The following is a 204,235-nucleotide window of genomic DNA, read 5'->3' as shown; positions in this document are numbered from 1 at the left end:
GCCGTTGGCGACGCCGGTCACGAGCTCGGCGGTGAGTGTGTCGCCGTCGGAATCCGTGTCGTTGGCGAGTACGCCGGGCGCTGCCACGCTCAGCGGCTTTCCGACCGTGGTGCCGTAGGCGTCGCTCACAGCGCTCGGCGGTAGGGAGTCGACAAACATCGCGTAGAGGTCGGAACTACTGTCGTCGCCGTCACCCTCGCGGTGGTCGTGCCAGGCGACGATACCGTCAGCCGTGGTCGTGCGGCCACCTCTGTCGTAGTAGTCGACGCCGTCCCTCAACAGACGCTCGCCGTTGACCGCGTCCCAGCAGTAGACCGCAGCGTAACCCGAGGTGGTGCGGTAGTCGTGCCAGCTCACCAGGCCGTCGTTGATAACCGGATGCTCCCGGCCGCTATCGTTGGCATCCACTGCGGAGATCTGCGCCACGGCGTCGGTGGCGAGGTCGTAGAGCATGATGGCGTCACCGGTCTCCGGCAGACCGTCCGATTCCCAATCCCAGGACCCGTACTTGTTGTACGTGAGCATGCCTGCGTCCGTCGACGGGCCGTCGTAATCCCAGTAGACATTGTCGCCGGTATCGATGTCGTGCGCGACAACCACGGTGTCGACCACGGCGTCAGCCTCGACCTTGTAGGCTTCGATGTCATACCCGCCATCTCGAGACGCCTTGCAGACCACCCAGCCGTCGCCGACCTCCGGGCCGTAGCGGTAGTCGCCGTCGTCCGGACTCACCTGCCACATCCCAGCTTCAGGGTCGGCGTCGGCGAGATCGACGGAGTAGATGCCGCCATCGAGATCAAAGCGGAAGACGACCGTGGTGCCGTCGATTGCCGGATTGCCGTAGCAGTCGCCGTCCACTTCGCCGTCAGCGATCTTGATTCGCTGTTCGGTGGTGAGGTTGTACGCCCAGATGGATGAGGCACCGGACAGCTCCTGGTGCCAGACGACCCAGTCGCCCGAGATGCTCGGGTTGGTCGCATCGTCTTCCTCGGTGGGATCACTGATCTGGCGCTCTTCGCCCGTCACGAAGTTGTACGCGTAGATGGTGCATGGACAGACCCGTCCGTCTTTCCAGACGATCCATGGATAGTCGATGTCCGGTAGAATCTGACCTTCATGGCCTACAGCGACCGGAAACGCCTCCCCGACCGTGTAGGTCGGCCCTGCCGCTGCGCTCATGGGAACCAACCCCAGTATCAGCACACCAGCAACCAGCAGAGCCAATGTACGCTTACGCATACACCCCCCTCTCCTGCGCGACCCCCCGTAGAACGCGCCTCAGTATGGACTTGAGAAAGACTGTATACCGCGGATGGCCGAATTCGCACGCCTGATGGGAATGTCCCGACAGGCGGCGTGCCGAGATGACGAACGGTTGAGCATGGCCGTCGAGTGGCGCTCCTAGAGCTGCTTCTGGAGTTCCTCCACGGCCCGCTGGAGCTGCGTGTCGGTGGCCTTGTCGGCCTGCAGCTCGGGCTCCATCTCGACCTCAACGTCGGGCGTGAGACCGATCTTGTCGATCACCCGATTCTTCGGCGTGACGTAGTGAGCGATGGTGAGCTTGATGGCACCGCCGAACGACAGTTCCTCGATCTGCTGGACGCTTCCCTTACCGAAGCTCCGCTCGCCTACGAGCTTCGCGCGACCGTGGTCCTGCAGCGCCCCGCCGACGATCTCGCTCGCCGAGGCCGAATTGCCGTTGATGAGCACCACGAGCGGCGCGTCGGTGGCGACGCTCCCGCTGGCCCGATGCTCTTCGATGGTGCCCTCGCGATCCTCAACCCGCACGATGACGCCGTCTTCGATGAACAGCGACGCGACGTCGACCGAGGAGGTGAGAAGCCCGCCCGGATTGTCACGCAGGTCGAGAACGTAGCCCTTGGCGCCCTGATCGGCCAGCGTGGCGATCGCATCGCGCAGGTCGTCGTCCGCGACCTCGGTGAAGCTGTAGAGGCGGATGTAGCCCACATTGTCCTCGAGCAGCTCGGTCTCGATGTTGGGCACCTCGATCTTGGCGCGCGTGATCGTGAAGTCTCTTAGCTCCTCGGCCCCGTTGCGGCGGATGCCGAGGGTCACGTGCGTGCCGGCCTCGCCGCGGATGCGCAGCACGGCCTCATCGGTGTCCCAGCGCTTGGACGTCTCTCCGTCGATCTCGACGATGACATCGTCGGCAAGCAGCCCGGCCGCCTCTGCGGGAGTGCCCTCGATCACCGACTGGATGACCAGGTCGTCGCCTTCGTTGGCGATCGTGACGCCGATGCCGTAGAACGTGCCGTCGGTCTGCTCGTTGAAGTACTCGTAGTGCTTCGCATCGAAGTACGCCGCGTGCGAGTCCTCGAGCGACTCGAGCATCCCGCCGATCGCGCCGGCGGTCATCGACGCCTCGCTCGAGGGTGCCAGCGCATCGCGCTCGATGATGCCCGCGACCTCGTTCACCGCGTCCTCGAGGTCGGCCGAATCGGTCGACGCCACCGGGCCACTGCCGATGGCCCGCTCGAACCAGACGCCCACGCCGAAGGCGCTGACGGCGATGATGAGCACGGCCACGAGAGCGGCCGCGATCTTGAGCAGTGTCTTCATGGGTCAGACCTTCAGGTAACGCCGCATCGCAAGACCGGAACCGATGAGGCCGATGACGATGCCGGAGATGACGAGGATCAGCGAGACCTGCGTCGCGGCCGCGCCAGAGAGCGTGAGGGGGAGGAACGAGAGCGACTCCTTGAGCTTCGGCAGAACGTACAGCCAGACGAAGCTCAGCGAACCGATGGCAAGCAGCGCGCCGATAAGGCTCTGGATGACACCCTCCATCAGGAACGGTGTCCGGATGAACCAGTTCGACGCGCCCACGAGACGCATGATGCCGATCTCCTTGCGGCGTGCGTAGATCGCGAGGCGGATGGCGTTGTTGATGAAGATGAGGCTGATCACGCCCAGGAGAGCCACGAACACGATGCTCACGTAGCGCAGCATGCGAGTGAACGTGAAGAGCTGGTTGACGATCTGCTGGCCGTACTTGAGCGACTTCTCCGGATCGTCCGGACGGTCGGCCACCGCGGTGAAGTTCGGGCTCGCCTTGATGGCATCGACGACGACCATGACGTTGCGGGGATCCTTGAGGTCCACGTCGAGCGACGCCGGCAGCGGATTGCCCTCGAGCTGCTCCACGATCTCAGGGCTGTCCTGAACCATCGTGGTCTTGAAATCCTCGAGCGCCTGCTCCTTCGACGTGTAGGTAACCGTCGAGACCTCGGCGTTGCCGATGATCTCCTGCTGCAGCGCGTCCACCGTGGCCGGATCCGCGCCGTCCTTCAAGTAGATGCGGACGGAGACCTTCTCCTCCACCGACTGGACCACCTGGGTGAGCAGGAATCCCGAACCGACGGACACGCCAACCAGCAGCAGCGAGAGGTAGATCGTGATGATGGCGCCAAGACTCATCACCCAGTTGCGCTTGAAACTGGTGAATGACTCCTTGGCGAAGTAGCCGAAGTTAATCGCCATAGCCGTAGACACCTCGGTCCTGGTCACGGACGACTTTGCCATTCTCGAGCGCGATGACGCGCTTGCGCATGGAGTCGACCATCTCGCGGTCGTGCGTGGCCACCAGCACGGTGGTGCCGGTCTTGTTGATGCGGTTGAGCAGGCTCATGATCCCGAGCGACGTTGCCGGGTCGAGGTTGCCGGTGGGCTCGTCGGCCAGCAGTAGCGGCGGGCGGTTCACGAACGCACGCGCGATCGAGACGCGCTGCTGCTCGCCACCGGAGAGCTCGTCGGGGTAACTCTCCAGCTTGTCCTCAAGACCCACGAGCCGCAACACCTCGGGCACCTGCGTGCGCACGACGTGCTTGCTGCGACCGATGACCTCGAGTGCGAACGCGATGTTCTCGTAGGTGGTCTTGTTCGGCAGGAGTTTGAAGTCCTGGAACACGCAGCCGATGTTGCGGCGCAGGTACGGAACCTTCCAGCCCTTCATCTTGGTGAGGTCCTGACCGGCCACGACGATCTGGCCGCGCGTGGGCAAGAGCTCACGCAGCAGGAGGCGGATGAAGGTGGACTTGCCGGAGCCGGACGGCCCGACGAGGAACACGAACTCTCCCTGTTCGATCTCGACGGTACAGTCGTCGAGCGCGGGGGGTTTGTTCGGAACGTAGATCTTGCTGACGTTCCGCATTGAGATCATAGGGGTGCTCCATATCCATGCGACGATTCCCGCGATAGTCTAGCAGAACGCGCCCGTTCGGACGCCCGCTGACCCCGTCCGTCACCAAATCCACACGTCTTCCGAATTCGCCGCGCACGCACGGGCCGCATCTGGAGAAGCACGCGACGTGCCGTTTCGGGGCGGCCTACTTCCGACGCGAGAGCAACTCCCTCGCAGCTGCTGCGATGTCGGCGCCCGTGAGGCCGAAGTGCGCCATCAGCTCGGCCGGCTCGCCGGAGGTCCCGAAGACGTCCCTCACGCCCACACGCACCAGCGGCACGGGCGCGAGCTCGCCGAGCGCCTCGGCGACAGCAGAACCCAGTCCGCCGATGATCGAATGCTCCTCGCAGGTCACGACCGCACCGGTCTTACGCGCCGAGGCAGCGATGGCTTCGGCTGGCAGCGGCTTGATCGTGGCGATGTCGAGCACCTCGGCATGGATGCCTTCGAGTTCGAGTTCCTCGGCAGCCGCGAGCGCCTGCTCGACCATCACGCCGCATGCGGCGAGCGTGACATGCACGCCCTCGCGGAGTACGCGCGCCGCACCTAGCTCGAAACGGTACTCCTCGTCGTAGATGACCGGTACGGCGGCCCTGCCCAGGCGGATGTAGAACGGGCCCGGCGTGGCCGCGGCGAGACGGATGGCGGCCTTGGCCGCCACGTAATCGGCCGGGACGAGCACACGCATGTCCGGGAGCACGCGCATGAGCGCGATGTCCTCGAGCATCTGGTGGCTGCCGCCGTCGGGACCGACGGTGATTCCCGCGTGCGTGGGCGCGAGCTTCACGTTGAGCCCGCCGTAACACACGGTGTTGCGCACTTGATCGTACGCGCGGCCGGTGGCGAAGACCGCGAAGCTGCCGGTGAACGGGATCTTGCCCTCGACCGCCAGCCCGGCGGCTGTGCCGATCATGTTCTGCTCGGCGATGCCCACATTGAAGAAGCGGTCCGGGTGGGCCTTGGCGAGCTTGGCGGTAGTGGTGGAGCCGGAAAGGTCCGCATCCACCGCGACCACATCCACGCCTTCGGCCACAAGCTCGACGAGGGTCTCGCCGAGCGCTTCGCGCGTTGCGCGCTTCTCGCTCACTTACGACCCCCCTTCGGACGGCGACTCGTCGGTCAGGAGCGACCCGACGGCGGCCTCGAGCGCCCCTGCCGCCTGTCCCCGCACCGCGCCGAGTTCCTCGAGCGCGGTGGCGGTCTGCTCGGCGTTGGGTGACTTGCCGTGCCAGCCGGCATCGCCCTCCATGAACGACACGCCCTTCCCCTTCACCGTGTACGCCACGATGGCGACCGGCACGCCTTCGGTCATCGGCGGCTCGGAGAGCGCCTCAAGCAGCGCCTCGACGTCGTGTCCGTCGCACTCGCGGACCTCCCAGCCGAAGGCGTGGAGCTTCTCGGCCACCTCGCCGAGGCACATCACGTCGGTGCATGCGCCGTCGATCTGCAGCCCGTTGTGGTCCACGACGGCCACCACGTGGTCGAGACCGTGGTGCGGCGCGAACATCGCGGCCTCCCACACCTCGCCTTCCTGCAGCTCGCCGTCGCCGAGGAGGCAAAACACGCGCGCCGGGTTGCCATCCATCCGGAGCGCGAGCGCCATGCCGTTTGCGATCGCCAGCCCCTGTCCGAGCGAGCCGGTGGAGACCTCGATGCCGGTGCACTTGCGTGCGTCAGGGTGCCCCTGCAGCATGCTGCCGAGCTTGCGGAGCGTCTTCAGGTGGTCGCGGCCGAAGTAGCCGGCGCCGGCGAGGGCGGCGTAGAGCACCGGCGCGGCGTGACCCTTGGAGAGCACGAAGCGGTCGCGCTCGGGCCAGTCGGGCGAGGCAGGGTTGTGACGCATGACGCCCCAGTACAGGGTGGCCACGATATCGGCCGCCGAGAGCGACCCGCCCGGGTGGCCGCTGCCGGCCTCGGCGATCATCTCGATGATGTCGTAGCGCATCTGCGCCGCGTGCGCCGCGATGGACGCCACCAGTGCCGCATGCGTCATAGCCCCGCCCCTATCTCTTTGAATCCTTCGCCGAGTGCCTCGTGCACGTTGGCGATCACCACGAACGCCTTTGGATCCACAGCATGAACGAGCGCCTTGAGCGCGTCGATCTCGCGCCGTGAGACCACGGTGAAGACCATCTCGCGCGGGTCGGAGGAGTAGAGTCCGCGCGCCATGATGCCGGTCGCGCCCCTGCCGAGCTGATGCATGACTGCGTCGGCCACTCGGCCGGGCTCGTCGCAAATGATGAAGGCCGCCTTCTCGACCGACAGGCCCTCCTGCACCACATCGATCACGGCGCCCATGATGAACACGGCGACCGCGCCGTAGAGCGCCAGGTCCGGGCCGAGGACGAGCGCCGCCACCAAGGTCACCACGGCATCGGCAAGCAGCATGAGCTGCCCGACGCCGAGGTTGACCTTCTCCACCAGCAGCTGCGCCACGATGTCGGTGCCGCCGGTGTTGCCACGCGCCTTGAAGACGAGTCCCATGCCCACGCCAGTGACTGCACCGCCATAGAGCACCGCGAGCAACTGGTCGTGCGCAGCCAGATGTGGCACGAACGGAGCGAGCAGGTCCACCGCAAGCGACAGCAGCACCATGCCGTACACGGTCCGGGCGCCATAGCGCCAGCCCTTGGCGCGGATGCCGATGACGAGCAGGATGCCGTTCATGACGAGCATTTGCAGTCCGATGGGCACCGTCACGCCGAACCTGTCCTGGAACAGGTAGTAGAAGACCGTGGCCAGGCCCGACACGCCACCGGCGGCCAGCTTGTTGGGGATGAGGAACGCGTTGAGGCCCCATGCAACGATGAGGATGCCGAGGGTCATGAGTGCGTAGTCGCGCACGCGCCGGCTCTTGAGCACGGCAGACGGGTTCACCATCGCGAGTCCGCGCTTCGCTTCTTTCGCCACGTCCCCGCCTCCCTCGCGCGTCGTTAGGACCCTGCCAGCGCGCCCTGCTCCTCGGAGACCCTCCAGCGATGATAGCCGATGACGAACTCGTCCAGGTCACCATCGAGTACGCCGTTCACGTCGCCCGTCTCGACGCCCGTACGCACGTCCTTCACCATCTGGTACGGGTACAGCACGTAGTTGCGGATTTGGCTGCCGAAAGAGATCTCCTGGCGTTCGCCCTTGAGCGCATCGAGCTCGGCGAGGCGCTTGGCCTCCTCGAGCTCGTAGAGGCGCGAGCGCAGGATCTTCATCGCCGTTTCTTTGTTCTTGAGCTGGCTCTTCTCGTTCTGGCAGGTGACCACGAGACCGCTCGGCATGTGCGTTATGCGAACCGCCGAGTCGGTGGTGTTCACGCTCTGGCCACCGGGGCCGCTTGAACGGTACACATCGACGCGGATGTCCTCGTCGCGGATCTCGAGGACCACACTGTCGGGAAGCACGGGCAGGATCTCCACGCGCGCGAAGGTGGTCTGGCGGCGCTTCTTCTCGTCGGTGGGGCTGATGCGCACCAGGCGATGCACGCCGTTTTCCGAGGTGAGCATGCCGTACGCATTGCGGCCGTGGATGGTGAACACGGCACGGTCGATGCCGAGTTCCACACCGGCCGGCGCGTCGTGCACGTCGACCTTCCACTTCCGGTTGCCGGCGTACTTGACGAGCATCTTCATGAGCATCTCGGCCCAGTCCTGGGCCTCGAGGCCGCCCTGGCCGGGCAGGATGGTGACAAGCGCGTCGCCATGGTCGAACTCGCCGGTGAACCAGGTCGCGAGCTCGAGGTTGTTGGTGGCACGCGTGAGGTCCTTCAGACCTGCGACCGTCTCGGCGCCGAGTTCCTCGTCGGCCTCGGCCACCGCAAGCTCGTTGGCGACTTCGATCTCGTCGAGCGCGTCGACGAGCGACTCGTAACCCTCGATCTCGTCCCGGAGGCCGGAGGCTTGCGCCATCACCTGCTGCGCCTGCGATTGATCGTCCCAGAAGGCGGGCGCCGTGGTGCGCTCCTCGAGCGCGGCGAGCTCGGTGCGCTTTTCATCGAGATGCAGGTACTCGGCGATGTGCGCTACGCGCTCGCGTAGCACCTGGATGTCCGCGTTGCGATCTTCGATCACAGGAGGTTCCGTCCGTGTCCGGGAGCGCCGGGAAGGCGCCCCGGGCAGACGGATTGTAGCACTACAGCCCGATCCAGAACGCCGGGCCCTCGAGAGTGTAGATGTGCGGCCATGTGGCCAGTACGTGCGCCTTCTCGGTCTCGGAGGAGGTGTAGAAGTGACTGCCGTTGACCACGTTGAAGAAGCGGTAGACCGGGAGGCTGTTGGCAACCGGCGCGGGGTTCACTTTGTAGGTCGCCCCATCAAGACGGAACACGTTCGGCCAGGTGGCCAGGGCGTTTGCCGCCTCGGCGGCGTCCGCGGTGTAGAAGTGGCTGCCGGCCACCATGTTGTACAGGCGGGTGAGCTGCGTGGAGTTGTTCGCCGGGTACGTGTAGTAGGTCGGACCCTCGTCGGTGAAGATGTGCGGCCAGGTGGCGTTCACCATGTCGCGCTCCGCCGCCGAGTCGGTGTAGAAGTGCGTGCCGTTCGTGCGGTTGAAGAAGCGGTAGACGGGCACCGGCGCCGGCGGCGTCTGATACACGTAGAAAGGCGCGTCGTACGACGACACGGGCTGCCAGATACCTCCTTGAATGTACGCAAAGTTGCCCGGATGGGTCGGAGTAGTGTTGTCGATTCCGCACCACAAGCGGTCAGTCGCGCTTCCCGAGTACTGAAGAGCGATCATGTACTTCTCTCCCGCGGCCAGCAGGACCGTGTTGTCAAAATCAAAGGTGATCAGGTGATAGCCTCCCGCCGTGGGGATTGTTGTCACATCCACCGGCGAGGACGTGGCAAGAGGCGGCCCGGACGGCACGCCCGTAGTCCCAAACGTCTCCGAATGCGCGTACAGGAGGGCATAGGCGTTCCCTGATGATGCATCGGTCCCCGAGAGCGGGAACGCCGCGGAATCAAGGGTTCCGGCGATTGCGGTGAACGACTGCCCCAACTGCGGATAGTTAAAATCGCTGACGGCCATAACGGCACTGAGATTGGTCTCGGAGTAGCTGTCCGCGAGCACCACCGCCCCGAACGCGGACGATGCCCCCAGGGCAAAGATCAGCAGCGCTCCGAGTAGGACGACGAACGTGAGCCGACGCTGGGCGCTCATAGGATCTCTCCCTCGACACCGTGCGAGCGGCTCTCTGCCGTCCGCTGCCTGATGCTCAGTCTACTCCCATGAGCACTCTCACACGCAAGCGGGGCGCCTCCGAAGAGACGCCCCGCAGTTGCTCCGAACCGGTCCTACTGCCCGATCCAGAAAGCCGGGCCCTCGTCGGTGTATATGTGGGGCCAGTTGGTGTTCACGATGTACGCCTCTTCGGCGCTGGCGGTGTAGAAGTGACTGCCGTTTGTCTTGTTGTAGAAGCGGAACACGGCATAGCTGTAGAGCACGGGCGCCGGGTTCACCGCGTAGGTCTGGCCGTCAAGGGCGAAGATGTGCGGCCAGGTGGCGATGATGTGCGCAGCCTCCTCGGCAGAGGCCGTGTAGAAGTGGCTCCCACTTGCGCGGTTGTAGAAGCGGTAGAGGGGCTGCGTGTTGTTGAGCGGGTTGGTGTAGTAGGCGATGCCCTCGTAGCGGAAGACCTTCGGGTAGTTGACGATCACCGAGTTCGCCTCGTCGAGCGACGGCGTGAAGAAGTGCGTGTTGTTGGTGAAGTTGTAGAAGCGGTAGACAGGGTAGACGGTGGGCAGCGGTACGCCGGGCGCTTCGTAGCAGCCGATGTCGGCCCACGCCACACGATCGCCGTCACCATCTTGCGGAATCGACGTGCCGAAGAAGTCGTATGCAGCTCGGTCGAACCAGCTGCCGGCGTCGATGCACGGCGAGGTGTCGAGCAGCGCAGGCAGATTCGCGCTGTTGAGGAGCGGGTCGGCGTACACCATGCCGAGGCCGACCGTGCTCCCGGCCCCCGTCAGCGTCGTGCGGGCATCGGAGGAGCACGAGTACGCAAGGTTGTCCGCATGCGCCATCTCAACAGGCGTGTCGGTATTCCAGTAGATGCAGTTCGTCACGGTCAGCGTGGACACGGCGTCCGCCAGGGTGGCGTACGAACTCCCGAAGTTGCCCACGACCGTGTCGTTCAGCTCGGTGAGTGTCGAACTCGGGTCGACCGTCCAGACGGAGCCGCCAAAGGTAGAGGAGTTCTGCACGAGGTAGTTGCTCTTGGCGGAAACGATGGAATGTTCGAGATACGCGAAGCCGCTGAATGCACTGGCGGCGTTGCCCGAGCACTCGTTCGCTTCGACGTCCAAGGTGACCCAATAGAGGTACATCCCAGCACCGTGCACGGCGACGTTGTTGTAGATCGTGTTGCCGCGCAGCAGGTGCGCAGTGGATGTGCCACCCTGCCAGTAGATGGCCCCGCCGCTGCCGGTTGGTGCGGTGTTGCCCTGCAGAAGGTTGTGCTCGACGACCACGTAACCGCCACTGCCGGTGTACAGGTTGAGCGCGCCTCCCTGCGTTGCGGTGTTGTTGAAGAAGTCGTTCTCCGCTAGGTACAGATTTCCGTACGCGGTGGCCCTGATGGCTCCGCCGGAGCTGGCCGAGTTGTTGGTGAACGTGTTCTGGAAGACCGTGACGTCCGCGTTCATGCCCACAATCACGTTCAGCGCTCCACCGAGCGTACCACCATCGTTGCTCAAGAAGGTGCAGCCCGTGATCGTCGGTGCGGTGAGGGCGTCGGTCGGTGTAGACAGGTTCACGCCCACAGCCGCGATGCCGGGAATGCCGCCGTCCTGAATCGTGAAGCCTTCGAGGCTATCGCCGTCGTCCCACGCCAGAATGGAGAGAAGCTGCTGGCTTCCGTTGCCCTGGATCGTGGTGACGGTGGCCCCACCGGTGCTCTTGAGCGATTGTCCGTTCAAGCTGATCGGAAAGACCTCGTTGATCGCCCCGTTGTAGGTGCCCGGCTCGACCATGATCGTGTCGAGCGCATCAGATACCGATGCGGCGTACGTAATCGTCGCGAACGGCAATACCTCTGTCCCCGGGTTCGTGTTTAGGCCGTTGATCGCGTCCACCCAGTACGTTTCCGCGGTCAGCGGCTGGGCGCTCGCGACCGGTACCCCCACTGGCACCATCACCGCCATCAGCGCGGCGACCACAAGCAGACGCGACAGCCGAACGAGCCCATCGTGAGTCCTCAACCCGCTGCGAGCCATGGATGCCCCCTCGACACCGTGCGGGCGACCCCCTGCCGTCCGCTGCCTGATGCTCAGTCTACTCCCATGAGCGCTCTCACACGCAAGCGGGGCGCCTCCGAAGAGACGCCCCGCAGTTGCTCCGAACCGGTCCTACTGCCCGAGCCAGAAGGCCGGGCCCTCGAAGCGGTAGATGGTGGGCCAGGTGGCGATCACCATGTCGGCTTCTTCGGCGCTTGCGGTGTAGAAGTGGGAGCCATTCGTGAGGTTGAAGAACCGGTAGACCGGCACGCTGTTGGGGACCGGCGCCGGGTTCACCGCGTAGGTCTGGCCGTCGAGCGTGAAGATGTGCGGCCAGGTGGCGATGATGTGAGCCGCCTCCTCGGCCGAGGCGGTGTAGAAGTGGCTCGCGCTCACACGGTTGTAGAAGCGGTAGAGGGGCTGCGTGTTGTTGGCGGGGTTCGTGTAGTAGCAGATGCCCTCGTACCGGAACACCTTCGGATAGTTCACGATGACCGAGTTCGCCTCGTCGAGCGACGAGGTGAAGAAGTGCGTGTTGTTGGTGAAGTTGTAGAAGCGGTAGACGGGCGCTAGGGCCACGGGAGTGGGGGTCGCCGCGTAGATCTCGTAGTCCGAACCGTCGTAACAGCGCCAGGCGATGCGGTCGCCCGAGACATCAGGCTCGCTGTTCGCCTTGCCGGTGCTTGAGACCATCGTGGGAGCGGCGTCGCCGGCCTTCCACGTGGCGATCTCGTAGACGGACCCGCCGCCGGTCGCCCATACAACACGGTCGCCCGAGACCCGGCATTCGCGGTCTTCCACGTCGTTGTTGGTGATCTGCACGACGCCACCAGCGGGTGTCCAGGTGAAGACCTCGACATCCGTGGCGTCTTCGCCGAGCCAGACGACGCGGTCGCCCGAGACCTGTGGACCCCAGGCATGCGCATCATCGTTCGTGAGTTGCGTGGGAGCGGGGTCTCCTACTTTCCGTGTGAAGACCTGATAGTTGCCATCCCCATCCGGGGCATGCCAGACGACACGGTCTCCGGAGATCTCAGGGGCCTCGACGCTGTCCGCCGGAATACCGGAGAAAGCGATAGGGCTCAGGTCACCCGCAGTCCACAGCCATATCACGTTGCCCGTGGCCTCCGGCGCCATCCAGACCACGCGGTTGCCGGAGACCCGGACAGAGTCCGCATCGATCGGCTCGCTCGAGATCTGCGTGGGATCCGCGTCGCCGACCTTCCAGGTGAAGGCGTGATAGTCGGCACCCCCGGCCCACTGAGCCCAAGCCACGCGGTCGCCAGAGATGCGCGGCTTCCTGTCTTCGACGCTGTTGTCGGTGAGCGCCTTCGGAGCCGCCTCGCCGACCTTCCAGGTGTAGATCTCGTAGTCCGAGCCGTCGTCTCCAAACCAGACCACCCGGTCGCCGGAGATCTCAGGGCTGAAGTCCTCCACGGAGTTGCTGGTGAGCTGTGTGGGGCTCGCGTCACCGAACTTCCAGGTGAAGATCTCATTATCCGTGCCGTCGTAGCCCATCCACACCACGCGATCGCCAGAGACCTTCGGGGCGTCATCCTCCCGCGCATTGTCGGTGAGCTTCGTGGTGACCCACGTAGTCGCTGCCGCTACCGAACTGACAGGCGCCAAGCAGGCGACCGCCATGCATATGACTACAACAAGAGCGAACCGACGACGGAACCCGATACTGTGCATGGAAGCCCTCCCCCGTGAACGATCATGGACACCCTGCTCAGTGTCTACCCCGTCGCGCGGCTCTCGCGCGGACTTCAGGCTAGTTCGCCCCGTGGCAGTGCTTGTACTTCTTGCCGCTGCCGCACGGGCAGGGCTCGTTGCGGCCCACGTTGGCGTAGGGGTCTTCCTTGTCCTTCACCACGGTCGCTCCGCCGGGCGTGGCCGGGCGCGCGGCGCCTGCGGCGGCGGCCTTGGCCATCGCCTCGCTCGCTCCCCCGCCCACCTGCGCCATGGCCGACTCGTTGCTCGCAGCCTGCTGACGCGCGCCGCCGAAGATGCTCTGCTCGGAGGGCGCCGAGTAGGTGACCTGGCTCACCTCGGCCGTCTCGGGCACGGGCTCGGGCGCCTTGGCGAGCTGGATGTGCATGATCGTGCGCAGGAAGTCGCGGCCAATCTCACCCACGAGGAACTTGAACATCTCGTAGGCCTCGCCCTTGTACTCGATGAGCGGGTCGCGCTGGCCGATGGCGCGCAGGCCGATGCCGTCGCGCAGGTAGTCCATCTCGAGCAGGTGGTTCATCCACCGCGCGTCGATCACGCGCAGCATCACGTGGCGCTCGAGCGCGCGCAGCTGCTCGCTGCCGAGGGTGGCCTCTTTCGCCTCGTAGGCGGCGAGGATCTTCGCCGAGAGGATATCGCCGAGCTCATACGGGCTGTCGGCCTTGCGGGCCTCGTCGTCCACGAGGGGCAGACCGATGACCTCGACGAGTGCCTCGGCAAGCCCGCTCCAGTCCCACTCCTCCGAGTAGGTCTTCTCCGGGCAGAACTCCGCGGCGATGGACGCCACGGTCTCCTCGATCATCTCCTCCACACGGCCGCGGATGTCCTTGCCGTCGAGGATCTCGTTGCGCTCGGCGTAGATCACCTGGCGCTGCTTGTTCATCACGTCGTCGTACTCGAGCACGTACTTGCGGGAGGCGAAGTTCTGCGCCTCCACCTGCCGCTGCGCGCTCTCGATCGCCTTGGAGACCATGCCCGCCTGTATGGGCATGTCGTCCGGGATGTCGCTTTTGGACATGAAGGTGCTGATGCGGTCCATCCTGCCGCCGCCGAAGAGACGCATCAGGTCGTCTTCGAGCGAGAGGTAGAACTGGGAGAGCCCGGGGTCGCCCTGGCGCCCGGAACGGCCGCGAAGCTGGTTGTCGATGCGGCGCGAGTCGTGCCGCTCGGTGCCGATGACCGCAAGCCCGCCCGCGTCCACGACCTCGATGTGCTCGGCCGCGCAGGTGACCTTGGCGTCTTCGAGTGCCGAGGCCTTCTGCTCCTCGGTGGCCTCCTCGGGCTGCACGCCACGCTCGCGGAGCAGCTCATCGGCGAGGAACTCGGGGTTGCCGCCGAGGATGATGTCGGTGCCGCGGCCGGCCATGTTGGTGGCGATGGTGACGGCGCCCTTGCGGCCCGCCTGCGCGATGATATGCGCTTCCATCTCGTGGAACTTGGCGTTCAAGACCGCGTGCGGGATGCCGCGACGCTTGAGCGCATTTGCTAGCCGCTCCGAGTTCTCGATCGAGATGGTGCCCACCAGGCACGGCTGCCCCTGGTCGTGGCGCTCGGAGATCTCGCCTGACACCGCGTCGAACTTGGCGTCCACGCTGCGGTAGATGAGGTCGTTGCGGTCGTCGCGGACCATCGGGCGGTTGGGCGGGATCACCACCACGGGGAGGTTGTAGATCTCGCGGAACTCCGCGTCTTCGGTCACGGCCGTACCGGTCATGCCGGCGAGCTTGTCGTAGAGGCGGAAGAAGTTCTGCAGCGTGATGGTGGCGAGCGTCTGGTTCTCCTCGCGCACGTGCACGTGCTCCTTGGCCTCCACGGCCTGGTGCAGGCCGTCTGACCAGCGGCGGCCGTACATGATGCGGCCGGTGAACTCATCCACGATGAGCACTTCGCCGTCTTTGACCACGTACTCCACGTCGCGCTTGAAGAGGTGCTGGGCCTTCAGCGCCTGCTGGAGGTGGTTCACCATCTGCCCACTCGGGTCGGCGTAGAGGTCCTCGATGCCGAGGAGCTGCTCCACGCGTGCCACACCGGTCTCGGTGGGAGCCACGGTGCGCTTGGCCTCGTCGAGCTCGAAGTCCTCCTCGATCTTGAGACGCGGCGCGATCTTGGCGAACGACTTGTAGGTGTCCGCCGAGCGCGTGCCGGCGCCGGAGATGATGAGCGGGGTCCGCGCCTCGTCGATCAGGATCGAGTCCACCTCGTCCACGATCGCGTAGTGGTGGCCGCGCTGCACACGCAGCTCGGGACGCGTGACCATGTTGTCGCGCAGGTAGTCGAAGCCGAACTCGCTGTTGGTGCCGTACGTGACGTCCGCCGCGTAGGCGGGCTTGCGGGCCTTGGGGTCCATGCCGCTTTGGATGATGCCCACCTCAAGGCCGAGGAAGCGGTACACGCGGCCCATCCACTCGCTGTCGCGCTTGGCGAGGTAGTCGTTCACGGTGACCACATGCACGCCGTTGCCGGCGAGCGCGTTCAGGTACACCGGCAGCGTGGCCACCAGCGTCTTGCCCTCGCCGGTGCGCATCTCCGCGATATTGCCGCGGTGCAGCACGATGCCGCCGATCATCTGCACGTCGAAGTGGCGCATGCCGAGGGAGCGCTTGGCGGCCTCACGCACGACCGCGAAGGCCTCGGGGAGAAGCTCGTCGAGCGTGGCGCCGCTTGAAACCCGATTGCGGAACTCGTCGGTCTTGCCGCGGAGTTCTTCATCAGTGAGCGGCACGATGGACGGCTCGAACGCGTTGATCTGGCCGACGATGACGTCGTACTCGCGGAACTGCTTGCCCTCACCGGCGGTGAGCAGCTTGGTGAACAGATTAGCCATGAGAAACGATGCTCCTCAGGGGGTGTAGTGAGCGTGGACAAAAGCCAAGAGATTGTAGCACGCAGGGTGCCAAGGGTTGGGCGTGTCGCTTAGGCAGGAGGCCGAGGGTCTGGTGACCCCCGGCCCCGCAGTCAGCCCCAAAGACCTGCGCGCTCGCTCGCACAGCTGTGCCCCTCAGGAGGTCTCCCGACTCCTCACCGCTCCGCTCGCTGGCTACGCACCTGGACCTTTCGGCGGTCTTCCGAACCGCTGCAGGCACAGCCTAGCGCGGCCTTCTTAGCTGGACGTTAACTGAATCTAAACGCCGGGTGCGATCTCGCGAGTCTCCGAGTCCATAGCCAGAACCGCCTCGTAGAGCCTCGTTGTTTCCGTGGAGGGATCGATTCCCAGGTCATCGACGAGCCTCCCTCGGCACGCCATGTAGGTCTCTATGGCCCGGCTGCGTTGTCCCGCGCCAATCTGACACCGCATAGTCCTCTGGTAGATGTCCTCGCGCCACGGGTCGACAACTCCCGCCTTCCTCAAGAACGCAAGCGCCTCCGAGGTGTTTCCTGTAGCCTCGGCGCCTTCTGCGGCCACCAACATCGCATCGCAGAATTCATGCTTCGCCTGCTCACGTACATCCGTGAACCACTCCTCGTAGACATCACCCGGCAGGAAATCACCCGTGTAGACGCCAACGAGACGTCGCGCCGCAACCAGGACGCCGGTGATGTCCTCGCGAGCGTTGGCCGCACGGAGAACCTCGATCGCCTCGCAAAACGCGTCGAGGTCGCTCCTGACGGCGCGGGTAACGCGACACACCCCGCTCGAGCAAAGTGCGTAGCGGCCCGTGATGTCGGCGGAGGATTCACTGCTCAGTGCGCGCTTCATCGCGCTCCATGTGACGTAGAAGTTGCGACGCGCGCGGTCTTCCTCCATTCCCGGCCACAGCCGCTCGAGGATGACATCTCTCGGGAGCTCCTGCCCCCGACCGGCCGCAAGCATCGCGAACAGCAGGCGCACCTTGCGCTTGCGCCAATGCGAGTCCTCGACGACATGCCCGTCCACGGTCACTTCAAATCCGCCGAAGAAGCGAACCGTACACGTCGGGGGAGATGCTGTCTGCGCGCGAGCCGGGTCCTCGGTGCCCCGCGATCGAGCGAGCAACACCTGCCTGTCCTCCGGGCCGATGCTGCCAGCGGCGCAAGCGCACGCGGTATCGATCACCTCCTCAGGAACGAGTCGCAGCATGCGAAGCGGCAGGTTCCCAGGGCTGAAGGCCCGAACAAGCACCCCGAGGAGACCCGGGAATGCACGCACATACATCGCCAACCGCCAGTTGGCGGAGCCGGTGGAGACGTATTCTGCAAAGTGCTGTAAGCCGGCCGTCGCGGACTCGTGTTTGCCCTCCAAGCGGTCAAGCTCCGCTAGGATCATGTGGATGCAGAGGAGGTGCGCATTCGCCTGCGTTCCTTGGAGTTCCTCGGCAGCCCGGGAGGAGACACGCCGTGCACCCCAACGGTCACCCAGCGCAAGCATCGACGCTGCAATCTCGATTTCGGCTGAAAGACGGAGGAGGCGTGCGGACTCACCCACCTCCTGCACTTGCGCCATCGCACTCTCGGCGTGGGCCAACGCCTGCTCACCGGAGTGGGCCGCGCGACAGAGCATCGACTGAAGTATGTGCTCCATCGACTCCCCAACAAGATCACCATGATCTCGCATCGCGCGCTGACAGTCAGCCCACAAGGATGCGGACTCCCGCGAGTCCGAAGGCCAACGAACCCCGGCGAGCGTTCCAAGCGCGTACGCGCCGAGCAGCGAGAGACCCGCGTCTCGAGCGTCCGCCAGTACGCCACGCAGAAGTGATTCAGCTTCGCACAGCGAACCCAACTCCATGTGGGCTACAGCACCGTTCGCACGCAGCTGCAGGACTTGAAGTGGACTGATGCCTGACCAACGACAGGCCTTTAGAAACAGGAGGTTGGCCTCGTCCCATCGCCCATGAAGCAGTCCTGCCACTCCGGCGATGCAGTTGACCGCCCAGACTGCCTCATGCGTGGTCTCCGGGAGTGCATTGAGGGACATGATCGCTTGATTCAGGGTCTCGCCTGACTCGACACAGTCTGCTGACTGCGCGTGGAGTAGCGACGCATAAGCCAGGAACAGACAGTCAGCCGAGGCGCTCAGGTTCGCGCGAAGTGGCCCACTCAGCTCGTTGAGAGCCGCCCCGGCCATCGGCAGATCAGCATAGTCGATTGCCAGGCGCACCTCGAAGAGCAACGCTCGGGCCTGTGTCTCGAAATCCGCATCAGCCTCCGCGATACGCTGTGCAAGCTTCGCATGCATCAGCGCCTCGTCTCTGCGCTCTTGCTCCCGCATCGTGGCCGACCTGAGGAGCAGTAGCCGCGCACTCGAGGACAGTGTCATCGGAGGGATCTTCCGGAGACATCGTTCCACCGTGGACGATCCACACTGATGCAGCAGACTCATGCCGTGGTTCTCGCACCACTCCGATGCCTCGTCACCGGTACAAGCTGCCCATAAGGTACCGGCAACTCGCGAGTAGTCCCTGGTATGGGTCATGCGCGCTAACGCAGACGCCCTAAGCGATGCACAGTCAAGCGAATCCAATCGACGAGCCGCCTCAAACAGAATCGCCTCGCGCAAGACCGCGTGAATCCTGAAGTCCACGGGGCTACCGTCAACATCCACAACCGCCTTCAGTAGTGGCGCCAGATCTTGCAGGGCAAACCAGTCACATCCTCCAAACCCTGCCTGCTCCACACAGCTGTTCAACTCCGAAGCCGGGCCCTCGTGAAGCAGCGCGGCACAGTACGCGTCTTGCAGAGTACTGACGTCACACTCCGCGACAAGCCTGCGTGTGTACCATACGAGGTCCTGCGGTGGATCGACCGCATCGTCGATGCGTCCGTGCCTAGCCATTAGCGATGTTAGGGCAGGATGGCCGGAGAAACGATCCATGAGCTGAAGCGCCCGAGACTCGGCAATCACGCCCTCGCCTGCGAGCATGATTAACTCAACAACCTCAGAAGAATCGAACCGCAATTCATCGTGGCCAATCAGCCACAGAAGAGACGGGCTGGACACGCGTGTGTCATCGGCGATAGCCCTGCATGTGATTAACACCCTGCTCGCCTGCGAGGTGCACCTACGAAGCAGGTCCGCAAGGCCCTGCAGTGAGCGTAGCTCCTCCACACGGTTCGCACCGTCGAGCACTATGTCAATTACGCGACCGGTGTGACATGAGAGCCCGTTCCGGATGCGCAGCATGACGTCGCCGTGGGCGACGTCTGGACTGAATTGCGGAAGAGCCTCAGCCGCCGTACTGGATGTCCCGGCGCCGGGAACCAGTGCCTCCGCGACGCGTCCTAGCCATTCGTCCGTGCGCATGTCCAGGTCGTACAGTGGCACCCACAGCGCAGAATCCGCGCGCGACTCTCCCGCAAGCTGTGCTGCTAGGACGCTCTTGCCATACCCGGGTGGCGCGCACACAACCGTGAGCGCCGGGCAGCCGAGCCGAGCGGCATTCAGAATGTGCTTGCGCTTGACGACCGGACCGAAATTCGGAATACCGCGCGAGACGGCCTCCACCCCTGCCATTGTTCCCCCCTAAGAACTGGCTCTGGAGACCCCGAGAGGCTATGCGCTATTTCACCGCATGATTAGCAGCAGCGCAACAGTCAACCCGAATAGGACGCGTCACGCTAGACAACTTGGACGCGACCACCCTTGCAGGCGGCGAACACCCAGCCTCCAAGTCCCAGCGCAAGCAGAAGATCACCGACGCTTAGCACGCCTCGCTGCCAGGGAGGTCCCGGCACGGCTATCACATCGGCGAGAAGCAGGAGCGCCGTGTCCTCCGTCATCTCTTCGTGCAGGCAGTCGTTCGCGAGGGCTTCGCGCGAGGCCACCCGGGTGGCACCAATCTCCGAGGCCGCCCGGATGTCCACAGGCATCGCCTGATTGAGGCCGATCACGAGGATGTTGGCTGCAATCCCGAGCGCGGCAAAGCCAAGCATCCAGCGGCGCGGGGCGTTCAACATCAGCACTGCAGCGAGACTCGCCATCATGAGCAGCCAGATGATGATGCTCAAGGCGCACTCAAGGCCCAGACGAGCAGACACTCCGGGCCAGAGCAGCTGTGCCGGGAGAAGCAGGAGCAGCGCCCACTCACCCTTCAGCGGCTCCTGCGCGAGGTTCTTGAGGGAGCCACCCGCGGCGAGGGACAGAGCCAGACCCACGATGATGATCTCGGCCATGATCACCGAACCGCACCGACCCTCGCGTGCGGGTTTCGGACAACGTCATTGAGAATCTCCAGCACGCGGCCGCTCAGGCCGCCGGACTCCTCGATCAGCTCGTCGAGCGCCTGCTGGGCACCGACATTCGCTCGAAGTCGATCGTAGTGAGAACATACTCGGACGATCTCGGCACCGACGGGTTGGCGTGCAGCGTCGTCCTCGCATGGACGCTCAATCAGCGGTGCCACATCTTCAAGAAACGGGATCGAAGTCACGATCTCGGCCCCTCGGTGTGCATGAACTCCGCTCATGTCATCGCCCACATCGCCCATCCGGCCGATGTCGTGAAGCAACGCAGCGTAACCGATGCGCTCCAACTCCCGGCTCGACAGCCCCATCCGGCGACCGACCGCGACCGCAAGGTCCGCAACACGCCGGGCGTGTCCGGAGTCATGCGGTCGATCCAACTCCGCCGCATGCGCGAGCGCACCGATCGTGTCGGCGTAGCCTCTGCGGATCCGCAGATACAGGTTGAAGCTGTTCTGCAGAATCAGCGTGAGCAGCAGAGCAATAGGGAAAGCCCACGAAGCCGACTCGGCATAGAGGCGCACCGCTACTGCCGCCATCGCTAGGTGCACGAGGTACATCGTCGCCAGGGGGCGCTGCAGCGTTGCGATGCCCTGGATCACCGGCAGACCGCCTGCGATGCGCTGCTGGACCGCCATCGTGAGGATGTCCAGCCCCGAGTACATCATCCCAGCCACCAGCAGCCACATGATCAGGGTATCGTCGTGAGCTGTCGCGCTCAGAGATCGATGGAGTACCAGCTGCCAGGGCGCCATCAGGGCTAGTACGGCAGTAGCGCGTGTCGCATCTAGAGCGCGCGAGACGGCCGCCGGTCTCGATGATTGCGAGAACCGCGCAATCGACTCAACGACTCCGGCCAGCGCGGATGCAGCCACCGCTACAGTGATGTCCGCTACCGCCAGGGCGACCAGTCCGACCACCAGCGTCACATAGACGTCGTCACCCTGCGGGAGCCGAATAGTGAGGAGTCGGGTGGCGAAGAACGCGGCGGCGAGACCCGCGGCGAGAGCGGGGTCAAACCCCATATCACGACCAGGCCAGATGGCCGCGATCGCAAGGAATCCAAGGCCGATCAGCGCGGTGAGATACCAGAGCTGGCGTGGGGTTCTTGAGGCATGCAGGGGGTTGGGATCACGCCTCATGCGGCATCCCCACTTCCTGACCGTCGGCGAGCATCGAAGTGAACTGCAGAGCCATGTTGCGGTCGAGTTGCGTGCCCGCAACCCGCTCAATCTCGACGATCGCCTGCTCTTGTGTCATCGCTGGGCGATAGGCCCGATTCGACGTCATCGCGTCATAGGAGTCCGCGACGGCCATCACTCGAGCAAGTAGCGGAATGTCCACGCCAGCCAACCCATCAGGGTACCCGGCCCCGTCGTAACGCTCGTGGTGATGCCGGATGACGGGCACGATGTCTGCGAGGAACTCGACATCACTGACAAGCTCACTGCCCAGCACAGGGTGCCGTCGAATGAGCCGGACCTCCTCGGCGCTGAGTTGCATCGGGGAGCTCAGCGTGTCCAGCTCGATGCCGATCTTCCCTACGTCGTGGAGCAGGGCCGCGCGCTCGAGCAGATCCAGCTGTGCTCGTGGCAGACCAAGGTGATCCCCGAGCCTACGCGTGTAGACCGCGACGCGTTCCGAGTGACCCCGCGTGTAGGGGTCTTTGGCCTCGATTGCCGTCACCAGAGAACGCACCGTTGAGGCGTACGCCTCGGACAATTCAACGTACACGCGGAACGTTCGCCGAGCGGCCAGGAAGGGTAGCACCAAGAGCAGAACGCCTAGCCACGAGGATAGACTCATCAGGTGCGCCATGACGTAGCCGAGCAGTGCGAGGACGACGAGACTAACCCAATAGGCGGCAGGTTCAAGAGCCCTGATAGTCATCTTCGCGCTCATGCCTGTCTTGAGGGCGACCCCCACGCCAACAAGCACGAGATTACACGCGAAGAAGACCGTGGTTGCCGCAAGAGGCGCCAGCAGGCCGCTGCCGACAGTCACGTCCGCCGGCGGGCCTAGTTGGAGCAGATGACCCCCGATACTCTCGTAGACGAGACCAGCAATCATGCACGCGAGAGCAATCTGCGCACCATTGCCAATGATCAGTAGCGCCGGCTTATGCTCGCGCACCTCCTGCAGTGAGAATGCGCACAGACACCCAACGAAGCCTGCACCAACTGGACCTGAGTAGACGAGTGCGGCGAAAAGGGCCGCATAGGCCATGGATATGGAAGTGGCGAACGGAAGCTCGGCCGCCACACTGCTCAATGCGAGAACAACGCCACCAAGGACAAGCAGCGGCCGCCAGTCAGTCACAGGATGCGTGGGTACAACAAGAGCCGCCACGCCGCCAGCCAGCAGCACGATCGCCCAAACATATAGTCTCATTCGTGTGGGAATCATGTTGATCCACCACACGACGTACTTGGGCCAACGCCGATGGGTAAAGCACTTACCACTTCCAAACAGCGCCGCCGCCCATGACGAGAGCAGCAAGCGAGGCGAGCAAAAAGGCGATACGCTTCATGTGAGAAGACCCCCTGTCTAGGTGGTGTCTTCTCCCATCCCGCTAGTGACGGAAGAACCCTGTCCGCTCCGCTCAGTAGGTTGCTGACAGTGTTCCAACGGATTGCCACGGCGTTGGCCCAAACTGGGATCATCTATGGGGTTGTCAAGAAGCCGAGCCGCCGGTTAATGGCATCGAGCGTGGCTCGGACGATGGAATCTTTGTCATTCTGGCGCACGAGCGCGGAGCCCGCAAACGCCTGCTCGCCCAGCGAGGTCACGAGCACCACGCACGCGCAGGCGATGCTCTCCCTACCCAGGCGGATGATCTCCACATCTTCGAGCGCGAAGGTGAACGCGCCCTGCAGGTACTGCGCGATGGCATCGAGCGTGGCTTCGGCCACCAGGCGCTCCCGCCCGGTACGGCTCGCCGGCCCGGTAGCGCGGCCCACGAACAGCTCGCCCTCGAGCTCGAGCGCCACCGAGATGTTCACGTAGACGCCCGCTACCTCAACGTTGATGTTCTTGATCTGCGCCCGTGCCTTGAGCTTGGCGGACTCTGTGGTGATAGGCACGGACTCCTGCCCCAGCTGGGCGATGGAGATCTTCTTGTGGTCGATGGCGATGCCAAAGGCAGCCATGAGAGTGGACTCGATATCGCGCACCAGCTGCTTGGGCGCCTTGGAGGGCAGCGCGAGAACGTGGATCTCGTCTATGAACCCGTCGGACGACGTGACCACGCGCACTGCACGAATCTCGGACACTTGGCCGAGCGCCTCTTCGATCTCGCCAATAAGGGCGCTCGAAACGACGTGCTCCATTCGTTCTCCTAGCATCAGCTGCCACCACGACTACGACTGGAGTGAATGTGCGCAACTGGTGAAGCTCACATCACAATATGTGCGTCCAATGGACGCTGTCAACCGACCCTTGGTTAAGGATGCATCAACTTTCCGCTGGTAACAGGCCGGAAATGGAGAAGGCGCGGGCTCTGGCCCGCGCCTCTCGCCTCGCCCCTCAAGGGGGCTGTCACGCTGATGTGATGAGCCCGTAGTCGCCGTCGTTGCGGCGGTACAGAACGTTGGTCCCTTCCGTGTCCTCGGATCGGAAGACGAAGAAGTCGTGGCCCAGGAGTTCCATCTGCAGAATCGCCTCATCGGTGCTCATCGGCTTGGTGGCAAGCGTCTTGGTCTTCACGATGGCCGGCTCGTCAAGCTCTTCCGGTGCGGGAGCGGGCGCAATCGCGGCCGCCGACACGCCCTTGGTGTGCCGGTCCACGGTCTTGTCCTTGTACCTGCGCACCTGGCTCTCGAGCTTCTCACTTACCAGGTCGATGGCGGCGAAGAGATCCGATGCCGCCTCCTTGGCCCGGATCACGTGCCCCTTGGTGTAGACCGTTACTTCGGCGACCTGACCCTTCTCTATAGACTTGTTGCGCTCGGTGTAGAGCTCTACTTCTGCGCTCATGAGCTGACTGTTCAGAATCTTCGTGACGCGCCCGATCTTCTCCTCGGCGTACTCCCGGATAGCAGGGGTAACGTCCATGCGGCGGCCCTTCACGATCATCTGCATACCGTGGCCTCCTTAGTAGAGTCCGGACACTATGAACATACCCGCGCCGCCGCCGATGAGGCACCCCTGGAGCGGGTATCTCCGCGGAATCTCCATGCCGCGCTAGAACGGCGCCAGGTACGTGAACGGCGCAAAGGGCAGATTGCGCGCGACCCAGAACACGAGCACCCCGATGCCGAACGCCCACACGAGCGCGGGTGGCCAGCGCAGGCGCGGCCACAGGCGCACGCCGAACGCCTCGAGTGCGTCGCGCACGATGCCCACGAGCACCGGTCCGACCGCCACGACCGCGAACGCGTTCTGCCGGAGCGCGGTGACCAGATCGCCCTGCACGAGCGCGAGCATCGCGCGACGGGTGCCGCACCCGGGGCAGTAGAGGCCGGTCAGCGTGCGCAACGCGCACTCGGGAACGAGCCTTCCCACCGCCGGTACGAGAATCGCCACCACCGCGCCCACGGCGATGCCGAGGAACAGCAGCGCCCGGGCGCGTTCCGCCGCGCCCGGTGTGGTGGGTGCCGGTTGGCTCATCGCGCTCCTGCTAGTAGGTGTAGTAGTAGGGCGTGGTGGTGGTGTTCGTTTCGGCGGTCGTATACCCGATGATGCCGGACACGATGATCCAGACGATGCCCACGGCCGCCGCGATGGACGCCCACATGTTGGCCTTCTTGGCGGCCTGCTGTGAACCGGCGTAGTCGCCCATCGCCCACTTCTTGTCCACCTGCGTGGCGTACACGATCGACACGATGCCGAGCGGCAAGCAGCACAGGATCGTCACGGCGATGGCGTTGCCGAGGCCGGACTTGGGCGGCTGCGTCGGCGGCTGAGTGTAGCCGTACTGCTGCGGGGGCGGGTACTGCTGTGGGGGTGCCGCGTACTGCTGCGGCGGGGCGTACGCCGGTTGCTGCGGCGGCGGGGCGTAGGCCGGTTGCTGCGGCGGCGGGGCGTACTGTGGCGCGGCCATAGGGACGGGCGCCGCAACAACGGGAGCCTGCGGCGCTGCGGGCGCGACCGGGACTGGTGTGACCGGCGGCGGCGACTCGGGTGCCGGCGGGACGGCTGCTACGGGCGGCGGACCTGCATCGGCCATGCCGGCCGCAGTCTGCTCGTCGACCTGCGCGCTCGCCGCGCTGCCAGACGCCTCGGCATCAAAGGTATCGGGTTCCTCCCCAGCACCGAGTGACTGACCGCAGTTCGCGCACGTTACAACGTTCTCGACGTTCTCCGCGCCACACCACTTGCACGCGCCCATGGGGGCCTCCCCTGCCTCACGGACCACCGCTGATGCAGGGAGTATTCCCGTTCGGCCACGCGACACCACACTTATGAGATGTGGCCGAGGAAGTCCTTCGTGCGCTCGTTCCGCGGATGGTCGAACACCTCGGAGGGAGTGCCCTCCTCCACGATCACGCCGCCGTCCATGAACACGGCGCGGCTCGCCACATCGCGGGCAAAGCCCATCTCGTGGGTGACCACGAGCATCGTCATGCCAGCCTTGGCGAGTTCCTTCATGACGTCGAGCACGCCGCGCACGAGCTCCGGGTCGAGTGCCGAAGTGACCTCGTCGAAGAGCATCACGTGCGGGTCCATCGCAAGCGCGCGGGCGATCGCCACGCGCTGCTGCTGGCCGCCGGAAAGCTGCGCCGGGAAGTAGTCCACGCGGTCGCCAAGGCCCACGCGCTCGAGTTGCTCGAGCGCGATGCGCTCGGCCTCGTGCTTTGAGCGGTTGAGAACCTTGCGCTGCGCCAGCATCACGTTGTCTTTGGCCGTGAGGTGCGGGAACAAGTTGAACTGCTGGAACACCATGCCGATGCGCTCGCGCACCTCGTTGATGTTCGTCTTGGGGTCGTTCACCTTGATGTCCTCGAGCCAGATCTCCCCGCCGGTGGGCTCCTCGAGCCGGTTCACGCAGCGAAGCATCGTCGACTTGCCCGAGCCGCTCGGCCCGAGAATGACCACAACCTCGCCCTTCTGCACGTCCATGTCCACGTCGCGGAGCACTTCAACCTCGCCGAAGCACTTCCTGAGGTTGCGGATCCGGACGATCGGGCCGCTGTACGCGGGGGTGGTGGTGTGTTCGCTCATCGTCATCGCCCCCTATCGGCCGGTCGCGTGTCGGTGGGCAGCATCGTCGATCCTGAGTTTCTCCGCTGCAGCAGCCTCGGCAGCGGCCTTCTTGGCCGCAGCTGCCGCGAGGTTGTCCTTCTCGCTCTTCTCGAAGGTGGCTGCGCCGCCACCCTCCGAGCGCGCGAGCCGGTTCTCGAGCTGCTGGACGAGACGGCCGAGCGGGATGGTGATCACGAGGTAGAAGCCCGCGGCGAGCAGGTACGGCGAGACGTTGAGCGTGCTCGACGCCACTTCACGCGCCCTCATGACCATCTCACCCATACCAACGGCCGCGAACAGCGACGTGTCTTTGAACAGCAGGATGAACTCGGACATCATCGTCGGCAGGATGCGCCGCACTGTCTGCGGGATGATCACAAAGGTCATGGCGGCGGCGGTGGTCATGCCGAGCGAACGCGCCGCTTCCATCTGCCCCTTGCTGATGGACTGGATGCCCGCGCGGAAGATCTCGGCCATGTATGCCGCCGAGTTGAAGCTCAAGACCACGAACGCCCGGATCCACATGGAGTTGTCCACGCCGAACAGGCCGCTCTCGTTGATCGCAGGCACCGCCTTGACGAGCGCCTGCCACGGCGGCAGAAGCGTGAGGCCGAAGAACACGAGCAGGATCTGCAGGAAGATCGGCGTGCCGCGGATGAAGTCCACGTAAAGCGTTGCCGGCATGCGGAACCATCGGCTCTTCGCCATCTTCATGAAGGCGAGCATGAGGCCGCCCGGAATCGCCAGCCCGAAGGAGACGAGCACCGCCACAAGCGAGATGGGGAAGGCCGCCAACACAATGGGGAATGCCTCGGCAATGATCTTCGGCGAGGCGTAGAGATGCGAGATCTTGCCCGCTTCCCACCAGTCGAGTCCGCCGAGGATGCCCGTGCGCCCCACGGTGAACGTCACATCGGAGCCTCCGACGGTGATGACGTCCCCGTCCGCGAGCGTGGGTGTCCCCTCGATCTCGTCGCCGTTGAGCAGCACCGGCGTGGGGCTGGTCTCCTCGGCGCTGAGGACCCACTCGCCCTTGCCCAGTCCGGCACCGGCCGGCGTGCGGACGATCGTAGCGGCGAGGTTGTCGTCGATCTCGGCAAGATCGGCGACCACGTTGGTCTGCGACTTGCCGATGGTGATCTCATCGCGCGTGGGCGAGATCACGTAGATGTCGCTTACGGTGCCCTTCTTGCCGCGCGGCGCATTCCGCTCGAAGAGCACCCGTTCCGGACCGGTCATCGTGAGTAGCATCGCGACCAGCACCACCGCGACGATCCCCGCGACCACGTACCCCACCGAATTGCGGAACTTCGACATCGCGGGCCCTCCTACGACGGGCTCGGACAAATGACAGGGCCGACGGCTCTAAGAGAACCGCCGGCCCCAAGTCTACCGCAGTGTTACCGCTCGGCCACTACTCGGCCTTCTTGACCGCCAGCGACTGGTTCGAGTTGATGTACGGATCGGAGAAGTCGACCGACTGCTTGCGCTCGTCAGTGATCGTCATCGCCGAGGCGACCAGATCGAACTCGGTACCGGCCTGAACGCCCGTGATGAGCGCGTCGAACTTGTAGCTCTTGAACTCGACCGTGAGGCCGAGCTTCTCGCCGATCGCATTCAGCAGGTCGACGTCGAAGCCCACCGTCTCGCCACCCTCGACGTTCTCGAACGGCGGGAACGCGGTGTCGGAGCCGACGACGATCTTGCCGGCGGTGATCAGCGCGGGAGCATCCGCGGGCTTGGCGGTCACGCCGCTCTCAGCCTCGGGATACGACATCGGGGCTGCGCCGAACCAGGTCTCGTAGACCTCGTCGTACGTGCCATCGGCGATGCACTCGGCAAGCGCCCAGTTGACGGCGTCGCGGAGCGCGGCGTCGTCTTTGTTGAATGCAAAGCCATAGGTCTCGTCGGTCTTGATCTCTTCAACGATCTCGAGGCCACGGGTCTCGTCCTTGACGATGTCCTGGCTGATCGGAAGGTCGTTGATAACGCCGTCAACGTCGCCAGCCTGCAGCGCCGAGAAGGCAAGCAGGATGTCGTCGTAAGGAACGACCTCGACACCGTTGGGCTCGAGGTTTTCCTTGGCCCAACCCTCGCCCGTGGTACCAGACTGGACGCCGACCTTGTCGCCTTCGCCGAGATCGTCAACGCTGGTGATCGCAGCGCGCTCGGTGGTTTCGGTGCCCTCGTCCGTGTCCTCGCCATCGTCCGTGCAGCCGCTCAGCGCAACCATGCTGAGCGCCAGCGCGAAGACCAGGAACAGCGCAACGAACTTCTTGGTCTTGCTCATGGAGCCTCCTTCATCTGCTTGCGACGAGCGCCTTCCGGCACCCCCCTTTGACTACCGTGAATGACTATACCGCAAAGGTGCGAGGCGAAGCGTCAGTTCGTGGATTCCTCGACCGGCACCTCGAGCGACGGAAGATGCCCCAACCACTTGGTGCGGATCGTGTCGAGAGTGCCGTCGGCGGCGAGCGCGTCCACGGCCTCCCGGATGACGGCCTCAAGTTCGGTGGCGTCTTTCTTGACCGCGATGCCGAGCGGCTGCGCCGCCCCGAACTGCCCGACGAACGATACGCGGGCGTAGTCGCGCGCGATGTAGGCGCCGACTGCCGAGTCGCCTACGACCAGATCGACCTCGCCTGCCTCAAGCGCGTCGAATGCTGCCTTGAGCGACGGGTACTGGGTCGCAAAGCCCTCGCCGTAGTCGCTCTCGAGCGTCCAGAACGCGGGGCTTCCCTGCTGCGCGGCAATGCGCTTGCCCGGGAGGTCCGCTGCAGTGAGTGTGGTGGGTACTGAGTCGGTCGCTACCACCGAGAAGATGCCGGGGCCGTCGATCAGGTACGAGCCGGCGGTGGATACGTCGGCCGTCACTGCGTCGGTGATCGAGATCCCGCCGAGCGCGATGTCGACCGTACCATCGTTGAGCGCCTCGGCCAGCTCGCTGGGCTTCACGTCCACGAGCTCCACCTTGAGGCCAAGCCGCTCGGCGATCGCGGCGGCAATGTCCACGTCTATGCCGGCGTTCTTGTCGTTGTCCACACCCGCGAACGGCGGATAACCGAGGTCGACACCCACCTTGAGGACGCCTTCGGTGGAGATCACAGGCGGAGCGACCTTGGGCTGGAGCGCAGGCTCCTCGGCCTCCTTCTTGCAGCCGGCCATCGCAAGAACGAGCGCGGCGGCGAGAACGATCGCGAGCAGGCGACGTGCGGTTGTCATGCGGCTCCCTTCGGCTGTGCCCCTCGATGCTTTCACCCGGCTGACCTGGTCTTTGGCCCCACACCCGCATACCGGAGCTTCCGCAAGACTGGGTCTCACTACCGGCCCTCTCGCCCGCAGCGACCTCTCGGCTGCCGCGGACGGTACGACTTACCCCTAAGGCGCGCCATGCTCACGACGAGGCTTGGCCTCGCGCTTACGTGGGTCCTTTCGGCCGCGCCTACCTTGGACTAGGACGCTTGCGCGCCCGCAACCACAGACCCGGGTGAAAGCAAGAAGAAGTGTAACAGGCCGTGACGACAGGCGCGCGCAGCTAGGTCGTCACGTGCAGCTTGAGCCCGAAGGAGCGGATCACCTTGTGCACCGTGGCGAACTCGGGGTTGCCCGAGCTGGACAGCGCCTTGTAGAGGCTCTCGCGACCGAGTCCGGTCTCGCGCGAGACACTCGTCATGCCTTTGGCGCGAGCGACGTCGCCGAGGGCAGCTGCCAGCAGGACCGGATCGTCCTCCTCGAGGACCAAGTCGAGATACCGGGCAATCGCCTCGTCGGAGTCGAGGTGGTCGACAACGTCCCAGGGGTAGGTCTTCAGCTTATGCTTCCGCACTCTCTTGCTCCTCACGGTCGCCACGCCAGTTCCTGTGCCCGCCTGATGTCGCGCTGCTGCGTCGACTTGTTACCGCCAGCCAGCAGCACAACCACCTGATCACCTCGCCAGGTGAAGTACAGTCGGTAGCCCGGCCCGCAGTCGATCCTCATCTCCCAGACGCCGCCGCCGACCGGCTTCACATCGCCCGGATTACCCACCGACAGACGGCGCAGTCTCATCACGATGCGGTCTCTGGCATCCGGGTCCTTGAGTTGCCTCAGCCAGTCGCGGAAGTCCCGGGTCTGTCGAACCTCAATCAAGCGACGCTCCTTCGGATTGTATCCTTTCGGATACGCTCACGCAAGCGACGTGCTCGCACGCGCGTGCAACCGCAAGCGCCCGTACCTCGGCCACGCCCGCACCGCGCAGCACACGAGCGGCGGCATCGAGTGTGGCGCCGGTCGTGAACACGTCGTCGACGAGCACGACCCGCTCGGGCAGCGACGCGCCGGCTGCGATCTCGCGCGGCCCGGCCAGCCTGAACGCGGTCGCACGGTTCGCGAAGCGTGCTTCCCTGCCGAGGGCCCGCTGGTCGGCACTGCCCGTGGCGCGCAGCAGGCACTGCACCTCGGCGCCTGTGAGCCGCCCGAGCGCACGCGTGATGTCCGCGGCGTGGTCGAAACCGCGTCGGCGCACCGCCGCAGGCGAAGCTGGCGCAGGCACGAGAACGGCTCCCGGCGCGAGCCAGCCGTCAGCAGCTGTCGCGAGCAGCTCCGCCAGGACGGCGGCATAGCGGCGCTCGCCGCTGTCCTTGAGCATCACGACGGCACGCGAGACCGGGGGCTCGAGGCGCGCGGCACAGCGCGCTACCGAGAACGCGAACGCACGACCGCGGCACTCGGCGCACGGACCAGACGCGCCGAGCATCGGCGCCCCGCAGCGCGCACACGCCGAGCCGGGATCGATGAGCGGAAGCGTCCCGCGACAGGCATCGCACAGGAGCGTGCCCGGACGGTCGCAGCCGGCGCACCTCGGCGGGAAGATGAGATCGAGGATGCCGCCCATGCTCGCCCTTTCTGGGGCGGCGGAGCGGCCGCACTCAGCCGATGAGCAGCTGCAGCAGCGGAATCGTCAGCACGGACCCCAACATCGTGACCAGGATCGCCGAGGCGATGAAATCCACATCGAGCTTGAATCTGAGCCCCATGATCATGATGAGCATCATCGTGGGCACGCCCGCCTCCAGCACGGCGATGCGCCGCGACGCCGGATCGGGCAGCAGCAGAAGTCCGAGCACAAGTGCCACGAGCGGCAGCACGATGAGCTTCATGAACGCCACTATCGACGCACGCCCGAGATGCCCGCGCAGGGCTCGCGGCTTGAGTGTGAGGCCCACCGAGATCATGATCACCGGCACGACGATCTTACCGAGGGCATCTAACCAGGATGTCACCAGATCCGGAATCGGAACCGAATGCAGCACAAGCGCGAGGGCCAGCGCGATGAACGGCGGGAAGGTCACGATCTCCTTCAGCGGGTTGACCTTCACGTCGTGCGCGCCGTAGTGACTCGCCACGATCGTGCCGAGGGAGATGACCGCCGCGGTATTGCCGAAGACGTCGGAGAAGATGGCGCGAACGAGTCCTGAGTCGCCAAGCAGCGCGGATGCCACCGGATACCCGACGTATGCGGTGTTCCCGAAGACGGCCACCATGATGAACGCGCCGGCTGTTGGTCCCTCCAGTTTGAGGAGCTTGACGAGCCCCCAGGCCACCGCGAGGCCGAATAGCACGACCAGCCATCCGATGGCCGGCAACAGCGCGAACGAGGGATCGAGAGGCGACCCCTTCACTGCGCTGAAGATGAGCGCAGGCAGCGCGACCCAGATGAGCACCGTGTTGAGCGGCCGAGCGTCGTCTGCAGTGAGCAGTCCGGTCACGCGCAGCACCACACCGACGGCCACGAGCGCGATCACGCCGCCGATGACTCCCAGGAGACTGCCGTAGTCCACCGCCGCGCCCCTACCCCAGCTCGTGGATGGCGCCGGTGCCGCAGCACGCCTCAGCGAGCGAGGCTGCGTAGGGCGCACGCGCGACACCGCGCTCGGTGATGATCGCCGTCACGTACTCGGCGGGCGTCACGTCAAAGGCGGGGTTGTAGACCTCGATCGACGGCGGTGCAATGCGCACCCACGCGTCGAACTGGTACGCGCCGCCCTTGCGCGAGAGCTCCATCAGATGGCCCTTGGTCATGCCGAGTGAGTACGGACCGGCCTCGGTGAGCGCATCGAGCGCCTTGGTCTCGATCGACGTGCGCGGCTCGATGACGCCGGAGACTGTCATGCCGGTGACCTCGCGTTCGTCGCGCTCCTCGATCACGATGCCGCGGCCGGTCTCGAGCGTGAGGTCCACGGTGGACGACGGCGCCGCCACGTAAAACGGGATGCCGTGCTCCTTGCACAGAACGGCGAGGCCGTACGTGCCGATCTTGTTGGCCACGTCGCCGTTGGCGGCGATGCGGTCGGCGCCCACGATCACGGCGTCCACCAGACCGGCGCGCATGATGCTCGCGGCCATGTTGTCGCAGATCAGCTTGAACGGCACGCCCGCCATGCGGAGCTCCCAGGCGGTGAGGCGCGCGCCCTGGAGCACCGGCCGCGTCTCGTCCACCCACACCTGCGCGATCTTGCCTTCGGCATGCGCAGTGAAGATCACGCCGAGGGCGGTGCCGAAGTACGCGGTGGCGAGCGAGCCGGCGTTGCAGTGCGTGAGAATGCGCGATCCGGGCTCGATGAGGGTCGCCCCGTGCGCACCGAGCAGGCGGTTGCGAGCCTCGTCCTCGGCACGGACCGCGAGCGCCTCCTCGAGCACGAGCGGACGCAGCGCGTCGAGGCCCACGTCGGCGTTGTCGCGGGCGAAGCGCTTCATGCGCTCGGCACCCCACATGAGGTTGACGGCTGTGGGGCGGGTGGCGGCGATCTCGTCGGCCACGCGGTCGAGTTCGCCGAGGTAGTACGCGAGGTCGTCGATCTCGGCGCCCTCGGTCTCCGACCACAGCGCTACGGCAAGCGCCGCGGCCACGCCGAGTGCGGGCGCTCCGCGCACCGCCATGCCCGAGATCGCGGTGCAGACGCCCTCGTAGGTGTTGCACACGAGCAGGTCGCCCACGAGCGGCAGGCGGCTCTGGTCGATCATGCGGACGGTGTTCTCTTCCCACCAGATCGTGGGCGGGATATTGCCGAGATCGGGCATCGGATCGACTCCAGTCGTGTGCTCGGAGGTGCCGCGTGCGAACCGGTCACTCAGTATAGCCGAGTGCGAGTGGGCCACCGCGCGGTGCGCGAGGTCGTGCTACTCGTAGTGGCTCCACATTCGGAGCACCTTCACGACCCGCTCGGCATCGAGCACCTGATATATGAGCCGATGCTGGATGGTGATCCTCCGCGAGCACGCGCCGGCGAGATCCCCCACGAGCTTCTCGAACGGCGGAGCGTACGGGTCCTCGGCGAGCACCGCGAGCAGCGCCTCGGCCCTGGGCCGCAAACCCGCCTCGGCAAGCCGCCGTGCATCCTTCTGCGCGGCCTTGGTGTAGACGAGGCGCCAGCTCACCAGTCGAGCTCGTCGGCAAGCTCATCGACCGGCGTGGCCATCCCCTCGAGGATCGACTCGCGCATGCCGGGAATCGAGACGAGGTGGAGCGTCTCCTGGACCGCGCGCCAGTCCTCTTCGGAAACCAGCACCGCGCTCCCCCGCTTGCCGGTGATCCACACCGGCTCGTGCGTCTCCTGCACGCGGTCGACGAGCCCGTAGAGCTGCTTGCGCGCCTCGGTGGCGGTGTAGTTGGTGGTCATGTGCACGCTCCCTTCACGTACGTGATACCGTACGCCTCTGACATCAGCCGGTCAACGCTCTGCCGGGACACGTCCCCCGCCTGCGCTACAATCGCGGGGACGTGACCGCCGCCTTCAGGAGACGCGCGTGACCGAGCCCGCCACCCCAGCCGAGATCGAGCGCACGCCCTGGGCTGACCGCCCGTCGGCGTTGGGTGTGGCGTGGGTCCTGCTCGGCACCCTCTTCGTGTGGGCGTTCGCGGCACACGAGTGGGCGGGATACGGCGCCAGCCTCACCGTGTTCGCCGCCGCTGCCGCGCTGCTTTGCCTTGCCGACGAGCGCGCGAGCGTGGTGCTCTTCATCGGCTGCTCGGCGCTCGACGCGTACGGCTACATCACGCACGTGCCGTTCTCGCTTTCAGTCTCACGCGTTGTGGTCGTGGCCGTGGTGGCCGGCGCGGCGCTCCGCTGGCTGCGCGCCAAACCACGCGCCCTGCCGAACTGGCGCGCTTTGAGCGCCTGGGACCTCGGCATCCTCGTCTTCCTCGCCGCCGCCGCGCTCTCGGTGCCGCTGTCCTACTCGCTCTCGCTCTCCGGCGTGGGCATCCTGCACCTGGCGTTCCTCGTGGGCGCGTACTTCGTCCTTTCGCGCGCGGCGCGCACCGAGACCGGACGCGGCGACATCACGCTCGCCACGATCGCCGCCGGCACGGTCTCGGCGGTCGCGGCACTCGGCCAGGCGTTCGTGAGCGGTTTTCCCCTCGAAGTGATGCGCGCCACGGAGACCTTCGCCGAGTCCGCCGAAGTGGTCCGCGCCTCCGGCTTCTTCGATAACCCCAACACGATGGCGCTCCTGCTCGTGCTCTCCGCGCTCTTCGCCGCCGAGCGCGCGTTTTCCACCTCGCGCCTCGCGCACCAGGCGCTCTACGCGGGCGCCGTGGCGCTCGCGCTCGCGGGCATCGGCGTCTCGTTCTCGCGCGCGGCGCTCGTGGGCATCGTGGTGGGCGCGGTCGTCCTCGGCGCGCTCCTCATCCGGCGTGCGCGCGAGCGCGTGGCGTTCCTCGTGGGCCTCGTGGCGCTCTTCGCGCTCGTGCTCGTGATCCCCGGCGTGGGCGAGCGCGCATACTCGATCGTGGACTTCACCACCGATGCCTCGGCGATGGACCGCGTCTACCTCTCCGAGGTCTCGATCGAGATGTTCGCCGACCACCCCGTGACCGGCGTGGGCATCCAGGCGTTCCGCGCGGCGTACCCCGGCTACGCCGACAGCCGCGTGACGATCGACCCGGTGACCGACGGGCACCAGATGCCGTTCTCGGTACCCGCCGAAGTGGGCGTGCTCGGCCTGCTTGCCGAAGTGGTGCTGGCCGGCGGCCTGCTCTACTTGCTCGTGCAGTCGCTCCGCGCGGGTCACGAGCCGCTCGCGCCCGCGGGACTCGCCGCGATGGCGGCCGTCAGCGTGATGGCGCTCTTCAACACGTTCATCTTCTTCGAAAGCCTGTGGATCGTAGCCGCGCTCGTGGGCGCCGACTTCCTGGCAGCGCACCGAAGGGCAACGGGCGGGGCGTAGGGCGGACGTGCGGGGTCCTGCGCGGAGTCACTCCGCAGCCGGGGAAGGCGCCGAGGAGGCATGCCCTCCGAGGCGCCGCGGGGCCCCGGCGAGGACTACGCAGCGCGGGACTCCCGCACGCTCGCATGTCGCCCTTTCGCGGGACTCCCGCACGCCCGCCCAACACGAAGGGGCGAGCCTCTCGGCCCGCCCCTTCGGCAGCAACTCGTGTTGTGGCTGAAACCTAGACCGTGCCCTCCTGCCAGGAGCTCAGGTACTTCTCCTGCTCCTCGGTAAGCACGTCGATCTCCACGCCCATGCTCGCGAGCTTAAGTGCGGCGATCTCCTCGTCGATCTCCACCGGCACCTCGTACACGCCGGCTTCCATGTCGGCGGCGTTCTCCACCATGAACTCGGCGCAGAGCGCCTGGTTGGCAAAGCTCATGTCCATGACCGAGGCCGGGTGGCCCTCGGCGCACGAAAGGTTCACGAGGCGGCCGTCGGCGAGCAGGAATACCTTGCGGCCGTCGGCGAGCACGAACTCCTCAACAAGCGGGCGCACCTCGCGGCTTGAGACCGCAACGTTGCGCAGGTGCGGGATGTTGATCTCAACGTTGAAGTGGCCGGAGTTGCAGATGATGGCGCCGTCTTTCATGGCGTCAAAGGCCGGCGAATCGATGACGCTGATGTCGCCGGTCACGGTGATCCAGATGTCGGCCTGCGCTGCGGCCTCAACGGCCGGCATCACGCGGTAGCCGTCCATGACCGCTTCGAGCGCCTTGAGCGGGTCGACTTCGCAGATGATCACGTTGCCGCCCAGACCCTCGGCACGGCTCGCGATGCCGCGGCCACACCAGCCGTAGCCGGAGACGACCACGGTGCGGCCGGCGATCAGGCGGTTGGTGGCGCGGATGATGCCGTCGATCGTGGACTGGCCGGTGCCGTACCTGTTGTCGAAGAGGTGCTTGGTGTTGGCCTCGTTCACCGCGATAATCGGGTACTTGAGCGCCTCGTCGTCGGCCATTGCGGCCAGACGGATCACGCCGGTGGTGGTCTCCTCGGTACCGCCGAGGATCCCCTCGAGCGCCTCGGGGAACTTGGCGTGGATGCGGCCCACCACGTCGGCGCCATCGTCCATCGTGATCTGCGGCTTGAAAGCGATCGCGGCGTCGATGTGCGCGTAGTAGCTCTCGGTATCCTCGCCCTTGATGGCGTAGGTGCGGATGCCGTACTCGCTCACGAGCGCGGCGGCAACGTCGTCTTGCGTGGAGAGCGGGTTGCTGGCGCACAGGACGCAATCCGCGCCGCCGGCCTTGAGCGTACGCATCAGGTTGGCGGTCTCGGTGGTCACGTGCAGGCAGGCGGCGATCCGAACGCCGGCAAGCGGCTTCTCTTCCTCGAAGCGATCGCGGATGCTCGCGAGCACCGGCATATCGGCGTCGGCCCACTCGATGCGCGCCTTACCGGCAGCGGCCAGCGCAGGGTCTTTCACGTGGTGATCCATGGTGTTCCTCTCATACGAAACGCCGGCCCGGGGTGCCGGCGACTGCTTACAGCGCTCGTAGTATAGCAAGCATCAGGCGCGTGAGGTCATCGGCCGCAAGGCGCCCGGCCTCGAGCACCTCGGCGTGCGAAAGCCCCACGCCCGCCGCCATGTTGGTGACGAGCGAGAAACCGAGAACACGCAGGCCCAGCGCACGCGCCGCGATCACTTCGGGCACGGTCGACATGCCCACCACGTCGGCGCCGGTGGTGCGCAGGTACGCCACCTCGGCGGGCGTCTCGTAGCTCGGGCCGAGGAGGCCGGCGTACACGCCGTCGTGGAGCATCACGTCTTCTGCCGAAGCAGCGAGGTACGCCTTGGCGCGCAGATCAGCGTCGTAGGCGTCGCGCATCGGCACGAACGGCACGCCGCCTTCCGGGCCCGTCCAGCCGATGAGCGGGTTGGTGCCCATCAGGTTGATGTGGTCCGAGATGAGCACGATGTTGCCCGTGTCGAGGTGCGCGGAGATGCCGCCCGACGCGTTGGTGACCACGAGGATCTCGCAGCCGAGCGCAGCGGCCAGGCGCGCCGGGTAGGCGGCCTCGAGCGCGCTCACGCCCTGGTACTGGTGCACGCGGCCCTGGAACATGATGACCTGCACGCCCTCGAGCGTGGCGCACACGAGCTGGCCCGCGTGGCCAGCTACGTTGCCCACCTTTGGGAAGCCCTCGAGGTCGGTATACGGGATGCGCGAGGCGTCTTCGGCCATATCGGCAAGCCCGGAGAGCCCCGAGCCAAGAACGAGCGCCACCCGTGGTGCGGGCGAGACCTCACGGACGCGGGCGACATCGGCCTCCGGGATGCTCAGCGTGTCGTGCAGCATCGGTGCTCCCTTCGTGCGCGGCCTACGTGAGAGAGAGTTCCCGTTCCGCGGGCTTCGCATGCGGACGCGGACCGCCACCGGGCACCGCGCCAAGTGGCGCCGAAGACGCCGGATCGGCTTCGGCGGCAACCATCCGCCACGCCGCCACGCCGAGGCCGATGGCGAACCACCAGAACTTGGACGCCTCGAGGCTGTAGGTGAACGCCTGGGCCGCGAGCGCGAGGGCTGCGGCGAACGCGCCAGCTGCAAGGGCATGCAGCGTCACGTCGCGCGCGCGACGTGCGGCCGGAAGCGCCGTGCGCAGAAAGAACGCGCCGAGCACCCACAGGAACGCGAGCAGGCCGAGAAAGCCCATCTCGGCGAGCACGGTCACGTACGCCGTGTGCGACTCGGTGATGCCCGCGTCGGCGCGCGGATCGCGGTACGCGGGATACACGAGCTGGTAGTTGTCGAGCCCCACGCCGAAGGGATGGTCCCGCCACATCGCGAGCGCGCCCTCCACCATGTAGACGCGGTTGGTGGCCGAGCCGGTCTCCCCCGCTGCCACCACGTTCTCCTCGACCCACTGCGCGTCGAAGACGAGCACGCCGACGATCACGATGGCCGCCAGCATCACGGCGACGAAGGCCGCACGCACGCGGCGCGGGGCACGCATGAGCGCCGCCACCGCCACAAGGCCGATCACCACGCCGCCCAGCCCGCCACGCGAGTAGGTGGCCGCGAGTCCCGCGAGCGCCACCACGGCGGCAAGCACGCCGGCCACGCGCCACGAACGCTTCATCGGCGCGAGTGCTAGAAGCGGTGCGGCGAGCAGGATCGCGCTCATGAGGAACGAGGCGAGGATGTTCGGATCGAGGAAGGTCACCCGTGCGCGGATGCCGTACCCGGGCGTGAAGAAGACGTCCGGCTGCACCGAGAACACGTCGGCCCACTCGAGCACCGCAAGCACGCCAAAGACGGCCGCAACGGCGAGCACGCCGCCCACCACAAGCGCACCCTGCTTCGGCGAGCGCACGAGCACGGCCACCACGAGCACGAGCACCACGCTCGAGGTGAGGCTCGCGAGCTGCACGACAGCGGGCGCGAGCTCGGTGGCGAAGACGAGCGACAGCGCCGCCGTGCCGAGGAACGCCACGAGCGGCAAGTTGAGCGGCGTCCTGGGCACGCCGGAACGCTCGCGCACGAGCTGCCACACCGTCACGAGCGTGAGTGCGAGTGCGAGCAGCTGGTAGACAGTGAAGCGCGCCGGGCCGACTTCGGCCACACGGCCGCTGATGTCGAGCGCCGCCGCAGCGACGAGCGCCACCAGCCCGAGAGCCGTCCAGCGCTGCACTGTCTCGCGTGCGGGTATGTCGCCGCCGGGTGTGACACCGGCCGAAGGTACGTTCACCGCTCACCTGTGGGATCGGGGCCGGAGCGTGCGCCGGCCGGGCCACCTGGTAGCATAGCATCGGCGCCGCGGCGCGCCGAAGCGCAGTGCGCCGCTACGACACCGAGCCACCACCGGGAGGGACGCGTGGACGAGGAACGACCCGCCGAGCACAGCGACAGCGGGCTGCTCAAGCAGGCCTTGCGGCTCGCCGGCTCGGACGCGGCGCGCTACCTGCCGGTACGCTTCGTGCCTGCGCTCACCTCGCTTGTCACCGTGCCGCTCTTCACGCGGGTGATCGACGCCGCCGACTACGGCGCGTTTTACGTGATCAACGCCATGTTGGTGCTCGGCGCGCGCGTGGCCGCCGAATCCATCGCCTCGGCCGCGCTGCGCTTCTACTGGCCGAGCAAGAAACACGGCGCGCTCGGGAGCTACATCGCCACGGTGGTGTGGTCGGTCATCGCGATGCTCGGACTGGTGGCAGCGCTCATCTACGGCGTGGGCACGCTCGCAACAGGCGCGATCGATCCGCTCGTGGCACGGCTCGTGCCGGTCTCGGCGGCGTACTTCTTCTGCAACTACTCGCTGTTCGTCTTCATGGAGGTCCTGCGCGCGGCCAACCGCGCCAAGGACTATGCGCGCATCTCGATCACGGCCACACTGCTCACCAACGCGCTCGCGGTCGTGTTCGTGGGCGTCCTCGGCTGGGGCGCTGCGGGCATCTTCGCCGGTGTGGCGGTGGGAAGCGCCATCGTGATCCCGTGGGCGCTCGTGAAGCTCCGCGCCGACGGCTCGCTCTCCCCTGCCGAAGTGAGCCGCAGCACGTTCGCCGAGCTCGTGGCCTTTGGCGCGCCGCTCGTCCCCGCGGGTGCGGCGCTGTGGGCGCTCGGCTTCCTCGACCGGTACGTGATCGAGTGGGCGCGGGGCACCGCCGAAGTGGGCGTGTACTCCACCGCCTACGGCCTCGGCGAGAAGATCATCCAGCTGCTCACGCTGCCGCTGATCATGACGATGCTCCCCGTGCTCATCCAGAACTTCGAGGAGCACGGCCAGGACACCGCGGCCAAGATGCAGTCGCAGTTCACGCGGTACTTCGCGCTGGTGACGGTGCCGCTACTGGCCGGGCTCGCGGTGATCGCGCGGGACTTCATGTGGGTCTTCACCGGCGAGCAGTACCGCAGCGGTTACCCGGTGCTCGGCGTCATCGCGGCGGCCACGCTCCTCGGCGGCCTGGTGCAACTCGGCTCGGCGGGACTCACCATCCACAAGCGCTCGAAGCTCATCATGGCCAACACGCTCGCGGCGGCCGCCCTCGACGTGGCGCTCACGATCGCTTTCGTGCCGCGCTACGGCTACATCGCCGCAGGCTGGTCCGCAGCGGCCGCGTACGTCCTGCTCGTGGGCCTCACGTGGCTCCAGAGCCGCCGGTTCATGCCGTGGCGCGTGCCGTGGGCCTCACTGCTGCCGGTCGCCGGTGCCACCGGCGTGATGGCGCTCGCGGTCTGGGGCGTCACGCTCGCGCTCCCCACCACGTTCTGGGCGCTTCTTGCCGAAGGAGCGGCAGGCGTGGTGGTCTACGCGCTCGCCCTGCTCGCACTCGGCGGGGTGCGCGCTGACGAGCGGGCGTTCGCGCGCGAGCTGGCCGCCTCGGCACGCGCACGGCTCGGCCGCCGTCCCTAGTTGCGGGTGACCACCATCGTGCCGAGCGGCACCATGTCGAAGAGCACCAGGATGTCGTAGTTGTGGAGCCGGATGCATCCGTGCGAGGCATAGGTTCCGATGCTGGAGTCCACGTTCGTCCCGTGGATGTTGTATGCCGTGTAGACGAACGTGTTGCCCGATTGCCGGAACATGCGCATCTTGCGTGGGCCGAATACGCCTGAGGAGTAGTACTTGGCGCCGATCCGCCAGATGCCGCTTGGCGTCGGCGTGCTGGCCTTGCCCACAGCCACGGGATAGCTCGCGATGAGCGCTCCATCCACGACGTAGTAGATCCGCAGGTCGCTCTTGTCCACCACGAGGTAGCGGTTCCACGGGTAGTTGAATTCGGCGAACACCGGCTGAACAGGCGTGGGCGCCTGGACGATGTCGCCACCCACGTCGAATGCATCGTAGGAGATGTAGGTGCCGCTCGCGGCATCGTTCTTGCGGCCGGTCCACCCGATGGTGACTGTGTGGAGGCCCCAGGGCAGCTCGCCGGTGGTGTAGACCTCCCGGTTCGTCTGCACCGCCGGGCTGTAGAGGTCCACGTAGCCCGGCGCGCCGCCGTCGACCGTGACCTCAGCGATGCCGTACTGCGGGCCAACCACGCCGATCCAGTCCATCCCGGTGCCCACGAACGAGACCGACATCGCACCCCACGACGGCCCCGCCCAGATGTAGCGGCCCGCCGAGAAGGCAGGCGAGAGCGCCTCGCTCATCTGACCGGCCCAGCCGAGCCGTGGGTCGGTTTCCTCGTAGCGCATGGTCGCCTGCCTGATGGCGCCGGTCACGAGCGCCGCATCCAGGCCGATGAAGGTGTCGGTTGCGGCCGGGTTCTTCCTGCCGGTGCACTTCACGCGCACCACGTGCACGCCTGCGGCGAGATCGCCGGTCGAGTACACCATTTGCCGTGTCGTCGTGGCCGCGCTGTAGAAGTCCACATCGACCGGCGCACCGCCATCGATGCTCACCGACCCGATGCCGAACTTGGGACCGGTCATCGCCACCAGGTCAAGGCGCGTCCCGGTGAAGGCGATCGCGTACTCGTTGCCCGTGACGTTCGAGAACATGTGGCTGCCGCCCGAGAGACCGGCGGTACTGTACGTGACCCAGCTCCCGCGCTTCGCGATGCGGTAGTCCGACTGCTCGGCGGCCGCGCCGGTGAGCGTCCCGCTCACCCACACGGCATCCACACTCACGTACGTGTCGGTCGCCGGAGCGCTCTTCGTGCCGGCGCAGGCGATCTTCACCGTGTGCAGCCCGGACGCGAGATCCCCGGTCGTGTACACGGTCTGCTGCACGAGCGTGTCAGCGCTGTAGAAGTCCACGTTCGTGGGCGCGCCGCCATCCACGCTCACCTGGGCGTTGCCGAACTTCGGGCCGGTCATCGCGACCAGATCGAGGCGCGTGCCCACGAACGTGAGCGTGACTGACGCGCCGGCTGTGTTGGTGAACCCGTGACTGCCGCCCGAGAGCGGCGCCGCCGAGTAGGTGAGCCACGAGCCCGCGAACGAGAACCGCGCATCGGTCTGCTCGTAGAGCACCGGGTCGCCGGGCGCCGCAGTAGCTGCCACCGGGATGCCCGAGAAGAGCGAGGCCACGATCACGAGTAGCCCGAGCAGGCCCGCCCATCGCATGGCGGTGTGGTACCGACCGTCTCGCGTTCGTGCAAGGTGCATGCTCAACCTCCGTCGCAGGCCTCGTTGTGATGACTCTACCACCCGTCATCGGCCGCTCACCAGAGCCACATGAGGCCGAGCAGGGCACTGCCAGACTCCGGATCGGTCTATCGCTCGCCGAGGAGCTCCTCGTAGAGGCCGGTCAGCCTCGGCACGAGGGCGTCCCAATTGAGGCGCTGTTCGATGAGCGCCCGGCCCTCACGCGCAGCAACGCGCGCCCGGTCGGGGTCGCGCAAGAACGCGAGCGCGGCCTCTGCAGCGGCCCTGGCATCACCCGGCGGCACCAGTGCGCCGCCCACCCCGCCGGTGAGCGCGCGGACCGGTGCGAGGTCGGTTGAGACGTACGGGATGCCCGAGGCCATGTAGTCGAAGACCTTGGTCGGGACGTTCTTCTGGAACTTGGGGATGTCGCGCAGGAGCGAGAGTCCCACGCTCGCGCCCTGCATCACGCCTGCTATCTCACCGTACGGCACGGGCGCCCGGAGCACGACCGACCCGGCGTCCAACTCCCCAAGGCGGGAGGCTACCTCCTCGGTGGGCGTTCCCACGATCACCAGCCGCGCCTCGGGAATCTCCTGGCGAACGAGCCGAATGCACTCGAGCATCTCGTCGAAGCCGCGCACCTCGGAGATCGAGCCCACATAGAGCAGCGTTGGCACCTCGGGAGGCGTCCCCGAGCCGGGCGGGAAGATATCGAGCGGCGGGAAGTTGTCGAGGCGCACCACACGCCTGGCGCCCAGCTCGGCGTAGCGGCGCTCGAGCGCCTCGTCGGCCACCACCACCGCATCGAAGCCGGGCACGTAGCGGCGCTCCGTGCGGTCCACCCACCAGGCGGCGAGCCCCCGGAGCGGTGCCGGGATGTACGTCTTGGTGAGCATCGCGTCGGGATGGTGCTCGTGCGAATCGTAGATCACCGGCACGCCCGCGCGGCGCGCGAAGCGAGCCATCGCCCCGACGAGCTCGATGTTGTGGAAGTGGTAGAGATCGGCACGCTGCGCTTCGGCAAGCGCCACCACGTTGCGCACCTCGGCCCATCGGCGGAGCCTGCCGCCGCGCCGGGGCATCGTGAGGATATCCACGCCCTCGAGCGTGCGCGACTCGCTGTCGTCGCGGCACACGAGCAGGGTACGCCAGCGCTTGGCGAGCGAGCGGCACTCGTGGTACAGGATACGGCCATCGGTGGGGATGTTCACCGAGGTCACGTGGCAGACCATCGGCCGCTCGGACACGCTCGCGCTCATGACCTGCCTTCCGCGCTCGGGAGGTCGGATTCTCCGTGGTAGGATAGCATCCGCCCCATCGGCCCGCTTCTTTCGCGAAGGACCGCCCGTTGAGGATCCTCTACATCTACCAGTTCTTCGCCACACCTGAATCCTCACTCGGGCTCACGCGCAGCTACGAGTTTGCGCGGGCGCTCACGGACGCGGGCCACGAGGTCACCGTGCTCACCAGTGCCTCGAACCTTCCCGACGAGTACCGCTCGCACTTCGTCTCGCGCGGTGAGATCGACGGCATCAAGGTCCGCGCGGTGCGCGTGGGCTACTCCAACTACATGGGACACCTACGCCGCATCCTGTCCTTCGCGGCGTTCATGCTGAGCTCGGTATGGGTGGCTTTGTGGGTGCCCCGGCCCGACGTGGTCTTCGCCTCCTCGACACCCATCACGGTCGCGTTGCCGGGCCTGGCGGTCTCGAAGGTCAAGGCCGTCCCCTTCGTCTTCGAGGTGCAGGACCTGTGGCCTGAAGCCGCCATCCAGATGGGCGCGATCAGACGCCACGGCCTCATCGCAACCGTGGCCAAGCGCCTTGAGCGCGCGGCATACAGGCGGGCGGTCGCGGTGGTGCCGGTCTCGCCCGGCATGGCCGAGGGCGTGGTCGCCGAGGGCACGCCGCCCTGCAAGATCGAGATGATCCCGAACTTCTCCGACCTCGAGCGCTTCCACCCCGGCCGCAAGGACTCGGCGGTCTCGAAGCGCTACGGACTCGCCGGGAAGTTCGTGGTGGGCTACACAGGCGCGATCGGCCCGAGCAACGCCGTGCACGAGCAGGTGCCCGAGGCGGCCCGCACCCTCAAGGAGCGCGGCCGCAGCGACATCGTGTTCGCGATCGCCGGAGACGGCAAGAGCCTGCCCGAGCTGCAGCGGCTCACCGAGGGCCTGGAGAACGTGCTCCTGCTCGGCCGTATCCCCAAGACCGAGGTGCCCGCGCTCACGCGCACCGCCGACGTGCTCATGACGCTGTTCGGCGACAAGCCGATCCTCGCCACCAACTCACCCAACAAGTTCTTCGACGCGCTGGCTTCGGGACGCCCCGTGATCGTGAACCAGCCGGGCTGGACGCGTGAGCTTGTGGAGGACCACGGTGCCGGCCTCTACGTACCTGTGGGTGACGGCGTGGCGCTCGCCGACGCGATCGAGTCGCTCGCCGACGACAAGAAGCGCACCAAGGCGATGGGCCTTGCAGCGCGCGCGCTTGCCGAGGAGGCGTTCGGCCGGGACCTGCAGGCCGCGCGGATCGTGGAGCTACTGGAAAGGGTCGCGTACAGCGCCGAGTAGCCGCCCGTGATCTACCAGGTGGTGTAGTCCTTGCCCACGACCACGAGCACGTCGGTCGAAAACGAGTACATGCCGCGGCTCTCCACCACACGCCCCTTCGGCAGTACGGTCGCAACCTGCACCGCAGCGGCGCGATCGGTCGAGTAGATGACAAGCGTCTCTTCGTAGACGAACTGGTTGGCGTTGCCAACCTCGCCTACCGCGTAGCCAGCTTGCGTGAGCATGTCCGACGCGGCCGTTGCGCACCCCTCGATGCCCGCGCCGTTACGCACGGTCACCGTGACGGCCGAAGGGTCGATGCCCGTCTCGACGGTGGCGGTGGCGTCGAACGGAAGACCGGCCATCATGGCGTCCACGAGGAACTCCTTCTTGTCCTCGTCCGGCCACACGTAGGGGGACTTCCACTCGCCCATCACTGTAGCGGTCTGCACGTTGGCGCCGCCCATGTCGCGGAGCGCCATCGCCACCTCGATGATCTGGCTCATGGACATGTCGGTCGACATGAACTGCGCCACGTCTTCAACCATGCCCGGGATCTTGATGACGTTGTCGAACTGCGTGGCCTGATCGGCAAGCGCCTTGAAGAACTGCTGCTGGTGCCGCATACGCGTGAAGTCGGCATCGGGGAAGTCGCGGCTGCGTACGAACGTGAGCGCGTGGTCGCCGTCGAGGAGCTGGTAGCCCTCGGCGATGTACGAGGCGGTGTACGAACCGTGGCTCGAGGCCTTCTCGTCGTCGATCTCGGCATCCACGTCGATCCACACGCCGCCGAGTGAATCGACCACCTGGATGAATCCGTCGAACTCGATGTCCATGTAGTGATTGACCGGGATGCCGAGGAACTCCTCGACGGTATCGACCATGAGCGCGGGGCCGCCGTGGAAGGTGGCCGCGTTGATCTTGTCGGTGCCGTAGCCGGGGATCTCCACGCGCGTGTCACGGGGTATAGAGAGCATCCAAACCTTGTCGTTCTCCGGATCGATACGCGCCACGATGATCGTGTCGGCACGTGCCGCGCTCTCCCCCGGACGGTTGTCCTGTCCCAGCAGCAGCACGGTGAACGGTTCGTCGGGCACGCGCGGGGTGATCGCCTTCTCGAGATCGCCGTTGTCCTGCGAGTTCTCGTTCATAGTCTGCTGTGCCGAGTGCAGGATCGAGTAGCCCCAGGCAACGCCCCCGGCCAGCACCAGCACGATCACGAGGAACGTGGCGAGCGCCGCGCGCTTCGCGGCCTTCTTGCGCCGGGCGTGCCGGATGCGGGCAACCGATGTGCTTTCCATCACCTCGGTGGGTCGGACGCGCTGGTTCGGGCGTGGCGTCTCGAGCTTGCCCGAACGGGTGCGAGCACCCGAACGACGTGATGGTTTGCTGGCAGAATGCTGTCCCACGAATCTAAGTCACCCGTATCTCTGGCCTTGTGAACACGTACGGCGAACGCCGATTGTATCGTACGTGCACCAGTGCTCAAACATCTGTTACCGAACGCTCACAGACGAACGACGTTCTCCCCGGGACGGTTCCACAGGGCGTTTCTCGTGTCGAGGATAAGACGACTCTCGTCGGCGATGAGTTCGAAGTCGAAGACGCGGTGCGCCGTGACGACGAGGGTGACGTCGGCACGCCCCAGCTCTTCGGCGGTGAGATCGACACGTGGGATTGCCGCACCGTTCGCGCTGAACGCGTCCACGTACGGGTCGCAGTAGACGACCTCGGCCTGTTTCTCGAGCAGCACTTCGGCGATGCGCTTGGCGGGCGACATGCGCACGTCGTCGATATCCGCCTTGTACGCCACGCCGAGCAGGAGCACGCGCGACCCGGCGAGCGACTTGCGCTGCAGGTTGAGCGCGTCCATCAGCCGCGTGACCACGTAGTACGGCATGTTGTCGTTGATGCGCCACGCGAGATCGATGAACTCCGTGCGGAAGTCGTACTCACGCGCCTTCCACGACAAGTAGAGCGGATCGACCGGGATGCAGTGCCCGCCGAGACCGGGGCCGGGGTAGAACGGCATGAAGCCGAACGGCTTGGTCTTGGCCGCCTCGATGACCTCCCAGAGGTTCACGTGCATCCGCTCGCAGAGCATGAGGAGTTCGTTCATGAGTGCGATATTCACGCCGCGGAAGGTGTTCTCAAGGAGCTTCGTCATCTCGGCAGCGCGCGTGGAACTCACCGGCACGACGGAGTCGATGTAGCGACCGTAAAGCGCGACGGCGGCCTTCGTGCACTCCGGCGTGACGCCGCCGACGACCTTCGGCGTGTTGCGCGTCTGCCACACGGGATTGCCCGGGTCGACGCGCTCAGGTGAGAACGCCAGGTAGATGTCGGTGCCCACTGTGAGTCCGCCCGATTCGAAAATGGGCTGGAGGACCTCCTCGGTGGTGCCTGGATACGTGGTGGACTCGAGCGTGATGAGCATATCGGAATGCAGGTACGGCAGGATGGAGCGGGCGGCGCTCTCCATGAAGGAGATGTCCGGCTCCTTGTTCTCGTTGATGGGCGTGGGAACGCAGATGGCGACCGCATCCGCCTCGGAGACACGCGCGAAATCGGTCGTGGCCGAGAGCAGGCCGCGGTCGACAAGGTCCTTCACGTCGGGAGTGGGCACGTCGGGGATGTAGCTCGTGCCCGCGTTGATGAGCGCGGCCTTCTCGGCGGACACCTCGAGGCCGATCACGCGATGGCCGGCCTTGCCCATCTCGACCGCAAGCGGCAAGCCGACGTACCCGAGACCGACGACCGCAAGCACGGCCGTTCCGTCGTCGATGCGCTCAAGAAGTCCCATTGCCCGTGTGGCCCTTCGTTCGGGGGCAGGTACAGCCGCGCTATTGTATCGCGAACATCAGCGTGCCCGCGCAGGCGAGTTCGCCGCCCACGAGCGCGCGCGCCTCGCCGAATCCGATGCTCGCACGCGCCTTGGTGATCTCGCACTCGAGCGTGAGCGTATCGCCGGGAACGACCTGCCGCTTGAAGCGCACCTTGTCGATGCCGGCGAAGAACGCGAGCTTGCCCTGGTTGTCGGGAAGCGAGAGCAGTGCCACCGCGCCTACCTGGGCAAGGGCCTCGACGATGAGCACGCCCGGCATGACGGCGTAGTCGGGGAAGTGGCCGGGCACCCAGAACATGTCCGGACGCACGTCGAGCTCGCCTGTGGCGCGCACGCCACTCTCGAGCTCGAGCACGCGGTCCACCAACAGGAACGGGTCGCGGTGCGGGATGATAGCCTTCACGGCCTCACGGTCGAGCATGTGCCTCCCCCTCAGCTGTTCGGTAGCCAGATCGGCTACTCGGCGGTGTGCTCGTCTTCGACAAGCCGGACATCCGCGCCGAGCGCGGCGAGCTTGCCCGCAAAGTCCTCGTAGCCCCGCATGATGTGGTGCACATCGGAGACGGTCGTCTCACCTTCGGCCACAAGCGCGGCGAGCACGAGCGCCGCACCCCCGCGCAGATCGGGCGAGCGCACCGGCGCACCCTGCAGCGCGGACACGCCGCGCACGAGCGCACGGTGGCCCTCGATGTCCACATCGGCGCCCATGCGCTTGATCTCGTCGGCGAACATGAAACGGTTCTCGAAGACGTTCTCGGTGATGACCGAGTCACCCTTCGCGAGTGAGACGAGCGCCATGAACTGCGCCTGCATGTCGGTCGGGAAGCCCGGATACGGGAGCGTGGCAATGTCCACCGGCCTGATCGCGCCGGTGCGGCGCACTGTGGCGCCGTCGGGCAGCATCTCGAACGTACAACCGGCGAGCTGCATCTTGATGATGAGCATCTCGAGATGCGCCGGGTCGAAGCCGGTCACCGTGACCGGCCCCCCGCCGAGCGCCCCTGCAACGAGGAAGGTCCCGGCCTCGATGCGGTCGCCCACGGTCGTGTGAACGACCGGTGCCAGCTCGGGGACGCCCTGGATCATGAGGGTGGACGAGCCCCGTCCCTTGATGTGCGCGCCCATCCCGATGAGCATGTCCACCAGGTCGCTGATCTCCGGCTCGCGCGCCGCATTCTCGATCGTGGTGACGCCCTCGGCGAGCACGGCAGCCATGAGTAGGTTCTCGGTGGCGCCCACGCTCGGGAAGTCGAGCAGCACGTGATCGCCCTTGAGGCCGTCGGGCGCGGTGGCGTCGATGTACCCGTGCTCGAACGCGATGCGCACGCCGAGGTGCTCGAGCCCGTGGATGTGCATGTCGATCTTGCGCGAGCCGATGTTACAGCCGCCCGGCATGGCCACGCGCGCGCGGCCGAAGCGGGCCACGAGCGGACCGAGCACCACGATCGACGCGCGCATCTGCGCCACAAGCTCGTAGGGCGTCTCCAGTGAGGTGAGATGGGTCGCGTCAACGCGCACCGAGTGGTCCTCGCGCGTGACCTTCGCGCCGAGGCCTTCGAGCACCTCGGCCATGACGGAAACGTCGCTGATGTCAGGCACGTTCTTGATGACCGAAGCGCCCGGCGCGAGAAGCGCCGCCGCCATCAGCTTGAGTGCCGAGTTCTTGGCGCCACCCACGCGCACCGTTCCGGTGAGCGGGCGGCCGCCCGTGACCACGATGGATGCCATACCCGAGACGATTCCCTTCATGCGATGTTCTCAAAGGGTAGCAGACGGCGGGCCCCCTCCGAGGGGACCCGCCGTATCACGTTACTGATCCGTGTGAAGCGCTACGAGCGACGCTCGGCCACCTGGAGCTGGACCTCGCACCACTTCAGATCTTCCTCGCACTCCGACATGTCCTCGCGCTCCATGAGCGGCTTCTCCTTGATCGTGGCCATGCGCTGCTCGAGGAGCTCCTTCGCCTGGCGCGCACGGTCCACGTCCACCCGCGACGCATGCTCGGCGGCGTCCGCCAGCACGATCACCTTGTCGTTGTAGACCTGCAGGTAGCCGCCGGAGACCGCAAACCATTCGACGTCCTTGCCGTCGTTGTAGCGCACGCGAAGCTCGCCCGGGCGCAGAACGGTCACGAGCGGAGCGTGGAGCGGCAGGATGCCCACCTCGCCGTCGAGCGTGGGAGCGACGACCATCTCCACCTCGTTGGTGTAGACGATCTTCTCCGGAGTGACGATCTCGCACAGGAGGGTACGGGCCATGGCTAGACGCTCGCCTTCATCTTCTCGGCTGCCTCGAGGGCCTCCTCGATGGTGCCCACGTAGCGGAACGCACCTTCGGGCACATCGTCGTGCTTGCCATCGATGATCTCTGCGAAGCCGCGGATCGTGTCCTCGAGCTTGACGTACTTGCCGGTCATGCCGGTGAACTGCTCGGCCACGAAGAACGGCTGCGACAGGAACTGCTGGATCTTGCGGGCGCGTGACACCACGAGCTTCTGCTCCTCGGACAGTTCGTCCATGCCGAGGATCGCGATGATGTCCTGGAGGTCCTTGTAACTCTGGAGGACCTGCTGCACGCCACGGGCCACACGGTAGTGCTCCTCGCCGACAACGGCCGGGTCGAGCGCGCGCGAGGTGGATGCGAGCGGGTCGACGGCCGGGTAGATGCCGAGCTCGGCGATCGAACGAGAGAGGACGGTCGTGGCGTCGAGGTGCGTGAACGCCGTGGCCGGTGCCGGGTCGGTGAGGTCGTCGGCAGGGACGTAGATGGCCTGGACCGACGTGATCGACCCGTTCTTGGTGGACGTGATGCGCTCCTGGAGCTCGCCCATCTCGGTGGCCAGCGTGGGTTGGTAGCCCGCGGCGCTCGGCATACGGCCGAGGAGTGCGGACACTTCGGAGCCCGCCTGCGTGAACCGGAAGATGTTGTCGATGAACAGGAGCACATCCTGGCCCTGGTCGCGGAAGTACTCCGCCGCGGTCAGACCGGCGAGACCCACGCGCAGGCGGGCTCCCGGAGGCTCGTTCATCTGGCCGTAGACCAGACAGGTCTTCTTGATGACGCCGGACTCGGTCATCTCGTTGTACAGGTCGGTGCCCTCACGGGTGCGCTCGCCCACGCCGGTGAACACCGAGGTGCCGCCGTGCTGCTGCGCGAGGTTGTTGATGAGCTCCATGATGATGACGGTCTTGCCGACGCCGGCGCCGCCGAACAGGCCCGTCTTGCCGCCCTTGATGTAGGGCTCGAGCAAGTCGACGACCTTGATGCCGGTCTCGAAGATCTCCGTCTTGCTCTCGAGGTCCTCGAACTCAGGAGCCTCGCGGTGGATCGAGTAGAAGCCCTCGACCTCGGGCATGGGCTTACCATCGACCGGCTGGCCGATGACGTTCCAGATTCGGCCGAGGGTCTGCGGACCCACCGGCATCTGGATCGGTGCGCCGGTATCGACCGCGTCCATACCGCGGGTGATGCCATCGGTGGTAGACATGGCCACGGCACGCACCAGGTTGCCGGGCAGGTGCTGCTGGATCTCCGCGACCAGGTGCACTTCACCAATCGCGGTCTCGCCGTCGACCGTCAGCGCGGTGTGGATCGCCGGGATCGCGTCGGGCGCGAACTCCACGTCGATGACCGGGCCGACGACGCGAACGATACGTCCGACATTCATGGGCGACTTCTCCTTGGTCTCTGCCATGCCGCTACTCCTCCTCGAGTGCCGCAGCGCCGCCGACGATCTCTGCGATCTCGGTGGTGATGGCGGCCTGCCGCGCGCGGTTGTAGCTGCGTGTCAGCGTGGTGATCATCTCGCTCGCGTTGTCGGTCGCGGACTTCATGGCGGTGCGGCGCGCGCCCTGCTCGGCGGCGGCCGACTCCATGAGAGCCCGGTACACGAGCGTCTCTACATACGTGGGGAGCAGGTGCTCGAGAACCTCGGCAGCAGACGGCTCGAAGAGGTACTCGGCCTGCATGCCCGACTCCCCCTCCTCGGCCTCTACGACCTTGTGCTCGATCGGGAGCAGCTGGTAGGTCTCGGGCTTCTGCTCGGCCACGTTCTTGAAGCGGTTGAACACGATGTAGGCAGCGTCGAGCTCCCCTGCCTCGTAACGCGGGATGATGAGCGACGCGATGGAACGGGCCTCGGCGAAGGTCGGCTTGTCCGAGATGTCGCGGTATGCCGCAACCGGCTCGATGCCGCGATAGCGCAGGTAGCCGCTCGCCTTCTTGCCCACGGCGACGATGTCAGTCTCGACACCGGCCGCGTGCTCGCTGCGGATCAGGTCCTCGGTGATGCGCAGGATGTTGCTGTTGAACGCCCCGCACAGTCCGCGGTCGGACGTGATCGTCACGATCAGCACACGCGTGCGCTCCTCATGTTCCTCGAGCAGCGGGTGCGTGGCGCCCTGCACGTAGCGTGCGACGTTGCCGAGCACCTCCATCATCGCGAACGAGTACGGCCGCGCAGCCTCGATCTTCTCCTGCGCCTTCTTGATCTTCGCGGTCGCGACCATCTCCATGGTGCGCGTGATCTGCGACGTGCTCTGCACGCTCACGATCCGCTGCTTGATGTCGCGAAGGTTCGCCATCGCCTAGGCCTGACCCTCGGTCTCGAAGCCCGCCTTGAACTCCTCGATGGCCTTGCCGAGCGACTCGGCGGTCTCATCGGAGAGCTTCTGTTCGGCAAGGATCGTGCGGCCGATCTCCGGATGGGCGTTCTCAAGGAACTCGAGGAGCCCGTCGCGGAAGCGCTGCACGTCGTCGACCGGCAGGTCGTCGATGTAACCCTTGGTACCGGCGAAGATCGCCATGACCTGCTTCTCGACCGGATACGGCGCGTACTGGCCCTGCTTGGTGAGCTCCACCATGCGGGCACCACGGCTGAGCGTGTCCTGCGTCGTCTTGTCCAGGTCGCTGCCGAACTGGGCGAACGCCGCGAGCGAGCGGTAGTTCGCGAGGTCCAGTCTGAGCGAGCCTGCGACCTGCTTCATGGCCTTGATCTGCGCATTACCACCCACGCGCGACACCGAGATGCCGACGTTGATAGCGGGGCGCACGCCCTGGAAGAACAGGTCGGACTGCAGGAATATCTGCCCGTCGGTGATCGAGATGACGTTGGTGGGGATGTACGCCGACACGTCACCGGCCTGGGTCTCGATGATCGGCAGCGCGGTGAGCGAACCTGCGCCGTTTGCGTCAGAGAGCTTGACCGCGCGCTCCAGCAGGCGGCTGTGCAGGTAGAACACGTCGCCAGGGTACGCCTCGCGGCCCGGCGGGCGGCGAAGCGTGAGCGACATCTGGCGGTACGCGACAGCCTGCTTGGAGAGGTCATCGTAGATGCAGAGCACGTGACGGCCGGGGTTGTCCGCCGAGGCGGGTTTCCCGTCGGCACCCGTGTACATGAAGTACTCGCCCATGGCGCAACCGCTCATGGGGGCGAGGTACTGCAGCGGGGCCGGGTCCGAAGCGTTGGCAGCGACAACGATCGTGTAGTCGATCGCGCCGTGGGCCTCGAGCGTCTCGACGACCGCCGCCACTGTGGAGGCCTTTTGACCGATGGCCACGTACACGCAGATGATGTCTTGGCCCTTCTGGTTGATGATCGCGTCGATCGCCACGGCGGTCTTGCCCGTCTGGCGGTCGCCGATGATCAGCTCGCGCTGTCCGCGGCCGATCGGGATCATCGCGTCGATGGCCAGGATGCCGGTCTGCACCGGCTCGTGGACGCCCTTGCGCTCGATGACGCCGGGGGCACGAAACTCCACGGGCCGATGGCCCGCGGCCGCAATCGGGCCCTTGCCGTCGATCGGAGCACCGAGCGGGTCCACGATACGGCCGAGCAGCGCGGGGCCCGAGGGGACCTCCACGATGCGGCCGGTCGTGCGCACTGCGTCGTTCGCCTTGATGAGCGAGATCCCGCCGAGGAGCACGGCGCCGACCTCGTTCTCATCGAGGTTGAGCGCCATACCGTAGACGATCTCGCCGTCGCCAGCGACGAACTCGAGGAGCTCGCCGGCCATAGCACCCTTCAGGCCCTCGACGCGGGCGATACCGTCACCGATCTGAATGACGGTGCCGACCTCCCGAACGTCAACGGAGGCCTTGTACGACTCGAGCTGCGCTCGCAGCACGTCGCCGATAGCACTAGCGGTGATCTGGGCCACTTACGCCTCACCTCCCTGACGTACGTTCGTGAGAGCCTGACGCACGCCGTCGAGTTGGGACGCAACGGTCCCGTCGAGCACGCGGCCGGCAATGTTGATGCGGATACCACCGAGGACGGATGCGTCCACCCGCTCGCGCAGGGTGACGGGCCGCCCCGTGGCTTCGGACAGCTGCTTGACGAGCTTCGCCCGCAGCGCTTCGTCGAGTTCGATAGCCGTGGTCACATCGGCGACCACGACGCCACGGCGAGCCTCGGCGGTCTCGCTGAAGACGCGCGCGAGATCACCGAGCGAGTCGGTGAGGCCGCGCTCGACCATGAGCGTGACGATCGCGAGCGCTTCGGGTGTGACCGATTCGCCGAAGATGTCGCGCATGATGTCGCGCTTCTTCTCGGCGGGCAGGCCCGTGTCCCGGAGCGTCTGATGCAAGTCGACGTGGCCACGCACGGCCTTTGCGACCGATGCGAGGTCGGCGTCGACTGCATCCACGACGTCGGCGAGCGTGGCGAGCTCGAAGAGGACCCGGGCGTGGGTCTCGATCGTCTCGCTAGTTCTCATTCAAGCTCCCCACTTCAGCGAGGTACTTGTCGATGAGCGCCTCGTGGTCGGACCGCGAAAGGCTCGAACCGATGATCTTTCCCGCGACCGCGACCGAGAGGTCGGCTACCTGGCCCCTGAGCTCGGCCATGGCAGACTCTTTCTCGGCGTTGATGGCGGCGATCGCCTTGACCTTCTCGGCCTCGGCCTCTTCCTTGGCCTTGGCGAGGATCTCGGTCTTCATCGACTCGGCCACCTTGCGGCCCTGCTCGATGACCTGCGTGGCCTCGGCGCGAGCCTCGGCCATCTGCACCTTGTACTCGTCCAGGAGCCGCTCGGCCTCGACACGGGTGTCTTCGGCCCTCTCGAGTGACTCGCGGATCTTGGTGGCGCGCTCGTCCAGCATCTTCGTGATCGGCGGGAACGCGAACTTCCCTAAAACGATGAAGAGAATGGCCGCCGCGACGAGATTGACAAACATCTCGGTGGTACCTGGGATGATGAGTTCCACGCTGTTCGCTCCTCTCGTGCTTTCTGTGGCTCTTAGCCGTTGAGGACGAACGCGAGAACGAAGCCCAGGAGCGCGATGGCCTCGATCATGCCGAGGGCGATGAACATCGTGGTCTGCAGGCGGCCGGCCATCTCAGGCTGGCGGGCCATCGACTCGATGGTCTTGCTGCCGACGATGGCCAGACCGAACGCCGGGCCGATGGCGCCCAGACCGAACGCGAGTGCTGCAGGCAGAGCATCCATGTGTTCCTCCTTCTGTCCCCACCAGCCGGCGCTTCCGGAGAGTGGTTGATCCCATTGTTTACGTCACGCCGCGTGTCCTTGCGGCGGTTGACACCTGTTAGTGCTCACCCGCGTGCAGCGCGCCGTCGATGTAGACGGCGGTGAGGATCGAGAAGATGTACGCCTGAAGCACGGCGACCATCAGCTCGAAGGCGCGCAGGATGATCTGCATCAGAACCGACAGCGGCAACACGATGAAGCTCGTGGCCGAGAAGTGTTCGATGGCGAGCGCCGCAAAGATCGCGAAGACGCCGAGCATGATGTGCCCGGCATACATGTTGGCGAAGAGTCGGATACCCAGCGTGAACGGGCGCAGCAGGTGCGAGATGATCTCGATCAGGAAGATGATCGGCGCGAGCCAGAACGGCGTTCCGTGCGGCACGAAGCTCTTCATGTACTTGCCGAATCCGACCTTCTTGATGCCGATCCCGTTGTACACGAGGAACACGATGATGGCCCACGTGAACGTGGTGCCCACGGTACCGGTTCCGGGCAGCGCGGGCGGGATGTTCCCGAGCAGGTTGTTGAAGAGCACGAAGAAGAAGATGGTGCCGAGGAACGGGAAGTACTTCTTCCCCTCGGGGCCCATGACGTCAACGCAGATCCCGTTGCGCACGAACTCCACGCCTGCCTCGGCGAGGTTGCCGATGCCGCTGGGCACCAGGCTGACTTTGCGCGACGCCGCGATGAAGAAGATGAGCACGAGCGCGACGCCGATGATCAGCCAGAACATGTAGTTCGTCAGGCTGAACGCGGAGTGCTCGGAGAACGGCAGCACGGAAAGCTCGTGCAACAACTCCGCGATCTTCTCGGACATCGGGTTTGCCTCTGCGGCCAACCCGGCGGTGCTGACAACTGGTGCAGACACGATTGCGGTCCCCCTCCTCTAAGCGGGCGTGTGCGACGTGGGAATCCGGGATGCCTTCACGGCCTCGAAACCGAGACCGGCGATGAATGACAGGCCGAGCGCCATGCCGAAGGGCGCGAGACCGTCGCGCGCTGCGATGAAGTAGATGCCGAGTGCGGCGACCGCGGTGATCATCCGGGCCACCATGACCGCTCCATAGAAGGCCACGCCCCGCATCGGGTCGCGCGCGGTCACGAACCCGCTCGCGCGGTGGGAGATGAACGTGAAGAGAACGCCGAGCAGCGCACCGAGCGCTGCGGCGACGACAGGATTGCCGAACACGGAGGATACAGCGGAAATCGCGCGGTCCCTTCGCTTGCGTCCCTCACCCGTACGAGGTCACAGCCGGGGAGGATGGACTGCGGAGGCGCGGCCGTAGAGAACGGCGTGCAGTGAGTTCCGCGTCGAAGGCCCCGGGGGTGGCCTCAGAAAGCGTGCTCACTATACAACAACGTTAAGACTGCAACAACAAAACACGCGGAGGCGTGTGCAGGAGCTTGGCGACTTACCGCGACGGCTCCCGCAAAGGGGTGCCGGGCGCCCTACTCGTCGTCGTGGTGGGCCACCTCAAACAGACCCAGCCAGTACGCCATCAGCCCCGAGAGACCGGCAAGCACGGCGAACGTGAGTATCTTGAAGAGCGGCGCGACCCACCGCATCGCGTACCCGCCCACCGCAAGCGCGACCGACCACACGTAGATGATGAGCACCGTCTGCCGCTGGCTGAATCCGCGACCCAGCAACCGGTGGTGGATGTGGCCCTTGTCGGCCTCGTGGAACGGCCGACCGCTCCTGCGACGCCGCACGATCGCCGAGAACGTGTCGAACACCGGCACGCCTAAGATGAGCAGCGGCACGACCAGCGTGATCGCCGCGACCGACTTCATCACGCCGAGAAGCGATATGCACGCAAGGCAGAACCCGAGGAACAACGCCCCCGAATCCCCCATGAAGATCGACGCCGGGTTGAAGTTGTAGCGCAGGAATCCCACGCATACCCCCACGAGAGCCGCTGCCAGAACGGCTGCAAGCGGCTGGTTGGTCTCCTGGGCGAGCACGAGGAGGCTCACCGCAGCGATCGCCGTGATGCCGGCGGCGAGGCCGTCGAGGCCGTCGATGAGATTCACCACGTTCGCGAAACCCACCATCCAGAACACCGTCACCGGCAGCGAGAGCACGCCGATAAGCAGCAGCCCTCCGCCGAACGGGTTGCCCACGAAGTCGATGCGCACGCCGCCTGCATACGCCACGCCTGCGGCGATCACCTGACCGAGCAGCTTCTGCCATGGCGTGAGGTCGACCACGTCGTCGAGCAAGCCAACGCCGAACATGATCGCAAGCCCCGCCAGAACGCCGAGTGCGGGCTCACCGATGAGGGTGAGCGCCGGCGGCCATCCCCAGAGTCGTTCGCCAAGCCATCGCACCAGCACGGCGGCCGCGAAGCCGGCGAACATGGCGACGCCACCGATCCGCGGTATCGCACCGGTGTGCACGTGCCTGCCGCCCGTGTGAGCCACGATCCCCCACCGCACGCCAACCAGGCGCACCACCGGCGTGAGTACAAGCGTGACGCCGAGTGCCGTCGCGATCACGAGCAGGTGCGGGACGAGGTTCACGCGTCCTCACCGCTTGCGAAGCGCCTCGGCGTGATCCCTGCCTCGGCGAGCATCTCGGTCGAGAGTTCGTCGGGGTATGCCTCGCGGTAGACGATCTCCTTCACCCCGGCGTTGATGAGGATCTTGGCGCACAGCACGCACGGCTGGTGCGTGCAGTACACGGTGGCGCCGTCGATGGCGATGCCGTGCCGTGCCGCCTGGATGACCGCGTTCTGCTCGGCGTGGATGCCGCGGCACAGCTCATGTTGCGTGCCCGATGGGATCCCGAGCTTCTCGCGCAGGCAGCCGACCTCGTCGCAGTGCGCGAGCCCCGACGGCACGCCGTTGTAGCCGGTGGCGAGAATGCGCTTGTCTTTCACGAGCACGGCGCCGATGTGACGCCGCGTGCACGTGGCACGCTGGGCCACCTGGTCGGTGATGGCCATGAAGTACTCGTCCCACGACGGGCGCGCCACCGCTGCCTCCCCTCGCTACTTCGTGCCGAAGAGGCGATCGCCCGCGTCGCCAAGTCCGGGCACGATGTAGCCGTGATCGTTCAGATGGCTGTCGATCGCGCAGGTGTAGATGCGCACGTTATCGCAGCTGCGGTTGAACTCCTCGATGCCCTCGGGGGCCGCGATCAGCACGAGCAGGTTGATTTCGCGCGCACCGCGCTCGCGCAGGAACTTCACCGCAGCGGCGGCCGAGCCGCCGGTCGCGAGCATCGGATCGACGATCAGCACGTCGCGCTCGCCGATGTCCTCGGGGAGCTTGCAGTAGTACTCGACAGGCTGCAGCGTCTCCGGGTCGCGATAGAGGCCGACGTGCCCCACCTTCGCCGCAGGGATGAGTTCGAGGATGCCCTCGACCATCCCTAGACCCGCGCGCAGGATCGGGATGACGGCGACCTTCTTCCCTGCCAGCACGAACGTGGTCGTGGCCGTGATCGGCGTGTTGACGACGGTCTCGGCAAGCTGGAACGAGCGCGTCGCCTCATACGCCTCGAGCATCGCAAGCTCCTTCACGAGCTCGCGGAACTCCTTCGCGCCGGTCCCTATGTCGCGCAGGATGGAAAGCTTGTGCTGCACGAGCGGGTGGTCGACGACGACCACGTTGTCCCAGCGTGCATCGCGTACCATGCGGGTCTCCTTGGGCTAGAGCTCGGGATAGAGCGGGTGCGCATCCACGAGCGCGCGGACCTCGGCCTTGATGGCCTCGAGCTTCGCGGGCTCGTCGCGCTTGAAGATCGTCTCGGCGAGCAGGCGTCCCACGGTGTGGGCCTCCTCCTCGTTGAAGCCGCGTGTGGTCATCGCCGCCGAACCGACGCGGATGCCGCTCGTGACGAACGGGCTCTCCGGGTCGTTCGGGATGGCGTTCTTGTTCACCGTGAAGCCGACCTCTTCGAGCAGCCTCTCCGCGTCTTTGCCGGTGACCTGCGCAGGGCGCAGGTCCACGAGCATCAGGTGGTTGTCGGTACCGCCTGAGACGAGCCGCAAGCCCGCCTCGACCATCGCCTCGCCCATTACGCGAGCGTTGACGACGACAGAATCGATGTACGCCTTGAACTCCGGCTGCATCGCCTCGGAAAACGCGGCCGCCTTCGCCGCGATGATGTGCTCGAGCGGACCGCCCTGGATGCCCGGGAAGACCGCCTTGTCGATGGCGACCTGGTGCTCGGCTTTGCAGAGGATGAGACCGCTTCTCGGGCCGCGGAGCGTCTTGTGCGTGGTCGAGGTCACCACGTCGGCGTGCGGGACGGGCGACGGATGCGCGCCTGTGGCCACGAGGCCGGCGATGTGCGCCATGTCCACCATGAGCTTTGCGCCCACCTCGGCGGCGATCGCCCCGAACCGCTCAAAGTCGATGATGCGTGGGTACGCCGAGGCACCGGCCACGATCATCGTCGGCCGATGCTCTTTGGCGAGTCGCTCGACCTCGTCGTAGTCGATGCGCTCGTCGGGGCCCAGGCCGTAGGGCACCACGTTGAACCACTTGCCCGAGAAGTTGACTGGCGAGCCATGCGTGAGGTGTCCACCCATGGCGAGACTCATGCCGAGGTAGGTGTCGCCCGGCTGCATGAAGGCGTAGAAGGCGGCGAGGTTCGCCGGCGCGCCCGCGTGAGGCTGTACGTTGGCGTGCTCGGCGCCGAAGAGCGCCTTCGCGCGGTCGCGCGCGAGGTTCTCCACCACATCCACGCGCTCGCAACCGCCGTAGTAGCGCTTGCCCGGCAGGCCCTCGGCGTACTTGTTCGTAAGCACGGTGCCCGCGGCTTCGAGCACGGCCATCGAGACGAAGTTCTCCGACGCGATCAGCTCGATCGTGCCCCGCTGCCGTGCCAACTCGGCGTCGATCGCCTGAGCGAGCTCGGGGTCGGACTGGGGCAGGTAGCGCAGCGCCATCTCGGTTCCTTCCGTTACGCCTGACTGTCTTCGAACCCGGTGATCTTGTCGATCCGGCGCTGGTGACGCCCGTTCTCGTACTCGGTTGAAAGGAAGGCCTCGAGCACCGCGTCGGCCTGAGCCGGCTCGAGATACCTGCCCGCCAGCGTGATCACGTTCGCGTTGTTGTGCCGCCGCGCCATGCGCGCCATCTCGGGATCCGAGAGCGGAACCGCCCGCACGCCGGCGAACTTGTTGGCGGCTATCGCCATCCCAAGGCCGGTGCCGCACACGAGCACGCCGAAATCGGCTTTGCCGCTCCCGACCGCGAGCGCTACCTCCCGGGCATAGTCCGGGTAGTCCACCGAGTCCTCGGCGGCGGTCCCCACGTCCACCACCTCGTGGCCGAACGCGCGGAGCGTTTCGCGGACATGCTCCTTGAGTTGGAAGCCGGCGTGATCGGCGCCGAGGTAGATGCGCATGGACTCCCCTAACGACGGCTGCGGGAGGCTGCCCGGTGACGGGCGCCTCCCGCAGATTGTAGCGTATCAACGAAGCCGTTCGGCCCTAGGCCGTCAGCCCTTTGGCAACGGCCATGATCTCCTCGGCAGGGACCGGACCGATCCTCGTCACGATCGGCTCGGGACCCGTGCAATCCACGACCGTGGACGCCTGCTTGTGCGGCGTCTCCCCACCGTCGAGGGTGACGTCGGCCGCCGCGATGATGCGCTCCTCAAGCTCCTCGAACGACGCGGCCGCGGGCTGGCCGGAGGTGTTCGCCGAGGTGGTGATGATCGCCGCGCCGCTCGCGCGGATGAGCTCCTGCACCAGTTCGTGGTCCGGCGAGCGCAGCGCCACTGCACCGCGGTCGTCCCGGAACTCGGGTGCGACGATGTCGGCCGCCTTCACCACGATGGTGAGAGCGCCGGGCCAGAACGCCTTGGCAAGCCGGTGAGCGTACTCGGGTGCCTCCACGCCGTACTTGTCGAGTGCCGCCTCATCCTCGACGAGCCACGGCAGGGGCTTGTTCTTGGGCCGCATCTTGATGTCGATGATCTCCTGCGGACCCAGACACGACGTAGCGGAAGCGCCGATCCCATACACGGTCTCGGTCGGGAACACGACGATGCCCCCGTCCCTCAAGATCGTGGCGGCGAGATTGACGACTTCCGCCGAGGGGTTTTCGGGGTCGATGTGGATCACCTTGTTCATGGCTGCATCGCCCTACCTTTCCGTGCATAGACGATCCGGTCCCGTCCGGTCAGGTCCTTGCGGACCGTTACACCCTCAAATCCTGCTTCAAGGAGCGCCGCGGCGCTCGCCACTCGCCCGCTGTCGAGTTCGATTGCGAGTCCGCCCCCCGGTGTGAGCCAGCGCCCGGCCCCATCGGCGATCCGTCGAAAGACGTCCAGCCCGTCCGCGCCGCCATCGAGCGCCTCGTGGGGCTCGAAGCCGAGCACCTCGGCGGGCAGATCGGGAAGATCCGCGCTGGGAACGTACGGGGGGTTCGACACGATGAAGTCGATGGTCCCGAGGAGTTCTGCCGGCAGCGGATCGAAAAGGTCTCCATGAACTACTTGTACCCTGTCTGCTACTTCCGCGTGAAGCGCATTTCGACAAGCGGTACCGAATGCCGTCTGTCCGAGTTCGACGGCCCATACGCGAGCGTCCGGATGCTCGGTTGCGATCGACACGGCTACGCAGCCGGACCCCGTGCAGAGGTCGATCACCCGGGGCGCTGCCATGTCCGCGATGTGCTCGAGCGCCACGTCCACGAGCACCTCGGTCTCCGGCCGCGGGATGAACACGCCGGGCTCCACGTGCACCACGAGGTGGCGAAAGGGCATCTCGCCGGTCACGTACTGCAGCGGCATCCCCTCGGCACGTCGCGCCACGAGCGTCCGATACCGCTCGCGTTCTTCGGGCGAGAGCGGGCGGTCGAAGTAGGCGTAGAGTTCCACGCGCGAGAGCCCGGTGGCCGATGAGAGCAGCCACTCGGCCGAGCGACGAGGATGCTCGTCGTTCTTGCGGCCGAGGAACTCGACTGTCCAATCCAGCGCGTCTTTGACTGTCCAGACGCGCTCGGCCACCTAGACCACCGCCGCCAGCCGCTCGGCCCGGTCGGCGGCCGCCAACCCCTCGAGCAGGGCATCGAGGTCCCCCATGAGCACCCCCGGCAGGTTGTGCACCGTAAGCCCGATCCTGTGGTCGGTGATGCGGTCCTGCGGCACGTTGTAGGTGCGGATCTTCTCGCTCCTGTCGCCCGAGCCGATCTGGCTCTTGCGGGCGGCACCGAGCTCGGCCTGCTGGCGGTCCATTTCGGCCTCGTAGAGGCGCGCGCGCAACACGCGCATCGCTGCCTCCTTGTTCTGCAGCTGGGACTTCTGGTTCTGCGACTGCACGACCACGCCCGTGGGCAGGTGGGTGATGCGGACCGCCGAGTCGGTGGTGTTCACGCTCTGGCCGCCGGGACCGCTCGAGCGGTACACGTCGACCCTAAGGTCGCACTGGTTGATCTCGATCTCCACGTCCTCGGCCTCGGGCAGCACCGCCACGGTCGCGGTGGACGTGTGGATGCGGCCCTGGCTCTCGGTGGCGGGCACGCGCTGCACGCGGTGGACGCCACTCTCGAACTTCATCTTCGAGTAGACGCCCTTGCCCTTGATCATGAAGGAGACGTCTTTGTAGCCGCCGACTTCGTTCTCGCCGGCGTCGATCTCCTCGACCTTCCACTTCTGCGTCTCGGCATAGCGCGTGTACATGCGGTAGAGGTCGCCCGCGAACAGGCCCGCCTCATCGCCACCGGCACCGGCGCGGATCTCGACGATGACGTTCTTCTCGTCGTTCGGGTCGGCCGGGAGCATCATCACCTTGAGCTCTTCCTCGAGCGGTTCCAGGTGCGCCTCGAGTTCGTCGAGCTCGTCTTTCGCGAGCTCCTTCATCTCGGCTTCGCTCTCGGTCTTGAGCATCTCCCGAGCATCGGCGATGCCATCGAGCACGCCGAAGTACTCGCGGATCTTCGTTGCGAGCTGCGTCATGGCCGAGTGCTCCTTGGCCAGACGGGCGTACTCCTTCTGGTCGTTCAGGACCGCCTGGTCCGAGAGCTTCGCGGTGATCTCATCGTAGGTCGCGAGTATGGACTGGAGCTTCTCACGCATGGTGACTGGTCCTCACAGGTCGATCGTTTCCGGCACGCACGCTGGCGCCTCGCCGCGGGCTGCCGCTTCGGCATCCTCGCGTGCAACGACGAGGTTCATCGCCGCGACTGCGATCTCCACCATGCTGTCATCCGGCGGCGCGGTCGTCAGTCGCTGCATCTGCATGCCCGGCCAGAGCAACACCTTCACGAGCGGGTTGTCAGGGTGCGTCCCCGCCCACTTCACGGTGATCTCGTAGGCGATTCCCGCGATGAGCGGGAGCAGCAGGATGCGGGTGGAGATGTTGAAGAGCAGGATCCATCCGCGAGCGCTCACACCCCACAGCGCGAGGATCGCCTTGCCGGGCACGAGCGAGAACACCGCGATCGCCACGACCATCACCATCAGCAGGAATGATGTGCCGCACCGCACGTGCAGCGTGCCGTACCGCTGGATGACATCGGTCTCGAGCGGGAGGCCGTGCTCGTAGGCGTGGATCGTCTTGTGCTCGGCGCCGTGGTAGGCGAAGACCCGATGGATCTCCTTGATGCGGCTCACCGCCCAGATGTAGAGGAAGAACGCCACGAGGCGCAGCACGCCGTCCACGACGTTCCAGGTGAACGGCTGCTCGATCGAGTCAACGAACAGGTTGGTGACTATGGCCGGCAAGACGATGAAGAGCCCGATCGCCAGCCCGAGGCCAAGCACCATCGTGAACCCGATCTCCTTGGAGGTGAGCTGCTCCTCCTCGGTCTCGCCGGCGTGCTCCGCCGAGATGCCGAACGCCTTGATGGCAAGCACCATCGTCTCGTAGAAACCCCACATGCCGCGGATGATCGGCCACTTGAGCCAGGCATGCTTGTCCTTGGCCGAGACCAGGTCATGCTCCTCGGTGTAGATCTGACCGGAAGGCTCCCGTACCGCGACGGCCCAGTTGTACTTGCCGCGCATCATGATGCCCTCGAGCAGGGCCTGTCCGCCGATGTGGGTCGGGCGGATCGTGCACTCGTCGTGCGTCTCGGACATCTGCTACTCCCGCTTCGCGGCTTTGGGGTACGGATCGCCGCACGTCATCTTGCCCTCGCGGCACGGACCCCGGCGGCACGATGCCCCGGCGTCCATGAAGATGTACGGAGCAGTGGGCTCGGCGAGCTCGAGCATGGCGAGCGCGAGATCGCATATCTCCCACTGCGCCCGCTTGCAGCAGCGCAGTTCGAAGAAGTGGAGCAGCTCGCGAACGTTCATGGTGACGACGATCTTCGTCTCCATCGCGTTCGGGAGCAGGTAGCGCGCGTCTTCGGCGGGTACTCCCGCGTCGAGCAGGCCGCGGTATGCGTCGAACGCGGCCCGGGTCGCAGTGGCGAACGCCTCGGCGGCCACCGGATCGCCGGCCACCGACGGCGGGACCACGAACGACGGCTCCTCGGCGTAGGTGACGTAGCGCTGCGACTGCTGGTTGTAGCTCGCCAGCCGATGTCGCACCAGCTGGTGCGTGAGCGCGCGGCTCACGCCGTCGATCGCGAACGTGTAGCTCGCGTGCTCGAGCGCCGAGGTGTGGCCCGAGGTGATGATCGTCTTGAGGACCTTCCGGACCGCTTCGTCGCTCATGACCTCGAGCAGCTCCGCGGCACCGACCGGCGCGTAGCACAACCGCGCGGCGGCGGCGATGGCGCGTTCCGGATCGGATGTGTGGTTGAGCAGCCTCACGTCCACGGACGGTCCTCCATAACACAGGAAGGCGGGGCTTCCCCGCCTTCCCGATGATACCAGCGTCGCGCTACCGAACCTACTCGGCGCTCGCCTCTTCGACGGCCTCAACGGCGTCGTCAGCAACCTCGGCGCCGTCCTCGACCACGTCGGCAGCGGCCTCGCCGCTCTCGACGGCGGCCTCGACCTCGACCTTGGCGGTACGGTCGACTTTCGTGGAGTCCTTCACGGCCTTTGCCTCGCGAGCCACGAGCGCGGCTTCCTCGGCGGTCTTCTGGCGCGCCTCGCGTGCGGCGGCCTCCTTCTCGGCCACGGCTGCGGCGGCGTTACCGAACTTGTCGGCAAAGCGCTGCACGCGACCGCCCGAGTCGACGAGCTTCTGGGTGCCGGTGAAGAACGGGTGACACTTGGAGCAGAGCTCGACGTGGAGCTCAGGCTTGGTGGAACGGGTCTGGAAGGTCTCGCCGCACGAGCAGGTGACCTTGCAGTCGACGTAGTCAGGGTGGATACCGGTACGCACTTTGGGACCTCCATACGTATGCACCTGGTTTCCGACCAGGCGCTGGTGACAGCCGACGAATCATAGCACGGGGTGTGACACGCGACAATCTAGACTGCTGCACGTTCCATGATGCGGACGATCGCCTGCTCGACCTCGTCGGGCACATCACCGAGATCAGCCTCCGGAAAGAAGCCGCCGATGATGGTCGGCCGCATGGTAGTGACCTTCACCGCGTCGCCCTCGGCGTACACCATGATGGGGCACGGCAGCATGAGGCCGATGCGCACGTCCGCTGCCAGTACCGCGTGCGCGTGCTTCGCGCTGCACACCTCAACGATCGTCACGCGCTCGCGCTCGAATCCCTTCTCGGCGAGCGTGGCCGAGACATCGTGGGTGGCGAGCACACGGAACTTGGCAGCCGCCGTCTCTTCGACCACGGCCCGCACGGTCGCATCGAAGTCCTTGCCGCTCGTGATGGTGACGTCCATGTCCATGGTTCGCTCCTTTGCCGGGGGCACTGCGCGCAGTATACCCCCCGGGGTATACTTTGCTCAAGAGTGAAGTCTCCGCATTCTTGGTCTTACCCTTCAGCGAGGCGGAAGCCGTGAGGCCGCGACACGCGCCTGCCCGGTCTTGACCTTACCGAGTATTGCCGCGACCCGGGAGGGAGACCTAAGCGCAGCCTCCGCAGGCGCGGGCTTCGCGCCGAGGACAGCAAGCGTGGTCTACCCTCCCGGGTCGCGTACAGAATGCCTAGAGTTCGATCCCGTTGGTGGTGCGCTTGTCGCTCGCGCTCTTGGCCATCTTGGTGAGGAACTCCTGATTGGACTTCGTCTGCTTGAGGCCCTTGATGAGCATGTCCATGGCGCGCTCCGTGGAGTCTACGCCGTGCAGGATCCGCCTGAGACCCCACACGAACGGCGCCTCCATCGGGTCGAGGATGAGCTCCTCCTTGCGGGTGCCCGAGGTGATCACGTCGATGGCCGGGAAGATACGCCGGTCGGCGAGGCGGCGGTCGAGTCGGAGCTCCATGTTGCCGGTGCCCTTGAACTCCTCGAAGATCACCTCGTCCATCTTCGAGCCGGTGTCCACAAGCGCGGTCGCAAGGATGGTGAGCGAGCCGCCGCCCTCGATGTTGCGCGCCGCGCCGAAGAACTTCTTCGGCGGATAGAGCGCAGTGGAGTCGACACCGCCAGACAGGATGCGGCCGGATGCCGGGGTCGCGAGGTTGTAGGCGCGCGCGAGTCGCGTGATCGAGTCGAGCAGGATGACCACGTCGTAGCCGGCCTCGACGAGGCGCTTGGCGCGCTCCATCACGAGCTCGGCGACCGCGATATGGTTGTCCGCAGGCATGTCGAACGTCGAGGAGACGACCTCGCCTTTGATCGAGCGCTCCATGTCGGTGACTTCCTCGGGCCGCTCGTCTACGAGCAGGCACATGAGGTAGACCTCAGGGTTGTTCGCGCTGATCGAAGCGGCGATGTCCTTGAGCACGGTCGTCTTGCCCGCCTTCGGCGGAGAGACGATGAGCCCGCGCTGACCCTTGCCGATCGGAGCGACGAGGTCGATCACGCGAGCCGTGATCTCCTTCTCGCCGTGCTCGAGGCGGAGGCGCTCGTCCGGGTACACCGGCACGAGGTCGCGGAACACCTTGCGGCGGCGCGCCTCCTCGGGGTCGTGGCCATTCACGGCCACAACGCGCGTGAGGGCCGGATACTTCTCCGACTCCTTGGGCGGACGCACCTGGCCCTTGATCATGTCGCCGCGGCGAAGGTCGGCGCGGCGGATCTGCGACATCGAGCAGTACACGTCGTTGTCGCCCGGCAGGTATCCGCTCGTGCGGATGAACCCGTAGCCTTCGGGAAGCACATCGAGGATGCCGAGAATGTCCACGAAGCCCTCGGACTTGATCTTGGCGTTGTACACCGCCTCGATGAGCTCTTCCTTCTTCTTGAGAAGCTTCACGTCGAGTTCGATCTCGGCCGCCATCGCGCGGAGCTCGGCCACGGTTTTCGCCTGAAGCTCCTCACGGGTGATCGAGGGCTGGACAACCTCCTGCGGCTGGCCGCCACCACGGCGACCGCGCTTGCGGGGACGTGCACTCACGCGTTCTTCACCTTCTCCCAGTCTGCAAGAAACGCTTCGAGTCCGCGATCGGTGAGCGGGTGCTTCACCAGCTTCTCGAGAACGCCGAACGGCACGGTGGCGATGTCCGCACCCATCATGGCGGCGGCGACAACGTGCTGGTTATGCCGCACGGAGGCGGCGATGACCTCGACCGGATGATCGAAGTCGTAGTGGTTGAGCGCGACGATCATGTTGCTCAAGTGCTCGAGGCCGTCTTCGGAGATGTCATCGAAACGGCCGATGAACGGGCTCACGTAGCGAGCACCCGCGCGGGCGGCCATGAGCGCCTGCGGAACGGTGAAGCAGAGCGTCATGTTGACGTCCATGCCCTCGGCCGCAAGCGTCTTGGTGGCGGCAAGGCCTTCCGGCATGACCGGCACCTTCACGACCACGTTAGGCGCAAGCGCTGCGAGTTCGCGGCCTTCGGCCACGATCCCCTCGCGGTCGAGACTCACCGTCTCGGCCGAGACAGGACCGTCGCAGATGTCGCAGATCCGCTGGATGTGGCTGTGGAAGCCGGCAAGCGAGCCGCCCTCGCGCGCATACAGCGTCGGGTTGGTCGTTACGCCCGCGAGCACACCCCACGAGGCCGCTTCCTCGATCTCCCGCAGATTGGCGGTGTCCAAGAAGAACTTCATCTGCCTTGCTTCCTCTCACTCGGCGGACTACAGACTTCGTCCGCTCCTGTCCGCTCGTCGGTGCATATGACCGTGTCCACGATGAGCTCGAGCACTTCGGCCACCGTGCGGTCGAGCTGGTGACTGTGAACGACCGGTATGCCGTGTTCCACCGCAAGGTCCTCGACGTACCGGCCGAGCAGCCGGATGTTGTCGAAGTTCGCCCGATACCGCTCGAACGGCCGCATCCCGTCGGTCTGAATCTCGCGGATGTAGAAGTGGCTGCGGTGCGCCTCTTCGTCGTCCACCGATATCAGGAGTTGTACGACATGCGCGTTCTTGAACGGGGAAGGCTCGATGTACCCCGGAGCGACGTGGATGCCCTCAAGCACCATGCTGACGCCCTCTACCACCGCGCGATCGATGAGCGACTTCATGCCGGTGGCCACGACGGCGGCCTGCTCGCGGAATCCAACGATAACGGGACTGGCGCCGCGGGGGACGGGAACCCTCAGACCGCGCCACGCATCGAACGAACTCTCGTAGATCGCGGGCATGAGTTCCCGAGAGAAGATACCACGCATGACCTCACGAATGCTATCTGTCGAGACGAAGCGCGTGATACCGAGCCGGTGCGCGACCTCGGCCGCGATGGTGGACTTGCCGACGCCGGTGGTGCCGCCGATGAGCACGATCAGCGGTCGCTCGAGCCGCGAGATGTCATTGAGACGCCGGTAGCGGGTGGCGATGTCGGGGCCGGCGTCCTCGGCCAAGACCCGCTCGGCGTGGTCGTGCAATTCGGCGAGCGTCACTTCGAGACGACCCTCGGCACGCATCTCGTCCTGCACGCGTTGCGCGGCAGCGTAAGCGCGACCCGGGCTCAAGCCGGTCGCGGTGAAGGTCTGCGCGAGCAGGCCCTTGCTCATCGGCAGACCGTGCTTCTGGTCCTGGATGATGACGGGTGGATTGTTGGGCATCATCAGCTCCTGGCTTCGTGTCGCATGGCCGAGAGGCCCACGACATGGTCGATCACGGCGGCAAGATCGCCGCCGTCGGTCGATACGGGCTCGTTGTCGCACAAGACCGTCGGGACTCCCGCCTCCGCCCCCGCGGCCGCGACGACGTCGATCGCCGCGGCCTTGAGCTCGGTGAGCAGCAGGTCGTAACGGCCCGACCGGGCGGCCATGTCCTCGCGCAGGCGAGCCCGGTCCGAAAGATGCGGGCTGGCGCCCACGACCTCGCAGCCGTAGACCGATTCGAGGTGCGACGTGAGGACCGGCATGAGCGACGCCGGCGCGGTCGTCGCGAAGAACACGCGCGCGCCCGACACGTCGGCGAGCGGGCGTGGCCGGAAGGTCACGAGCACCACAGGCACGTCCTCGCGCACCGTGCGTATGGCCGCCACGAGTTCCGCGAGCGCCGCCGGGTCGGCGATGGGCTCCTCGGCGCCGGCCACCACCACGGCATCGGCGAGCCGGAGCCGGAACGGCCCGAAGTAGTCGCGCACGTACGGCACGCCCTGCCCCGCGCCCACCACGAGCAGCGTAGCGTCGGCGTGCACCGGCGGGATCGCCGCGCCCGAACCCTCGAGCACCATCAGGTCTTTGCCGAGCGAGTCGGCGAGCAGCGCGCCTTCGGCTACGTTGCTGAAGAACGTCTCCCCCGCCAATCCGCCGCCGCAGCGACGACAGCCCACCGTGGTCACGCGGCTCATGACCGCGTCCTCGTAGTTGTCCGAGGAGGCGTGCACGCCTTGTCGCGCAAGCGCGAGGAGGTCGTCGGTGGTGAGCGCCACCAAGTCGCCCCGAATGAGTTCGGGTGCAGCCGGACCGCCCCTGCCCATCGCGAGCACGACGATGTCGCGACCGGCCGCCTTCAGGTACCGGGCCACATGGGCCGAGACTGCGGTCTTGCCCACCCGCTTACCCGTGCCGATGATCGCCAGGCTCGGCGTGGCAGTCCGGAGATCGCGGTGCGGGGGATCGAAGCTGAAGTCGGCACCGCGGTACCCCACGCCGAGTCCGAGTGCAACGCCGGCGAGCGCCATGCGGTCGGCTGCCGAGAGCACCGGCTCGTCCGAGAGGTCGACCACGACCTCGGGGGCATAGCGCTCCACCGCCTCGGCAAGGGCCGCCTGTCGATCGGGCCCGACGACCACGGGGACGCCATAGGCCTCCTCGCTCGCGGCGGCGTCGACCTTCTCGGTGCCCCCGATGAAGACCGCCGCGAGGACCTCGTGCGTTCGGCCCAGTTCGCCGAGCGCGAAGCGCACGACCGGCGGGTAGTGCTCGCCGTCGATGAGCGCGATCGCACGCGGCATCAGTCGCACTCCCCCTGGCGGCCATCGGCATGCGGACGCCAGGTACACTCCCGGCGCAGGTCTCGCTCGAAGTCGGCAACCACCTCGGGATCGTGGAACGGATGCTTCAGCACTATGCGGACGCGGTCCGGGTAGATCTCGATGACGTTGTAGCTGGCGCGCGTCATGCCCCTGAGACGGTGCGAGCATGCCGTGCCGGCGTTCACGATCACCATCTCCTCGAGCCGCCACACGTTGGGCACGTGCTTGTGGCCGCACATGACCACGTCGCAGCCGCTGCCGTTCAGCACGCGCAGCAGGTCTCCGGCGTCGTAGACGATGTTGCGCTCGCGGCCGGTGCCCGGAACGGGCAGCAGGTGGTGGTGCAGCGCCACGATCTTGAACTCGGCGGGGTCCGAGAAGCGCTCCTGAATCCACTCGTAGCGCTGACGGCCGATGCGCCCGGAATCGAGATCCGGCTCGGAGGAGTCCAGGCCGAGCACGTGAACGCCCCGGAACGCCATCTCGGTGGATCGCGGGCCGAACAGCTCCTCGAAGTGGAGGTCGCCGACGTTGCGTGCGTCGTGGTTGCCGGGAAGCACCATCACGTGCTCGACTCGCATGCGTGAGATCAACCGGTGCGCGACTTTGAACTCCTGCCGAAAGCCCATGTCCGTGAGGTCCCCGGTGACCACGAGCGCATCCGGGGCGAGCTCGTTGATCTCGTCTACCACGCGCGTGGCGAGACTCGGGATGTGGTACTGGGACCCGCAGTGCATGTCCGAGATCTGCGCGATGATGACCGGGCGCTCGTCACTCATGGATGCTCCGATTCCGAAAGCGCGCATATGCCGAGGCGTCGAACCGGCAAGCGCATTGGGATACCGTGTTCATTCCCCATCGTGGCTCTTTCCGAGACACCCGTGCGTCTACGCAGACTGTCGCGCGCCAACGCGATCGATAGGCAGCGGCAGCACCCGGCCTCTGCCGATGCCGTCGAGCGCCGTACGGGCGACCTCCGCAAGCACCCGCGCGCGTTCGAGCGCCCTGGCGTCGCTCAGCTCCTGCACGAGGGCGATCACGGTCGGTCCCGCGCCGGAGAGCACGGCGGGTCCCGCACCGACCGCCTCAAGCAGGCTGCGGATGGCGTCGAGATCCGGAACCAGTTCCTCCCGGTAACGCTCATGGATGGCGTCGTGCAGACCGGTCTCTAGGAACTCGCGCGTGCCCGTCGCCAGTCCGAGGGCGACAAGCGCGGCGCGGCCCGCGTTGGCAGCCGCATCGGCGTGCGGCACGCTCGCCGGCAACGCCTCGCGCGCGAGCGAGGTAGAAAGCTCCTGCTCGCCGATCACGATCAGCGCGGCCAGGCCACCCGCCGGATCCACGTGCGCGCAGGTGAGATGCGGCACCGCGCCCGAGACGACCGTGAAGCCCCCGTAGAGCGCAGCGGCCACGTTGTCGGCGTGTCCTTCAGCCTCGGCCGCGATCTCAAGCAGGCGGCGCTTCCCGAGGTGTGTGCCCGCCAGCGCGTCGCCGAGGACCAGCCCCCCGACGATTGCCGCGGCCGAAGACCCAAGCCCACGGCCCACGGGAATCCCGTTGTGACAGACGATGTCAGCCGCAAGGTCAGGCTGCTCCACCTCGGCGAACACGCGCTTCATCGCCCGAACGACCTCGTTGCTCTCGTCGGCGTGGAGTCGCCCTGCTCCCTCGCCGCGGACCTCGACACGCCAGGTGGCGGCGAGTTCACCCTCGAACTCGTTGTAGAGCCCAAGCGCCAGCCCGAACGCGTCGTATCCCGGCCCGAGGTTGGCCGATGACGCTGGCACTGTGACGCTAACGGACACCGGCTACAGCTCCTCCACACGCAGAATGGAGCCAACAGCGTCGACCACGTCGAGCTGCTCGATCGCTGCGAGCGCCAAGCGCATGTCGCGTTCGGCGGCCTCATGGGTGATCCACACGATCTCGGCGCCACCGTCTTCGGCACGCTTCTGGATGACCGAGGCAAGCGACACACCGTGATCGCCGAAGATGCCCGCGATGGCAGCGAGCACGCCCGGCTCGTCGCGGACGTGAATGCGCAGGTAGTACGAGGTGGTGAGGTCGGCGATGTCGCGGACCGGGATGCTCTCGGTGCAGGTGCAGCCGACCAGGGACCGGCACTCGCCCTCGATGTAACGCGCCGCTTCGATGACGTCGCCCACCACAGCCGAGGCGGCCGGAAGAGAGCCGGCGCCCTCGCCGAAGAACATCGTCTCGCCCACCGCGTCGCCCACGACGTAGATGGCGTTGTAGACGCCGTTCACCTTCGCCAGTGGATGGTCCGCGCGGATCATCGTGGGCTGCACGCGGATGTCGAGGCCTTCGGCCGTGCGCTTGCCGATCGCCATGAGCTTGATCACGTAGCCTGTCTCGCGTGCGTAGTCGATGTCGCCGGGTGTGATCGACCGGATGCCCTCGGCGGGCACGTCGGCAAACGTGACGCGCGAGTTGAAGGCGATCGACGCAAGGATGGCGATCTTCGCCGCGGCGTCGAGGCCGTCCACGTCTGCTGTCGGATCCGCCTCGGCGAAGCCGCGCTCCTGCGCCTCGACAAGCACCGTGTCGTAGTCGAGTCCCTCGTCGGCCATCCTCGAGAGCATGTAGTTGGTGGTGCCGTTCACGATGCCGTAGACCGCCTGGATCTCGTTGCTGACCAGGCTGTGCTTGAGTGGGCCGATGATCGGGATGCCGCCACCCACCGCAGCCTCGAACAGGATGTCCGCGCCGGTGGCTGCGGCCGCATCCATGATCTCCTGGCCGTGCGTGGCCATGAGCGCCTTATTGGCGGTCACGACGGTCTTGCCGGCCGCCAGCGCGTCGAGCACGATGCTCCGCGCGACGCCGGTGCCGCCGATGAGCTCGATGACGATGTCGATAGACGGGTCGCCGATGATGTCGGCCGCATCCGTGGTGAACGCCCCGGGCGCGAGGCCGAGAGCCTCGGCGCGCGCGGGATCGCGGTCGGCACAGCGTGCGAGCGCGAGGTCGACGCCGGCGCGTGTGCGGAACTGCTCGCCATGGCGGTTCAGGATCTCCACGACGCCGCTGCCGACGGTGCCGAGGCCGATGAGTCCGACGTTCACAGTGCGCATGAGCGGCGCCTTTCCGGCGAGAGACGAAGTGGTCGTTCGTGCCGTGAAGTATAGCGCAGGCGAACGCACCTCCGCCCCCGCGGGCAGAGCGCCGACGGCTCTATGCGCTTGCATCCTCCGGGTCGCCGTCTCCCTCGGCGGACGGGGCGTCTGGCTCCCCTGACCGCGTGGGGATTCGGAACCCGATGTAGTAGTGCACGCCGACCGCCACTACGAACAGGAGAACGGCATACCCCACGGTCCACGCCCGTACACCCCGGTGCGCCATGATGATCATCCACGACGCCTGCGACGTGATCCACATCGTAGCCAGCGTGATGCGCTTGGCGCGGAGCGGGATGCCCCTGCCCGAGTGGTAGTCCCGGATATACGGCCCGAGGTGCTCGTGTTCGAGCAGCCAGGCGTACAGCCGGTCGGAGCTCCGGATGAAGCACGCCGCCGCGAGCAGCAGGAAGGGCGTCGTCGGCCACATCGGCAGGAAGATGCCGACAACGCCGAGGGCCAGCGCGAGAGCGCCCGTGACCAGGCAGATGTACTTCACCACTCGTCTCATGCCATCACCCATGCGAGACGGATGCCATTCACGCGGACCGCTATCCGAGATCGCTCTTCATGAGGTCTTCGTATGTCTCCCGGCGAAGCGACCAGCGCCACTCGCCGTCGCGCACGAACACCACGCCGGGGCGTACCTGCTTGTTGTAGTTGCTGCTCATCGAGAAGCAGTAGGCGCCGGTGGCGCACACACACACGACGTCGCCCACCTCAGGCATCTGCAGCGGCGCATCCTTGACGACGATGTCGCCGCTCTCGCAGTGCTTGCCGGCGATGGTGGCGACCATCTCGCGAGGCTGGTCGGCCTTGTTCGCGATGATCGCCTCGTAGTGCGCGTCGTAAAGCGAGGTGCGGATATTGTCCGACATCCCGCCGTCGATCGCCACGTACGTGCGGATCCCCGGGATCTCCTTGATCGAGCCGATGGTGTAGAGCGTCACACCGGCGTTCGCGACGATCGAGCGGCCGGGTTCGACTGCCATCCGCGGCACGGGCAGACCGTGGCGCTCGCATTCTTCTTTGATGCCGTCGACCACGATCTTACCGAACTCCTTCACGGTCGAAGGCTCGTCCGGCACGCCGTAGGCCACGCCGAGGCCGCCGCCCACGTCCAGCATGCGGACGTCGTGCCCGGTCTCGGCCTTGATCTGCTGCATGAAGCCGACCATGACCTCGATCGCCTTCGCGTAGCTGTGCAGCGCGAAGATCTGGCTGCCTATGTGCATGTGCAGGCCCTCGAACTCGATACCGGGAAGCGCGATGGCGCGCTTGACGGCCTCCATCGCAAGACCCTGGTTGAGACCGAAGCCGAACTTGGAGTCCTCGGCGCCGGTCATGATGAAGTCGTGCGTGTCGGCGGCCACACCCGGCGTCACACGGATGAGCACCCGCTGCGTGGCGCCTCGCCCGGCCGCAAGCGCCGATAGACGCTCCATCTCCTCGAAGTTGTCCACCACGATGCGCCCGATGCCCGCATCGAGGCACTCGGCCAGTTCGGCCGGCGTCTTGTTGTTGCCGTGCATCTGCACACGCTCCATCGGGAAGCCGGCGCGCAGCGCATAGGCGAGCTCGCCGCCGGAGGCGCAGAGCAGGCAGCACTGCTCCTCCTCGACGATCTTCACCATGCCGAGGGTCAGGAAGGCCTTGCCGGCGTAGACGACGTCGACGTCCTTCCAGTGGTAGCGCGTCCAGGTGACGTAGTCGGCGAGCTGCTGGCGGATGGTCGCTTCGTCCATCACGTAGAGCGCAGTGCCCGCCTCACGTGCCAGCTCAACCATGTCCACGCCGCCGATCCACAGGTGGCCGTCTTTGACCTCGGCGGTTGTCGGCAGGATCGGCATGAGATCGGCCGCGGTCAGCTGATCGGGGGCCGCAGGCGGGCGCGGGGTCGACGGTCGGGCCATGGCGCGTGTTCCTCCCCTTCGGGGTCTCCTGTAGGGAGTGAGGATACACGAGTGCGCCGCACGAGGCGAAACCGGGGAGCCGCTACATCCGCTGCGGGGCGCTCACGCCAAGCAGGCCGAGCGTGCGCGCCAGGACGATCCGCGATGCGTCGGCGAGTGCGAGGCGCGCGCTGCGGAGCTGCGGGTCATCCACGACCACCTGGCAGTGGGTGTAGAACTGGTGGAAAGCGCTCGCGAGGTCCTCAGCGTACGTCGTGAGCTTGTGCGGCGCGCGCTGACGCGCGGCGAGCGTGACCGTCTCGGGAAACGCCGCAAGCGTGCGCAGCAGTCCGAGTTCGGCATCGCCGGCAAGCGTGCCGGGCTCCGATCCCAGAAGCGCGAGCGCGCCGTCATCCGCCGAGATGCCGGCCGCGACCGCGTCGACATCCACGCTCTCGTCCGCGGTGTCGGCCCCGGAGGCCTTGCGCAGGATCGAACAGATGCGCGCATGCGCGTACTGCACGTAGTAGACAGGGTTGTCCGCCGAACGCTCTTTGGCGAGCGCGATGTCGAAGTCCACCGGCTGATCGGTGGAGCGGCGCAGGAAGAAGTAGCGCGCCGCATCGGCGCCCACCTCGTCGAGCAGGTCCTCGAAGGTGACCATCTCGCCGGTACGCTTGCTCATGCGCACGACCTCGCCGTTGCGGAACAGGTTCACCATCTGGCCGATGATGACCTCGAGCTTGCCGGGGTGGCCCAGCGCGGCCACAGCCGACTCCATCCGCTTCACGTAGCCGTGATGGTCGGCGCCCCAGATGTCGATAACGAGGTCGAAACCGCGGTCGTACTTGTCGGCGTGGTACGCGATGTCCGCTGCGAAGTACGTGTAGCTGCCGTCGGCCTTCTTGAGCACGCGGTCCTTGTCGTCGCCGAAGTCGGTGGAGCGGAACCAGAGCGCGCCTTCATGCTCGAAGACGTAGCCGGCCTCGCGCAGCCGCTCGATGCCTCGCTCGATCGCGCCCGCGGCGTGCAGGGTGCGCTCGGAGAACCACACGTCGAAGTCGACGCCCATGCCGGAGAGCACCCGCTTCAGATGCTCGAGCACAGCCGCGTACGCCTGCTCCTTGAAGTGCGCCTCACGCTTGCCCGCCGGAGCGTCGGCCCACGTTTCGCCTTCCGCCTCCAGTATCTCGCGCGCGATGTCGGTGATGTACGCGCCGCGATAGCCGTCCTCGGGAAACGCCCCCTCGCGCCCGGTGAGCTCCAGGTAGCGCGCCGAGACGCTCGCAGCGAAGATGCCCATCTGGACGCCGGCATCGTTGATGTAGAACTCACGCTGGACCGCATCACCCGCGTGCTCGAGAATCCGGGCGATCGAGTCGCCGAGAGCGGCCCACCGGCCATGGCCGACATGCATCGGCCCCACCGGGTTTGCCGACACGAACTCCACCTGCACGCGCGCACCGGTGCGCGGCGCAGCACCGTAGCGATCGCCCTGGTCGCGGATGCTCGCGACCACGCTCGCCATCACGCCCTGCGTGAGCCGGATATTGATGAAGCCCGGTCCGGCGATCTCGATGGTGTCGGCCACACCCACGAGGCGCTCGCGCAGGTCGGTGGCGATGATCTCGGCGATCTGCCGCGGCGGCAGTCCTGCCGCCTTGGCCGATACGAGCGCGACGTTGGTGGCCCAGTCGCCGTGCGACGGGTCGCGCGGCCGCTCCACGAGAACCTGCGGCGGCTCGGCCAGGGGTAGCCGGCCTTCGGCGATCGCGGCCACGAGTGCTGCAGTTATGGCTGCGTTCAGGGTGTCGCGCACGAGCAGGTGCTCCTCACGGTCGTCGGCATCGGCGATTCAGCATACCGCCCGCCCCCTGAGGGGGCAACGCGGCGTCCACCTGTCGCTCGATTCCGCGCGCTCGTCGGCCTGGGGTTCTGGAGTTTCTTAAGCAACCTGAGGATGGCACGCAATCTGCACGTGAATCCCCGTGACGATGCGGGAATGAGTTAGAGAGAGTGCATCGCAAGGAGGGCACGATGGGCCTGCTCGACAGCAACGGCGTCCAGACAGAGGGCCACAAGGTCACTCACATCCGGGTCGACCGCATCGGGGCCGCCACTGAGGGCGGACTGTGGTGGGTCGCGCTTGCCTTCGAGGACGGTTCAACCAAGCCACAGGGCATGTACGCCAACTACGACGATGCCGCCGCGCTCGGAGCCGACCTTGCGAAGCAGTGGGGCGTTGAGATGCAGGTCACGAAACTCGTCTAGCCTGCAAGCGCGCGATAGCGGCGCATCCGCTCCCTCGTCACCGCTTCAGTTCTCCGCCGCACGCCGACAGGCGACGTCTCCCATGCATCCGGATTCGCGCGCTTGAACGCCAGCGCGCTCAGATGTCTCGTCCCGATCCGGCCGTGGGCCACGCCGTCTTGCGCGCAGTGCAGCGCATACCCGAGCAGCATGAGGTCGCCCCAGCGCGCGGCGCGCTTCAGGTATCGTGCAGACCAGACCCACACCGTGGGAGCGAAGTGCCGGGTGATGTTCTCGAACGAAGCTCGCGCCGGATAGCGCGTGTCGAATCCGACGTCGGCACGCGCGATGAGCTCGGCCTCCCGCTCGGAGAAGCCCTCCTCGATCGCCCACTGCCGCGTGAGCGTAAGATGCACCTTCGGCCCCATGGCTACCTATGGTACGGCTCACCGCGGATGATGCGAAAGGCACGATACAACTGCTCGAGCAGTACCACGCGTGCAAGCTGGTGCGGCAGCGTGAGCGGTCCGAGGGAAATGCGCTCGTCGGCGCGCGCAAGCACGTCCGGATGCAGACCCGCTGCACCGCCCACCACGAACGCCACATGGCTCCTGCCCGACGTACCGAGCGCTTCGAGCCACGCGGCAAGCTCCTCGGACGAGCGCATCCTGCCGCCGATCTCGAGCGCTACCACCGTCGCGCCCTCGGAGATCGCCTTCAGCACGCCTGCCGCCTCCGACTCGAGCGCGCGCGCCTCGTCGGCCGTCACGTCGCGGTCGGGGACCTCGATCATCGAGACGCGTGCGTACGGGCCGAGACGTTTGAGGTACTCATCGGCCGCGTCACGCCAGTGACGCTCCTTGAGACGGCCGACGCAGATGAGGTCGAGTCTCATGACTCCCCCGTCAGAAGCCGACGCCGAGGAAGCTCAACACCGGCGACGCGAACACGCCGAGCGCCAGGGCCGCGTGCGCTCATCGGGCCCTCGATCGCGCAGCACGCGATGTCGAACGCCAGGTACCGGTGAAGACAGTGGGTGCCACGAAGAACATGCCGAATGCCGGTGACCGCACCTCTTCAGCCCGCCCCCTCCTCAGTCGTCTCGCTCGCGTGCGCGAACAACCAGCCTTCCGATACCGTGGCGCCCTCATGACGCTCAGTGCACAGCTCCGGTCCGGACTGTCGCAGCCGCGGCTACTGACTACCCTGCTCCGGCTGCGCGCCTCCCGAAACGACTACACTGTCCACTTCGTACCAGCTGGCCAGGATCCCGTTGATCCAGAACGCCTTGTCTGCGGTACCGTCGCCCCACATCACACCGCGCCGGGGCACATCGTCGGTAAGCGGGGCAACAACGATGTCCCGCAGCCCCTCCTGCTTCTGCCGAGCCACATCCTCGGCCCGCTCTTGCTGCCCCAGCCTCAGGCTACGGGCCTGCCAGCCGCTCAGCGCCACGTCTCCGACGGTCACCAGGAGCAGCAGGCAGAGCGCAGCCGAGGCGGCCAGTGCCGGGAGTCGTTCGAGCACTGAAGTCGTGCGAGAGCCTGTCTGGAGCGATACGGCGCCAACGGCCAGGAACACCGCGAGGAACATCACCGTGCGCTCGGCCGCGAAGTACGGTCGCACGAAGAGCGTGGAGACGGTGGCCAGGCCGAGGAGCACCCAGACCCACCAGTCCGAACGCAGCGATACGGGCGTGCGCCCTACTTCCTTCGTGTTGCGTAGAACGCCCGTGACCGGGATCGCGAGCAGAAGGAGGCAGAGGAGCCACGGGGTCATCGGCGGCATCCAGTCCACCAGGATGTGGACAACGTACTTCGCGGCCGCGATCGCCGTCTGGAGCAGCCCTTCGGAGGGTGTGACGTCCAGGCGAGCGCTGTTCCCGGGTGCGGCGAGGCTGATCGCTCCCGCTGCCACGAGGCCCAGTGCGCCTGAATAGAAGTGAGCGGGAATCCGCCGCAGCTTGCCCGAACGCGCCGCCCGCAGCGCCAGGACGAACAGATAGAGCATCCCGGCCACCAGCACCTGCTCCTGGGAACCCCCCACGAACACACCTAGTAGGAGCATCCCTAACGCCAGGGCGACCTCGCGCATGGCGGAAGCTTTCGCGGGCAGAGCCTCGGGGTCCCAGCGCCGATACGGATACAGGAACAGGAGCACAGCTAGAGCAGGCCACAGGTAGACCAACGAACCGGCCGTCCAGAAGATGGTCTCCTCGAGGGCGGGCAGTCCGTACCAGTACGCGAGTAGTAGCAGGCAGAGCACGTACAGATCGGAGCGGCGGGCGCGGGGGTATCTCCCCCTTGCCAGCGCGAACGTCTGTACGACCAGGGCCAGTAGGCCCAGCCATATGCCGATCCCGTAGACCGGGCGGACTTGCATCGCCATCCAAGAGAACGCCGAACTTGCGAAGCGTCCGGTCCATGTCTGGTAGCCGTACGACACGGTCTCCCACAGACCCGGGTGCTCCTTCAGGAACAAGGCGCCGCTGAAGTCGTCCGAGACCCAGGGCTCGTTGACCGCGAGGAAGGCAAGTACGGCGCACAAGAGCACCGACAGTGAGAGCGCAAGCCGATCGAACACGCGCGTCGCGCGATCGGGGGGATCATCGGTCCTTTCGGAGCCCCCTGCGGATGCAGGCCACCCCATGCGACTCTCCTCTTGTCAGTGCGGACAGCGCCCACGCAGCGCGAGGTTCAGTCTAGCATGCGAGATCGAGTTGACTCCGCCCCGCAGAACGCAAGCGACCCCGGGGTGGACCCGGGGTCGCAGATGATTCGTGGAGCCGACGCCGGGGACGCCCGGCAGGGCGGCGCTCAGCTCCCGACCGGAGGCGCGGTTGCGACAATGTAACACGGTTACCTGGTTCCGCAAGGTGTACCCAGGGGGTATCCGCTCTGCCGCTACTGCGCGACCCAGAAGGCCGGGCCTTCGTAGATGTACGTGGACGACCAACGGGCCTTCACCATCTCGGCCTCTTCTGCCGAAGCGGTGTAGAAGTGGCTGCTGTTCTTCCGGTTGACGAAGCGGTAGACCGCGACCGAGTCGGAGACCTGCGTTGCGGACACCCGGTACGCGGGGCCCTCGTACCGGAAGATGTTCGGCCAGCGGGCTATCACCAGGTTGGCCTCATCGACGCTCGCCGTGTAGAAGTGACTCCCGCCGCGCAGGTAGAGGAACCGGTAGAGCAGCTGGGCGTTGCGGTCGGGATCGGTGAAGTACGCGACGCCCTCGTAGGTGTAGGTGTCGGGCCACCGGATGATGACCGAATCCCGCTCTTCAGCGGACACGGTGTAGAAGTGCGTCCCGTTGCTCCGGTTGAAGAACCGGTAGACGGGATCGAGCCGCTTCGGCACTGCCTGGCAGTACGACAGGACACTCGCGGGCGTATCGGCGAGGTTGAAGCCGTAGGCCTCGATCGCGACCGTCTGCCCTGGCGCGATGATCGCGGCTTTCGTGCCGATCATCGTACTGAACGCGTCGCCGGCCGCATTGAGCTCGATGCCGCCGAGTATGGGGTGCTGGAGCGTGATGGCCGAGTCGTTGCGGTAGGTGAACGTCCACAGCCGGACGCCGTCGGCATCGGTCACATACGATTCGCTCACCCACGTGAGGTCGACCGCGGCCGGGTACGAGGTCGGCTGTATGGCCAGGGTCTCTACGCCGACGATCATGGAGTTGCCCGCATGGTCGGGCAGGTGGTAGAGCGCCTTGAACGTTGCGCTCTCTCCCGGCCTGAGGTTGTAGACCGCCGCCACGCCCACCTCGTCGACAAGCGTCACGCCGGTGTCCGTCTGCACCACGAAGCGGATGAAGACCAGTCCGGCCGTGGTGGCCGTGTTGTTGTCGACCCAACCGTCGATGTTCAGGTAGTCGCCGACCCAGTACCAACCTCCGGTGAAGGGCAGTGCGACGTCCGACGCACCGATGGTCGAGGCGGCGCCCACTCCCCCGAAATCGGGAGCATCGTCTTCGAGCGGCAGCTGAGGCAGCGAACGCGTGCTGAGATCGAGGGGCACGGAGCTACCCGGGAACTCGGGCAGGCTCGCGGGACTGACGGCGGTCACGAGGCCGAGCGCGGGTGATGCTACGGCCCACAGCAATGAGACCGCCACCATGAACGAACACGCCCGTGCGAGTACCGGCGGTGCACTCGTACGAGCATCCCGGCGCACATGCAGACCCGTCATGAACTCCCCCAAACGGCCCGAATCCCGACACACAAGCCTCGCCGAAACCATAGCATGACCTCCGCACGGGGCGACACAACGAAGCAGCCCCCGTGAAGGGGGCTGCTGATTCATGCTATGGAGCCGACGAGCGGATTCGAACCGCTGACCTGCGCATTACGAGTGCGCTGCTCTACCAGCTGAGCTACGTCGGCCTATCTGTGCTACTCGCTTGCCGTGCTGCCGCCCTCTGGGCGGGGCCTGCGCCGCCTGCGCCGCCTCGTGCTGCTCGCGGGCGCCTGCGCCTCGGTCGTACCTGCCGCCTGCTGCGGCTTGGGGCCGCGGTCCTTCGGCTGTCGCTGCTTGGGCTGCTGCGACCCGCTCTTCGGCGCTTCGGCACGCGGCTTCTGCGCCCCGCCGCCGTCGGACTTCGGTCCGTTACCCGACCGTTTCCGGCGCGAACCCTCCGGCCGCTTGCCGGCTGGTGCCTCCGCCGGACGTTCGGCCTCCCGAAGCGTCGGCGTGGTCCCGTGTGCGAGACCCACGCCTGTGGGCTGCTGCGGAATCGCATCAGCGCACAGAGTACACGGACCGCTTCTGCCGGCGCTGCAATCGAGCGCTTCGAGCGGGACCGTGATCTCCGGGCCGCCCTGCTGCCGGATCGTGAGCGTCTCCCTCGGGATGTTCATCGAGGAGATCCTGCCCGCCGAACCGTCCGGGAAATCGACCGTTGCGCCGCACTTTGGAGCACGCTGCTTGAAGTCCTTGTACGCGTCGTACTCGTACCGCAAACAGCACATGAGTCTGCCACAGAGGCCGCTTATCTTCAAGGGATTCAGCGGCAGGTCCTGCTCCTTGGCCATGCGGATGGAGACCGGCTGGAACTCCCCGCCGAAACGCACGCAGCACAGCTGCTGACCGCAGTGGCCGAGGCCGCCGATCATGCGCGCCTCATCACGAACGCCGACCTGGCGCATGTCGATGCGGTTGTGCAGTTCGGCAGCAAGTTCGCGCACGAGCTCGCGGAAGTCCACGCGCTCCTCGGCGGCGAAGTAGAACACGATCTTCGAGTCGTCGAAGAGGTGCTCGGCGCCGATCGGCTTCATCTCGAGGCTATGCTTGGTTACGAGCGCCCGGAAGCGCTCCATCTCCTCGCGCTCGCGGTCGCGCAGCGCCTCGGCGCGTGCGAGGTCGTTCTCGTCGGCGATGCGGACCACTGGCTTGAGCTCGGCGGGAATCTCCGCCGGGTCCACGTCGCGCGGCGCCATGACGACCTCGCCGAACTCCTGGCCACGCTCGGTTGTGACGATCACGTGCTGGCCCTCTTCGGGCGTTGAGCCGGCCGGGTCGAACCAGAGCACCTTGCCGGCGAAACGAAGCTTCACTCCCACTACCGTGGGCATCGGAGTACCTCCTGTATGTCGAACAGCATGGCCTCGACGACCAGCTGGGGAGACACATTATAGGCTATGCGCCCGCGAGCCGTCCGCACGCAATCCAAAGCGCGTATCGCGGCCGGCACACTGATGGCTGCAGCCACTTCAGCGGTGGCGTCGGCCGTATCCACGTTGTTCACGAACTCGGGCATGCCCTTCGCGATCACCAGGCAGTCCCGCAGCCAACTCTCGGTCACGCTCAGGATCTCACCGATCCCATCGCGCTCGGCGGCGGTGAGCTCACGCTTGTGGCGTTGATCCATGCGCTTGCTGAGGCCCTTCGAGAGATAATCCCTCGCTGCCTCGGCCTCCTCGGCCTGCACGCCCTTGGTCTCTTCGAGCGGCGCACGCACCGCAGTGAGCAGTTCCCGTGCCGCTTTGAGCACGTCATGGCCGTCCATGACCGTCAGGCGCTTCAGGATCCCCATGATCGTGGCCCGTGCGTTGCGTCGTCCCGCCGAGCGCAGGAAGTCGATGGCGCGCGGAATCACCTGGCCGGCTGCGGCGAGCGCGGCCCGCGCCTCGTCCTCGCTCGCGCCGGTGCGCTCCATCACGAGCGCGCGCGCCGTGGACTCGGGCACCGGCGAGAAGCGCACGACCTGGCATCGGGAGGCGATGGTGGGCAGCACGTCATCGTAGTCATCGGCGAGCAGGACGATCACCACGTCGAGCGGCGGCTCTTCGAGCGTCTTGAGGAACGCGTTGGCCGCAGCGTCGTTGAAACGTCCGTCCTGGAAGATGTACACCTTGTGTGACGCCTCGATCGGCTTGAGCGAAACGTCGTGGACGACATCCCGGACCTGATCGATCAGGTACTCCGAGGCCGCGCCCTCCGGCGCGAGCACGTGGACGTCGGGATGAGACGATGCACGAACCCGGCGGCACGCGTGACACGAGCCGCACCCGTTGTCGTCGCAGTACAGCGCGCAGGCGAGCGCGCGGGCGGCCGTCTTCTTGCCGGTGCCGGTGGGGCCGACGAACAGATAGGCGTGAGAGACGCTCCCCGACTCCGCCGCACGGCGCAGGAAGCCCGCGGCCCGGCGCTGGCCAACGAGGTCGTCCCACACGCAGTCAGTCACGAGGTCACGCCCGATCGAGGCGCCCGAGCAGCGGCTCCACCTGCGCCCAAACCTCGGCGGCGACCTCGTCGACGGACGCTCGGCCGATGAGCCTGATGCGCCCGGGTTCGTCTTTCGCTAGCTCGAGATATCCCGCACGCACGCGCTCGTGGAAGTCGGCGCCCGCCTGCTCGAGACGATCGGCCCCGGCGACGGTCGCCTGCGCGAGACCCGAGGCGGCGTCCACGTCGAGCAGGAGCGTGAGATCCGGCACGAGGCCGCCGGTGGCGATGCGGTTGAGTTCGCGGACCTCCTCGACCGGCAGCACGGCACGTCCGTAGCCCTGGTAGGCGACGCTCGAGTCGGCGTAGCGATCGCAGAGCACGATCGCGCCCTCGGCCAGCGCCGGCCGGTAGTGCTCGGCAACCTGCTGCGCGCGGCTCGCCACGTAAAGCAGCAGCTCGGCACGCGGATCGAGTTCCGCGTGCGCGGGATCGAGCACGATGTCACGGATACGCTCGCCGGCGTCGCCAGCAGCCACGCCGCCGGGCTCGCGGAAGGTCCGAACGTCGAACCCGAGGCCGCGCAGGCGCTCGGCCAGCCGCACTATCTGCGTCGACTTGCCCGAGCCATCGCCGCCCTCGAAGGTGATGAGAAGCCCGCTCATCGCTCGCCCTCCTCGCCGTGCGCGAGACCACTGCGCGCCTCGGCGTAGAGGTCGTTCCCTTCGGCATCGATGGCGACCCACGCGGGGAACTCGCTGAGTTCCAGGCGCACGAGCGCCTCCGTGCCGAGGTCGGCGTACGCGACCGGCGTTGCGGAGACCACCTTCGTGGCGAGCAGAGCCGCGGCACCCCCGACCGCAGCCAGGTAGACCGCCCCGTGCCGGGCGCACGCGGCGCGCACGGCGTCGGAACGCGCGCCCTTGCCGATGGTTGCCGTGATACCTGCTGCGAGCAGCGTCGGCGTCCACGCGTCCATCCGCTTCGCAGTCGTGGGACCCACCGAGCCCACCGGACGGCCTGCGGCTGCGGGTGTGGGACCCGCGTAGAAGAGCACAGCACCGGCGAGTCCGTACGGCAGCGCGCCGTCGCGCTCGAGCTCGGCCACGAGTCGTGCATGGGTGGCGTCGCGCGCGGTGAAGACCGGTCCCGAGAGCAGCACGGCCGTCCCTGCGCGCAGACCTCGCAGACGCCCGAGGTCGTCCGGAACGGTGATGCGGACCGGTTCACTCATCGGCCGTCACCACCGCGCCACCGTTCACGTGGTCCGCCTGACGCCAGTCGAGCGTGCGGTACGCGTAGTACGCTGCGCCGAGCACGATGAGCGACGCGATCAGCAGCGTCACGCGCGGGCCGGTGAACCACGAGGGGTCGGTCATTCCTTCGGACAGCTTTCGGATGAGCGTCGCCAGGAGGTCGGCGAGCGGGGCGACGACCACCATCGAGAGCAGCAGCGACACGCGGATGACCGACTCCATGGCGGTGAACACCCGTCCGCGGATGTCGTCGGAGACGGTTTGGGCAACGTATGTGTTGCCCGCCACCGTGAGACAGGCGATGCAGAAGCCGGCAGTGAAGCCGAAGATGATCGACACCCAGTAGACGCCTACGCTGGCGAAGACGAGCATGCTCACCCCGAACACGGTCACCGCGCCGAGGAAGAGCGCCTGCAGCGGGATCCTGCTCGCCAGCCTCGGCACGATGATCGCCCCCGTCACCATGCCGAGCGCAAGAAGCACGAGCACGAAGGTCTGCGGCGCCGCGATCAGCCGCTGGATCGCCTCGAACTGCTCGAGGATCGGGATGCCTTCGGCGAGTATGCCCTGCACGTACGTGAGGCCGACGGTGATGATCGCGCCGCCGCCCAGTATGGCCATGCCGATGGTCACGAGCAGCCCGCGGAGCTCCTTGTGCCCTCCGAGGAACCGGAAGGACTCGAGCGCGTCCTTGCCGATCAGCGACAGCTGGAACCCGCCGCCATCGCGGTCCGGACGGACGCGCACCCGGATCGACCACAGCAGGGTCGCCGAGACGATGAATGTCAGGCTGTTGAGCACGACGCCGGCTCGCGAACCCAGAAGCGCCGGCGCGAACGGCCCGACGAGCACGTCTACGAACGGCAGGCCGCTCGCGAGGACCCAGCGCACGATCGCCTCGAAGCCCGCGAGGATCGCGCCCGACATCGTGAGACCGATGAGCATGCTCGCCTGCTGCGTGGTGTACGCAAGCCCGTTGGCGACGGCCACCTCCTCTTCGGCGACCAGGCGCGGGATGAGCGCGCTGCGGGCCGGCGAGAAGAACAGCGAGGCGATCTCCATCAGCAGCACGGTCATGTAGATCACTGCGAGGCTGTTGGTGAAGAGCAGGAAGAGCGTGAGCAGGGCACGCACGAGGTCGCAGGCGATCATCAGGCGGCGCCGGTCGAAGCGGTCCACGAACACGCCGATCACCGAGGAGAACAGCAGCGACGGCACCATCTTGGCGATCATGATGCCGGCAACCGCGAACGACGAACCGTCGGTCAGCGTGGTCACCAGCGGGATGAGGAGACCGATGACCAGCCAGTCGCCCAGCCCGCTCACGAACTGCGACATCCACAGCGCGCGGAATCGCTTGTTGCGCAGGACCGCCGAGTACGGCCTGCTCTTCGGCTCTGGCGTCTCCGCGATGACCGTCGGGGTGTCAGCCATCCTAGGAGACCTCCACTGTAGCCGAGCGCATCGCCGAACAGCCGATGTTCACGGCGACCGGGAGCGCGGCTATATGGCAGGGCGCGGTCAGTACGCGCACGCCGAGAGCCGTCGTGGCACCGCCCAGGCCCGCGGGCCCGATGCCAAGCACGTTGATGTCGGCAAGGAGCCGTGCCTCCAGGGCCGCAGACGCCTCGGTGGAGGCCGGCGTGCCGAGCGGACGCAGCAGCGCCCTCTTGGCAAGCTTGCCCACGGTATCGAAAGTCCCGCCCACGCCCACGCCCACCACCAGCGGTGGACAGGCACCCGTCGCCTTCGCCGAGACGGTATCGAGCACGAAGCGCGCGACCCCCTCCTCGCCTGCTGCTGGGTCGAGCATGGCGAGCGCGCTCGCGTTGTCCGAGCCTCCGCCCTTGAGCATGACGTGCACGGTCGCGCCGGTTCCCGGCCGAAGCGTGATATCGAGGAACGCGGGTGTGTTGTCGGCGGTGTTCGTGCGATCTCCCAAGGCGTCTCGCACGACGCTCATGCGCAGCGCGTTGTCGCGGTAGGCGCGTGCCACGGCGTCGTCCACCGCGGCAGCCAGGTCACCATCGAGGCACTCGGCCACGCCGAGTTCCACCCACACCCAGACGGTGCCGGTGTCCTGGCACAGCGGCACCCGGTCGGCCCGTGCGATCGTAGCGTTCTCGATCAGCTGTGAGAGGACCTCGCGCCCCCGCTCCGACGGCTCGTCGGCCGCCGCCCGCTCCATCGCCGCGGCCACGTCAGGCCGGAGCGTGGTGGCAGCCTCGGCGATCGCGCCGTACACGGCCTGGGCGATGAGGGCGACGGATGCCAACGTCACGCTCCGAGGTCTATGGTCGCGAGCGTTTCGGCCACGCCGACCGCGGACGTGCGCAGGGCAGCGAGCTCGGCCTCGTCGAGGTCCCATACGGGCACGGAGAGCACGCCCGCGCGACCGAGTGATGCGGGGACGTTGAGGTGCAGGCCCGAGAGACCGTACTGGCCCTCGAGCAGAACGCACGAGGGCATGACCGCACCCGTGTCGCCGAGCACGGCTGCGACCATCGCGGTCACCGATGCTGCCGGCGCGTAGAATGCGCTTCCGGACTTCAGGAGGGCGACGACTTCGGCGCCACCAAAGACCGTGCGGCGCACGATCTCGGCTACCTCCCCGGCGGGCAGGAGTTCCGAAAGCGGCGTGCCGCCCACCGTGGAGAAGCGCGGCAGTGGCACCATCGTGTCTCCGTGGGCACCGATCACGACCGCCTCGATGTCGGCGACCGAGGCACCGGTCGCCTCCGCGATGAAGTACGCGAAGCGCGCCGAGTCGAGAACGCCGCCCATGCCGAGCACGCGGGCGGCCGGGAAGCCCGACACGCGCCACGCCAGGTGCGCCATGACGTCGAGTGGGTTGGTGACGAGGATGATCACCGCATCGGGAGACGAGACGCGCACCTCGGCGATGACCGAGCGCACGATCGCGCCGTTGGCGGCGAGCAGGTCCTCGCGGGTCATGCCGGGCTTGCGCGGCAGACCGGCAGTCACCACGACCACGTCCGAACCGGCGGTCGGGGCGTAGTCGTTCGTCCCCGTCACAGTAGAGGCGAAACGCTCGACCGAACGCGCGTGCATCATGTCCAGCGACTTGCCCTGGGGGATGCCCTCGGCCACATCAACGAGCGCGACGTCCGCGAGACCCTTGAGCGCGAGAAGCAGTGCCGTTGTGGCGCCGACCTGTCCAGCACCGACGACCGTTACCTTGGGCAGTGACATACGAGCGTGACCCCCTCTGTGCGTGGAGCGCTTGCGGTGGCGGCCGCGCGCTCGCAGCGTGCCTCCAGGTACGGGGAGGATTCTACCACCACCCGCGCGCGCCCCGCGCTAGTCGAGGTCGGCGGGATAGCTCACTTCGAGCTTGTGGCCGCGGTGAGCGCCGAGGCGCTGCAGGAGCACGGGCGGGATGTCCGGGAACGCCGCCGGAGCCTCGGGTGGCCCGAGCGGCACCGCGATGTCAGCGAGCAGCAGATCGTCTCCCGGCCCGGCCTCGGCAAGCACTTCGCCGAGGTGCACGATCGCCGAACCGCCGTGACCCGGCTCGCCGAGCTCGGCGCCGTCGGCCTCGACCACGATCACGACTGACGCGAGCGAGGTGCTCAGAGCAACCGCGAGCTCGAGCACCGCCTGCGCCTGCAAGTCGGATTCGGCACCCGGCGCGAGTACAACGATCCCGGGCCGTCTCGTGGCACAGCCCCGAAGCAACTCGGGGTCGATCGCGTCGTCGCCCACGAGCACGCAGACCGCACCGAGCGTCTCGGTCGCCTCCGGCAGCTCCCCGGCCCCGCTGTCGCGGTGCGCCACCACCACGATCGTGTCCGGGGCGTCATCGCTGGTGCGACGGAAGAGATCGTCTCCGAGCGGACCGTCGTGTACTGCGGTCACGTTGGGGAGAAAGACCGCCTCGGCGCCCCCGGAGGCGGCGCGTGCGGATGCGATCACGAGCGCCTCGAGGTCCTGGGCGGGTGCCGGTCGCAGGGCATGCTGCACGACGGCGATCTTCACGTACGGCTCCGGGGGTTGGGAACGTTGCATTCAGTTGATGCCCCTACCCGGCGCTCCGCTCACGACGAGTCGGACTACTTCACCCCGCGCGGCTTCTTCGCGGCGCCCGTGGCACCCGAGCCGCCGGGTTTCTTCCTCGCAGCGGACTTTCGGGCACCACCGGCCTTCTTCGCCGCAGCCGGCTTTGCAGCCTTGAGCGGACATGCGGGGTCGATGCAGATCTTCCACGGGCCCTTCTTCGTGTGGACGATCACCTTCGGGGTGCCACACTCGCAGGTCTCCTCGGTCGGCTCAAGATCGCCCTGTTGCGGCAGCGGATACGAGGTCTTGCAGTTCTCGTAGTTGGTGCAGCGCACGTAGCGGCTGCCCACCGGCGAGTAGTGCACCACGAGATCGCCGCCGTCACCCGTGGGACAGGCGCCCTTCGCGATCGTGATCTCCGGGCCGCGCTTGGTGGGGCACTCGGTGCTCAGACACATGAGACGCGGCCGCTTCTTGAACTGGATGATCTTGACTTGCGGCGTCCCGCACACGGGGCACAGTTCATCGGCCGACTGGTACTTTGCGTTCTTCGGCAGCGGATAGGTAACCGTGCACTCCGGGTAGCCGGAGCAGCCTACGAAGTAGTTGCGGTTCTTGGGAGAGTACTTGATCAGCAGGTCGTGACCGGAGACCGGGCACTTCCCCACCTTGGCGTCCTCGTCGATGGCGTCCTTGAGCTTGTCGGCCACCTCGCTCACGCGAGGCAGGAGCTCCTCGAGCACGGTCGCAAGCGCGTTCTTCGAGTGCGTCACCACGACGGGGAGCGTCGAACGACCGCCTGCGATGGCGTCCATCTCGCGGTCGAGCGAAACGGTCATCTCGGGCGTGGTGATCTCGCTCGCATACGCGGAGAGCGCCTCGATGACGGTCTTGCCCTTGAAGGTCGGCTCGACCGGATCGTTGCTGATGTACTTGCGATCGTAGAGCGTCTGGATGATGTCGTGCCGCGTGGCCTTGGTGCCGAGGCCAAGCTTCTCCATCTCCTGGATCAGGCGTCCCTGCGAGTAGCGGGCCGGCGGCTGCGTCTGCTTACCTTCCATCTCCGCGCCGAGGAAGCGCACGCTCTCACCCTCGGCCAGCTGCGGCAGGTGCTCGTCTTTGCGCAGGCCGTACGGGTAGATGGCGCGGAACCCCGGCGAGAGCACGACGTCACCCTTGGCGACGAAGGGCTCGCCGGCCACGTCGAGATCGACGCGCGTGCCCTCGATCACAGCAGGGTCCGACAGCGTGGCCATGAACCGGCGCGCGACGAGGTTGTAGAGCTTCCACGCCTGCGGGTCGAGCTTGTCGGGGTCCGCGGCTCCCGTGGGATGGATCGGCGGATGGTCCGTCGCTTCCTTCTCACCACGTGTCGGATGGAAAGGCGACTGCAGGAGCTTGTGCGCATGCTCCCAGTAGAACGGCACCTCGGCGAGCGTCCGCACGATGCCCTTGATGTCGAGGCTTGGCGGATAGACGGTGTTGTCCACACGTGGATACGAGATGAGACCGCTCATGTACAGCGACTCGGCGATCCGCATCGTCTGAGAGGGCGAAAGCCCCTCGGAGGCGGCTGCGGCCATCAGGGCGGTGGTGTTGAACGGCGCAGGCGGCTTGGACTGCCGCTTCGTGCGCTTGACTGCCGTGATGGTGGCCTCTGTGGCAGCCGAGACGGCCTCGAGTGCGGCGCGCGCGGCGTCTTCGGTGGTGAAGCGCTCGGTGGCGTGCCCGGCGCCGAACTCGTCGCCGTTCTTGCCGAAGGTGCCCCGGACCACCCAGTAGTCCTCGGGAACGAACGCGTCCCGCTCCTTCTCGCGGTCCACGATGAGCTTCAGGGTGGGCGTCTGGACCCGGCCGGACGAGAGCACATCGCCGAAGGGCTTGCGGGTCACCTTCTGTAGCGTGAGCGTGAGGTAACGCGTGAGGACCGCACCCCAGATGAGGTCGATCTCCTGCCGCGTCTCGCCGGCTTGCGCGAGCTCCTCGGACAGCACGTCCTCGTTGGCGAAGGCGCGCTCGATCTCGTCTTTCGTGATCGCCGAGAAGCGCACGCGACTGACAGGGACGGTCTTGTTGACGGAGCGGACGACGTCGCGCGCGTCGGCGCCGATGAGCTCGCCCTCGCGATCGAAGTCGGTTGCGATGATGACCTTGTCGGCCTTCTTGGCGAGGTTCTTGATCGACTGGATGATGCCCTTCTCTTTGGGCACCTTCTCCACGTCGACGCGCGCGAGCACCGGCAGCGTCTCCAGACGCCAGCGCTTCAGGTCGAGTTCCGGTTCGGCGTCGAGCAGCGTATCGGCGCCGTAGGCGAGTATGCGCGGATCGGCCTGCGCCAGTGCGCGGACCGCGGAAGCATCGAGTGTCGGAGCGAAGTCCACTTCCATGATGTGGCCCTTGAGGCCGATCGACGCCCAGTCCTCCCCGTCCCGGCGGAAGTAGTAGACGGGTGTCGTGTAGACCTTGTCCGCCTTCGGCTTGCCCACCGCCAGAATCTCGGCGATGCGACGGGCGGCGATGTTCTTCTCTGAGATGATGAGGCGCATGGGGCCGGTCTCCGACCGTCGCGGGGCAATTCCTGCCGAGTATATACGCCGCGTCAAGCCCCGGGTTAATCGCGGGTCACCCGGAACTGAATCTCGGGGGGCACGGCAGACGTAGGGGGATCCGGCTTAACAGAGGCCCCCGCCGGTGAGGGGGTCCGCCGCGAGTTCCGCAGAACGGGAGGAGCGTGCGAGGGGCGCCAGTGGCGCGCCGAGCGCGCTCGGGGACCCGTTCGAGGACTGTCTGAGCGCCGGATCCCCCCACACCCGCGGGGGCCTCCTACAGCCCGATCTCGTCCGCTCTCGCCTGCATCGCCGAGAGCGCGAGCTCGAGGAACTCCTCGCGTGTGAGGTCGAGCTCCTCGCAGGCGGCCATCTGTTCGCGGCTGGCGCCGCGCGCGAAGGCCTTCTCCTTCCAGCGCTTCAGCAAAGATCGCAGCTCGACGTTCGCGAGCGACTTGTCGGGGCGCACGAGGGCGGCGGCTACGATGAAGCCGGTCGTCGGGTCGGCGGCGTACAGCGCACGATCCATCAGCGACTCACGCGGCACCTTGTTCGCGTGCGCGAGGATCGCGTGCAGCTGCTCGGCATCGAGCTCGTCGGCCAGCAGCTCGGCAGTGACCACGCCGTGCCGATCGAAGTCCTCGGCCGTCTCGGCATAGTCCAGGTCGTGCAACAGGCCGGCGAGCGCCCAACGCTCCACGTCGGGCTCGGCAAGGCCGAAGTGACGCGCGAGCGCCTGCATGATCACCTCGGTGGCGACGCAGTGGTTCACGAGATTGGCATTCGGGATGCGCTCGCGCGTGAGCGCAAGCGCGGCCTCGCGCTCCATCATGCCGATGCCTCCATCTTCGCCGCCTCGATGCGCGCCGCAAGCCACTCGGCCCATGCGTCGACGCCATCGCCCTTGGTGGCCGAGATCGCGAAGATCGGCGCAACCCCGTTGAGGCTCTCCACTACGCTTCGGAACTCGGCTTCGTCGAAGTCGAAGACCGGCATCGTGTCGCACTTGTTCAAGATCACGGCTTCGGAGACCTGGAAGATGTTCGGGTACTTGTACGGCTTGTCGTGGCCCTCGGGCACCGACAGGATCATGACCTTGGCGCTCTCACCGAGATCGAAATCCGACGGACACACCAGATTGCCCACGTTCTCGATGATGATGAGGTCGAGCGAGTCCAAGTCGAGCGTGTCGACCGCGCGGCGGATCATCGCCGACTCAAGGTGGCACGCACCGCCCGTGTTGATCTGTACCGCGGGGATTCCGTGGGCGCGCACCTTCTCGGCGTCCACCTTGCTCGCGATATCACCCTCGATGACGGCGATCTCATAGCGGTCCCTGAGCGCGGCGATGGTGGCGAGGATCGTGGATGTCTTGCCCGCGCCCGGCGATGCCATGAGGTCGAGCACGAAGACGCCGTGGTCGGCGAAACGAGCGCGGTTGCCCGCCGCAAGCTCGTCGTTCGCGGCGAGGATCCTCTGTTCGATGTCGACCTTCACTCGGGTACCCCTCAGTCGATGTCGATAGAGTCGATCTTCAGCTCACGGCCCGAGAGCAGACGCATCAGGTAGCCGCTGCACGACGGACACTGCGCGCCCGAGTAGCGGTCGTGCACCCACTCGTGCCCGCAGTCGGCGCACTGTGAGCGGGCGTCGAGCATCGTCACGTTCAGCACCGCATCCTCGGCCATCGTGCCCACGCGAACAGCCTCCCACGCGAACTGCAGCGCGTCTTCCATCACCTCGGTCAGCACGCCGACCGTGATGTTCACCTCGTTGATGCGGCTAGCTTCCGCCCCTTCGGCCCCGGTCAGGGCCGAGGAGAGTATCCCTTCGGCGATGCCCAACTCGTGCATGTGCGTCCTTGCCTACTCGGTCTCGTCGGGCAGATCGCCCAGCTCGGCGCGACGCTGGGCCTTGATCTTGCGCGCAAGCGCTATGCGCACAAGCAGCATGCTTGCCTCGAACAGCGTCACCATCGCCGCCGAGAGCGCGGCCATGCTCCAGGGGTTCCAGTCGGGCGTGATCATCGAGGCGGCCACCACGATCACGACCCACACCGTGCGCCAGTTCTTGCGAAGCGTGGCGTACGGGACCACGTTGAAGTACACGAGATAGAAGACGATGACCGGCACCTCGAAGGCCATGCCGAAGCCGGCAAGGAACCACATCGCGAAGGTCATGGCGCTCTGCGCGCGGAGCAGCAGGTCGAACGTCTCGCCGCTCTGGTCAACGAGCCACTGCGTGCTCGGCTCGAGGATGTAGAAGTAGCAGAACGCCACACCGGCGAGGAAGAGCAGCGCCGCGGCCAGCGCCGTCCACCCGAACCAACGTCGCTCCTTCGGCTTAAGCGCCGGCAGGAAGAAGGCCAGCACCTCGTAGATGAGGATCGGACTGCCCGCGATGACCGCGCCAAACATGCCGAGGCGGAAGCGGTTCGACATCGCCTCGAGCAGATCGAACGTGTAGCCGCCTTTGTCGCCGAGAACCGGCAGCATCGGCCCGATCAGCAGGCGGTAGATCTCATCGGAGTAGAAGTAGCCGACGAGCGTGAGGGTGCCGAGAACCGCGACCACCACGGTGAGCCGCTTACGAAGCTCAGTCAGGTGCGACATGATCGGCATCCGCTTGGGGGAGATGGGCATGGTGCGCGCGGGGGCCGTCAGGCCTCGTCCCGCTCCCCCTCTCCAGCTTCGTCCGGGGCATCGGCGGCCGGCGGGACGTCGTCATCGGCGTCGCTCGCAACCGTGGGGGCGGACGCGATCAGATCGCCCGGCTCGGGCACGAGCAGGTCACCGTCCTCGTTCACGATGGGCCCTGCGTCGGCCTGCTCGCCACCGTCAGCGTCTTCGGTCCCCGCCTCGGCATTCGGCTCCGGGCGCGTGAACCCGCCGCTTCCCACCTTCTTGCCGAAGTCCTTGCCGGTCTCGAACGGGTCCTTCTTGAGAGTCGGGTCGGCCGCGAGGATCTCGCCGCGGATCGTCGACTCCATCATCGCCTGGTACTTCTTCATGTCACGCATGAGCCGCCCGAGCGTGCGGGCGAACTGCGGGAGCTTGTCGGGGCCGAAGAGCAGCAGCGCCAACACAGCTATGAGCATGAACTCCCAGCCACCGATACCGAACAAAGCGCAGCTCCTTGAAGAAGGACCGGCCCGGCGCTCCGTTTTCGGCTCGCCGCAGTGCCGCCACGTCCGAAGGTTAGAACTCCAGGGCCTCTTCGACCGTGGGGAACAGCGGGAAGACCTTGTCGAGCCCCGTGATGCGGAAGATCTTCAGGATGCTGTCCTTGGTGCATACCAGCCGCAGCGTCCCGCCGTTCTCCTTGACCTTCCGGAGGGCGCTCACCAGCACGCCAAGGCCCGAGCTGTCGATGAACCCGAGGTTCTGCAGGTCGACCACGATGTTCAGGCAACCTGCGTCGATGACGTCGGTGAGCTTCTGGCGCAACCGGGGCGACGTGTAGACATCGACCTCGCCGTCGAGTGCGATCGTGCAACTCGCTCCCGCGTTCTCGGTTGAGATTACGAGCTCCATGTTCACTACCGCTTTCGCCGAGGGTGCATGCGTTCACGATTGTACCCGCAGCCACTCCACCATGCCAGCGCGGGGGCAGCCGGTGTGAATGCCCAGCGGGCAGGGTAAACACACAGTGCCGGCAGCCGACCACACGGGGAGATGGTATGGCACTCTCGATTCGACTCGACCAGAACCCTGACTACTGGGTGCTCGCACTCGAGGGTGACCTCGACTACAGCGAATGCTCGTCGTTCCGACTGACGATCGACCGGGTGCTGAAGCACCTGCCGCCTGCGACAGTCGTGGACCTGAGTGCGCTCGACTACCTCGACAGTTCCGGCCTTGGCTTGCTGCTGTCCCTTTCGAAAGAGTACGGCGCCCACGGAGGCCGCCTCGTCCTGGTCACCAACGAGTCCGTCGACAGTATCCTCGACCTCACGCGGCTCTCCGGTCTCTTCTCGTGCGCAGCGTCGCTCGACGAAGCACGCACCATGCTGGCCGACGTCGCGCAGTAGCCCTCTAGGACCCCCGGAAGACCGACGGCCGACCCCCCTGCGGGGGCCGGCCGTCGCGTGGTACACGATGCATGTTCGCTATGGCGCGGTGGTCGTCTCGAACTCGGCGAGCATCCCCTGCGCATTCTCGACCTGAGCCGCGAGCGCCGCGTTGTCTGCTGCGCCGTCGATGAACGCCTGCAAGGCCGCAGGGGCCAGTTCGTCATCCTGCGCGTAGTACAGCGCGAACGCCTTGTTGCCGAGCGCGATGTCATTGGAGGGATCCACCGCGAGCACCTTGTCGTAGTAACTCACGGAGCTCTTCCAGATCGGGATCGATGCCGAGATCTGACCGCCCTCGTACAGCGCGACCGCCCACTCGAAGTAGGCATGGCCGACCTCGATGACGATGTCGGGGTTAGAGGGGTCGGACTGTGTCGCCGCCAACGCCGCGTCCACACGTCCCTGATACTGCTGCGTGATCGTATCCGCCGTGGCAGTAGTCTCCTGGGAGGCCTGCGGAGCACTGCCCCCACCGCTGATCCCTGCCGCGACGACTGCGATACCGCCGCCCACGAACGAGATGGCCACGATGATGATCACGATCCGCATCCATGCGGGCGTGTTCGACTTGTCCACAGCCATCGGACTCTTCACTGATTTGTTCGCCATGCGTTGCACTCCCTTAGACGAGAAGAGGCCCGACCGACACGGCGGTCGGGCCCTGTGAGCCCTGTCCTACTCGCTCGGCGTCTCCACAGTCTCGCTGGCGCCCATCGAGCTGATATCCGGATGTCCCTCGGGCAGCGCGCCCGACGACAGCTCGTCCTCGCTCAGCTGCGGTGCTGTGGAGCCCGAGTCGGTGGTCGCTGAGGAGGCGGGCGCCCCGGTCGAGACGGTGGCGCTGTCCGGCGCCACCAGGAAGCCGATGATCACGCCAACGAGCAGTCCGACCACGGTCATGAGCGCCGCGATGGTCATGCTCACGCTCTGCTCGAAGAAGGCTGGCGTGCCAGACGCGGCACCGGCCTTCGGGGCCGCTTTCGGGGCGGCCTTCGGGGCGCTCTTGGGTGTGGTGGGCGCCGTCTTGGCGCTAGACTTCGCCGAGGGCTTGGCGGATGAGGCGGACGTGCTGTCCTTGACCGCCTCTTCCTCCTCGTCGAAGAAGAAGTCCTGATCGCTCACGTGCGATTACCTCCTCGTTTGTCGACCGAACGGCCACGGCGACGTCAGGGTCGGCCGTGACCTCGCGCGATTATAGCATCCACTTTCGGTGTGAACTCCGTGCTCGACGCGATCTTGCGCTCTGCCGCCCTCACGCCGACGACCGCGAGATTCGCGCCGATCAGCGCAAACACGAGGCCGCTCACATCGGGCGCGATTCCCGCCCACCGTCCAAGCAAGTAGCCAGCCAAGTACCCGAGCAGCATGCAAACCACGGGAACGAGGAAGATCGCCACAGCGGCACGACTCTTGATAGAATCCGGGATCACCACGTCGACCGTGTCGCCGACCGTCACTCCCAGCGTGTCGACCACGTCCCGCATGATCATCTCGCCATTGGCGCCTCGTGCGCAGGACGTACATCCGCCGCATGCGGCGCCAACCTCCATGCGCACGTCCACGGCACCGTCATGCACCGTGATCACCCGACCGTGTTCATGCACGGCGGCTCAGCTCCGCATCTTCATCCGCAGCTGTTCGGTACGCTCGCTCATGCTCTCACGCTCGAGCGTGAGGTACGTGCCGCGATCGAACAGCATCCGCCCTTCGACCATGGTCATCAGCACGTTGTCCTGGTTGCAGGTGTGCACGAGCGCACCGTACGGGTTCTGCGTTGGCACCTGGTGGCTCTTCGAGAGGTCGACCGCGATGATGTCGGCGCGCTTGCCCGGCTCCAGAGAGCCCACCAGGTGGTCGATCTTGAGAGCCTGCGCGCCGCCGAGCGTCGCCATAGTCACGAACGTCTTCGCCGAGAAGAAGCCTTGCTCGCCGAGCATCCCGCGCTGGACGAGAAGACCCACGCGCATCTCCTCGAAGAAGTCGATGGTGCTCGTGGAGGCCGGCGAGTCCGTGCCGATGCCGACCCGAAGCCCTGCCGCGCGGAAGTCCCCGAGCGGCGCCGTGCCCATGCCGAGTTTGGCGTTGCAGCGCGCGCAGTATGCCACCGCGGTGTCGGTGCGCTTGAGGACATCGATGTCCTCGGCATCCACATGCACGCAGTGGACCGCAAGCACGTTCGGCAGGTCGAAGATGCCCCACTGGTAGACATAGCGCACCGGGCTCACGCCGGTCGGCATCCACGCCTGGTCGGACCAGCCGGACTGCGCCCGGAAGTCCTGTCCAAGCGGCGAGGAGCCGTACTTCACGAAGTCGTACTCGTCCTTCGAGCCCGCCAGGTGGATCGTCACCGGCCGGTCGTTGCTCTCCACCTCGGCCACGAGCGCCTGGAACAGCCGCGGGTGACAGGTGTACGGCCCGTGCGGCGCGAGGCCGATGGTGATCCGGCTGCTGTCCGTCTGCGCGGTCCAGGCCTCGATGTCGGCGAGCGCCTCGGCCATGACGCGGTCGACCGAAGCGGTGTCCATCGTGGAGACCTCGCGATAGAGCACGCCGCGCAGTCCGGAGTCCTGCGTCGCCTGCACGCTGGCGCCCGTGTCGGTGATGTCGGCAACGGTGGTGATGCCCGAGCGGATCGTCTCGATGGCGCCGAGCACCGCCGAGTCCTTCCAGTCCTGATCGCTCAGCAGGTGCTCGCGACCCTGGACCGCCATCTTCCACTCGGTGTACGGCAGGTCGTCCACGACGCCGCGAAAGATCGCGTACTCCATGTGAGTGTGCAGGTCTACGAAGCCGGGCATCAGCGCCGCGAGCCCGTAGTCGACGATCTCCTCATCGGGATGGTCGCGCAGCATCTCGACGCGGCTACCGAGCGCGATGATCTCGCCGCCCTGCACGAGCACGGCACCGTCGTCGATGTGGGGACCGCTCACGGGGAGCACGTAGCGCGCCAGAAGCAACATGGCTGGAACCAACCTCCCGAATGGGACGTGTGTCGGGCTCTCATCCTACACGCTCACCGATACCGGCTCCAGGAGACCCGGCGCCGGAGGACCGCCTCGCTACTTGATCGCCACGTGCACCGCAACGATGCCGAGGGTCAGGTTGCGCCACGTGACCTCACCGAAGCCCGCCTTGTGAAGCTCACCGGCGAGCGCCACCTGTCCCGGGAATCCGAGGATCGAGTCTCGCAGGTATTCGAAGGAATCCCGCTTGCCCGTAAGCAGGCCGCCGAGGGTCGGTATCACCGTGTGGAGATAGAAGTGATAGAGCGCCCGGAACGGCGCGAACGGCGGGCGGCTCATCTCGAGCACCACGTAGCGGCCGCCCGGCTTCAGCACCCGGTAGACCTCGCGGAAGTTGGCCGAGCGGTCCGGCAGGTTCCGGACGCCGAACCCCACCGTCACCACGTCGAAACTGTCGTCGTTGAACGGCAGATCCTGAGCGTCCACGACGGCGAAGCTGATCGACGTCGGCCCCTCGTACTCGGCTGCCTTCGCCTTGCCCACCTCGAGCATCTCGGGAACGAAGTCAGTCGAGAGAACGCTCTCGGGCTGACCGTAACGCGCGAGCGCCATGGTGAGATCGCCGGTCCCGGCCGCGATATCGAGCACCTGTGACGTGCGTCGCAGCTGGGCCATCTTCACGGTCTTGCGCCGCCAGGAGCGGTCCACGCCGAGGCTCGAGAGCCGGTTGAAGCGGTCGTAGTCCGGGGCGAGCGACGTGAAGATCGACTGCACACGCTCGGTGGTCGGACGGCCGTTGGCCGGAGCTTGCTGGTTGGATCGCATCTACTTCGCACCTTCCGTGAACCGCGTGTCGTACTTCCTGAGCCGCGGGAAGAGCAGCTCCAGGTTGACCTTGAGCCACAGCTTCGCGTTGTTGAAGACATGGCCGAGGTTCACCTGCGAAGGCCACTTGAGCTCCGTCTTCTCGCACACGGTACTCTCGTTGAGCACGTCGATCTCGTGCTTGAACTCGTCCAGTAGGTGGCTGCGGACCGGCTCGTCTTGCCGCATGATGTCGTCGATGCGCGCCATGGCGATCTGGGCCTCGAGGATGCGGCGCTCGGTCGCGGCCGCCACGGCAGGATCGATGGAGCCGACCCGTGCCTTCACCCTGTTGAGCCCCACCGCGGCTTCGTACGTGGCGTCCACCATCTCATCGAGCGTCATCGCGTCGGGGATGTAGTTCAGGATGTGCTTCCAGGACGGCTGCGTGAGCCTCTGGCGATGCTCTTCGAGCGTGCGGGCGCGGAGCGTGTAGCCGAAGCGGTCCGGGTCCTCGAAGATCATGCACCCCGGATCGAGGAATGGCGCCATCGGCCCGATGAACGGCAGCAGCTTCGGGTTGTCCCCGATGCGCGCGTAGAGCTCCTCCACAGCACGCGCCGTGCCGAGCACGGATTCGGCCGTCTGCGTGGGGATGCCCGTCATGAAGTACAGGTCGAAACGCTGGCAGTTGTGCTTGAAGGCGTTGTCGATCGAGTCGCAGAGGTCCTCCCACGCGTACGGCTTGCCGAACACCTCGCGCACGCCGTCGTCATGGCTCTCGGCCGATACCTCCACCGAGAAGTCGTTCAGGTTCTCGTCCAGCAGCGCGTAGAAGTCCTCGGAAGGCGGTGTGAAGAATTCGAAGCCGATCGGGTTCTTGAAGTCGACCTTCCGAAGGCCAGTGATGAACTCGTTCACGTACTCGTCGCCGGCCTGCCGGAAGTCGTTGAGCACGAAGACCGGCCCCGGGATGTGCTTGGCGATGTGTGAGATGTCCTTCACGAGCAGCTCGGGGTCGCGGAATGCCACACGATCGCGGCCGAAGTGCTCGCGGAACGCCGTCGCCGAACCACCGCACGTCACGCAGTTGCGCGTGCACCCGCGACAGGTGAGCGACGCGGTCACCGGATACGAGAGCCAGTCTTTGAACGGCAGCGACGACGACATGTCGCGCCCGCGGATGACCGAGCGCATCGAGAAGCTGTAGTCGAGCTTCACGTGGTCGAAGGTGGGCGGCACGCAGGTGAAGGGGTTGACCACCGCAGCACCGCTCGCGTCCTTGTAGGTGAGGTTCGGGATGTCGGCCACGCTGCCGCCCCGTTTGATGGCGTACACGAGTTGCGTGAACGGCTCTTCGGTCGAGTCCCCCCGCAAGACGTAGTCCACGGCGTCGTAGCCGATGAGCTCCTCGTGGAAGTACGTGGCCGTGAGGCCGCCGAAGACCACGGGCGTATCCGGATGGTACTTCTTGCACAACCGCGCGATCTCGATCGACCCGTGGGCGTGCGGCGCCCAGTGCAAGTCGATGCCGAAGACGTACGGGTCCATCTCCCGGATGGCCTTCTCCACGTCGAACTTCGGCTTGTTGAGCATGAGAAGCGCGAGGTTGACGACCTTGACGTGAAGCCCATGGCGCTCGAGGTACTCACCGATGGTGGTGAAGCCGAGCGGGTACATCTCGAAGATCGGGCTCGACGGGACAAGATCCGACACCGGCCCGTACATGATCGAGGTCTCTCGGAAGTCGTAGACGCTGGGGGCGTGCAGCAGGACGAGGTCCGCTTTGGCCATCTGACTGGGATCCTCCTCACGCCACGACGGGCGCGGCGCACCGGAACGGAACAAGGCGGGAGTATAGCACAGGGCATGCTGCGGGCCGGGCCCGCAGCGCGCTACTTGACCTCCTCGTTGGAGGTCGCTTCGACCGCGTCGACCAGCCACCCCTGCGGTTGTGCCACAAGCGTGTAGGTGGTGTCGTAGCTCGCCATGTACTCCTCGGTCAGATACTCCAGCGTCTCGAGCGAGAAGTAGCGGTACCGCCAGGTTTCGTGAGCCGTCACGACCGCGGTCGACGCCTCCTGCGACGCGAACGTGATCTCGAGCGAGGTCAGGAACTGCTCCAGCCCCTTGCCGTCCATGCGGTTGAGCTGGATGTAGGAGTCGACCCGCACAGCCTCCTCGGGCGTCATGGTGGCGGTGGGGATTTCCGAGTTGGCCATGCGGTACGAGAAGCTCACCCAGTCCAGGTACGAACGGACGGCGAGCTCGGGGGTGGAGAGATCCCACGGCGCGGGCTCGACGGCGTCCCCCACGGTGCCGAGCGGCTCGGTGCCGTCACAGCCGGTCACCGCGAACGCGAGCAGCATCGCGACCCCAAGCACGATGAGAGCGAGCGGCATCGGACGGGCGTGGCCCATCGCTCACCGGGTCCCGACAGAGCCCGTACGCGTCTGGCAACGGCACGCAAGGCTCTTGAGGTCGCAGGGCATGCGCACCTGGGTGATGATCATGCCTTCGGGCCGGTTGAGCTTGATCGCCGAGGTGAGCAGCAGCACGCCCCGAATGCCGGCGGTCGCCAGCAGGTCGAGGGTGATTTGAACCCAGCCGGGCGAGCATGCGACGAACGCGACGGTGATGCCCAGGGCGGGATCAAGCCGGGGGATGTCGGTGAGGTGTTGCAGGGTGACGCCCATCACCTCGGCACCGGGGTCCTCCGGTACTTCGGAGAAGCAGGCGGCCACCCGCACGCCGAACCGCTCGGGCGGGAAGATCACCTGCAGCGTGTCGAGCATCTTGAGGCTGCCGACCGCGAGGATCGGGTACTCGTCGGACAGCCCCAGAAAATCCATGAGCGCCGCAAAGAGCACCTCGGGCGCGTAGCCGGCACCCGGACGGCCGATGTCGCCAACGAAGGAGATGTCGCGGCGGACGGTCTCCTCCTTGATGTTGAGCTCGTCGGCCAGCTGCCGCGAGGTGATCCGCTGCGGTGCTCCCGTGCGGATGAGTTCGCCGAGATAGCAGTGGTAGAGCGACAGGCGGTACAGGCTTGCGTCGGGTGCCGTGCGCTCGTCCGACATGGTGTCCTCCGTTGAGAGCAGCCGCATTGCGATAATGGTACCGCGACTTTGGGATTTGTCGAACGGAATTCGGCACAACGCATCGTGTGCGGGCTGTGGGCGCGACCGGAAGACCGCTATCGGCTAACGGACTCTAGTCGGTTGCAGCGGGCTCGAACGGCTCCGGTGCCGAGGTGGCATCGAGGGCGTCGACCACCAGCCAGCGGCCATCGTCAAGCGACAGGATGAAGACGGTCACCGCCGGCCAGCCGGTGAACTCATCGCTCGCCTTCCAGACCACGGCGACGTCAGCGGTCGAGGTGGTCTCGGCGGTGAGGTAGGGTGGCTCGTAATCGGGAACCTGGGGCGTGCCGGTCGGCTCTTTGCTGCCCGAGGCCAGCTCCGCCGCCAGATCGGGGTCCGCGAAGTACTCCTCGTAGGCCGCAGGGTCACGAACGTCGTCGCGGCGGAGTTCGAGGAGGTCCGAGATGCGAGTAATGGCGGGATGAGCTGCCGGGGAAGCACAGCCGAGGAGAAGGACGAGTCCTGCCGCGATGAGCCACTTCGGATGCATGACACGACGCACGGGGCGCCCTTTCCCTCGCAGGCAGGTTCCTTCGGACTTGCGTAATCATAGCGGCATGGGCCGCCTGCTAGTGGAAGTACTCCGAGTGGAGTGAGGTGGTGAGGAACGACGTGAAGAAGAGCGAGACGACGGCGAGACCGAATCCGGCGAGCAGCAGCAACGTCGCCCGACGTCCCTTGAGTCCGTAGAACCGACGCGCGTGCAGGTAGATGCCGTACACGAACCAGGTCACCAGCGACCAGGTCTCTATCGGGTCCCAGCCCCAGAACCGTCCCCAGGAGTAGTACGCCCAGATCGCGCCCGTCAGCATCCCGATGCCCCAGAACGCGAAGGTCAACCCCGCGAACCGATACGACTCCCGGTCGAGTTCGGACGGCTCGGGCAGACCGGGCATGCGCCCTGCGAGTGCAGTCCCCCGACCGAGTTGCAGCACTCCATAGCCGAGTGAGACGAGCGCTGCCGAGAATGCGACGAAGTAGAAGCAGACATGAAGCACAAGCCAGATGCCGCGGAATGTGAGCGGCAGGAGTTGCACCTCCGGACCCGTGTAGACCGCCAGTCCAAGGAGCAGCAGCACCGCCGGATAGAGCACGACTGCAAGACTACGGCTCTTGGGCTGGCGCCAGCCCACCAGCTGGAGAAGCGACATCGCAACCCAGGCGTTGGAGGAGAGCACCTCGTAGCGCGTAAGGTAGGGCCCGTGCCCTGCCCCGTACCACCGCAGGCCGAGAGCCGTCGAATGGACCGCGAGTCCCACAAGCGCGACGGCGTGAGCCGCACGCACGAGCCCGGGCTTCGCCATGGTCGTGCCGAAGAGCACGAAAGCGGTAGCGATCGCGTAGGCGACGAGCGCGACGATGTGCAGCACGACCTCGGTAGCCAACGCCTCTTGCATCACGCATCCTCTCCCTGCCGCAGGTTCGCCCCGAGCATCTCGGCCAACTCCGGCAGATACGAGCCCGGCATACGGGCGGCGTACCAGGAATAGCAGACTCCCTCGGCAGTCTCCTCGACGACCAGCACACGAGGAATCCAAGCGTAGAGCATTATCGAGCCTGCACCGATCACGGCAAAGCCCAGAAGCAGTGCCAAGATGCCTGGCTCCTTCTGGATGATGAAGCGCGCCCACTGACCGGTGAATGAATACTCCACCTCGAGTCCCGCAACCGTTGCGGTCTCACCCTCGGCGAGCGTGACAGGCTCGACAGCGTCGTCGCCGGCGAGGCGAAGGGCAAGCGGCACAGGACCTCGGACGCCGTGCGGGTCCCACCGTCCCTCGAGCGCGACGCCACCGATCGTGAGCGGCTCCGCGGTGTAGACGACCTCGCCCGCCTCGGCGTAGACAAACTCCATGCGCACGGGGTACTCAGTGCCATCCTCGGCAGTGAAGACGAGGAATGCCGCATCGCCGAACTCCCCGGGCTGTGCGTAGATCGTATGCCCGCGGAGTCGGAGCGGGTGGTTGATGCTCACCGTTCGGGGCGTCCAATCCTCCGTGCCATCGAGAACCGAGAGCGTGGCGACGACCTCCTTGAGCCCGCCCTGCGGCCAGTTCTCGACCTTCATTCCATCGAAGCGCAGCGGCACACCGACCTCGGGCGCATCGGCCGGATCCTCGACCGCGTAGTAGTCGTCACCAGGCATTCGGATCTCGCCTTGCGAGAAGTCGGCGATCGCGCTCCGGGTGAGTGCGAGTGCGATGCCCCCCGACACGAGCGCCACGAGCAGACCGACGTGCAGGATTGCGGGCGCCCAGAGTCCCATGCCGTGGCGGACGAAGACACGGGTGGATCCCGCCCGGCGCTGCTCGCGAAAGCCCGTCGCACGCGCGCGTTCGGCGACCCGCTCGATCGCCGCACCGGAAATCTCCGTGCGAGGCTTCCTGGCAACAGCGTCCCGGCGTTGCGCCGCCGAGGAGAACATGCGCAGCGTCGCAACCGTCAGCGCGGCCGCGAAGACCGCGAGAACGGTGACGAACCACCACGACGAGAAGATCTCGCGAAGGCCGAGCGCGTCGGCGATGCCGGCGACCGCGGGGTTGCGTGCTTCCCAGGACGCGACGATCTCAGCAGTGCTGCTCGATGACTGCGGGATCCAGGCGCCGAGCGCGCCGCAGACCGCGATGAACGCCATGAGCGCGATCGACGTACGGCGGGAGGTGAGCATGTCGAGGAAGCGGCGCATGTCGTGATGGTAGCAAAGCGGCGGCGCAGCGATCGGCCGCGGCACCAGGGCCGACGCTACCAGTTCTCCCAGCTGCCGCCGGTCTGGTTCCCCGTGGTGCTGTGCCCCGAGGCATGCGTGTCGCAGCTGCTTCCTGCGACCACTGAACAGGTGTTCTTGGTGCTCGCCCCTTTGATGTAACTCGACATCTTCATGTAGTTGAGATCGCCCTGGTAGGCCAGCCGTGCCGGCATCGTCTCATGGTCACCGATCAGACGGGACACCTTTCCACCGTGAGGGACGAGCGTGTGGCAGTAGATGCACGCCTGTCCGCCATGCTTGTCCAGCCCTGTCGCCGCGGAGTGCGCCCGGTTGGTCGTGATGCGCGCCTTGGGATGGCAGTTCGCACAGAACAGACCGTTGTAGTTAGCGTCACTCAGATCGACGAGCCGGATCAGAGCGCCGTTGTCCGACCTCGTCGGCCAGTCGGTCGCCGGACCACGCAGGGAGAAACGCACAGAGGAACCGTGTGGGCCCTGGGGAACGGCAAGAACAGCGGGCTCGTTGGGGACCCAATCCGTTCCGTTCCAGACCATCGCGATCGGCGCGTCGGAATCGCCGTGACAGTCCGAGCACACCATCGTGGAGTCTGGCTCCCAGCCGTTTGACACCTGGCCGGCCTCGAGGTCGCTCGTGCCGCGACTGAGCACGTCTGCGTACCCACTGATGAAGGTCATCGTCGTCGCGTCGGTCGTCGCATAGTAGGAGCCGGACAGTGTGGCGAACACCGGGTGCCGCGAGTTGTTGCCCACGTTGAAGTCCTGCGCCACGTTCGTCCAGTTATCCACGGCGGGGTTCGTGCCCACGGCCCACGCCGAGCCGTTCCAGTAGTCCCACACCATGTCCCCGCCCCAACTCGCGAGGTTCGTGTTCGCACTCGAGTGGCACTTGAAGCAGACCTCGTACTCGTAGGTGGCCCACTGCTTGTACTCGAGCTCATCGACGTAGTTGATCGTGCTCGGGTAGTTCAACAACGCCAGACTCACGAGCTTCCCTGGTGCGAACCCGATGCCTCGCACACCCTGGATCGCGTCGGACACCCGGTTGTCGGTTCCGTATACGTGTCGCGACTTGCCCACGATGTGATGGTTGTGGCAGTCAGCACACTCGACATGTTTGTTCGCGCTGAGGTAGGCCTGCGGCTCGTCAATGGACGAGATCAGGTGCTCCTTGTAGTACGTCGCCGGCTTGTGGCCGAACACGTTGTTCGCAGGATCCATCTGCTCGCCTATCGCGCGATTCGCCGTGCTCATCGGCTGCGTACCGTAGTAGTCGTGGTCGCTCGCGCCCAGCTTATCGGTCGAGTTGCTGTGGCAACGGAAGCACATGTCCTCCTCGTTGATCGCCGCAGTCTGCGGCGCCGCGAGGCTCGTTCTATCCTGGCCGAGCGCATTCAGCAGTCGCTGCTCAGGTGAGTAGTGCACGGTGAACGAATACGGCAGCGTCTCGGTGTACTGCCCGGGTTCGAGGGTGCCGTGGCACTTGGCGCAGTTGCCCACGAACTGCGAGCTGTCCGCGAAGTACGTGTTCGCCGGGTAGTTGTGGGGGGATGCCGCCCAGTACTCGTCCTCTACACGCATCACCGCTGTCGAGTACAGCGCGTTGTCAGCCTGGCCATCCGGAGTCGGGTTGGTTCCATCGGCCGAGCGGTAGATCCGGTACGAGAGTGTGTAAGAGTGGCAGCTCAGGCACAGATCCTCATCGGTGTTGCTGGCAGTCGGATTGTCCACCAGGCCGCTGTTTCGCAGGTTGTACGCGTTCCCCGGCCCCTCCCATGCGGTGTGATCCATATGGCAGCTCACGCATGAAAGCTCCTGCGTGGTCTCAGAGAACACCGGGTACACCCCGTCAGCCGGAGGCTGGTCGGGAGTGGCCGAGTTGAGTACGTGGTGGTACGAGGTGGTGTCGTCGACCATCCCGTGGAGCGCGCTGTGGCACGAACTATCGAAGCAGTTGGTCGCACCAACGGGCGACCCCATCGGTGCGTGTACGTCGCCATGACAGGCGGCCAGACAGTCCTGGGCATCATCATGGTCGTGCCCGGTACTGACCTGCCACAGACGCAGCCGATTCTCTTCGCTGGCGGCGCTCGCAGTGCGCGACAGACCCACCACCTCGGCATCGGCCGCCACCGGCGCATACGAAGCGGTGGTGCTGTCCCAGCCGTACGGCCTGCCAGTCACCGGTTCGGTGTCGTACGTCGTGTGACACGTGAAGCAGAAGCGCCTCACGCCCTCGGCGGTCGACGCGTCGAGACTGGCACCGAGCGTGTCCGAGAAGAGCGAGGAATTGCCTCGGCCCGACCCGTGCGGGTTGTGGCACTCGTAGCATGGCAGCGGCGATCCTGCCTCGTAGAAGGCGCCGTCTGTCAGGATCCTGTGCCCCGAACTAGCACCGCCCTCCATCACGAGGGTGTGTACGTCCGGCGCGCCTGCTGTGGTCTGCCAGTAGGTATCAGTGTAGGTGGCCGCGGGCTTGTACACCGTGCCGCTGCTGTTGCCGTGGCACTCGAAGCACGCCTGGGCGTACTCTCCGGCCGCGGTACCACCCGCCGCGTCATCGGCCGTCGCGGCACGATACTCGCCAAGCAGCCCGTCATAGGTGGCTGTGCTCTTGTGCGACGCGTGGCACCAGAGGCAGTCGCCCTGCACCCGACTGACGGTCTCGGTAGGCACGGAGACCAGGCTCTCCACGGTGCCGGCATCGATGCCAGTGGCGTGCGTGCTTGCGAGGTATGTCGTGTTGCCGGCGGAGCCCGGGAACGTGCCGAGCGTCGGGTAGTTGCTCGTATCGCGCGTCGGGTCCTGGATGAGCGCCTCGTAGGCAGCCTTCAGTCCGGCGTCGACGGTGAACACCCCGGCTGTTTCAGAGCCCGCGTACCACGCGTGATCGACGTTGTGACACGTGAGGCACCAGGTGCGCGGGTCCGCCGGGTCGATGGTGGCTCCGGCCACCTCCTCGTTGGCGGGCAGGTTCGCCCGCACGTCGGGGTCGCCGTGAACGCCGTGACAGCCCGTGCACGAGTTGGTGAGGTCCATCCGGGCATCCGGATCGGTCACGTCCTCGAGCACATGACCGCTTTGCATGCCGACGCCGAAGGAGTTCGCAGCCGAGGTCTCTACATTCCAGCTCGATCCGCCGAGGTCACCGTGACAGACGTAGCAGACCTCCGACTCGTCCACATCGGCGAGCAGGCTCCGCTTCGTGGGAGCCGTGTGCGGCTTGTGGCACTGGAAGCAGTCTGCCGTAGCGGAGGTATCGGCATCAGCGTGGGCGGTTGCGGCCGCGGCCTGGGACGGGACCATCGCGGAAAGTAGCACGATGCCGATGAATGCGAGTGCAAGAACTGTCGAACCCCCGGGGGTACGGATGCGCTCCGCCCAGCCCCGGGTCGTGAGGGGACCTGCTCCTATGGCAGCCCATGCTACCGCGATCGTCACTCGCCCCCTGAACCCGCCGCGTGTTCGCGCCATCACACCCGGCTCCCCGCCGCTGTGCCAGCCACGACTTTAATACGAATTCAGTATAGCAGGGTACTGGCGCGCGCCACGCACATGCGACCGATGGCGCGGTGCCTCACGCTCATCGGTCGCATGTGCCGATGAACGGCACGGCCGCAGGGCGGCTACTGCGTGGTCTCCTGACTTTCGGTGGTCTCGTCAAGCGAGGTCACGCCCGCCACGAGCCATCGCCCGTCCTGCAGCACGAGATCATATTGCAGGTGGTAGACGACCCCCGTCTCGGTCCGCACCGTCTCGCTTGTATCGAGGGAGACGTGCTCGTAGTCCCAGGTCTCGGTCGTGGTGACGCTCGCCTTCCCCTCTCCGGGGAACGTCACCTCGCCGAACTCGATCGACTGCAAGGTCGAGAACATCTGCACCCGGCCTTCGCCGAGGGCAGCCATCAGGTAGTAGTCCCTCTGTGCCTGTTCCTCGGTGGCTGTCAGGTTGAGTGCGTTCATGTCGAAGCTCACGAAGCCCTTGATCAGCGCTTCGTTGTAAGCGCGCACTGCGTGTTCTACCGCGACGACGTCGGCGTCTGACACCACCGGGCTGCAGCCGACGACCACAGCGAGCGCGAGTGCGATGAGGGCGAGTGCGGATGTATGCCTCATGAGAAGTACTCCGAGTGCACCGTCGAGGTGAACAACGCAGTGCCGAAGAGCGACAGCAAAGCGAGTCCGTAGCACAGTATGAGCAGAAGGGCCGCCCGCCGGTCCTTCCAACCGTAGAAGCGACGCAGGTGCAGGTACAGTCCGTACAGCAGCCACGTGATGAGCGACCACGTCTCCACCGGGTCCCAGCCCCAGAAGCGGCCCCACGAGTAGTACGCCCAGATCGCACCGGTGAGCAGCCCGACTCCCCAGAAGGCGAACGCCAGCCCCGCCGCGCGGTAAGCGATCGAATCGAGCTCCGGGCGCTTCGGAAGGCGGGTGCCGGCGAGCTTGGACTCCGGCACGAGATAGAACAACGAAGCGCCGAAGGCCGTGAGCCCGGTCGCGAACGCGATGAAGTAGAAGGAGACGTGAAGGACTAGCCATATGCCTGCAAACGTTGCCGGAAGAACCCGAACCTCCGGCCCGGTGTACAGACCGACGCCGATCAGGAGAAGCGCCACAGGAAGCACGACGAGTCCGAAGTCACGCAGCCGACGGTCCCGCGCAGACCACACCAGCCAGATCAGCACAGACACCCATGCGTACGCGGACAGCAGTTCGTAGCGCGAGACGTACGGCCCGTGACCCGAACCGATCCAGCGCGCAAGGAGTCCGAGGCCCTGCACCACGAGCCCGCCAACGGCAGACCACCGCGCCAGTTCGGCGAGACGCTCGCGTCGGAGCACCGCACCCGTGACAGCGAGCGCAGCCCCGATCGCATAGAGGACGAGCGACACCACGTGGAGCCGTGGGTCCGCCGACAGCAGCACCTGAGCGTCCATCACTCGTGAGCCTCCATCGCTCGTGCGATCTGATCCGCGACGCCAGTCTGGCCGAGCTTGCCCGCGCGGACGACGAGACGATCTACGTCGCCATCCTTGACGACCCATACGTCCGCGGGCGGGAACAAGTAGAGTGCCACCGAGCCGACCACCACGAGCACTATGCCCACCATGAGAGTGCCAACACCAGTCTGTCTTACCACGAAGATCTCCTGCCAGGTCTCATCCGCACTCAGCAGGCTTACAGCGTACGGTCCGACCGTGGCCGTGGTGAGAAGACTCAGTTCCTCCTGCGCGGCTACCTCGCCGTCTTCCTCAAGGCGCAGCACCAAAGTGGGCTGAACCGCGCCCTCCGCAGACACGTTCTCGATCGCCTTCAATCGTACGTCGTACGGCGACTGCCCGAGGTCGAGGTCGCGATATCCGGCCTCGCCCAGACCGGCACCCGCCGGGACATCGATTTGGAGTACCTGCTCGGACAACTCCGCCCCATCGAAACGCACGTAGTAGACGCGCCCCCAGGTCTGGCTCGGGAAGAGCCTCACACCCCGCCATCGCGTTATCCGGTTCACCTCGAGCACGACCGGCTCTCCGGTCTCAACATCGACGTGCTCTGCCGTGAGCTGCCGCGTGCCGCCCTGGGGCCAGTAGGCCGGAGTGACAGCACCACCGAGGATCGTCCCGGGCAGCACAGGCTCGGAGCCGAGCACCCCGACAACCGCGCCTTGGAGCGAAGTGCCGGCGAGTATCTGCTCACCTTCGTGCAAGACGAGCACACCACGCGACTCAGAAGCAAACGCGAGGAAGGCGGATGCAAGCACGACCACGAGGCCGATGTGCAGCAGTAGCGGGGACCAGACGGACCATCGGTGCTTCGCAAGCCGCACCGCGTCTGGCCCTTCAGCAGCAACCGTCCAGCCCAGGCGCCGCAGTGAACCAACGGCGTCCACGCTGATGGCTGACTCCGTGCCGCTCAGGTGCGGCGGATCCGAGTGCCGATAGCGGCCAACGGCCCGGCGCATCATGCGAGGCAGCACGACTGCGATCAGCAGAGCCGCGAGTGACAGCATCCCGAGTACCAGGACCCGAAGCGCCCCGCCGGCGGTACTACCGCCGCTCTCCATCGTGTAGGAGCCGCCGGGAAGCGCGAACGAGAGGACGAGGGCGACCGCGAGCAGTCCGATGGTGAGGGCCGGCAGCATCCTGACAGCCAGCGTATCGAACCGCCATCGACGCTTGCGCAGTGCCATCCGCTACCACTTGGTGGGCTGAGCGCCGCCATGCACGCCGGGGTTGCATCCCACTCCAGACTGACAGTTGGTTTGAATGCCATTGATCGGATAGGTGAAGCTATGCAGCAAGACGCTTCCGCCGCTGTAGCGGAGATCCATGCCCGCCATCGACGAGGTAGCAAGGAGCCGGGGGACCTTGCCGCCATGTGGCACGGTGATGTGGCAGTTCGCGCAAGGCTTGTTCTGATGCCTCCCGAGCGTCATGTGCGCGGAGTGGGTGTTCGTGATCACGTGGCACTTCCGGCACAGGAACGTCGTCGAGCCACTTGTGCTTGTGATCGTGTCGACCGTCGGGTTCCAGGTGCCCCTCAGTATCCAGGCATTCGCCGACCCATGGGGACCCTGCGCCAGAGGCGTCGCCGCATCGTCCATATGACAGTCGGTGCAGTACATCGTCTGATTGCCGGGCGCCACATTCCAGGGGGCCAGCAGGGTCGAGGCCGGCAGCGGATACCGTGCCACACCCATCACCGGGTGGTACGACTGATTCGCGGTGTTGAACTCGAACGCCTGGTTCGTCCAGCCTGTGGCTGAGCCCCAGCTGAACGTGCGTGTCGCCGCGCTATACGACGAGTTGAATCCGGAGTGGCACTTGAGGCAGACCTGATACTCCTTGGCCGCAACGGGCTGAATCGTGTAACCCGTGACCGTTGGCTCCGCCCAGTTCGCCGAAGCGGGCGGCTGTACACCCCAGACGCCGTAGATCGGCGAGGTTGCGGCGATGTTGTTGCCGGAGACCCGCGGCGTATGGTTGACATCGTCCGCTGCGTGCGGGTTGTGGCAATCGGCGCACTCGACATGCTCGGCCGTCGAAAGCCGATTGCTCGTCACCTCGTCGGTCGATGTCGGTCGGTGCGCCGAGCTCGACAGCGTCATAGTGTGCTTCGAGGCGTACGCAGTCAGTTGTGTGTACACGTTCTCGGAGGCTGCATCCATCACGCCGGAGGTCCCGTACCAGTCGGCGCCGGCGGTCGCCTTGAAGCCTGCACCCGTCGGCGCGTGGCAGCTGTAGCAGAACCGCTCCTCGGCGTACGGATCGGCAACCGACCCGCGCCCGAGCGCCTCGAGGATCCGTCGTGAGGGATCGTAGTGAAGCCCGAACTCCGGTCCTGTGGCCGCGGTCTTGTAGTACGTGCCGCTCAGGCGGTCGCTATGGCACTTCGAACAGTCGCCGCTGAACGAGGTGTCGTCATTACGCAGCCGGCCCGCAACCTGGTACTGGTGCGGCGAACGGTCGTAGACTGCTCCCGCCACGATCGCGGACGCCGAAGTGAACGGGATCGCGGGGGTCACGGAGGTTGAGTCGCTCTTCTGGTCCGCGCCCTTCGTTCGGCTCACGTAGTGGCAGCCGAGGCAGACGCCACCCGAGGTGGTGTTGAAGTCGGTGCTCGAGGCGGTCGCACCCGAGGGCGTGGAGCCGATCGAACTCCGCAGGCTCGAGGACTTACTCGAGTTGAACTGGTCGTGATCGACGTGACAGCTCAGGCAGTAGACGTCGGTCCCGGCGGCTGGATAGGTCGAAGACGTGAAGGCGCTGTCGCCCGACGTGCTCGCCGTGCCCATCACGTGATGGTAGTTGCTCGTCTTGCTCGTGCCGTCGTACTCCATGTTCTTCTCGTAGTCGAGGCTCGTCGTGTCGCTGCGGTGGCAACCGTAGCAGGCGAGTCCGCCCTCGGACACACCGCCGGTCGGCCGATGCGCGCTGGCGTGACAGGTGAGACAGTCGAGGGCGCTCGCTTGTAGGTGGTACGAGCTGGTTGTGAGGCGCAGATAACTCGTCGGAGGCGCCGCCGTGCGGCTGATGCCGATCGCGGTGGCCCCGACCGCGGTGTTCGCCAGCGTGGTGGTGTAGACGCCGTCATCGTGCGTGCCATTGTTGTTGGCGTCGCTGTCCCAGCCAGCAGGCGTGGCATCGCCGGTGGTGTGGCAGCTGAAGCAGAACTGGCGGACTTGCGCTGCCGTACCATCGGGCTGCAAGTTGCCGCCCAGTGCGTCGGAGATCATCAGCGTGTTGCCGTTCTTCGACCCATGCGGGTTGTGGCACTCGTAGCAGGGCAGCGGCGAGTCCGGGGCGTAGTACGCACTGGTGGTACGGATGCGGTGACCGGAACGCGTGCTGCTCGAGTCCGTCACGAGCGTGTGGATGTCCGGCGCGCCCACGGTCGTTTGCCAGTAGCTGTCCGTGTACGTCGCCGCAGGCAGGTAGACCGCACCGCTGCTGTTGCCGTGACACTCGAAGCAAGCCTGGGCGTATTCCCCAGCCGTAGCGCCGCCCGCCGCATCAGCAGGCGTCGTGGCGCGGTACTCGCCGAGCAACCCGTCGTGCGTGGCAGTGCTGCGATGCGACGCATGGCACCATAGGCAGTCGCCCTGCACGCGCGTCACGGTCTCCGTGGGCACAGAAACGAGGCTCTCGACCGTGCCCGAGTCGATCCCTGTGGCGTGCGTACTCGCCAGGTACGTCGCGTTCGACGTGCTTCCCGGGAACGTCCCGAGCGTCGGATACTGATGCGTGCCTCGATCGGGATCCTGGATCTTCGCCTCGTATGCCGCCTTCAGTCCGGCGTCCACTGTGAACACCCCGGCTGTCTCGGAGCCCGCGTACCACGCGTGATCCGCGTTGTGGCACGCAAGGCACCAGCTGCGGGGATCCGCCGGGTCGATCGTGACGCCGGCCACCTCCTCGTTGGCAGGCAGGTTCGCCCGCAGGCCCGGGTCGCCGTGCACGCCATGACAGCCGGTGCAGGAGTTGGTGAGATCCATGGTCGTATCAGGGTCGGTGACGTCCTGGAGCGTGTGACCGCTCGACATGCCAGCGGCAAACGAGTTGGCCGACCAAGTCTCGACGTTCCACTTCGAGCCCCCCGGAGTGGCGCCGTGGCAGACGTAGCACACCTCGGACTCGGTCACATCCGCGAGGAGACTGCGCTCGGTTGGCGCCTGATGCGGCTTGTGGCACGCATCGCAGTCGGGGTTCACACCGGTGTCGGCGTGCGCGGTCGCGGCAAGGGCGGATGAGGGCACTGCAAACAGCGTCGCGACGAAGACCGCGCAGAGCACCAACAGCCAGGCACGGTGCGCCTGGTTCCGGATGTCACGACCGGTGGTCGTGTATGTGCGTGAAGTACTCAATTTCCGCCTCTGCATAAGCTTCATTCAGTCTTGCTCTTGAACTGCAAACCATGTACCGCTTTGGTCAGATGCATCCAGGTTCAATATACCCGGCGCTCACTCAACGCGTACGTTGAACACGTTCACGACGCCCGCCGCCGAGTCGGTCACGTAGAGCCTCGACTTGGCTGCGTCCCATGTGACGCCCTCGGGTAGCGCCAGTCTTGCGTCCGGAAGGGTCTCGCCGTTCACTACATGCGTCTGGACGCCCTCAGCGTCGCACACATACACTGCCTGGCCGAGTACGTCGGCGATGGCGAACCCGTCGTCAACCTGCGTGAGCCCCCGCGGCACCGTGTACGTGTCGGGCCATGCACCGACGGCCTCTCCTGTCTCGGCATCGAACACCGCGACGCGACCGCTCTTGGTATCGCTGAGAAGGATCGTCCCATCAGTTGCCAGTAGACCGCCCGGGTACTCGACCGCAGGATCTGCCTGCACGTCGACCTCACGCACCGGCTCGCCCGTGCTGTCGTAGACGCGGATCTTGGTCTCCGCGCTTCCAAGGACGTAGTACTCATCATCCGCGTACGCCACGGCGACCGGCCGCACGGGAGCGGTTCCTTCCGTGGCATCGCCTAGCGCGAACAGCACGTCCGCCTCCTCGGCAGGTTTGGCGGCGATCACGACGACCTGACCCAAACCGCTGTCGACCACCGCGATGCGGCCGTTGTCCGCGAGCGCGATCGCCGAGGGCCGGCTGTCCGCGCCATCGATTGCGGGAAGCACGATGCTGCCTTTGTCGCGACCGTACCGGTCGAAGACCCGGATCACGCCCGCGCCGGAATCGGCGACGAAGATGCGATTACGGCTCATCACGATGCCGACCGGGTTCTCGAGCGGCGCCGCCCCCTCGGCCGGCAGCGTACCGGCAAGGTTCACAGTGACCGCCGGGTCGTCGGGAAGATCCGCGAACGGATCCTCGGCCAGCGACACCCCTACCATGATCGCGGCCGCCAGCAGCAGAAGGACCCCGGCGGCGATCAGGATCTTCGGGAGCCATCGGCGGGAAAGCAGTTCGGGCTCGGTCTTCACTGCGATGTCGTCCGGCATATTAGAAGTCAACGCCAACGACCTGCCCTGGGACGACCGCATGGCAGATGAGGCAGTTGCCGTCCATGCCCGCTTCGTAGTGTCGGAGCAGGCGGCTGTACCCCATGGCCGAGCCGTGCGGGTCGTGACATGTCGTGGTGCATGTGAGCGCCGTTCTGGCATTGACGTCGTAGTAGACCGGCCGCACCGGGTGGTTTCCGTATCCGCCTGCTGTGTCGTCGTAGTTCGACCGCGGGTGACAGTCGAAGCAGACCTCGGGTTGCGGGCCTTTGAGCAGCGGACCGTAGTTGGAGCCGTGCGGAGTGTGGCAGCCCCAGCAGGGCGTCTCCTTGTGTGCGGACTTGTCGTACGTGACCTGGATCGGCTTGGCGTGGCAGTCGTAACAGATGCCGTTGTCGTCGTCGTACAGCAAGCCGTCGTAGTTGGTGGCGTGCGCGTCGTGACACCCGGTGCAGTTGAGCGAGATCGTGCCCACGGGGTGGTGGCTCGCCTTGAGGAAGTCGTTCTGGATGGCCGGATGACACATGTAGCACAGCGCCGGCTGGCTCTTGCGCAGCAGCGGCATGTAATCCGAACCGTGGGGCTCGTGGCAGTCGGTGCACGCGTCGTTCAGGTACGGACCATGCTGGACAGATAGGTTGGAGAGCATGGCCACCGAGGGGTGGCAGGTGAAACAGAGGTCACGCTGATTGTCGACGAGGATGCCCTTGTACGCCGACCCGTGCGGGTCGTGGCAGTTGGTGCAATGCAGACCCGCGACCGGCGCGTGCGCCTGCGCGCGATTGATCTCCCTGCCGATCGGATGGCACCTGATGCACAGGTCCTCGACCTCTACAGTCAGCATGTCTTTGATGTTCGAGGCGTGAGGGTCGTGGCAGTCGATGCAGTTGCCGTTCACGAACGGCGCATGCGTGTACTCGGCGTTGGCCTGCGGGCCCATATTGCCGTGGCACATCCAGCATAGCTCGTCGCCGGCCATCACGAGCTCCGACTCCTTGCCCTTGACCTGCTTTTCGGTGACGCTCTTCACGTCCCCGCCGGCATCTTCGGCGACCCCCTCGTCCCCGCCGCCAAAGACGTCGAGCACGATTTTGAGCGGCAGCCATTCCACCAGCGTGCGCGTACGATTCCAAACCTGCGTGATGCCCGCGATGACGGTCGTGGTCTCGATCTCGCCATGCGGTGTGTGGCAGGTCGTGCAGCGCTCCTTCTCGAAGGGATTGTGGACGACGTCCATCGAAAGCTCGGGGATGAGCTCGGTATGGCACTGCAGGCACTCGAGGTTCTCCGTGACGCTCCGGATGACCTGATCGCTGCCGGCCGACATGTACGTCTGAGTGATTGTGGTGACGGCGCAGAGCACGAGTAGGAGCAACAGGACGGCTGCAAACACGCCGCGACCGCGGCGATTCGTCGCACCGGTCTGCTCGTCACCCCCTGGAGTGACGGGCCCTGTGTCCACCTCAGGGTCGCTCAATGAACCTCCCCGCCCGCACGAGCAGGGCGCCGAACCGCGCAACCGCGACCGACCCCCGCTTCACGTTCAGTCTAACATCCAGCCGACACGCTCCACAGAGTGTATCGGCACATGCGCCATGCCCCTCAACGTGGCCTGAGAGCATCGATGGGCGCATGGGCCTGCAGGTCCCCTTTGTCAGTTGGTCATCACGCTATGGAAGCATTGCCAGGCTATGGCAGTTCAGGCAGAAACCGTCGGTCGTGCCGTCCTCGACCAGGAAGCTCGCGATCCGCGACTCGTGCGGGAACGTCTGGAAGCGCGGGTTGTCGGTCGTCGTGAGACCGTCCACCGCTGTAAGCGTGAATGCCTCCGAGGGACTGGTGTCGAGGCGCTGCGGGAAGTTGACCGTGTCGTTGCCGACGCTGCGAGCGTCCTCGTGACACTGCTGACAGATCGGGTCATGACCGTTCTGATGCGCAGTGCGCGGATCGGGCATCACGTAGCCGCCGTTGTTCTTGCCGAGTGTCGCGATCTCAGTCGTACCTACGCCCACGCCGGTGACACGCGCGATGCGCTCGTAGTAGAAGAGATCGGCCAAACCGCTGTCCGGCGGGTTCACCGTGGACTCGACCGGATGGTTGTTCGGCATCCCTGAGCCGGAGAGCCTGCCCACGTGACATGCGCCGCACCAGTCCGAGCCGTACTTGGTGACGTTGGCCGCAGCGACAGGTATCGAAGTGGGACGCTGCTTGAGCAGGCGCGAAGAGACCACCGTCGGGCCGAGTGCCATGTACGCCGAGGATCGCGCCCGATCGCCGGTGAACGGGTCGACCACGCTCGCGCTGTGCGGTGCGTGGCAGTCGGTGCAGGTAAGGTTGCCACTGGCGCCCGAGAAGGTGGGCGTTGCCGAACCCCCGTCCGACCCACCGCCCGGCACGAGGTTGGTCTGGTCTATGTCGTGCGCGGCAGCAACGGTCACGGCCGGAACCCGCGCGGCGAGGACCCCGTACACCCCGCCGCCTGCAGTCCCATCGTGGCAGGTCTCGCACGTTCCCTTGATGGTCGCCGCCGGCAGGAGCAGGATGCCGCCCGCCGGTGCGTTGTGCACGGTGTGACAGGCGGCGCACTTGTTGGTGGTGGTGAGGTACCCGCTATGCGGGCCGAAGGACTCGTTGCCTGATGCGGGGTTAGCTACGCCGTGGCACTCGATGCAGCTCTTGCCACTGGTGACCTCGTCATAGGCGAATGCTGGGGCCGTGATCGCGACGACCGCGACGAGCACGCATGTTATGAACAGCCCCCGCCTGAACGGCACGCTGAAACCCCCGTGAACGATGAACGAACGCAGACACGATTGATGATACCAGACGATGTGTCCCTGGACACACCAGCCTAGTTCACCAGACGCACCACCTGAATGCGTCCATTCTCTTTATCGGCAACTACGACGAAACTTCGGAATGATTCGACATCATTGGCGAAGTTGAACTGCCCGGGATCCACTCCCCGCTCACCGTACGTGGCGACCACGTCGCCCTCGGCACTGATCCGGACAAGCGAGAATGCGAAGGCGTCTGTCACGAGCACCGAACCGTCGGACATGACCGCGAGACCGCGCGGCAGTTCAAACGCACCGGACTCCCGGTCAGAGATGCCTCCGGAGATGTCGCCCACCTGCCACAGCACGTCACCGTCGCTCGAAAACGCCGTGACACGACTGTGATTCGAGTCCGAGACGTAGATCGCCTGCCCGTCATCGCTCACCGCGATGCCGTTCGGATGGTCCAGATCGCCCGGGCTCGTGCCGGGCTTGCTCCACTGCCCGACGTACTCACCTTCCGTGGTGAACACGAACACCTGGTACGCGTCGAGAGCGTAGACGCGATCACCGCTCACGGCCACGTCGGTGACGGCGATGCCGGTCCCGCCGTAGCCGGAACTGCCCCTGCCTACCGAAGAGGCGGGATCCGGGAAGCGGCGCAGCGGGTTGCCTTCGGCGTCGAAGACCTCGATGGAGTCGTTGTAGAAGCTCGCGACGTAGACGTTCCCGTCGTCATCGGCGTCGATGCCTACCGGGTAGTTGAGCGACCCGGCCACGTAGGTGGCCTCGTAGCCTGCGGCGGGCTTTGCGATCCCGAGCGACCCGAACTGCCCGAGGTACCGCCCACTCGCGTCGAACATGCAGACGCGGTTGTTGCCGCTGTCGGTCACGTAGATCCGGTCACCCTCGCCCACCGCCACGCCCATCGGGCGGTCGAACAGAGGGACATCCCCCTCACCGGGACCGAAGACCTGCCAGACGGGCTCCACGCCCTGGACCGCGGGGAGATCCACCAGTGACTCGGGACGCCCAACGAACCAGAAGAGGTACGCGACCAGGCCAGCGAGGATGAGCGCGAGCACGATCGCGAGGAGACCGAACGCACGCCGGGGCGTCAGCGCAAAGCCCCGGCGGCGGACCGGCCCTCCGTCGTCGGCGGACGCTTCATCGCCGGTGCCGGGATCCGCGTCCTCCCAGCCCTCCTCGATCGCGGGCGCGACTCCCTCGGGGGCCTCGGCCGATGCGAGGAAGTCGGACGGCGATCCGGCGTCCTCGCCTTCCGGAAGCGAGGCGAGCATGTCGTCGAGAGATGGTGCTGTCATTGCGGCTGCTCCGTCGCGCCAAGGCGGTCGAGCCCGTCCTTGGCCTCCTGGTAGTCGGGATTGTAGGTGAGCGCACCTCGGTAGTACTCGATCGCGGTGTTGTCGATGTTGAGCTGCTCGCACGAGTAGCCCGCCAGATACTGCAGGTCCGCGTACTGCGGCTGGGCCGCGATCACAGGCTCAAGCGCGATGAGCGCCGACTTGTACTGCTTCTTATCCACGTAGTACTGGCCGAGCGCCTTGGCGGCTAGCGCGTGGTCCGGCGCCACCTCCATGACATCCCAGTACGCAACTTCGGCATCCTTGTCCCGGCCGAGCAAACCGAGCACAACACCCTTGTTGTAGAGGGCGCCGGTGTTGACGGGGTCGAGTTCGAGCGCCTGTTCGTAGAGGTCGAGCGCCTCCTCATGACGCCCTTCCTGCTGGTAGGCATAGCCGAGCGCCAGCAGCGCCTCCGGGTCGTCAGGATTGCTCTCGGCCTGCAGCTCCTTCTCCTGAACGGTGAGCTCGGTCGGCGTGTCGATCGTCTCGTCGGTCATGGCGCCACGGATCAGATAGCCGCCGAGTCCGGCGACCGCAAGCAGCAAGACGAGAACGAGCAGCGCCAGCCAGCCCGGGATCAGTTCGCCCGCGGCTTCGACCGGCTCGTCGGTTCCAACGGAATCGGCCGGGGATGCGTCAGTCACCGCAGCCGATGTGTCGGAATCAGCCTCGCGTCGTGCTCGTGCCACCCATGACTCCAATCCCCGCAGATCGGGCTCTCGGACTACAGCGCCTTCTGTGCCAGATGGAACGACAGCACCTGCAGTTCCGTCGAGAGGCAGACGTGGCGAACCGATACGTCGTCGGGCACCGTGAGGCGCACCGGTGCAAGGTTCAAGACGCCGCGGATCCCGGCCCGCACGAGCCGGTCGGCGAGCGCCTGCGTTGCCGGGGCCGGAGTTGCGAGAACGGCGATCTCCGCGCCGGTGGCGACGACCACGTCTTCAAGGTCGGCCACATCGGAGATCGCCACGTCTCCGGCCAACGTGCCGATCTTCGCCGGGTCGGCGTCGAGCACGGCAACGATCTCAAACCCGCGCTCGGTGAAGCCAGGGTATCCCAGCAGCGCGCTTCCGAAACGTCCGTAGCCGACAAGGACGACCCGCCGCAACTCGTCGATGCCGAGGACTCTCGAGATGTACACGATGAGAGCATCCACGTCGTAACCGATGCCGCGCGTCCCCAACTCCCCGAGGTACGAGAAGTCCTTGCGGATCTGCGCCGCGTTCGTCCCGCACATCTCCGCGAGAACCGCCGAATTCACCAGCGGCAACCGCTGGCTCTGCGCGTCAAGGAGACATCGCAGGTACATCGGCAGACGCTGGATGGTCGTCTCGGGTATCCCCGCACGATAAGGCATGAACGTCCCCCTACTGTCCGGTCGAATCCGCGGCACTGGCCTCGAGCGAATCGAGTGCTGCCTGCGCCTCGGCGTTGGTTGGATAGCGCTCCAGAACATGCACGAGCGCCGCGCGCGCTTCGTCGATGCGACCCGTGCGCTCGTAGGCCTCGGCCAGGATCATGAACGCCTGAGTGTAGTTCGGGTCGAGCTCCGTGGCGACCTCGAGTTCCGCGACCGCCTCGTCCGGACGGTCGAGCAGCAGGTAGGCCATTGCGGCCTGGACGCGTATCGCGGGGCCGTACTCTTCCACCGCGATCCCGCGCTCGGCGACGTCCACGGCCCGCTCCGCATAGTCGGACTTGATGTACGTCGCCGCCTCGTTGTGCAGATTCGCAAGGAACACATACGTGTCGTACTCCTGTGGGACGTAGCGGATCATGTCCTCGTACGCGGCCTCGGCACGCGTGTAGTAGTCGAGCGCCCGATAGAGCACTGCGCTGTCCGGCGCGCCCGCGGTGACGGTCTCCAGGTACTGCGCGGCCGAGGACTTGAACAGATCGCGCCAGGCCGTGCCGAGTTCGAGCCGGTACATGTCGTTGTACGGGTTGAGTTCTATCGCGCGTTCGATCTCAGCCACGCGGTCGGTGCCGGTGGTGAGCACGCGACCCGCGAGATAGTGGGTATCGGCGGCGATATACCTGACGTTGAGGATCGTGCCGAGGAGGCACAGCACGACAGCGGCACCCACGCCGAGCGCCTGCCACGAGGGCGCCTTGACCTCATGCTCGACCGACGTGGTACTCAGCAACACGCCCATCGCGAGCCACATCATGATCGTGGAGCCCGTGACCGACAGCCCGAACATCAGATGGACCACATACCCGGCGACCGCGGCCCAGAGGCCCGCGAGCACCAGGTTCCGACCCGCGCCGCCCTTCTCGAACGCCGTCCGTGCCGCGATGACGAGCGCCACGATGATGGCGCCGTAGAAGAGCAGCGCCCCGGGGATCCCGATGCCGCTCGCCAGCTGCAGCGGGTAGTTGTGGACGTTGTCCGCGACCGACAGGTAACCGGCCGCCTCCACGTACTCCTTCGGCTTGAACATCGGGAAGAGCAGGCGGAACGTGTCCGCGCCCCAGCCGAAGACCGGACGCTCGGCGATGGCCGAGCGCGCCGCCTCCCAGATCTGGAAGCGCGTCTGCGCGCTCCCCTGGTCGAACTGAAAGATCGAGATGACGCGGGTGACCACGTTGCGCACCACGTCGGGCCTGAGCGAGCTTGCGACCACCACGGCGACAGCCGCCGTGATCGTACCGAAGATGTATGTCAGATCGATCGGTGTGAGCTTCAGATCTGTGTCCCGGGTACTTCGGCGGTACGCGAAGACGACGAGGCCGAGCGAAACGACGGCGCCGATCCAGGCACCCCGGACGTAGGAGGTGATGCCTACGAAGACGTTGAGCAGGGTGAACCACCAGTAGGCCGACCGCCACAGAGGATGCTTCTCCGAAAGAGCCAGCCCGAGGGTCACCGCGAACGGGAAGATGAGGTAGCCGCCCAGCAGATCGGGATTACCGAAGGTCGAGAACGCGCGATTGGACTCGAACGGAAGCGACCCCCACCTGATGGGGTCGAGCGCGACGGACTGTGCGCCGGTGGCGACCGCAACGTCGATGTTCTGGGACAGCCCGAAGGCCATCATGACGCCGGCCACGAGCGCTATGGCAGCCCCGGCCCAGCAGGCCACTTGCACGTCACGGTCGCCCCGCGCTCGCGCGATCGCCACGTAGATGAGAACGATGGGTACCGCAGCCGCAAGGACCGCGGCGAGCGGCTGCAGGACCTTGGCCGCACCGAGGCCCACGGTCCCTATCACCTGCAGCGCCCCGTATGCCGCCACGAGGAACCCGCCGATGGCGAGCGTCCGCGCGAGCGAGCGCACTCGCGATGCGCTGGTTGCGAGCTGCAGGCTCATGAAGAACGCGGCGCCGTAGGTGAGGAACGAGAGCAGGCCCTCGAAGCGCCGGTACTTGCCGAAGAGCGCGGTGGCCGGATGTACCGACAGCACGGTGGTGAGAATCAGCCAGCCGAGGAACGCGAGCAGCACCCACTCGCCGCGCGTGAACCGCACGCGCCCGCCCCGGAGCAGCAGGCCGACGAGCCATGCCGACACGGCCACGATCATGAGGCCGCGCTCGAAGAACACCTTCAGAATATCGAACTGGTCGTAAGTGAACGGCACGCCGTCTCTGCTGAACGGGCCGAGGTTGGACATGGCGAGCGGAACGAGAACGACCAGGATATGCAGGCACGCCCACGCAATGCGATCCCAGAGGTCCATGCCCGGCGCGGCGACGACAGCATCGCGAGCGGCCGCGTGCGCCGCTCGCTTCTCAGGCGCCGGAGCGCCCTTCTGTCTCTTGCCCCCGGCCACGCGCATGCTCCTATCGGGCGCCGCGACCGGTCAGCACAACGCGCACGGTCTCGACGAGGATCTGGAGGTCCATCAGCAGATTCTGATGATACATGTAGATGAGGTCGAACTTGAGTTTACGCTCGGGAGTGGTGGCGTAGCCGCCGCTCACCTGGGCGAGCCCGGTGACGCCCGGCTTCACCTTGAAACGTTCGCGGTACCCGGGAATCTCATGAATGTACTGGTCGACGAAGAACGGTCGCTCCGGACGGGGGCCGACCCAGCTCATCTGCCCCACGAGGATGTTCGCCAGTTGCGGAAGCTCGTCGATACGCGTGGCCCGCATGAACCGGCCGAGCGGCGTGATGCGCGGATCGGCTTCCTCCGCGAGAACCGGACCCGAAGCGGCCTCGGCGTCTTTGACCATCGTACGAAACTTGATCACGTTGAAGTACCGACCGTGACGACCCACCCGCTCCTGCGTGAAGAAGACCGGCCAGCCCATGGTAACGAGGATCGCCAGCACCACAAGCAGCAGGATCGGCGTGAGGATGATGAGGCATACGAGCGAGGTCCCAATGTCGATCAGCCGCTTGGTGCTCAGGTACCAGCCGGGCGCGGCGGGACGTGTGAGCTCCATGAGCGGGATGTCCGAGACCGTACTGTCCACAGTGCCGATGAAGATCTCGTAGAGCTCGGGGATGACCTCCACGCGCACGTCGAACTCGCTCGAGAGCGCCATGTCCTCGATGAGCTCGCGGTGTGCGACCGGGCTCGCGATGATGACGCGGTCGATGTCCTCTCGTGCCACGATCTGGGCGATGTCGTGCGCGGTGCCGAGCACGGGGAAGGCCGAGGCGACCTCCGCTTCCGGCTCCGCCCGCCGAACGAGCCCGACCACGCGGTAGCCCCAGCCGGCGCGCTGCTCGAGTTCGGTGGCGAGTTCCACCGCAAGGTCGCTCGTCCCCACGATCAGAATGCGCTGCTCCGGCCAGAGCACAGAGGTGAAGCGAAGGAGCGTGACGCGCCAGCCCACCAGCAAACCGAACTGCACGGTCCACGCGATCAGCAGCACGAGACGGCTGAGCGAGAAGAAGTTCGGGCCGGCGAAGAACGCGACCGCGACGGTGAGCACCAAGCCGAGCGTGACTGCCTGGAACGCAGCGCGCACGAGTTCCCACGTGCCCTCGGTGCGCTCCGGCTCGTAGAGACCGAAGATGTAGCCCGCTGCGAGGTACAGCACCGTGATGAGCGGCGCGAGGGCCACGTACGGCGAGAAGTTGAACGTGGGCAGCTCGCCGCCGAAGCGGATGAAGAACGCGGCTACGATGCCCGCATTCACCAGAAGTGCGTCGAGCACGACCGAGAGCACGATGAACCTGCCGCGCACCATCTAGACGTTCACCCCCAGCTCGGCGTACGCCTGCAGCGTCTGGTCGACCATCCGGTCGATCGAGAACTCGGCACGTGCCCGCTCGCGGGCCTGCGCCCCGAGGCGCGTGCGAAGCGACTCATCGTCCACGAGCGCCCGGAGCGCCTCGGCAAGCGCCGGCACGTCGCCGGGCGGGACGGTGAGTCCCGTGACGCCGTCAGCGTTCACGAACGGGACGCTCGTGGTGAGCGTGGTCGAGATGGTGGGCGTGCCCGAGGCGTGCGCCTCGAGCTGTACGAGCCCGTATGCCTCAGAGCGCGCCACGCTCGGCAGGCAGAAGATGTCCGCCGCGTGGTACCAGGCCGCGAGTTCGTCATCGTCGACGGGGTCGAGGAACGTCACGCGCGAGGCGATGCCCGAAGACGCCGCAAGCGCCTCGAGCTCTGGCTTGAGCGGACCGCGGCCGATGACCACGAGGTCAGCGTCCACGTCGGCCATTGCACGCACGAGCACCTCAGGGCCCTTGTAGTACACGAGACGACCGACGAACAGCACGATCGGGCGGTCGTGCCCCGCACGCAGCGCAGCGGCGCGGGCGGTGAGCTCCGGCGTGTCCGCGTAGCGCTCCACGTGGATGCCGTACGGGATCACCCGGCACTTGTCCGGTATCTGAGAGAGGAACGGGCTGTGCTCCACCATGTTCGGCGACGAGGCGAACACTACGTCCACCCGATCGAGGACACGGCGGAGGATGGGAGCGTACAGGGCGAGCAACGCCTTCTGGCGCACCACGTCGCTGTGATACGCGAGCACGGTCGGGATCGTGGACTTCGGCCGCCCGCCCGAACTCGCCCCTCGCCCGCCGCCCGCCGCAAGCCACGACACCTCGCCCCACGGATACGGGAAGTGCAGGTGGAACAGGTCCGGCGGGTCGGTGCGCACCGCCTCGCGCGCGATCGCGGTCCTCATTCCGAAGGCGACAGGCGTGGAAGCGTACGCGAAGGCACGGCGGAGTCGCACGACCTCGACGCCGTCCACCATCTCGGCGACAGCTTCACGCCCCTCGTTGGCCACGAGCGCCCTGACCGAATGGCCGCGCGCCACGAGCGCGGTTGCGAGGTCGCGCATGTGGAACTCGATGCCGCCGAGGTGCGGTGGGTAGTACTTGTTGACCATCGTCACACGCATAAGCAGCGGCGTTCCTTCGTCAGGCACCCGTGACGAGCGCACGTCCTGCGGCGAGCAGCTCGTCGACGACGCCGGCGTTCGAGGCCTCGGCATAGATGCGCACGAGCGGCTCGGTGCCCGAGGTGCGCAGCAACAGCCACGCATCGTCGGGCAGCAGGAACTTGATCCCGTCGGCGCGGATGATCTCGCGGACCTCGAGACCCGCTATCTCAGCCGGTGCAATCGACGGCATTGCCGCCACGAACGCGTCTTTCACGGCCGGGTCGAGCTTGAGGTCGATGCGGTTGTACTCCATGGGACCGGTGAGCGCGAGCAAGTCGTCCACAAGCTCGCCGAGGCCCATCTTGCGCTGCCCCATCATTTCGGCGAGCAGCAGCGCCATGAGCAGCCCATCACGCTCGCGCACATGCGAGGGGATGCCGATGCCGCCACTCTCCTCGCCTCCCACCAGCACGTCGCCCTTCACCATTTCGGCGTAGATCCACTTGAAGCCGACCGGCGTGGTGGTGACCTCGCTGCCGAGACGGGCGCCGAGGCGGTCGACGAGCACGCTTGTGGAGAGCGTCTTCACGATGCGCCCGCGCATGCCGCGGTCCTCCACGAGATGACGCGCGATGAGCGCGATGATGCGGTGCGGGTTCACGAAGTTGCCGTTGCGGTCGGCCGCACCGATGCGGTCCGCGTCGCCGTCGGTGATGAACGCGGCATCGAGACCGTGATCGCGCACGTACGCGCGCACCTCGTCGATGTGCGGCGGGATCGGCTCGGGATGCAGCCCGCCGAATCCGGGATTGCGCTCGCCGTGAAGCTCCACGACGTCCACGCCGAAGGAGCGGAGCATCTCGGCAAGGTACGTCTGACCCGCGCCGTACAGCGGATCGACCGCCACGCGAAGGTTCGCCTCCGCGATCAGGTTCGCATCCACCATGGTGCGGAGCGCCTCGAGGTACGGGCCGACCAGGTCGACGATCTCGACCCGCGCCGCGGCATCTGCGTCACGTTCCGGCGGTTCCGGCTTGAGCTCGGCTTCCACGCGGTCCGTGAACTCGACGGGGCTCGCACCGCCGTCGGCCATGCGCAGCTTGAAGCCGAGGTAGGGCGCCGGATTGTGGCTCGCGGTGAGCATCACGCCGCCGATGGCCGCCTCGTCGTTCTTGACCGACCAGCACAGCGCCGGCGTGGGCAGGTAGCGATCGGTGAGCCGCACGCGCAGCCCGTGCGCTGCCAGGACCTCGGCGGCTGCCTTCGCGAAGCTCGCTGCCTCGAAACGGGTGTCGTGGCCGACGATGACGAGGCCGCCCGGATTGTCCGCAGCGAAGACGCGACCGGCGGCATCGGCTACCCGGCGCAGGTTCGCATAGGTGAAGTCGTCGCCGATGACGGCACGCCAGCCGTCGGTGCCGAACGTGATGGTGGCAGGTTCTGCGCACATGGATGATCACTCCCGTACGAATGAGATGCTTCGTGGTCGGCGGGCACGCGCCGCCCTCACATTCTGCCTTATCGCGCGCCGAAGCGGTATCACAGGACAGTAACGGGGCGTGCGTTCAAGCGATGAGGACTCAGCCGATGACCTGGCGGTAGACCGCAGCCGTTCGCTCGGCTGTGTGTCGCCACGTGAGCTCGCTCGCACGCAAACGGCCGAGGTCGGCCAACCGGACGGCGAGCGCCGGGTCATCAAGGATGTCCGCCATGGCTGCCGTGAGCGCGCGGACATCGCCCGGTTCGATCGTGAGCGCGGCGTCCCCCACGACTTCGGGAACCGACGCCGCCTCGGCCACCACGACCGGCGTGCCGAACCCCATCGCCTCAAGCGGCGGCAGGCCGAACCCCTCGTAGAGCGACGGGTACGCCAGCAGCTCGGCTGAGGCGTAAAGCGCCCGCAACGTGTCGTCGGAGATTCGGCCGGTGAACCGCACCCTGGCGGCCGCAGGATCGTCGCCGAGTACCGAGGCGACATAGTCACCGGGGTCGACTCCCGAGAGCACCAGCGTGAGCGACGTATCGGTCAGCGCTGCGAACGCGCGCAGAAGCGTCGGCAGGTCCTTGTGCGGCTTCGTGTTGCCCATCGACAGCACGAACCGATGTCCATCGAGCCACTCGGGCAGCACGCCGACCGGACCGGCCGTGAAGTCGTCGGCGGCGAGGAGCACCGGCGTGATGCGTCCGGCCGCCTCCGGGAAGAAGCGCACCACGTCGCCCGCCGAGTACTCGGAGGGCGTGAGGATGCGGTCTGCAGTACGCACCGCCCGGCGGATGGACCGACGGTAGACCGCCCGCCTGAGCCGCGACGGCATCACACCCGGCACGGCAAGCGGCGTGAGGTCCTGGATGGTGACCACCAGCGGGTGGATCGCCGGCGCCGGCGTCGGGAAGTGGAGGGCGTGCGTGAGGTCCGGCGACGTCGCGCGCGCGATGCGGCCGAACTCCGAGGAGCCGCGCATCGTGAAGGGATGGTGGCGTGCCTCCACCACCTCGGCCGAGGAGACCGGCGGCTCGGCGCCAGCGGCGATCATCTGCACGACCTCGACGTCCGGGAGCGTTGCGAGCGCGCGCACGAGCCCTTTGCAGTAGCGGCCGATGCCGCTCCACTCGGCCATGCGGCAGTCGAGGAGGATGCGCATCACGCACTCCCCGTGCCGGCGCGGGCCGCGAGCACCCGGTCGAAGACGGCCAGCATGCCGGCGGCGGTGGCATCCCACGTGAGCGAGGCGGCGCGCTGTCCACCGCGTTGCACGAGCAGCCCGCGCAGGGCCGCGTCTCGCGCGATCGTCACGATGGCTTCGGCGAGCGCGTCCGGATCGGTGGGGTCGGTCAGCAGCGCCGCGCCTCCGGCGACTTCCGGCAGCGACGAGCGGTCCGAGGTGATCACCGGACAGCCGCATGCCATCGCCTCGAGCACCGGCATGCCGAAGCCTTCGTACACCGACGGGTACAGCAGCGCCTCGGCCCCGTTGTAGAGCGCCACCAGCTCCTCGAGCGGTGCGTCTCCTGCAAGCACGAGCCGATCGCCGATGTCGAGTTGCTCGGCAAGTGCGGCCGGTGACGTGGCCTCGGCACTCGCACGGCGACGGCCGAGTCCGATCAGGTGCAAAGACGACCTGAGATCCCGGGGCAGCCGGGCGAACGCCTCGAGCACCGCGGAGAAGTTCTTGCGAGGGTTGTAGACGTCGAGCGCGAGCAGGAACCTGCCGGGGACTCCGTAGCGCTCGAGCACGCGGCCCACCTCCTCGCCGCGCATGCGCCGGAACACCTCGGCATCCACGCCGAGCGGGACGACCGTGAGGCGACCGCGCGATACGTGGTAGTGGGCGAACGCATCCTCGGCCACGGCCTGCGAGGTGGTCACGATGTGATCGGCGCGCTTCAGGATCCGCGAGATCAGCAGCCTGTTCATCGTGCGGTTGGCGAGCGGCTGCTGCTCGGGATGATGAAGGTGCCAGAAGTCCTGCACCGTCGCCACAGTCGCCACACCTCGGGCCCGGAACGGCAGCAGGTGTCGTGGGCTCCAGAAGAGGTCCACGTGGTCTGCAGCGAGCATGCGGTTCACGCCGGTCTGCATCCACACGATGTTGGAGCGCGCGCTCGAACCTGAGCCCAAACGCAGGGGCCATTTGAGATACAGCGGCTGCTCCGTGAACGGCACGACCGGCGTAGCCGTGGAGTACATGATGAACCGGTGCTCGGAACCAGCACGGGCGAGTGCGCGCATGGTCGCCCACTGTGATGCCCCGATCCCGCCCGACGCGCTCGTGGCGAGTGCGGTGACGTCGATGCCGATCGTGGCCACCTCAGGCCTCCGTCTCGCCGCCGCGACTCGCGATGAAGCGCCCCAGCGCGTCGCGCCAGGGCGGCATCGCAACGCCGAGTGAGGCCGCCTTCGAGCAGTCGAGCGTCGAGTTGGCCGGGCGGGCTGCGCGCGTCGGAAACGCGGCGGCAAGCACCGGCTCGATGGTGTTGGCCAGACCCGCAAGCTCGAGCACCGCTTCGGCGAGTTCGAATCGGCTGCACGAACCCTCGCCCGCGAGATGGTAGAGACCGTGCGCCTCCGCGTCCACGAGCGCGATGATGCCCCGGGCGAGGTCGATCGTGTAGGTGGGCGAGCCCACCTCATCGGTCACGACCTTGAGTACCGACGTACGCCCGGCAAGGTCGAGGATCTTCACGGGGAAGTTCGCGCCGCCCTCGCCGAAGACCCAGGCGGTGCGCACGACGAGCGCGAACGCGTAGGCAGCGTGCACTGCGTGCTCGCCGGCGAGCTTGGACATCCCGTAGATCGAAAGCGGGGCCGGCTCGTCGTACTCGTCATAGGCCCCGTGCTTCGTGCCGTCGAAGACGAAGTCGGTCGAGACATGCGCGAACCCGAGTCCGGCATCGCGTGCCGCTTCGGCGAGCAGGCGCGCGCCGTGCTCGTTCACCCGGAACGCCACGTCGGGGTGGTCCTCGGCCATCTCGACGTTGGTGTAAGCCGCAGCGTTCACGAGGACGCCGCGCTCCCCCTCACCGACCGTGGCGGCGAACCGCCGCACCTGGTAGGCGATCACAGCGGGATCGGTGATGTCGAACTCGGCCTCAGGCGGGGCTTCAAAGCGGGTTCCCCGCTCGGCGAGCACCGTCTGCAGCGCGGTGCCGAGCATTCCGCTGGCGCCCGCGATGAGAAAGCGCGTCACCCGCTCTTCACGCTCCAGTCGTAGCCGATCTCCGGGTCGTCGAACGGCCTGCGGTACTCGTCCGGGTCGTCGTAGGCGTACAGCTCGGTGGGAACGTTGACGATCATCGCCGGCTCCGTGCCCACGGGGGTGAACCCGTGGTAGACGCCCTTGGGGATGATCACCATCCGCTGGCGCTGCCAGCCGATGATGAACTCGTTCGTCTCGCCGAAAGTCGGTGAGCCGTCGCGGCGGTCGTGCAACACGACCTTCGCCATGCCGCCGACGCACACGAAGTGGTCGGTCTGCTTTTCATGGTAGTGCCAGGCCTTCACGACACCCGGGTAGACCATCGTCACGTAGCACTGCCCGAACTTCTGGAAGTCCGGGTCGTCGCTGCGCCACATCTCCATGAGCAGACCGCGCTCATCCGGAACGACCTTCAGGTCCTTGACCTTCACTCCATCGATCATGGTGGCTCCTTCTACAGATCGAGCAGGTACTGGTAGTAGTCGGCCGTGGCCTTCGCCGCGGCCGCACGCAGGGCGTCGCGATCGATGTAGCCCATGTGGTAGGCGACCTCCTCGAGGCACGCCACCTTCTGGCCCTGGCGCTTCTCGATCGTCTGCACGAACGCGCCGGCTTCCATGAGCGAGTCGGGCGTGCCGGTGTCGAGCCATGCCATGCCGCGGCTCATCACACGTACATGGAGGCTGCCGTCGGCAAGATACAGGTTGTTGAGCGTCGTTATCTCAAGCTCGCCCCGGGCCGACGGCATCACCTTCCGGGCCATCTCACAGACGCGCGAATCGTAGAAGTAGAGCCCCGTGACCGCGAACGACGAGCGTGGCTCGGCCGGCTTCTCCTCGATGGACAGCGCGGTGCCCGCGTCGTCGAACTCAACCACACCGTACCGCTCCGGATCGCGCACCTTGTAGCCGAAGACGACCGCCCCTCCACGCTCTGCATCCTCGCGGGCGCCCTGCAGCATCTCGACCATTCCCGTGCCGTAGAAGATGTTGTCGCCCAGCACGAGGCAGGCAGGACTGCCGTCGAGGAACTCCTCGCCGATGATGAATGCCTGTGCGAGCCCCTCGGGAGCGGGCTGCACCGCAAAGCTGATGCTCACGCCCCACTGCGAACCATCGCCCAGCAGCCGCTGGAACGCGGGCTGGTCGGTCGGCGTGGTGATCACCAGTATCTCGCGGATGCCGGCGAGCAGCAGCACCGAGAGCGGGTAGTAGATCATCGGCTTGTCGTAGACGGGCAGCAGCTGTTTGGACGTGCCGAGGGTGACCGGATGGAGTCGCGTGCCGGCGCCCCCTGCCAGGACGATGCCTTTCACGAGCCCTCCTCGCTGTCTGCGCCAGCGGTGCCGAGACCGATGCGCTCCAGGCGGTACTCCCCCCGAAGGATACGCTCCCACCAGTCGCGGTGCTCCACGTACCAGCGGACCGTGGCGCCGAGCGCGCCTTCGGCATCCGCGGTCGGCGTCCAGCCGAGTTCGGCGGTGATGCGCGTAGCATCGATGGCGTAGCGCTTGTCGTGGCCCGGCCGGTCCGTGACGAAGGTGATGAGCGTGCCGTATGGCCGGCCGTCTTCGGCGGGAGCGATCTCATCCAGCAGCGCACACACGCGGCGCACGACATCGATGTTGCGCATCTCGTTGTTGCCGCCGATGTTGTACGTCCGGCCCGGTGCGCCCTCCTTGAGCACGCGCAAGAGCGCGCGGACGTGGTCCTCCACGTACAGCCAGTCGCGTACGTTGTCGCCTGCGCCGTAGACGGGGATCGGCTCCCCGGCGAGCGCCTTCAAGACGATCACCGGGATGAGCTTCTCGGGGAACTGGTACGGCCCGTAGTTGTTCGAGCAGTTGGTGACGATGACCGGCAGCCCGTACGTGTCGTGCCAGGCACGCGCGAGGTGGTCCGAGGCCGCCTTGCTCGCCGCGTACGGTGAGTGCGGGTCGTACTTGGTGTCCTCGGTGAAGGGCGCATCGTTTGCGCCGAGGCTGCCGTACACCTCGTCGGTCGAGACGTGGATGAAGCGGAACGCCGCTGCCTCCACGGGCTCGAGCGAGCGCCAGTGCTCGAGTGCCACCTGCAGAAGCGTGGACGTCCCAACGACGTTGGTGCGCACGAATGCGTCCGGGCCATCGATCGAACGGTCCACGTGCGATTCGGCAGCAAGGTGCAGCACGGCGTCAGGGCGGACGCGCGCAAAGACCTCACGCATCGCGTCGGCATCGCAGATGTCGGCCACGACAAGCTCATAGCCCGCCGAGCCCTCGAGATCGGAGAGCGAGTGGCGGTTGCCCGCGTACGTGAGCAAGTCGACGTTGGTGACCGCGTGCCCACCCTCGAGCAGAGCGTGCCGCACGAGGTTCGTGCCTATGAAGCCACACCCACCGGTGACCAGCAGATTCATCGATCTCCCCATCCGGATGCCCGCGCGCGTCGCGGCGCGAGCCTCATCATGGTAGCAGTGAGGCGCGCCGAAGGGACAGGACACGGTCAACGGCTCGGTGTCGCGCGCAGGCGCGCTACACCATGCGCCCGGCCTTGATCCGTGCGTACAGGCGCGGGCTCAGCATCATGAGCGCAAAGCCGAGGGCGTACTTGCCCGCTCCCGGGAACGCCCGGCGGTGGCGCACATACGCCGCACGGGCGCCCGCGTACTCGCCGCGCAACAGCGCCTCCTCGAGGTTCCGCCTGCCGATGCGCGACTCGGCAAACACGATCGCATCGTCGCATGCAGCCCGGTCCTCGGGCGAGAGCTCCGGCATCGCGCGTGCATCGGTGAGGACTTCCAGGATGCTTTCGGCCTCGCGCACGAGAGCCGTGGTCTTGCTGCCCTCCTGGCGGCGGTACACCCACAACGCCTCGGGCACCTGCAGCTGCCGCGCGCCGAGGATGAGCGCACGCAGCCAGAGGTCGTAGTCCTCCGAGTAGACGCTCCGGTAGCCTCCCACGCGGTCGAGGACCTCACGGCGCACCAGGCTCACCTGCGCGATGCTGCTCTCACGCATCTGCTTGGCGATCGAAACCGAGCGCACCGTCTCCCAGTCACGGCCGGTCATGAGCGGGACGCGCCTGCCGTCGCGCAGGAGCATCGTGGTGACCGGCGAGTAGATATCGTATCCCGGATGCTCCTCCCGGAAGGCGATCATGCGCTCGAGGAACGTCGGCATGAGCAAGTCGTCGGCATCGAGCATGCACAGCCACTCGGCTCGTGCCTCCCGCACGCCGGCGTTGCGCGCCGCGGCCGTGCCCGCGTTCGCCTGCGACACCACCCGCACGCGCGGGTCTTCGGCGGCGAACCCCGCTGCGATCTGGCGTGTCGCGTCGGTAGAGCCGTCGTCCACGATCACGAGTTCCCAGTCGGGGCGCGTCTGCGCAAACACCGACGAGACGGTCTCGGCGAGGGTCGATGCCGCGTTGTACGCCGCGGTCACGATCGAGACCGCGGGCACCCCTGAAAGCGTGGTCGTCGCATCGCTCACGGCCGCACCTCCGGCGGGTCGTAGGCCGTGCGCATGCCGAGTCCCACGCGCATCAGTGCAGCGTACCGCTCGCGTCGTTCGCGCAGACGGGGGCTGAACGGCCCGGCGATGGCCGCCACCAGCCACAGGAGCATGTTCACATCCCCTACCCAGTGCTTCACCACCGCACCTGCGAGTGAACCGCGGTTGCGCCGGAGGAACCGGATGAGGCTCCGCGTTGACCACACGTACTGGCGCACGGTCTGCGTGCCCACCGAAGCGCCCTCGAGGTGCACGATCCGTGCATCGGGCACGACCACGACGTCCTTGTCCGCCGCGCGCACACGGAAGCACAGGTCGGTCTCCTCGTAGTACAGGAAGTAGCCGGCGTCCATCCCGCCGAAACCATTCCACGTCTCACGCCGAATGGCGAGCGCGGCCCCCGAGACCCAGTCGACCGGGGTCACCCCCGTGAGTTCAGCGCAGCTACCGTCCATGCGCACACGCGAGCGAACTCGCATGCCGGCCCCACCCCACGGCGCGGTGTTCGCGATCGCCCAGCCCACCGTCGGGAAGTCGCCCCACGACGTCACGGGAGCGCCATCAGCGCCCAGCAGACACGCGCCGGCGATCGCGCGAGCGTCATCGGCGAGAAGCGCCCCCGTGAGCGCATCCAGCGCGCCGGACAGCACGATGGTGTCCGGATTGAGCAGCAACAGCACATCGCCGCGCGCGTGCTCCGCCGCCAGCAGGTTGCCGCCCGCAAAGCCGAGGTTGCGGTCGCTCTCCACGAGGCACACCCATGGGTAACGCTCGCGCACGAGAGCGCACGTGCCGTCGGTGGAGCCGTTGTCCACGCACACGACCTCGTGCTCACACGACGGAGGCTCGGCCATGAGCGAGTCGAGACAGCCGGGCAGCACGCGCTCGGCATCGTAAGTGACGATGAGGATCGAGAGGAGTCCGGGCTGATTCACGGTCCTGCGCATCTTCTGACTCGTGGCGGCCTTGGCGGACACCGGGTGACGGGAGCGCCCCGAAAACACTCCGAGGCTGTCATCCAGCGATGCGATTATGCCAGAATCCGAACGGTGACACCGCTGTCTCAAGAAAGGACCACGGCGCACATGCGCTCTCACCACCTGGCGAATGCCCAATTCGGCATCAACATCATCGGCTACGTAACGGGCAGTTTCGGGCTCGGCATCGCCACACGCAACACCATCACGCTACTGAACAAGCGGGACGTACCCCTGGCGCTGGCCGACGTCGACCCCGGCGGAGACCGGCAGGGTCACGACACGACGTACCAGCCGCTTGCTCACGATCACGCCGACCCCACGCCGCACCCGCTGAACCTATTCCACATGAACCCGCCCCAACTCGCGGAGCAGCTCTGGATGAACCCGTCCTGGAGCCGGAAGGACCGGGTGAGCGCGTGCGTTCCCTTCTGGGAGCTGCCCCAGCTCCCAGAAGCCTGGCTGCCGGCTCTCCACGCGATGGACATCGTGCTCGCACCCACCCGTTTCGTCGAAGACGCTGTCAACGCCGCACTGCCCGAGGCGATGTGCGTCTACTACCAGCAGGCCGCGTTCGTACCGGACGATGTCGAGCCCGACAGAGCGCGGTGGGGCGTTCCCGCCGAGGCGCTCGCCTTCGTCTCGAGCTTCGACGCGTCAAGCGACATCAGCCGCAAGAATCCGGAGGCCGCTGTTCGCGCGTTCCTCACGGCATTCCCAACCCGTCCGGACGTGTGTCTCGTGCTCAAGATCAACTCCGGCTCCGACGCCCGCGAGCTGTTCGCACGTCAGCTCTCCGACCTGGAGAAGCTGGCTGCGACCGACCACCGTATCGTGCTCATCCACGAGACGCTCGCGTACAGAGACGTGCTCTGTCTCTACGCGTCGTGCGACGTTCTCGTGTCGCTCCATCGAAGTGAAGGCCTGGGGCTGAGCCTCATGGAGGCGATGTCGTTCGGCAAGCCGGTCATTGCTACAGGCTGGTCAGGCAACATGGACTTCATGACCGATGAGAACTCGTGCGCAGTGGACTACGAGTTCATACCGGTGGTCTCCGAGCACCCGTCATACCACGCCTCGATCGTGGGACACGACGTGTTCTGGGCGAATCCCAGCGAGGACGATGCCGCGAAGCATATGGTGCGGCTGGCCGAGGACCCGGCGTTGCGCCAAGCGATGGGCGAGCGCGCCCGTCAGGACATGGCCGATCTGCGGACGACCTATGAGCGTGGTGAGATCATCGAGGTCCTTCGGTCGGCCATGGCGCCGGAGTCACCGCTGTGGACGAGACATGCGGCCAAGAGGCGCGCCCTGCGCCGGATCGCGCGAGGCAGCAACTACCGCAACGTGAGACGTCTGGGCGGGAAGGTGCTGCGTGCGCTCGGTCTCAGGAAGCCCGCGCGCTAGGCGTCGGCGGCCTCGGTGGCCTTCAGGCGCGCGAGATCGGCGTCCACCATCATCTCGACGAGGTCGCAGAAGCTCACCTTCGGCTCCCACCCGAGCCTCTCGCGGGCCTTAGTGGCATCACCGAGGAGCACGTCGACATCTGCGGGGCGCAGGAAGCGCTCGTCGCACTTCACGTACTCGCGGTAGTCAAGCCCCACGCGGGCGAATGCAACCTCGCAGAACTGCCGCACCGAGTGCGCCTCGCCCGTGGCAACGACGAAGTCGTCCGGCTCCTCGTGCTGGAGGATCCGCCACATCGCATCCACATAGTCCCCGGCGAATCCCCAGTCCCTGCGCGAGTCGAGATTTCCCATGAGCAGTTCGTCTGCCAGCCCGAGCGAGATGCGCGCGGCACCGTCGGTGATCTTGCGTGTCACGAAGTTCACGCCGCGACGCGGCGACTCGTGATTGAACAGCACCGCGTTGGAGCAGAACATGCCGTGGGACTCACGGTAGTTGAGCGTGATGAAGTGCGCGTAGGCCTTGGACACGCCGTAGGGCGAGCGCGGATGAAGCGGCGTGGACTCGTCCTGTGCCCGGCCGCCCTCCGCGCGCCCGAAGACCTCGCCAGAGGCCGCCTGCATGAAGCGTGCGCCGGGGGCCTCGTGACGAAGCGCCTCGAGAAGACGCAACACGCCCACAGCGTTGATGTCCGTGGTCTTGAGCGCCTGCTCCCACGATGCGCCGACGAAAGACATCGCCGCGAGGTTGTAGACTTCGTCGGGCCGGGCCGTGTTCACGCAGGCAAGGAGAGACTCCATGTCGGTGAGATCGCCGTCGAGCAGGTGCAGGCGCTCGCCGCCCTTCTCGATCGCAGCGTCGAGCAGGTCACCGGGCACGGGCCCCACGATGCCGTAGACCTCGTAGCCCCGGTCGAGCAGCAGCTCGGCCAGATATGAGCCGTCCTGCCCGGCGACGCCGGTGATGAGCGCCCGCTTCGGCATCGTTGCCCTAGCCGAGAGAGCCCGCGCCGGCCGGTCCCGAGTGACGCTCCAGGTCGGCGTCGACCATCATCTCCACGAGCTCGCGGAAGCTCACTGTGGGCGTCCACCCGAGCTTCTCGCGCGCCTTAGTGGGATCGCCGAGGAGCAAGTCGACCTCGGCCGGTCGCACGAAACGCTCGTCGATCCTGACGAACTCGTTGTAGTCGAGGCCCACGTGAGCGAAGGCGATCTCACAGAACTCGCGGACGGTGTGCGTCTCGCCCGTCGCCAGTACGTAGTCGTCCGAGTTGTCCTGCTGAAGCATGCGCCACATGCCCTCGACGTAGTCGCCCGCAAAGCCCCAGTCCCGCTGAGAGTCGAGGTTGCCGAGAGGAAGTTCGCTCGCGAGGCCGAGCTTGATCTTCGCCACCCGGTCGGTGATCTTGCGGGTCACGAACTCGAGGCCCCGGCGGGGTGACTCGTGATTGAAGAGGATGCCATTGCTTGCATGCATGCCGTAGCTCTCGCGGTAGTTCAAGGTGATGAAGTAGCCGTACACCTTGGCCACGCCGTACGGCGAGCGAGGGTGAAACGGCGTTGTCTCGGTCTGCGGGACCTCATGGACCTTGCCGTACATCTCGGAAGTCGCTGCCTGATAGAAGCGCGCCGTGGGCTTCACCCGCCGGATCGCCTCGAGCAGACGCGTCACACCCAGGCCATCGACGTCACCGGTGGAGACTGGTATCGTCCACGAGTCGCCTACGAAGGACTGCGCGGCGAGGTTGTAGACTTCGTCAGCCTGCGCGGACTCCACGGCATCCACGAGGGACGTCTGGTCAGTGAGCTCACCGACGTGCAGCGTCACCTGGTCGAGGATGTGCTCGATGCGCTCGGTCGAGGGGGTCGCGGACCGTCGGATGAGACCGTGGACGTTGTAGCCCTTCGAGAGCAGCAACTCGGCAAGGTACGAGCCGTCCTGGCCGGTGATGCCGGTGATGAGTGCGCGCTTGGTCACGCCGGTCTCCTTCACAACGCTCGATTCGTCCCCGACACGATAGCACGAGCGGAATGCAGTCCGTGGATACGGTGCCGCTCACCGCCCCCCGTGCCTGCACCTCGCGTTCTCTCGTACCACGTCAGGCCATCCATCCCCGCAGCGTCCGCCGGAACCAGAACCTGCGGCGCGACGGCGCTGGTGTCAGCATACGCTCGGTCGGCCCCGCCTCGGCCGCCTCTGCGAAGATCCGGTAGTACTCACGCGCCACGTCGTCCCACCCGTACCGCTCGAACGCATGGAGCGAGGCGGCCACCATCTCGGCCGAGCGTGCCGTCTCGTGGATGCCCGCGCGCATCTTGTCCGCGATATCCGCCGAATCGAGCGGGTCGAAGATCCAGGCCTGAACGCCGAATCGCTCCGTCTGCTCGATGAAGGGCGGGATGTTCGAGAACGCCACGGGCACGCCGGCCAGCCAGGCGTCCATCGCGGGGCCACAGCCCGCCTCGTACATCGAGGCCGATACCACAAGGTCGGCGCCTGCCGTAAGCGCGTCCACATCCGCGTTGCTCACGTAACCGAGCGGGTGGTAGTCCTCCCCCCGCACCAGGCCGTAGCGCTCGATGGCTTCGTTCATCACGCGGACGGAGTCCATGGTCGGCTCCGTTGCGGTGAGGCCTATGGCATCGGTGCCGGCTCCGCTGATGACGAGGTGAACCGGCGCTCCCTGCTGCTTCAGGATGCCAACGGCCTCGAGGATCCGGGCCACGTTCTTGTGGCCGCTGCAGCCTCCGCTGTAGAGCGCGAACGGACGCTTGATGCCGAACCGTTCGACAGCCTCCTCGACGGCGCCCTCCACCGGATGGTGGAATCCGTACGAGGCGAGGTACACGATCTCGACCGGCACGGAGACCTGCGGGAAGTACCCCAGAAGCTCGTCGTGGATGAAGTGCGTCGAGGTCACCGCCGTGCGGCAGCGGCGGAGCCACTCGGTGGTATCCGCGTCGAGAATGCGCAGCTGGCCAGTACTGTAGGACTCCGGAAAGTGTTTGTAGTGGAAGTCGTGGAAGGTGGCCACCGTCGCGGTCGGAAAGCTTACCGGCTCGGTGTAGTACGGCCAGCCGAAGTAGGCCACATCGAACTCGCCCAGCTCGGCCACGACGTCATCCGGCATGCGGTACTCCCACCACGCAGGAGGAGGTGGCGTCTTCAGGTTCTTCACGAATACGAGCATGCCCAGCAGCACCTTGTGAAGCGGCGGCACCGCCTTCAGAACCGCCGCGGTGGCCTTCCAGAGAGACTCGCGCCCGGGCTGTGGCAGCCCTGGCTCCTGCGGAGGCTGGATGGGAGACGGAATCGAACGAAGCGTCACGTTCGGAATCGGGGCGAGCTTCGATTCGAGATCGTCGCGCTCGATGTTGGTCTGCGACACGTAGTACACGAGCGTGAGTTCGGGATGCATCGCCGCCATGTGCGTGATGAGCGCCAGCAGAAAACGGCTCACGCCGCCATGGCTCACGTGATCGATGACGGCTATCCGGCTCAGATCACGCACTGGCTGACTCCCCGTTCCGGAGCACGGCAGTTAGCGCCCGTAGTCGTCGGAGTACCTGATGATGTCGTCCTCGCCGAGGTACTCGCCCACCGCTACCTCGATGACCTTGAGCGGAGCCGAACCGGGATTCTCGAGGCGATGCACGATTCCTGCGGGCAGGTAGACCGACTCGTTCGCGTGCAGCACGACCTCCTCCTCGCCGCGAAGCACGCGCGCCTCGCCCGCGATGACGATCCAATGCTCCGAGCGGCGCTCGTGGCTCTGCACGGACAGCCGCTTGCCCGCCAAGACATCGATCGACTTGATCTGGAAGCCATCGCCCCTCATCAGCAGCGTCCAGCTCCCCCACGGCCGTAGCGAGGACCGCGACGTGCTGACCTCCTCGGCGCCCACCTTCTTGAGCATGTCGACGATCAGGCGAACGTCCTGCACGCGGTCCTTTGCCACTACCAGCGTCGCGTCGGCCGTATCCACCACCACCGCGTCCTCAAGCCCGAGCGTGGCGACCAGGCGGTCGGGAGAGTAGACGATCGTCCCGCGTGAATCGACGTCATATGCCCTGCCAACGAGCACGTTGCCTCGCGCGTCCGCATCGCCAAGCTGCGCGATTGACAGCAGCGAGCCCACATCGGACCAGTCGAGATCGGTCGGCACCACCGCGACGTTCGCCGAGACTTCCAGCGCCGCCTTGTCGAAGGGGACGGCCGGCAGCGAGCCGTAGAGAGCACGCCCCTCGTCGGTGAGCCACTCCGCGCGATCGAGGTGGGCAAGCTGCTCGGCCACATCGGCGATGCGGCGGCCATCGACCGACTCGGGCGTCCGTGCTGCGTCACCCGCACGTCGGAGCTCGTCGAGGATCACCGAGGCCTTCGCCACCAGCATGCCTGAGTTCCAGAGGTAGCCGCCCTCCTGAACGAAGCGCCGGGCCGTCTCGGCGTCCGGCTTCTCGATGAAGGCCGCCACCACATGCCCGCGGACCTCGCCCACGATGCTTCCAGGAATCTCATCGCCGGCGTGGATGTATCCATAGCCGGTCTCGGGTCGCGACGGCTTGAGGCCGATCGTCACCATCTGCCCCGCTGCTGCCAGGCCTGTGGCCGCCGCGATGGTGTTGCGCCACATCTCGCCGTCCTCGAGCAGGTGATCCGAGGGCAGCATGATCATGATCGCCTCGGGGTCCCGTTCCACGAGCACCGCCGCAGCCAGCGCGACCGCGGGTGCCGTGTTGCGGCCCATCGGTTCGACCATGTAGTCAATCGAGAGGTGCGATAGCTCCTCGTTCGAGATGAGATGGTTCCTAAGCTCGTCGAACAGCGGTTCCCCGGTCACAACGTGCACCGCATCGGGCGCGGTGTACGGCATGATCCGTCGGACCGCGCGAGCGATCAGGCTGATGCCGCCGAAGATCGTGAGCATCTGTTTGGGGTTCATCTCGCGCGAAAGCGGCCAGAACCGCGAGCCACTACCACCTGCAAGGATGACCGCATGCAGTGCGGGTCGATCGTTGTTCATGACAGTCTGCTCCCTATCGCGTCGTACCCGGCGGTCGCGGCCGGCATCCTCGAACTGACCGGTGCCTCAGCGTGACCGGGCCGGAACACCGATGACAGTCATGCCGGCAGGTACGTCCCTCGTGACCACGGCACCGGCACCGACCACAGCGCCCCGGCCGATCGTCAGGCCCGGTAAGATGATCGCCCCCGCGCCTAGATACACGTCATCTTCGAGTGTCACCCATCCGGATACGCGGCACCCGGGACCCACCACGGCGCACTCTCCGACGCGCACGTCGTGGCCCACGGTTGCCCCGTAGTTGACGAGAACGTGCGCTCCCACGACCGCGTTCGAACTCACCACTGCGGTGGGCGCCACGATGCTGCCGGGTCCGATAGTCGCCGAAGGCAGTACCACGGCGGTTGGATGCACCACGAGCATCGGGTCGAGGCCGGCGGCCTCCATCTCGCGGATCTGCTCCCGGCGCGGCGCGGTGTTGCCAGCGCCCGCAACGCCCAGCAGCGGTCGCCCGGGAGGGAGCGCCTCAACAGAACCGAGAATCGGCACGCCATTCAGGACCTCACCTGCACGGGACGCGTCCGCGTCGATGAACCCGACGATGCGTGGAGCGTCGGACATCGCCCGGGCGTACTCGGCAACTTCGCGGGCAAGTCCACCCGCGCCGAAGACGACGAGATCGCTCATCGGGCGTGTGCCCCCTCGGCCATGAAGCCGCGAATGCCCGCGCACACTTCGTCGATCTCGGCATCGGTGAGTTCGGGGAACGATGGCAGGTTGATGCCCGATGCGCCGAGGCGCTCGGCAACGGGAAAGCGGCTGGACGTCTCGTACATCGGCAGCGTGTGCGCCGGGTAGAAGAACGGCCGGGTCTCGATGCCGCGCTCCTTGAGATATGCCATGAGCGGGTCACGGAGTGACGGTTCCACGAGGACGGACACCATCCAGTAGACACTGCGCGCCCACGGCATCTCCGGGGGCAGCGTGAGGCTCTCGACATCCGCGAGCGCCTCGACATATCGATGAGCGAGGCGGCGCTTGGTCTCGATCACGTCGTCGACACGCTCGAGTTGTGCAACGCCGATTGCAGCGGCGATGTTCGTCATGCGGTAGTTGAAGCCGACCACATCGTGCCAGTAGGTGCGCGTGGGCGACACGCCCTGCCCCCGCAGATGGCGGCAGCGCTCGGCGAACTCGGCGTCGTTGGAAACGACCATCCCACCCTCACCGGTGGTGATGATCTTGTTGCCGAAGAAGCTGAACGACCCGGCAAGCCCCATCGCCCCCACGCGGCGGCCACGGTACTCGGCGCCGTGCGCCTCGGCGGCGTCTTCGATGACCGGGATGCCGTGCTCGCGGCCGAGGGCAAGGATCGGATCCATGTCGGCGGGATGACCGTACAGGTGCACGACCATGATCGCCTTGGTGCGCGGCGTGATCTTCGCGGCCACATCGGCGGGGTCGAGGTTCCAGTGCACCGGGTCGGAGTCGACGAAGACCGGGGTGGCGCCGGTGTATGTGATGGCATTGACCGAGGCCACGTACGTCAGGGTGGGCACGATGACCTCGTCGCCCGCGCCCAGACCGAGTGCCTCGAGGATGAGGTGCAACGACACGGTGCCGTTACAGGTTGCGACGGCATGACCGGCACTGATGAAGGCAGCAAAGCCCTCCTCAAAGCGCTGCAGATACGCGCCTTTCGAGGAGATCCACGTCGATTCGACCGCGTCGGCGACGTACGCCTTCTCGGTTGCGCCTATGAAGGGCCGGTAGACTGGGATCATCACGCCTCCACTACGTCGTGTGAGCACGCTTGCCGGTGAACTGCGCCACCAGCGCCTTCAGTAGCTGCCGGTCGCTCTCCTGTACGAAACCCAGCAGCTGGTACAGCCCCACGAAAGATGCCCCGGACACAAGCATCACCGCGGCGGTCGTGAGCAGGCTGCCGCAAAGCGGGCGCATGAGCAGCGCCAAAGCAAGCTGGATCGCGCCCACAAGCCCGATTCGCCAGTATACCTTGAGGAACTCGAAGCCGGACATCGCCAGCACGCGCCGCTCGATCGTGCGCACAAGGATCGGGACGCCGAGCAGCGCGGCGATGAGGTACGAAGCCGCCGCTCCGGGAACGCCGAAGCGAGGCACAAGGACGAAGAACAGCCCTATGTCCGCTGCCGCCATAGCAACCGTGAACAGGGCGTTCACCTTCGCCCATCCAGCGCCATTGGCGATCTGCCAGGGTATCGCGGTGAAGCTCAACAGGTAGTACGTGGCGGCCAGAAGAACGAGCGCCAGCGAGCTGCCGGCCGCGATCTCCGGTCCCATCCAGTAGCGCAGGAACCTGTCGCCGAAGGCGGCAAGCGGAACGGCGATGCACGTGATGAGGATGTAGACCATCCGGCTGCCCTCGATGTAGAGACGATGCAACCGCTCTCGCTGATCGGTCTCGAACAGCGTGACCGACATGGGGAACACAACGCCTGTTGCTGCAGCGGTGAGGCCCTGTACCTGGCGCGCCAGCCCTCCCGGAACGACGTACAGAGTCACGGCCGCCACCCCGAGCATGTTCCCCACGAGCAACTTGTCGAGCTGGTAGAGCACCATCACGCCGATCGTCGAGATGAGGAAGTACCCGCCGAAGCTGAAGAGCTCGCGGAACATCGCGAGGTCCCAGTGCGGTCTCACGGCAAGCGTTGGCAGCAGGCGCTTGGCCGCCACGAAGTGAACCGGCATCGCAGCCACGCCCAACACCAGGCCCACAATCTGGATCTCGACGAGCCCCTTGCCCAGAGCAAGCAGTGTCACCACGACCACCGTGCTGATGGCGCTGATCGCGATGCCGATCCTCGTCGAGACGTCGTAGCGCTGCAGCGCGGTTGGAATCGAGGCGAACGCGCCGGTGACAATCGAGACGAGGAAGCTCGGCCCCGCGAGGTAGAAGGCGATCCGTGCCGTGTGCTGCAGGTCCGCGGGAATAGACAGCCACCGCGTGACGAACACGTCCGCGAGCAGCATGATGCTGCCCCCCACCACGACGCCTACCACCAGGTAGAATCCGAGCATCGTGGAGACGACCTTGTTCACCTGCCCGGGCTCGCTGCGCGCGTGGTAGGCAGCAACCTGGCGGGTGCCCGCGGCACCGATTCCCAGATCGAGCACTCCAAAGAAGCCAAGGGTCACGCCAACGATCGTGAGCACGCCGTAGAGTTCCTGGCCGAGACGCACCACCATGAACGGCTGGACCGCCAGGGCGACAAGCAGCGGCCAGGCGAAGTTCACCATGCCCCACACCGAGTTCCTCGCCGCCCTGTACGCCAGCGGCGTTTCAGGTACGACGGGGATGTCCGGCGGCTCGATGTCCTCCGACTCGGGCAACGTCACGTCTGCCCGGTCGGGTCCGGCGGCGCTCATGCGCGCAAAGCCGGACAGGGGACGGATGAAGACATCTGGTTCTGCGCTCCTCGCGAGGGTCGCCGGGCGGGTACGAACATCGGCAGTCTAGCACAGGGTTCCGGCCCTCCCCCGCAGGTGGAAGGCCCCGTAGCCGTGCCGTCAACCACGCGGAATCGACCAATCGCGGGCAGACCGCGGGATGCGTCAGCCAAGGGCGACCGACGCCGGCTCCCTACTTCTCGAGCACGAAGAACGCGTAGCGGCCGTCCGGGCTCTCGACCGGGTCACGGTCGCCGAGTGCGGAGGCTATCTCCGCCTCGAGTTCCCGTCCGCCGTCATCGTAGCCACGCCGATCGACGGTAAGGCCCGCGAATCCCTCCTCGGCAAGCCGGGCGAGCATCGCGTCGACATCGAGCTCGGTGGTCTCAGCCTGCCAGGTCGCTGCCTCGCGACCTGCGAAGGCGCCCGCGCTCCAGTGAAGAGTAGCCGAGTGCAAGTACAGGCGCAGGGGATCGTACACTCCCGTGCCCTCGGGGGCAGGACCCTCCGGATACGTGACGTACGGGAGCTGGAAGACGAGCGAATCATCGGGCAGCGCCGACTCTACATCGGAGACGAAGGCAGCGTCGCTGTCGAATACCGCGGAGATCTCGTCGTAGTCGGGAGCCACAGCCGCAGGGTTGGTCTGGTCGAGCACGCCCACCACAAGCAGCAGCGCAAGTCCGATCGCGACCGCTACCCGCCTCGCACCGCTCCAGCCGCCGCGTACCACCCGCGCCACGAAGACGTCGGCAACCCACGCGACCGCCGCGATCGAGGCGAACGCAACGTAGACGGTGATGCGGTCATACGCACGAATCTGCGGGAAGCCCAGGAACGCGATGACCGAGCCGACGCCCCCAACAGTGCCGAGCAGGAACGACGCCACGCCCAGCAATGCAAGCTTGCCCGGTGTGCCGTGGGCACCGCCGGGCGGCGCGCGGAACGGGGCGGTCAGCGCCCAGAACCCGAGCACGAGCAGACCGAGCGCGCCCACCACGCCGAGCGACGAGTCGTAGGCGATGAATGCCATGCTCGGCGAGATCATCTCGAGCGAGTCGTGCAGGAACTGCTTGGCCTGCGCGAAGCGCGCGATTCGGTGATCGTCCATCGGATAGACCAATTGTGTGAGGCGCAGACCGAAGAAGTCCGACTCCACGGGCTGCCGCGAGTCGCCGGTGTTGTTGCGACCTTCGTTCGCCCAGTACGCGTAGCTCGGCGCCATCTGCAGAGCAAGCAGCACGACTACGCCGACAACCACCACAAGCGCAGGCAGCAGAGCCCGCCACGTGCGGTCGCGGTATGCCGCGATCATCCCCGCGAGCACGACAAGCACCAGACCGAAGTACGCGTAGTACATGCCACACGTACCCATGAGGAGCACGACCCCCCACGACCACAGAGGCAGCCCGAGCCACCGGCGTCCAGTGACGGCTGCACCCGATGGCCGCAGGACAACGTCGGCCACCAGCGCGATCACAAGCGGGACGACGAAGTACGCGCTCAAGAACAGGTGGAAGGTCACGCGCGACTGGTGAAACGGCAGCAGCGCGTAGAGCAGTGCGCAGACCGCCGCGACCGGCCCGCTCATGCCGAGCCGCCGCAGCGACCATGCGGCTGCCGCAGCAATCAGCGGGTACGTCAGCAGCGCGAACAGATTCAGCACCGCCACGTAGTTGCGGACGAACCGCGAGATCAGCCAGATCGTGGCGATTGAGGACGCATCGGCGTTCGGGAAGTCGAAGTACTCCGCTGCATCGGGGGCACCCAGCCACGCATTGCTGTACGCATGCCCGTTCTCGATGATGCCCTTAACGCCCACCGACGCAGCGATGCCATCATCGGTGTAGGTGATGGGCACGCTCGCCAGATTCCCGGCCAGGCCGAGCACCCAGATGCCGAGGAGCAGCGCCACCAGGCAGATACCGGCGTAGTAACCCACGCCCCGCCACGCGCCGCGGCGGCTATCCGGGGGCATGCTACGCATCGCCGGTCGCCGATTCCGCGGCGGCGCCACCGGTAGCGTCATCAGGCTCGGACTGCTCGCCATCCTCGAACACCTCTTCGCTGATCTCTCCGACCTCAAGAGGCGTGCGGAATGTGAAGTACTTGTGCCCGAGGTAGCTCACGACCGTGACGATCGCCGTGTTGACGAGCGCGCCGATCTGCGGCGACAGGCCGACCACACGGACCACGAACCAGAGCAGACCGGTCCCGATGAACTGGGACGGTAGGTACACGAAGTAGGCACGGAACGTCTGGCGCCAGAAGCTGCCCCCCTTGCGGAAGACGAGGTACTTCATGGTGGCGGTACTCTGAGCGACCGCGAAGACCCAGCCAACCCACCCGACGATCAGGTAGTACTCGCGGCCGATCCACTTGATCGCTGGCACACTCGAGGATTCTAGCGAGCCCACGGGCCCACCCAGCAGCCAGAGCATGAAGAGGAACAGCAGGTAGCCGAAGAGCGTGTTCCAGCCGCCCACAGCAAGGTACCTGACGCGCTCGTCGTTCATGAGCCACCGCAGCAAGCGCATGTGTGAACGCACCTTCCGTGAATGAGAGGTCACCAAATGATAGACCATGCCGCAGAAGGCACGCGGCCGCGGCCTCTAGCGCATGAGCGGCGGGTACGCGTCGATGTGGCGATCGGCAGCCGTGTACGGTCTGGCGTGGACCGAAAGGGCCCTCCCGAGCTCGGCGTCGAGCGCGGCCCGGTCCGTCCAGTCGAGGATCATCAGTCGGAGCACCTGTGAGGTCCGGCGCAGATCAAGATCACCTCGCACGATGGTGACGAGGCAGTCCGGGGGACCACCGGCCCAGTCCCCTGCCTTGTAGTACGGCTCGTACGCGACATTGTGAGTCACCGTCTGGTAGTTGCCGAAGTAGTAGACGCGTCCCACCGCGTATCGCGTCTCATCTCCGAACGCCTCGGCGAGCATCCCCGTGTACTCGTAGAACATGCGCTGAGTCACGTCCAGGTCCTGCGTCTCGTCCTCAAGGAGGATGAAGTGGGAGTCGCGCACAACCGGGTCCGCCTGGAACGCCACTATGAGCGCGCGCTGCTTGAGCCAGTCGCGCTCGTATGCCAGATAGCTGCTGACATGCACGACGGCCGAAATGCCGATTGAAAGCACGAGAACGCCGTATCCGATTCGTCGACTCACGCGGCCACCGCGAACCAACCAGTACACGAACGCCACCGTCAGAAACGCGCCCCCGAAGGGCACCAGCAGCTGATGGCGGGTGTCCCATCCGTAGTTACCGGGCGCCTTGCCTACTGCGGCGTACGGCGCGACGGCGAGCACGAGCATCGCCAGACCGGTGAGCGCCAGCTGTGCCCACCGCTTGGAGTGCTGGAGCGGTCTGCGCCACAACATCAGCGCCACGACCACGCACACCACAAACCCAACAGCGAGCGGCACTTTGAACGGCAGCGATCCCGCAGCTTTGACTATCGGTCCCACAAGAACGTTGTAGAGACCGGTTCCAAGCAGCTCGAGGAAACCGTCATTGGCGCTACCGGGGGTGTTGTAGTCGGCGTAGCGCCCGGAGGGCTGGAACCACACGCGCGTCACGACCCAGTAGGCCACAGGCAAGATCAACTGATCCGCATAGCCGAGGAGGCGACGGACGATGTGCCCGAGGCCGCGCGTTTCAGGGGGATGCACGATAAGCACGAGGAGAGGCACGACCGCGAAGAAGACGAGGAGCGAACCCGTGCGGAACGAGATGAAGAAGAGAACTGCCATGAGCACCCGCACCGGTATGGGCGGGCGAGGCCCGTAACGAACCAGGAGCCAGAGAGAACACATGAACAGGGCAACACTCAACGGATACCCAACCATGACAAGCGCGATGCGAGACTCGAAGGCCGGGAAGACCGAGAAGACCATCGCAATCCACATGGCCGCATCGCGACTGACTCCTGGCAAGCGCCGCAGCACATCGTAGAGCAGCAGGGAGGCGACGAGCATCGACGCGAAGGTCAGGAATCTGCTGAACGTGATGCCCGACTGGCTGTAGTAGAACAGGTCGTTTATGGATGCTGGCCACGTGGAGCCCATCTCGGCGACCGCCGTCGCAAGAACCTGCCGGTCCAGCTTCCAGAACACCCAGTCGTCCCAATACAGACCGCGGTTGAGCAGGCTGACGGCATGCGTGAGCGAGTAGACAAGGGCGATGAAGGCGATCCTCAGGCCCGAAGGCCACTCGAGACCGGTGCGCTCGACCGTGTCTGCGGCTGATGCCACCCCACTGCCCTCCTATCGAATCGACCGGACCAGGAGCCTGGGAATCTCGGACCGCAGCTCTTCCAGATCCGGACAATCGTCGGACATGAGGAAGAATATGGTAGGTATGCGCAGGAACGCACCCATGATGGCGGCGAAGCAGAGGAATGGCAAGCCAGCAGTGCCGATGCTAGGATGTCGGGGGTCCCTCGGGACGCCTGCGCTGTGGTCCGTGTGCGGGTGCAAGCAGCTCACCCATGCGATCCTGCTGGCGACTTTGACGCTACCGATGCCCGCCGAAGAGAAGGCGCACCCGTAATGAAGAGACTCATCAGCGTGGTCGTCCCCTGCATGAACGAAGAGGGCAACGTCGTTCCCCTCTACGAGCAGGTCGCCGAGGCGTTCTCGGCGACCGACTACGAATTCGAGCTGATCTTCGCGGACAACGCATCCACTGACGGAACGCAGGAAAAGCTGCGGGAGCTCGCCGCCCGGGACAAGCGCGTGAAGGTGATCTTCAACATGCGCAACTTCGGCCATATCCGGTCGCCGTACAACGCGCTCTTGCAGGCCAAGGGCGACGCCATCATCGCGATGGTGGCCGACTTGCAGGACCCGCCCGAGCTCATCCCCGAGTTCCTCAAAGGATGGAGCGAGGAGGGCTACAAGATCGTGCTCGGGCAGAAGACCGAGAGCGAGGAGTTCGGGCTCTTCTTCCTGCTCCGGAGCGTCTACTACAAGATCGTCACCGCCATGGCCGAGGTGCCACTGCTCCAGCACATCACCGGATTCGGCCTGTACGACCGCGAGGTGATCGAACAGCTGCGAGCGCTCAATGACCCGTACCCGTACGTGCGCGGGTTGATCTCGGAGTTCGGCTATCCCGTGAAGCGCATCGCGTACAAGCAGCAGAAGCGCAAGAGCGGCGTGACCAAGAACAACTTCTACACGTTGTTCGACATGGCCATGCTCGGCTTCACGAGTCACTCGAAGGTGCCGCTGCGCCTGGCGAGTCTGATCGGCTTCGCCACCGCCATCATGAGTCTGCTCGCCGGTCTCGGATTCTTCATCTACAAGCTGTTCAACTGGACCGAGGTGTCCTTCGGCGTAGCGCCGATGGCCATCGGGCTGTTCTTCTTCTCCTCGGTGCAGCTGATGTTCCTCGGCGTTGTGGGCGAGTACGTGGGCGCCATCCACACGCAGGTCCAGAAGCGGCCGCTGGTGGTCGAGCGCGAGCGGCTCAACTTCGACGAGTGAGGTGCCCTACTCGGCAGGCTCGGCGCTGACCTCGAGAACACCCTCGAGTCGCTCATCGAAGCCGGGGCGATCGACGCGCTCGCGCCACATGAGTTCGAGCAGCGTGGGAACGTGGCGTATGTCCGTGTCGCCCGGACGGATCGTCACCGTGTAGCCGCGTACAGGCTCCTCCCACTCCCACCAGTGGTACTGACGATACTCCCTGTACGCCGTGAGCTGCGCCGCATAGCCGGCGCCGAGCGCTTCGTCCCAGGCGAACCGCGTGGGCTCATCGAAGACGCTGTACATCATGCCGCTCAACTCATACGGGAGGTAGCGGCGGTCGAGCGCGTTGAGCTCTACTGCCTCATCCCGGATGACGAAGTAGTTGCCATCGCGAAACGCCTCGCTCGCCCGCATCTCGGCCATCAGGGCCACTTGCTTGTACCAGTCCGCCTGGTACATGAGCGCGAAGCGCGCGTCCATGACGACGAATCCCGCAGTGAGCGCAAGTAGGACGGCAAGGCCGACGCGCCTGTCGATCTTGAGCGAGCGAACGAGCGCCATCACGCCTGCATAGAGGATGAGAGTGGCCCCGAGTGGAACGAGCAGTTGATGCCGGCTGTCCCATGCGTCGACACCGACCTGCTGCGGGATCTTACCTACAGCAAGGTACGGAACCAGCGCGAACACAAGCGCTATGACACCCGCGCCTGCGATCTTGGCGTAACCGATATCGTCGCCTTCGCCCTCTCTCCGCTTGCGCGATCGCATAAGCAGGTAGATTGGTACCGCAAGGCCGAGCGCGGGTAAGGCCGGAAGGAGCGGCGCGAACAATGATCCCCTCACAGCGGCCGGTAGCTCGAGCAAGCCCGTGATCGAGTGCAACCCGAACTGGTTGTACCCCTCGTAGAGGCCCCACGGCACCTGTGCGAACGCGCGGTAGAGCACCGCGATCACCGGAAGCAGAATCAGGTACCCGTACTGCTTCAGGAGTCCTTGCCGCTTGGTCGTGTTCGCGAGATCGCCGCGGCAAATCCACAGCACGTGTCCGATGACGATGGCTATGAACATCAGCATCGATGCCGTCGTCACGAGCGCAAATGCAAACAGCACCGCGGAGATGGCTCTTCGGGCCAGACGGGGCCGATCCAGATCGATCACCACGAGGTACCAGGCTGCGTAGAACGCGGCCAGTGTGACGGTGTACTGGAAGTCGATGTGTGCCACCCTCGCGGCGTTCACGGGGAAGAGCGCGAACAGTAGCGAGACCGTCAGGGCCATCGATGACGAGACACCCGGCGTCTTGCGGAGCAGTCGGTGAAGAATGATCGCCACAGCGAGGAACAGCAGGAAGGTCAGTGCATGCAGGATGTACTCCACGCCCGGCACCCAGGAGATGACGAGCCACAGGTAGCCCTGCCATGGCTGACCGGGCATGTCAGCCATCGTCAGCGCGGTAGGCACCGACAGCCGGACCAGGCACCAGTCATCCCAGTACCGGCCGCCGTTGAAGAGGATGAGTCCCCATCCGGCGGTGTACGCCGCGATGATTGTGAGCGTGGCGGCGTCGAGCCATCCTGTCAGGAAGCGGCGTCCAGACCGTACCTGCGCCGTGGACATCGAGGACACATTCATCGCGACCGGGCGCTTTCGAGGAGCGTGGCCAGCCCCTGCTCAAGCGACACCGTCGGGGCCCAGTTGAGAACCTCGCGGGCTATCGAGATGTCGAAGTAGTAGTCCCCCGTTTCAACGGAGGCCGCATCAAGCGGCCACGGCTCTCCGGTCAGCACGGTGCCGCTACCACACACTGTCATGACCAGGTTCGCCGCTTCCAGCAACGATGTACCGACGCCAGAGCCGATGTTGATGGCCCTCCCCCCGGCGTCCGGAGTGAGGGATGCGGCAACAGCGGCCGAAACGACATCATCCACGTGCACGAAGTCGCGAAGCTGGGAGCCATCTCCGTAGAGGCGGATTGGCTCACACCTGATCGCACAGTCCACGAAGAGGTTCAGAATCCCGTATCCGGCGTTCGCGGGTCCTCCGACGATGTGTGGCCCGTAGGGGTTTGGCAGCCGGAGCACCACCGTGTGAAGCCCATAGAGTCGAGCGTACAGGTGGTAGTAGTCCGAACAGAGCGCCTTGTGAAGTGCGTAAGGATTCGAGGGTCGCCGCGGGTGATCCTCTGAGAGTGGAAGACGCTCAGGTGTCCCATACTCGAGCCGCGACCCCGCGAAGACCACACTGGCCTCTGGTGCATACGCGCGCACGGCCTCCAGCAACACGAGTTGCGCACCCGCGCTCGTCTCCAGATCGCGCACGGGTTCTTCGAGCGAGCGCAGCGCACCCAGCCCACCCGCGAAACAGTAGATGTGATCGACGCCCTCGATAACCGAGGTCACGAGCGCCGCATCGGTGATGTCCCCACACACGCTCTCGGCTCCCGCAACGGGGCAGGGCGCCAGGTCCAGCGACCGCACCGATGCGCCCTCTGAGATCAACCGGGACACGATGTGCGAACCCATGAAGCCCGACCCGCCGAAGACCACACACTGCCGCCCGGTCATCATCGCGCCGGTCGGCTCAAGCGAAGGCGGCATCAGCTCTCGCCCTCTTCGGCGGGAAAGTTGTGCAACTCGCTCACGAAGTACAGCGGTCTACCCTTGGTCTCGTAGAAGATGCGCGCGATGTATGAGCCGAGCAGGCCAATGGACATGAGTTGCACGCCGCCGAGGAAGAGCACGATGAGGACTACCGAAGTCCACCCTTGGAGTACGGCGTCAGGGTGCACCATCTTGTTCACGACGAGGTACATCCCGTAGAGGAACCCGACGATGGTGACGGCAGCGCCAAATCGGCCAGCGAGCAGGAGCGGTTTGCTCGAGAAGCTCACGATGCCGTCGCTCGCCAGTCGGAGCAGCTTACGCATGGTGTAGTTGCCCTTGCCCGAGAACCGTGGGTCGCGCGAGTATTCCACCGCACACTGCTCGAAACCGAGCCACGCCACCATGCCCCTGATGTATCGGCTTTCCTCGCGCATGCTTCGCAGCGCGTCGGCCGCCTTGCGGTCGAGCAGGCGAAAATCGCCTGCATCGAGCGGCAGCGGTGTTTCGCTCATCCACGACAGCAGCCGATAGAACAGCGCTGCCGAGACCCGCTTGAACGATCCCTCGCCCTTGCGCTCGACGCGCTTCCCGTACACCACGCCGCAACCCGCACGCCAGCGCTCGACCATCTCGACGATCACCTCGGGCGGGTCCTGTAGATCATCATCGATGGTGACCACCGCATCACCCGATGCGGCATCGAGTCCCGCCGAGATGGCCACCTGATGACCGAAGTTGCGCGACAGCGAGACCACACGTACCCGGGGATCGATGGCCGCGATTTCGCGCAGTACGCGCAGCGCATCGTCGGGACTGCCGTCGTTCACGAACACGATCTCGTGATCGAGCCCCGGAATCGTCGACAGCACCTCGGTCAGTCGGCGATGCGTGTGAGGCAGGATCTGCTCGCTACCGTAGACCGGTACGACGACCGAAAGAAGCGGATTAGCGGTGGCCGATGACAAGCTGTCTCCTTGCTGTTCGCACGCTCGCCGCACCGTGGCGAGACCTCTGCATACGATAGCATGCGACGCTCACTGATCCTTTGGCGCTCAGTACTCCGACGCGACCTGGACTGCACCACCGCGGGCATGTAGTGTCACAGGCGTGGCGCCCCACGCGACCGCAGTCATCGGCAGACGGGACGTGCATGGATCCGACCTACCTGGCATCATTCGGCTCACTCGAAGACCGCCACTGGTGGTTCAGGGCACGCCGTGAAATCGTTGCCGATCAACTGAGGCTGCACGTGCACGGCGACATCGCCGACCTGCTCGACGTCGGAGCCGGGACGGGCGGGGCACTATGCCACCTGCGTGAGCACTTCCCCGACACCCGCTGCCGTGGCGTGGAACCTGACACCGGAGCGCGGGAGACGTGCCTTCAGCGGCATCTTGACGTCATCGCAGGAACGGCTGATCCACTCCCGTTCGAATCGGCGAGTCAGGATGTGGTCACGGCACTGGACGTACTCGAACACCTCGATGACGACATCTCTGCCGCGCTGGAGATAGCACGGGTGCTGCGGCCTGGCGGTATCGCACTCGTTACGGTCCCGGCGTTCGCATGGCTGTGGGGACCGCACGACACGCTGAATGCGCACCAGCGCCGCTACCGCAGATTCGAGATCGAGCAGACCGTGACCGCCGCAGGGCTCGAAGTGGAGCGCGCGTCGTACTTCAACACGCTGCTGTTCCCACTGGCCGTGGTGCAACGCATGGCCGAGAAGCTCATCGGCAAGCGCGGAGCCACCGAGAAGGTGCCGCCGGGTCCGCTCAACGCCGCCTTCTACCACGTGTTCAGGCTCGAGATGGCGCTGCTGCGCCACATGCGGCTGCCATGGGGCGTCTCGATCATCGTGGTGGCGCGAAAACCCCGCTAACCATGCCCGCCGGCATCGGCGAGCGCGGCCGCGTTCCCGCGTTCGCGCAGGCGACGGATGACGCTCTTGCCGTAGTCGATGTAGGGCAGCTCGAAGAGGGCGTACGAGGCTTCCGCAACGGCAAGCGCCACCAGCAACATGACCGCGAACTGGATGGCGATACCCGCCCCCGTGGTCGTGACCCAGGCCGGCACTGTATCGCCCAGCCGCCGCATCACAACCGGCATGAGCGCTACCCACAGTATGGGATGACTGACGTACAGCGAGAACGATCGGTCGCCGAGATACGAGAAGAGCCGCCCGAGGGCGGGCATGCCGCCAAGCACCCAGCCGGTGTCCCGCTGTGCCAGGTAGACGATCAACGACGCGAGCGCGGTGAAGACCGGGTACTTGTAGATCGGATCCCACCTGCCGTCGAAGTACGACGGAAGGACGAAGAGTGCCGCCAGAAGAGACAGCATGATGCCGTTCTTCGCCCACATCGGGATCCTACGCTCGGCGATCGGGGCCTGCGCCTGCGGCACGTCAGCATCGGTGAGCAGGCAGATCAGTACTCCCATAAGCAGCGCGTCGGCCTGTGTGTGCGTAAGGAACCCGATGGCCGCCGACGGCGTCATCGCCCGGAACACCGTGGATACCGCCACAACGCCCGCCGCGCAGACTCCGATGAGCGCCTTCTTGCTCCGCACCGCTAACACCAGAAGGGGCAGCAGGACGTAGAAGTGCATCTCGACGGCGAGCGACCAGTAGTGACCGAACATCCCCGACGTGCTTGCGGCGGCGAACCGGTAGTTGTACAGGCCTGACAGAAGCCACTTGACCTCTTGCGTCCACGGCAGCGGCCACACGACGCCCTCGCCGATCATCGCGATACCAGCCACGACGACGATGGAGATGAGCACCCAGAACGTGGCGACGGGCAGGATCCTGAAGACGCGTCTCAGGTAGAAGTCCCTCAGGAAGGTCGCGTGCTCGCGATCGAGAGCGGCACGCGTACCGGGCAGCCGCCGGATGATAGAGCGCGTCACGACATAGCCCGAGATGACGAAGAACAGGCTGACTCCCGTGTAGCCGTGTATGAGGGCGTTCGGGAAGCTCAGACCCGTGTGGCCGAGGATGACCATAAGGATGGCGAACGCCCTGAGCTTCTGGATGTCGGCGAGCTTTTTCACAACGTCCTTCCGGTGGTCTTAGGCGACCATCACGCGCGTGACACGATTGGAACGTAGCAACCAGACCGTGAGTGTCGCCGCACCGAGGACCGCGGCCCACATGAGCGGGACCCACACGATACTCGTCACCTTCCATGACGGCACGATGGCGAAGAAGAACTGCAGCCACAGGATGTGCGTCACGTACACCCCGATGAGGTAGTCCCGTCCCCAGGCGAGTCGGTCAACTCCGAACCAGGCAAGGCCGTTGCGCGCGCCCCACAGAATGGCGAGCGCGGTGCCGATCCACAGCGTGGTCTCGAGCGTCGTGTGGACACGTGGATCGAGCAACGACGACCCAAGTCGCAGTAGCCCGACGGCAACCATCGCGGCGGGCGCAAGCCACAGCAGACTACGGGGGGCCGGCCTCAGGCGGCTCGCCCTGACCTCCATCCCTGCAAGGTACGCGACGAGCCATCTCGGCGCGAGGAGGAAGTTGGCGAGAGGGTGTGTTGCCACCGTCTCCCACAGCGGCGACCAGTACAGCGCAACGGTCAGCGCAATGCACAACCCGAGGAGCAGCCGTCGCATGAGCGCGTTTCGGGCGAGAATCTCCACCGCGATGGCGAAGTAGATGAGCATCGGGAGGCTCCACAGGATACCGTGGGCGCCTGCAAGGAACACCACGTTCGTGATTTCGGGCAGTGCGAACGGCGCACCCTGAAGCACCTCGCGCTGACTCCATGCGACAAGGATCAGGCTCCACAGTGCGTAGGGAACACCGAGGCGGGTGATACGCCGGAGCAACCAGCGCCCTCCCCTGCCTCCGGTCTCCCCGTGGAAGTAGCCCGATACGGCGAAGAAGAAGAAGAGCGACCACAGCGGCGCCACCATGAGGAAGGTCGCTATCCTGCCTCCGGGGTTCGCCGCCACGTGGTGCAGCACAATGCCGGCAGCGGCGAGGTACTTCAGGCCGTCGATCGTCGCATTGCGGGGCTTCCCGGCGGGAGCCGGTGCATCCACGCTCTGCTGGACTTCACTCGTCACTGAAGAGCCCCATCACCGCGGCATGCTCCTCGCGCGGCAGGAACGGGTACTGATCGTCGAGCGACGGCGACACCATCGTCCCATCCTCGAGCCTGCGCGAGACCGTCTTGGGCTTCTTCTCCTGCAGGAAGTCGATGTTCGCCTCGACGAGCCACGGGCCGTCCTCGGCCATGACCTCGGCGATGCCGTCGGCAAGATCGTCGTTGGTCGAGAGCAGCTTGTACCTGAGGCCGTAGGCCTCGGCGAGCGCGCCGAAACGCGGGTTGGCGAGGCCGGACTCGGCATGGCAACCGTAGAAGCGGCCGTCGAAGAAGTTGGTCTGCGTGGCGCGGATCGTCTCGTAGCCGCCGTTGTTGAGGACGAACACCTTCACGTTGAGGCAGTTATGGCCGATGGTGAGCAGCTCCTGGATGTTGAGTTGGATGCTGCCATCGCCGGTCACGAGCACCGTGCGGCCACCTTCAGACGCGATGCACGCGCCCACCGCGGCGGGCAGGTCCCAGCCCATCGCACCGTAACCGTAATTGGTGATGACACGCTGGCCCGGCTTGACCGCGAACGAGTGATGGATCGAGACGGCGTCCGAGGCGTTGCCGGTAAGCACGATCTCACCGGGCTCGCAGGCGTGTCCGATCTCTGCGGCGAGCACATAGGTGTTCACGTGTTCGGAATCCTCGTAGTAATCGTCGGTGACGATCGGGTAGTCGCGCTTCCAGGCGGCTGCCACCTCGAGCCAGCGCGAATCGAAGGCAGTGTCGTGCACCGGGACCTCGGCGACGAAGCGGTCCAGGAACCACTTGGCATCGGCCAGGACGGCGTCGTCGGCGATGAAATGCGGCTTGCGCATCTCCTCGGCCTCGATGTTCACCATCACGCGACGCGCCTTCGGCGCAAAACCGCTCGTGTCGAAGCCGACGTCCTTCACGGCCATGCTCGCGCCGAGGCACAACAGTAGGTCGGCGTTCTGGAGCGTGAAGTTCGCACGGCGCTGGCCGGTGGGGCCGAAGCGGCCGAGGTACTGCGGGTGGTCTTCCGGCAGCAGGTCCATGCCGCCCATCGTGGCCACTACGGGGCAGCCGACGTGCTCGGCGAAGCGCACGAACTCGGTCTCGGCGTGTGCGATGTGGATGCCGTTGCCCGTGACGATCACCGGACGCCTGGCGCCGCGGAGCAGCTCTGCCACGCGCCCGATCGAAGCGGGATCGTTCGTACCGGGCTCGAGGGCCTCCGGCACCGGTGCATGCGCCGCCGCTGTAATCCACTCGGGATCGAGTTCGGCGGACTGGATGTCGAGGGGGATCTGCAGCCACACCGGCCCCGGCCTGCCCGAAGTGGCGATGCGCGCGGCCTTCTCGAGCTCGGCGGGGATGTCGGCGGCATGCATGACGGTCGTAGCGTACTTGGTGACTGGACGCGCCATGTCGATGACGTTGATCTCCTGCGGCCCGATCTGGCGGTGTTTGGCGTAGTCGGCGATCAGGTTGGTGCGGACCTGCCCGGAGATGACGAGCACGGGCACCGAGTCGACAAACGCGCCGGGGATGGCCGAGAGCGCGTTGGTAGCACCGGGGCCACTCGTCACGAGGCACACGCCAAGGTCACCGGTGATGCGCGCGTACGACTCAGCGGCAATCGCACATGCCTGCTCGTGGGAGTTCGCCCAGTAGGTGATGTCGGCGCTCCTGCCGAGCGCGTCGAGCAGGAACATGATCCCACCGCCCGCCACCGTGAAGACGTCCTTCACTCCGCGGGACGCGAGGTTCTCGAACATGTAGTCGGCAACGATCATCGTGAGTCACCTTTCGTGGCGCGGTACCATGCGGCCGTTCGCACGATGCCGTCCTCCAGAGTCACCAGCGGTGCGAGTCCGAGTTCCTCCCGAGCGCGCGTCACGTCGGGCACATAGCGCCGCGGCGGCGCACCCGCCACAGGCTGCTTCGCGACCTCCACCTCGGCCGCGCCGTCGAGCGTGCGGGCCACGGTGTCGGCGAGTTCGCGGATGCTGAGCTCGGCATCGGAGCCCACATTGTACGCGCGCGCCGGCGCGCCTGCGAGCAGGACCGTCCACAGCCACCACGCGAGATCGGCGGCGTACAGATACGAGCGCATCGGTGTGCCGTCACCCCCGATGCGGATCGGGGCTCCGGCGAGCGCGTCACGGATGAAGTTGCCCACCGCATACCCGGCGTCCATCGGCAGGTGCGGCCCCACGAAGGCGAAGAGCCGTGCGATCGCCACCGGCGTGCCGACCTCGGCATGAGCCGCCGCGCACAGGAACTCGGCGGCGCGTTTGCCGTGCGCATACGCTGCACCCACGTCGTTCGGCACGGGCGCGATCCCGGCGTCCTCGGGCACGTGCGTGACATCGGAGGGCTGGCGTCCGTAGACGGCGCCCGAGCTCGTGTAGAGCATGCCCGCCACCCCGCGCTCCGCGGCGAGAGCGAGCACGCGCCTCGTGCCCTCCACGGCGGTGTCGAACTCGAGCGATGGCCGTGCGGACGCGGCGATCTGGTTGGTCTCGGTGGCCATGTGGAGTACGTGCGTGATGTTGCCTTCGGGGAACGCGAACGTGCGCATGTCGCCCGCGACGAACTCGATCGCCGGATCGGCGACAAGGTGCGGAGCCTTCGCGGCGAAGCGCGCCGGGTCGCGCGAGAGCGCGATGACGTGCGCGCCAAGCCCGAGCTCCCGGTTCGCGCGCGCGAAGCTCTCGAGCATCCAGCGGCCGACGAACCCGGTGCCGCCGGTGATGAACAGCCGGCCGCCCCTGAGCTGCTCCCAGAGCGCACCGGTGCAGTCCACGACGTGGTCGAGATCGGCCGCCAAGGGGTTGGTCACGGTCATGTCAGCAGGCCTTCCGGTCCGCGAGCAGTTCGAGGACGCGCGCAGCCTCCTCGAGCGACGGGAGCGTCGCGCCTTCGACGGTCTGCCCTGTAATCGCCGAGAAGAACGCCTCGAGTTCGGCGGTGTAGCTGCCCCGGGCATCGAACAGCGTCGGGTCGTCATCTATGACGGTGCTTCCGCCGGCAGTGACCGCGAGCGTCCCGGCGATGATGTCACACTCGATAACGCCCGCCGATGCGACCAACCGGATACGACGCCGGGGCGTGCGCTCCAGGTAGTCCATGTGGACGGTGCAGCTGAAGCCGTCATCGAACGAATAGACGCCGTCGAAGACGTCCGGGGCGTCGATGCCGAGGATCCTGGTGTGCGAAGTTCGAGTCACCCAGTCAACGGGTTGGCCGAAGAGCATGTACAGGTAGTCCACCTCGTGCGACAGATCGAGCGCCACGCCACCACCCCGCTCCGCCGAGGCGCTGTAGAGCTCCGTCACCGGGCGATCTGGACGCCAGTCGGGCAACCATTGCCCCACCTCGATGCGCGCGAAGAGGCGCCGTCCGAGCGTGCCGCCCTCGAGCAGCTCCGCGATGCGCCGGAAGACGCCGAGAAAGCGCAGGTTGTAGGCAACGAGTACCGTCGCGCCGGCGGCCTCGGCCTCGGCGCAAAGGGCGTTGAGATCGTCTCCAGGCCCGACGGCGGCCGGCTTCTCCACGAGCACATGCGCACCCGCGGCCACGAGCGCGCGGGCGGTGGCGACGTGCAGATCCGTGGCATTCGCCACGATCGCCACGCGCGGGCAGTTGGCGGGGATCACCGGCTCCACGCGCACGCGCGGGTCGCCGAACTCCTCAACCTCCGAGACGTCGCGCGCCGTCACCACGACGACCTCACTCACAGCCATCGCGAGCAAGTTGCGCACGTGACGCTGGGCGATCGACCCGCTGCCGACCACACAGACGCGCTCGGGCACCGGCACGCTCATCGCGCCGACCACCCGCCGTCAACGATGATGTTCTGCCCGGTAACGTACGCGCCCGCATCGGACGCCAGGAAGACGACCGCACCCACGATGTCGCGCGGCTTAGCCATCCGGCCGAGGGGCGTGAGCGTCGCATAGCGCTCTACGAACGCCTCGGCCTGGCGGTCCTCGACGCCGCCCGGCGAAACACAGTTGCAGCGCACACCGCTCGGCCCGTAATACGTAGCAAGCAGACGGGTGATGCCGATGATCCCGCCCTTGATGGCCGCGTACGCACTGGGCATCGTCATCGACGTGCCGTCATAGACCTCATAGCTCGGCCCGACGACCCCGTAGATCGAGGCGAAGTTGATGATGGCGCCGCCGCCCGCTTCGGCCATGCGGCGTGCCGCCTCGCGGGACGTGGCGAAGTAGCCGCCGAGGTGGCTGTCGAGGTTCTCGCGCCACGAATCCAGCGACTCCGTGTCGAGCTTCTCGCCCCAGTCGCCGGTGCGGGGGTACGCGCAGTTCACGAGCACGTCCAGGCTGCCCGATGTGGCGATCACATGGTCGTAGACCGAGGCGATGGACTCCTCCGAGGTGATGTCGAGTACCACGGCGCGGTCGTCGCCCGCATCCGCCATCACGTCCGCGATCCAGACGTCCGCACCCCATGCGCGCAAGGCAGCGCAGACCTCGCGGCCGAGCAGCCCGGCGCCGCCGGTCACGAGCACGGTGCGCCCGGCGCAGCTGAACAGGTCCTCGTAGGTGGTCGGATCGCTCATCAGACCTCTTCTCGATCGTGCGGTCCTTCAAACTCCAGATCGCTGAAGCCGGCTTCGCGCGCACGCGCAACCAGCGCGCGATCGGCGAGCAGTTCAGCCATGCGCTCCGCAGCGTGCCCGTCGCCGTAGGGATTGGGAGCGGTGCGTGCGAACGCACGATGCTCGGGAGAGGTGGCCCGCTCGATGGCCGCGGCGATGCTAGCGGCGTCCGGATCGGCGTGGATCACGCTTTCCGGGCGGACCCTCCCCGCCTGCCGCGTGCCGATGTCCACACTCGGCACGCCGAGTGCGGGCACCTCGATGAGCCCGCTCGAGGAGTTGCCCACCACCGCGGCCGCGTTCTTCGCCGCCGACAGATAGCCCACGCGCCCAAGCGAGGTCACGATGTCCACGCGCCCGGGATGCGCGTCGCGGAACGCCTCCAGCCGCGCGAGCAGTGCGCGCCCGCCCGCATCCGCATTCGGCGTGGTGAACAGCGCGCGGAAGCGCGGCAGAGAGTCGAGCGCCCTGAGCAACTCATCGGCCTCGGCGGTCGAATCGCCGAGGCGCGTAACGGGATGGAACGTGAGCAGAAGTGTGGTCTCGTCGCAGACCACACCGAACGACCCGGCGAACACCTCGGGCGTGAGGAACTCGGTGCCGACGACGTTGTCGACCGCCAGGGCGCCGGTGTTGAAGACCGCGAAACCCGGAGCGCCCATCTGCACGACCCGACGGCGATACTCCTCGGCCGCCGTGAAGTGCAGCGTGGACATCTTGGTGATCGCGTGCCGGAACGGGTCGTCCAGCGAGCCGAGGGTGACCTCGCCACCGTGGATGTGCGCGATGGGGACGTCCAGCACGAGCGCCGCGGTGGCCGCCGAGAACGTCTCGAAGCGGTCGCCGAGCAGCACCACGAGATCGGGCACGCTCTCTTCGAACGCGGCCGCGAGCGCGGGAACGGCGGCGCCGATCGCGCGGGCCGTCGCGCCGCGGCTGTCATCACCGGCGGGCAGCACCACACGATGCGAGATCGGCATGCCGTCGGCCTCGACCTCGCGCACGGTGAGGCCGTGCTCCTCGGCGAGATGCGCGCCAGTGACCACCACGCTGAGCGCGAATCGCGCATCGGAGCGCAGCCGCATCATGAGCGGGTAGAGCAGCCCGTAGTCGGCCCGGCTGGTGGTGACGAGCGTTACCCGGATGCTCACAGTTCGATCGCCTCGTCCGCCTCGAAGCGCCGCGCAGCGACGCGCCCCATGACCGAGTCCCACACCATCGGGCTCAGACCCGTGCCGGGCCGCTTGGCGGTCAGATTCTCCGCGGTGAACGCTTCGCCCGCCTCGATAGCGCGCGCCGCGACGATGCTCTTGCGCACCACCGGCGCGTTCCGCAACTCCGAGGGTGTGGGTGCCTTGTGCCCCGTGCCGAGGGCGCGGGCGACCTTCGCGGTGGCCGAGACGAGCGCGGCCAGCTCATCGGGCTCGATGCTTGCCGCATGATCGGGCCCCGGCAACGTCCGGTCGAGCGTGAAGTGCTTCTCGATGACGACAGCGCCGAGCGCGGCGGCGGCGATCGCCACCTCGATCCCCTCGGTGTGATCCGAGTAGCCCACGGGAACGCCGAACGTGTCGGCGAGCTCGCGCATCGCCAGCAGGTTCACCTCGTCGATGGGCGCCGGGTACTCGGTGGTGCAGTGCAGCAGCGTCACGCGGTCCCTCGGTAGTCCGGCGGCCTCGAGTGCGTCGAGCGCCGCGCCGATCTCCTCGAGCGTGGCCATACCGGTTGAGAGCAGCACGCTCTCGGCGAAACCGGCGACCGCCCGCAGGACGGGCAGATCGGTGATCTCACCGGAGGGCAGCTTGTACTCGCGCACGCCGAGGGAGGCCAACAGACCGACGCTCCGCACGTCGAAGGGGGTCGAGAGGAACGCGATGCCTCGCTCGGCGCACCTCCGAAGCAGTGCCGCATGCGCGGCCTCGTCGAGCGTGAGGGCGGCGAGCATGTCGAGCTGTGTGCCCGAGCCGGTCTGCTTCTCCTGGTAGTCGGCCTTCACCGCACCTGCGGAGACGAGCGACACGGGGTCGAAGCTCTGGAACTTGACGACGTCCGCGCCGGCCGCAGCCGCCGCGTCCACCATCTCCAGGGCACGTTCGCGCGATCCGTTGTGGTTCACGCCGGCTTCGGCGATGATCCGCGGCCCGCTCACCGGATTCCCAGTCGGTCGAGGGCGAACTGCAGCTCCTCCAGCTGGCCGACGTCGAGCCAGAGCCTCTCGGGGATCGGGTACACGCCCACGCGCGAGCCGGCATTCATGGCCCGTGCGATGAGATCGGTCGCGTCGGTGCGCTCCTCGGGGACGATCAGATCGAGTACCCCGGGTTCCATGACGTACATGCCGGTGGAGGCCAGCAGGTCGTACCGCGGCTTCTCGTGAAGCGCCTCGAGCGCGCCGCCGGGACCCACGTCGATGATCCCGTACGGCAGCACCACATGCTTCATCGACGCGACGAGCGTGATGAGGTTCCCCGCCTCCCGGTGCTGCTTCACGAGGTCGGCTAACTCGATGTCCATGATGTTGTCGCAGTTGGTGAGGATGAAGGTCTCGCCGAGCGAGGCGGCCATGAGCGAGAGGCTCCCGGCGGTGCCAAGCGGCTCGCCCTCGTCGAAGAAGTCGAGCGGGTACGGCAGGTCCTCGTCACTGAAGTACGCACGTATCAGACTCGCCTTGAAGTTGAGCGAGACCAGGAACCGCGTGCACCCCTGGTCGTGCATCCGATCCATGATCAGTCGGAGCACCGGGTTGTCGCCCACGGGGATGAGCGGCTTGGGCAGGATGCGGGTGAACGGGTCGAGTCGGGTGCCCATTCCCCCGGCCATGATCGCAACGGGCACGTTCGCGGGCGTGCGGGGCATTCCCACCGGGTCGGCGAAGACATCGGCCCACCACACGGCGTCGACCACCGAGCCGTCGGCTTCCACCACGGGCATGCAGTGCACGCGGCGCGCCATCATGTGGTCGCGGACCTCAGTCTCGGAGGCGCCTGACCCGATGCGCACCGGGTCGCGGTTCATCGCCGCCGATAGAGGTTCGGTGAGCGTCTTGCCCGCCAGGATGTGCCGCCGGATGTCACCGTCGGTGAGTACGCCCACCAGCGCGCCGCCCTCCACCGCGATCAGGATCTTGCCACCCGTCTCGTCGAGGACGCGCAGCGCGTCGACGATCATGATGTCCGGCGAAACGGTGATGTCCGTCAACTGGGGATGCACGGGCTAGCTCCTGTACAACGAACGAACGGCCTGCACGACCCGGTCGACGTCGTCGGCGACAAGATCGCTCGTGCAGGGCAGGTTGAGGATCCGTTCCCAGTACCATACCGCACGCTCAGGGCCCACGACAGTACAGCCTGCATACGGCACCTGCATGTGCACGGGCAGCCACAGCGGGCGGGTCTGGATCCCCGCCTCGGTGAGCCGGTTCATCAGCTCCTCACGATCCATGCCGAACTCGTCCGGCTCCACCAACAGCGTGTAGAACCAGCAGTTCGGGTCGGTCCCGGCGGGCGCCTCGAGGAAACGCAGGCCTGGCGCTCCGGCAAAGCCGGCCACGTAGCGGGCGCGGTTCGCGCGCTTGACCTCGATCTTCTCCTGAAGCTGCTCGATCTGCCCGAGACCGATGGCCGCCGCGACGTTGCTCATGGCGTAGTTGAAGCCCACCGCACCGTGGACGTAGCGCAGCGCATCGTCCTTGGCCTGGTAGCAGAGGTAGCGGGCGCGGGCGGCTACGGCCTCATCGTTGGTGACGAGCATGCCGCCTGCGCCCGTGGTGATGATCTTGTTGCCGTTGAAGGAGAACGTGCCGGCGAAGCCGAGCGGGCCGGTGGCCTTCCCGGCAAGTGGCCCTTCCGTGAAGCGGGAGCCCAGGCTCTCGGTCGCGTCCTCGATCACCGGAATCGAGTACTGCTCGCCCAGCGCGAGGATCCGCTCCATGTCGCACGGATCGCCGAAGATGTGGACGGGCATGATCGCCTTCACGGGCCGGCCGTTGGCAGCGTCGATCACCGTGCCGGTGGCCGGATCCAGGTTGGTCGCCAGATACTCCTCGAGCAGCGCCGGATCGAGGCCGAGGCGATCGTCGCATCCCACGAGCACGGGATCGGCGCCACAGTAGCGAACCGAGTTCGCCGAGGCGATGAACGTGGCTGTGGGGACGATGACCGCGTCCCCGGGGCTGACGCCCGCGATGAGCAGTGCGACGTGGAGCGCGGCCGTGCCGCTCGCGCATGCAACCGCGTAGCGCGCGCCGGTGAGTTCGCACACGGCGGCTTCGAACTTGCCCACGTAGGCGCCCGCGCCGGACAGCCAGCCGGTATCCAGACAGTCGTTGACGTACGCGCGCTCGTTGCCGGTGACCACCGGTACCGACAGCGACAGGAAGCGGAGCGCGGGATCAGACATTGTAGATGCCCCACTTATAGCGGGCGAGGTTGGCGGGGTCGCTGAACCACTCCACGGTCCGCTGCAGACCCTCCTCGAGCGTGACCTGCGGCGCCCAGCCGGTGATCTCCGTGATCAGGCGGTTGTCCGCGAGCAGCCGCTCCACCTCGCTCTTCTCGGGGCGCTGCCGCTCGTCGGCGCTCACGATACCGGTACCCGGACGGACAGCGGCGATGAGCGCCTCGGCGAGCGCGCCCACCGTGATCTCGCGACCGGTGCCGATGTTCACCTCGCGGCCGATGGCCGCGTCGCACTCGGTGAGCGCAATCATACCGGCACACGTGTCGGTCACGTAGTTGAGGTCGCGGGTCGGGTGGAGCGAGCCGAGCTGGATGGTCTCGGCGCCACCCAGCAGCTGCGTGATGATCGTGGGAATGATCGCCCGGGCCGACTGGCGCGGGCCGTACGTGTTGAACGGCCGCGCGGTCACGACTGGCGCGTCGAACGAGCGGAAGAACGACTCGCCCATCTTGTCGGCGGCGATCTTGGACGCCGAGTACGGCGACTGCCCCTGCACCGGGTGCTTCTCGTCGATCGGTGCGTACAGCGCGGTGCCGTACACCTCGGAGGTCGAGGTGATCATGATGCGCTCGAGATCGAGTGCGCGGCCCGCCTGCAAGACGTTCAGCGTGCCGCGGATGTTCGTGTCCACATACGTGTCGGGCGCCACGTAAGAGTACGGGATGCCGATGAGTGCCGCGAGGTGCATGACCGCGTCGGCGCGCGTGAGGCTCTCGCGCACGAAGTTGGCGTCGCGGACGTCTCCCATCGTGACCTCGACCTGGCCGAGGAACTCCTTCGGCAGCGTATCGAGCCATCCCCACGTGCCGAACGAGTTGTAGAAGACGAACGCGCGCACCGTTGCGCCGTGCGCGACGAGCGCCTCAACCAGGTGGCTCCCGATGAAGCCATCAGCGCCAGTGACAGTGACCCTCTTGCCCTTCAGATCCACGCAGACTCACTCCCCTGTCTGTTGTTCACAACCCGGCGGACCGCTGCGGCCCGCCTCGCGCAGCCGTCCGGAGCCGCGCTAGCCGCGGACCGTCCGCACGATCACGTCGGCCATGTGCACCAGCATCTCGTCTGTCATCCCCGGATACACACCGATCCAGAATGCATCGGTCATGATGCGGTCGGTGTTCGTGAGCTCGCCAACGATGCGGTAGCCCTCGCTGCTCTCGCGCATCTCATCGAAGCACGGCTGCCGGACCATGTTTCCGCCGAAGAGCATCCGCGTCTGCACCTTGGCGCGCTCGAGCGCTTCCACGAGCACGTCGCGGGTGACGCCACTCCCCTCGCGCACCGTCATCAGGTAGCCGAACCAGCTCGGCTCGGCGCCTTCGGTGGCCACCGGCAGAATGACCGTGTCGGCCACCGGCGCGAGCAGTTCGGTCAGGCGGTCGAAGTTGCGCCTGCGCGCGGCGATGAAGCCTGGGAGCTTCTTCAGCTGCTCCACACCCACGGCCGCCTGCATGTCGGAGACCTTCAGGTTGTAGCCGAACTCGGAGTAGACGTACTTGTGGTCGTAGCCGAACGGCAGCGTGCCGAACTGCTGGCTGAACCGCTTGCCGCAGCGGTTGTCCACACCCGAGGGGCAGATGCAGTCGCGGCCCCAGTCGCGCATCGCAAGCACGATGGCGGCGAGCTCATCGTCATCGGTGTACACCGCGCCACCCTCGCCCATCGTCATGTGGTGCGGCGGGTAGAAGCTCGACGTGCCGACGTGACCGAAGCCGCCAGTGTACCGCCCGCGCCACTTCGAGCCGAGCGCGTCGCAGTTGTCCTCGATGAGCCACAGGCCGTGGCGCTCACAGAACGCAGTGACTGCGTCCACGTCGAAGGTGTTGCCGAGCGTATGCGCCAGCATGACCGCCTTCGTGCGCGGCGAGAGCGCCGCCTCCAGCTGCGTCACGTCGATATTGCCGGTCTCGAGCACCACGTCCACGAACACCGGCACCGCGCCGTACTGCACCACCGGGGCGATCGTGGTCGGGAAGCCGGCCGCAACGGTGATGACCTCGTCGCCGCGTTCGATCCGCCGCTCGCCGAGTCGCGGCGAGGTGAGCGCCGAGAACGCGAGCAGGTTCGCCGAGGAGCCCGAGTTCACGAGGAAGCAGTGCTTGAGGCCGAGGAAAGCCGCCAACTCCTCTTCGAAACGCCTCGAGAAACGGCCGTACGTGAGCCAGAAGTCGAGCGAGGAGTCGACGAGCGACACGATCTCACGCTCGTCGAAGACGCGCCCGGCATACGGGACGCGCGACGCGCCCGGCTCGAAGGCGGCCGTTCCACCGAAGGCCTCGGCGTAGTATTCGGCCGTCTTGGCCAGTACCTCCTGGCGCAGCTGCTGCGCGCGTTCGCTCTCACTCACGTGGTCTGCTCGCTTCCTGTGGTGCGGTCGTTCGCCCACACGGCGCCCGTGCGGACGGCCTCGTCGGCGTATGCGGTGATGTCGGCCCCGGTGATGGCCACGATGTCGGCGCCCTCGTGCCGAGCGGCGTACCATGCGGCGGTCACCTCGAGCGTGCGCGCCACCGGATATAGCGGTCGCCAGCCGAGGTGCTCATGCACCTTGGTGATGTCGAGCACGAGCAGGTGCGCCTCGTGCGGACCGCCCGGCTGCGGGGGCGTCGTCCACGTGCCGGAACCCCATGCCGCGACGATCGCGTCGGCCACCTCGCGCACGGGCACGGTGCCCTGCTCCTCCGGGCCGAAGTTCCACGGTCCGTCGAAATCGGCGGAGCCGCCGAGCATCCGGCTCCCGAGGTACAGGTAGCCGGAGAGCGGCTCGAGCACGTGCTGCCAGGGACGAACCGCGTCCGGGTTGCGCACCACTATCGGCGCTCCCGCCTCGAGCGCCCGGATACAGTCGGGCACGATGCGATCGGCCGCCCAATCACCGCCGCCGATGACGTTGCCGGCGCGGACGCTCGCGATGCGCACCGGCGACGCCTCGCCGTAAAACGACCGGCGGTATGCCGCGGTCACCAGCTCGGCGCAGCCCTTCGAGGAGCTGTACGGATCGTAACCGCCCATCGCGTCGCCCTCGCGGTACGCATGGCCGGTCTCACGGTTCTCGTAGCACTTGTCGGAGGTGACCACCACGATCGCGCGCACAGACGGACACGACCGAGCCGCCTCCAGGAGGTTCACGGTGCCCATGACGTTGGTCTCGTAGGTCTCGACCGGCGTCTCGTACGAAAGCCGCACGAGCGGCTGTGCTGCGAGGTGGAACACGATCTCGGGTGCGGCCGCCCGTATCACCTCGCGAAGGTGCGCGAGATCGCGCACGTCGCCGATGACGTGCCGCGTGAGCCGTTCGGCGAGACCCAGCTCGTCGAACAGGCTCGGGTCCGTCGGCGGCTCGAGTGCGTAACCGCTCACCTCGGCGCCGAGCATCAGCAGCCACTCGACCAGCCACGAGCCCTTGAAGCCGGTGTGTCCAGTGATGAGCACGCGCCGTCCGGCGTATGCGTTGCCGAAGAGCTCGGCCACCCTCACCACACCTTCCACGGCGCTGAACCCGAGTCCCAGAGGTCCTCCAGGTGTCGCTTGTCGCGCAGTGTGTCCATCGGCTGCCAGAAGCCCGCGTGCTGGTAGGCGCGCAGCTCGCCTTCGGCAGCGAGCGACTGCAGTGGATACCCTTCGAAGATCGTCTCGTCCGATTCGATCCGGTCGAGCACGCCCGGCTCGAGGACCATGAAGCCGCCGTTGATCCAGTCGCCATCGCCGAGGGGCTTCTCGCGGAACGAGCGCACCGCGTCACCCTCCACATCGAGCGCGCCGAAGCGGCCGAGCGGCTGGACGGCGGTAAGCGTCGCCTGCTTGCCATGCGCCTCATGGAACGCGAGCAGCGCAGGGATGTCGACATCCGCGACGCCGTCACCGTAGGTGAGCATGAAGCGCTCGCCGTTGAGGTACTCGGCCACACGCTTCACGCGGCCGCCCGTCATCGTCTCCGCGCCCGTGTCGACGAGTGTCACCTTCCAGGGCTCGTTGACGTTCTGATGCACCGCGAGTTCGTTGGTGCGCATGTCGAAGGTCACGTCGCAGTTGTGCAAGAAGTAGTTGGAGAAGTACTCCTTGATCATGTAGCCCTTGTAGCCCAGACAGATGACGAATTCGTTGAAGCCGTAGTGGCTGTACATCTTCATGATGTGCCAGAGGATCGGCTTGTCGCCGATCTCGGCCATCGGCTTCGGCCGAACGCTCGTCTCCTCGGACAGGCGCGTACCGAGACCGCCTGCAAGAATGACTACCTTCATCAGTGCCCTCCAGTTGGCGGTGTCCGGCAGCTGCATCATGCGTGGACGGCCACTGGCAGCGTCCACGCGTGGACTCCGAGCCTCGAGCCCGGCAGAACCATCACAGGATACCATCAGTAGGGCCGCACCCTGTCTGGATGCGGCCCTCAGTCTGTCAACGATTCGGCGCCTCAGTTCCCCACGAAGTACGTGATGCCCTCGTAGCTGTAGATGTGCGCAAGGCCCGCGATCACCGCATCCCGCTCCTCGGCGGAGACGGTGTAGAAGTGGCTGCCGTTGGTCTTGTTGTAGAAGCGGTACATCGGCGCGCAGCCCCCGGATGTGAGCGAGACGTTGTACGCGGGTCCCTCGTAGGCGTACGTAGCCGACCACTGCGCGATGACCGCGTCCCGCTCGGCCACCGAGGGCGTATAGAAGTGGCTGCCGTTGGACTTGTTGAAGAAGCGGTAGAGCGGCGCGTAGTTGGCTGGGTTCGCAGTGTTGATGGAGTACGCAACGCCCTCGTAGGCGTAGGTCGCTGCGTATCGGGCGATCACGGCATCGCGCTCGGTGACCGAGGCGGTGTAGAAGTGGCTGCTAATGGCCTTGTTGAAGAACCGGTAGACCGGCACGAACGTGGTCGTCGGGGCGGGGGGTGTCGTCGGATCCTCGGGGATCGTCGGATCCTCGGGGGTCGTGGGGTCAAGCGGTGACGCGAACGTCGTGGACGCGCCCGTGAGTGCGCCGAAGCTGGTGCGATAGCTCACGGAGACCGGCGTCTTCGTTCCCTCGGCGTAGATGCCGCCGCTGAGCGTGATGTCGAACTGGTCACCGGGCGCGTAGGCGATGGTCGCCGGATCCGGCCGGAAGATGAACACATTCGCCACGCCGTAGCCGCCGAAGTCGGCGTTGAAGTACTCCGCGGTCGTGTCGGTGTCGGCGGCATCGAGTGTCCACGTGGCCCCATCCCGCACGCGACGCATCGTCACCGTGTGCCCGGTGCGCGTTGCGTCCCAGTCGTACTTCGCCGGGTTGAGCGTGACGGACCAGGGCGTGTAGCGGCTCGCGAAATCCACCGGGAACACGCCCGCCGACGGCCAGGCGACGAAGTCGTAGCTCACCTCGGTGGACGAGCGCGACGAGTCGAACGCATAGGTGGTGTGGTAGCCCTCGGCATACCCGATGCCGGTGTAGAGCATCCGCGGGTTGAGCAGCCAGCGCCGGTGACCGACCCGGGTGATGTTGCCCGCGTCGTCATCGTCGAGACAGCCCTTCTGGAACGACCAGCTCGTGGTGTAGCCGCCGCCGATGTTGCTCGAGCTCGTCGCGGCGTAGCCGATCGCGTAGAACGAGTCGTCCATGGCGGCCGGCTTCGGCGGGGTGTGCGAGAACGTGGATGCCGAGAGCAGCACCGAACCGTACTGCCCGTTCGAGTTCCTGGTGGAGGACAGCGTCACGTCGCGCGGCAAACCGGCAAGGTAGCGGCCAAAGTTGATCATGTTCACGCCGTCGGTGCGGTACCCTGCCGCTGCGTCGCCCGGTGCGTAGGGCGCCACGACGCTCGGTACGACCGAGTACGCCGAGCCGGTGTAGACGGGCTTCAGCTGCGCCCATGCCGCGCGCACCTGGTCTTCGGTACGCGCCGAGGTGTCCACGGTGAACGTGGCGGCAACGGCCTTGGGAAGCACGCTCGCCGGAGCGTAGAAGGAGCCCAGGCTCGCGAGAAGCGCGCACGCCACCGAGGCGGCGACGAGCGACACATGAGCGCGCGCGAACAAACGCTGTTGATTCATCAACACACCCCTGGTGATGCTGCCGTCGGCCGTGCGGAACAGAACTCTCTCTACGGTGTCGGCACGCGGAGAGACGCACTTGAGCGCAAGCGGTTGCAAATCACTTGCCGAACGGCAGATTCAAAGTGATATCCGGCAGTCGAAGGCGACGAACGGTCGTTGCCAGGGACCTAGCGCAGCAGACGGCCGAGGCGTTCCCTCAGCTGGATGCCGTACTCCTCGGTATCGAGCGCAATTGCGATGTTGGCCTCAAGCCACGACAGAACGTTGCCGGTGTCGTAGCCGACGCAGTCCATCGTGATGGCGTAGATCTCCTGGGTCTCCAGGAGCTTCCGTAGCGCATCAGTGAGCTGGATCTCGCCGCCACGGCCCGCATCCACACGCGGAAGAATGCGCATGACCTCGGGGGTGAGCAGGTAGCGCCCGAAGATGGCCAGATTAGAGGGAGCCTCGTTGGCCGGGGGCTTCTCGACGAGGTCGGTGATCTTCCATACGCCGGGCTCGACTTCCGTGCCGGCGATGACGCCATACCGGCTCACGTACTGCTGCTCGACAGGTTCGACCGCAAGGACCGACGCGCCATACCGGTCGTAGACCGCCTTGAGCCTGGGCAGGCAGTCGTTCTTCGGCACGAGGACGTCGCCGAGCATCACGTAGAACGGCTCATCGCCGGTGTGCGGCGCACCGCACAGCACGGCGTGACCGAGTCCGCGAGGCCGACCCTGCCGGACGTAGAAGACGTTCGCGAGTTCCGGGATGGCGCGGATCTGTCGCAGCTTCTCGGTGTTGCCGCTCCTCTCGAGCAGGTCCTCGAGTTCCGCGGAGCGGTCGAAGTGGTCCTCGATGGCACGCTTACCCCTGCCGGTCACGACGAGAACGTCGTTCACGCCGGCAGCCACCGCCTCTTCCACCACGTACTGGATGACCGGCTTGCTCACCACGGGCAGCATCTCTTTCGGCTGCTCCTTGGTGGCCGGAAGGAACCGGGTGCCGAGTCCCGCGGCGGGGATGATGGCCTTCATGCGTGTGCCCTCTCTAAGGTGGCATAAGTGCTCGTGCGCACCGGAATCCGTACGCAACATCACAGGGTACTCCAACCCACCCGCCGAGGTAACCGCGCGCCAGGCCAGAGCGGTCGCGCGGGGCAGCCCGGAAGCGGGTACACACGTCGTTACAGGCAGCCTGCGGAGGGAGCACCGTGAGTACCTACACGCCTGCAGAATACCAAGTGTGCTGCGACGAGCACGGATTCAAGTGCGCGTACTGCGGAGTTCGATTCGACAGAGCCGGGGAAGTGTGCGAGAGCTGTGACGCCAACGGGGCCCCGTGTACCATCTGCGGCGCTCGCAAGGACGGCCACCTGGGTCCTGGACTCGTCTGCCCCGACTCACAGGCATCCGACGGGGAGGCGCAGAAGGCGGCACGGGCGGACTCGCAGCCCGACTTTGACCTTGACGCAGCGCTCGCCTCTATCCCCGACGCGCAGCGGATGAAGGAACACCGCGACTGGCGGGAGCGGCTCGGCCGAGCACCCGGTGGCCGGATCGATCACGGCCCGGGAAGCTTCACCCAGCTGTCGCCGGAGGGCATTGTCTATCACGAGGAGCTGCAGCGCCTCGGCGCAACGAGCACGAACCTGGTCCGCGTCTGGCTCTACCCTGACGGGCGTCAGATCATCGAGACGGAGGCGGACGAGACCCGCCCGGGGTCTGCGTTCCACGAGACGACGACCGAGGTCGCTGAGAGCGATCGGCACCGCATAGAGTCCGAGACCGTCATGTGCACGGAACGCTACTCCGCGCAATCACAGAACCTCGTGGACGCGGCGCGCGAGAAACTGCGCCACCAGCGAGAGGAACTGGCAAGGTTCACGCGCGAACTGGCCCCCCGTTGGCCTTCGCGCGACGATTCACAGGACGATGACTAGGTCCGGAACCCGTGGCCGTCATAGCGTGGCGAGCACTTCTCCTGCCGCGTCGGTCATCGCATCGATGTCCGCATCACTGTGCGCCATGCCGACGAACGTGGCCTCGAACTGGCTCGGTGCGAGCACGATACCCCGGTCGAGCATGCCTCGGAAGTAGCGGGCGTAGCGATCGGTGTCGCTCGTCGAAGCGGTCGTCCAGTCGCGCACCACCTCGGCGGTGAAGAAGATGCACGCCATGGCGCCCACGCGCGTGAAGTAGGCGTCGATCCCGGCAGCATAGGCGGCCGCCCGTAGCCCCGCCTCAAGGCGCGCGCCTTTGCGCTCCAGTTCGTCGTAGATCCCCGGCTTCGAGAGCTCGGCGATGAGCGCGAGACCCGCCGCCATCGCCACCGGATTGCCCGAGAGCGTGCCGGCCTGGTAGACGGGACCCACGGGCGCGAGCTGGTCCATGATCTCCCGCTTGCCGCCGAAGGCGCCCACCGGGAAGCCGCCACCGATGATCTTGCCGAGCGTGGTGAGGTCGGGCATGACGCCGTAGCGCTCCTGCGCGCCGCCGAGCGCCACACGGAAGCCCGTGATGACCTCGTCGAAGATGAGCACGACACCGTGTGTATCGCACAGGTCGCGCAGACCCTGCAAGAAACCCTCGGCGGGCGGAACGACTCCCATGTTGCCGGAGACCGGCTCGACGATGATCGCCGCGATCTCGTCGCCTTCTGCGGCGAGCGCCGCGGCAACCGCGTCGAGGTCGTTGTACGGAAGCACGATAGTGTCCTGGGCGGCGCCTTTGGTGACACCGGGAGTGCCGGGGATGCCCAGGGTCAGCAGACCGCTGCCAGCAGCCACCAGCAGTGCGTCGGAGTGACCGTGATAGTTGCCGTCGAACTTGATGAACTTCTCGCGGCCGGTGTAGCCGCGCGCGAGGCGGATCGCGCTCATCGTGGCCTCAGTGCCGCTCGAGACCATGCGCACCATCTCGACGGAGGGAACCGCGGCACACACCGCCTCGGCCATGCGCACCTCGAGTTCGGTCGGCGCACCGTAGCTCGTGCCGCGATCGAGTTGGGCCCGCACCGCGTCGAGCACCACGTCCGGGCCGTGGCCGAGGATCATCGGACCCCAGGAGGCGACGAAGTCGATGTACTCGTTGCCGTCGGCGTCCCACACGCGCGAACCCTTCGCGCGCTCGTAGAAGAGCGGGTCAGTGCCCACGCTGCGGAACGCACGGACCGGCGAGTTCACGCCGCCCGGGATGACGCGCTGGGCGCGCTCGAACAGGTCCGAGGAGTGTGCATGGTTCATGGAGAGGCGCCCCCTACAAGGTCTGTGACGGCCGAAACGCGAGTATATCAGTCAGCGAAGCGAGTCAGTCCCCTTCGGTGAAGTACCGCATCGGTGAGCGCGCGTACTCGCGCAGCGGGTAGGCGATGCGCGGCGCGTCCAGCTCGCCCGCGATGCGTATACGCTCGATCGCACGGTCGATCTCAGCACGCGTCTGGCCCTCGATCACGGCCAGAACCGCCATGCCGCCGGGCACACGTCGCTCGAACGCGTGCAGCACCTCGGGGAAGGACGCGATGAGAGCGCCAGCGGCCGCCGGATCGCGCGGAGAGCGCCAGACCGTGAGCGCCGAGCGCCACGGCTCCTCGCGCGTGCGGAGCGTAGCGCCGATGCGGCGCAGCGCGCCCGACGCGGCCAGGTCCTGCGTGCGATCGAGCGCCCACCGTTCGTCGATGTCGAAGCCGCACTCGCCGAGGGTGTGCACGAGTTCCGCGAACGGCCGCTCGGCGAGTGCCAGGTCGCCCTGGAGGAGTCGCACGAGCGCCTTCTCGTCCCGGTCGAGCGCGGGACCCGCCTCGGCGTCTATGCGGTCCGGTATCTCGGGGGCGCCGTCGGTGTCGAATGCCGCAGTGACCTTGTAGAGTTCGTCCGGAAGCACGCGATAGCGGTCCGCCGCCCCCGCGCTGCGCGCGAGCTCGGCCTCGGCGATCTCGAGCCGCGTGCGCGACGGCGAGGCCAGGACGTACCACAGCCGGTACCGGTCATCGAGTTCGAAGACGTGGGTGATGTTGGGCAGCGCGCCCAGCATAGATGCCACGTCTTCGGTGCGGTCTTCGGGGATGGCCAGCCCGCCGAGGGCCGCGTGGTAGCCCAGCCCTGCCGGCGAGAACTCCGCGCCGATGCGACGGACGCGGTGACCGTCCCTAAGCGCCCTCAGCACCGAGAGGACGTCCGCCTCGGGCAGGCCCGCACGGGTGCCGAGCTCAGCATACGGACGTGCCGTGACAGGCAGGCCGCCCGCAAGCACGGTCAGCACCTGCTCTGCAGTGTGGTCCAGGGGGTGGGACATCGTATCCTCCGGGGCCTGATAGGGCCCGAGCGCGATCAGGACTGCTCGGCGTCGCCCGTCCAACCGGCCGGCACGTACACGCAGTACGGCTCAGACTCAAGATAGTCGCCGGTGATCTCGAGCGCACGCGCACGACATCCGCCGCAGACCGCCTTGTACTCGCACGCGCCGCACTTGCCCTTGAGGAGCGAGTAGTCACGGAGTTCGTTGAAGACCTTCGACTCCGTCCAGATCTTCGAGAATGGCTCGTCCTTCACGTTGCCGAGTTGCATGTTGAAGTAGCCGCACGGCTGGATGTCACCCACGTGGCTGATGAAGCAGAAGGTGATGCCGCCGAGGCAGCCGCGCGTCATCGCGTCCAGGCCGTACTCCTCGCGCGTGACCTTCTTACCCTCGGCCTTGGCGAGCTGCCGGATGATGCGGTAGTAGTGCGGCGAGTCGGTGGGCTTGAAGTGAAGCGGGCTCGTCTTTTGGCGGTGGTACGCCCAGGTGAGCACCTTCTCGTACTCCTCGGGCGGAAGCTCCTTGTCGAGCAGATCGCTGCCGCGACCGGTCGGCACCAGCATGAAGATGTGAAACGCGTCGATGCCGAGAGCCTCGGCGAGGTCATGCACGGCTTCGACCTTGGTGTGGTTGAGCGTGGTGACCGTCATGTTGATCTGCACGCCCACGCCGTGGGCCTTGGCCATCTTGATGCCCGCGATCGAGGAGTCGAAGGCGCCGGGCTGGCCGCGGAAGGCATCGTGCTCCTCGGCGGTGGGAAAGTCGATCGACACGCTGATGCGCGGGATCTTGTGCTCGGCCATCTTCGAAGCGATGTCCTCGGTGATGAGGGTGGCGTTCGTGCCGATGACCGGCATGGCGCCCTTCTCGTGCAGGTAATCGACGATCTCCCAGATGTCCGGGCGCATGAGCGGCTCGCCGCCGGTGAGGATCACGATCGGGTTGGAGATGGTGACGATGTCGTCGATGACGCTCTTGATCTTCTCGAGCGACAGCTCGCCTTCGTAGTGGCCGAACTCGGCCGCCGCACGGCAGTGCGCGCACGACAGGTTGCACGAGCGCGTGATCTCCCACGCGATGATGCGCGGCGCCTTGACGCCGGTACGCTCCTGATAGGCGATCGCTTCGGGGCCGCCGCCGGGCTGGAAGCCCACGCTGCGTGCGCCGCCATGCCGCTGAGTCGCGCCCGGGTGACCACCAGGGTGGCCCGCCGGTGAGGCGGGCCTTCCCAGCGGAATGGCCACCGCGGTCTCGCCGCAGCCAGCCTCCGCATCGGCGAGCGTCTGCTCCAGATCGAGGTCGGGTCGCGCGTCCGCATTTCCTACGTTGTCGGCCATGGTTCGTCTTCCTCGTTATCTGATCACTCGGACACCGGCACGACGACGACGGCCGTCCCGTACGCGATGATCTCGTTGGTGGACTGCATGATCTCAGTGGAGTCGAAGCGCATGCCGATGATGCAGTTGCCGCCCATCTGCTGCGCGTTCGCCTCCAGCCGCTCGAGCGCCTGCTCGCGGGCGTGCTCGGCCAGCTCGGAGAGCTCGTTTATCTCGCCGCCGATGATGGTGCGCAGGCCCGCGATCGTCGTCCCGATCACGTCGCGACTGCGCACGGTGATCCCCCAGCACAACCCGAGCGTGCGCTCGATGCGGAAGCCCGCGGGGGCATCGTTGGTCGTGTAGATCGGAAGCCTTCTCCTGGCAGTGACGCTCATCGGTCTCTAGCCTTCCGTGAGCCAGCGCGCGGCGTCCTTCGCGTGGTACGTGATGATCATGTCGGCGCCGGCCCGCCTGAAGCCGGTGAGCGTCTCGAGCACGACCCGCTTCTCGTCGATCCAGTCGTTGGCGGCGGCGGCCTTGACCATCGCATACTCGCCGCTGACGTTGTATGCACAGGTGGGATAGCCGAACTCGTCTTTCACGCGACGGATGACGTCCATGTACGCGAGCGCCGGCTTGACCATCACGATGTCAGCGCCCTCGGCGATGTCGAGTGCGGTCTCACGGAGCGCCTCGTCGCCGTTGGCCGCGTCCATCTGGTAGGCACGGCGATCGCCGAAGGCGGGCGCGCTGTCGGCTGCGTCGCGGAACGGGCCATAGTACGCGCTCGCGTACTTGGCCGAGTAGGCCATGATCGGCACCTCGGAGAAGCCCTCGGCGTCGAGCGCGGCGCGGATCGCAGCCACGCGGCCGTCCATCATATCCGAAGGAGCGACCATGTCCGCACCGGCCTCGACATGGCTGACCGCCGTCATGGCGAGCATCTCCAGGGTGACGTCATTCAGCACGCAGCCGTGCTCGTCGAGCGCGCCGCAGTGCCCATGGCTCGTGTACTCGCACATGCAGACGTCGGTGATGACCATGTACTCGGGATCGTGCGCCTTGATGGCACGGATCGCCTGCTGCACGATGCCGTCCTCGGCAAACGCGCCACTGCCGGCCTCGTCCTTCGCGTCCGGCAGACCGAAGAGGATCACCGCCGGTATGCCGAGCGCCTTCAGTTCGTCGATCTCGGCGGGAAGCTGGTCGAGCGTCAGCTGGAACACGCCCGGCATCGAGGCGATCTCGTCGCGCTTGCCCGTGCCGAACTTCACGAAGAGCGGGTAGATGAGCTGCGATGGGGAGAGCGTGGTCTCGCGGATGAGCGCGCGCATCGCCGGGGTGCGGCGAAGGCGGCGCGGACGGTACTCCGGAAACTCCATGAGAGACCTCCTCGGAAGGCATGGTCGGTGTCGGCACCCGACATGGCTCAACGGACATCAGCGAACGGCGTGCCCGTCAGACGCTACTCGACGAACGCCTCGACCTCGGGACTGGCGTCGGCATAGACAGCGGCATCCGCCGAGGGAGCGTTCTTGCCGCCCACCTTGTAGGTCACGTACTTCTTGTACTGCAGCGCGATGATCAGCGCCGCCACGGCGATGGCAGTCCAGAAGGCCATCTGGATCCCCACGTATGCGACCTGGCCCCACTCGGCGAACCAGGTGAGGAAGGCGTTGGTCGTGGCCACTGTGCCCATGAGATGGTCCTCTCGTTTGTGATTCCAACCGCTTCATTGTAGGACAGCCAAAGGCGGCCCGTTTGGTTCGGCCGCCCCTGACGTTGTGTACATGTGGTGGAGATGAGCGGGCTCGAACCGCCGACCTCCGCGTTGCGAACGCGGCGCTCTCCCAGCTGAGCTACATCCCCACGTGTGAGACCCTGAACGGCCGTGCCTGCCAGGGTCGCAGAGCATAGAACAGTCTGCCGACTCACCTGCCCGCTGTCAACCGAGGCGACAGCCGTGCCGAGAGTGCCGGTCATCGGATGCCGGACCGCTTTGTGACAACCGCCGAGATCGCGTCCACGAGCGAGCGCATCGTCGACCCGGCGGCCTCGATCGGCACATCGTAGCCGCGCTCCCGAAGGGCCTCCGTCGTGACCGGCCCGATGCTTGCCGCCGCGGCGCGACCCAGTACCGCGCTCGCGTCGAGTCCTGCTGATTCGAGCCAGGCGACGAAGTGGCGCACGGTCGAAGGACTCGTGAAGGTGACAACGTCCACCTCGGCGGAGCGCAGCCGCTCGATCACCGCCGGTTCGGGCTGCGCCGGCACGGTCCGGTACACCGCCACCACGTCGACCTCGGCGCCGTCCGCTCGCAGCGTCTCGGGAAGGATCTCTCGTGCCGAGGCGGCGCGCGGCAGCAAGAACCGCACACCGGCACCGGCGCCCACAGCGCGAAAGGCCTCGATGAGGCCCTCGCCGCGAAAGTCAGCGGGCATGAGGTCGGGCGTCACGCCGTGCTCCTGAAGCCGTTCGGCGGTGGCCGAGCCGACGACCGCGATGCGGATGCCGGTCAGCGCCGAGCGTGCGATGCCGCGCTCCGCCATGCGTCCGAGGAAGCGATCGACCGCGTTGGCCGAGGTGAGGATCACCCAGTCGTAGGAGTCGAGTCCCGCGATCGCGGCATCGACCGGCCCCCAGTCCTCGGGGTCTATCGTGTCGATCGCGGGCGCGATCAGCACCTCGGCACCGAGCGCGGCAAGCGGTTCCGCCAGCGCTGCCGCCTGATGAGGCGCGCGGGTCACGAGCACGCAGGTACCCGCAAGCGGTCCGTCGACCGGACGCGCATCGGTGGCGTCAGCGATCACCGCGACCTCCGCTCAGGTACCGAGCAGCTCATCGGCGCCTGCGGCGCCCCGGATGGATTCGAGTATCTCGCCGGCGCCGAGTGCGAGCAGTCGCTCGACCATCGCCTCGCCGAGCGCCTCGGGCTCGCCGGCGTCTCCGCACAGCTGCTCGCGAACGATGTGCGTGCCGTCCACCGAGCCGACGACCGCATCCATCGTGAGCGTGTCGTCCTCGTAGCGCGCGTACGCGCCGATCGGGACCTGGCACCCTCCCTCGAGCCGACACATGACCACGCGTTCAGCGGTCACGCACTCCATCGTCTCGGGATGCCCGATCTGCTGCATCACATGCAGCATGTATTCGTCGTCCTCGCGAATCTCGATGCCGATCGCGCCCTGCCCCACCGCCGGGACCATCTGCGTGGTCGGGATGTAGCTTGTGATGCGCTCGGCCCAGCCCATGCGTGTGATCCCGGCCGCAGCCAGGATGACCGCGTCCACCTCACCGTCCTCGGCCTTGCGCATGCGCGTGTCGAGGTTCCCGCGCACGTCCACGATCTCAAGATCGGGCCGAAGCGCCCGCACCTGAGCCACGCGGCGAAGCGACGACGTGCCCATGCGGGCACCCTGCGGCAGGGTGACGAGGTCGAATCCGGCGCCGCTGACGATCACATCGCGGGGATCCACGCGCTCGGGCATCGCAGCGATCACGAGACCCTCGGGAAGCTCGGTGGGAACGTCTTTCATGGAGTGCACGCAGAGGTCGACGGTGCCGGCGAGGAGCTCCACCTCGAGCTCCTTGGTGAACAGCCCCTTGCCGCCCACTTTGGCGAGCGGCACGTCCAGGATCTTGTCCCCGGTGGTCTTGATGATCTTCAGGCTCACCGGCAGGCCGGTGAGCGCTTCGACCTTGGCTTTGATGTACTCGGACTGCCACAGAGCGAGCTTGCTGCCCCGCGTGCCGATCACCAGTTCGTTACGCTCCACAGTCGCCAATGTTGTCCCCTGTCTCCTTCTGCTTGTCCACGATCTCACGCGCCCGCAGGTTCAGGAGGTTGCGGAACGCACCGGGGCCGGACTTCTCCTCGGAGTCCTCCAGACCGTAGAGCGCCCGGGCCATCTCCATGTACTCGTAGCCGTCCTTGCCCGCCGCCGCCTTCTTGAGACGCGCCGTGGGACCGTGCAGCATCTTGTTCACGATGGCGCAGGTCAGCGCCTCCACGGTCTTGCGGTCCTTCTCGCCGAGATCGAGGCGCTTCAGCGCCTTCTCGAGTTCCATCTCGCGGATGACCTCGGCCTTAGCGCGGATCGCCGCGACCGTGGGGACCACCTCCATGGACTCGACCCAGGCGTAGAAGGCCGTGATCTCCTCGTCGATGATCCCCTCGGCCCGATGGGCTTCGCTCATGCGCTCCTCGAGGTTTGAGGAGACCACACCATTGAGATCGTCGATGTCGTACAGGAACACGCCGCCGAGGTCGTTCACGGCCGGATCGATGTCCCGGGGTACGGCGATGTCGATGAGGAAGAGGGGCCGGGTGCGCGTGCGCGACACCGGCGCGAGGTCGCGCTTGGTGACGACGTACTCGGTTGCCGCGGTGGAGGAGATCACGATGTCCGACTCACGGACCGCCTCGTAGAGGCTCTCGTACGGCACCGCGGTGCCCGAGAAGCGCGCTGCCATCTCCTGCGCCCGTTCGAACGTGCGGTTCACCACGAGCACACGCGCGACGCCGTTGCTCACGAGATGCTTGGCGGTGAGTTCGCTCATCTTGCCGGCGCCGAGGATCAAGATCGTGCGCCCGTCGAGCGTGTCGAAGACCTTCTTCGCCAGCTCCACAGCCGCGTAGCTGATCGAAACGGCCGCTTCGCCGATCGCGGTCTCCGTACGCACCCGCTTGCCCACCTCGAAACTCTGGCGGAAGAGCTTGTTGAAGACACGGCTGGTGGCATCGGCATTGAAGCCGTGCTCGTACGCTTCCTTCACCTGGCCGAGGATCTGGGCCTCTCCCACCACCATCGAGTCGAGCGAGGCGACCACCCTGAACAGGTGACGCACGACCGCGTCGCCCGTGATCACGTACAGGTAGCGCGACAGCTCGTGCCGGTCGAGATCGTGGTAGTCCGCGAGAAACGCGATGACCGACTCGACGCCCCCATCTTCCGATGAGGCGACCGCGTACACCTCGGTGCGGTTGCAGGTAGAGACGATGACGGCCTCGCGGATGCCGTCGAGGCGCGCCAGACGGTTGAGCGCGTCCTCCTGAACGGCTGCGGAGAACGTCAGCTTCTCGCGGATAGCGACCGGCGCGGTCTTATGGCTCAGTCCGACAAGGACGAGGTGCATCAGGATCGGCTCGCTTCCATGCAGGGGCGTCTTGCGGGCGCAGACATCCGCAGTGCGGACGTGAGTGGGCTGGGTCGCCCCCGCCGGTGCAGTGCGTTGTTGTTCAGGCAAGCAGGCCCGGCGGGGGCGGTGTTGTGGCCGCGCCGAGTGTGCGCGACCCGTTCGTGCCTGAACGAGTTAATCGTAGCATCCTCTGCGCGAACCGAGGACCGAAAATCGAGGAGCGGCAGCTCATTCGGCATGAGCGGTCGCCTCCTTGCGCGCTCCGGCGACGGTGCTGTCGAAGAGCGCGAAGAACAGCTCGGGCCACAGACCCTCGAGCCGGTAGAGCAGCTTGTTACTGAGACCCGGCAGCACGAGGAAGTGACCGCGCTCCACGCCCCGCACGAACAGCCGGGCGATCTTCTCGGGGCTGCGCGTGCGCGCTATCCCGTTGATCGCCTTCGTCTCTGCAGGCTCCACCGCGATCTCGCGGGCGTAGCCGGGGGTATCGATGTTTGGCGGAACAAGCAGCGTGACGCCGATACCGTGCGGCTTGAGCTCGCAGCGAAGAACCTCGGCGAAGCCGGTCACCCCGAACTTCGCCGCGCTGTAGGCCGAATAGCCGTACACGCCCACGAGCCCGCCCATCGACGACACGAGCGCCACGTGTCCGTGGCCGCGCTCCACCATCCCGGGCACGACCGCCCGCGTGGCGTGGATGACGCCCAGCAAGTTCACGCGGACATGCTCCTCGAAGGCCGATAGCGGCAACTCGACGAAGCGGCCGGGGGTGCAGTAGCCCGCGCACGCGAAGAGCATCTCGACGGGGCCGAGTTCGGCCTCGGCGCTCGCGATCGCGGCCATGAGCGCCTCACGCTCGCCCACGTCGGCTGCCTGTACGACCACGCGCTGCGACGCGTGCGTGCGAGCGGCCTCAACGCGCTCGCGCGCTGTCGCGAGACGCGCCTCATCGCGGGCGATGAGGGTCACATGCGCACCGCGACCGGCGGCCAGCTCGGCCGTGGCCAACCCGAGGCCGCTCGAGCCTCCGGTGACGAGCACGTGTATGTCGGTCCAGTCCGTCACGGCGCTCCTAGAGCCCGAATACGTGGAAGCCGGCCGGGATGGTGCGCGCAACGATCGCGAGCACGATCACCAGGGCAAATCCGACGAGCGAGAGATAGGCAGCCGAGCGGCCGGCCCAGCCCTTGCGCCAGCGCATGAACTCGTAAAGCGCGAAGGCCAGCCAGACCAGGCCCGCGAGCACGACCCGGGCATCGGCCCACCACAGTGAAACGTCGGTCTCGATCGCCCGAAGCGCACCGAGCAGCATGCCCGCGGTATACACGGGAAACGCCCAGAACACCGAGTGCCGTGCAACCGAGTCGGTCTGCGCCAGCGACGGAAGCCGATTGAACAGCTTGCTGCTCTTGTGGTGCTTGAGCTGCCGCTCGAGCATGAGGTAGAGCAGCGAACCGACTGCGCTCACTGCAAAGCCCGCGTTGGCGAAGCTGATGAGCGCGACATGGATGCCGACCCGCCAGCTATCAAGGAGCGCCGCCTGGTCGGCCGACAGGTCGGCCAGCACGCCGCGGCTTGCACCCATGATCTGCCCGACGAGGAGCACCACGAGCGCCGCCGGCACGAGCAGCGCGCCGTACGTCTTCACCTTCATGAGGTGCTCGAGGATGAAGTAGACGAGCACGAGCGCCCACGCCATCAGCACGAGGACATTGGCGCCGGTGAGCTCGGTGCCGTCGGTTGCGGTCGACTGCAGGCCGATGGACGCCGTGTGCAGCACGAAGCCCGCACCGGTGGCGAGTGTCGCGTACGCCGAGAGAGCGGCGCGCTTCGTGGCCACCTGATACGCGTAGAGCACCGTGGCCCCCGCATAGAGGGCCATCGCAAGCCAGAATGCGACGAATGCGACCTCGGTCACCGTCGGTCCTCTCTCACTGACGCGCGGCTATTCGGCGGAGCGACGCTCGAGCGCTGCCTCGAGCACGTCGAGCTGCTTGCTCAGGCCATTCATGCGCTTCAGCGCGAAGCCGATGTAGGCCATCAAGCCGACCCACAGCAGCGCGTAAGCACCGGCAACGAGCGGCCACTGCGTGAGCACGAGCGAGTAGACCTCTTCAAGTGTGGGATCCATGGGGCGCTACCTTTCCAACTGTGACTTGGCGCGTTCGATACGGTCCTGCAGCGTCATCTCGCCCATCCTGACCTGGTAGATCGCGTATCCGATCAGCAGCATGCCGATCTGGGCCACGATGAAGCTGATGAGCATCGGCGGCTCGAGACCACCCCGCTCGATGACCGGATGGTTCGACGGGATGAGCCGGGTGATGAAGAAGGAGATCGGCGCGTCTATGAACGCCAGGATGCTGAACGCGGCCCCGTACAACGCCCGGCGCTCCTCGTCCTCGACGGCATTGCGCAGCACGAAGTACGCGATTGCAAGCAGCGTGAGGATGAAGTACGTGGTGAGCCTCGGCTCCCAGTCCCACCACACGCCCCACGCCGCCTTCGTCCACAGGATACCCGTGGCCATCGTCATCGTGATGAAGGCCACCGTGACCTCCATCGAGATGCGCGCCTTTACGTCGTACTCGCGCTTGCGCGTCATGATGAAGCGCAAGCCGTAGAACGCGGCCACGGCGAAGACGATGAATGAGATCTCGGCGACCGGCACGTGGAAGTAGAAGATCTTCTGGCCCCAGTCGGGACGCCCGTACGTCGAGCCGTAGACCGTGGCCGAGGTGAACTCGTCCACCTTGATGACGTCTTTGGGCGCGCTGGCGTCACCCGTGTCAGTCGCAAGGGTGATCTCGTCATCGGTGACCTCGACGATCCGGCCCTCGAACGTCTCACCGCCAGCTTCGACCGTGACCTGATAGTCCGCGTAGTTCTGCAGATACCGGGCCTCGTCGATCTCCTCCTCAAAGGGGCCCTGGTAGCGGACCGAGTCGGTCCTGTTCGCCGTGCGGACGTAGCCGAAGTCGGGCACGCCGGCCCAGAAGAACGTGCCGAGGAACGCACCCAGTGTGAGCACGCCTCCCAGCGCGAGTGCGATGAATGCCCTGGTGCTCGCGGACTTCACAGTTGCCTCCTGCCTCCTAAACCAGCCGCCGCCGGCGCCTACGCGCCGACGATGAACTCGTACAGACCGTACGAGGCCAGCAGCATGATCACATCGTATCCGAACACCCACGCCATCCCTGCCCAGAACGTGCCGAGCGCCTCGGGCGTGCCGGTGATGGCGGCAGCCGTGGCGGTGACCGCACCGAGCAGCAGCGGGTACGCCAGCGGGATGAACAGCACCGGGAGGATGAAGTCCTTCCCCGACGTGTTCACCGACATCGTAGCGAGCAGCGTGCCCACCCCCGCAATGCCTACCGAGCCCGCGACTAACACGAGCGGGATCAGCACAAGCGTACCGACTTCGAAGCCCCCGCCCTGCAGGAACAAGAAGGCGAACACCGGGATCGTGAGCGCCTCGACCACCAGCAGGAATGCCAGATTGCCCACAACCTTCGCGAAGAAGATCACCGGGCGGTCCACCGGCGACAGCAACAGCGCATCCAGACAGCCCTGGTCCTTCTCGTGTACCAAGGATCGGTTGAGTCCCAGCATCGAGGTGAAGATGAACGCGAGCCACAGCAACCCTGCCGCGATGTCGCGCACGTCAAAGCCAGCACCGGTCTGCGACAGCGCAACGAAGTACACGACCATCGTGAGCAGCGAGTAGAGGCCCATCGATGTGAGCATCTCTTTGGTGCGGAACTCCATGACAAGGTCTTTCCTGAGCATGGCGCGGAACTGACGCCCGGAGAGGTTCGCCACCTACGCCACCCCCATGCCCACGGTCGAGCGGTAGGTATCGCGGAAGACAGCATCGTCGAGCGCCTCGCGAGGCTCGAAGAGCACGACACGACCCTTCGCGAGGATGAGCGCGTGACTACAGAGCTCCAGCCCCTTGTCGAGATCGTGACTGATCATCACGAACGTGTGCTTGTCGCGGATCTGCGCGATGAGTCCGTCGAGGATGTCCATCGCATGCGGGTCGAGCCCCGAGTACGGCTCGTCGAGGAAGATCACCTCGGGCCGGTGCAGGAGAGCGCGGGCGATCGACAGTCGCTGCAGCATGCCGCGCGAGAAGGTGCGCGTGAGATCGAGTCTGCGGTGATCGAGCTCGACCGCCTCGAGGAGTTCATCTACGCGAACGTGCGGCTTGTCGATGCCGTACATCTCCGAAAAGAACAGTAGGTTCTCCTCGGCGGTGAGGTCCGGATACAGCAGCGGGTTGTGGCTGATGAGGCCGATGCGGCTCCGCATCGCGACCGCGTCGGCTACCACGTCGAGGCCGAGCACCCTAGCGGAGCCGCTGGTGGGGTTGAGGAGCGTGGTGAGCACCTTGACGAGCGTGGTCTTCCCCGCGCCGTTCGGTCCGAACACCGAGAGGAACGCTTGCTCGGGCAGATCGAAGCTGACGCCGTCGAGCGCCTTGCGCACGCCGAAGGCCCGGGTAAGCTCCCGGACCTCCAGCGCGTTGCCTGTGTTCGGCCCGTCGTCCATCGCGGACCTACGCCGCCCGCTGCTTCTTGGGCCACGCCGCGATCGCGCTGCCGATGATGGTGATCAGGAAGCCGACCCACACCCACGTCTGCATCGGGAAGAACTTGATGGTGAGCACAGCGTTGTTGGCGGCATCGGTGCCCGAGAACGACAGGAAGACGTCCTTGAACGGCTCGTGCATGATGGACACGTGCTGGGTGCTCTGGTTGTTCTGCGCAAGCTGCTGCGGGAATCGCATCTGCGGGCTGAGTGTGTCGATCTTCTTGCCGTCTTTGGTGACGTCGGTCTGCAGCGTGTAGACGGTATCACCCTTCGTACCGCCCTCGGGCACGTTCTCCTGCGTCTCCTCAAGCCCGACGTAGCTGAACGTGTAGCCGTTCGCCTCGTAGCTCGCACCCGCCTGCGGCGCCAGCGTGGCGTTGTGCGTGGTCACGAACATCGTCGAACCTACGAGACCGAGCAGGATCACACCCATGCCGAGGTGCGTCAGATAGCCGCCCGACTGGGTGCGGGCCTTGGTGACGATCCACCCGAGCGCCGAGGCGAACGAGGTCTCGGTCGCGGCAGCCCGCTTGCGAGCCCCGTCGGTGAACAGCCAGATCGGGAGCCCGATGGCATAGCCGGCCACGATGACACCCGCGATCGCGATGAAGTGATGCCACCACGTGGGCGCGTCCGCGCTAGGCGTGAAGAACGGCAGCATGAAGAACACGTACATCGCCAGGAATGCGGCGGCGAGAACCGAGCCGATGATGACCGGCATCTTCGCCTTCTCCCAGAACTTCTTCCACCCGGCACCGCCCCACGAGAGGATCGGGCAGACGGTCATCACGAGAATGTAGAAGATGCCAATCGGACGCGCGAGCGCGTCGTACGCGGGAATCTTGACCGACTGCCCGCCGAGCGGCATCCACGATGGGAAGGCCGGGGCCAAGGTGAGATAGGCCACCAGGATGGCCGAGATGAGCATGATCACGTTGTTGAAGTAGTACGAACCCTCTTTAGAGAAGATGCGCTCAAATCCGTCGCTGTCGCTCGTGAGACGGTCCTTGCGCAGAATCACGCCGACAGCCATGGCGAGCAGCGAACCCACCATCATGATGAGGAACAGCCAGAACGAGAGCGGGTCCTCCTGGAACGCATGCACCGACTGAACGATGCCCGAGCGCGTGATGAACGTACCGAGCAGCACGAATACGAAGGTGACTGCAGCCATCATGAACGCCCAGGCCTTGTACCCGTCGCGACGGCGGTAGACGGTCATCGAGTGTATGAGTCCCACGCCCGTGAGCCACGGGAGCAGTGACGCGTTCTCCACCGGGTCCCACGCCCAGTACCCGCCGAACGCCAGCTCGTAATACGCCCACACCGAGCCGAGGCCGATGCCGATGCCGAGCAGCAGCCAGGAGAAGACGGTGATCCGGTCCGAGAGCACGACCCACTGCTTGGAGGTGTCACCAGTGATGAGCGCGGCGAGGCCGAACGCGAACGGCACCGCAAGACCCGCGTACCCGATGAACAGCGTCGGCGGGTGCAACAACATCGCCCACGTCTGCAGGAGCGGGTTCATCGCGGCGCTCACCAGCAGCGCCCCGGTGACCGGATCCACGTATCCGGCCGGCGTGAGCACGAACGGGTTGTTCGTGTCGATGAACAGCGCGGCCAGGAAGAAGAGCTGCACGAAGTTCAGGATCGCAAGGCCGGTAGAGCCGAGGCGGTTGTCGCTCTTGAGGAACTTGGCGGCGATGAACGCGGCGTAGATCGAGAGCACCCACTCCCAGAAGAGCAGCGAGCCCTCACGCCCGGCCCATACACCCGAGAGGCGGTAGACCCACGCCCACGGGCCGGTGATGGTCGGGTGGTTGAACACCACGTACTGCAGCGACCAGTTCTCGCTCAGGAACGCGGTGGCCAGCAGGACGGTCGCGAGAGTGATGAATCCGGTAGCGCCGAAGGTGAGCAGGTAACCCACCCTGCGAGCGTTCACCCCGTCCTTGCCTGCCGCGGCAAACGACACCATCGATGCGACTGCGCACACGCTCGCAAGCGCGAGCAGCACATTGCCGAGGGTACCCAGGTCCATGCGTCAGCTCCGTTCGGTCTCGGGATCGCGAGAAGCTACTGAGCGGCCTCGTCGAGGGCCACCTCGGCACACTGGAACACACCGTCTTCCTCGAGCGAACCGGTGATGACGACCTTAACGCCATCGGCGAGATCGTCCGGCAGCCCGCCGCCGAAGGAGACGTCGAGCGCCGTGCCGCCGGTGGCGTCATCGGCGATCTGGAAACGGACCGGCGCACCGGCATCCTTGATCGAGCCGTTGACCACGAATCCCGTCACCTTGAGCGTAGCAGCGCCAGCGAACTCATCGGCCCTGTTGAGCACGTCGTTCACGGTGAGGGCGCCGGTCGCGGACTCGTACTTCGACGGACATTTCGTGACGAGGTACTTGGCCTCGACCGAGCCGTCTGCGGCGATCGTGCCGGTGACCGTGGCGGTCGTGCCATCGCCGAAGGAGCCGGGCACGACATCGTTCCAGACCACGCGGACACGACCGGATTCCTCGTCCTCGCCGTCCTCGATCTCGAAGACGAACGGCTGGGTGCCCGAGATCCAGGAGCCCGCCACGACCTGGCCGGTGACCTCGACCTGCGTGCCCACCAGAGTCTCGTCCGACAGTACGTCGGCGATCGAGACCGGCGTCGCCGTGGCATTCATGAAGCCGCTGAACCAGATGATCGCGGCGACCGCCACGAGAATGAGGATCGTCACCCCAATGAGACGCTGCTTTGCCCGCTTGTTCACTGAACGGATCACTCCTCGCTCACACCGCGTGCGAACGCACGACGGCAGTCGTCGACACCAAGCGTGCGGGGCCTGAAACGGCCGCGAACGCACCTTTGCCTGCAACACCCTTGCCTGAACGCACCGATAGTATCACTCGCGCCGCCAGCGGCCAACGCATGACAGGCGCGCGCACAAGCGCATTTGAGCAAAGCACATGCCGGGGCAGGAGGGTGCGGCTGGCAGGACTCAGGCGTTGCGCTCCCACACGAGCGCAAGCCCCTTGAGCGTGAGGTCCACGTCGACTGCCGTGATCGTCTCGCACAGCGGCGCCATCCGCTCGGCAAGCCCGCCGGTGGCGACCACCGGACACTCGTAGCCGAGCTCGACGAACGTGCGCCGCACGAGTCCGTCCACCCGCGCCGCTTCGCCGAAGAGCAGACCGGCCTGCACGGACTCGCGGGTGTTGCGGCCGATCACGCGCGTCGGCGGTTCGAGGTCGACCGCCGAGAGCCGCGCCGCGCGGCGGAAGAGCGCCTCGGCGCTCGTCTCGATCCCGGGCGCGATGGCGCCGCCGAGGTACGCGCCGCTGCTGTCGACCACATCGAGGGTCGTGGCGGTCCCGAAGTCGACGACGATGACCGGCGCCCCGTGCGCGGCGATCGCCGCCACCGCATTCACGATGCGGTCCGCCCCCACCTCGCGCGGGTTCTCGTAGGCCACCGCGAGACCGGTCTTGAGACCCGGTCCCACCACGAGCGGGCGGGCGCCCGTCATGCGCTCGGCCAGCTCCTCATAGGCTGCCGTGAGCGTGGGCACCACCGAGGCGATCACAACGCCGTCGACGTCGCCACGGGAGTGTCCGTCGAGCGCGAGCAGCCCGCCGATCTTCGCGCGGATCTCGTCGGCGGTCATCGTGGGATCGGTGGACACGCGCCAGCGGCTGTCGATCGAGCCTTCGGCGATAAGGCCGAGAACGGTCTGCGTGTTGCCGATATCGACGGCGAGTATCATGACGCCCCACCCTTCTCGTACCATGACGACCCGGCAACAGACGGCCCGGCGGCCACGCGGCCCGGTGCTATCATCGCAGATGACCGCGACTGTCGGAGGACGCCCATGACCACCGCGCCCGCTCGCATCCTCGTCGTCGACGATGAGGAATCGATCCTCCAGTTCGTATCCTACAACCTCCGCAAGGAGGGCTACGACGTCACCACCGCACCCGACGGCCAGGTGGCGCTCGATCTGGCCGCCGAGACACCGTTCGACCTGGTGGTGCTCGACATCATGCTGCCGGGGCTCGACGGCTACGAAGTGTGCCGTCGGCTCAGGGCCGAAGGCGACACGCCCGTGCTGTTCCTCTCGGCGCGCGACACCGAGCTCGACAAGGTCGTCGGCCTCGAACTCGGCGGCGACGACTACCTCGCGAAGCCCTTCGGTGTGCGCGAGCTCATCGCACGCGTGAAGGCGCTGCTCCGCCGCAGCGGCCCCCGCACCGCGGAGACCCCGCGCGAGGACGCTCCCGTGGAGGCAGCCGGCATCGTGCTCGACGAGGCAGCGCACATCGCGCGCTCCGACGGGACCGACATCGACCTCACCCCGCGGGAGTTCGAGCTCCTCGCCTGCCTCATGCGCCATGCCGGCAAGGTGCTCTCGCGCGAACACCTCCTCAAGGAGGCGTGGGGCTGGCAGTACGTCGTCGAGACGAAGACGGTGGACACGCATATCAAGCGGCTGCGCGATAAGCTCGCCGCCGCCGGCGTCGACCCGAGCGCCGTTGAGACGGTACGCGGGTACGGCTACCGCCTCGCGGTCTAGCCCCCGATGCGCACCTCGATCCGCACCCGCCTCCTCGCATCGTTCCTCGTGGTGGCGATCGCCTCGGCGCTCGGCCTTTCGGCGTACTTCCTGTCCGAGCTCGAGGGCTACGGCCTGCGCAAACTCGAGGAGCGGCTCGACACCGAGAGCCTCGTGGTGGCCGGGATGGTGGCCGCGCAGCTCGAGGCGAACGATGCCGAGGAACTCACGGCCGGCGAGGCCCGGGCCCTCAGCGACCAGCTCGCCCGCGTAGGACCGCAGATCGTCTCGCACATCCGGATCCTCGATGCCGATGGCGAGGCGCTCGTCGACTCGGCCGAGCCTGGCGAGACGGGTGCGAAGTACGCCGAGACGCCCGAGGTGGCAAGCGCGCTTCGGGGCGAGCGCGGCGCCGCAACCCGGATCACCGAGGATGGCCGGGTGGCGCTCTACGTGGCGCACCCGGTGATCGTCGGAGATCGGATCGTGGGCGTAGCGTACACGTCGGCCACCACCTTCTCGATCCGCACGCTGCTGCGAGACTACCGGCTGCGCCTGGGCGTGGCCGTGCTGCTCTTCGCTTTGTTCGCGCTCCTGCTGACCGAGTTGCTCTCCCGCTGGCTGGCCGCCCCGCTTCGCGACTTCGCACGGATCGCGGTGGCGTTCGCGAACGGCGACCACTCGGTCAGGATGCGCCCTCGCGGCTCGAGCGAGATCCGTGCGCTGGCCGAGGCGTTCAACGCCATGGCCGACGAGGTCCAGACGGTCGTGACCGAGCTCAAGGAAGAGGAGAACCGCAAGACGCGGTTCGTCTCGGACGTGAGCCACGAGCTTCGCACGCCGCTCACGGCTATCCGCGGTGCGGCGGAGACCCTGCTCGAAGGCGACGTGCCCGAGGACGATGCGCGCCAGTTCCTCTCGACGATCGTACGCGAGTCCGAGCGGCTCGCGCGCCTGGCAAACGACCTGCTCACACTTCAGCGCATCGAGGGAGCCACGGGCGAGATCCCGATCTCACGGGTCGACCTCGCAACGACCGCCCGCCACGCGGTCGAGGGGCTCGCCCCTCTCACCGAAGCGCGCGGGGTGTTGGTCGAGATCGAAGGCAGCGCGCCGCCGGTGTTGGGTGACAAAGACCGTCTCCAGCAGGTGCTCGGGAACCTCATCGACAACGCGTCGCGCATGACGCCCGAGGGCCGCACCGTCACGGTCCGGATATCCGCCGAGGCACACGAATCGGTGGTGCAGGTCCTCGACGAGGGGCCCGGTATCGCCGACAAGGACCTCCCGCACGTCTTCGACCGCTTCTACCGCGCGCAGGCGAGCCGGGACCGCTCCACAGGCGGCGCGGGGCTCGGCCTGGCGATCGTCGCTGCCATCGTGAGGTCACATGGCGGCACCGTCGCGGCCTCCCGTCGGGACGGCGGCGGCACCATCTTCACGCTGCGCCTGCCTTCGATCCGGGAGTAGCACGGCCTGCGCGGGTGCTCCGCGCTCGGACCAAAACACCCGCCCGGCATCCTCCCGTCATCGTGCCGATGCACGACCGTCGGGCATCCGGTACCGCACCGCCGCCCGAATGCCACCTCCCCCAACGATGATTGAAGCAGCAGTTCCGCCGCCCTCGGAGGAGGACCCATGAAGGTCATCAGGCTCGTCGCGATCGGATTCATCTTCGTCGTCGCTGCGCTCGGATGGATGGTGCTCGCCGGCACGGTGCAGTACCGAACCGACACCACCGACGTGTCGCTCGGCGAACGGGTCGAAGGACTCTGGGGCGGACCCCAGACCCAGCACGCGCCTGCCTTCAGCTTCCGAAGCGACGAAGGGGGCGGCGACCGGACGCTCGCGATCGCCGGGTCCGACGTTTCGGCCGACTTCACGCTCGACCAGCGGCGCAAGGGACTGCTGTGGTACGCCACGTACGCGGTGGACTTCGCCGCCACCTACCGCGTCTCGAACGCAGACACCGCGGCGGGTCAGGCCTCTATGGACTTCGCCTTCCCCAACTACGACGGCGTGTACGACGGGTTCAAAGTGGTCGTGGACGGAGCTGAGGTGCCCGTGGTGTACGACGACGGCATCGCGCGGGCGACCTTTGCGCTCCCTGCGGGGCACACCGCCGAGGTGCAGACCGGCTATCGCACGCAGGGGCTCGACGAGTGGCGCTACCTGCCCGCCCCGGACGGAGCGCGGGTCGTGGACGATTTCACGCTCACCATGACCACGGACTTCGCCGAGGTGGACTACCCCGCCGATGCGGTGTCGCCCACAGACGCCCGGGCCGAGGGTGACGGCGCGTCGCTCGTGTGGACGTACGAGAGTCTCGTGACCGGTCGTCCGATCGGGCTCATCATGCCGAAGCCGGAGAACCCGGGGCCGCTTGCAGCGCGGATCTCGCTCTTTGCGCCCGTGTCGCTCCTCTTCTACTTCGCGGCGCTCGTGCTGCTCACGGCGACGAGCGGGCTCAGGCTCCACCCGATGCACTACGCGTTCTTGGCGGCCGGGTTCTTCGCGTTCCACCTGCTGCTCGCCTACCTTGCCGACCACATCGACATCAACGTCGCCTTCGCGATCGCGAGCGCCACCTCGGTCGCGCTGTGCGTCGGCTATCTCGCGCTGGTGCTCGGACGCGGCCGCGCCCTGGTCGAGATCGCATTTGCCCAGTTCGTGTTCCTCGTGCTGTTCAGCTACAGCTTCTTCTTCCAGGGATTCACGGGTCTGGCCGTTACGGTCGGATCGGTACTCACGCTCGCCTTCTTCATGGTGAAGACCGGCCGCGTGGATTGGGACCGGGTATTCGGCAAGCAGCCCGCCAACGGGCCGGTTCCGGCGCCGCTCCCCGCGAACGCCTAGGGCCTAGCAGCCGAGGCGCGGCAGGTCGAGGCGCACGGGTGCGTCGGCGACCTCGGCCATCATATCGGCGGTCTCCGGGTGGCAGGTGAAGAACACGACCTGTCGCCCGGAGGCAAGCTCTGCGATCGCCTCTGCGGCGCCCCGGCGGCGCGCAGGATCGAAGTTCACGAGGACGTCGTCCATCAGCACGGGCAACCCCGCGCCCACCTCGCCCAGCTGTCCGATGAGCCCGAGCCGCACCGCGAGGTACAGCTGCTCGGCGGTGCCGCGCGACAGCAACTCCGAAGTCCGCGTGTTGGCACGTGCGTCGAAGACCTCGATGCGGCCGTCGCCGAGCGGGACGGCGAGACCCGTGTAGCGGCCGTCAGTCATCGTCGTGAAGTGCCGGCTTGCGCTCCGCACGACCTCCGGCTGGCGTTCGCGCTGGTAGCGGTCCTGCGCTTCGGTCAAGAGGCGTGACGCGACCGCCAGCACGAGATGGCGGTCAACTGCGTCTTCAAGGCGCTCGGCAAGTCCGGCTTCCGTCAGATGGAGCTCACCGATGCGCCGTTCCCGTGCACCGCTCTCGAGCCGACCTTCGAGCTGATGCTTCGTCTGCGCGAGTTCGTCGTAGGCGGCGTTCGCTTCAGCCTGCTCCCGCTCCGCGCCCGCGCACAGCAGGCGAAGGTCCTCGTGCGTCCCGCCTTCCGCCAGATCGAACCGCGCGAGCACCTCGAGCAGTTCGCCCGACGCCTTCGCAGCGCGATCGCCCTCGTCGGCGATGCGCTCATCGAGCGCCGTCATCGCGCGGGAGACCTCGTCACGACGGGCCACAGCGGCCCGGGCGGCGGTCAACGCATCTCTCAGGCGATTCGCCAGCGCCGGCACGTCATCCCGCGATAGCACGGCAGGCGCCTCGGTGAACGGCCGCGCCGCATCGGCGAAGCGGACGGCGAATGCGTCGAGCTGCTCGGCAGCATGACCATAGGCCTGCCGCGCGTCCTCGGCTGCCACCCCGCCGACGTGCGCGTCGCGCACGAGTGCGACGAGAGTAGCCGCTGCAGCCGGACTCAGCAACGCGTCCAACCCTCGCTCTGCGAGCCACGCCGACCACAGCGTTTGCCGGGTCTCGAGCGAGTCGAAGGCGAGCGACGCCTCGCGCTCGGCCTCACGGGCCTCGCGCTCTGCCGCCGCAGCCGCCTCGGCCGCCGAACGTGCAGCCTCGAGTGCGCGCCGCGCGCGCGAGACCTCAAGCACTCCCGCCTCGGCGCTGAGGCCGAGCATCGTGAGGTAGACGTGTTCATCGCCGGCAGGCGCGTGCAGCACGCCGCGACGACCGCCGAGCAGGAACACGACGCCGAGCACGGCGAGCACTGCGCCGACGCCCACGGTCACCCACTCGCGCAGGAAGACACCCGTGCCGAGTGCCACGAGGCCGGAGAGCAACATGATGAGCACGGGAATGTCGGCCCGAGGTCGGCCAGTGACGTGTGCGCCACCACGCACCACTTCGAGCGCATCGACCGCGGCGAGACGCTCGGCGATGACCTCGTCGGCGTCGCCCGAGATGCCGAGCGGGCCGACCGCCCGCGCGAGCGCTCCCTGCGCGGCCGCGCGGATCTCCGCGGTCCGCTGCACGGCCTCGCTGCGCGAGTCGGCGAGCCCATGCAGGCGCTGCAGGTCCTCGCGAGCCTCCTCGATCGCGGCGGTGCAGTCATGACCGTCGCCGAGACCGGCAAGCGTCTCGGCGGAGAGCCCCGTGCGGGCGGCGGCGTCTGCGGCCCGCGTCTCGGCGCGCACGAGCGCGCCTTCGAGCTCGCCGAGCGACTGTGTGGCGCGAGTGTGGCCCGCAGCTTCCTCGAGCAGCGCGTCGAGTTCGGGAGCCACCGCCAGCAGCGCCTCGTCGACCGTGATCCCGGAAGCCTCTTCCTCGAGCTGCCTCCGCTCGCGCCGAAGGGTCTTGAGCACCTCTTCCTGCGCATCGATGATCCCGAGCTTCTCGTCGGCACGCTCCACGGCCACAGCCAGACCGGTCGCCCGCTCGCGGGCCGCGTCGCGGACGCCCCGGGCCTCGTCCAGCTGCGCCGCCAGCTCGGCCAGGTGCTCCTGGTCGGCCATGAACGATTCTGCCTCCGTGCGCAGGCCGCGCAGCTCGGCGCGACTCGAGCGCAACTCGGCGATGAGTGCGTTCACCGGCGGCTTGCGACCGGCGGCCTTGAACAGGTCGGCTGCCTCGCGGTCCACGGCCGCGCGCACCTCCTGCGGACTCACCCGGAGGCCGGCGCTCGCGGCGTACAGGCGTGAGATCACGCTGTCGCCCTCGCTGCGAAGGTCCTCGATGGCCGCCATCTCGCCAAGCCCGAAGCCGAAGACGGTCCGGTAGGCGAGCTCGCTCACGCCGCGCGTGAGCTCATCGAGCAGTTCGGGCCGGTCCGGACCGGCGAGCGTGCGGACGCTCACCCGCCCGCCGTGGGTACCTTCGGTGCGCTCGATCACCCACGCGCCGGAATCGTCTTCGAACACGAGCCGCGCGCAGCGGCCCTCCCCGCCGACCGCGTATCCCGCCTCGCTGTCGCGACCGGTGGGATACCGGTACAGCACGTGGCGCACGAGCGCGGTGAACGACGACTTCCCGGCCTCGTTCGGGCCGTGCACGATCGTCAAGCCGTCTCCCAGCTCGCCGAGCGTGGCGCCCGCGAGCGCGCCGTAGCGCTCCGCCTCGATGCGCCGAAGCCTCATCGGTCCTCCTCGGCGAGCATGCGATCGAGCGCAAGGTCACGCGCACGCGCGAGCAGCGAAGCTGCGTCCACGGCGGGCACGTCTCGCGCATCCATAGCCGAGAGGACCGGACCAGATGCGCCGTCCACGAGTGCGAGAAGCACCCGCTCGTCGGCGAGCAGCGCATCGGTCAAGCGAACGAGATCGCCCGCGAAGTCCGCGCTCTCGCGCAGCGTGTCCAGGCTGTACACGGGCCGCGTGGCGTCTGCGATGCGATCGACCCACACCCACGGATCCCGCTCGAGCGCTGCCGGCCGCACGTCTGCGAGCACGTCACGTAGCACACCCGGACGCGCAAGCTCGGCATGAACGACGCTGCGTCCTGCGATCTCGATGCGTGTCACGGCCGGACGACCCTCGGCGGCACGGCTCGCCTCGTCGACCGCGCGGGAAAGTGCCGTCAGCAGCTCCTCGATGCTCTCCACCCCGGCGATGTCCACCGTCTGCCGGGTCCAGACCACGCTCGACGTGGGGATGAACTCGGCTGTGGCACCCTCGGAATCGAGCGTGACGATGCGGCAGCCACGCAGCCCCGACTCGTTCGGGCTCAGCCCCTGCGTGCAGCCGCTGTAGGCCACGGCCGGGTGCTCAGCAAGGACCTCGGGCTTGTGGATGTGCCCGAGCGCCCAGTAGTCCATCCGCGCGGCACGCAGGTCCTCGAGCGAGCAGGGCGCGTAGGGCTCGTAGTCCGTTCGGCCGCCGACATTCGCGTGAAGCACGCCGATGGCGAGCGGGTCGCTGGCCTGACGGCTGAAGCTCGTCGCAAGGTTGCTCTTCTCGGCGGCAGTGCGGAACGACCTGCCGTACAGCGCGCAGACGATCCGCCCGCTGCGCTCGATCGGGATGCGCTCGACTTCGTGCTCGGAGAAGACGTGCACGTTCTCAGGCAGCGTGATCCCCGCCGAGCGACCGCTCGCCGGGTCGTGGTTCCCTCGTGCAACGAACACGCCGATGCCCGCCTCGTTGAGACGCACGCACGCGTCGCGGAAGGCGAACTCGGCGCGCAGGGACTTCTCGCTCGCGTTGTAGACGTCTCCCGCGATCACCAGGAAGTCCGCATCGTGACCGATGCAAGCGGCAACGAGCGAGTCAAGCGCGTCATACGTGGACGCGATCAGCGCGTCACCGACGCGCGCATCAGTGGCGTCCACGCCCTTGAAGGGCGCGTCGAGATGCAGGTCTGCTGCATGCACGAAACGAACCGGCTCTGCCACAACCCCTCCTGGCGGACTCGGACCAACAGCGTGATTCTACCTGGCGCCCCTGACATGCGCAGCGTCGCCCGGGAACTGCCCCGAATCCTTAGGGTGTGTAGGTGATGCCGAGCGGATGACACGCGCCCTCGCAGGTTCGCGTCGCCGCGTCGAAGTCGATCGTGTCCCGGATGAGGCGCTCGTTGTCCTCGACGCCATGCGTGTCGTGACACGCAGCGCAGCCGAAGCCGTGGTCTGCCACGTGCAGATTGTGGAGTACAACCGCGCCATTGCGGAAGGCGCTTCCCGTCGCGGCAACCGTGTCGTCCGCTCCCGTGTAGTACACGGCGTACTTGTGGCAGTCGTAGCACAGCCCATCCATGTTGGACGGCGCGACACCGAGATAGGGCGAGCGCAGGATCGGCGCCTCGGCCGAGGAGTGCGGACCGGCGACTTCCGGCGTGGCCTCGGCGGTGGCATGACAGTCGATGCAGTAGAGCACCGAGTCCTCGTCCCAGCTGTCCTCGAACGTCTCGACGTTGATCGTCGTCGTCTGCGCCTGCTCGACCGCATGCATGCTCGCGTTACCCGCATCGAACAGCGCCGAGATGTCGCTCGAGCCCTCGAGGCCAGCCTCGTCCTGGTAGGCCGAGTGGCACTTGTAGCAGAGCTCGTATTCGTTGGTCACCGGCTCGGCAGCAACGAGCGCCGCCGTGGCCCCGTTCGTGCCGAGGATGCGACCGTACGCTGCCGGGGCGATGCCGACGGTGGAGGTCGCCTCATGCGAGTTGTGGCAGTCCACGCACTCCACGTGGCGGAGGACCGGCGCTGCCTCGTCCACCTCGTGTGCGTCCTCCCGCACGCCCACCGGGTGCCTTGAGGGTCCCACGCCGCCGAGGTCGGCGACCGCGAGCGTGGGCGCCGCACCGGCGCGCTCGACGCCGCCGGCGTGGAGCGTTTCTGTGAGCGTCGTGTCGAACGCGGTCTGGCCCGCATTGTGGTTGAAGACCTGCACGCTGGGCGGCGCCGCTTCAGTGATGACCCGGCTCCAGTAGCCGCCGTTGCCGACGATCAGCTCGGCGTACGTGTCGCCATCGATGTCTCCGGCGGCAAGTGATCCGGTGCCGTAGCCGGGGCCGGTGAGGTAACTAGCCGAGGTGCCGATGCCGCCACCGACGGCCTGCAGGAAGGTGAGCACGTGGCTGTCACCCTCGGCGCCATTCGCAGCGACCACGAGCTCATCACCGGCCGGAACCGAGCCGGGCAGTACGTCGGCGATGAGCGTATCCCACGCTTTCGCGGTGCCCGCACCTGACAGCGAGGCGCTGTCGATCTCGTTTCCCTCGTCGTCGTAGACGGTCACCTGGTCGGTGACCTCGTCGGCGTTGGCCACCGCGAACTCGATGCCGGGCGCTGTATCTACGTCGCCGATGCTCGGCCCCCGCACGCCGGCCTTGGCCGCACGGGTGGTGGCCACGAGCGAGCCGGTGCCACCGTCGATGATGTGGATCTCGGGCGCGTCCGCGTCGGTCACCACGAGTTCGGCCACGCCGTCAGCGTCGAGGTCACCGGCGGCAAGGCCCGTGATGTCCGCGCCGAGGCCGGACACGGAGCCCACGCTCTCAAGCGGGTTGCCGACGATGTCGTAGCGATAGACGTAGAGCGTGTCTCCGACGATCACGCATATCTCGGGCCGGTTGCTTGCATCATCGATGACGTCCGCGATCGCGAGAAAGTCGGCGATGCCACCGATCGCGATCCAGCCCGGCTCGAAGAGGTACGACGACAGGCCCTTGAGAGCATCGGGAGCGAACAGGAAGAGCTTGTTGGACGATTGGTCAGCCACAACGACGTTCTGCCCGTCAACACCGTCGATGTCGCCGACCGCCAGTATTCCTGACGTCCCTACGGCGGACTCGTAGAAGCGCGGCCCCACGAGGTCGCGTGGCGCTGTATCGGCTGCATCGGTGCCCCACACGGCGACGGTGCTGAAGATCACGGTCGTCGTCTCCGCCGAGAACCCGGCAACGATCTCGAGCTGCGTGGCCGCGGTGTCCGGATACAGGAGCGGGCTGGCGTCGGTCTCCGCGGGGCCATCCGTATCGTGGCAGCTGAGACAGAGCGCTGTGTACTCGGCTTCGAGGAGCGTGGGGATCGGCGCACCGTCGCCGTCATCGCGCCCCATCGGCGCGTGGCAGACCTGACACTCGCCCACCAGGCGCTCCGCGTCGTCGGCCGGCCACTCGCCGGGGATCGTCGTGGTGGCATCCGAGGAGCCGTGCGCCGAATCGTCGTAGTCGTCCTCGCCCGGGTAGACGCCACTCTCATCAGGGTGGCAGGTGAAGCAGAAGGTCCGGTCGTTCGCCGTCACGGTCTCGGTGGCGGTGACCGAAGGCGGCGTCACCTCCGAGATCACGAGCGGTGCGATCGCCGAGCCGTGCTCTTCGTGGCAGATCGAGCACCGGATGAGCGTGCCGCTCGCCGGGTTGGGAAGCGACCCGTAGTGCGCCGTCTGCTCGTAGACCGTCACGCCGGGGAATCGGCTCTCCACTCGCACCTCATGGCACGTGCCGCAGTACTCCGAGTCCCGATACACGGCAGTCCCGCTCTCGGTGCGAGCGCGAAGCAGCTTGGCGTAGGGGATGCCGGGAGCGCTCTCGGCGGCGCCGTGACTGTCGTGGCAGTTGCTGCAGTACTTGACCGAGGGGCCGAACGGGCTCGCCGTAGGCGCCAGCGTGTGGATGGAGGTCTCGGCGAAGTCGCCGCCGATCGGCGTGCCCGACCCGAGAGCGTCGACCCCGTGGCAGACGTAGCAGAGTGCCGTGTCGCCCTCGGCGACCGGCACCGCGATCGCGAGCGCGGAGGACGTCATCTCCCAGCTGTCGGCGTCGATGCGGCCGAAGTCGGCCGGAGCGGTGTGCGCGCGGTGACACATCGAGCAGGTATCCGGCGTGGGGGTGGTGGCAACGTGGGGGGCCTCGGCGAATGCGGTGGCGGGTATACCGAGAGCCAGAACCAGAGAGACGAGAACAACGCCCCTCGTGACTGCTCTGCGGAGGAGCCCCATACCCTGGATCATGTCACCGTTCCACTCGTGCCAAGCGATTAGCCATTCGCCGGTGGCGGACCGCCCATGCTTGTTGACAGTATACGATGCCAGCACGACAAAACCTGCCATTCGGACAGAAATCTCGCACAAGACCGAGGTTTCAGCGCATCACTGCCCGAGCCAGAATGCCGGCCCTTCGAAGCTGTAGACGTTCGACCAGTTGGCGATCACCATGTCGGCCTCTTCGGCCGAGGCCGTGTAGAAGTGGCTGCCGTTCGTGCGATTGAAGAAGCGGTAGACGGGCACGCTGTTGGCGACCGGCGCGGGGTTCACCGAGTAGGTCTGGCCATCAAGCTGGAAGATGGTCGGCCACGTGGCGAGAATGTGCGCCGCTTCCTGGGCCGAGGCGGTATAGAAGTGGCTGCTGCTGTTGCGGTTGTAGAAGCGGTAGAGCGGCTGCGTGTTGTTAGCCGGGTTGGTGTAGTAGGCGATGCCCTCGTAGCGGAAGACCTTCGGGTAGTTGGCGATCACACCGTTGGCCTCTTCGAGCGACGGTGTGAAGAAGTGCGTGTTGTTGGTGAAGTTGTAGAAGCGATAGACCGGGGCGAGCGTCACCGGGGCGCCTGGGGTCACGGTGATGGTCACGGTGACCGTGTTGGAATCGGCCGAGCCGTCGTTGGCCTTGTAGGTGAAGCTGTCGGTGCCGCTCCAGCTCGCAGTGGGGGTGTAGGTGAACGATCCGTTGCTGTTGAGCGTCGCAGACCCGTGCGACGGGTTCGTGACCTTGATCGCGGTGAGCGGGTTGCTCTCCGTGTCGGTGTCGTTGGCGAGAACGCCGGGCGCGGCAACGACCTTCGCGGTGTTCACGGGCGTGCTGTAGGCGTCCGCAACGGCCACCGGA

At 66.5% G+C, this 204,235-nt stretch carries 186 protein-coding genes, 2 tRNA genes and 1 pseudogene; 12 read left to right on the top strand and 177 right to left on the bottom strand.

The features are described 5' to 3' along the window. The 31 genes from Q7W51_07315 to Q7W51_07165 form a co-directional block, all read right to left on the bottom strand. Nucleotides 1–1,239 (bottom strand): hypothetical protein (locus Q7W51_07315; protein ID MDO8848178.1); only part of this gene is annotated, 1,239 nt, incomplete at its 3' end. A 162-nt stretch (nt 1,240–1,401) separates the two neighbouring features. Continuing rightward, entirely contained in the window at nt 1,402–2,580 is a 1,179-nt protein-coding gene (locus Q7W51_07310) for a S41 family peptidase (protein ID MDO8848177.1), read from the bottom strand. A 3-nt stretch (nt 2,581–2,583) separates the two neighbouring features. After that, nucleotides 2,584–3,501 (bottom strand): permease-like cell division protein FtsX, encoded by a 918-nt coding sequence (gene ftsX, locus Q7W51_07305; protein MDO8848176.1) that lies wholly within the window; start codon nt 3,499–3,501, stop codon nt 2,584–2,586. Next, nucleotides 3,491–4,180: a cell division ATP-binding protein FtsE gene (ftsE, locus tag Q7W51_07300; protein ID MDO8848175.1), complete on the bottom strand. Its 690-nt coding sequence runs from the start codon at nt 4,178–4,180 to the stop codon at nt 3,491–3,493. The genes ftsX and ftsE overlap by 11 nt, the downstream gene beginning before the upstream one ends. A 166-nt stretch (nt 4,181–4,346) precedes the next feature. Then, entirely contained in the window at nt 4,347–5,288 is a 942-nt protein-coding gene (locus tag Q7W51_07295; GenBank protein ID MDO8848174.1) for a transketolase C-terminal domain-containing protein, read from the bottom strand. After that, nucleotides 5,289–6,194, bottom strand: a complete 906-nt coding sequence (locus tag Q7W51_07290; protein ID MDO8848173.1) for a transketolase — start codon at nt 6,192–6,194, stop codon at nt 5,289–5,291. Then, nucleotides 6,191–7,111: a YitT family protein gene (locus Q7W51_07285; protein ID MDO8848172.1), complete on the bottom strand. Its 921-nt coding sequence runs from the start codon at nt 7,109–7,111 to the stop codon at nt 6,191–6,193. Before Q7W51_07285 ends, Q7W51_07290 begins: the two co-directional genes overlap by 4 nt. Nucleotides 7,112–7,134: 23 nt before the next feature. After that, nucleotides 7,135–8,256 carry a peptide chain release factor 2 gene (prfB, locus tag Q7W51_07280; GenBank protein MDO8848171.1) on the bottom strand — a complete coding sequence of 374 codons (1,122 nt, stop codon included), beginning with the start codon at nt 8,254–8,256 and terminating at the stop codon, nt 7,135–7,137. A gap of 64 nt (nt 8,257–8,320) precedes the next feature. Then, on the bottom strand, nt 8,321–9,349 hold the full coding sequence (locus Q7W51_07275; protein ID MDO8848170.1) for a hypothetical protein: 1,029 nt from the start codon (nt 9,347–9,349) through the stop codon (nt 8,321–8,323). A 134-nt stretch (nt 9,350–9,483) separates the two neighbouring features. After that, entirely contained in the window at nt 9,484–11,403 is a 1,920-nt protein-coding gene (locus Q7W51_07270) for a DUF1565 domain-containing protein (GenBank protein MDO8848169.1), read from the bottom strand. A gap of 132 nt (nt 11,404–11,535) precedes the next feature. After that, entirely contained in the window at nt 11,536–13,032 is a 1,497-nt protein-coding gene (locus Q7W51_07265) for a hypothetical protein (GenBank protein ID MDO8848168.1), read from the bottom strand. Between the two features lie 145 nt (nt 13,033–13,177). Next, complete coding sequence (gene secA / locus Q7W51_07260) at nt 13,178–15,961, bottom strand: preprotein translocase subunit SecA (GenBank protein ID MDO8848167.1); 2,784 nt, start codon at nt 15,959–15,961, stop codon at nt 13,178–13,180. Between the two features lie 297 nt (nt 15,962–16,258). Next, complete coding sequence (locus Q7W51_07255) at nt 16,259–19,567, bottom strand: BTAD domain-containing putative transcriptional regulator (GenBank protein MDO8848166.1); 3,309 nt, start codon at nt 19,565–19,567, stop codon at nt 16,259–16,261. Between the two features lie 104 nt (nt 19,568–19,671). Further along, nucleotides 19,672–20,226, bottom strand: coding sequence for a DUF5317 family protein (locus Q7W51_07250; GenBank protein MDO8848165.1), 555 nt, complete (start codon nt 20,224–20,226; stop codon nt 19,672–19,674). Between the two features lie 2 nt (nt 20,227–20,228). Continuing rightward, the gene (locus Q7W51_07245; GenBank protein ID MDO8848164.1) at nt 20,229–21,437 is read right to left on the bottom strand and encodes an HDIG domain-containing protein; all 1,209 of its coding nucleotides are present in this window, start codon (nt 21,435–21,437) and stop codon (nt 20,229–20,231) included. Continuing rightward, nucleotides 21,427–22,662, bottom strand: a complete 1,236-nt coding sequence (locus Q7W51_07240) for an HD-GYP domain-containing protein (GenBank protein MDO8848163.1) — start codon at nt 22,660–22,662, stop codon at nt 21,427–21,429. Before Q7W51_07240 ends, Q7W51_07245 begins: the two co-directional genes overlap by 11 nt. Nucleotides 22,663–22,958: 296 nt before the next feature. Beyond that, on the bottom strand, nt 22,959–23,624 hold the full coding sequence (locus Q7W51_07235) for a hypothetical protein (GenBank protein MDO8848162.1): 666 nt from the start codon (nt 23,622–23,624) through the stop codon (nt 22,959–22,961). 208 nt (nt 23,625–23,832) lie between these two features. After that, complete coding sequence (gene raiA / locus Q7W51_07230; GenBank protein ID MDO8848161.1) at nt 23,833–24,375, bottom strand: ribosome-associated translation inhibitor RaiA; 543 nt, start codon at nt 24,373–24,375, stop codon at nt 23,833–23,835. Between the two features lie 102 nt (nt 24,376–24,477). Beyond that, nucleotides 24,478–24,903 (bottom strand): DUF2752 domain-containing protein, encoded by a 426-nt coding sequence (locus Q7W51_07225; GenBank protein ID MDO8848160.1) that lies wholly within the window; start codon nt 24,901–24,903, stop codon nt 24,478–24,480. Nucleotides 24,904–24,913: 10 nt separating this feature from the next. Next, nucleotides 24,914–25,624, bottom strand: a complete 711-nt coding sequence (locus tag Q7W51_07220; protein MDO8848159.1) for a CD225/dispanin family protein — start codon at nt 25,622–25,624, stop codon at nt 24,914–24,916. Nucleotides 25,625–25,695: 71 nt separating this feature from the next. Beyond that, entirely contained in the window at nt 25,696–26,457 is a 762-nt protein-coding gene (locus tag Q7W51_07215; protein MDO8848158.1) for an amino acid ABC transporter ATP-binding protein, read from the bottom strand. 12 nt (nt 26,458–26,469) lie between these two features. Continuing rightward, on the bottom strand, nt 26,470–27,795 hold the full coding sequence (locus Q7W51_07210) for an ABC transporter permease subunit (GenBank protein MDO8848157.1): 1,326 nt from the start codon (nt 27,793–27,795) through the stop codon (nt 26,470–26,472). A gap of 97 nt (nt 27,796–27,892) precedes the next feature. Beyond that, nucleotides 27,893–28,768 (bottom strand): transporter substrate-binding domain-containing protein, encoded by an 876-nt coding sequence (locus Q7W51_07205; protein ID MDO8848156.1) that lies wholly within the window; start codon nt 28,766–28,768, stop codon nt 27,893–27,895. Nucleotides 28,769–28,860: 92 nt separating this feature from the next. Further along, a complete protein-coding gene (locus Q7W51_07200) occupies nt 28,861–29,700 on the bottom strand; it encodes an ABC transporter substrate-binding protein (protein ID MDO8848155.1) in 840 nt (279 codons plus the stop codon). Between the two features lie 313 nt (nt 29,701–30,013). Next, nucleotides 30,014–30,304: a putative addiction module antidote protein gene (locus tag Q7W51_07195; protein ID MDO8848154.1), complete on the bottom strand. Its 291-nt coding sequence runs from the start codon at nt 30,302–30,304 to the stop codon at nt 30,014–30,016. Between the two features lie 11 nt (nt 30,305–30,315). After that, a complete protein-coding gene (locus Q7W51_07190) occupies nt 30,316–30,606 on the bottom strand; it encodes a type II toxin-antitoxin system RelE/ParE family toxin (GenBank protein ID MDO8848153.1) in 291 nt (96 codons plus the stop codon). Further along, complete coding sequence (locus Q7W51_07185; GenBank protein MDO8848152.1) at nt 30,599–31,351, bottom strand: ComF family protein; 753 nt, start codon at nt 31,349–31,351, stop codon at nt 30,599–30,601. Before Q7W51_07185 ends, Q7W51_07190 begins: the two co-directional genes overlap by 8 nt. A gap of 34 nt (nt 31,352–31,385) precedes the next feature. Beyond that, a complete protein-coding gene (locus Q7W51_07180; GenBank protein MDO8848151.1) occupies nt 31,386–32,297 on the bottom strand; it encodes an AEC family transporter in 912 nt (303 codons plus the stop codon). Nucleotides 32,298–32,307: 10 nt separating this feature from the next. Then, a complete protein-coding gene (gene mtnA / locus Q7W51_07175; protein MDO8848150.1) occupies nt 32,308–33,537 on the bottom strand; it encodes an S-methyl-5-thioribose-1-phosphate isomerase in 1,230 nt (409 codons plus the stop codon). 99 nt (nt 33,538–33,636) lie between these two features. Next, a complete protein-coding gene (locus Q7W51_07170) occupies nt 33,637–33,894 on the bottom strand; it encodes a Txe/YoeB family addiction module toxin (GenBank protein ID MDO8848149.1) in 258 nt (85 codons plus the stop codon). Continuing rightward, nucleotides 33,891–34,136 carry a type II toxin-antitoxin system Phd/YefM family antitoxin gene (locus Q7W51_07165; protein ID MDO8848148.1) on the bottom strand — a complete coding sequence of 82 codons (246 nt, stop codon included), beginning with the start codon at nt 34,134–34,136 and terminating at the stop codon, nt 33,891–33,893. The genes Q7W51_07170 and Q7W51_07165 overlap by 4 nt, the downstream gene beginning before the upstream one ends. A 127-nt stretch (nt 34,137–34,263) precedes the next feature. Here Q7W51_07165 and Q7W51_07160 point away from each other — a divergent pair, with 127 nt between their 5' ends. Further along, nucleotides 34,264–35,685 (top strand): O-antigen ligase family protein, encoded by a 1,422-nt coding sequence (locus Q7W51_07160; GenBank protein ID MDO8848147.1) that lies wholly within the window; start codon nt 34,264–34,266, stop codon nt 35,683–35,685. Between the two features lie 223 nt (nt 35,686–35,908). Here the strand turns inward: Q7W51_07160 and ahcY are convergent, their stop codons facing one another. From ahcY to Q7W51_07145, 3 genes are read right to left on the bottom strand one after another with little or no spacing between them, the layout of a single operon-like run. Next, nucleotides 35,909–37,168 carry an adenosylhomocysteinase gene (gene ahcY, locus Q7W51_07155; GenBank protein MDO8848146.1) on the bottom strand — a complete coding sequence of 420 codons (1,260 nt, stop codon included), beginning with the start codon at nt 37,166–37,168 and terminating at the stop codon, nt 35,909–35,911. Nucleotides 37,169–37,214: 46 nt separating this feature from the next. Next, nucleotides 37,215–38,030, bottom strand: coding sequence for a purine-nucleoside phosphorylase (locus tag Q7W51_07150; GenBank protein MDO8848145.1), 816 nt, complete (start codon nt 38,028–38,030; stop codon nt 37,215–37,217). Between the two features lie 22 nt (nt 38,031–38,052). Further along, nucleotides 38,053–39,420, bottom strand: a complete 1,368-nt coding sequence (locus Q7W51_07145) for an O-antigen ligase family protein (GenBank protein MDO8848144.1) — start codon at nt 39,418–39,420, stop codon at nt 38,053–38,055. 126 nt (nt 39,421–39,546) lie between these two features. On the opposite strand from Q7W51_07145, the gene Q7W51_07140 reads away from it, so the two are divergent. Further along, nucleotides 39,547–41,082, top strand: coding sequence for an oligosaccharide flippase family protein (locus Q7W51_07140; protein MDO8848143.1), 1,536 nt, complete (start codon nt 39,547–39,549; stop codon nt 41,080–41,082). On the opposite strand, the gene Q7W51_07135 is transcribed toward Q7W51_07140, so the two are convergent. Continuing rightward, nucleotides 41,079–42,782, bottom strand: coding sequence for a L,D-transpeptidase (locus Q7W51_07135; GenBank protein MDO8848142.1), 1,704 nt, complete (start codon nt 42,780–42,782; stop codon nt 41,079–41,081). The two genes, Q7W51_07140 and Q7W51_07135, sit on opposite strands and share 4 nt — an antisense overlap. 107 nt (nt 42,783–42,889) lie before the next feature. Continuing rightward, on the bottom strand, nt 42,890–44,023 hold the full coding sequence (locus Q7W51_07130; GenBank protein ID MDO8848141.1) for a glycosyltransferase: 1,134 nt from the start codon (nt 44,021–44,023) through the stop codon (nt 42,890–42,892). A gap of 89 nt (nt 44,024–44,112) precedes the next feature. Between Q7W51_07130 and Q7W51_07125 the strand changes: the two genes are divergently transcribed. Further along, nucleotides 44,113–45,336 (top strand): glycosyltransferase family 4 protein, encoded by a 1,224-nt coding sequence (locus Q7W51_07125; GenBank protein MDO8848140.1) that lies wholly within the window; start codon nt 44,113–44,115, stop codon nt 45,334–45,336. Nucleotides 45,337–45,347: 11 nt separating this feature from the next. On the opposite strand, the gene Q7W51_07120 is transcribed toward Q7W51_07125, so the two are convergent. The 35 genes and pseudogenes from Q7W51_07120 to argS form a co-directional block, all read right to left on the bottom strand. After that, nucleotides 45,348–46,616, bottom strand: a complete 1,269-nt coding sequence (locus Q7W51_07120; GenBank protein ID MDO8848139.1) for an LCP family protein — start codon at nt 46,614–46,616, stop codon at nt 45,348–45,350. Nucleotides 46,617–46,822: 206 nt separating this feature from the next. Next, the gene (locus Q7W51_07115; GenBank protein ID MDO8848138.1) at nt 46,823–48,118 is read right to left on the bottom strand and encodes a nucleotide sugar dehydrogenase; all 1,296 of its coding nucleotides are present in this window, start codon (nt 48,116–48,118) and stop codon (nt 46,823–46,825) included. Between the two features lie 40 nt (nt 48,119–48,158). Continuing rightward, nucleotides 48,159–48,581 (bottom strand): 3-hydroxyacyl-ACP dehydratase FabZ, encoded by a 423-nt coding sequence (gene fabZ, locus Q7W51_07110; protein ID MDO8848137.1) that lies wholly within the window; start codon nt 48,579–48,581, stop codon nt 48,159–48,161. Nucleotides 48,582–48,616: 35 nt separating this feature from the next. Then, nucleotides 48,617–49,888, bottom strand: coding sequence for a UDP-N-acetylglucosamine 1-carboxyvinyltransferase (murA, locus tag Q7W51_07105; GenBank protein MDO8848136.1), 1,272 nt, complete (start codon nt 49,886–49,888; stop codon nt 48,617–48,619). A 101-nt stretch (nt 49,889–49,989) separates the two neighbouring features. Continuing rightward, nucleotides 49,990–50,418, bottom strand: coding sequence for an ATP synthase F1 subunit epsilon (gene atpC / locus Q7W51_07100; protein ID MDO8848135.1), 429 nt, complete (start codon nt 50,416–50,418; stop codon nt 49,990–49,992). 2 nt (nt 50,419–50,420) lie between these two features. Further along, the gene (gene atpD / locus Q7W51_07095; GenBank protein MDO8848134.1) at nt 50,421–51,854 is read right to left on the bottom strand and encodes a F0F1 ATP synthase subunit beta; all 1,434 of its coding nucleotides are present in this window, start codon (nt 51,852–51,854) and stop codon (nt 50,421–50,423) included. Between the two features lie 4 nt (nt 51,855–51,858). Continuing rightward, entirely contained in the window at nt 51,859–52,743 is an 885-nt protein-coding gene (gene atpG, locus Q7W51_07090) for an ATP synthase F1 subunit gamma (GenBank protein ID MDO8848133.1), read from the bottom strand. A 3-nt stretch (nt 52,744–52,746) separates the two neighbouring features. After that, nucleotides 52,747–54,318, bottom strand: a complete 1,572-nt coding sequence (atpA, locus tag Q7W51_07085) for a F0F1 ATP synthase subunit alpha (protein MDO8848132.1) — start codon at nt 54,316–54,318, stop codon at nt 52,747–52,749. Further along, the gene (gene atpH, locus Q7W51_07080; GenBank protein MDO8848131.1) at nt 54,319–54,876 is read right to left on the bottom strand and encodes an ATP synthase F1 subunit delta; all 558 of its coding nucleotides are present in this window, start codon (nt 54,874–54,876) and stop codon (nt 54,319–54,321) included. After that, the gene (atpF, locus tag Q7W51_07075; GenBank protein MDO8848130.1) at nt 54,866–55,366 is read right to left on the bottom strand and encodes a F0F1 ATP synthase subunit B; all 501 of its coding nucleotides are present in this window, start codon (nt 55,364–55,366) and stop codon (nt 54,866–54,868) included. The genes atpH and atpF overlap by 11 nt, the downstream gene beginning before the upstream one ends. A gap of 32 nt (nt 55,367–55,398) precedes the next feature. Further along, a complete protein-coding gene (atpE, locus tag Q7W51_07070; protein ID MDO8848129.1) occupies nt 55,399–55,608 on the bottom strand; it encodes a F0F1 ATP synthase subunit C in 210 nt (69 codons plus the stop codon). Nucleotides 55,609–55,705: 97 nt separating this feature from the next. After that, complete coding sequence (gene atpB / locus Q7W51_07065; protein ID MDO8848128.1) at nt 55,706–56,515, bottom strand: F0F1 ATP synthase subunit A; 810 nt, start codon at nt 56,513–56,515, stop codon at nt 55,706–55,708. 18 nt (nt 56,516–56,533) lie between these two features. Next, nucleotides 56,534–56,836, bottom strand: a complete 303-nt coding sequence (locus Q7W51_07060) for a hypothetical protein (GenBank protein ID MDO8848127.1) — start codon at nt 56,834–56,836, stop codon at nt 56,534–56,536. Nucleotides 56,837–57,096: 260 nt separating this feature from the next. Next, nucleotides 57,097–58,170, bottom strand: coding sequence for an MraY family glycosyltransferase (locus Q7W51_07055; protein ID MDO8848126.1), 1,074 nt, complete (start codon nt 58,168–58,170; stop codon nt 57,097–57,099). Then, a complete protein-coding gene (locus tag Q7W51_07050) occupies nt 58,167–58,625 on the bottom strand; it encodes a cytidine/deoxycytidylate deaminase family protein (protein MDO8848125.1) in 459 nt (152 codons plus the stop codon). The genes Q7W51_07055 and Q7W51_07050 overlap by 4 nt, the downstream gene beginning before the upstream one ends. A 15-nt stretch (nt 58,626–58,640) precedes the next feature. Further along, nucleotides 58,641–59,288, bottom strand: coding sequence for a uracil phosphoribosyltransferase (upp, locus tag Q7W51_07045; GenBank protein MDO8848124.1), 648 nt, complete (start codon nt 59,286–59,288; stop codon nt 58,641–58,643). A 15-nt stretch (nt 59,289–59,303) separates the two neighbouring features. Further along, the gene (gene glyA / locus Q7W51_07040; GenBank protein ID MDO8848123.1) at nt 59,304–60,548 is read right to left on the bottom strand and encodes a serine hydroxymethyltransferase; all 1,245 of its coding nucleotides are present in this window, start codon (nt 60,546–60,548) and stop codon (nt 59,304–59,306) included. A gap of 14 nt (nt 60,549–60,562) precedes the next feature. Continuing rightward, on the bottom strand, nt 60,563–61,009 hold the full coding sequence (gene rpiB / locus Q7W51_07035) for a ribose 5-phosphate isomerase B (GenBank protein MDO8848122.1): 447 nt from the start codon (nt 61,007–61,009) through the stop codon (nt 60,563–60,565). A gap of 85 nt (nt 61,010–61,094) precedes the next feature. After that, on the bottom strand, nt 61,095–61,739 hold the full coding sequence (locus Q7W51_07030; GenBank protein MDO8848121.1) for an L-threonylcarbamoyladenylate synthase: 645 nt from the start codon (nt 61,737–61,739) through the stop codon (nt 61,095–61,097). Continuing rightward, nucleotides 61,736–62,617 (bottom strand): peptide chain release factor N(5)-glutamine methyltransferase, encoded by an 882-nt coding sequence (prmC, locus tag Q7W51_07025; GenBank protein ID MDO8848120.1) that lies wholly within the window; start codon nt 62,615–62,617, stop codon nt 61,736–61,738. The genes Q7W51_07030 and prmC overlap by 4 nt, the downstream gene beginning before the upstream one ends. Next, complete coding sequence (gene prfA, locus Q7W51_07020) at nt 62,618–63,685, bottom strand: peptide chain release factor 1 (protein MDO8848119.1); 1,068 nt, start codon at nt 63,683–63,685, stop codon at nt 62,618–62,620. 12 nt (nt 63,686–63,697) lie between these two features. Beyond that, a complete protein-coding gene (locus tag Q7W51_07015) occupies nt 63,698–64,690 on the bottom strand; it encodes a DUF1385 domain-containing protein (protein MDO8848118.1) in 993 nt (330 codons plus the stop codon). Nucleotides 64,691–64,693: 3 nt separating this feature from the next. Then, the gene (thyX, locus tag Q7W51_07010; GenBank protein MDO8848117.1) at nt 64,694–65,377 is read right to left on the bottom strand and encodes an FAD-dependent thymidylate synthase; all 684 of its coding nucleotides are present in this window, start codon (nt 65,375–65,377) and stop codon (nt 64,694–64,696) included. Between the two features lie 73 nt (nt 65,378–65,450). Then, nucleotides 65,451–65,891 carry a 50S ribosomal protein L31 gene (rpmE, locus tag Q7W51_07005; protein ID MDO8848116.1) on the bottom strand — a complete coding sequence of 147 codons (441 nt, stop codon included), beginning with the start codon at nt 65,889–65,891 and terminating at the stop codon, nt 65,451–65,453. 89 nt (nt 65,892–65,980) lie between these two features. Further along, on the bottom strand, nt 65,981–66,367 hold the full coding sequence (locus tag Q7W51_07000) for a DUF302 domain-containing protein (protein ID MDO8848115.1): 387 nt from the start codon (nt 66,365–66,367) through the stop codon (nt 65,981–65,983). Nucleotides 66,368–66,626: 259 nt separating this feature from the next. Further along, nucleotides 66,627–67,916, bottom strand: a pseudogene (gene rho / locus Q7W51_06995) (transcription termination factor Rho). A gap of 59 nt (nt 67,917–67,975) precedes the next feature. Continuing rightward, nucleotides 67,976–68,638: a fructose-6-phosphate aldolase gene (fsa, locus tag Q7W51_06990; protein MDO8848114.1), complete on the bottom strand. Its 663-nt coding sequence runs from the start codon at nt 68,636–68,638 to the stop codon at nt 67,976–67,978. Then, nucleotides 68,635–69,594, bottom strand: coding sequence for a hypothetical protein (locus Q7W51_06985; protein ID MDO8848113.1), 960 nt, complete (start codon nt 69,592–69,594; stop codon nt 68,635–68,637). The genes fsa and Q7W51_06985 overlap by 4 nt, the downstream gene beginning before the upstream one ends. A gap of 2 nt (nt 69,595–69,596) precedes the next feature. Then, the gene (locus tag Q7W51_06980; GenBank protein ID MDO8848112.1) at nt 69,597–70,937 is read right to left on the bottom strand and encodes a 2,3-diphosphoglycerate synthetase; all 1,341 of its coding nucleotides are present in this window, start codon (nt 70,935–70,937) and stop codon (nt 69,597–69,599) included. Continuing rightward, on the bottom strand, nt 70,937–71,737 hold the full coding sequence (locus tag Q7W51_06975; protein ID MDO8848111.1) for a metallophosphoesterase: 801 nt from the start codon (nt 71,735–71,737) through the stop codon (nt 70,937–70,939). The genes Q7W51_06980 and Q7W51_06975 overlap by 1 nt, the downstream gene beginning before the upstream one ends. A gap of 108 nt (nt 71,738–71,845) precedes the next feature. Continuing rightward, complete coding sequence (thrB, locus tag Q7W51_06970; protein MDO8848110.1) at nt 71,846–72,763, bottom strand: homoserine kinase; 918 nt, start codon at nt 72,761–72,763, stop codon at nt 71,846–71,848. Between the two features lie 3 nt (nt 72,764–72,766). Beyond that, nucleotides 72,767–74,053 (bottom strand): homoserine dehydrogenase, encoded by a 1,287-nt coding sequence (locus Q7W51_06965; protein MDO8848109.1) that lies wholly within the window; start codon nt 74,051–74,053, stop codon nt 72,767–72,769. Nucleotides 74,054–74,153: 100 nt separating this feature from the next. Beyond that, nucleotides 74,154–74,618 (bottom strand): YbaN family protein, encoded by a 465-nt coding sequence (locus Q7W51_06960; protein MDO8848108.1) that lies wholly within the window; start codon nt 74,616–74,618, stop codon nt 74,154–74,156. Between the two features lie 28 nt (nt 74,619–74,646). Further along, nucleotides 74,647–76,008 (bottom strand): diaminopimelate decarboxylase, encoded by a 1,362-nt coding sequence (gene lysA / locus Q7W51_06955; protein ID MDO8848107.1) that lies wholly within the window; start codon nt 76,006–76,008, stop codon nt 74,647–74,649. 82 nt (nt 76,009–76,090) lie between these two features. Then, a complete protein-coding gene (gene argS / locus Q7W51_06950) occupies nt 76,091–77,812 on the bottom strand; it encodes an arginine--tRNA ligase (GenBank protein MDO8848106.1) in 1,722 nt (573 codons plus the stop codon). Nucleotides 77,813–78,024: 212 nt separating this feature from the next. On the opposite strand from argS, the gene Q7W51_06945 reads away from it, so the two are divergent. Next, nucleotides 78,025–78,258, top strand: coding sequence for a hypothetical protein (locus Q7W51_06945; protein ID MDO8848105.1), 234 nt, complete (start codon nt 78,025–78,027; stop codon nt 78,256–78,258). Here Q7W51_06945 and Q7W51_06940 read toward each other — a convergent pair. The 20 genes from Q7W51_06940 to Q7W51_06845 form a co-directional block, all read right to left on the bottom strand. Beyond that, nucleotides 78,255–78,653: a hypothetical protein gene (locus tag Q7W51_06940; protein MDO8848104.1), complete on the bottom strand. Its 399-nt coding sequence runs from the start codon at nt 78,651–78,653 to the stop codon at nt 78,255–78,257. The genes Q7W51_06945 and Q7W51_06940 overlap by 4 nt on opposite strands. A gap of 14 nt (nt 78,654–78,667) precedes the next feature. After that, complete coding sequence (gene rlmH, locus Q7W51_06935; GenBank protein MDO8848103.1) at nt 78,668–79,132, bottom strand: 23S rRNA (pseudouridine(1915)-N(3))-methyltransferase RlmH; 465 nt, start codon at nt 79,130–79,132, stop codon at nt 78,668–78,670. A gap of 299 nt (nt 79,133–79,431) precedes the next feature. Then, entirely contained in the window at nt 79,432–80,886 is a 1,455-nt protein-coding gene (locus Q7W51_06930; GenBank protein MDO8848102.1) for a DUF6056 family protein, read from the bottom strand. 254 nt (nt 80,887–81,140) lie between these two features. Next, on the bottom strand, nt 81,141–82,427 hold the full coding sequence (locus Q7W51_06925; GenBank protein MDO8848101.1) for a hypothetical protein: 1,287 nt from the start codon (nt 82,425–82,427) through the stop codon (nt 81,141–81,143). A gap of 118 nt (nt 82,428–82,545) precedes the next feature. Beyond that, nucleotides 82,546–82,621: transfer RNA gene (locus Q7W51_06920), tRNA-Thr, on the bottom strand. Between the two features lie 9 nt (nt 82,622–82,630). After that, nucleotides 82,631–83,809: a stage 0 sporulation family protein gene (locus Q7W51_06915; protein ID MDO8848100.1), complete on the bottom strand. Its 1,179-nt coding sequence runs from the start codon at nt 83,807–83,809 to the stop codon at nt 82,631–82,633. After that, nucleotides 83,797–84,921, bottom strand: a complete 1,125-nt coding sequence (locus Q7W51_06910; protein ID MDO8848099.1) for a DNA polymerase III subunit delta' — start codon at nt 84,919–84,921, stop codon at nt 83,797–83,799. Before Q7W51_06910 ends, Q7W51_06915 begins: the two co-directional genes overlap by 13 nt. A gap of 4 nt (nt 84,922–84,925) precedes the next feature. After that, nucleotides 84,926–85,567 carry a dTMP kinase gene (tmk, locus tag Q7W51_06905; GenBank protein ID MDO8848098.1) on the bottom strand — a complete coding sequence of 214 codons (642 nt, stop codon included), beginning with the start codon at nt 85,565–85,567 and terminating at the stop codon, nt 84,926–84,928. Continuing rightward, nucleotides 85,564–86,136, bottom strand: a complete 573-nt coding sequence (locus Q7W51_06900; GenBank protein ID MDO8848097.1) for a FumA C-terminus/TtdB family hydratase beta subunit — start codon at nt 86,134–86,136, stop codon at nt 85,564–85,566. Before Q7W51_06900 ends, tmk begins: the two co-directional genes overlap by 4 nt. Beyond that, nucleotides 86,129–87,592 carry an MFS transporter gene (locus Q7W51_06895; GenBank protein MDO8848096.1) on the bottom strand — a complete coding sequence of 488 codons (1,464 nt, stop codon included), beginning with the start codon at nt 87,590–87,592 and terminating at the stop codon, nt 86,129–86,131. The genes Q7W51_06900 and Q7W51_06895 overlap by 8 nt, the downstream gene beginning before the upstream one ends. Before the next feature lies 1 nt (nt 87,593). Continuing rightward, nucleotides 87,594–88,433 carry a fumarate hydratase gene (locus Q7W51_06890; protein MDO8848095.1) on the bottom strand — a complete coding sequence of 280 codons (840 nt, stop codon included), beginning with the start codon at nt 88,431–88,433 and terminating at the stop codon, nt 87,594–87,596. Between the two features lie 2 nt (nt 88,434–88,435). Continuing rightward, the gene (mdh, locus tag Q7W51_06885) at nt 88,436–89,371 is read right to left on the bottom strand and encodes a malate dehydrogenase (protein ID MDO8848094.1); all 936 of its coding nucleotides are present in this window, start codon (nt 89,369–89,371) and stop codon (nt 88,436–88,438) included. A gap of 108 nt (nt 89,372–89,479) precedes the next feature. Continuing rightward, entirely contained in the window at nt 89,480–90,157 is a 678-nt protein-coding gene (locus Q7W51_06880; protein MDO8848093.1) for a hypothetical protein, read from the bottom strand. Nucleotides 90,158–90,231: 74 nt separating this feature from the next. Continuing rightward, nucleotides 90,232–92,724: a DNA topoisomerase I gene (locus Q7W51_06875; GenBank protein MDO8848092.1), complete on the bottom strand. Its 2,493-nt coding sequence runs from the start codon at nt 92,722–92,724 to the stop codon at nt 90,232–90,234. Between the two features lie 277 nt (nt 92,725–93,001). Beyond that, nucleotides 93,002–93,556: an HD domain-containing protein gene (locus Q7W51_06870; protein MDO8848091.1), complete on the bottom strand. Its 555-nt coding sequence runs from the start codon at nt 93,554–93,556 to the stop codon at nt 93,002–93,004. Further along, complete coding sequence (gene hypB / locus Q7W51_06865) at nt 93,553–94,221, bottom strand: hydrogenase nickel incorporation protein HypB (protein MDO8848090.1); 669 nt, start codon at nt 94,219–94,221, stop codon at nt 93,553–93,555. Before hypB ends, Q7W51_06870 begins: the two co-directional genes overlap by 4 nt. 11 nt (nt 94,222–94,232) lie before the next feature. Continuing rightward, nucleotides 94,233–94,577 (bottom strand): hydrogenase maturation nickel metallochaperone HypA, encoded by a 345-nt coding sequence (locus Q7W51_06860; GenBank protein MDO8848089.1) that lies wholly within the window; start codon nt 94,575–94,577, stop codon nt 94,233–94,235. Between the two features lie 12 nt (nt 94,578–94,589). Continuing rightward, nucleotides 94,590–95,336 (bottom strand): twin-arginine translocase subunit TatC, encoded by a 747-nt coding sequence (tatC, locus tag Q7W51_06855; protein MDO8848088.1) that lies wholly within the window; start codon nt 95,334–95,336, stop codon nt 94,590–94,592. A 47-nt stretch (nt 95,337–95,383) separates the two neighbouring features. After that, nucleotides 95,384–95,848, bottom strand: a complete 465-nt coding sequence (locus Q7W51_06850) for a twin-arginine translocase TatA/TatE family subunit (GenBank protein MDO8848087.1) — start codon at nt 95,846–95,848, stop codon at nt 95,384–95,386. 73 nt (nt 95,849–95,921) lie between these two features. Next, nucleotides 95,922–96,257 (bottom strand): STAS domain-containing protein, encoded by a 336-nt coding sequence (locus tag Q7W51_06845; GenBank protein ID MDO8848086.1) that lies wholly within the window; start codon nt 96,255–96,257, stop codon nt 95,922–95,924. Nucleotides 96,258–96,403: 146 nt separating this feature from the next. On the opposite strand from Q7W51_06845, the gene Q7W51_06840 reads away from it, so the two are divergent. Next, nucleotides 96,404–96,754, top strand: coding sequence for an STAS domain-containing protein (locus tag Q7W51_06840; GenBank protein MDO8848085.1), 351 nt, complete (start codon nt 96,404–96,406; stop codon nt 96,752–96,754). Nucleotides 96,755–96,832: 78 nt separating this feature from the next. Here Q7W51_06840 and Q7W51_06835 read toward each other — a convergent pair whose 3' ends face one another. The 34 genes from Q7W51_06835 to Q7W51_06670 all read right to left on the bottom strand — a co-directional run bounded on the left by Q7W51_06835 (nt 96,833) and on the right by Q7W51_06670 (nt 136,463). Next, a complete protein-coding gene (locus Q7W51_06835; protein MDO8848084.1) occupies nt 96,833–97,405 on the bottom strand; it encodes a hypothetical protein in 573 nt (190 codons plus the stop codon). 66 nt (nt 97,406–97,471) lie between these two features. Next, nucleotides 97,472–97,918, bottom strand: coding sequence for a hypothetical protein (locus Q7W51_06830; GenBank protein ID MDO8848083.1), 447 nt, complete (start codon nt 97,916–97,918; stop codon nt 97,472–97,474). 44 nt (nt 97,919–97,962) lie between these two features. Continuing rightward, complete coding sequence (locus Q7W51_06825) at nt 97,963–98,400, bottom strand: SoxR reducing system RseC family protein (GenBank protein ID MDO8848082.1); 438 nt, start codon at nt 98,398–98,400, stop codon at nt 97,963–97,965. Nucleotides 98,401–98,406: 6 nt separating this feature from the next. Next, a complete protein-coding gene (locus Q7W51_06820; protein ID MDO8848081.1) occupies nt 98,407–99,756 on the bottom strand; it encodes an amidohydrolase family protein in 1,350 nt (449 codons plus the stop codon). 99 nt (nt 99,757–99,855) lie between these two features. Beyond that, complete coding sequence (ubiE, locus tag Q7W51_06815; GenBank protein ID MDO8848080.1) at nt 99,856–100,584, bottom strand: bifunctional demethylmenaquinone methyltransferase/2-methoxy-6-polyprenyl-1,4-benzoquinol methylase UbiE; 729 nt, start codon at nt 100,582–100,584, stop codon at nt 99,856–99,858. After that, complete coding sequence (locus Q7W51_06810; protein ID MDO8848079.1) at nt 100,585–102,357, bottom strand: TIGR04190 family B12-binding domain/radical SAM domain protein; 1,773 nt, start codon at nt 102,355–102,357, stop codon at nt 100,585–100,587. Between the two features lie 101 nt (nt 102,358–102,458). Next, nucleotides 102,459–102,983: a hypothetical protein gene (locus Q7W51_06805; GenBank protein MDO8848078.1), complete on the bottom strand. Its 525-nt coding sequence runs from the start codon at nt 102,981–102,983 to the stop codon at nt 102,459–102,461. A gap of 3 nt (nt 102,984–102,986) precedes the next feature. Then, nucleotides 102,987–103,643, bottom strand: coding sequence for a winged-helix domain-containing protein (locus tag Q7W51_06800; GenBank protein ID MDO8848077.1), 657 nt, complete (start codon nt 103,641–103,643; stop codon nt 102,987–102,989). Nucleotides 103,644–103,776: 133 nt separating this feature from the next. Next, complete coding sequence (locus tag Q7W51_06795; GenBank protein MDO8848076.1) at nt 103,777–104,208, bottom strand: hypothetical protein; 432 nt, start codon at nt 104,206–104,208, stop codon at nt 103,777–103,779. A gap of 67 nt (nt 104,209–104,275) precedes the next feature. Further along, entirely contained in the window at nt 104,276–105,103 is an 828-nt protein-coding gene (ccsA, locus tag Q7W51_06790) for a cytochrome c biogenesis protein CcsA (GenBank protein ID MDO8848075.1), read from the bottom strand. Beyond that, entirely contained in the window at nt 105,103–106,437 is a 1,335-nt protein-coding gene (locus tag Q7W51_06785) for a cytochrome c biogenesis protein ResB (GenBank protein ID MDO8848074.1), read from the bottom strand. The genes ccsA (Q7W51_06790) and Q7W51_06785 overlap by 1 nt, the downstream gene beginning before the upstream one ends. A gap of 11 nt (nt 106,438–106,448) precedes the next feature. Then, nucleotides 106,449–109,904 (bottom strand): cytochrome c3 family protein, encoded by a 3,456-nt coding sequence (locus Q7W51_06780; protein MDO8848073.1) that lies wholly within the window; start codon nt 109,902–109,904, stop codon nt 106,449–106,451. A gap of 152 nt (nt 109,905–110,056) precedes the next feature. Continuing rightward, nucleotides 110,057–110,545: a hypothetical protein gene (locus Q7W51_06775; protein MDO8848072.1), complete on the bottom strand. Its 489-nt coding sequence runs from the start codon at nt 110,543–110,545 to the stop codon at nt 110,057–110,059. Next, complete coding sequence (ccsA, locus tag Q7W51_06770; protein MDO8848071.1) at nt 110,542–111,369, bottom strand: cytochrome c biogenesis protein CcsA; 828 nt, start codon at nt 111,367–111,369, stop codon at nt 110,542–110,544. The genes Q7W51_06775 and ccsA (Q7W51_06770) overlap by 4 nt, the downstream gene beginning before the upstream one ends. Continuing rightward, nucleotides 111,369–112,619 carry a hypothetical protein gene (locus Q7W51_06765; GenBank protein MDO8848070.1) on the bottom strand — a complete coding sequence of 417 codons (1,251 nt, stop codon included), beginning with the start codon at nt 112,617–112,619 and terminating at the stop codon, nt 111,369–111,371. Before Q7W51_06765 ends, ccsA (Q7W51_06770) begins: the two co-directional genes overlap by 1 nt. Nucleotides 112,620–112,622: 3 nt before the next feature. Further along, on the bottom strand, nt 112,623–115,793 hold the full coding sequence (locus tag Q7W51_06760) for a cytochrome c3 family protein (GenBank protein ID MDO8848069.1): 3,171 nt from the start codon (nt 115,791–115,793) through the stop codon (nt 112,623–112,625). Nucleotides 115,794–115,889: 96 nt separating this feature from the next. Further along, nucleotides 115,890–116,885 carry a hypothetical protein gene (locus Q7W51_06755; GenBank protein ID MDO8848068.1) on the bottom strand — a complete coding sequence of 332 codons (996 nt, stop codon included), beginning with the start codon at nt 116,883–116,885 and terminating at the stop codon, nt 115,890–115,892. A 1-nt stretch (nt 116,886) separates the two neighbouring features. Beyond that, on the bottom strand, nt 116,887–118,362 hold the full coding sequence (locus Q7W51_06750; protein ID MDO8848067.1) for a cytochrome c3 family protein: 1,476 nt from the start codon (nt 118,360–118,362) through the stop codon (nt 116,887–116,889). Between the two features lie 193 nt (nt 118,363–118,555). Beyond that, nucleotides 118,556–119,659, bottom strand: coding sequence for a cytochrome c3 family protein (locus Q7W51_06745; GenBank protein ID MDO8848066.1), 1,104 nt, complete (start codon nt 119,657–119,659; stop codon nt 118,556–118,558). A 77-nt stretch (nt 119,660–119,736) separates the two neighbouring features. Beyond that, the gene (locus Q7W51_06740) at nt 119,737–120,987 is read right to left on the bottom strand and encodes a 6-bladed beta-propeller (GenBank protein MDO8848065.1); all 1,251 of its coding nucleotides are present in this window, start codon (nt 120,985–120,987) and stop codon (nt 119,737–119,739) included. Further along, nucleotides 120,984–121,718 (bottom strand): tetratricopeptide repeat protein, encoded by a 735-nt coding sequence (locus Q7W51_06735; protein ID MDO8848064.1) that lies wholly within the window; start codon nt 121,716–121,718, stop codon nt 120,984–120,986. The genes Q7W51_06740 and Q7W51_06735 overlap by 4 nt, the downstream gene beginning before the upstream one ends. 35 nt (nt 121,719–121,753) lie before the next feature. After that, a complete protein-coding gene (locus tag Q7W51_06730; protein ID MDO8848063.1) occupies nt 121,754–122,389 on the bottom strand; it encodes a redox-sensing transcriptional repressor Rex in 636 nt (211 codons plus the stop codon). A gap of 10 nt (nt 122,390–122,399) precedes the next feature. Then, nucleotides 122,400–124,805 carry an O-antigen ligase family protein gene (locus Q7W51_06725; protein MDO8848062.1) on the bottom strand — a complete coding sequence of 802 codons (2,406 nt, stop codon included), beginning with the start codon at nt 124,803–124,805 and terminating at the stop codon, nt 122,400–122,402. Between the two features lie 10 nt (nt 124,806–124,815). Continuing rightward, nucleotides 124,816–126,177, bottom strand: a complete 1,362-nt coding sequence (locus Q7W51_06720) for a sugar transferase (GenBank protein MDO8848061.1) — start codon at nt 126,175–126,177, stop codon at nt 124,816–124,818. After that, a complete protein-coding gene (locus tag Q7W51_06715; protein MDO8848060.1) occupies nt 126,178–127,371 on the bottom strand; it encodes a glycosyltransferase in 1,194 nt (397 codons plus the stop codon). It lies immediately after the preceding gene. Beyond that, nucleotides 127,364–128,776, bottom strand: a complete 1,413-nt coding sequence (locus Q7W51_06710; GenBank protein MDO8848059.1) for a phosphoglucosamine mutase — start codon at nt 128,774–128,776, stop codon at nt 127,364–127,366. The genes Q7W51_06715 and Q7W51_06710 overlap by 8 nt, the downstream gene beginning before the upstream one ends. A gap of 130 nt (nt 128,777–128,906) precedes the next feature. After that, on the bottom strand, nt 128,907–129,968 hold the full coding sequence (locus Q7W51_06705) for a glycosyltransferase family 1 protein (protein ID MDO8848058.1): 1,062 nt from the start codon (nt 129,966–129,968) through the stop codon (nt 128,907–128,909). After that, nucleotides 129,968–131,134 (bottom strand): glycosyltransferase family 1 protein, encoded by a 1,167-nt coding sequence (locus Q7W51_06700; GenBank protein MDO8848057.1) that lies wholly within the window; start codon nt 131,132–131,134, stop codon nt 129,968–129,970. Before Q7W51_06700 ends, Q7W51_06705 begins: the two co-directional genes overlap by 1 nt. 1 nt (nt 131,135) lies before the next feature. Beyond that, entirely contained in the window at nt 131,136–132,014 is an 879-nt protein-coding gene (gene rfbD, locus Q7W51_06695; GenBank protein ID MDO8848056.1) for a dTDP-4-dehydrorhamnose reductase, read from the bottom strand. Continuing rightward, entirely contained in the window at nt 132,011–132,466 is a 456-nt protein-coding gene (locus Q7W51_06690) for a dTDP-4-dehydrorhamnose 3,5-epimerase family protein (protein MDO8848055.1), read from the bottom strand. Before Q7W51_06690 ends, rfbD begins: the two co-directional genes overlap by 4 nt. A gap of 11 nt (nt 132,467–132,477) precedes the next feature. Continuing rightward, nucleotides 132,478–133,338, bottom strand: a complete 861-nt coding sequence (gene rfbA, locus Q7W51_06685) for a glucose-1-phosphate thymidylyltransferase RfbA (GenBank protein MDO8848054.1) — start codon at nt 133,336–133,338, stop codon at nt 132,478–132,480. Beyond that, nucleotides 133,335–134,420, bottom strand: a complete 1,086-nt coding sequence (gene rfbB / locus Q7W51_06680) for a dTDP-glucose 4,6-dehydratase (protein MDO8848053.1) — start codon at nt 134,418–134,420, stop codon at nt 133,335–133,337. The genes rfbA and rfbB overlap by 4 nt, the downstream gene beginning before the upstream one ends. A 115-nt stretch (nt 134,421–134,535) precedes the next feature. Continuing rightward, a complete protein-coding gene (locus Q7W51_06675) occupies nt 134,536–135,495 on the bottom strand; it encodes a glycosyltransferase family 2 protein (GenBank protein ID MDO8848052.1) in 960 nt (319 codons plus the stop codon). After that, a complete protein-coding gene (locus Q7W51_06670) occupies nt 135,492–136,463 on the bottom strand; it encodes a glycosyltransferase family 2 protein (protein MDO8848051.1) in 972 nt (323 codons plus the stop codon). Before Q7W51_06670 ends, Q7W51_06675 begins: the two co-directional genes overlap by 4 nt. Nucleotides 136,464–136,601: 138 nt before the next feature. Between Q7W51_06670 and Q7W51_06665 the strand changes: the two genes are divergently transcribed. Next, nucleotides 136,602–137,900, top strand: coding sequence for a glycosyltransferase family 4 protein (locus Q7W51_06665; protein ID MDO8848050.1), 1,299 nt, complete (start codon nt 136,602–136,604; stop codon nt 137,898–137,900). On the opposite strand, the gene Q7W51_06660 is transcribed toward Q7W51_06665, so the two are convergent. The 10 genes from Q7W51_06660 to Q7W51_06615 form a co-directional block, all read right to left on the bottom strand. Continuing rightward, on the bottom strand, nt 137,897–138,883 hold the full coding sequence (locus Q7W51_06660; protein MDO8848049.1) for a GDP-mannose 4,6-dehydratase: 987 nt from the start codon (nt 138,881–138,883) through the stop codon (nt 137,897–137,899). The genes Q7W51_06665 and Q7W51_06660 overlap by 4 nt on opposite strands. 7 nt (nt 138,884–138,890) lie before the next feature. Continuing rightward, nucleotides 138,891–139,877 carry a GDP-mannose 4,6-dehydratase gene (gmd, locus tag Q7W51_06655; GenBank protein ID MDO8848048.1) on the bottom strand — a complete coding sequence of 329 codons (987 nt, stop codon included), beginning with the start codon at nt 139,875–139,877 and terminating at the stop codon, nt 138,891–138,893. Between the two features lie 121 nt (nt 139,878–139,998). Next, entirely contained in the window at nt 139,999–141,411 is a 1,413-nt protein-coding gene (locus Q7W51_06650; protein ID MDO8848047.1) for a glycosyltransferase, read from the bottom strand. 30 nt (nt 141,412–141,441) lie between these two features. Continuing rightward, nucleotides 141,442–142,923 (bottom strand): mannose-1-phosphate guanylyltransferase/mannose-6-phosphate isomerase, encoded by a 1,482-nt coding sequence (locus tag Q7W51_06645; protein MDO8848046.1) that lies wholly within the window; start codon nt 142,921–142,923, stop codon nt 141,442–141,444. 66 nt (nt 142,924–142,989) lie between these two features. Then, nucleotides 142,990–143,610: a NeuD/PglB/VioB family sugar acetyltransferase gene (locus Q7W51_06640; protein MDO8848045.1), complete on the bottom strand. Its 621-nt coding sequence runs from the start codon at nt 143,608–143,610 to the stop codon at nt 142,990–142,992. Further along, complete coding sequence (locus Q7W51_06635) at nt 143,607–144,707, bottom strand: DegT/DnrJ/EryC1/StrS family aminotransferase (protein ID MDO8848044.1); 1,101 nt, start codon at nt 144,705–144,707, stop codon at nt 143,607–143,609. Before Q7W51_06635 ends, Q7W51_06640 begins: the two co-directional genes overlap by 4 nt. Before the next feature lie 10 nt (nt 144,708–144,717). Beyond that, entirely contained in the window at nt 144,718–146,331 is a 1,614-nt protein-coding gene (locus tag Q7W51_06630; GenBank protein MDO8848043.1) for a flippase, read from the bottom strand. Nucleotides 146,332–146,545: 214 nt separating this feature from the next. Then, a complete protein-coding gene (locus Q7W51_06625) occupies nt 146,546–148,339 on the bottom strand; it encodes a hypothetical protein (GenBank protein ID MDO8848042.1) in 1,794 nt (597 codons plus the stop codon). Next, nucleotides 148,332–148,889 (bottom strand): GtrA family protein, encoded by a 558-nt coding sequence (locus Q7W51_06620; protein MDO8848041.1) that lies wholly within the window; start codon nt 148,887–148,889, stop codon nt 148,332–148,334. The genes Q7W51_06625 and Q7W51_06620 overlap by 8 nt, the downstream gene beginning before the upstream one ends. 75 nt (nt 148,890–148,964) lie before the next feature. Continuing rightward, the gene (locus tag Q7W51_06615; GenBank protein ID MDO8848040.1) at nt 148,965–150,605 is read right to left on the bottom strand and encodes a hypothetical protein; all 1,641 of its coding nucleotides are present in this window, start codon (nt 150,603–150,605) and stop codon (nt 148,965–148,967) included. Between the two features lie 297 nt (nt 150,606–150,902). Between Q7W51_06615 and Q7W51_06610 the strand changes: the two genes are divergently transcribed. Further along, complete coding sequence (locus Q7W51_06610; protein ID MDO8848039.1) at nt 150,903–151,841, top strand: glycosyltransferase family 2 protein; 939 nt, start codon at nt 150,903–150,905, stop codon at nt 151,839–151,841. 6 nt (nt 151,842–151,847) lie between these two features. Here Q7W51_06610 and Q7W51_06605 read toward each other — a convergent pair whose 3' ends face one another. Genes Q7W51_06605 through Q7W51_06595 form a run of 3 tightly spaced genes read right to left on the bottom strand, consistent with a single transcriptional unit; the run spans nt 151,848 to nt 155,394 of the window. Next, the gene (locus Q7W51_06605; protein ID MDO8848038.1) at nt 151,848–153,443 is read right to left on the bottom strand and encodes a hypothetical protein; all 1,596 of its coding nucleotides are present in this window, start codon (nt 153,441–153,443) and stop codon (nt 151,848–151,850) included. Nucleotides 153,444–153,454: 11 nt separating this feature from the next. Next, nucleotides 153,455–154,423, bottom strand: coding sequence for an NAD-dependent epimerase/dehydratase family protein (locus Q7W51_06600; protein ID MDO8848037.1), 969 nt, complete (start codon nt 154,421–154,423; stop codon nt 153,455–153,457). After that, nucleotides 154,423–155,394: a glycosyltransferase family 2 protein gene (locus Q7W51_06595; protein ID MDO8848036.1), complete on the bottom strand. Its 972-nt coding sequence runs from the start codon at nt 155,392–155,394 to the stop codon at nt 154,423–154,425. Before Q7W51_06595 ends, Q7W51_06600 begins: the two co-directional genes overlap by 1 nt. A gap of 185 nt (nt 155,395–155,579) precedes the next feature. Between Q7W51_06595 and Q7W51_06590 the strand changes: the two genes are divergently transcribed. Further along, entirely contained in the window at nt 155,580–156,311 is a 732-nt protein-coding gene (locus Q7W51_06590) for a class I SAM-dependent methyltransferase (protein ID MDO8848035.1), read from the top strand. Here Q7W51_06590 and Q7W51_06585 read toward each other — a convergent pair. The 16 genes from Q7W51_06585 to galU form a co-directional block, all read right to left on the bottom strand. Next, complete coding sequence (locus tag Q7W51_06585) at nt 156,308–157,483, bottom strand: acyltransferase (GenBank protein MDO8848034.1); 1,176 nt, start codon at nt 157,481–157,483, stop codon at nt 156,308–156,310. The two genes, Q7W51_06590 and Q7W51_06585, sit on opposite strands and share 4 nt — an antisense overlap. An 18-nt stretch (nt 157,484–157,501) precedes the next feature. Continuing rightward, on the bottom strand, nt 157,502–158,509 hold the full coding sequence (locus Q7W51_06580) for an acyltransferase (GenBank protein MDO8848033.1): 1,008 nt from the start codon (nt 158,507–158,509) through the stop codon (nt 157,502–157,504). Beyond that, nucleotides 158,499–160,298: a thiamine pyrophosphate-binding protein gene (locus Q7W51_06575; protein MDO8848032.1), complete on the bottom strand. Its 1,800-nt coding sequence runs from the start codon at nt 160,296–160,298 to the stop codon at nt 158,499–158,501. Before Q7W51_06575 ends, Q7W51_06580 begins: the two co-directional genes overlap by 11 nt. Next, nucleotides 160,295–161,347: an NAD-dependent epimerase/dehydratase family protein gene (locus Q7W51_06570; GenBank protein ID MDO8848031.1), complete on the bottom strand. Its 1,053-nt coding sequence runs from the start codon at nt 161,345–161,347 to the stop codon at nt 160,295–160,297. The genes Q7W51_06575 and Q7W51_06570 overlap by 4 nt, the downstream gene beginning before the upstream one ends. A 7-nt stretch (nt 161,348–161,354) precedes the next feature. Continuing rightward, the gene (locus tag Q7W51_06565) at nt 161,355–162,332 is read right to left on the bottom strand and encodes a Gfo/Idh/MocA family oxidoreductase (GenBank protein ID MDO8848030.1); all 978 of its coding nucleotides are present in this window, start codon (nt 162,330–162,332) and stop codon (nt 161,355–161,357) included. Next, nucleotides 162,329–163,093: an SDR family oxidoreductase gene (locus tag Q7W51_06560; GenBank protein MDO8848029.1), complete on the bottom strand. Its 765-nt coding sequence runs from the start codon at nt 163,091–163,093 to the stop codon at nt 162,329–162,331. The genes Q7W51_06565 and Q7W51_06560 overlap by 4 nt, the downstream gene beginning before the upstream one ends. After that, on the bottom strand, nt 163,093–164,283 hold the full coding sequence (neuC, locus tag Q7W51_06555; GenBank protein ID MDO8848028.1) for a UDP-N-acetylglucosamine 2-epimerase: 1,191 nt from the start codon (nt 164,281–164,283) through the stop codon (nt 163,093–163,095). The genes Q7W51_06560 and neuC overlap by 1 nt, the downstream gene beginning before the upstream one ends. Then, a complete protein-coding gene (gene neuB, locus Q7W51_06550) occupies nt 164,280–165,281 on the bottom strand; it encodes an N-acetylneuraminate synthase (protein MDO8848027.1) in 1,002 nt (333 codons plus the stop codon). Before neuB ends, neuC begins: the two co-directional genes overlap by 4 nt. Then, on the bottom strand, nt 165,278–166,342 hold the full coding sequence (locus Q7W51_06545) for a sugar phosphate nucleotidyltransferase (GenBank protein MDO8848026.1): 1,065 nt from the start codon (nt 166,340–166,342) through the stop codon (nt 165,278–165,280). Before Q7W51_06545 ends, neuB begins: the two co-directional genes overlap by 4 nt. Before the next feature lie 3 nt (nt 166,343–166,345). After that, entirely contained in the window at nt 166,346–167,530 is a 1,185-nt protein-coding gene (locus Q7W51_06540) for an aminotransferase class I/II-fold pyridoxal phosphate-dependent enzyme (protein ID MDO8848025.1), read from the bottom strand. Continuing rightward, nucleotides 167,523–168,521, bottom strand: a complete 999-nt coding sequence (locus tag Q7W51_06535; GenBank protein MDO8848024.1) for a GDP-mannose 4,6-dehydratase — start codon at nt 168,519–168,521, stop codon at nt 167,523–167,525. The genes Q7W51_06540 and Q7W51_06535 overlap by 8 nt, the downstream gene beginning before the upstream one ends. A gap of 78 nt (nt 168,522–168,599) precedes the next feature. After that, nucleotides 168,600–169,937 (bottom strand): lipopolysaccharide biosynthesis protein RfbH, encoded by a 1,338-nt coding sequence (gene rfbH / locus Q7W51_06530; protein ID MDO8848023.1) that lies wholly within the window; start codon nt 169,935–169,937, stop codon nt 168,600–168,602. Beyond that, nucleotides 169,934–171,061, bottom strand: coding sequence for a CDP-glucose 4,6-dehydratase (gene rfbG / locus Q7W51_06525; protein MDO8848022.1), 1,128 nt, complete (start codon nt 171,059–171,061; stop codon nt 169,934–169,936). Before rfbG ends, rfbH begins: the two co-directional genes overlap by 4 nt. A gap of 2 nt (nt 171,062–171,063) precedes the next feature. Continuing rightward, nucleotides 171,064–171,831: a glucose-1-phosphate cytidylyltransferase gene (gene rfbF, locus Q7W51_06520; GenBank protein ID MDO8848021.1), complete on the bottom strand. Its 768-nt coding sequence runs from the start codon at nt 171,829–171,831 to the stop codon at nt 171,064–171,066. A 170-nt stretch (nt 171,832–172,001) separates the two neighbouring features. Next, nucleotides 172,002–173,603, bottom strand: a complete 1,602-nt coding sequence (locus tag Q7W51_06515) for a hypothetical protein (GenBank protein MDO8848020.1) — start codon at nt 173,601–173,603, stop codon at nt 172,002–172,004. 170 nt (nt 173,604–173,773) lie between these two features. Next, nucleotides 173,774–174,625, bottom strand: a complete 852-nt coding sequence (galU, locus tag Q7W51_06510) for a UTP--glucose-1-phosphate uridylyltransferase GalU (protein ID MDO8848019.1) — start codon at nt 174,623–174,625, stop codon at nt 173,774–173,776. 272 nt (nt 174,626–174,897) lie between these two features. On the opposite strand from galU, the gene Q7W51_06505 reads away from it, so the two are divergent. Further along, nucleotides 174,898–175,530 carry a hypothetical protein gene (locus Q7W51_06505; protein MDO8848018.1) on the top strand — a complete coding sequence of 211 codons (633 nt, stop codon included), beginning with the start codon at nt 174,898–174,900 and terminating at the stop codon, nt 175,528–175,530. 18 nt (nt 175,531–175,548) lie between these two features. On the opposite strand, the gene hemL is transcribed toward Q7W51_06505, so the two are convergent. The 19 genes from hemL to Q7W51_06410 form a co-directional block, all read right to left on the bottom strand. Further along, nucleotides 175,549–176,832: a glutamate-1-semialdehyde 2,1-aminomutase gene (hemL, locus tag Q7W51_06500; GenBank protein MDO8848017.1), complete on the bottom strand. Its 1,284-nt coding sequence runs from the start codon at nt 176,830–176,832 to the stop codon at nt 175,549–175,551. A 64-nt stretch (nt 176,833–176,896) separates the two neighbouring features. After that, complete coding sequence (locus tag Q7W51_06495; protein ID MDO8848016.1) at nt 176,897–177,880, bottom strand: hypothetical protein; 984 nt, start codon at nt 177,878–177,880, stop codon at nt 176,897–176,899. 35 nt (nt 177,881–177,915) lie between these two features. After that, nucleotides 177,916–179,220 carry a radical SAM protein gene (locus Q7W51_06490; protein ID MDO8848015.1) on the bottom strand — a complete coding sequence of 435 codons (1,305 nt, stop codon included), beginning with the start codon at nt 179,218–179,220 and terminating at the stop codon, nt 177,916–177,918. A gap of 23 nt (nt 179,221–179,243) precedes the next feature. Next, the gene (locus tag Q7W51_06485) at nt 179,244–179,597 is read right to left on the bottom strand and encodes a heavy metal-binding domain-containing protein (protein MDO8848014.1); all 354 of its coding nucleotides are present in this window, start codon (nt 179,595–179,597) and stop codon (nt 179,244–179,246) included. Nucleotides 179,598–179,603: 6 nt separating this feature from the next. After that, nucleotides 179,604–180,584: a porphobilinogen synthase gene (gene hemB / locus Q7W51_06480; GenBank protein MDO8848013.1), complete on the bottom strand. Its 981-nt coding sequence runs from the start codon at nt 180,582–180,584 to the stop codon at nt 179,604–179,606. An 83-nt stretch (nt 180,585–180,667) separates the two neighbouring features. Then, the gene (locus Q7W51_06475; protein ID MDO8848012.1) at nt 180,668–180,901 is read right to left on the bottom strand and encodes a hypothetical protein; all 234 of its coding nucleotides are present in this window, start codon (nt 180,899–180,901) and stop codon (nt 180,668–180,670) included. A 94-nt stretch (nt 180,902–180,995) separates the two neighbouring features. After that, nucleotides 180,996–181,071: transfer RNA gene (locus Q7W51_06470), tRNA-Ala, on the bottom strand. Between the two features lie 110 nt (nt 181,072–181,181). Further along, nucleotides 181,182–182,012 (bottom strand): uroporphyrinogen-III synthase, encoded by an 831-nt coding sequence (locus Q7W51_06465; protein ID MDO8848011.1) that lies wholly within the window; start codon nt 182,010–182,012, stop codon nt 181,182–181,184. Between the two features lie 12 nt (nt 182,013–182,024). Then, entirely contained in the window at nt 182,025–182,978 is a 954-nt protein-coding gene (hemC, locus tag Q7W51_06460) for a hydroxymethylbilane synthase (GenBank protein MDO8848010.1), read from the bottom strand. Beyond that, entirely contained in the window at nt 182,968–184,338 is a 1,371-nt protein-coding gene (gene hemA / locus Q7W51_06455) for a glutamyl-tRNA reductase (protein MDO8848009.1), read from the bottom strand. Before hemA ends, hemC begins: the two co-directional genes overlap by 11 nt. A gap of 231 nt (nt 184,339–184,569) precedes the next feature. Continuing rightward, nucleotides 184,570–185,406: an SDR family oxidoreductase gene (locus tag Q7W51_06450; protein MDO8848008.1), complete on the bottom strand. Its 837-nt coding sequence runs from the start codon at nt 185,404–185,406 to the stop codon at nt 184,570–184,572. Nucleotides 185,407–185,413: 7 nt separating this feature from the next. Then, nucleotides 185,414–186,259, bottom strand: a complete 846-nt coding sequence (ccsA, locus tag Q7W51_06445; protein MDO8848007.1) for a cytochrome c biogenesis protein CcsA — start codon at nt 186,257–186,259, stop codon at nt 185,414–185,416. A 27-nt stretch (nt 186,260–186,286) separates the two neighbouring features. Continuing rightward, nucleotides 186,287–186,472, bottom strand: coding sequence for a hypothetical protein (locus Q7W51_06440; protein ID MDO8848006.1), 186 nt, complete (start codon nt 186,470–186,472; stop codon nt 186,287–186,289). A gap of 6 nt (nt 186,473–186,478) precedes the next feature. Next, the gene (locus Q7W51_06435) at nt 186,479–187,420 is read right to left on the bottom strand and encodes a cytochrome c biogenesis protein (GenBank protein ID MDO8848005.1); all 942 of its coding nucleotides are present in this window, start codon (nt 187,418–187,420) and stop codon (nt 186,479–186,481) included. 38 nt (nt 187,421–187,458) lie between these two features. After that, complete coding sequence (locus Q7W51_06430; protein MDO8848004.1) at nt 187,459–188,163, bottom strand: heme exporter protein CcmB; 705 nt, start codon at nt 188,161–188,163, stop codon at nt 187,459–187,461. Then, nucleotides 188,164–188,895, bottom strand: coding sequence for an ABC transporter ATP-binding protein (locus Q7W51_06425; GenBank protein ID MDO8848003.1), 732 nt, complete (start codon nt 188,893–188,895; stop codon nt 188,164–188,166). Between the two features lie 7 nt (nt 188,896–188,902). Continuing rightward, nucleotides 188,903–190,978, bottom strand: a complete 2,076-nt coding sequence (gene ccsA, locus Q7W51_06420) for a cytochrome c biogenesis protein CcsA (GenBank protein MDO8848002.1) — start codon at nt 190,976–190,978, stop codon at nt 188,903–188,905. 35 nt (nt 190,979–191,013) lie between these two features. Further along, nucleotides 191,014–191,700 (bottom strand): cytochrome c maturation protein CcmE, encoded by a 687-nt coding sequence (locus Q7W51_06415; protein MDO8848001.1) that lies wholly within the window; start codon nt 191,698–191,700, stop codon nt 191,014–191,016. Nucleotides 191,701–191,928: 228 nt separating this feature from the next. Then, nucleotides 191,929–192,693, bottom strand: coding sequence for a type III pantothenate kinase (locus Q7W51_06410; GenBank protein MDO8848000.1), 765 nt, complete (start codon nt 192,691–192,693; stop codon nt 191,929–191,931). Nucleotides 192,694–192,798: 105 nt separating this feature from the next. Between Q7W51_06410 and Q7W51_06405 the strand changes: the two genes are divergently transcribed. The 3 genes from Q7W51_06405 to Q7W51_06395 all read left to right on the top strand — a co-directional run bounded on the left by Q7W51_06405 (nt 192,799) and on the right by Q7W51_06395 (nt 196,335). Further along, the gene (locus Q7W51_06405; protein ID MDO8847999.1) at nt 192,799–193,500 is read left to right on the top strand and encodes a response regulator transcription factor; all 702 of its coding nucleotides are present in this window, start codon (nt 192,799–192,801) and stop codon (nt 193,498–193,500) included. A 6-nt stretch (nt 193,501–193,506) separates the two neighbouring features. Further along, the gene (locus tag Q7W51_06400) at nt 193,507–194,949 is read left to right on the top strand and encodes an ATP-binding protein (GenBank protein ID MDO8847998.1); all 1,443 of its coding nucleotides are present in this window, start codon (nt 193,507–193,509) and stop codon (nt 194,947–194,949) included. 168 nt (nt 194,950–195,117) lie between these two features. After that, entirely contained in the window at nt 195,118–196,335 is a 1,218-nt protein-coding gene (locus Q7W51_06395; protein ID MDO8847997.1) for an inner membrane CreD family protein, read from the top strand. A gap of 3 nt (nt 196,336–196,338) precedes the next feature. Here Q7W51_06395 and Q7W51_06390 read toward each other — a convergent pair whose 3' ends face one another. The 4 genes from Q7W51_06390 to Q7W51_06375 form a co-directional block, all read right to left on the bottom strand. Further along, nucleotides 196,339–199,053 carry an AAA family ATPase gene (locus tag Q7W51_06390; GenBank protein ID MDO8847996.1) on the bottom strand — a complete coding sequence of 905 codons (2,715 nt, stop codon included), beginning with the start codon at nt 199,051–199,053 and terminating at the stop codon, nt 196,339–196,341. Continuing rightward, nucleotides 199,050–200,306 (bottom strand): metallophosphoesterase, encoded by a 1,257-nt coding sequence (locus Q7W51_06385; protein MDO8847995.1) that lies wholly within the window; start codon nt 200,304–200,306, stop codon nt 199,050–199,052. The genes Q7W51_06390 and Q7W51_06385 overlap by 4 nt, the downstream gene beginning before the upstream one ends. Before the next feature lie 88 nt (nt 200,307–200,394). Then, entirely contained in the window at nt 200,395–203,364 is a 2,970-nt protein-coding gene (locus tag Q7W51_06380; protein MDO8847994.1) for a cytochrome c3 family protein, read from the bottom strand. A 138-nt stretch (nt 203,365–203,502) separates the two neighbouring features. Beyond that, nucleotides 203,503–204,235 (bottom strand): Ig-like domain-containing protein (locus Q7W51_06375; GenBank protein MDO8847993.1); only part of this gene is annotated, 733 nt, incomplete at its 5' end.

This window comes from Coriobacteriia bacterium (assembly GCA_030652115.1).
In the GTDB taxonomy this organism is placed as follows: domain Bacteria; phylum Actinomycetota; class Coriobacteriia; order Anaerosomatales; family Anaerosomataceae; genus UBA6100.
The sequence above is the reverse complement of the archived record's forward strand: the minus strand, read 5'-3'. Positions and strand labels throughout refer to the sequence as shown.

Bases quoted from the DNA above. Each gene is read 5' to 3' on its own strand.
- Q7W51_07205 (MDO8848156.1), bottom strand. From the start codon at position 28,768: ATGAGCAAGACCAAGAAGTTCGTTGCGCTGTTCCTGGTCTTCGCGCTG.
- Q7W51_06875 (MDO8848092.1), bottom strand. From the start codon at position 92,724: ATGCGCCTCATCATCTCAGAGAAGAACATCGCCGCCCGTCGCATCGCC.
- Q7W51_06625 (MDO8848042.1), bottom strand. From the start codon at position 148,339: ATGCGTAGCATGCCCCCGGATAGCCGCCGCGGCGCGTGGCGGGGCGTG.
- Q7W51_07150 (MDO8848145.1), bottom strand. From the start codon at position 38,030: ATGCTGCACGACACGCTGAGCATCCCGGAGGCCGATGTCGCCCGCGTC.
- Q7W51_07210 (MDO8848157.1), bottom strand. From the start codon at position 27,795: ATGTCGAAGTTCCGCAATTCGGTGGGGTACGTGGTCGCGGGGATCGTC.
- Q7W51_06405 (MDO8847999.1), top strand. From the start codon at position 192,799: ATGACCACCGCGCCCGCTCGCATCCTCGTCGTCGACGATGAGGAATCG.
- Q7W51_06860 (MDO8848089.1), bottom strand. From the start codon at position 94,577: ATGCACGAGTTGGGCATCGCCGAAGGGATACTCTCCTCGGCCCTGACC.
- lysA (MDO8848107.1), bottom strand. From the start codon at position 76,008: ATGGCCCGACCGTCGACCCCGCGCCCGCCTGCGGCCCCCGATCAGCTG.
- Q7W51_07135 (MDO8848142.1), bottom strand. From the start codon at position 42,782: ATGCACCTTGCACGAACGCGAGACGGTCGGTACCACACCGCCATGCGA.
- Q7W51_06985 (MDO8848113.1), bottom strand. From the start codon at position 69,594: ATGCCCAACAATCCACCCGTCATCATCCAGGACCAGAAGCACGGTCTG.
- Q7W51_07000 (MDO8848115.1), bottom strand. From the start codon at position 66,367: ATGGACATGGACGTCACCATCACGAGCGGCAAGGACTTCGATGCGACC.
- ftsE (MDO8848175.1), bottom strand. From the start codon at position 4,180: ATGATCTCAATGCGGAACGTCAGCAAGATCTACGTTCCGAACAAACCC.
- hemB (MDO8848013.1), bottom strand. From the start codon at position 180,584: ATGGAGTTTCCGGAGTACCGTCCGCGCCGCCTTCGCCGCACCCCGGCG.
- Q7W51_06840 (MDO8848085.1), top strand. From the start codon at position 96,404: ATGGCACTCTCGATTCGACTCGACCAGAACCCTGACTACTGGGTGCTC.
- Q7W51_06845 (MDO8848086.1), bottom strand. From the start codon at position 96,257: ATGGAGCTCGTAATCTCAACCGAGAACGCGGGAGCGAGTTGCACGATC.
- galU (MDO8848019.1), bottom strand. From the start codon at position 174,625: ATGAAGGCCATCATCCCCGCCGCGGGACTCGGCACCCGGTTCCTTCCG.
- fabZ (MDO8848137.1), bottom strand. From the start codon at position 48,581: ATGCTCGACCGTGAGGCCGTGAAGGCTATCATCCCGCACCGCGACCCG.
- Q7W51_07270 (MDO8848169.1), bottom strand. From the start codon at position 11,403: ATGGCTCGCAGCGGGTTGAGGACTCACGATGGGCTCGTTCGGCTGTCG.
- Q7W51_07030 (MDO8848121.1), bottom strand. From the start codon at position 61,739: ATGAACAAGGTGATCCACATCGACCCCGAAAACCCCTCGGCGGAAGTC.
- rlmH (MDO8848103.1), bottom strand. From the start codon at position 79,132: ATGAGACTCGACCTCATCTGCGTCGGCCGTCTCAAGGAGCGTCACTGG.
- ftsX (MDO8848176.1), bottom strand. From the start codon at position 3,501: ATGGCGATTAACTTCGGCTACTTCGCCAAGGAGTCATTCACCAGTTTC.
- Q7W51_06740 (MDO8848065.1), bottom strand. From the start codon at position 120,987: ATGACAGCACCATCTCTCGACGACATGCTCGCCTCGCTTCCGGAAGGC.
- ccsA (MDO8848002.1), bottom strand. From the start codon at position 190,978: ATGGACCTGGGTACCCTCGGCAATGTGCTGCTCGCGCTTGCGAGCGTG.
- Q7W51_06895 (MDO8848096.1), bottom strand. From the start codon at position 87,592: ATGGCTGACACCCCGACGGTCATCGCGGAGACGCCAGAGCCGAAGAGC.
- Q7W51_07120 (MDO8848139.1), bottom strand. From the start codon at position 46,616: ATGGAAAGCACATCGGTTGCCCGCATCCGGCACGCCCGGCGCAAGAAG.
- Q7W51_06975 (MDO8848111.1), bottom strand. From the start codon at position 71,737: ATGAGTGACGAGCGCCCGGTCATCATCGCGCAGATCTCGGACATGCAC.
- Q7W51_06565 (MDO8848030.1), bottom strand. From the start codon at position 162,332: ATGAGCGTGCCGGTGCCCGAGCGCGTCTGTGTGGTCGGCAGCGGGTCG.
- Q7W51_07255 (MDO8848166.1), bottom strand. From the start codon at position 19,567: ATGGCAGGGGTGGAGGCCGTCTCGCGCGGTATTCCGAATTTCGGTCCG.
- Q7W51_06945 (MDO8848105.1), top strand. From the start codon at position 78,025: ATGGGCCTGCTCGACAGCAACGGCGTCCAGACAGAGGGCCACAAGGTC.
- ccsA (MDO8848075.1), bottom strand. From the start codon at position 105,103: ATGCAAGAGGCGTTGGCTACCGAGGTCGTGCTGCACATCGTCGCGCTC.
- Q7W51_06560 (MDO8848029.1), bottom strand. From the start codon at position 163,093: ATGAGCGATCCGACCACCTACGAGGACCTGTTCAGCTGCGCCGGGCGC.
- tatC (MDO8848088.1), bottom strand. From the start codon at position 95,336: ATGTCGCACCTGACTGAGCTTCGTAAGCGGCTCACCGTGGTGGTCGCG.
- Q7W51_06380 (MDO8847994.1), bottom strand. From the start codon at position 203,364: ATGATCCAGGGTATGGGGCTCCTCCGCAGAGCAGTCACGAGGGGCGTT.
- murA (MDO8848136.1), bottom strand. From the start codon at position 49,888: ATGGCATCCATCGTGGTCACGGGCGGCCGCCCGCTCACCGGAACGGTG.
- Q7W51_06775 (MDO8848072.1), bottom strand. From the start codon at position 110,545: ATGAGGCATACATCCGCACTCGCCCTCATCGCACTCGCGCTCGCTGTG.
- Q7W51_06710 (MDO8848059.1), bottom strand. From the start codon at position 128,776: ATGTGCGCAGAACCTGCCACCATCACGTTCGGCACCGACGGCTGGCGT.
- Q7W51_06980 (MDO8848112.1), bottom strand. From the start codon at position 70,937: ATGCCGCGTGCGATCGCGCTCATCGACGGCGAGCACTACCCGCCGGTC.
- Q7W51_06590 (MDO8848035.1), top strand. From the start codon at position 155,580: ATGGATCCGACCTACCTGGCATCATTCGGCTCACTCGAAGACCGCCAC.
- Q7W51_06965 (MDO8848109.1), bottom strand. From the start codon at position 74,053: ATGCGCACTGTGAACGTCGGACTCATCGGCCTCGGCACCGTCGGCAGC.
- rfbB (MDO8848053.1), bottom strand. From the start codon at position 134,420: ATGAATCTGCTGGTCACCGGTGGGTGTGGCTTCATAGGCACGAACCTC.
- Q7W51_07225 (MDO8848160.1), bottom strand. From the start codon at position 24,903: ATGAGCCAACCGGCACCCACCACACCGGGCGCGGCGGAACGCGCCCGG.
- Q7W51_06780 (MDO8848073.1), bottom strand. From the start codon at position 109,904: ATGGCGCGAACACGCGGCGGGTTCAGGGGGCGAGTGACGATCGCGGTA.
- Q7W51_07165 (MDO8848148.1), bottom strand. From the start codon at position 34,136: ATGACCACCAACTACACCGCCACCGAGGCGCGCAAGCAGCTCTACGGG.
- Q7W51_06705 (MDO8848058.1), bottom strand. From the start codon at position 129,968: ATGCGCATCCTCCTCGACTGCCGCATGGCCGAGTGGAGCGGCATCGGC.
- Q7W51_06755 (MDO8848068.1), bottom strand. From the start codon at position 116,885: ATGCCGGACGACATCGCAGTGAAGACCGAGCCCGAACTGCTTTCCCGC.
- Q7W51_06765 (MDO8848070.1), bottom strand. From the start codon at position 112,619: ATGGCACTGCGCAAGCGTCGATGGCGGTTCGATACGCTGGCTGTCAGG.
- Q7W51_06915 (MDO8848100.1), bottom strand. From the start codon at position 83,809: ATGCCCACGGTAGTGGGAGTGAAGCTTCGTTTCGCCGGCAAGGTGCTC.
- Q7W51_07245 (MDO8848164.1), bottom strand. From the start codon at position 21,437: ATGAGGCGTGATCCCAACCCCCTGCATGCCTCAAGAACCCCACGCCAG.
- atpG (MDO8848133.1), bottom strand. From the start codon at position 52,743: ATGGCGAACCTTCGCGACATCAAGCAGCGGATCGTGAGCGTGCAGAGC.
- Q7W51_06640 (MDO8848045.1), bottom strand. From the start codon at position 143,610: ATGAGCGATCTCGTCGTCTTCGGCGCGGGTGGACTTGCCCGCGAAGTT.
- Q7W51_06960 (MDO8848108.1), bottom strand. From the start codon at position 74,618: ATGGGTGATGGCATGAGACGAGTGGTGAAGTACATCTGCCTGGTCACG.
- Q7W51_06610 (MDO8848039.1), top strand. From the start codon at position 150,903: ATGAAGAGACTCATCAGCGTGGTCGTCCCCTGCATGAACGAAGAGGGC.
- atpE (MDO8848129.1), bottom strand. From the start codon at position 55,608: ATGGATGCTCTGCCTGCAGCACTCGCGTTCGGTCTGGGCGCCATCGGC.
- upp (MDO8848124.1), bottom strand. From the start codon at position 59,288: ATGGTACGCGATGCACGCTGGGACAACGTGGTCGTCGTCGACCACCCG.
- ubiE (MDO8848080.1), bottom strand. From the start codon at position 100,584: ATGCGATCCAACCAGCAAGCTCCGGCCAACGGCCGTCCGACCACCGAG.
- Q7W51_06870 (MDO8848091.1), bottom strand. From the start codon at position 93,556: ATGATGGAGCGCGAGGCCGCGCTTGCGCTCACGCGCGAGCGCATCCCG.
- Q7W51_07185 (MDO8848152.1), bottom strand. From the start codon at position 31,351: ATGGGCGGCATCCTCGATCTCATCTTCCCGCCGAGGTGCGCCGGCTGC.
- Q7W51_06645 (MDO8848046.1), bottom strand. From the start codon at position 142,923: ATGAACAACGATCGACCCGCACTGCATGCGGTCATCCTTGCAGGTGGT.
- Q7W51_06720 (MDO8848061.1), bottom strand. From the start codon at position 126,177: ATGGTGCGCGGCAGGTTCATCGTGCTCTCGGTCGTGCTCGACGCACTT.
- Q7W51_07200 (MDO8848155.1), bottom strand. From the start codon at position 29,700: ATGACAACCGCACGTCGCCTGCTCGCGATCGTTCTCGCCGCCGCGCTC.
- Q7W51_06390 (MDO8847996.1), bottom strand. From the start codon at position 199,053: ATGAGGCTTCGGCGCATCGAGGCGGAGCGCTACGGCGCGCTCGCGGGC.
- Q7W51_06440 (MDO8848006.1), bottom strand. From the start codon at position 186,472: ATGGATCCCACACTTGAAGAGGTCTACTCGCTCGTGCTCACGCAGTGG.
- atpH (MDO8848131.1), bottom strand. From the start codon at position 54,876: ATGAGAACTAGCGAGACGATCGAGACCCACGCCCGGGTCCTCTTCGAG.
- Q7W51_07130 (MDO8848141.1), bottom strand. From the start codon at position 44,023: ATGAGCGCGAGCGTGTCCGAGCGGCCGATGGTCTGCCACGTGACCTCG.
- Q7W51_06660 (MDO8848049.1), bottom strand. From the start codon at position 138,883: ATGCCGAAGCGGGCGCTCATCACCGGCGTCGCCGGGCAGGACGGCTCA.
- tmk (MDO8848098.1), bottom strand. From the start codon at position 85,567: ATGAGCGGGCTTCTCATCACCTTCGAGGGCGGCGATGGCTCGGGCAAG.
- Q7W51_07015 (MDO8848118.1), bottom strand. From the start codon at position 64,690: ATGTCCGAGACGCACGACGAGTGCACGATCCGCCCGACCCACATCGGC.
- mtnA (MDO8848150.1), bottom strand. From the start codon at position 33,537: ATGCCCGATCTCGGCAATATCCCGCCCACGATCTGGTGGGAAGAGAAC.
- Q7W51_06490 (MDO8848015.1), bottom strand. From the start codon at position 179,220: ATGGCCGACAACGTAGGAAATGCGGACGCGCGACCCGACCTCGATCTG.
- Q7W51_07115 (MDO8848138.1), bottom strand. From the start codon at position 48,118: ATGGGACTTCTTGAGCGCATCGACGACGGAACGGCCGTGCTTGCGGTC.
- secA (MDO8848167.1), bottom strand. From the start codon at position 15,961: ATGGCTAATCTGTTCACCAAGCTGCTCACCGCCGGTGAGGGCAAGCAG.
- atpD (MDO8848134.1), bottom strand. From the start codon at position 51,854: ATGGCAGAGACCAAGGAGAAGTCGCCCATGAATGTCGGACGTATCGTT.
- Q7W51_07250 (MDO8848165.1), bottom strand. From the start codon at position 20,226: ATGGCCGAGATCATCATCGTGGGTCTGGCTCTGTCCCTCGCCGCGGGT.
- ccsA (MDO8848071.1), bottom strand. From the start codon at position 111,369: ATGGACGCTCAGGTGCTGCTGTCGGCGGACCCACGGCTCCACGTGGTG.
- Q7W51_06600 (MDO8848037.1), bottom strand. From the start codon at position 154,423: ATGCCGCCTTCGCTTGAGCCGACCGGCGCGATGATGACCGGGCGGCAG.
- Q7W51_06810 (MDO8848079.1), bottom strand. From the start codon at position 102,357: ATGGCCAAAGCGGACCTCGTCCTGCTGCACGCCCCCAGCGTCTACGAC.
- Q7W51_06620 (MDO8848041.1), bottom strand. From the start codon at position 148,889: ATGCGCTTGCTGCGGTGGCTCATGAACGACGAGCGCGTCAGGTACCTT.
- hemA (MDO8848009.1), bottom strand. From the start codon at position 184,338: ATGCACCTCGTCCTTGTCGGACTGAGCCATAAGACCGCGCCGGTCGCT.
- Q7W51_06800 (MDO8848077.1), bottom strand. From the start codon at position 103,643: ATGTCGGACGAGCGCACGGCACCCGACGCAAGCCTGTACCGCCTGTCG.
- Q7W51_06805 (MDO8848078.1), bottom strand. From the start codon at position 102,983: ATGGGCCACGCCCGTCCGATGCCGCTCGCTCTCATCGTGCTTGGGGTC.
- rfbF (MDO8848021.1), bottom strand. From the start codon at position 171,831: ATGAAGGTAGTCATTCTTGCAGGCGGTCTCGGTACGCGCCTGTCCGAG.
- Q7W51_06400 (MDO8847998.1), top strand. From the start codon at position 193,507: ATGCGCACCTCGATCCGCACCCGCCTCCTCGCATCGTTCCTCGTGGTG.
- ahcY (MDO8848146.1), bottom strand. From the start codon at position 37,168: ATGGATCACCACGTGAAAGACCCTGCGCTGGCCGCTGCCGGTAAGGCG.
- Q7W51_06925 (MDO8848101.1), bottom strand. From the start codon at position 82,427: ATGACGGGTCTGCATGTGCGCCGGGATGCTCGTACGAGTGCACCGCCG.
- raiA (MDO8848161.1), bottom strand. From the start codon at position 24,375: ATGCAGATGATCGTGAAGGGCCGCCGCATGGACGTTACCCCTGCTATC.
- Q7W51_06485 (MDO8848014.1), bottom strand. From the start codon at position 179,597: ATGAGCGTCACTGCCAGGAGAAGGCTTCCGATCTACACGACCAACGAT.
- fsa (MDO8848114.1), bottom strand. From the start codon at position 68,638: ATGAAGTTCTTCTTGGACACCGCCAATCTGCGGGAGATCGAGGAAGCG.
- atpC (MDO8848135.1), bottom strand. From the start codon at position 50,418: ATGGCCCGTACCCTCCTGTGCGAGATCGTCACTCCGGAGAAGATCGTC.
- Q7W51_06495 (MDO8848016.1), bottom strand. From the start codon at position 177,880: ATGTCCCACCCCCTGGACCACACTGCAGAGCAGGTGCTGACCGTGCTT.
- Q7W51_06575 (MDO8848032.1), bottom strand. From the start codon at position 160,298: ATGATCGTTGCCGACTACATGTTCGAGAACCTCGCGTCCCGCGGAGTG.
- Q7W51_07275 (MDO8848170.1), bottom strand. From the start codon at position 9,349: ATGAGCGCCCAGCGTCGGCTCACGTTCGTCGTCCTACTCGGAGCGCTG.
- Q7W51_06730 (MDO8848063.1), bottom strand. From the start codon at position 122,389: ATGCCTTATCGTGCGGGGATACCCGAGACGACCATCCAGCGTCTGCCG.
- Q7W51_06665 (MDO8848050.1), top strand. From the start codon at position 136,602: ATGCGCTCTCACCACCTGGCGAATGCCCAATTCGGCATCAACATCATC.
- Q7W51_07215 (MDO8848158.1), bottom strand. From the start codon at position 26,457: ATGAGCGAACACACCACCACCCCCGCGTACAGCGGCCCGATCGTCCGG.
- Q7W51_06605 (MDO8848038.1), bottom strand. From the start codon at position 153,443: ATGTCCACGGCGCAGGTACGGTCTGGACGCCGCTTCCTGACAGGATGG.
- Q7W51_06900 (MDO8848097.1), bottom strand. From the start codon at position 86,136: ATGAGTGAACCGGTCCGCATCACCGTTCCGGACGACCTCGGGCGTCTG.
- Q7W51_06395 (MDO8847997.1), top strand. From the start codon at position 195,118: ATGAAGGTCATCAGGCTCGTCGCGATCGGATTCATCTTCGTCGTCGCT.
- Q7W51_06835 (MDO8848084.1), bottom strand. From the start codon at position 97,405: ATGGCGAACAAATCAGTGAAGAGTCCGATGGCTGTGGACAAGTCGAAC.
- Q7W51_06930 (MDO8848102.1), bottom strand. From the start codon at position 80,886: ATGGGGTGGCCTGCATCCGCAGGGGGCTCCGAAAGGACCGATGATCCC.
- Q7W51_06540 (MDO8848025.1), bottom strand. From the start codon at position 167,530: ATGTCTGATCCCGCGCTCCGCTTCCTGTCGCTGTCGGTACCGGTGGTC.
- rpiB (MDO8848122.1), bottom strand. From the start codon at position 61,009: ATGCGCATCTACCTCGGCGCCGATCACGCCGGCTTCCAACTCAAGGAG.
- Q7W51_06410 (MDO8848000.1), bottom strand. From the start codon at position 192,693: ATGATACTCGCCGTCGATATCGGCAACACGCAGACCGTTCTCGGCCTT.
- hemL (MDO8848017.1), bottom strand. From the start codon at position 176,832: ATGAACCATGCACACTCCTCGGACCTGTTCGAGCGCGCCCAGCGCGTC.
- Q7W51_06425 (MDO8848003.1), bottom strand. From the start codon at position 188,895: ATGGACGACGGGCCGAACACAGGCAACGCGCTGGAGGTCCGGGAGCTT.
- Q7W51_06690 (MDO8848055.1), bottom strand. From the start codon at position 132,466: ATGATCGATGGAGTGAAGGTCAAGGACCTGAAGGTCGTTCCGGATGAG.
- Q7W51_07290 (MDO8848173.1), bottom strand. From the start codon at position 6,194: ATGACGCATGCGGCACTGGTGGCGTCCATCGCGGCGCACGCGGCGCAG.
- mdh (MDO8848094.1), bottom strand. From the start codon at position 89,371: ATGTCACTGCCCAAGGTAACGGTCGTCGGTGCTGGACAGGTCGGCGCC.
- Q7W51_07220 (MDO8848159.1), bottom strand. From the start codon at position 25,624: ATGGGCGCGTGCAAGTGGTGTGGCGCGGAGAACGTCGAGAACGTTGTA.
- glyA (MDO8848123.1), bottom strand. From the start codon at position 60,548: ATGGCGCTGCGCTACCTGCCCCAGTCCGACCCCGAGCTCGCTCAGGCG.
- Q7W51_07235 (MDO8848162.1), bottom strand. From the start codon at position 23,624: ATGGAGCACGTCGTTTCGAGCGCCCTTATTGGCGAGATCGAAGAGGCG.
- prfA (MDO8848119.1), bottom strand. From the start codon at position 63,685: ATGCGTGAGAAGCTCCAGTCCATACTCGCGACCTACGATGAGATCACC.
- Q7W51_06820 (MDO8848081.1), bottom strand. From the start codon at position 99,756: ATGTTGCTTCTGGCGCGCTACGTGCTCCCCGTGAGCGGTCCCCACATC.
- Q7W51_06670 (MDO8848051.1), bottom strand. From the start codon at position 136,463: ATGCGCAGGACCGTGAATCAGCCCGGACTCCTCTCGATCCTCATCGTC.
- Q7W51_06475 (MDO8848012.1), bottom strand. From the start codon at position 180,901: ATGGGCACAGTGGCCACGACCAACGCCTTCCTCACCTGGTTCGCCGAG.
- Q7W51_06630 (MDO8848043.1), bottom strand. From the start codon at position 146,331: ATGAGCGCCGCCGGACCCGACCGGGCAGACGTGACGTTGCCCGAGTCG.
- Q7W51_06635 (MDO8848044.1), bottom strand. From the start codon at position 144,707: ATGATCCCAGTCTACCGGCCCTTCATAGGCGCAACCGAGAAGGCGTAC.
- Q7W51_06515 (MDO8848020.1), bottom strand. From the start codon at position 173,603: ATGAATCAACAGCGTTTGTTCGCGCGCGCTCATGTGTCGCTCGTCGCC.
- Q7W51_07310 (MDO8848177.1), bottom strand. From the start codon at position 2,580: ATGAAGACACTGCTCAAGATCGCGGCCGCTCTCGTGGCCGTGCTCATC.